The sequence below is a fragment of the Aliiroseovarius sp. B-4 genome (assembly GCF_056857795.1).
Map to the genome: position 1 here is coordinate 1 of NZ_JBSXNV010000031.1, position 223,339 is coordinate 223,339.

Annotated in this window: 219 protein-coding genes, 6 tRNA genes and 2 pseudogenes (1 of these 227 cut by a window edge); 114 read left to right on the top strand and 113 right to left on the bottom strand. The window is 59.1% G+C overall.

The features are described from left to right. Positions 1 to 154 precede the first annotated feature (154 nt). A complete protein-coding gene (locus AC13C8_RS04965; RefSeq protein ID WP_095587668.1) occupies positions 155 to 1,186 on the top strand; it encodes an IS110 family RNA-guided transposase in 1,032 nt (343 codons plus the stop codon). A gap of 708 nt (positions 1,187 to 1,894) precedes the next feature. Here AC13C8_RS04965 and ettA read toward each other — a convergent pair. Beyond that, complete coding sequence (ettA, locus tag AC13C8_RS04970) at positions 1,895 to 3,550, bottom strand: energy-dependent translational throttle protein EttA (protein WP_482846564.1); 1,656 nt, start codon at positions 3,548 to 3,550, stop codon at positions 1,895 to 1,897. Between the two features lie 75 nt (positions 3,551 to 3,625). On the opposite strand from ettA, the gene mgrA reads away from it, so the two are divergent. The 3 genes from mgrA to dacB all read left to right on the top strand — a co-directional run bounded on the left by mgrA (position 3,626) and on the right by dacB (position 6,879). Beyond that, positions 3,626 to 4,657 (top strand): L-glyceraldehyde 3-phosphate reductase, encoded by a 1,032-nt coding sequence (mgrA, locus tag AC13C8_RS04975; protein WP_482846565.1) that lies wholly within the window; start codon positions 3,626 to 3,628, stop codon positions 4,655 to 4,657. 39 nt (positions 4,658 to 4,696) lie between these two features. Beyond that, a complete protein-coding gene (locus AC13C8_RS04980) occupies positions 4,697 to 5,293 on the top strand; it encodes a nicotinate-nucleotide adenylyltransferase (protein WP_091430701.1) in 597 nt (198 codons plus the stop codon). Between the two features lie 95 nt (positions 5,294 to 5,388). Further along, complete coding sequence (gene dacB, locus AC13C8_RS04985; RefSeq protein WP_482846566.1) at positions 5,389 to 6,879, top strand: D-alanyl-D-alanine carboxypeptidase/D-alanyl-D-alanine endopeptidase; 1,491 nt, start codon at positions 5,389 to 5,391, stop codon at positions 6,877 to 6,879. A 44-nt stretch (positions 6,880 to 6,923) separates the two neighbouring features. Here the strand turns inward: dacB and AC13C8_RS04990 are convergent, their stop codons facing one another. Further along, complete coding sequence (locus AC13C8_RS04990) at positions 6,924 to 7,622, bottom strand: glutathione binding-like protein (RefSeq protein ID WP_482846567.1); 699 nt, start codon at positions 7,620 to 7,622, stop codon at positions 6,924 to 6,926. 81 nt (positions 7,623 to 7,703) lie between these two features. Continuing rightward, positions 7,704 to 8,126, bottom strand: a complete 423-nt coding sequence (locus tag AC13C8_RS04995) for a tellurite resistance TerB family protein (RefSeq protein ID WP_091432437.1) — start codon at positions 8,124 to 8,126, stop codon at positions 7,704 to 7,706. 121 nt (positions 8,127 to 8,247) lie between these two features. Between AC13C8_RS04995 and AC13C8_RS05000 the strand changes: the two genes are divergently transcribed. The 5 genes from AC13C8_RS05000 (at position 8,248) to AC13C8_RS05020 (ending at position 16,270) form a co-directional block, all read left to right on the top strand. Beyond that, positions 8,248 to 9,894, top strand: a complete 1,647-nt coding sequence (locus AC13C8_RS05000) for a lysine--tRNA ligase (RefSeq protein WP_482846568.1) — start codon at positions 8,248 to 8,250, stop codon at positions 9,892 to 9,894. A gap of 215 nt (positions 9,895 to 10,109) precedes the next feature. Further along, positions 10,110 to 12,401 carry a glycosyl hydrolase family 28-related protein gene (locus AC13C8_RS05005; RefSeq protein ID WP_482846569.1) on the top strand — a complete coding sequence of 764 codons (2,292 nt, stop codon included), beginning with the start codon at positions 10,110 to 10,112 and terminating at the stop codon, positions 12,399 to 12,401. 224 nt (positions 12,402 to 12,625) lie between these two features. Then, positions 12,626 to 13,528, top strand: a complete 903-nt coding sequence (gene ppk2, locus AC13C8_RS05010; RefSeq protein WP_245744723.1) for a polyphosphate kinase 2 — start codon at positions 12,626 to 12,628, stop codon at positions 13,526 to 13,528. Between the two features lie 148 nt (positions 13,529 to 13,676). Then, positions 13,677 to 14,825 carry a lytic murein transglycosylase gene (locus AC13C8_RS05015; RefSeq protein WP_091432434.1) on the top strand — a complete coding sequence of 383 codons (1,149 nt, stop codon included), beginning with the start codon at positions 13,677 to 13,679 and terminating at the stop codon, positions 14,823 to 14,825. Positions 14,826 to 14,926: 101 nt separating this feature from the next. Further along, on the top strand, positions 14,927 to 16,270 hold the full coding sequence (locus tag AC13C8_RS05020) for an MATE family efflux transporter (protein WP_482846570.1): 1,344 nt from the start codon (positions 14,927 to 14,929) through the stop codon (positions 16,268 to 16,270). Here the strand turns inward: AC13C8_RS05020 and AC13C8_RS05025 are convergent. The 3 genes from AC13C8_RS05025 to AC13C8_RS05035 are packed head-to-tail and all read right to left on the bottom strand — an operon-like array spanning position 16,267 to position 18,253. Further along, complete coding sequence (locus tag AC13C8_RS05025; RefSeq protein WP_091430687.1) at positions 16,267 to 16,668, bottom strand: hypothetical protein; 402 nt, start codon at positions 16,666 to 16,668, stop codon at positions 16,267 to 16,269. The genes AC13C8_RS05020 and AC13C8_RS05025 overlap by 4 nt on opposite strands. Beyond that, complete coding sequence (locus tag AC13C8_RS05030) at positions 16,668 to 17,051, bottom strand: bleomycin resistance protein (protein WP_091430685.1); 384 nt, start codon at positions 17,049 to 17,051, stop codon at positions 16,668 to 16,670. Before AC13C8_RS05030 ends, AC13C8_RS05025 begins: the two co-directional genes overlap by 1 nt. Further along, entirely contained in the window at positions 17,051 to 18,253 is a 1,203-nt protein-coding gene (locus AC13C8_RS05035; RefSeq protein WP_482846572.1) for a pyridoxal phosphate-dependent aminotransferase, read from the bottom strand. The genes AC13C8_RS05030 and AC13C8_RS05035 overlap by 1 nt, the downstream gene beginning before the upstream one ends. A 117-nt stretch (positions 18,254 to 18,370) precedes the next feature. Between AC13C8_RS05035 and AC13C8_RS05040 the strand changes: the two genes are divergently transcribed. From AC13C8_RS05040 to AC13C8_RS05050, 3 genes are all read left to right on the top strand, one after another. After that, positions 18,371 to 18,766: a helix-turn-helix domain-containing protein gene (locus AC13C8_RS05040; protein ID WP_177179384.1), complete on the top strand. Its 396-nt coding sequence runs from the start codon at positions 18,371 to 18,373 to the stop codon at positions 18,764 to 18,766. Next, complete coding sequence (locus AC13C8_RS05045; protein ID WP_091430680.1) at positions 18,763 to 19,071, top strand: succinate dehydrogenase assembly factor 2; 309 nt, start codon at positions 18,763 to 18,765, stop codon at positions 19,069 to 19,071. Before AC13C8_RS05040 ends, AC13C8_RS05045 begins: the two co-directional genes overlap by 4 nt. A 104-nt stretch (positions 19,072 to 19,175) precedes the next feature. Then, entirely contained in the window at positions 19,176 to 19,673 is a 498-nt protein-coding gene (locus AC13C8_RS05050) for a MarR family winged helix-turn-helix transcriptional regulator (protein WP_091430678.1), read from the top strand. Here the strand turns inward: AC13C8_RS05050 and AC13C8_RS05055 are convergent. Both AC13C8_RS05055 and AC13C8_RS05060 read right to left on the bottom strand, forming a co-directional pair. Then, entirely contained in the window at positions 19,612 to 20,430 is an 819-nt protein-coding gene (locus AC13C8_RS05055) for a DUF1194 domain-containing protein (protein WP_245744721.1), read from the bottom strand. The genes AC13C8_RS05050 and AC13C8_RS05055 overlap by 62 nt on opposite strands. Beyond that, the gene (locus AC13C8_RS05060; protein ID WP_482846573.1) at positions 20,397 to 20,825 is read right to left on the bottom strand and encodes a VOC family protein; all 429 of its coding nucleotides are present in this window, start codon (positions 20,823 to 20,825) and stop codon (positions 20,397 to 20,399) included. Before AC13C8_RS05060 ends, AC13C8_RS05055 begins: the two co-directional genes overlap by 34 nt. Before the next feature lie 153 nt (positions 20,826 to 20,978). On the opposite strand from AC13C8_RS05060, the gene thyX reads away from it, so the two are divergent. From thyX to AC13C8_RS05075, 3 genes are all read left to right on the top strand, one after another. Beyond that, complete coding sequence (gene thyX / locus AC13C8_RS05065; RefSeq protein WP_482846574.1) at positions 20,979 to 21,887, top strand: FAD-dependent thymidylate synthase; 909 nt, start codon at positions 20,979 to 20,981, stop codon at positions 21,885 to 21,887. A gap of 82 nt (positions 21,888 to 21,969) precedes the next feature. After that, entirely contained in the window at positions 21,970 to 22,611 is a 642-nt protein-coding gene (locus tag AC13C8_RS05070) for an MT-A70 family methyltransferase (RefSeq protein ID WP_482846575.1), read from the top strand. Positions 22,612 to 22,620: 9 nt separating this feature from the next. Continuing rightward, positions 22,621 to 23,340, top strand: coding sequence for a BglII/BstYI family type II restriction endonuclease (locus tag AC13C8_RS05075; RefSeq protein WP_482846576.1), 720 nt, complete (start codon positions 22,621 to 22,623; stop codon positions 23,338 to 23,340). A 73-nt stretch (positions 23,341 to 23,413) separates the two neighbouring features. Here AC13C8_RS05075 and AC13C8_RS05080 read toward each other — a convergent pair whose 3' ends face one another. Continuing rightward, the gene (locus AC13C8_RS05080; protein ID WP_091430669.1) at positions 23,414 to 23,632 is read right to left on the bottom strand and encodes a cold-shock protein; all 219 of its coding nucleotides are present in this window, start codon (positions 23,630 to 23,632) and stop codon (positions 23,414 to 23,416) included. 267 nt (positions 23,633 to 23,899) lie between these two features. Here AC13C8_RS05080 and AC13C8_RS05085 point away from each other — a divergent pair, with 267 nt between their 5' ends. After that, positions 23,900 to 24,235: an arsenate reductase family protein gene (locus AC13C8_RS05085; protein ID WP_482846577.1), complete on the top strand. Its 336-nt coding sequence runs from the start codon at positions 23,900 to 23,902 to the stop codon at positions 24,233 to 24,235. A gap of 34 nt (positions 24,236 to 24,269) precedes the next feature. Continuing rightward, positions 24,270 to 24,626, top strand: coding sequence for a hypothetical protein (locus AC13C8_RS05090; RefSeq protein ID WP_482846578.1), 357 nt, complete (start codon positions 24,270 to 24,272; stop codon positions 24,624 to 24,626). Between the two features lie 7 nt (positions 24,627 to 24,633). Here the strand turns inward: AC13C8_RS05090 and AC13C8_RS05095 are convergent, their stop codons facing one another. From AC13C8_RS05095 to thrS, 5 genes are all read right to left on the bottom strand, one after another. Then, positions 24,634 to 25,182: a DoxX family protein gene (locus tag AC13C8_RS05095; protein WP_482846579.1), complete on the bottom strand. Its 549-nt coding sequence runs from the start codon at positions 25,180 to 25,182 to the stop codon at positions 24,634 to 24,636. 20 nt (positions 25,183 to 25,202) lie between these two features. Further along, positions 25,203 to 25,991, bottom strand: a complete 789-nt coding sequence (locus AC13C8_RS05100) for an HvfC/BufC family peptide modification chaperone (RefSeq protein ID WP_482846580.1) — start codon at positions 25,989 to 25,991, stop codon at positions 25,203 to 25,205. Continuing rightward, positions 25,988 to 26,857 (bottom strand): MNIO family bufferin maturase, encoded by an 870-nt coding sequence (gene bufB / locus AC13C8_RS05105; RefSeq protein WP_482846582.1) that lies wholly within the window; start codon positions 26,855 to 26,857, stop codon positions 25,988 to 25,990. Before bufB ends, AC13C8_RS05100 begins: the two co-directional genes overlap by 4 nt. 114 nt (positions 26,858 to 26,971) lie before the next feature. Continuing rightward, on the bottom strand, positions 26,972 to 27,277 hold the full coding sequence (locus tag AC13C8_RS05110) for a BufA1 family periplasmic bufferin-type metallophore (RefSeq protein WP_091432427.1): 306 nt from the start codon (positions 27,275 to 27,277) through the stop codon (positions 26,972 to 26,974). A gap of 402 nt (positions 27,278 to 27,679) precedes the next feature. After that, on the bottom strand, positions 27,680 to 29,626 hold the full coding sequence (gene thrS / locus AC13C8_RS05115; RefSeq protein ID WP_482846583.1) for a threonine--tRNA ligase: 1,947 nt from the start codon (positions 29,624 to 29,626) through the stop codon (positions 27,680 to 27,682). A gap of 169 nt (positions 29,627 to 29,795) precedes the next feature. On the opposite strand from thrS, the gene AC13C8_RS05120 reads away from it, so the two are divergent. Beyond that, a complete protein-coding gene (locus AC13C8_RS05120; RefSeq protein WP_482846754.1) occupies positions 29,796 to 30,545 on the top strand; it encodes an alpha/beta fold hydrolase in 750 nt (249 codons plus the stop codon). A gap of 89 nt (positions 30,546 to 30,634) precedes the next feature. Next, the gene (locus AC13C8_RS05125) at positions 30,635 to 31,345 is read left to right on the top strand and encodes an alpha/beta fold hydrolase (RefSeq protein WP_482846584.1); all 711 of its coding nucleotides are present in this window, start codon (positions 30,635 to 30,637) and stop codon (positions 31,343 to 31,345) included. 70 nt (positions 31,346 to 31,415) lie between these two features. Here the strand turns inward: AC13C8_RS05125 and phaZ are convergent, their stop codons facing one another. Further along, a complete protein-coding gene (gene phaZ, locus AC13C8_RS05130; RefSeq protein ID WP_482846585.1) occupies positions 31,416 to 32,735 on the bottom strand; it encodes a polyhydroxyalkanoate depolymerase in 1,320 nt (439 codons plus the stop codon). Between the two features lie 104 nt (positions 32,736 to 32,839). On the opposite strand from phaZ, the gene AC13C8_RS05135 reads away from it, so the two are divergent. The 3 genes from AC13C8_RS05135 (at position 32,840) to phaR (ending at position 35,965) form a co-directional block, all read left to right on the top strand. After that, the gene (locus AC13C8_RS05135) at positions 32,840 to 34,633 is read left to right on the top strand and encodes a PHA/PHB synthase family protein (protein ID WP_482846586.1); all 1,794 of its coding nucleotides are present in this window, start codon (positions 32,840 to 32,842) and stop codon (positions 34,631 to 34,633) included. Positions 34,634 to 34,766: 133 nt separating this feature from the next. Further along, complete coding sequence (locus AC13C8_RS05140) at positions 34,767 to 35,210, top strand: Phasin (RefSeq protein ID WP_091430657.1); 444 nt, start codon at positions 34,767 to 34,769, stop codon at positions 35,208 to 35,210. Between the two features lie 185 nt (positions 35,211 to 35,395). Next, complete coding sequence (gene phaR / locus AC13C8_RS05145; protein ID WP_091432418.1) at positions 35,396 to 35,965, top strand: polyhydroxyalkanoate synthesis repressor PhaR; 570 nt, start codon at positions 35,396 to 35,398, stop codon at positions 35,963 to 35,965. Between the two features lie 84 nt (positions 35,966 to 36,049). Here the strand turns inward: phaR and lexA are convergent, their stop codons facing one another. From lexA to AC13C8_RS05175, 6 genes are all read right to left on the bottom strand, one after another. Continuing rightward, complete coding sequence (gene lexA / locus AC13C8_RS05150; protein WP_091430656.1) at positions 36,050 to 36,748, bottom strand: transcriptional repressor LexA; 699 nt, start codon at positions 36,746 to 36,748, stop codon at positions 36,050 to 36,052. Between the two features lie 157 nt (positions 36,749 to 36,905). Further along, entirely contained in the window at positions 36,906 to 38,078 is a 1,173-nt protein-coding gene (locus AC13C8_RS05155) for a molybdopterin molybdotransferase MoeA (protein WP_482846587.1), read from the bottom strand. Continuing rightward, a complete protein-coding gene (moaC, locus tag AC13C8_RS05160; RefSeq protein ID WP_091430652.1) occupies positions 38,078 to 38,575 on the bottom strand; it encodes a cyclic pyranopterin monophosphate synthase MoaC in 498 nt (165 codons plus the stop codon). Before moaC ends, AC13C8_RS05155 begins: the two co-directional genes overlap by 1 nt. Then, positions 38,572 to 39,372: an indole-3-glycerol phosphate synthase TrpC gene (gene trpC / locus AC13C8_RS05165; RefSeq protein WP_091430650.1), complete on the bottom strand. Its 801-nt coding sequence runs from the start codon at positions 39,370 to 39,372 to the stop codon at positions 38,572 to 38,574. Before trpC ends, moaC begins: the two co-directional genes overlap by 4 nt. A gap of 46 nt (positions 39,373 to 39,418) precedes the next feature. Next, positions 39,419 to 40,435 (bottom strand): anthranilate phosphoribosyltransferase, encoded by a 1,017-nt coding sequence (trpD, locus tag AC13C8_RS05170; protein WP_482846588.1) that lies wholly within the window; start codon positions 40,433 to 40,435, stop codon positions 39,419 to 39,421. Continuing rightward, positions 40,432 to 41,013, bottom strand: coding sequence for an anthranilate synthase component II (locus tag AC13C8_RS05175; RefSeq protein WP_482846589.1), 582 nt, complete (start codon positions 41,011 to 41,013; stop codon positions 40,432 to 40,434). Before AC13C8_RS05175 ends, trpD begins: the two co-directional genes overlap by 4 nt. Before the next feature lie 131 nt (positions 41,014 to 41,144). On the opposite strand from AC13C8_RS05175, the gene AC13C8_RS05180 reads away from it, so the two are divergent. Then, the gene (locus AC13C8_RS05180) at positions 41,145 to 42,470 is read left to right on the top strand and encodes a divergent polysaccharide deacetylase family protein (protein WP_482846590.1); all 1,326 of its coding nucleotides are present in this window, start codon (positions 41,145 to 41,147) and stop codon (positions 42,468 to 42,470) included. A gap of 5 nt (positions 42,471 to 42,475) precedes the next feature. Here the strand turns inward: AC13C8_RS05180 and AC13C8_RS05185 are convergent, their stop codons facing one another. Then, on the bottom strand, positions 42,476 to 42,901 hold the full coding sequence (locus AC13C8_RS05185) for a cupin domain-containing protein (RefSeq protein WP_482846591.1): 426 nt from the start codon (positions 42,899 to 42,901) through the stop codon (positions 42,476 to 42,478). Positions 42,902 to 43,046: 145 nt separating this feature from the next. Here AC13C8_RS05185 and AC13C8_RS05190 point away from each other — a divergent pair, with 145 nt between their 5' ends. After that, positions 43,047 to 43,379 carry a GYD domain-containing protein gene (locus tag AC13C8_RS05190; protein WP_177179327.1) on the top strand — a complete coding sequence of 111 codons (333 nt, stop codon included), beginning with the start codon at positions 43,047 to 43,049 and terminating at the stop codon, positions 43,377 to 43,379. A 73-nt stretch (positions 43,380 to 43,452) separates the two neighbouring features. Here the strand turns inward: AC13C8_RS05190 and eno are convergent, their stop codons facing one another. Together eno and AC13C8_RS05200 are read right to left on the bottom strand one after the other, a co-directional pair. Further along, a complete protein-coding gene (eno, locus tag AC13C8_RS05195; RefSeq protein WP_091430646.1) occupies positions 43,453 to 44,727 on the bottom strand; it encodes a phosphopyruvate hydratase in 1,275 nt (424 codons plus the stop codon). A gap of 72 nt (positions 44,728 to 44,799) precedes the next feature. Next, positions 44,800 to 45,690 carry a DMT family transporter gene (locus AC13C8_RS05200; RefSeq protein ID WP_482846592.1) on the bottom strand — a complete coding sequence of 297 codons (891 nt, stop codon included), beginning with the start codon at positions 45,688 to 45,690 and terminating at the stop codon, positions 44,800 to 44,802. Between the two features lie 351 nt (positions 45,691 to 46,041). Here AC13C8_RS05200 and AC13C8_RS05205 point away from each other — a divergent pair, with 351 nt between their 5' ends. Beyond that, on the top strand, positions 46,042 to 46,689 hold the full coding sequence (locus AC13C8_RS05205; RefSeq protein WP_482846593.1) for a TetR/AcrR family transcriptional regulator: 648 nt from the start codon (positions 46,042 to 46,044) through the stop codon (positions 46,687 to 46,689). A gap of 44 nt (positions 46,690 to 46,733) precedes the next feature. Here AC13C8_RS05205 and AC13C8_RS05210 read toward each other — a convergent pair whose 3' ends face one another. The 8 genes from AC13C8_RS05210 to AC13C8_RS05245 form a co-directional block, all read right to left on the bottom strand. Further along, entirely contained in the window at positions 46,734 to 47,990 is a 1,257-nt protein-coding gene (locus AC13C8_RS05210; protein WP_482846755.1) for a cation:proton antiporter, read from the bottom strand. A gap of 93 nt (positions 47,991 to 48,083) precedes the next feature. After that, positions 48,084 to 48,782: an endonuclease/exonuclease/phosphatase family protein gene (locus AC13C8_RS05215; protein ID WP_482846594.1), complete on the bottom strand. Its 699-nt coding sequence runs from the start codon at positions 48,780 to 48,782 to the stop codon at positions 48,084 to 48,086. Between the two features lie 49 nt (positions 48,783 to 48,831). After that, a complete protein-coding gene (locus tag AC13C8_RS05220; protein ID WP_482846596.1) occupies positions 48,832 to 50,241 on the bottom strand; it encodes a protein adenylyltransferase SelO in 1,410 nt (469 codons plus the stop codon). A 30-nt stretch (positions 50,242 to 50,271) separates the two neighbouring features. After that, positions 50,272 to 50,718, bottom strand: coding sequence for a GNAT family N-acetyltransferase (locus AC13C8_RS05225; protein WP_482846597.1), 447 nt, complete (start codon positions 50,716 to 50,718; stop codon positions 50,272 to 50,274). Continuing rightward, positions 50,715 to 51,653, bottom strand: a complete 939-nt coding sequence (locus AC13C8_RS05230) for a nucleoside hydrolase (protein ID WP_482846598.1) — start codon at positions 51,651 to 51,653, stop codon at positions 50,715 to 50,717. The genes AC13C8_RS05225 and AC13C8_RS05230 overlap by 4 nt, the downstream gene beginning before the upstream one ends. A 9-nt stretch (positions 51,654 to 51,662) precedes the next feature. After that, positions 51,663 to 52,442, bottom strand: coding sequence for an exodeoxyribonuclease III (gene xth, locus AC13C8_RS05235; protein WP_091430631.1), 780 nt, complete (start codon positions 52,440 to 52,442; stop codon positions 51,663 to 51,665). 64 nt (positions 52,443 to 52,506) lie between these two features. After that, positions 52,507 to 53,700 carry a BaiN/RdsA family NAD(P)/FAD-dependent oxidoreductase gene (locus AC13C8_RS05240; RefSeq protein WP_482846600.1) on the bottom strand — a complete coding sequence of 398 codons (1,194 nt, stop codon included), beginning with the start codon at positions 53,698 to 53,700 and terminating at the stop codon, positions 52,507 to 52,509. Positions 53,701 to 53,741: 41 nt separating this feature from the next. Further along, complete coding sequence (locus AC13C8_RS05245) at positions 53,742 to 54,065, bottom strand: HesB/IscA family protein (protein ID WP_091432406.1); 324 nt, start codon at positions 54,063 to 54,065, stop codon at positions 53,742 to 53,744. Positions 54,066 to 54,200: 135 nt separating this feature from the next. On the opposite strand from AC13C8_RS05245, the gene AC13C8_RS05250 reads away from it, so the two are divergent. From AC13C8_RS05250 to AC13C8_RS05280, 7 genes are all read left to right on the top strand, one after another. Then, a complete protein-coding gene (locus tag AC13C8_RS05250; RefSeq protein WP_091430627.1) occupies positions 54,201 to 55,343 on the top strand; it encodes a deoxyguanosinetriphosphate triphosphohydrolase in 1,143 nt (380 codons plus the stop codon). Between the two features lie 147 nt (positions 55,344 to 55,490). Further along, on the top strand, positions 55,491 to 57,212 hold the full coding sequence (argS, locus tag AC13C8_RS05255) for an arginine--tRNA ligase (RefSeq protein ID WP_091430625.1): 1,722 nt from the start codon (positions 55,491 to 55,493) through the stop codon (positions 57,210 to 57,212). 202 nt (positions 57,213 to 57,414) lie between these two features. After that, positions 57,415 to 58,527, top strand: coding sequence for an SPOR domain-containing protein (locus AC13C8_RS05260; RefSeq protein ID WP_482846601.1), 1,113 nt, complete (start codon positions 57,415 to 57,417; stop codon positions 58,525 to 58,527). A 1-nt stretch (position 58,528) separates the two neighbouring features. Beyond that, a complete protein-coding gene (locus AC13C8_RS05265) occupies positions 58,529 to 59,560 on the top strand; it encodes a glycoside hydrolase family 3 N-terminal domain-containing protein (protein WP_482846602.1) in 1,032 nt (343 codons plus the stop codon). Further along, positions 59,547 to 60,341: a segregation and condensation protein A gene (locus tag AC13C8_RS05270; RefSeq protein ID WP_091430621.1), complete on the top strand. Its 795-nt coding sequence runs from the start codon at positions 59,547 to 59,549 to the stop codon at positions 60,339 to 60,341. The genes AC13C8_RS05265 and AC13C8_RS05270 overlap by 14 nt, the downstream gene beginning before the upstream one ends. Continuing rightward, complete coding sequence (gene scpB / locus AC13C8_RS05275) at positions 60,331 to 61,017, top strand: SMC-Scp complex subunit ScpB (RefSeq protein ID WP_091430619.1); 687 nt, start codon at positions 60,331 to 60,333, stop codon at positions 61,015 to 61,017. The genes AC13C8_RS05270 and scpB overlap by 11 nt, the downstream gene beginning before the upstream one ends. Positions 61,018 to 61,101: 84 nt before the next feature. Further along, complete coding sequence (locus AC13C8_RS05280) at positions 61,102 to 61,323, top strand: hypothetical protein (protein WP_482846603.1); 222 nt, start codon at positions 61,102 to 61,104, stop codon at positions 61,321 to 61,323. Between the two features lie 114 nt (positions 61,324 to 61,437). Here AC13C8_RS05280 and AC13C8_RS05285 read toward each other — a convergent pair whose 3' ends face one another. After that, the gene (locus AC13C8_RS05285) at positions 61,438 to 62,880 is read right to left on the bottom strand and encodes an NCS1 family nucleobase:cation symporter-1 (protein ID WP_482846604.1); all 1,443 of its coding nucleotides are present in this window, start codon (positions 62,878 to 62,880) and stop codon (positions 61,438 to 61,440) included. Positions 62,881 to 63,047: 167 nt separating this feature from the next. Between AC13C8_RS05285 and AC13C8_RS05290 the strand changes: the two genes are divergently transcribed. Continuing rightward, a complete protein-coding gene (locus tag AC13C8_RS05290) occupies positions 63,048 to 63,704 on the top strand; it encodes a GntR family transcriptional regulator (protein WP_482846605.1) in 657 nt (218 codons plus the stop codon). Positions 63,705 to 63,768: 64 nt separating this feature from the next. Here the strand turns inward: AC13C8_RS05290 and AC13C8_RS05295 are convergent, their stop codons facing one another. The 7 genes from AC13C8_RS05295 to AC13C8_RS05325 all read right to left on the bottom strand — a co-directional run bounded on the left by AC13C8_RS05295 (position 63,769) and on the right by AC13C8_RS05325 (position 72,524). After that, a complete protein-coding gene (locus AC13C8_RS05295) occupies positions 63,769 to 64,965 on the bottom strand; it encodes a catalase family protein (RefSeq protein WP_482846606.1) in 1,197 nt (398 codons plus the stop codon). Next, the gene (locus AC13C8_RS05300) at positions 64,966 to 66,480 is read right to left on the bottom strand and encodes a Dyp-type peroxidase (protein ID WP_482846607.1); all 1,515 of its coding nucleotides are present in this window, start codon (positions 66,478 to 66,480) and stop codon (positions 64,966 to 64,968) included. Then, complete coding sequence (locus AC13C8_RS05305; protein WP_482846608.1) at positions 66,477 to 67,778, bottom strand: hypothetical protein; 1,302 nt, start codon at positions 67,776 to 67,778, stop codon at positions 66,477 to 66,479. The genes AC13C8_RS05300 and AC13C8_RS05305 overlap by 4 nt, the downstream gene beginning before the upstream one ends. 6 nt (positions 67,779 to 67,784) lie before the next feature. Further along, positions 67,785 to 68,228, bottom strand: coding sequence for a hypothetical protein (locus tag AC13C8_RS05310; RefSeq protein WP_091430605.1), 444 nt, complete (start codon positions 68,226 to 68,228; stop codon positions 67,785 to 67,787). Continuing rightward, entirely contained in the window at positions 68,218 to 70,101 is a 1,884-nt protein-coding gene (locus AC13C8_RS05315; protein ID WP_482846609.1) for a GMC family oxidoreductase, read from the bottom strand. The genes AC13C8_RS05310 and AC13C8_RS05315 overlap by 11 nt, the downstream gene beginning before the upstream one ends. 11 nt (positions 70,102 to 70,112) lie before the next feature. Continuing rightward, positions 70,113 to 71,399, bottom strand: a complete 1,287-nt coding sequence (locus AC13C8_RS05320; RefSeq protein WP_482846611.1) for a c-type cytochrome — start codon at positions 71,397 to 71,399, stop codon at positions 70,113 to 70,115. Between the two features lie 123 nt (positions 71,400 to 71,522). Beyond that, positions 71,523 to 72,524: a hypothetical protein gene (locus tag AC13C8_RS05325; RefSeq protein ID WP_482846612.1), complete on the bottom strand. Its 1,002-nt coding sequence runs from the start codon at positions 72,522 to 72,524 to the stop codon at positions 71,523 to 71,525. Positions 72,525 to 72,881: 357 nt separating this feature from the next. Between AC13C8_RS05325 and AC13C8_RS05330 the strand changes: the two genes are divergently transcribed. Continuing rightward, complete coding sequence (locus tag AC13C8_RS05330) at positions 72,882 to 74,834, top strand: peptidoglycan-binding domain-containing protein (RefSeq protein WP_482846613.1); 1,953 nt, start codon at positions 72,882 to 72,884, stop codon at positions 74,832 to 74,834. Continuing rightward, positions 74,831 to 75,403 carry a hypothetical protein gene (locus tag AC13C8_RS05335; RefSeq protein ID WP_482846614.1) on the top strand — a complete coding sequence of 191 codons (573 nt, stop codon included), beginning with the start codon at positions 74,831 to 74,833 and terminating at the stop codon, positions 75,401 to 75,403. Before AC13C8_RS05330 ends, AC13C8_RS05335 begins: the two co-directional genes overlap by 4 nt. Before the next feature lie 39 nt (positions 75,404 to 75,442). On the opposite strand, the gene AC13C8_RS05340 is transcribed toward AC13C8_RS05335, so the two are convergent. The 8 genes from AC13C8_RS05340 to AC13C8_RS05375 all read right to left on the bottom strand — a co-directional run bounded on the left by AC13C8_RS05340 (position 75,443) and on the right by AC13C8_RS05375 (position 81,356). Next, positions 75,443 to 76,519 (bottom strand): 2'-deoxycytidine 5'-triphosphate deaminase, encoded by a 1,077-nt coding sequence (locus AC13C8_RS05340; RefSeq protein WP_091432401.1) that lies wholly within the window; start codon positions 76,517 to 76,519, stop codon positions 75,443 to 75,445. A 73-nt stretch (positions 76,520 to 76,592) separates the two neighbouring features. Then, a tRNA-Pro gene (locus AC13C8_RS05345) sits at positions 76,593 to 76,669 on the bottom strand. Positions 76,670 to 76,772: 103 nt separating this feature from the next. After that, the gene (locus tag AC13C8_RS05350; RefSeq protein ID WP_482846615.1) at positions 76,773 to 77,723 is read right to left on the bottom strand and encodes a MerR family transcriptional regulator; all 951 of its coding nucleotides are present in this window, start codon (positions 77,721 to 77,723) and stop codon (positions 76,773 to 76,775) included. Positions 77,724 to 77,796: 73 nt separating this feature from the next. Continuing rightward, on the bottom strand, positions 77,797 to 78,099 hold the full coding sequence (gene ihfA / locus AC13C8_RS05355) for an integration host factor subunit alpha (protein WP_091432399.1): 303 nt from the start codon (positions 78,097 to 78,099) through the stop codon (positions 77,797 to 77,799). Positions 78,100 to 78,198: 99 nt separating this feature from the next. After that, on the bottom strand, positions 78,199 to 79,173 hold the full coding sequence (locus AC13C8_RS05360; RefSeq protein ID WP_482846616.1) for a beta-ketoacyl-ACP synthase III: 975 nt from the start codon (positions 79,171 to 79,173) through the stop codon (positions 78,199 to 78,201). Next, complete coding sequence (gene plsX / locus AC13C8_RS05365) at positions 79,170 to 80,258, bottom strand: phosphate acyltransferase PlsX (RefSeq protein ID WP_091430598.1); 1,089 nt, start codon at positions 80,256 to 80,258, stop codon at positions 79,170 to 79,172. The genes AC13C8_RS05360 and plsX overlap by 4 nt, the downstream gene beginning before the upstream one ends. 56 nt (positions 80,259 to 80,314) lie before the next feature. After that, on the bottom strand, positions 80,315 to 80,524 hold the full coding sequence (rpmF, locus tag AC13C8_RS05370; RefSeq protein WP_091432397.1) for a 50S ribosomal protein L32: 210 nt from the start codon (positions 80,522 to 80,524) through the stop codon (positions 80,315 to 80,317). A gap of 259 nt (positions 80,525 to 80,783) precedes the next feature. After that, positions 80,784 to 81,356 (bottom strand): YceD family protein, encoded by a 573-nt coding sequence (locus AC13C8_RS05375; protein ID WP_091432394.1) that lies wholly within the window; start codon positions 81,354 to 81,356, stop codon positions 80,784 to 80,786. Positions 81,357 to 81,504: 148 nt separating this feature from the next. Here AC13C8_RS05375 and AC13C8_RS05380 point away from each other — a divergent pair, with 148 nt between their 5' ends. The 3 genes from AC13C8_RS05380 (at position 81,505) to AC13C8_RS05390 (ending at position 84,741) form a co-directional block, all read left to right on the top strand. Continuing rightward, positions 81,505 to 81,978 carry an outer membrane protein assembly factor BamE gene (locus AC13C8_RS05380; RefSeq protein ID WP_091430597.1) on the top strand — a complete coding sequence of 158 codons (474 nt, stop codon included), beginning with the start codon at positions 81,505 to 81,507 and terminating at the stop codon, positions 81,976 to 81,978. Between the two features lie 158 nt (positions 81,979 to 82,136). After that, entirely contained in the window at positions 82,137 to 82,883 is a 747-nt protein-coding gene (locus AC13C8_RS05385) for a GNAT family N-acetyltransferase (protein ID WP_482846617.1), read from the top strand. 31 nt (positions 82,884 to 82,914) lie between these two features. Beyond that, positions 82,915 to 84,741 carry an ABC-F family ATP-binding cassette domain-containing protein gene (locus AC13C8_RS05390; RefSeq protein ID WP_482846618.1) on the top strand — a complete coding sequence of 609 codons (1,827 nt, stop codon included), beginning with the start codon at positions 82,915 to 82,917 and terminating at the stop codon, positions 84,739 to 84,741. A gap of 30 nt (positions 84,742 to 84,771) precedes the next feature. Here AC13C8_RS05390 and AC13C8_RS05395 read toward each other — a convergent pair whose 3' ends face one another. The 4 genes from AC13C8_RS05395 to tpiA all read right to left on the bottom strand — a co-directional run bounded on the left by AC13C8_RS05395 (position 84,772) and on the right by tpiA (position 89,536). Continuing rightward, a complete protein-coding gene (locus AC13C8_RS05395; RefSeq protein WP_482846619.1) occupies positions 84,772 to 86,310 on the bottom strand; it encodes a trimethylamine methyltransferase family protein in 1,539 nt (512 codons plus the stop codon). Between the two features lie 216 nt (positions 86,311 to 86,526). Further along, on the bottom strand, positions 86,527 to 87,168 hold the full coding sequence (gene trhA, locus AC13C8_RS05400) for a PAQR family membrane homeostasis protein TrhA (RefSeq protein WP_091430593.1): 642 nt from the start codon (positions 87,166 to 87,168) through the stop codon (positions 86,527 to 86,529). A gap of 144 nt (positions 87,169 to 87,312) precedes the next feature. After that, positions 87,313 to 88,710: a pyridoxal phosphate-dependent decarboxylase family protein gene (locus AC13C8_RS05405; RefSeq protein ID WP_482846620.1), complete on the bottom strand. Its 1,398-nt coding sequence runs from the start codon at positions 88,708 to 88,710 to the stop codon at positions 87,313 to 87,315. Between the two features lie 76 nt (positions 88,711 to 88,786). Then, positions 88,787 to 89,536: a triose-phosphate isomerase gene (gene tpiA, locus AC13C8_RS05410; protein WP_482846621.1), complete on the bottom strand. Its 750-nt coding sequence runs from the start codon at positions 89,534 to 89,536 to the stop codon at positions 88,787 to 88,789. Positions 89,537 to 89,667: 131 nt separating this feature from the next. Between tpiA and AC13C8_RS05415 the strand changes: the two genes are divergently transcribed. Beyond that, positions 89,668 to 90,585: an isopenicillin N synthase family dioxygenase gene (locus tag AC13C8_RS05415; RefSeq protein ID WP_091430591.1), complete on the top strand. Its 918-nt coding sequence runs from the start codon at positions 89,668 to 89,670 to the stop codon at positions 90,583 to 90,585. A gap of 27 nt (positions 90,586 to 90,612) precedes the next feature. On the opposite strand, the gene AC13C8_RS05420 is transcribed toward AC13C8_RS05415, so the two are convergent. From AC13C8_RS05420 to AC13C8_RS05430, 3 genes are all read right to left on the bottom strand, one after another. Beyond that, positions 90,613 to 90,924 carry a TfoX/Sxy family protein gene (locus AC13C8_RS05420; protein ID WP_091430590.1) on the bottom strand — a complete coding sequence of 104 codons (312 nt, stop codon included), beginning with the start codon at positions 90,922 to 90,924 and terminating at the stop codon, positions 90,613 to 90,615. Further along, positions 90,924 to 91,298 (bottom strand): HesB/IscA family protein, encoded by a 375-nt coding sequence (locus AC13C8_RS05425; RefSeq protein WP_091430589.1) that lies wholly within the window; start codon positions 91,296 to 91,298, stop codon positions 90,924 to 90,926. Before AC13C8_RS05425 ends, AC13C8_RS05420 begins: the two co-directional genes overlap by 1 nt. A 67-nt stretch (positions 91,299 to 91,365) precedes the next feature. Beyond that, entirely contained in the window at positions 91,366 to 91,725 is a 360-nt protein-coding gene (locus tag AC13C8_RS05430; RefSeq protein WP_091430588.1) for an SUF system Fe-S cluster assembly protein, read from the bottom strand. 341 nt (positions 91,726 to 92,066) lie between these two features. Between AC13C8_RS05430 and AC13C8_RS05435 the strand changes: the two genes are divergently transcribed. The 5 genes from AC13C8_RS05435 to AC13C8_RS05455 all read left to right on the top strand — a co-directional run bounded on the left by AC13C8_RS05435 (position 92,067) and on the right by AC13C8_RS05455 (position 96,728). Continuing rightward, on the top strand, positions 92,067 to 92,291 hold the full coding sequence (locus AC13C8_RS05435; protein ID WP_091430587.1) for a hypothetical protein: 225 nt from the start codon (positions 92,067 to 92,069) through the stop codon (positions 92,289 to 92,291). A gap of 77 nt (positions 92,292 to 92,368) precedes the next feature. Next, positions 92,369 to 93,511, top strand: coding sequence for a tRNA guanosine(34) transglycosylase Tgt (tgt, locus tag AC13C8_RS05440; protein ID WP_482846756.1), 1,143 nt, complete (start codon positions 92,369 to 92,371; stop codon positions 93,509 to 93,511). A gap of 190 nt (positions 93,512 to 93,701) precedes the next feature. Next, complete coding sequence (lon, locus tag AC13C8_RS05445) at positions 93,702 to 96,107, top strand: endopeptidase La (protein WP_091430585.1); 2,406 nt, start codon at positions 93,702 to 93,704, stop codon at positions 96,105 to 96,107. A gap of 125 nt (positions 96,108 to 96,232) precedes the next feature. Beyond that, on the top strand, positions 96,233 to 96,634 hold the full coding sequence (locus tag AC13C8_RS05450) for an HU family DNA-binding protein (protein WP_091430584.1): 402 nt from the start codon (positions 96,233 to 96,235) through the stop codon (positions 96,632 to 96,634). Positions 96,635 to 96,653: 19 nt separating this feature from the next. Continuing rightward, positions 96,654 to 96,728 (top strand) — tRNA-Val (locus AC13C8_RS05455). A gap of 59 nt (positions 96,729 to 96,787) precedes the next feature. On the opposite strand, the gene AC13C8_RS05460 is transcribed toward AC13C8_RS05455, so the two are convergent. Next, positions 96,788 to 97,789 carry a GlxA family transcriptional regulator gene (locus AC13C8_RS05460; RefSeq protein ID WP_091430583.1) on the bottom strand — a complete coding sequence of 334 codons (1,002 nt, stop codon included), beginning with the start codon at positions 97,787 to 97,789 and terminating at the stop codon, positions 96,788 to 96,790. A 176-nt stretch (positions 97,790 to 97,965) separates the two neighbouring features. Between AC13C8_RS05460 and AC13C8_RS05465 the strand changes: the two genes are divergently transcribed. From AC13C8_RS05465 to AC13C8_RS05485, 5 genes are all read left to right on the top strand, one after another. After that, positions 97,966 to 98,041: transfer RNA gene (locus tag AC13C8_RS05465), tRNA-Val, on the top strand. A gap of 71 nt (positions 98,042 to 98,112) precedes the next feature. Then, entirely contained in the window at positions 98,113 to 98,709 is a 597-nt protein-coding gene (locus AC13C8_RS05470; RefSeq protein ID WP_482846623.1) for a histidine phosphatase family protein, read from the top strand. 82 nt (positions 98,710 to 98,791) lie between these two features. Then, a tRNA-Asp gene (locus tag AC13C8_RS05475) sits at positions 98,792 to 98,868 on the top strand. 139 nt (positions 98,869 to 99,007) lie between these two features. Next, positions 99,008 to 99,084, top strand: a tRNA-Asp gene (locus AC13C8_RS05480). Positions 99,085 to 99,171: 87 nt separating this feature from the next. Further along, the gene (locus AC13C8_RS05485) at positions 99,172 to 99,405 is read left to right on the top strand and encodes an RND transporter (protein WP_482846625.1); all 234 of its coding nucleotides are present in this window, start codon (positions 99,172 to 99,174) and stop codon (positions 99,403 to 99,405) included. Between the two features lie 37 nt (positions 99,406 to 99,442). Here the strand turns inward: AC13C8_RS05485 and AC13C8_RS05490 are convergent, their stop codons facing one another. Further along, positions 99,443 to 100,819, bottom strand: coding sequence for a M20/M25/M40 family metallo-hydrolase (locus AC13C8_RS05490; RefSeq protein ID WP_482846626.1), 1,377 nt, complete (start codon positions 100,817 to 100,819; stop codon positions 99,443 to 99,445). A gap of 268 nt (positions 100,820 to 101,087) precedes the next feature. On the opposite strand from AC13C8_RS05490, the gene hemA reads away from it, so the two are divergent. The 4 genes and pseudogenes from hemA to ispG all read left to right on the top strand — a co-directional run bounded on the left by hemA (position 101,088) and on the right by ispG (position 104,962). Beyond that, complete coding sequence (gene hemA, locus AC13C8_RS05495) at positions 101,088 to 102,311, top strand: 5-aminolevulinate synthase (protein ID WP_091430579.1); 1,224 nt, start codon at positions 101,088 to 101,090, stop codon at positions 102,309 to 102,311. Between the two features lie 200 nt (positions 102,312 to 102,511). Then, positions 102,512 to 102,676, top strand: a pseudogene (locus AC13C8_RS05500) (helix-turn-helix domain-containing protein); the annotation flags it as partial. Then, positions 102,677 to 103,738, top strand: coding sequence for a DUF4115 domain-containing protein (locus AC13C8_RS05505; RefSeq protein WP_482846757.1), 1,062 nt, complete (start codon positions 102,677 to 102,679; stop codon positions 103,736 to 103,738). It abuts the pseudogene before it with no gap. A 99-nt stretch (positions 103,739 to 103,837) separates the two neighbouring features. After that, positions 103,838 to 104,962: a flavodoxin-dependent (E)-4-hydroxy-3-methylbut-2-enyl-diphosphate synthase gene (gene ispG, locus AC13C8_RS05510; protein WP_091432389.1), complete on the top strand. Its 1,125-nt coding sequence runs from the start codon at positions 103,838 to 103,840 to the stop codon at positions 104,960 to 104,962. A 245-nt stretch (positions 104,963 to 105,207) separates the two neighbouring features. On the opposite strand, the gene AC13C8_RS05515 is transcribed toward ispG, so the two are convergent. From AC13C8_RS05515 to ccmI, 4 genes are all read right to left on the bottom strand, one after another. Next, positions 105,208 to 105,585 (bottom strand): hypothetical protein, encoded by a 378-nt coding sequence (locus AC13C8_RS05515; protein WP_482846628.1) that lies wholly within the window; start codon positions 105,583 to 105,585, stop codon positions 105,208 to 105,210. Between the two features lie 68 nt (positions 105,586 to 105,653). Further along, positions 105,654 to 105,887, bottom strand: a complete 234-nt coding sequence (locus AC13C8_RS05520) for a DUF1289 domain-containing protein (protein ID WP_482846629.1) — start codon at positions 105,885 to 105,887, stop codon at positions 105,654 to 105,656. Beyond that, positions 105,887 to 106,306: a Holliday junction resolvase RuvX gene (gene ruvX / locus AC13C8_RS05525; protein ID WP_407639078.1), complete on the bottom strand. Its 420-nt coding sequence runs from the start codon at positions 106,304 to 106,306 to the stop codon at positions 105,887 to 105,889. The genes AC13C8_RS05520 and ruvX overlap by 1 nt, the downstream gene beginning before the upstream one ends. Positions 106,307 to 106,347: 41 nt before the next feature. After that, complete coding sequence (gene ccmI, locus AC13C8_RS05530) at positions 106,348 to 107,613, bottom strand: c-type cytochrome biogenesis protein CcmI (protein WP_482846630.1); 1,266 nt, start codon at positions 107,611 to 107,613, stop codon at positions 106,348 to 106,350. 215 nt (positions 107,614 to 107,828) lie between these two features. Here ccmI and AC13C8_RS05535 point away from each other — a divergent pair, with 215 nt between their 5' ends. From AC13C8_RS05535 to rarD, 8 genes are all read left to right on the top strand, one after another. After that, positions 107,829 to 109,076 (top strand): sarcosine oxidase subunit beta family protein, encoded by a 1,248-nt coding sequence (locus tag AC13C8_RS05535; protein ID WP_482846631.1) that lies wholly within the window; start codon positions 107,829 to 107,831, stop codon positions 109,074 to 109,076. Beyond that, on the top strand, positions 109,076 to 109,441 hold the full coding sequence (locus AC13C8_RS05540; RefSeq protein WP_482846633.1) for a hypothetical protein: 366 nt from the start codon (positions 109,076 to 109,078) through the stop codon (positions 109,439 to 109,441). Before AC13C8_RS05535 ends, AC13C8_RS05540 begins: the two co-directional genes overlap by 1 nt. Continuing rightward, positions 109,435 to 109,758: a sarcosine oxidase subunit delta gene (locus tag AC13C8_RS05545; protein ID WP_246936635.1), complete on the top strand. Its 324-nt coding sequence runs from the start codon at positions 109,435 to 109,437 to the stop codon at positions 109,756 to 109,758. The genes AC13C8_RS05540 and AC13C8_RS05545 overlap by 7 nt, the downstream gene beginning before the upstream one ends. Next, the gene (locus AC13C8_RS05550) at positions 109,755 to 112,772 is read left to right on the top strand and encodes a sarcosine oxidase subunit alpha family protein (protein WP_482846635.1); all 3,018 of its coding nucleotides are present in this window, start codon (positions 109,755 to 109,757) and stop codon (positions 112,770 to 112,772) included. The genes AC13C8_RS05545 and AC13C8_RS05550 overlap by 4 nt, the downstream gene beginning before the upstream one ends. Then, positions 112,765 to 113,322: a sarcosine oxidase subunit gamma gene (locus tag AC13C8_RS05555; protein ID WP_091430571.1), complete on the top strand. Its 558-nt coding sequence runs from the start codon at positions 112,765 to 112,767 to the stop codon at positions 113,320 to 113,322. Before AC13C8_RS05550 ends, AC13C8_RS05555 begins: the two co-directional genes overlap by 8 nt. A gap of 157 nt (positions 113,323 to 113,479) precedes the next feature. Continuing rightward, the gene (locus tag AC13C8_RS05560; RefSeq protein ID WP_482846637.1) at positions 113,480 to 113,899 is read left to right on the top strand and encodes a hypothetical protein; all 420 of its coding nucleotides are present in this window, start codon (positions 113,480 to 113,482) and stop codon (positions 113,897 to 113,899) included. 102 nt (positions 113,900 to 114,001) lie between these two features. Beyond that, a complete protein-coding gene (locus tag AC13C8_RS05565; protein WP_091430567.1) occupies positions 114,002 to 114,601 on the top strand; it encodes a superoxide dismutase in 600 nt (199 codons plus the stop codon). A 123-nt stretch (positions 114,602 to 114,724) separates the two neighbouring features. Beyond that, positions 114,725 to 115,639, top strand: a complete 915-nt coding sequence (gene rarD / locus AC13C8_RS05570; protein WP_482846639.1) for an EamA family transporter RarD — start codon at positions 114,725 to 114,727, stop codon at positions 115,637 to 115,639. Here the strand turns inward: rarD and AC13C8_RS05575 are convergent. Then, positions 115,603 to 116,160, bottom strand: coding sequence for an LOG family protein (locus AC13C8_RS05575; protein WP_091430562.1), 558 nt, complete (start codon positions 116,158 to 116,160; stop codon positions 115,603 to 115,605). The two genes, rarD and AC13C8_RS05575, sit on opposite strands and share 37 nt — an antisense overlap. A gap of 109 nt (positions 116,161 to 116,269) precedes the next feature. On the opposite strand from AC13C8_RS05575, the gene AC13C8_RS05580 reads away from it, so the two are divergent. Then, entirely contained in the window at positions 116,270 to 117,448 is a 1,179-nt protein-coding gene (locus AC13C8_RS05580) for a LysM peptidoglycan-binding domain-containing protein (protein WP_482846641.1), read from the top strand. Here AC13C8_RS05580 and AC13C8_RS05585 read toward each other — a convergent pair. Continuing rightward, entirely contained in the window at positions 117,418 to 117,762 is a 345-nt protein-coding gene (locus tag AC13C8_RS05585; protein ID WP_322787725.1) for an ArsR/SmtB family transcription factor, read from the bottom strand. The genes AC13C8_RS05580 and AC13C8_RS05585 overlap by 31 nt on opposite strands. 127 nt (positions 117,763 to 117,889) lie before the next feature. Here AC13C8_RS05585 and AC13C8_RS05590 point away from each other — a divergent pair, with 127 nt between their 5' ends. Then, positions 117,890 to 119,752, top strand: coding sequence for an ABCB family ABC transporter ATP-binding protein/permease (locus AC13C8_RS05590; RefSeq protein WP_482846643.1), 1,863 nt, complete (start codon positions 117,890 to 117,892; stop codon positions 119,750 to 119,752). A gap of 38 nt (positions 119,753 to 119,790) precedes the next feature. On the opposite strand, the gene AC13C8_RS05595 is transcribed toward AC13C8_RS05590, so the two are convergent. Both AC13C8_RS05595 and AC13C8_RS05600 read right to left on the bottom strand, forming a co-directional pair. After that, entirely contained in the window at positions 119,791 to 123,594 is a 3,804-nt protein-coding gene (locus AC13C8_RS05595) for an efflux RND transporter permease subunit (RefSeq protein ID WP_482846645.1), read from the bottom strand. After that, the gene (locus AC13C8_RS05600; protein ID WP_482846647.1) at positions 123,591 to 124,829 is read right to left on the bottom strand and encodes an efflux RND transporter periplasmic adaptor subunit; all 1,239 of its coding nucleotides are present in this window, start codon (positions 124,827 to 124,829) and stop codon (positions 123,591 to 123,593) included. Before AC13C8_RS05600 ends, AC13C8_RS05595 begins: the two co-directional genes overlap by 4 nt. 227 nt (positions 124,830 to 125,056) lie before the next feature. Between AC13C8_RS05600 and AC13C8_RS05605 the strand changes: the two genes are divergently transcribed. The 4 genes from AC13C8_RS05605 to AC13C8_RS05620 all read left to right on the top strand — a co-directional run bounded on the left by AC13C8_RS05605 (position 125,057) and on the right by AC13C8_RS05620 (position 130,729). Then, the gene (locus AC13C8_RS05605) at positions 125,057 to 125,692 is read left to right on the top strand and encodes a hypothetical protein (RefSeq protein WP_482846649.1); all 636 of its coding nucleotides are present in this window, start codon (positions 125,057 to 125,059) and stop codon (positions 125,690 to 125,692) included. Positions 125,693 to 125,789: 97 nt separating this feature from the next. Next, on the top strand, positions 125,790 to 127,103 hold the full coding sequence (locus AC13C8_RS05610) for a PQQ-like beta-propeller repeat protein (protein WP_482846651.1): 1,314 nt from the start codon (positions 125,790 to 125,792) through the stop codon (positions 127,101 to 127,103). A 47-nt stretch (positions 127,104 to 127,150) separates the two neighbouring features. Next, positions 127,151 to 128,608 (top strand): ribosome biogenesis GTPase Der, encoded by a 1,458-nt coding sequence (gene der / locus AC13C8_RS05615; protein WP_482846653.1) that lies wholly within the window; start codon positions 127,151 to 127,153, stop codon positions 128,606 to 128,608. Between the two features lie 162 nt (positions 128,609 to 128,770). Beyond that, positions 128,771 to 130,729 carry a bifunctional 2',3'-cyclic-nucleotide 2'-phosphodiesterase/3'-nucleotidase gene (locus AC13C8_RS05620; protein WP_482846655.1) on the top strand — a complete coding sequence of 653 codons (1,959 nt, stop codon included), beginning with the start codon at positions 128,771 to 128,773 and terminating at the stop codon, positions 130,727 to 130,729. A 59-nt stretch (positions 130,730 to 130,788) separates the two neighbouring features. Here the strand turns inward: AC13C8_RS05620 and AC13C8_RS05625 are convergent, their stop codons facing one another. From AC13C8_RS05625 to AC13C8_RS05650, 6 genes are all read right to left on the bottom strand, one after another. After that, positions 130,789 to 131,964, bottom strand: a complete 1,176-nt coding sequence (locus AC13C8_RS05625; RefSeq protein ID WP_245744716.1) for a LysM peptidoglycan-binding domain-containing protein — start codon at positions 131,962 to 131,964, stop codon at positions 130,789 to 130,791. Positions 131,965 to 132,086: 122 nt separating this feature from the next. Then, positions 132,087 to 132,740 (bottom strand): protein-L-isoaspartate(D-aspartate) O-methyltransferase, encoded by a 654-nt coding sequence (locus tag AC13C8_RS05630; protein WP_091430539.1) that lies wholly within the window; start codon positions 132,738 to 132,740, stop codon positions 132,087 to 132,089. Then, entirely contained in the window at positions 132,737 to 133,534 is a 798-nt protein-coding gene (gene surE, locus AC13C8_RS05635; protein ID WP_091430536.1) for a 5'/3'-nucleotidase SurE, read from the bottom strand. Before surE ends, AC13C8_RS05630 begins: the two co-directional genes overlap by 4 nt. A gap of 125 nt (positions 133,535 to 133,659) precedes the next feature. After that, entirely contained in the window at positions 133,660 to 134,313 is a 654-nt protein-coding gene (locus AC13C8_RS05640; RefSeq protein ID WP_091430534.1) for an SDR family NAD(P)-dependent oxidoreductase, read from the bottom strand. A 64-nt stretch (positions 134,314 to 134,377) separates the two neighbouring features. Then, a complete protein-coding gene (gene purF, locus AC13C8_RS05645) occupies positions 134,378 to 135,862 on the bottom strand; it encodes an amidophosphoribosyltransferase (RefSeq protein ID WP_091430532.1) in 1,485 nt (494 codons plus the stop codon). Between the two features lie 91 nt (positions 135,863 to 135,953). Continuing rightward, positions 135,954 to 136,148 (bottom strand): hypothetical protein, encoded by a 195-nt coding sequence (locus AC13C8_RS05650; RefSeq protein ID WP_091430530.1) that lies wholly within the window; start codon positions 136,146 to 136,148, stop codon positions 135,954 to 135,956. Between the two features lie 144 nt (positions 136,149 to 136,292). Here AC13C8_RS05650 and AC13C8_RS05655 point away from each other — a divergent pair, with 144 nt between their 5' ends. Both AC13C8_RS05655 and AC13C8_RS05660 read left to right on the top strand, forming a co-directional pair. Then, complete coding sequence (locus AC13C8_RS05655) at positions 136,293 to 136,730, top strand: winged helix-turn-helix domain-containing protein (protein WP_482846658.1); 438 nt, start codon at positions 136,293 to 136,295, stop codon at positions 136,728 to 136,730. 15 nt (positions 136,731 to 136,745) lie between these two features. Further along, positions 136,746 to 137,480 carry an alpha/beta fold hydrolase gene (locus AC13C8_RS05660; RefSeq protein ID WP_482846660.1) on the top strand — a complete coding sequence of 245 codons (735 nt, stop codon included), beginning with the start codon at positions 136,746 to 136,748 and terminating at the stop codon, positions 137,478 to 137,480. Between the two features lie 45 nt (positions 137,481 to 137,525). Here the strand turns inward: AC13C8_RS05660 and AC13C8_RS05665 are convergent, their stop codons facing one another. The 7 genes from AC13C8_RS05665 to AC13C8_RS05695 all read right to left on the bottom strand — a co-directional run bounded on the left by AC13C8_RS05665 (position 137,526) and on the right by AC13C8_RS05695 (position 143,963). Further along, positions 137,526 to 138,089: a CvpA family protein gene (locus AC13C8_RS05665; protein ID WP_091430527.1), complete on the bottom strand. Its 564-nt coding sequence runs from the start codon at positions 138,087 to 138,089 to the stop codon at positions 137,526 to 137,528. A gap of 51 nt (positions 138,090 to 138,140) precedes the next feature. After that, the gene (radA, locus tag AC13C8_RS05670) at positions 138,141 to 139,508 is read right to left on the bottom strand and encodes a DNA repair protein RadA (protein ID WP_091430526.1); all 1,368 of its coding nucleotides are present in this window, start codon (positions 139,506 to 139,508) and stop codon (positions 138,141 to 138,143) included. Positions 139,509 to 139,561: 53 nt separating this feature from the next. Beyond that, positions 139,562 to 139,999, bottom strand: a complete 438-nt coding sequence (locus AC13C8_RS05675; RefSeq protein WP_091430524.1) for a paraquat-inducible protein A — start codon at positions 139,997 to 139,999, stop codon at positions 139,562 to 139,564. A gap of 63 nt (positions 140,000 to 140,062) precedes the next feature. Then, complete coding sequence (locus AC13C8_RS05680) at positions 140,063 to 140,809, bottom strand: ABC transporter ATP-binding protein (RefSeq protein WP_091430522.1); 747 nt, start codon at positions 140,807 to 140,809, stop codon at positions 140,063 to 140,065. Further along, positions 140,806 to 141,591 carry an MlaE family ABC transporter permease gene (locus tag AC13C8_RS05685; protein ID WP_091430520.1) on the bottom strand — a complete coding sequence of 262 codons (786 nt, stop codon included), beginning with the start codon at positions 141,589 to 141,591 and terminating at the stop codon, positions 140,806 to 140,808. The genes AC13C8_RS05680 and AC13C8_RS05685 overlap by 4 nt, the downstream gene beginning before the upstream one ends. Continuing rightward, positions 141,588 to 142,637: an alanine racemase gene (gene alr, locus AC13C8_RS05690; protein ID WP_482846663.1), complete on the bottom strand. Its 1,050-nt coding sequence runs from the start codon at positions 142,635 to 142,637 to the stop codon at positions 141,588 to 141,590. The genes AC13C8_RS05685 and alr overlap by 4 nt, the downstream gene beginning before the upstream one ends. A 111-nt stretch (positions 142,638 to 142,748) precedes the next feature. Then, positions 142,749 to 143,963 carry a bifunctional alpha/beta hydrolase/OsmC family protein gene (locus tag AC13C8_RS05695; RefSeq protein ID WP_482846665.1) on the bottom strand — a complete coding sequence of 405 codons (1,215 nt, stop codon included), beginning with the start codon at positions 143,961 to 143,963 and terminating at the stop codon, positions 142,749 to 142,751. Between the two features lie 128 nt (positions 143,964 to 144,091). Here AC13C8_RS05695 and AC13C8_RS05700 point away from each other — a divergent pair, with 128 nt between their 5' ends. The 3 genes from AC13C8_RS05700 to AC13C8_RS05710 all read left to right on the top strand — a co-directional run bounded on the left by AC13C8_RS05700 (position 144,092) and on the right by AC13C8_RS05710 (position 146,334). Next, on the top strand, positions 144,092 to 145,000 hold the full coding sequence (locus AC13C8_RS05700) for an endonuclease/exonuclease/phosphatase family protein (protein WP_482846667.1): 909 nt from the start codon (positions 144,092 to 144,094) through the stop codon (positions 144,998 to 145,000). A gap of 65 nt (positions 145,001 to 145,065) precedes the next feature. Beyond that, positions 145,066 to 145,815: a heme-dependent oxidative N-demethylase family protein gene (locus AC13C8_RS05705; RefSeq protein WP_091430513.1), complete on the top strand. Its 750-nt coding sequence runs from the start codon at positions 145,066 to 145,068 to the stop codon at positions 145,813 to 145,815. Positions 145,816 to 146,085: 270 nt separating this feature from the next. Beyond that, positions 146,086 to 146,334 carry a hypothetical protein gene (locus tag AC13C8_RS05710; RefSeq protein ID WP_091430511.1) on the top strand — a complete coding sequence of 83 codons (249 nt, stop codon included), beginning with the start codon at positions 146,086 to 146,088 and terminating at the stop codon, positions 146,332 to 146,334. Positions 146,335 to 146,457: 123 nt separating this feature from the next. Here the strand turns inward: AC13C8_RS05710 and glnA are convergent, their stop codons facing one another. Both glnA and AC13C8_RS05720 read right to left on the bottom strand, forming a co-directional pair. After that, the gene (glnA, locus tag AC13C8_RS05715) at positions 146,458 to 147,864 is read right to left on the bottom strand and encodes a type I glutamate--ammonia ligase (RefSeq protein ID WP_091430510.1); all 1,407 of its coding nucleotides are present in this window, start codon (positions 147,862 to 147,864) and stop codon (positions 146,458 to 146,460) included. 39 nt (positions 147,865 to 147,903) lie between these two features. Next, positions 147,904 to 148,242 carry a P-II family nitrogen regulator gene (locus AC13C8_RS05720; protein ID WP_091432384.1) on the bottom strand — a complete coding sequence of 113 codons (339 nt, stop codon included), beginning with the start codon at positions 148,240 to 148,242 and terminating at the stop codon, positions 147,904 to 147,906. Positions 148,243 to 148,409: 167 nt separating this feature from the next. Between AC13C8_RS05720 and AC13C8_RS05725 the strand changes: the two genes are divergently transcribed. After that, positions 148,410 to 150,158 carry an NAD(P)H-hydrate dehydratase gene (locus AC13C8_RS05725; protein WP_482846670.1) on the top strand — a complete coding sequence of 583 codons (1,749 nt, stop codon included), beginning with the start codon at positions 148,410 to 148,412 and terminating at the stop codon, positions 150,156 to 150,158. Here AC13C8_RS05725 and AC13C8_RS05730 read toward each other — a convergent pair. After that, complete coding sequence (locus AC13C8_RS05730) at positions 150,139 to 150,666, bottom strand: Hint domain-containing protein (RefSeq protein WP_482846672.1); 528 nt, start codon at positions 150,664 to 150,666, stop codon at positions 150,139 to 150,141. The genes AC13C8_RS05725 and AC13C8_RS05730 overlap by 20 nt on opposite strands. A 268-nt stretch (positions 150,667 to 150,934) precedes the next feature. Here AC13C8_RS05730 and AC13C8_RS05735 point away from each other — a divergent pair. Both AC13C8_RS05735 and tig read left to right on the top strand, forming a co-directional pair. Then, positions 150,935 to 151,019, top strand: a tRNA-Leu gene (locus AC13C8_RS05735). A 22-nt stretch (positions 151,020 to 151,041) separates the two neighbouring features. After that, the gene (gene tig, locus AC13C8_RS05740; protein WP_482846758.1) at positions 151,042 to 152,373 is read left to right on the top strand and encodes a trigger factor; all 1,332 of its coding nucleotides are present in this window, start codon (positions 151,042 to 151,044) and stop codon (positions 152,371 to 152,373) included. A gap of 69 nt (positions 152,374 to 152,442) precedes the next feature. On the opposite strand, the gene AC13C8_RS05745 is transcribed toward tig, so the two are convergent. Further along, positions 152,443 to 152,943, bottom strand: coding sequence for a transglycosylase SLT domain-containing protein (locus tag AC13C8_RS05745; RefSeq protein WP_091430505.1), 501 nt, complete (start codon positions 152,941 to 152,943; stop codon positions 152,443 to 152,445). A 166-nt stretch (positions 152,944 to 153,109) separates the two neighbouring features. On the opposite strand from AC13C8_RS05745, the gene AC13C8_RS05750 reads away from it, so the two are divergent. Both AC13C8_RS05750 and AC13C8_RS05755 read left to right on the top strand, forming a co-directional pair. Then, positions 153,110 to 153,700 carry a DUF305 domain-containing protein gene (locus AC13C8_RS05750; protein ID WP_245744715.1) on the top strand — a complete coding sequence of 197 codons (591 nt, stop codon included), beginning with the start codon at positions 153,110 to 153,112 and terminating at the stop codon, positions 153,698 to 153,700. A gap of 26 nt (positions 153,701 to 153,726) precedes the next feature. Beyond that, a complete protein-coding gene (locus AC13C8_RS05755; protein ID WP_482846675.1) occupies positions 153,727 to 154,542 on the top strand; it encodes a MauE/DoxX family redox-associated membrane protein in 816 nt (271 codons plus the stop codon). A 93-nt stretch (positions 154,543 to 154,635) separates the two neighbouring features. Here AC13C8_RS05755 and rplI read toward each other — a convergent pair whose 3' ends face one another. From rplI to rpsF, 3 genes are read right to left on the bottom strand one after another with little or no spacing between them, the layout of a single operon-like run. Beyond that, a complete protein-coding gene (gene rplI / locus AC13C8_RS05760; protein WP_091430503.1) occupies positions 154,636 to 155,268 on the bottom strand; it encodes a 50S ribosomal protein L9 in 633 nt (210 codons plus the stop codon). Positions 155,269 to 155,280: 12 nt separating this feature from the next. After that, a complete protein-coding gene (gene rpsR, locus AC13C8_RS05765) occupies positions 155,281 to 155,508 on the bottom strand; it encodes a 30S ribosomal protein S18 (RefSeq protein ID WP_068246410.1) in 228 nt (75 codons plus the stop codon). 19 nt (positions 155,509 to 155,527) lie between these two features. Further along, positions 155,528 to 155,884, bottom strand: a complete 357-nt coding sequence (gene rpsF / locus AC13C8_RS05770; protein ID WP_091430502.1) for a 30S ribosomal protein S6 — start codon at positions 155,882 to 155,884, stop codon at positions 155,528 to 155,530. 452 nt (positions 155,885 to 156,336) lie between these two features. Here rpsF and AC13C8_RS05775 point away from each other — a divergent pair, with 452 nt between their 5' ends. From AC13C8_RS05775 to AC13C8_RS05890, 24 genes are all read left to right on the top strand, one after another. Beyond that, positions 156,337 to 156,864: a hypothetical protein gene (locus AC13C8_RS05775; RefSeq protein WP_482846678.1), complete on the top strand. Its 528-nt coding sequence runs from the start codon at positions 156,337 to 156,339 to the stop codon at positions 156,862 to 156,864. Between the two features lie 139 nt (positions 156,865 to 157,003). Continuing rightward, complete coding sequence (fabD, locus tag AC13C8_RS05780) at positions 157,004 to 157,945, top strand: ACP S-malonyltransferase (protein ID WP_091430499.1); 942 nt, start codon at positions 157,004 to 157,006, stop codon at positions 157,943 to 157,945. An 81-nt stretch (positions 157,946 to 158,026) separates the two neighbouring features. After that, complete coding sequence (fabG, locus tag AC13C8_RS05785) at positions 158,027 to 158,764, top strand: 3-oxoacyl-[acyl-carrier-protein] reductase (RefSeq protein WP_091430497.1); 738 nt, start codon at positions 158,027 to 158,029, stop codon at positions 158,762 to 158,764. 212 nt (positions 158,765 to 158,976) lie between these two features. Further along, the gene (locus AC13C8_RS05790) at positions 158,977 to 159,210 is read left to right on the top strand and encodes an acyl carrier protein (protein WP_091430496.1); all 234 of its coding nucleotides are present in this window, start codon (positions 158,977 to 158,979) and stop codon (positions 159,208 to 159,210) included. Positions 159,211 to 159,386: 176 nt separating this feature from the next. After that, positions 159,387 to 160,130 carry a 1-(5-phosphoribosyl)-5-[(5-phosphoribosylamino)methylideneamino]imidazole-4-carboxamide isomerase gene (locus AC13C8_RS05795; protein ID WP_091430494.1) on the top strand — a complete coding sequence of 248 codons (744 nt, stop codon included), beginning with the start codon at positions 159,387 to 159,389 and terminating at the stop codon, positions 160,128 to 160,130. A 194-nt stretch (positions 160,131 to 160,324) separates the two neighbouring features. Continuing rightward, complete coding sequence (fabF, locus tag AC13C8_RS05800; protein ID WP_482846681.1) at positions 160,325 to 161,587, top strand: beta-ketoacyl-ACP synthase II; 1,263 nt, start codon at positions 160,325 to 160,327, stop codon at positions 161,585 to 161,587. Next, complete coding sequence (mltG, locus tag AC13C8_RS05805) at positions 161,587 to 162,747, top strand: endolytic transglycosylase MltG (RefSeq protein ID WP_482846683.1); 1,161 nt, start codon at positions 161,587 to 161,589, stop codon at positions 162,745 to 162,747. The genes fabF and mltG overlap by 1 nt, the downstream gene beginning before the upstream one ends. Positions 162,748 to 162,929: 182 nt before the next feature. Then, complete coding sequence (locus AC13C8_RS05810; protein ID WP_143064325.1) at positions 162,930 to 163,280, top strand: permease; 351 nt, start codon at positions 162,930 to 162,932, stop codon at positions 163,278 to 163,280. Next, positions 163,207 to 164,556: a DNA-packaging protein gene (locus tag AC13C8_RS05815; RefSeq protein ID WP_482846685.1), complete on the top strand. Its 1,350-nt coding sequence runs from the start codon at positions 163,207 to 163,209 to the stop codon at positions 164,554 to 164,556. Before AC13C8_RS05810 ends, AC13C8_RS05815 begins: the two co-directional genes overlap by 74 nt. A gap of 198 nt (positions 164,557 to 164,754) precedes the next feature. Beyond that, positions 164,755 to 165,948: a phage portal protein gene (locus AC13C8_RS05820; protein WP_482846687.1), complete on the top strand. Its 1,194-nt coding sequence runs from the start codon at positions 164,755 to 164,757 to the stop codon at positions 165,946 to 165,948. A gap of 17 nt (positions 165,949 to 165,965) precedes the next feature. Beyond that, complete coding sequence (locus AC13C8_RS05825; RefSeq protein WP_091430487.1) at positions 165,966 to 166,538, top strand: HK97 family phage prohead protease; 573 nt, start codon at positions 165,966 to 165,968, stop codon at positions 166,536 to 166,538. Between the two features lie 34 nt (positions 166,539 to 166,572). Further along, positions 166,573 to 167,775, top strand: coding sequence for a phage major capsid protein (locus tag AC13C8_RS05830; protein WP_482846689.1), 1,203 nt, complete (start codon positions 166,573 to 166,575; stop codon positions 167,773 to 167,775). 169 nt (positions 167,776 to 167,944) lie between these two features. Beyond that, positions 167,945 to 168,556, top strand: coding sequence for a head-tail connector protein (locus AC13C8_RS05835; protein ID WP_091430483.1), 612 nt, complete (start codon positions 167,945 to 167,947; stop codon positions 168,554 to 168,556). After that, positions 168,553 to 168,891: a phage head closure protein gene (locus AC13C8_RS05840; RefSeq protein ID WP_482846690.1), complete on the top strand. Its 339-nt coding sequence runs from the start codon at positions 168,553 to 168,555 to the stop codon at positions 168,889 to 168,891. Before AC13C8_RS05835 ends, AC13C8_RS05840 begins: the two co-directional genes overlap by 4 nt. Continuing rightward, positions 168,888 to 169,298 carry a DUF3168 domain-containing protein gene (locus AC13C8_RS05845; protein WP_482846691.1) on the top strand — a complete coding sequence of 137 codons (411 nt, stop codon included), beginning with the start codon at positions 168,888 to 168,890 and terminating at the stop codon, positions 169,296 to 169,298. The genes AC13C8_RS05840 and AC13C8_RS05845 overlap by 4 nt, the downstream gene beginning before the upstream one ends. Before the next feature lie 22 nt (positions 169,299 to 169,320). Continuing rightward, positions 169,321 to 169,734, top strand: coding sequence for a phage major tail protein, TP901-1 family (locus tag AC13C8_RS05850; protein ID WP_091430477.1), 414 nt, complete (start codon positions 169,321 to 169,323; stop codon positions 169,732 to 169,734). 2 nt (positions 169,735 to 169,736) lie between these two features. After that, positions 169,737 to 170,069 carry a gene transfer agent family protein gene (locus tag AC13C8_RS05855; protein ID WP_482846692.1) on the top strand — a complete coding sequence of 111 codons (333 nt, stop codon included), beginning with the start codon at positions 169,737 to 169,739 and terminating at the stop codon, positions 170,067 to 170,069. Then, complete coding sequence (locus tag AC13C8_RS05860) at positions 170,066 to 170,284, top strand: rcc01693 family protein (RefSeq protein WP_281242450.1); 219 nt, start codon at positions 170,066 to 170,068, stop codon at positions 170,282 to 170,284. The genes AC13C8_RS05855 and AC13C8_RS05860 overlap by 4 nt, the downstream gene beginning before the upstream one ends. Continuing rightward, the gene (locus tag AC13C8_RS05865) at positions 170,284 to 170,937 is read left to right on the top strand and encodes a phage tail tape measure protein (protein ID WP_482846693.1); all 654 of its coding nucleotides are present in this window, start codon (positions 170,284 to 170,286) and stop codon (positions 170,935 to 170,937) included. Before AC13C8_RS05860 ends, AC13C8_RS05865 begins: the two co-directional genes overlap by 1 nt. 35 nt (positions 170,938 to 170,972) lie before the next feature. Beyond that, on the top strand, positions 170,973 to 171,605 hold the full coding sequence (locus AC13C8_RS05870; RefSeq protein ID WP_091430470.1) for a DUF2460 domain-containing protein: 633 nt from the start codon (positions 170,973 to 170,975) through the stop codon (positions 171,603 to 171,605). Further along, positions 171,605 to 172,567, top strand: coding sequence for a DUF2163 domain-containing protein (locus tag AC13C8_RS05875; protein WP_482846694.1), 963 nt, complete (start codon positions 171,605 to 171,607; stop codon positions 172,565 to 172,567). The genes AC13C8_RS05870 and AC13C8_RS05875 overlap by 1 nt, the downstream gene beginning before the upstream one ends. A 1-nt stretch (position 172,568) precedes the next feature. Further along, complete coding sequence (locus tag AC13C8_RS05880; protein ID WP_482846695.1) at positions 172,569 to 173,015, top strand: NlpC/P60 family protein; 447 nt, start codon at positions 172,569 to 172,571, stop codon at positions 173,013 to 173,015. Then, positions 173,015 to 176,938 (top strand): baseplate multidomain protein megatron, encoded by a 3,924-nt coding sequence (locus AC13C8_RS05885; protein WP_482846696.1) that lies wholly within the window; start codon positions 173,015 to 173,017, stop codon positions 176,936 to 176,938. The genes AC13C8_RS05880 and AC13C8_RS05885 overlap by 1 nt, the downstream gene beginning before the upstream one ends. A gap of 3 nt (positions 176,939 to 176,941) precedes the next feature. Then, the gene (locus AC13C8_RS05890) at positions 176,942 to 177,253 is read left to right on the top strand and encodes a DUF7742 family protein (protein WP_482846697.1); all 312 of its coding nucleotides are present in this window, start codon (positions 176,942 to 176,944) and stop codon (positions 177,251 to 177,253) included. On the opposite strand, the gene AC13C8_RS05895 is transcribed toward AC13C8_RS05890, so the two are convergent. After that, positions 177,234 to 177,572, bottom strand: coding sequence for a TraR/DksA family transcriptional regulator (locus tag AC13C8_RS05895; RefSeq protein ID WP_245744714.1), 339 nt, complete (start codon positions 177,570 to 177,572; stop codon positions 177,234 to 177,236). The two genes, AC13C8_RS05890 and AC13C8_RS05895, sit on opposite strands and share 20 nt — an antisense overlap. 85 nt (positions 177,573 to 177,657) lie before the next feature. Between AC13C8_RS05895 and cysE the strand changes: the two genes are divergently transcribed. Beyond that, positions 177,658 to 178,461: a serine O-acetyltransferase gene (gene cysE / locus AC13C8_RS05900; protein WP_091430457.1), complete on the top strand. Its 804-nt coding sequence runs from the start codon at positions 177,658 to 177,660 to the stop codon at positions 178,459 to 178,461. Between the two features lie 244 nt (positions 178,462 to 178,705). On the opposite strand, the gene AC13C8_RS05905 is transcribed toward cysE, so the two are convergent. The 10 genes and pseudogenes from AC13C8_RS05905 to AC13C8_RS05950 form a co-directional block, all read right to left on the bottom strand. After that, entirely contained in the window at positions 178,706 to 179,041 is a 336-nt protein-coding gene (locus AC13C8_RS05905; RefSeq protein ID WP_482846698.1) for a carboxymuconolactone decarboxylase family protein, read from the bottom strand. 101 nt (positions 179,042 to 179,142) lie between these two features. After that, positions 179,143 to 180,438, bottom strand: a complete 1,296-nt coding sequence (locus AC13C8_RS05910) for a pyruvate dehydrogenase complex dihydrolipoamide acetyltransferase (RefSeq protein WP_482846699.1) — start codon at positions 180,436 to 180,438, stop codon at positions 179,143 to 179,145. A gap of 12 nt (positions 180,439 to 180,450) precedes the next feature. Next, on the bottom strand, positions 180,451 to 181,827 hold the full coding sequence (locus tag AC13C8_RS05915; protein WP_482846700.1) for a pyruvate dehydrogenase complex E1 component subunit beta: 1,377 nt from the start codon (positions 181,825 to 181,827) through the stop codon (positions 180,451 to 180,453). A 22-nt stretch (positions 181,828 to 181,849) separates the two neighbouring features. Next, complete coding sequence (gene pdhA, locus AC13C8_RS05920) at positions 181,850 to 182,851, bottom strand: pyruvate dehydrogenase (acetyl-transferring) E1 component subunit alpha (RefSeq protein ID WP_091430450.1); 1,002 nt, start codon at positions 182,849 to 182,851, stop codon at positions 181,850 to 181,852. Positions 182,852 to 183,059: 208 nt separating this feature from the next. Further along, a complete protein-coding gene (locus tag AC13C8_RS05925; RefSeq protein ID WP_091430448.1) occupies positions 183,060 to 183,362 on the bottom strand; it encodes an FtsB family cell division protein in 303 nt (100 codons plus the stop codon). Between the two features lie 99 nt (positions 183,363 to 183,461). Beyond that, positions 183,462 to 183,734 (bottom strand): annotated as a pseudogene (locus AC13C8_RS05930) (Hint domain-containing protein); the annotation flags it as partial. Positions 183,735 to 183,970: 236 nt separating this feature from the next. Continuing rightward, on the bottom strand, positions 183,971 to 184,846 hold the full coding sequence (locus AC13C8_RS05935) for a fructose bisphosphate aldolase (RefSeq protein ID WP_482846701.1): 876 nt from the start codon (positions 184,844 to 184,846) through the stop codon (positions 183,971 to 183,973). A gap of 239 nt (positions 184,847 to 185,085) precedes the next feature. Next, positions 185,086 to 185,256 carry a hemin uptake protein HemP gene (gene hemP, locus AC13C8_RS05940; RefSeq protein ID WP_482846702.1) on the bottom strand — a complete coding sequence of 57 codons (171 nt, stop codon included), beginning with the start codon at positions 185,254 to 185,256 and terminating at the stop codon, positions 185,086 to 185,088. Beyond that, the gene (locus tag AC13C8_RS05945) at positions 185,253 to 185,378 is read right to left on the bottom strand and encodes a hypothetical protein (RefSeq protein WP_281242449.1); all 126 of its coding nucleotides are present in this window, start codon (positions 185,376 to 185,378) and stop codon (positions 185,253 to 185,255) included. The genes hemP and AC13C8_RS05945 overlap by 4 nt, the downstream gene beginning before the upstream one ends. Before the next feature lie 181 nt (positions 185,379 to 185,559). Beyond that, complete coding sequence (locus AC13C8_RS05950) at positions 185,560 to 186,750, bottom strand: phosphoglycerate kinase (protein WP_482846703.1); 1,191 nt, start codon at positions 186,748 to 186,750, stop codon at positions 185,560 to 185,562. Between the two features lie 161 nt (positions 186,751 to 186,911). Here AC13C8_RS05950 and AC13C8_RS05955 point away from each other — a divergent pair, with 161 nt between their 5' ends. From AC13C8_RS05955 to AC13C8_RS05965, 3 genes are all read left to right on the top strand, one after another. Beyond that, positions 186,912 to 187,412 (top strand): peptidylprolyl isomerase, encoded by a 501-nt coding sequence (locus AC13C8_RS05955; protein ID WP_091432366.1) that lies wholly within the window; start codon positions 186,912 to 186,914, stop codon positions 187,410 to 187,412. Further along, a complete protein-coding gene (locus AC13C8_RS05960; RefSeq protein ID WP_482846704.1) occupies positions 187,405 to 188,046 on the top strand; it encodes a peptidylprolyl isomerase in 642 nt (213 codons plus the stop codon). The genes AC13C8_RS05955 and AC13C8_RS05960 overlap by 8 nt, the downstream gene beginning before the upstream one ends. A gap of 99 nt (positions 188,047 to 188,145) precedes the next feature. Continuing rightward, entirely contained in the window at positions 188,146 to 189,120 is a 975-nt protein-coding gene (locus tag AC13C8_RS05965; protein ID WP_091430440.1) for a DUF3179 domain-containing protein, read from the top strand. A 79-nt stretch (positions 189,121 to 189,199) separates the two neighbouring features. Here AC13C8_RS05965 and trpE read toward each other — a convergent pair whose 3' ends face one another. From trpE to tyrS, 5 genes are all read right to left on the bottom strand, one after another. Beyond that, positions 189,200 to 190,711 carry an anthranilate synthase component I gene (trpE, locus tag AC13C8_RS05970; protein ID WP_482846705.1) on the bottom strand — a complete coding sequence of 504 codons (1,512 nt, stop codon included), beginning with the start codon at positions 190,709 to 190,711 and terminating at the stop codon, positions 189,200 to 189,202. Positions 190,712 to 190,742: 31 nt separating this feature from the next. Next, complete coding sequence (locus AC13C8_RS05975) at positions 190,743 to 192,584, bottom strand: SurA N-terminal domain-containing protein (RefSeq protein WP_482846706.1); 1,842 nt, start codon at positions 192,582 to 192,584, stop codon at positions 190,743 to 190,745. Positions 192,585 to 192,665: 81 nt separating this feature from the next. Further along, positions 192,666 to 193,847, bottom strand: a complete 1,182-nt coding sequence (locus AC13C8_RS05980; RefSeq protein ID WP_482846707.1) for an aminotransferase — start codon at positions 193,845 to 193,847, stop codon at positions 192,666 to 192,668. A 227-nt stretch (positions 193,848 to 194,074) separates the two neighbouring features. Beyond that, entirely contained in the window at positions 194,075 to 194,965 is an 891-nt protein-coding gene (locus tag AC13C8_RS05985) for a hypothetical protein (RefSeq protein WP_482846708.1), read from the bottom strand. 144 nt (positions 194,966 to 195,109) lie between these two features. Beyond that, positions 195,110 to 196,363: a tyrosine--tRNA ligase gene (gene tyrS / locus AC13C8_RS05990; RefSeq protein WP_482846709.1), complete on the bottom strand. Its 1,254-nt coding sequence runs from the start codon at positions 196,361 to 196,363 to the stop codon at positions 195,110 to 195,112. 129 nt (positions 196,364 to 196,492) lie between these two features. Between tyrS and AC13C8_RS05995 the strand changes: the two genes are divergently transcribed. Further along, positions 196,493 to 197,581, top strand: a complete 1,089-nt coding sequence (locus AC13C8_RS05995) for an anhydro-N-acetylmuramic acid kinase (RefSeq protein ID WP_482846759.1) — start codon at positions 196,493 to 196,495, stop codon at positions 197,579 to 197,581. A gap of 22 nt (positions 197,582 to 197,603) precedes the next feature. Here AC13C8_RS05995 and AC13C8_RS06000 read toward each other — a convergent pair whose 3' ends face one another. From AC13C8_RS06000 to AC13C8_RS06025, 6 genes are all read right to left on the bottom strand, one after another. Further along, positions 197,604 to 197,945, bottom strand: a complete 342-nt coding sequence (locus AC13C8_RS06000) for a DUF427 domain-containing protein (protein ID WP_091432357.1) — start codon at positions 197,943 to 197,945, stop codon at positions 197,604 to 197,606. A gap of 64 nt (positions 197,946 to 198,009) precedes the next feature. Beyond that, positions 198,010 to 199,809 (bottom strand): aminopeptidase P family protein, encoded by a 1,800-nt coding sequence (locus AC13C8_RS06005; RefSeq protein WP_482846710.1) that lies wholly within the window; start codon positions 199,807 to 199,809, stop codon positions 198,010 to 198,012. A 101-nt stretch (positions 199,810 to 199,910) separates the two neighbouring features. Continuing rightward, positions 199,911 to 201,785, bottom strand: coding sequence for a cobaltochelatase subunit CobT (gene cobT / locus AC13C8_RS06010; protein WP_091430429.1), 1,875 nt, complete (start codon positions 201,783 to 201,785; stop codon positions 199,911 to 199,913). Further along, positions 201,782 to 202,174, bottom strand: coding sequence for a thermonuclease family protein (locus AC13C8_RS06015; protein WP_482846711.1), 393 nt, complete (start codon positions 202,172 to 202,174; stop codon positions 201,782 to 201,784). Before AC13C8_RS06015 ends, cobT begins: the two co-directional genes overlap by 4 nt. A gap of 68 nt (positions 202,175 to 202,242) precedes the next feature. Next, positions 202,243 to 203,229, bottom strand: coding sequence for a cobaltochelatase subunit CobS (gene cobS, locus AC13C8_RS06020; protein WP_482846712.1), 987 nt, complete (start codon positions 203,227 to 203,229; stop codon positions 202,243 to 202,245). A gap of 240 nt (positions 203,230 to 203,469) precedes the next feature. After that, positions 203,470 to 204,096, bottom strand: coding sequence for a J domain-containing protein (locus AC13C8_RS06025; RefSeq protein ID WP_091430427.1), 627 nt, complete (start codon positions 204,094 to 204,096; stop codon positions 203,470 to 203,472). 74 nt (positions 204,097 to 204,170) lie between these two features. Here AC13C8_RS06025 and AC13C8_RS06030 point away from each other — a divergent pair, with 74 nt between their 5' ends. Beyond that, on the top strand, positions 204,171 to 204,428 hold the full coding sequence (locus AC13C8_RS06030; protein ID WP_482846713.1) for a BolA family protein: 258 nt from the start codon (positions 204,171 to 204,173) through the stop codon (positions 204,426 to 204,428). A 14-nt stretch (positions 204,429 to 204,442) separates the two neighbouring features. Here the strand turns inward: AC13C8_RS06030 and AC13C8_RS06035 are convergent, their stop codons facing one another. Beyond that, on the bottom strand, positions 204,443 to 204,856 hold the full coding sequence (locus tag AC13C8_RS06035) for a DUF4177 domain-containing protein (RefSeq protein WP_091430423.1): 414 nt from the start codon (positions 204,854 to 204,856) through the stop codon (positions 204,443 to 204,445). Between the two features lie 123 nt (positions 204,857 to 204,979). After that, on the bottom strand, positions 204,980 to 206,494 hold the full coding sequence (gene gatB, locus AC13C8_RS06040; protein ID WP_091430422.1) for an Asp-tRNA(Asn)/Glu-tRNA(Gln) amidotransferase subunit GatB: 1,515 nt from the start codon (positions 206,492 to 206,494) through the stop codon (positions 204,980 to 204,982). Between the two features lie 331 nt (positions 206,495 to 206,825). On the opposite strand from gatB, the gene AC13C8_RS06045 reads away from it, so the two are divergent. Further along, entirely contained in the window at positions 206,826 to 207,422 is a 597-nt protein-coding gene (locus AC13C8_RS06045) for a transglycosylase SLT domain-containing protein (protein WP_245744711.1), read from the top strand. A 71-nt stretch (positions 207,423 to 207,493) separates the two neighbouring features. Here the strand turns inward: AC13C8_RS06045 and pepN are convergent, their stop codons facing one another. Beyond that, entirely contained in the window at positions 207,494 to 210,046 is a 2,553-nt protein-coding gene (pepN, locus tag AC13C8_RS06050; RefSeq protein ID WP_482846714.1) for an aminopeptidase N, read from the bottom strand. Between the two features lie 189 nt (positions 210,047 to 210,235). Between pepN and AC13C8_RS06055 the strand changes: the two genes are divergently transcribed. The 3 genes from AC13C8_RS06055 (at position 210,236) to AC13C8_RS06065 (ending at position 213,673) form a co-directional block, all read left to right on the top strand. Beyond that, the gene (locus AC13C8_RS06055) at positions 210,236 to 212,359 is read left to right on the top strand and encodes a malate synthase G (protein ID WP_482846715.1); all 2,124 of its coding nucleotides are present in this window, start codon (positions 210,236 to 210,238) and stop codon (positions 212,357 to 212,359) included. Positions 212,360 to 212,383: 24 nt separating this feature from the next. Next, positions 212,384 to 212,812 (top strand): GlcG/HbpS family heme-binding protein, encoded by a 429-nt coding sequence (locus AC13C8_RS06060; RefSeq protein ID WP_091430418.1) that lies wholly within the window; start codon positions 212,384 to 212,386, stop codon positions 212,810 to 212,812. Positions 212,813 to 212,887: 75 nt separating this feature from the next. Beyond that, positions 212,888 to 213,673, top strand: coding sequence for a gamma-glutamyl-gamma-aminobutyrate hydrolase family protein (locus tag AC13C8_RS06065; protein WP_482846716.1), 786 nt, complete (start codon positions 212,888 to 212,890; stop codon positions 213,671 to 213,673). Positions 213,674 to 214,259: 586 nt separating this feature from the next. Here the strand turns inward: AC13C8_RS06065 and AC13C8_RS06070 are convergent. Both AC13C8_RS06070 and AC13C8_RS06075 read right to left on the bottom strand, forming a co-directional pair. Then, on the bottom strand, positions 214,260 to 216,515 hold the full coding sequence (locus AC13C8_RS06070) for a Hint domain-containing protein (RefSeq protein ID WP_482846717.1): 2,256 nt from the start codon (positions 216,513 to 216,515) through the stop codon (positions 214,260 to 214,262). Between the two features lie 321 nt (positions 216,516 to 216,836). After that, positions 216,837 to 217,991, bottom strand: coding sequence for a pyridoxal phosphate-dependent aminotransferase (locus tag AC13C8_RS06075; RefSeq protein WP_482846760.1), 1,155 nt, complete (start codon positions 217,989 to 217,991; stop codon positions 216,837 to 216,839). A 168-nt stretch (positions 217,992 to 218,159) separates the two neighbouring features. On the opposite strand from AC13C8_RS06075, the gene AC13C8_RS06080 reads away from it, so the two are divergent. Both AC13C8_RS06080 and AC13C8_RS06085 read left to right on the top strand, forming a co-directional pair. Next, positions 218,160 to 218,744, top strand: a complete 585-nt coding sequence (locus tag AC13C8_RS06080) for a DsbA family protein (RefSeq protein ID WP_482846718.1) — start codon at positions 218,160 to 218,162, stop codon at positions 218,742 to 218,744. 150 nt (positions 218,745 to 218,894) lie between these two features. Then, positions 218,895 to 220,274, top strand: coding sequence for an N-acetylmuramoyl-L-alanine amidase (locus tag AC13C8_RS06085; protein ID WP_482846719.1), 1,380 nt, complete (start codon positions 218,895 to 218,897; stop codon positions 220,272 to 220,274). A 63-nt stretch (positions 220,275 to 220,337) separates the two neighbouring features. Here the strand turns inward: AC13C8_RS06085 and AC13C8_RS06090 are convergent, their stop codons facing one another. Next, entirely contained in the window at positions 220,338 to 221,768 is a 1,431-nt protein-coding gene (locus tag AC13C8_RS06090; protein WP_482846720.1) for a Glu/Leu/Phe/Val family dehydrogenase, read from the bottom strand. Positions 221,769 to 222,095: 327 nt separating this feature from the next. On the opposite strand from AC13C8_RS06090, the gene AC13C8_RS06095 reads away from it, so the two are divergent. After that, positions 222,096 to 223,339, top strand: the 5' portion of a protein-coding gene (locus tag AC13C8_RS06095; RefSeq protein WP_482846721.1) for a pilus assembly protein. The gene runs 586 nt beyond the window's last position; the window shows 1,244 of its 1,830 coding nt (coding positions 1-1,244); its start codon is at positions 222,096 to 222,098; its stop codon lies beyond the right edge, outside the window.

The following is a 223,339-nucleotide window of genomic DNA, read 5'->3' on the forward strand; positions in this document are numbered from 1 at the left end:
AAAGATGCCGTAATGGGGCTGTCGGCGAATCGAGCACGTTTCGCTTGCTTGACAGCATGATGTGGAGTGCCGTTGCCCTTGATGCGCCTGCAGCGCGTCTACGAGGTCGTATATTTCCATGCGCCTCAATTCCTGAGAATAGAAGGGCAACGACATGAATGTATTTATCGGACTAGATGTATCTCTGACAAGCACGGCGATTTGTGTGCTGGGGCCGCAAGGGAAGGTTGTTGAGGAGTTGGAGGCCGCCAGCGAGCCTGAGGCGCTGGTGCGTGCGATGACGTCATTGCCGTACGCGGTCGATGCGATCGGTCTTGAAGCCGGACCACTGTCCCAATGGCTGAGTAAGGGCATCGAAGAGGCCGGACTTGACGTGGTCTTGATGGAAACGCGGTTGGTGAAAGCCGCTTTGAAAGCCATGCCGATCAAAACCGATCGGCGCGATGCTCAGGGCATTGCGCGCTTGCTTCAAATGGGATGGTACAGGCCCGTGCACCGCAAATCGGTGTCCTCCCAGGAAATCCGCGCGTTGCTGACAGCGCGCAAGTCAGTTCAGCAGGCCATCATCAACCTTGAGCTTTCCATGCGGGGTGTTTTGCGGAACTTCGGTCTGAAGCTGGGACACGTCACCCGGATCAGGTACGAGGCCCGGGTGAGGGAACTGGTTGAGCAGAATGAAATCCTGTCGGCGTCGACAGAGGCCCTTTTGCGCGCGCGTGCGCAGTTGCGCGCCGAGTTGGCTGAATTGGATGCGACAATCGCGGATCTGGCAAAACAAGACGACGTTTGCCGTCTGATGATGACGATGCCAGGCGTCGGTCGGATCGTCGCCCTGACGGTCAAATCCGCGATCGACGATCCGACCCGGTTCGCGCGATCGAAGGATGTTGGTCCGTGGGTGGGGCTGACGCCGAGACGTACGCAATCCGGAGAGATGGACATTGTCGGGCAAATTACTCGAGCCGGTGACCGGGCCCTTCGAACGGCCTTGTATCAAGCGGCGATGATCTTGATGCACCGTGGGTCACCAAACTGGCTCCAGGCCTGGGCGCTCAGAGTGGCCCATCGGCGTGGATCGAAACGGGCCTTGATTGCACTTGCGCGGCGTATTGGCGTTGTATTGCACCGCATGTGGCGAGACGGCACACCATTCCGCCATGTGCAGAGCTCCCCGGCAACGGTCTGAGTAAAATAATTCCAGAACTTGATCTGACGGAGGAACGCACTGCACCTGACGACAGGTACGACGAGGTCCCTTGCCGGGACGAGGTTCCTGGAGATGCCGAAAGCCCGCTAGTTATCGGCTAACGCTGAATACGCGTAAAAGATGGGCACCCAGGACCAGATTTGGACCAGGCATAGAGTGGCAGCCATGCGGCTGACTACGGACGGAAGAGCGAAGCCCGTGCAAGGGGTGTCCTTCAGTCCTGACGTGCGGGTGCAGTGAAAAAGAAAAAGAAAGCTTCTGAATCTGTGCCTTAAAACTCGGTGAAAGTTGAGATCTTCGCCGGGATTTTTGACTTGCCCGAAACCCTTGACAGAGGCCCGCCCCATTACGGAAGCTGGCTTTGGATTGAATTCCATCGTGAAGGTTCCAAGGCTGAAGGCGAGCAGTGTTCTTTACCTGTACTCGAACTCGATCTGGAAAATTAGCTGTAAGCGGGCCGATTTGAAGGTCCCATGGGAACCAACCATCTCCAACAATTGCGCACCTTTGTCCCAAAGCTTGTGCGACCATCGCTTCGCACCAGAATCCTCGAAAACTATTATCGAGGATTCTGTCCTTGAAAAGGTGATCGTTCAGACGGTTCTGAATTTGCTGAATTGATATGTTCATAAGCTGATACGCTGAGTGATTACACCATTAAAAAACGGCCCCGAAGGGGCCGCTCTTTCACCTCGTAAACTTCTTATGCTTCAAACGCTTGGGCTCCAGCGCGTCCGGTCCCAACCGCCGTTTCTTGTCCTCTTCGTAATCCTCGAAATTGCCTTCGAACCACTCCACATGCGCCTCGCCTTCGAAGGCCAGGATGTGGGTGCAGATACGGTCAAGGAAGAAGCGGTCGTGCGAGATGACGACGGCGCAGCCGGCGAAGTCGACCAGCGCGTCTTCCAGTGCGCGGAGGGTTTCGACGTCAAGGTCGTTGGTCGGTTCGTCGAGCAGCAGCACGTTGCCGCCCTCTTTCAACAGACGCGCCATGTGGACGCGGTTGCGTTCCCCGCCGGAGAGAAGCGACAGTTTCTTCTGCTGGTCGCCACCCTTGAAGTTGAAGGACGAGCAGTAAGCTCTTGAATTGACTTGCGCGTCACCCAGTTCGATCAGCTCGGCGCCGCCGGAAATGGCTTCCCACACGGTTTCATTCGGGATCAGGTCGTCGCGCGACTGGTCGACATAGGACAGCTTCACCGTATCGCCCAGTTCAATCGTGCCGTCGTCCGGTGTCTCTTGCCCGGTGATCATTTTGAACAGGGTCGATTTACCCGCGCCGTTGGGGCCGATCACGCCGACAATGCCGCCGGGGGGAATGCTGAAGGACAGGTTTTCGATCAACAGCTTGTCGCCCATGTGTTTTTTCAGGCCTTCGACCTCGATCACCTTTGACCCAAGGCGGGGGCCGTTGGGGATGACGATCTGGGCGCGGCCCACCTTGTCACGCTCGGACTGGCTGGCCATTTCGTTATAGGCGTTGATCCGGGCCTTGGATTTCGCCTGACGGGCCTTCGCACCCTGACGCATCCATTCCAACTCGCGTTCAAGCGTTTTCTGCTTGGATTTGTCTTCACGCGCTTCCTGCGCCAGCCGTTTGGCCTTCTGTTCAAGCCACGCCGAGTAGTTGCCTTCGTAAGGAATGCCTGACCCGCGGTCGAGTTCCAGAATCCAGCCGGTGATATCGTCAAGGAAATAGCGGTCGTGGGTGACGATCAGGATGGTGCCCTTGTAGTCAATGAGGTGCTGTTGCAGCCACGCGATGGTTTCGGCGTCCAGGTGGTTGGTCGGTTCGTCAAGCAGCAGCATGTCGGGGGCTTCAAGCAGCAGCTTGCACAACGCCACGCGGCGTTTTTCACCGCCTGACAGCTTGGTGACGTCTGCGTCATCGGGGGGGCAGCGCAGCGCCTCCATCGACACATCGATCTGTGCGTCCAGATCCCACAGGTTCTGGGCGTCGATCTCGTCTTGCAGCTTGGCCATTTCCTCGGCTGTTTCGTCCGAGTAGTTCATGGCGAGTTCGTTATAGCGTTCAAGGATCGCTTTCTTTTCGGCCACGCCCTGCATGACATTGCCGCGCACGTCCAGCGACGGGTCCAGTTCGGGTTCCTGTGGCAGATAACCGACTTTCGCGCCTTCGGCCGCCCACGCCTCGCCCTGAAAATCCTTGTCGATGCCCGCCATGATCCGCATCAGCGTCGATTTACCGGTGCCGTTCACGCCGACCACGCCGATTTTCACGCCGGGCAGGAAGCTCAGGCGGATGTTTTCAAAGCATTTCTTGCCACCCGGATAGGTCTTTGAAACCCCGTCCATGTGGTAAACATATTGATAAGCGGCCATGGGATGTGTCCTCGCGTTTGACTTCCGGTTGTCTTAGCCAGACAAAGGGGGCAGGGCAATCCCGAAGGAGCTATCATGACTTATCACCCGGCCGAAGATCGCTATGAAAAGATGGAATATCGGCGCTGTGGCCGGTCCGGTTTGAAGCTGCCCGCGATCAGTCTGGGGCTGTGGCACAATTTCGGGCATGACTTTCCACACGCGACCAAGCAGGCGATATGCCGGGCGGCGTTCGACAACGGGATCACGCATTTCGATTTGGCGAACAACTATGGCCCACCCTACGGCAGCGCGGAACAGGCGTTTGGTGAGATTTTGCGGACGGACTTTGCGGGCTTGCGTGACGAACTGATCATCAGTTCGAAGGCCGGATATGACATGTGGCCCGGGCCGTATGGTGAATGGGGCAGCCGGAAGTATCTTATTGCGTCATGTGATCAAAGCCTTAAGCGCATGGGTCTGGATTACGTCGACATCTTCTATAGTCATCGGTTCGATCCCGACACACCGCTGGAGGAAACCATGGGCGCGCTGGATCACATCGTGCGCTCGGGTCGTGCGCTTTACGCGGGTATTTCAAGTTACAACAGTCAGCGCACGCGCGAGGCTGTGGCGATCCTGAATGATCTGGGCACGCCGTGCCTGATCCACCAGCCCAGCTACAACATGCTGAACCGTTGGGTCGAACGGGACGGGTTGAAGGAGACATTGGCCGAGCTTGGCGTTGGGTCCATCGCATTCACTCCCTTGGCGCAGGGGTTGCTGACGGGCAAGTATCTGAAAGGGATACCGGCAGATAGCCGCGCCAGCCAAGGCAAGTCACTGGCACCCGAACTGGTGTCGGAAAATGTCGTCAACAGCCTACGCGCACTTGCCGATATTGCCGAACGCCGGGGTCAGACGCTGGCGCAGATGGCGCTGGCATGGGTGCTTCGCGATGGCGGGATCACCACCGCCCTGATCGGGGCGTCGCGGTCGGAACAGGTTTTGGACTGTGTCGGCGCGATTGGTCGTTTGGATTTTAGCCAAGCAGAGCTGGATGAGATCGATGCAAGTATCAGCGAAGAGACCGTAAACCTGTGGGCACGCTCCGCCGAGATCGACTGAGGGCGCATCGTTTTGGTTGCGACGAATACAGGCATTCTTATGCGTTACGATTTGCCATATGCGCGACCTGGTCAGGTCATCGGTCTGCTGGGCGGGTCTTTCGATCCGGCCCATCGTGGTCATGCCCATATCACGCGCGAGGCGTTGAAACGTTTTGGACTGGATCGGGTCTGGTGGCTGGTGACGCCTGGCAATCCGCTTAAGAAGAACGGGCCAGCACCCATCGCGTCGCGGTTGGAGCGCGCACGCCTCGTCATGCAGCATCCACGTGTCGAGGTAACAGATATCGAACGCCACACCCAAACGCGCTATACCGCTGAAACACTGCAAACGTTGCAACATATGTATCCGGGCGTTCGATTTGTCTGGCTGATGGGGGCAGACAATCTCGCGACCTTTCATCGGTGGGAGCGTTGGGAGTGGATCATGGCCAATGTACCCATCGGCGTGATCGCCCGGCCAGGCGACCGGGTGGCGGCACGAACATCGCCCGCGGCCAAACGGTTTGAGCACGCAAAAATACCAGGGCGATTGGCGCGGTGTCTGGCTTGGGCCGAGGCACCTGCATGGTCCCTGATCAACGTGCCGATGGTCGACATCTCATCATCGCAAATCCGTGCGCGTGGCGATTGGTGACGCGGCACGTTTCACGGTTGAGAGACTGTCGCCCCGAATCGGCGATCACGATAAATCGGGTTGCCCTGTGATCGCCCACGCGATTTAATTCGCCTATGGTCAAAGCAATTTCGAGGCGTGCATTATTGGGAGGGCTGGGCGCAAGTCTGGCCAGCCCTGTCTTTGCAAACGCCCCCGAACGTTCGATCCGGCCAGCCCCCAAGCTCCTCGATGTCTCAGAACGGCTGATCCCGTCGGCGGATGCGCTGATCGCCGATGCAAATCTTGGGGGCAAGATCGGCTTTGTGGTGGCTGAAGCCAAGACAGGCTTGATCCTTGAAGCGCACAGCCCGGTGTTGCCTTTGCCCCCTGCAAGTGTCGCGAAGGCAATCACCGCAGTTTACGGTATCTCGTCGCTGGGTCTTGAACACAGCTTTGAGACGCGGGTGATTGCCACCGGCCCGGTTGAGGCTGGAGTCGTGCAAGGTGATCTTGTCTTGGTTGGCGGCGGTGATCCGACGCTGGATACCAATGCGCTGGCGGCGTTGGTGAAGGCGCTGAAGCAGAAAAATGTCATGACGATCAAGGGTGATTTCATCGTTGATGGCCACGGACTACCCTATCAAAGGATGATTGATCCGGGGCAACCGGATCATCTGGGATACAACCCCGCCGTTTCGGGCTTGAACCTGAATTACAACCGTGTGCATTTCGAATGGAAACGCGCAGGTGAGGATTTCGATGTGTCCATGGAGGCGCGATCCGATCAGTTACGTCCGGCCGTGAAAATGGCGCAGATGCAGATCATTGACCGCAAAGTCCCGATCTACACCTATGAAGATGCCAAGGGCATCGACTATTGGACGGTGGCGCGCGGGGCGCTGGGGAAGGGTGGATCGCGGTGGCTCCCTGTGCGTCGCCCAGACATCTATACGGGCGAAGTTTTTCAGATTTTGGCCCGCGGCGAAGGCATCCGACTGCCAAGCCCGAAAGCGCGATCTGACAGGCTGGAGGGGACGATTCTGGCCTCGCATCGCTCGCGACCGCTCAGGGATGTGGCGCAGGGGATGTTGAAATACTCAACCAACCTGACCGCCGAGTTGATCGGGCTATCTGCCAGTGCGTCGCGCGGCAGCGTGCCGGGCAGTCTGATGGAATCAGGTGCGGCTATGGCCGATTGGATGAACACAGAGCTTGGGGCGAGGCGTGCATTCTTTCAAGACCATAGCGGGCTGAGCGATCAGTCGCGTGTGTCCGCAAATGATATGGTGAAAGCCCTGGCAAGCGCTGGACCGAATGGTTATCTGCGAGAGTTGATGAAGGATGTGACACCATTAGACGAGATGGGGCGCCCGATCAATGACGCAGCCTATTCCATTAAAGCGAAAACCGGCACGCTGAACTTTGTCAGCACGCTGGCGGGATACCTGACCGCCCCTGACGGAAGACCGCTGATCTTTGCGATCTTTACCGCGGATATGGAGCGGCGCGCGGCGATCCCCAGGGCAGAACGCGAACGACCCAAAGGGGCTAAAGGATGGAGCCGGCGATCGCGTGTCTTGCAGCATCAACTCTTGTCGCGCTGGGCATTGGAATATGGCACCTAAGGGGGCGGATCGCCCCCTTGACGATAACAGAGTTACGACAGATTCTAAGGACGTGGTGGGATATTGATGGCTGCTTGCGAGGCCGGGCGGTCAGCACAGTCCGTATGCCAGCGCAAAACATTCGCATAATGCTCAAGCCCCAAAGCGTCGGCGGCTTTGTAGCTGGTAAACAATGTGCGCACCCAAGGCCAGATTGCAATATCGGCAATCGAATAGTCGTCGCCTGCAACGACTGAGCGGCCTTCAAGACGATTGTCCAGAACGGATAACAGGCGTTTCGCTTCGGTTCTATATCGGTCCAGCGGGCGGGGGTCTTCGATCTCTTTGCCGCCATAGGCATAGAAAAAGCCAAACTGCCCAAGCATCGGCCCGAAACCGCCCATTTGCCACATCAGCCACTGAAGCACTTCTGCGCGCTTTGCCATGTCCGTTGGAAGAAGTTTTCCCGACTTTTCAGCCAGATAAATAAGGATTGCACCACTTTCCCACAACGGCAGGGGTTTGCCGTCCGGTCCGTTGGGGTCGATGATCGCCGGGATCTTGTTGTTGGGGTTCAACGACAGAAACTCTGGCGTAAACTGATCTTCGGTTTCAAACCTGACCAAATGCGCTTCATAGGGAAGTCCGGTTTCTTCCAGCATGGCTGAAGCCTTGATGCCATTCGGAGTTGTCTGCGAATAAAGTTGAATGACGCTGGAGTCCTTCGCAGGCCAGCGATTGGTGATGTCGAACTGGTCGAGCATTTCGATCCTTTCAGGACGGCGAGTTGGTTCAGAGCGAGAACGGGTGCGACTCGGACACGAGACACCGCTCAGATCGGCTGTTCAGAGTGTCATATGCCGTGCGCGGGCGCCACGTTCAATGGCCGCTGCGTGCAAACGCTCGATGTTCAGTTCGTAACGTATTTCTTCCAGTATGCGCAGTTCGGGACCCTGAAGTTCGCCGTCCGCCGCAGCCACGTCGCAGGCCAGCGCGTAGGCGGTTTCCCAAAGAGGTTCAGGCAGGTTTTCCCGAACAAGCCCGAACAGGGCGTCCAAACCATCTTCAACCCCGAACAGGTCAAACACTGTCTGCGATACGGTCTTGATGCGATCCGGATCGTATTTCGCAAACACCGGCAAATGGTTCACGATGCTTTCGATCGTGACCAACTCGGCTGACGTGATCTTTTCGTCCGACGCCGATACGGCGACCATTACAGCGATCAGGCTGTCTTCGGCGGTCATGGAATGGGGGGTCTGTTGCAATGGACATGCTCCTGTCTGTTGCGGTGCAGAATATTGACCCGGCGCGCCCATCGCAATAGGGAGAACACCTAGCGACAAAGCAGCGCAGACCGGATGTCCGCGCCACATAAGGAAAAAGCACATGTCCGAGATGCGAGACGCCGCGATGAGTTCGAAAGCCTGGCCCTTTGAAGAGGCGCGCCGGGTGCTCAAACGCTATCAGAAGGCGCCGCCCAAGAAGGGGTTTGTGCTGTTCGAAACGGGTTACGGGCCGTCCGGTCTGCCCCATATCGGCACCTTTGGCGAGGTCGCGCGAACCACCATGATCCAGCGAGCATTCGAGGTGATTTCCGACATCCCTACCAAGCTGATCTGCTTCTCTGACGATCTGGATGGGATGCGCAAAATTCCCGGCAATGTGCCCAATGCAGACGGGTTGCAGGCGCATCTGCAAAAACCGCTGACCTCAGTCCCCGATCCGTTTGGCGAGTATGAGAGCTTTGGCCATCACAACAACGCCATGCTGCGCCGGTTCCTTGACACCTTCGGCTTTGAGTACGAGTTCTATTCGGCCACGGATTTCTATGGCTCTGGCCAGTTTGACGAGGTGTTGAAGCGGGCGGTCGAGAAATACGACGAGATCATGGAGGTGATGCTGAAATCCCTGCGTGAAGAACGCCGTCAGACCTATTCCATTTTCCTGCCAATACACCCGGAAACGGGGCGGGTGCTGTATGTGCCGATGAAGGGGGTCAACGCGAGCGATCACACGATCACCTTCGATGACGAAGACGGGCGCGAATGGACGCTGCCGGTGACTGGCGGCAATGTGAAGTTGCAATGGAAACCTGATTTCGGCGCGCGTTGGGCCGCGCTGGAAGTTGATTTCGAGATGTATGGCAAGGATCACAGCACCAACACGCCGATCTATGACAAGATTTGCCGGATCCTTGGCTGGCCAGCGCCCGAGCATTTCACCTATGAGCTGTTTCTGGATGAGAGCGGTCAGAAGATTTCAAAGACAAGCGGCAATGGCGTGTCAATCGACGAATGGCTGACCTATGCCTCGACCGAGAGTCTTGCGTATTTCATGTATCTCAAGCCGAAAACGGCGAAGCGGATGCATTTTGACGTGATTCCCAAGGCAATGGATGAATATCACCAGCAACTGAACGCCTATCACCAGCAAGACCTGAAGGGGCAGTTGAACAACCCCGTTTGGCACATCCATGGCGGCGACGTGCCGCAATCCAACATGGTTGTTTCGTTCTCGATGCTGCTGAACCTCGCGTCGGTTGCATCGGCGGATGACAAGGATCAGTTGTGGGGCTTTATCAAGCGGTATGCGCCAGACGCGTCCGCGGAAACACATCCCGATCTGGACGCTGCCGCCGGTTACGCCGTGAAATACTTCCAGGATTTCGTGGCCCCGGCGCGGACTTTCCGCACGCCAACCGATCAGGAACGCGTCGCAATGGAGGAACTGGCCGCAGCTTTCCGCGATGGACAGACCGCGCTGGATGTGATTGCCCGCAAGAATGCCCAGATGGGCAATGACGATCCTGCGCCCGATGTTGACTTCACCTCGGAAGAGTTTCTGCAATCCATTGTCTTTGCTGTCGGCAAGCTGCACGGGTTCGAAAATCTGCGCGACTGGTTCAAGGCGCTGTACGAGGTGTTGCTGGGGGCAAGCCAAGGCCCTCGGTTTGGCAGTTTTGCAGCCCTTTACGGCGCGGAAGAAACTGCAACCTTGATTGATCAGGGGCTTGCGGGTGAGTTGATGAAGTAGGGTTTTTCAGATTCGAAACCTTCAAGCGGCGCGCCTAATCGGTGCGCCGTTTTGCGTTGCGCAACCAAAACAGCGCACGCTGCTGTTCTGTTTCGTTAACGGCTGGTTGATAGCTCTTTCGGCGTTTTCTGCCCTGTCGCGCCTGGCGCAATGGTGCATGCGATCATGACGCATGGCCGAAGGGGTTTGCATGTCTGGACCTGAAAGGGAAATCAATGAACAAGGCACTTACCGATGGGGTGGTTTTCATGCCCCCCGCATTCGAAGATGGATTGACGGTCTGGTCGAACGAGGACGGGACACCGGGTTCGCAGACCTATGCAGGCGCGGGCAATGCTGCCTTGGTTCCGGCGGATCAGGATTTCGATGGGTGTCTGGAGCTTCTGAAAAACGAGACCACGCAAAAGCTGCGCTATATGGGGCAGACACCCTATGAGCAAGGCTGCTATCTGCGGGTGTCTGCAAAGGTAAAGGCGATCTCTGGTCCGTTGCCGTCGATACGCGTGGCGGCATGGCCTGCGCAATCTGGTGGGTCATATGCCGTGGGCAATCTGGAAACCGGACCGGTGACAGCGTTGAGCACATATGGCGAAGTTGTCGAAGTGTCAGCCATCATCGGATCAGGCAGCCGCAACGGTGTCGATATCATTTGGGGGGGCGATGTGGCCTATGCCCATGTCGGGCTTGATCTGATCGGGTCAAACGGCGGCGTGGTGCGGATTGACGACCTGGTGGTCGAGGATGTGACCGGGGCCTATCTGCGCGACATGATGGATTGGGTTGACGTGCGCGATTTCGGTGCTGCGGGCGATGGTCTTACCGATGACAAACCCGCCTTTGAAGCTGCCGATGCGGCGGCCAACGGGCGCACGGTGTTGGTGCCGGACGGCAGTTTTCGCATCGGATCAAACCTGACGCTTCACGCCGACATCCGGTTTGAAGGCACGGTGACAATGGCCGATGATGTTTATCTGTCGCTGACCCGCAATTTCGATCTTCCCACCTATATTGACGCTTTCGGAGACGAGGAATTGGGGTTTCGCAAGGCCTTTCAGGCGCTGCTGCACTATGCGGACCATGAGATTCTGGACATGTGCGGTCGGCGCGTTGATGTGACCGCGCCGATTGACATGCAGGCGGCATATGAAGCAGGTGACACGTTCCTGATCCGGCGTGTGATCAAAAACGGCCAGTTCTATGTGATTGGTGGGTCAGCCTGGGACAGCGAAAGCACCAGTTCGGCGGCCAAATACAACCCCGCCAACCCCTACAAACTGACCAATGTCGCCAATATTGCGGCGGTTCAGGCGGGATCGGTCGTGACAGGTGCGGGCGTGGGGCGCGAGGTCTATGTCAAAGAGGTGAATATCGGTGCATCCGAAGTTGAGTTGAGCCAACCGCTTTGGGGACCGGCCGCCAACCAGACCTATACGTTCACCCGGCATAAATACGTGCTGGATTTCAGTGGATTTGCACAGGTGAACCGCATGAACCTGACCGAGGTTGAATTTCAGTGCAATTCCCACGCCTCGGCGGTGCTGCTGCCGCGGGACGGTGAAAACTTCGTCTTTCAGGATTGTTTCTTCATCAAGCCCAAGAATCGCGGCATCAGTTCGATCGGGCGTGGGTGTCAGGATTTGCACCTTGATCGGTGCCAGTTCGTGTCGTCCGAACAGAACGATCCCGCCACCACCCGCCAATCCGTCGCGTTCAACGTGAACGCCAATGATGCGAAGATTCGCGACAATCGGTTCCAGCGAATGGGCACCTCGATGGTGCTGCATGGATCGGGGCACATCATTCAGGGCAATCACCTGTTTCAGGGCGACGAGGTCACAGACGGCCCGCGCGTTGCAGGTATGGTGTTCACCTACGAGAACAACAAGACTGTTCTGAATGGTAATTATGTCGATAATTGCTTTGTCGAATGGAACAATGAACACGACGCTTTTCCCGACCACGGGTCTGAATACTCGTTCGGCGGAATGACGATCACTGGCAACATCTTTACCGCTAATGATGTCGCCTCGTGGTTCAAGTGGATCCTGATCAAACCCTTCGGCGACGGGCACTATGTCTCAGGCCTGCATGTGACCAACAATACATTCCGAACACTGTCCGGGGCGATTGATCGGGTTGAAGGTGTTTCGACCACCCATGCGGGTCTGGATTACTGGAGCATGAAGGACGTGACGTTCGAGAACAACGCCTTCACGGGTGTGACGCAAGCGACCGTGTCCCCTGTGACGTTGGAGTTTAACCAGAACACTGCCGCCGCGACCTGGACGATGGACGGGTCCGCCTATTTCCCGTTTGGGGGCAATGCACGCACGGTGCCCAGCGTTACGATTGAAGGGGATTTGCGCGATGTGTCGAACAATCAGGTTTGGGACAATCCGCATGTGCTGGTGAACCAGGGGGCGACTTTCAAGCAGGTGCAACTGAAATGGTCGCGCGCTGTGCGGGGCACGGCCCATGTGACCATGCGTGTCGATCGTCCGGTATAGGATAACGGACATTTAATCTGGAAAGGCTCGCGTCGTCGCGGGCCTTTCTCTATCAGAAACCGCGAATTCCGTTGATTCGGATCAAAGCGTTTGGCGCGGTGACGTGCTACCAATCTCCCGGACCCCGAAAAGGAGATTGGCGTATGACAGCAAGGCAAACCCCTGTATCGAAAACCCCCCCGAAGTCTACGAGCAGTAACGCTCAGCCGTCCGCAGGGACACCTGTGGAACCTGCGACAGAAGTGCGCAATGGCAAGAGCGGTTTTCCGACCGTAACCGAAGACAAGATCCGTCAGACGTTTGAGAACGGCAAGTATCCCTACAGGGTCAAACTGGGACGTCGGGAATACGAAGCGACCAAAGCGAAGATGCAGGCGGAGTTGCTGAAAGTGCAGCGTTGGGTCGGTGAGACCGGTCAGAAATTCGTGCTGCTGTTCGAAGGGCGTGACGCGGCGGGCAAAGGTGGAACGATCAAACGGTTCATGGAGCATTTGAACCCTCGCGAAGCGCGCGTGGTCGCGCTGAACAAGCCAACAGATAAAGAGCGCGGGGAATGGTTCTATCAGCGATATGTTTCGCACCTGCCAACCTCGGGCGAAATGGTGTTCTATGACCGCTCTTGGTATAATCGCGCCGGTGTGGAACGGGTCATGGGGTTTTGCAACGCCAACGAATACCTTGAATTCATGCGCCAGACGCCGGAATTTGAACGGATGCTGACACGGTCCGGCATCCAGCTTTACAAATATTGGTTCTCGGTCACGCAGCCAGAACAGAAACGCCGCTTTGACAGCCGCAAGGATGATCCCCTGAAGCGGTGGAAGCTCAGCCCGGTGGATGTGGCGTCCTTGTCGAAATGGGACGATTACACTGAAGCGAAAGAGGCGATGTTCTTCTATACCCACACAGCGGATGCGCCGTGGACGATCATCAAGTCAAACGACAAGAAACGTGCCCGGCTTGAATGTATGCGACACTTCCTGTCAACGCTGGATTATCCCGACAAGGATCACGAGTTGGTGGGCGAGCCCGACCCGTTGATCGTCGGTCACGCAAGCCAGGTGATTCACAAGGCGGATCATATTTTGGGGTCCAGCCTGCATCCGGATCAGCGGCGCAGCAGCTGAGCTGGACATCTGGACCGAACAGCCAAGGGGGCCGGATAGCGGCCCCCTTTTCGCGTCTTGCCGCCGTTCTTGCCGCATCACGAAAGCGGTGCTTGCCTTCGCTTGGCAGCCCTATAAGCTTGGTTCAAAACAAGAGCAGGACAGTCCAATGACCCATTCCCGACGCTTCTTCACTTTTGGCTTGGCGGGTCTTTACCTCGCCGGGTGTCAGTCTGGCGCAGCGACGCAGTCGACACAACGGCCTGCATCCGGGTCAGCTTTACGATCGACGCCAAACCCGGCGTTCGAAACGTGGGTTCAAGGGGCCAAGGCCCGCGCAATGGCCAACGGTATCGGTGGCGCCACGATCACCCGTGCCTTTCGCAATGTCGGCTATCTGCCCGGGGTGGTTGAGCGTGATCGGAACCAGACAGAGTTTGTCCGCTCGTTCGAAGACTATATGGCCATCGCGGCTTCCGATGACCGCATAGCCAAAGGGCGCGATATGCTTCGGCGTCACGCCGGATTACTGTCTCAGCTCGAAGCGAAATATGGCGTCGAGAAAGAGGTGATCGTGGCCGTCTGGGGGCTGGAAAGCCGTTATGGCGAACGGCGCGGAGACGTGCCGGTGATCTCGGCCCTGTCGACGCTCGCTTTTGACGGCAGACGCGGCAAGTTCTTCGAAGGGCAGTTGATGGCCGCCCTGAAAATTCTGGAACGTGGCGATGTAACACCCGAGCGCATGACCGGAAGCTGGGCGGGCGCAATGGGTCACACCCAGTTCATTCCCACGTCGTATCTGGCTTATGCCGTCGATTTTCGGGGCGATGGTCGCAGGGATATCTGGTCGGATGATCCGACGGATGCTCTGGCTTCAACCGCAGCCTATCTCAGTCGGTCTGGCTGGCGAACCGGTCAGCGGTGGGGGGACGAAATTACCGGGCGCGCACCGTCAGGACGCGGGAAGGTCGTGACCCCCGCCGGCGCGAATGGCCCGGTGTTCGAGGTCTACCAAAACTACACCGTGCTGGGTCGATACAACAACGCGCAGAAATATATCATCGGTGTGGGGCATTTGTCGGATCGGTTGGCGGGCGGCCCGGCTTTGCGCGGCACGTTCGGCCCGGATGAAAACGGCCTGACGCTGGATGATCGCAAGGCGCTGCAACGCGGCCTGACCCGCGCGGGGTTTGACGTGGGGGAAGCCGATGGCGTGATCGGCACCAAGACCGTGCAAGCGATCGAGGCGTTCCAGCGCGCGCGCGGGCTTCCCGTCACAGGCACACCTTCCCGGTCGCTTTTGATCTTGTTGACATAGTCTGATACCGGACGCACGCACGGGGTATTCGGTGTCTTGCCCCGCCACATTTTCCGGCATAGGTCTGGGTGATGTTGCAAACCCTCACCCTTTCACAGCACATGCGCGCCGTCCTTGTTCTGGGCCTTCCGCTTGTCGCGTCGCATCTTGCGCAGTTTGCTGTGCAGATCATCGACACGATCATGCTGGGTTGGTACGGGGTCGAAGAACTGGCCGCCGTCACGCTGGCAGGCACCTTCTTTTTCATGTTCTTGATCATGGGGTCGGGGCCGGCTTGGGCCCTGATGCCAATGGTTGCCGAGGCGTCCGAGGCCCGCGACGATGTGCGCGTGCGCAGGCTGACCCGGATGTCCATGTGGTTCTCGGTCGGGTTTGCGCTGCTGGTGTTGCCGCTGATGTGGATGTCTGCGCCTATTTTGCGCGCCATAGGCCAGGATCCTGATCTGAGCCTGATCGCGCAGAACTACCTGCGCATTGCCGGGGTGGGGCTGGTGCCCGCTTTGCTGGTGATGGCGCTGAAAAGCTATCTTGCGGCGCTCGAACACACCCGGATCGTGCTGTGGGCAACGGTGCTGGCCGCCGTGATGAACGGGGTTATCAACTATGCACTGATCTTCGGCAATTGGGGCGCACCAGAGCTTGGCGTGCGCGGGGCTGCCATTGCCTCGGTTGTTATCCAGATCGCATCGGGGCTGGTGCTGGTCGTCTATGCCGCGCGACTGAATGCGGATGCCAGTTTGTTCCGGCGGCTTTGGAAACCGGATTGGGAGGCATTGAGCCACCTTCTGAAACTTGGCATCCCGATTGGGCTGACAACGCTTGCCGAGGTTGGGATGTTCTCGGCCTCGACCGTCGTGGTCGGGTTGATCGGCACACTGGAACTGGCGGCCCACGGGATTGCACTGCAAATCACCGCGACGTTCTTCATGGTGCATCTTGGCCTGTCAAACACCGCGACGGTCCGAGCCGGGCGGGCGCTGGGCCGCAGGGATGAGCAGGGGCTGCGACGCGGGGCGCTGGCCGTGACTTTGGCATCGGTTGTGTTTGGCGGCCTGACCGTGATCCTGTTCTTTGGTGCGCCGGAGCCGATGATCAAGCTGTTCCTGAACCCGGCCGAGGTCCGCCGGGACGAGATTGTCGCCCTGGGAACGGTTCTTTTGATCGTGGCCGCCCTGTTCCAGTTCGCTGATGGGGCACAGGCCATCGCGATGGGGCTTTTGCGGGGTGTGCAGGACACGCGCGTGCCGATGATCATCGCCACGCTCAGCTATTGGGGTGTGGGGATGACCATGTCCTATGTGCTGGGGATCACGTTGGGCTTGGGCGCAGTGGGCGTCTGGGTCGGGCTGCTGCTGGGGCTTGTTTGCGCCGGAATTTTCATGTCTTGGCGGTTTTGGAAAAGCTCGTCCCGGATTGGCGGTGCGCTGTCGGGACGGGCCGCTTAGTCCTGTTTCAGGCGGTCCGCTTTCTTGCGCACCAGCACCGACCGCAAATCGTGCATCGCCAGCAAAAGCGCGTCTGTCACCTGTTCCAATGCCTCGGGAGTGGCTCGGGTCTGCGCCCAATGCGCCGTCAGGTTCAGGTGATCCACGCTGCGCAGAATGTCATCCAGTTCGCGTGCCTCAAGTGCGGCCCGCCGATCGGCCATCCATTCGGCAATCGCCGCATGATCCGCCTTGGTCAACTGATAGCCGCCTTGGGGTTTGACCTCGCCATTTTTGATGTTCACCGCGGCAATCTGGTCCAGCTCCAGCGGACGCTGCCGGTTTTCGGTGTTCACACGAAAGACGAACGCGCCATTCTCGCGCACTCGAAAGTAGTAGTCGGGCAGGGATATGCTCATCAGATGTCCTTGTCTTCGATCACGCGCCACAGGCTGCCATCGGGATCAACCAAATAGAACATTCGAGGCAATATGTCAGTGACGTCAGCAATGGCGGTCAGGCGCGGGATCGCGGCGGCATCGGTGGAAATATCCAGCTTGCTCCACTCATCATGCAGCGCGTCAACGTCCGGCAAACGCAGACAGGCCGAAAACCAGCTTGCCTTCGGATCAAGATCGGAATGTGGAAAGAACTCCACTTTCATTCCAGCTTTTTCAAGGATCATCCAGCCATCGCTGCGCCACACCAGACGAAACCCAAGACCTTCGTAAAAAGTCAGGGTGGCGTCAAAGCTCCGACTGGGCAGGTTGGCCGTGATCTGTCCTTGAAATGGGGCGTGCATCAGCGAAGTCTCTGACAAAACGCCTGAATGCGCGTGCAGGCTTCTTTCAGTGCGCCGTCCGACGTGGCATAGCTGACCCTGAAATTCGGGCTAAGACCGAAAGCCGCTCCAAATACGACAGCCACGCCGGTTTCTTCCAGCAACGCCTTGGCGAATACCTCGTCGTCGGTAATTTCGACTCCCGCAGGCGTGGTCTTGCCGATACAGCCTCTGATCGAGGGATAGACATAGAACGCCCCGTCCGGCACCGGGCATTCCAGCCCTTCGGCGGCGTTCAGCATGTCGACCACAAGATTGCGGCGACGCACGAAGGCTTTGTTGTTTTCGGCGATGAAGTCCTGTGGACCGTTCAACGCCTCGACCGCAGCCCATTGGCTGATCGAACAGGGGTTCGAGGTCGATTGCGACTGGATTTTCCGCATGGCCGAGATCAATTCAACCGGACCGCCCGCATAGCCGATCCGCCAGCCGGTCATCGCATAGGCCTTGGAAACGCCGTTGCAGGTCAGTGTGCGATCATAAAGGCGCGGCTCCACCTCGGCCGGGGTGCAGAATTCGAACCCGTCATAGGCAAGGTGTTCATACATATCGTCGGTCATCACCCAGACATGCGGATGGCGCATCAACACATCGGTCAGCGCCTTAAGCTGATTGCGCGTGTATCCGGCCCCGGTCGGGTTCGAGGGCGAGTTGAAAATCAGCCATTTCGTCTTGGGGGTGATCGCAGCGTCAAGCTGTTCGGCCGTCATGCGAAAACCGGTTTCAATCGGACATTCCACAATCACCGGCTCACCGCCCGCCAACAACACCATATCGGGATAGCTGACCCAATAGGGGGCGGGGATGACGACCTCCTCGCCGGGGTTCAGGGTCGCCATCAAGGCGTTGTACAATATCTGCTTGCCACCCGTCCCAACCGAGATCTGGTTCGGCGCGTAATCCAAACCGTTTTCGCGTTTGAACTTGTCGCATATCGCCTGCTTCAACTCGGGCATGCCGTCTGGCGCTGTGTATTTCGTCTTTCCCGCATCAATCGCCGCCTTGCCCGCCGTCTTGATGTTTTCCGGCGTGTCGAAATCCGGCTCGCCCGCGCCAAGCCCGATCACGTCGCGACCGGCGGCTTTTAACTCGGCGGCAAGTGTGGAAACCGCAATGGTCGGTGATGGTTTTACGCGATCAAGTGTCGCAGAAAGGAAAGACATGGTGTCCCCGATTTGTAAGTTGGTCCCAGTTCTTCTAGGGTCAGCCGCGAAACCAATCAAGCCAGAACCCGGTGCCCAGCGTGGTGCTTGAAATGTTAGGAAAAGCAAATGGACGACATAGCACAGGATGAAAATTGGTTCTCGGAAGAGGCCGCAACCTTTGGCGACCGACTGGCAGGCGCCCGCGAGGCGGTGGGCCTGTCACAAGATGATCTGGCCCGACGTATCGGCGTCAAGCTCAAGACCTTGCGCGGTTGGGAAGATGATCTGAACGAACCGCGTGCAAACAAACTACAGATGCTGTCGGGACTGCTGAATGTATCCTTGCGCTGGCTTTTAACCGGCGAGGGGGAAGGTGTGGCCGAACCCGTTGTAAGCCTGGACGACCTGCCCGAAGTGCGCGACCTGCTTCTTGAAATCCGAGACATCAAGTCACAGATGGCCCGGTCCGCCGATCAACTGGGGCGACTTGAAAAACGTATGCGCAAGCGGCTTGAAGGTGCTGCTGTATGACCGGCGTGCCCTTGGATCAGTTGAAGGAAACCCCCGGCGCGCGTCCGGGGGAAACGCGGGATGTGCGGGTCAAGCGGTTGGGGATGCGGTCGATGCGGCGCGGTATCAAAGAGATGGACATCATCCTGCACCGCTATGCCTCGGACAGGCTGACCCAGATGGATGATGGCGAACTGGATCTGTATGAGGCGTTGCTGGGTGAAAACGATCAGGATCTGTATCAGTGGGTGTCAGGGCAGCAAGAACCGCCTGAGCATCTGGCCGAGGTGATCCAGCATATCATCCACCATACTGCGGCGCGCTAATCCGTCCGGTTTGAAAATAATTTTCTGTAACTGCTGATCGCATTTAACTGAATGTTCGTTTTTCACGCCGAATAGTCACCTTGGTAACTAGGTCGGAGAGACGGATGAGCATGCACTCCCCCATTGGGCAGACAAGCAACCAGACATTTGTGTATCAGTATCTTGAAGCATTGGCGTTGGTCGAACGGCTGCACCGTTTGCTGCTGGACGTGATCAAGGATGAATTCGAACGGGTCGGTGTGTTGGAAGTGAACGCCGTTCAGGCCCTGTTGCTGTTCAACATCGGCGACAACGAGGTGACGGCGGGCGAATTGAAGACGCGTGGCTACTATCAGGGTTCGAATGTTTCCTACAACCTCAAGAAGCTCGTCGAAATGGGATATATGCACCATCAGCGGTGCGAGATTGACCGCCGCAGCGTCCGTGTGCGGCTGACGGAAAAAGGGCGCGGCATCCGCGATACGGTGGCCGGGTTGTTTGAACGTCATGCCGATGGGCTGCAATCGCGTGACGTGCTGTCATCCTCGGGGATCGAGGACATCAATATCGCGTTGAAGCGGGTGGAACGGTATTGGACGGATCAGATCCGATATATCTACTAGGCGGCTTGGTCTGACGGAGTTGTTGCAGGTCAGACACCACGACGCCCATAAGCTCTCGCAACAATTTGCGGGCCATGGCATCTTCGTAATCCCGGAAGTCAGCGGCCTGTTCGACGAACCGTCCGAAACCGTGGATGACCAGTTCTTTGTAATACGTCACAAGATCCGTGTCTGCATCGCCCGCGCCGATCACCAGCCCGTTGATGGTGATCCCATCGAAGCCCGAGAGATAGCGCACATCCTGCGGTCTTGGTCCGGTATTGGCCGGTCCATCACCGGAAATATCCAACGTCCTTGTCAGACAATCGCGCCCCGCCAGAAGACGCTGACCATAGATCATGGCAGCCCCGATCCCTGTGGACGGGTCCGCCTTGATGCGCGCGGTGCGGCGCAGACGATCCGCAACCGAGAAAACAACCGTCTGATCAGTGATCGCGACCCAATCCTGCAACAGACGCTGATGGGCCGGACCGCTCCACTCGTAAACGGCGATCTGGATCGGACGGTCCGGTTGGGACAACAGAGCGCGCTGCACATCTGGCTGTTCCAGAGCTGCGGCCAACCCGTCCAGTTGCAGACGGTATTCCCCCTCATCGACGGACCCGGACACGTCCAGCCCCAGCGCCAGTGCTTGACGACAGGGAGTATCGGACTGTGCCACCGCATCCCCGACCCAAAGCGCAGCCAGAAGAGCCAGAAGGTATCCAAACCGCCCCTTTTGCATCACCAGTGGCCAGTGTTTTCCATGCTGGCCCATGGCTCTTGCGGGGGCAGGGCGTCACCGGCCTGCAACAATTCGACCGAGATATTGTCGGGTGAGCGGATAAAGGCCATATGCCCGTCACGCGGCGGGCGGTTGATCGTCACGCCATTGTCCATAAGGTGCTGACACATCTTATAAATATCCTCGACCTCATAGGCCAGATGTCCGAAATGGCGGCTGTCGGAGGGCAACCCGTCATCGCCATCCCAGTTATATGTCAGCTCGACCGGGCATTCCGGCTGGCCGGGAGGTGCCATGAAGATCAGCGAAAACCGCCCTTGTTCCGAATCCATCTGGCGGGTTTTCTCAAGCCCCAGAAGCCCGTAAAACCGCATGCTGTCTTCAAGGTTCTTCACGCGCACCATCGTGTGCAGGTACCGAAGTTTCATCGCAAACTCTCCGTAGTCTGGTGGATCTGCGACCAGCCTATCAGGTCAAGCGGGCGATAAAAGCAGAAACGCAGTATCCACGCCATCTGGGTGTTTTGCCAGAGGCCCCAACTATATATAGTGGCCGGGCAACCATGAGACGAGAGATTCGACATGCCCCTGAACCCCGAGCAGATCAAAGAAATCGAAGAGCAACGCCTGACCTCGCAACCGACCTTGCGGGCGGTCAGCCCCGGCATGGAAAAGCACCTCTATACCGCACATGAAGTGCTGGACCACGGCTTTGTCCGCGTCATCGACTATATGGGCGACGACGCCGCGATTTGTCAGGCCGCGCGGGTCAGCTATGGCAAGGGCACCAAGAGCGTGCAGAACGACGAAGGATTGATCCGTTACCTGATGCGTCACTGGCATTCGACCCCGTTCGAGATGTGCGAGATCAAGCTGCACGTCAAGCTGCCCGTCTTCGTGGCCCGCCAGTGGATCCGCCACCGGACTGCAAATGTGAACGAATACTCGGCGCGCTATTCGATTCTGGACCGTGAATTCTATATCCCCGCGCCCGAACACGTCGCCGCGCAGTCGGTGGTGAACAATCAGGGCCGCGGCGCAGCGCTGGAAGGCGAGGAAGCCGCGCGCGTACTGGACATCCTGAAGGCCGACAGCAATCGCGCCTATGATCACTATGAACAGATGATCTCGGATGACGGTCAACAGGGACTGGCGCGGGAACTCGCGCGGATGAACCTGCCCGCCAACATCTATACCCAGTGGTATTGGAAGGTGGATTTGCACAACCTATTCCACTTCCTGCGCCTGCGCGCCGACCACCACGCCCAATACGAAATCCGCGTCTATGCCGATGCGATCTGCAACATCGTTGCCGACTGGGTCCCCGCCGCCTATGGCGCGTTCGAGGATTACCGACTGGGCGGCGCCAACCTGTCCGGCCGCGCCATGGACTGCGTGCGCCGCATGCTGAAAGGAGAAGAGGTCACGCAGGAGAACTCCGGCATGTCGAAGGGGGAATGGCGCGAGTTTGAGGCGGAGTTGCGGGGGTAGCAAGTTCACGAAGTGTTCGTTAAGCTCGTCTTAACCAGCATGATCACAAATATACATGAACGCTGGGATACAGGAGCAGTCGATGTTTGAGCAGTTGGATGGCAGGAAGTTCGGAACAATAATGGCGGATCCGCCTTGGCGATTTCAAAATAAAACCGGGAAAGTCGCGCCCGAGCACAAACGCCTGAATAGGTATCCAACCATGAGTCTGGACGATATCTGTGCAATGCCCGTCGAGGAATTGGCAGACGAGCCGTCTCATTTGTATCTCTGGGTGCCGAATGCGTTGCTTCCGGATGGTCTGAAAGTAATGGAAGCGTGGGGTTTTCAATACAAGTCGAACATTATCTGGGAAAAGATCAGAAAAGATGGCGGCCCTGACGGCCGTGGCGTGGGATTCTATTTTCGCAACGTGACAGAAATCCTATTGTTTGGAGTTCGCGGAAAAAATGCTCGAACACTCAAACCTGGGCGTTCTCAAGTAAACTATTTTGAGGCGCGTGAACCGGAAGGTGATATTCTAAAAACCCGGAAACGAGAGCATTCTCGGAAGCCAGACGAGCAGTATGAGATAATCGAGAGCTGCTCGTGGGGACCGTATCTCGAACTTTTTGCACGAGGTTTGAGGGACAACTGGACCGTTTGGGGCAATCAGGCGGACGAAGAGTATCGTCCAAGCTGGGACACTTATAAGTTCAATTCGGGTGTTACTGCCGCCGAGTAGGGCAATTAAATGAATGAGAATGAAGATGATATTTCATCTGGACGGTCTTCCGATCCAGAACACATTCTGACAGGCGTGTTCTCAGAGAGCATCCGAAAAAAGTTCGAGCTTTTCAGCTATCGAAATGCAGCATCGATCCTACAGCGGGGATATCCCGAGCAGTTTGGGCAGTTATGTGCTGCTTTGGAGAGCTTTGAAATCTCAAGGTCGCAAATACGGATACCTGGGGGCAGTAAAGGTCCAATAGCAAAATACGTTGATACGCTATTTGACGATCAGAACTGGAAAGAAACGAGAATTACTGCTGACCTAAATGTGAAGCTCAGACCGCCAAAGGGAAACAAGATTTTTCGTGAATACACGATGGAAGGTTTCTTGGATGGGCATCGGATTGATTTCCTGAATGGAAGGGTCGCCCTTGATCTGGAGTGGAACAGCAAAGATCAGACATACGACCGCGACCTGTATGCCTTTTCAGCTTTCTACGATGCGGGTGCAATTGATGTTGCCGTAATCATTACGCGCGGCTCTTCACTCGATAACAGCTTCTTCAAATCACTGGGTAAGGTTCTTAACAAAGACGGAACCGAAGGTGTAGGTGAAGTCTACAAAAAGTACGGCGCTTCAACCACTTGGATGGGCAAGCTCCTTTACAGGTTGGATGCGGGCAGAAATGGAGGTTGTCCGGTTCTGGCTATCGGAATAACACCAAACTGCGTATCAGATTGACTTACTCACCCCCAAACAAAAACCCCGCCGAGCATCCACTCCGCGGGGTCACAATTCCTAACCATCCAGCCGATCAGCTGACCAGTTCAAGGTCCACGGCAGAGGCGCGGCCATCGCGGCCCTCTTGCAGGTCATAGCGGACCTTTTGGTTGTCGGCGAGGCCCGTGAGGCCCGAGCGTTCGACCGCCGAGATGTGCACAAACACATCGTTGCCGCCCGCTTCGGGGGCGATAAAGCCATAGCCTTTGGTGGTGTTGAACCATTTTACGGTGCCGGTTTGTTTGTCGGCCATTTCCGTCTCTCCTTCGTGGTGGGCGGCCGCACTGTGCGGTGCCTTCTTCGTACAGTCAGGTATCGTCCGGCTGCATGAAACGAGACGGTAGATAGGTCTGCTTACGCCCTTTCAGATTGGACAAGAGCCAGAAAAAATCAAGGGTTTCGTTGGGCCGCGCAGCCGTCGGCATGGTTTTGCGATCTTCCGTTTCGTGTGGGATCGGGGCATAAACAGCGCGGGGCGGGGCAATGAACCGCCGTTATTTGATCGGGGGCAGATGAACCTATGCGCGTTTGGGGGCTGAAGAATTGTGACACGTGCCGCAAGGCGGTGAAGGCGCTTGAGGGCGCGGGGTATCCGCTCGATTATGTCGATGTGCGCGCCGATGGGGTGGATGCGGATGATCTGGCGCGGTTCCATACGGCGTTCGGGGATGCTTTGGTCAACAAACGCTCGACCACGTGGCGCGGATTGTCGGCCACGGAACGTGCGGGGGATCCCCTTGATTTACTTACACAACATCCGATTTTGATGAAACGTCCGGTGATCGAGGATGGTGATCGGTTGACGTTGGGTTGGGACGCAAAAACGCGCGACACATGGTTGGAGCGCGCCGCTTGAGCGCCTATCTGTTCGGAAAGTAGGAGGTATCTGCATGCGCAACGCTGCATTGGTTTTGGGGATCATCGCCGGGATCTGGGGCATGATCGTCGGGTTTTTCGGCTATGGCTATACCGAGGTGATCGCACGGATGGGTGAATTGCCCGATCTGGCCGAGCAGGTCGACCATCCGGGCCGTATTCGTGCGTTTGCCCTGATCGCGCCGGTTCTGGCGCTGGCCGGTGGGGCAATGGCGCGGTCTGTTGCGCAAGTGGGCGGCATTTTGTTGCTGTTGTCCGCAGCAGGCATGTATTTCGCCTTCGGCTATGGCGTGTTCACCATGTTCCCGATCGCTTTGGCCGGGTTGGGTGGATTGCTGGCGTTGTTTGCCGTGAAACCCGACCCGCACTGATCGGGCGTCAGCGGATCCTCAGAAGCCTGTCGATGGACAGCGGTCCCGCGCCTTTCAACACAAGTGTTACCAGCACGACCATCCAGAACAGTCGTTGATCCAGGATCACACTGTCGGGGATGCGGTCAAACCACGCGCCCAGCGTTTCGGGTTGGTCAATGCCGCCATGGCCATACAAGTCGGTCAGGCTTTGCACGATCACAAAGCCGATCATCCCCAGCGCGGCCAGACGCGTCAGCAACCCGATTGTGATCAAAAGCGGCAAAATGAACTCGGCCAATGTGCCGGCGACGACCACGGCCCAGTGAAACATGCCAAGCTGGCTGACATTATAAGATGCGGCCTCCATCGCTTTCGGGAAAATCTGCGCATAGGCCCCGAGGGAGGGCTGGATGATACCCAACACCCCGTCGCCGTGCTTGGTCAGCGCCGAGGCCCAGAAATATCCAAGCAAGGTTGCGGCGAAGGTGAACCGGGCGAGCGAGGGCAGGGTGGCCGGGGCCAGCCGCTCGGCCAGATTGACCAACGGGTTGTAAAGTGTTGCCAGGGCGCGCATGGCGGTATCCTTCCGAGTATCTAGTCTGGTTTGTCGATGCCGGTTATGGCTTGCGTTGCGATCAGGACAGCCACGGTGGCGGTCAGGTCGATATCAGGCGTGTCTGCGGTGGCCAGCCCAAGCGCCGTGCCAAAGCTTCGCCCTTTGATCAAGGACCGGACGAAGGGCGCCGCGCCGTTTGGCAGCACCTCGGCCACAGGGTCAAACCCCACTCGGCTGATCAGGATATTCTCTGCACCACCCGTTGGTTGTGGCCCATCTTTCATGTTGAAATCCCAAATTGCCTTCGCGGGCCACTTGGTCACGAGCACTTCGCAGGCAGGCGACATATGCAACCGCGACCGCATCAAGGCGGGCTGGTCCAATTTGGTCAGCGCCGTTGGGTCAATGGGTTGGGCGTCGGCGGCATGATAGGCGCGCCGCAGGGCCAGTTCCAGCCGAGCAACATCGGGCAGGTATTTCAGATGCAGCGTGCCCGGAAAGCTTTCCAGAAATCCGGGAAGGGCCGCGCCGTAATGCATCATCAAAGGCGAGGCTGGTGGGTGAATGCGCAGGTAAACTTTCGCCATTTCGCGGAAGAATTCATCGCCCACCAGCTTGGCCAGCACCGGAAATCCGGTCAGCATCGCCTCGGATAGGCTGTGCGCCACGTTGTTTCGATAGACCGAAAAACGTTTTAAGGCTTGGTGCCCGTCTGGGTTGGTCAGCCCGTCGGGCACCTTTTGTCGTGGATCAAGAAGCGCCTTGCAAAATGCCGCCTGGGTCACGGTCACATCGCCTGCGTGGGGAAGGGTCACACTGTCGCTCATGCCTGCACCCGTTCGGCCAGTGCGGGTTCCATATGGCGCGTGGCACGCGCGGCCTCGGCCTCTAACACCTCCCACTCCGGCACGTCGTTGTCCCATTCAACAAGGACGGGGTGCGCACCTGCATGTGCGATTACATGATCAAACAGGGTCCAGACCGGTTCGTCCACCGGCTTTCCATGACTGTCGATCAGAAGTTTGCGCCCCAATTCATCGGCATCTTCGTCATGGCCGGCCAGGTGGAACTCCTCGACCTGATCAAGCGGGAAGGCGTCGATATAGGCACGCGGGTTAAACTCAAGGTTGGTGGCAGAGACAAAGACATTGTTCACATCCAACAACAGCCCGCACCCGGTGCGCTGGGCAACTTCGCGCAGGAACTCCGGCTCTGACCACGTGCTTTCAGCGAAAGCCAGATAGGAGGACGGGTTTTCCAGAAGCATCTTGCGCCCAAGATGGTCCTGCACCTGGTTGATATGCGTCGCGATGCGGTTAAGCGTGGAAATTGTATAAGGTAGCGGCAACAGATCATTCAGGAACGCACCGTCGTGGGTGGACCAAGCCAGATGCTCGGAGAACATCGCGGGGTTCAGCCAGTCGATCAACGTCTTCAGGCGCGCCAGATGTTCCGGGTCCAAGCGGGTCTCTCCACCAATAGAAAGGCCCACCCCGTGCACCGAGATCGGAAAGCGTTCGGCAAGGTGGCGCAGTTGGGCCAAGGGGCGTCCGCCATCGCCCATGTAGTTTTCCGCGTGAATTTCCAGCCAACTGACCGTGCCAGGATCATCCATGAGGGCGGCGAAATGCTGTGATTTATAGCCGACTCCCGCCCCATTGGGCAGTGTGTTGTCATGGGCGATATCAAGCATGGAAAGCTCCATCGAATGTCGGCTCAAGAGGTTCGCTTGGAAAGGTATGCGCCCCTTGCAGGCGCGGTCGACGCTCTGGCCGGAGGGTCCGGCCAGAGTAAAGTGCAACCGGATTCAACTGGCAGGAAGGTTGGTTTCCAGAGGCTCCAGCGAGCCTTTCAGCATCATACCTCCGGCATCAGTGACTTCCATGGTTTCACACGAACCTTTCGGCACCAGTTTAAAGGAATTGCCTTGATAATCGACGGTCGAGGTGCCAGCGCAAGTGGTGCCGGGGCCAGCGGCACAATCGTTTTGACCGGCAAGGGCAACACCGTAGCATTTTTCTTGATCACCATCGGCGAATGCGGGGACTGCGGTTGCAGCAACCGCGGCAGAGACGGCGCCAAGAACGGCGATAGATTTCATGTTGTTGGACATCGAGTTTCCTTTCGGGTTTTTATTCACACCGCTCTGAGGCGGTGAGAGAAGGGTAGAGGGCAGGGTGCCGCACGCTCCACTCACGAAAGCGTAAATCACGGGTCCGTTAGCAGTAGTGAGGGCAGCCGATTGGGTTACAGATGCAGCAAATCAAGATACTCAGCCCCTCGAAGCCCTGTTTTTGAAGGGTTTCTTGGCTGCGGATTTCGCCGATACAGGAATTATCGTTCTTTTTTCGGTCAGGCTTCGTGCCGAAAATTACAATAGAAATGCCGTCGGTGTAGCTTTTGTTACAGGGTTGGCGGCCAAAAAGGCGTTCCGGTCACGGGCAATGTGAGAGTCTGTAACGCTTGACCAATGAAAACCCCCGCTCGTGGCGGGGGTGCTCAATATACTATCTGCTTAGGCCAGGTCGGGGGGCGTGGCTTCTTTCGCCAGCGTGGTTACAACCTCGTCCAGCGGCAGCACTTTGGAATGCTTGTCGCCCAGTCGGCGCATCGAAACCGTGCCGTCTTCGATTTCTTTCATGCCGCAAGCCAGGATGACCGGCACTTTGCCGACTGAATGCTCGCGGACCTTATAGTTGATCTTTTCGTTGCGAATGTCCGCCTCGGCACGGATTCCTTTGGCGTTCAGCGCATCAGCCACCTGCTGCACATAGTCATCCGCATCGGACACGATGGATGCCACCACGACCTGACGCGGGGCCAGCCAGAACGGCAGCTTTCCAGCCCAGTTCTCGATCAGGATACCGATGAATCGTTCGAATGACCCAAGGCAAGCCCGGTGCAACATATAGGGACGATGTTTCGCGCCATCTTCGCCGATATAGACGGCACCAAGGCGTTCGGGCAGGTTGGGATCGACCTGAAAGGTGCCGCATTGCCAGACCCGGCCAATGGCGTCGGTCAGTTTGAAATCCAGTTTGGGTCCGTAAAACGCCCCTTCGCCGGGGTCGAGCGTGTATTTATGCCCGGTTTTCTTGATCGCATTCTCCAACGCGGCTTCGACATGATCCCACGACTCCTCGCTTCCCACCCGCTTTTCGGGCCGAGTGGCGAACATGATCTCGAACTCCTCGAACCCCAGATCCTTATAGACAGAGGACAGGAAGTCGATGAATCGGGCGCATTCCTCTTCGATCTGCTCTTCGGTGCAGAAAATATGCGCGTCGTCCTGTGTGAAGCCGCGCACACGCATGATCCCGTGCAAGGCTCCGCTCGGTTCATAGCGATTGCAGGAACCGAATTCGGCCATGCGCAGCGGCAATTCCCGGTAGCTTTTCAAACCTTGATTATAGACCTGCACGTGGCATGGGCAATTCATCGGCTTAAGCGCGTTGATCGACTTTTCGCGTGCGTGCTCCTCGTCCACTTCGACGATGAACATATGCTCCTGATACTTGTCCCAATGGCCCGAGGCTTCCCAGAGCTTGCGATCCACCACTTGAGGCGTGTTGACCTCGACATAACCGCCTGTGCGCTGTTTGCGACGCATGTAGTTTTGCAACTCGGTATAGATGGTCCAGCCATTCGGGTGCCAGAAGATCTGCCCCGGGGCTTCTTCCTGCATGTGGAACAAGTTCATCTCGCGTCCCAACTTGCGGTGGTCGCGTTTGGCGGCTTCTTCCAACATGTGCAGGTGTTTTTTCAGCTGCTCTTTGTTTTGAAAACCCACGCCATAGATACGTTGCAGCATGGCGCGATCACTGTCGCCACGCCAATAGGCACCAGCCACGTTCATTAGCTTGAACGCGTCGGCGGGCAGTTGGCCTGTATGTTGCAGGTGTGGACCACGGCAAAGGTCCTGCCAATGTCCGTGCCAATACATGCGCAAGGGCTCATCGCCCGGAATGGCCTCGATCAGTTCGACCTTGTAAGATTCGTTGTTGGCCTCATAGAACTTGACCGCGCGGTCACGTTCCCAGATCTCGGTCGTCACCGGTTCACGCTTGTTGATGATTTCCTTCATCTTCGCTTCGATCGCACCCAGATCTTCGGGCGTGAATGGTTCTTCACGATCAAAGTCGTAATACCAGCCATTCTCGATCACCGGGCCGATGGTGACTTTCACGTCGGGCCAGATTTCCTGCACCGCGCGCGCCATGACGTGGGCAAAGTCGTGCCGGATCAGTTCCAGCGCCTGCGTTTCGTCCTTCATCGTGTGAATGGAGATTGCGGCATTTCCCTTGATCGGCCACTGCATGTCCCAATGGACACCGTCCACGGTGGCAGAAATGGCCTTTTTCGCCAGCGAATTCGAGATGCTCGCGGCGACCTCGGCAGGGGTGATACCCGCGTCATACTCGCGTGAATTGCCGTCAGGAAATGTAAGGGATATCTGGCTCATAGCCGTCTCCTCGTCGTTTTGGCGCCCACGGAACGCCCGGTTGCGGGTTATGTGTGGGCGACTTTTGAACCTTGTTTCTGCGACTGTCAACGGGGGGCGGGCAATGTTGGGGATTGCAGAGCATTTCGTGCCCGGTATGGTTTGCGCGCCACAACAGACAGGGAAGATCATGACCGACATCCAGTTTCTTGAGACCGCAAATGGTCGGCGCATCGCTTACGTGAAAACCGATGGGCAGGGGCCGACGATCCTGTTTCTGTCCGGCCTGAAGTCGGACATGGAAGGCACCAAGGCGGTTGCTCTGGAAGCTTGGGCTAAAGCCGAAGGGCGGGCATTCCTGCGGTTTGATTACTCGGGCCACGGGCAAAGCTCGGAGGAATTTACCGACGGTTGCATCGGAGACTGGCACGAGGACACGCTGGCTGTGGTGGACCAGTTGATTGACGGGCCTGTGCTGGCGGTTGGCAGCTCGATGGGCGGCTGGCAGTCGCTGCTTTTGGCGCGTGCGCGACCGGGCCGGTTGGTTGGCCTTGTCACCATCGCGGCGGCGCCTGATTTTACCGAAGATGGATATTGGACCGGGTTCAACGACGATCAGAAAGCAGAGCTGGAGCGCGAGGGGTTCCTGTCGATCCCGTCCGATTATGATGAAGATTATGTTATCACCAAGCGGCTGATCGAAGATGGTCGCGATCATTTGGTTTTGCGCAGCCCGCTGCCGCTTAATATGCCTGTGCGCTTTTTGCAAGGCACCGAAGATACGGCGGTGTCCACTGCGCAGGCGCTGAAGTTGCTGGAACACGTCGACGGCAACGACATCCGGTTGACGCTGGTCAAAGGGGCCGATCATCGGTTCTCGGACGATGAGTGTCTGCGCACCATACAGAAGATGGTCAAAGTTGTTCTGGCGCGGATCTGACCACAGTCGGACGGGCAATAGCGCTTGCACCGGTATCATGGGCGGGCCAAGGTCACAGCAGAGGCAAAACAGAAACAAGCGAGCAGAAGATGCAGGAACCTGTGGTTCTGATCCCCGGAATGATGTGTGACGCGCGGGTGTTTGGGCCGCAGATTGAGGATTTGTCGCGGGATCATATGGTTGTGGTTGCCCCTCCGGTCTGTGGGGACACGATCCGCGACATGGCCGCTCATATTCTTGAGCATTTGCCTTCGCGCTTTGCGCTGGCCGGGCTGAGCATGGGTGGCATCGTCGCGATGGAGATCGCCCGCCGCGCGCCGGATCGTGTTTCCCGTCTGGCGTTGATTTCCACCACGCCTTTGCCGGACACGCCCGCCCAGGCCGCATGGCGCGAGCCGCAGATCGTGCGCGCCAGTGCCGGGCGGTTGGAGGAGGCAATGACGGAAACCCTGTCCCCCAACCATCTTGCCCCCGGTCCCGGACGGGAGGCGGTGGTGGCACTGGTGCACGATATGGCGCATCGGCTGGGAGGCGAGATGTTCGTCCGCCAGTCACGCGCCCTTCAACGGCGCCCTGATGCGCAGCGCAGTTTGCAGCGGTTGAAGGTGCCGACTATGGTGATGTGCGGTGCGCATGATGGGCTGACCCCACCCAAACGGCACGAAAACATGGCGGCCCTTATTCCAGGGGCCGAACTTGTGATCTTGACCGCGGCCGGGCATTTGCCAACCGTCGAGGTGCCGCAACAGGTCAATATCGGAATGCGAGCCTGGCTGGATATGCCGCTTGAGCTGCGCTGATCAAGCTACGTCAGTAGATTAAAAAGGCGCAGCTGCAATGCGCGCCTTGATGTGTCGGAGGTCGCTGAACCTACTTGCCAGCGGCCTTCACGACGTTCAGCTTGGCGGGTTTTGCGGCAGCTTTCCTGGCGCGTTTCTTGGCAGCTTGTGCCGCGTGGCGTCCGTCGTTCTGGTCAATGAAGTCCAGAACCAGAGGGCGGATATTGTTCCGCCAGCTTTTGCCAGCAAAAATGCCGTAGTGGCCCGCTCCATCTTCGACATGGCTGGCCTTTTTGTCCGCGGACAAGCCGGTCAGCAGGTCCAGTGCAGCGATGCATTGACCGGGGGCGGTGATGTCGTCCTTGGTGCCTTCGACCGTCTTCACGGCAACGTCCGTGATCGCACCGATATTCACGGTATGACCGTTAACGACAAATGCGTTTTTGGCGATTTCGCTGTTTTTGAAAACACGTTCAACTGTGCTCAGGTAAAACTCGGCGGTCATGTCCATGACAGCAAGGTATTCGTCATAGAAACGGTTGTGTTTATCCCGTTCCGATGCTTCACCCTTGGCCACTCGCATGATCTGGTTTGAAAACGCTTTCGAATGCTTCTCTCCATTCATGGACATGAAGCCCGCCAATTGCAGCAGACCGGGATAGACCATCCGACCTGCCCCTTTGTATTTGAAGCCGACCCGCTGAATGGCGGTTTCTTCCAACTGCCCCATGGTCACGCGACGCCCGAAATCGGTCACATCCGTTGCCGCGGCGTCAGGATCAATCGGCCCGCCGATCAGGGTCAGGGTTTGCGGCTGCGCTTCGGGGTCCAGTTCGGCCAGATAGGCCGTGGCCGCCAGTGTCAGGGGGGCGGGTTGACAGACCGCGACGACATTGATGTCGGGGCCCAGATGGCGCATGAAATCCACCAGATACAGGGTGTAATCCTCAATGTCGAACTTCCCGGCACTGACGGGGATATCCCGCGCATTGTGCCAATCGGTGATGTAGATTTCGGCATCGGGAAGAAGACTGGCAACGGTCGAGCGCAGAAGGGTCGCATAGTGTCCGGACATTGGGGCCACCAGCAGAATGCGTCGTTTTTTCTCGGGGCGTCCTGTGACTTTGAACTGGATCAGGTCGCCAAACGGCCGTTCGACCCGCTTCTCGATCTGGACCACGTGGTCACGCCCATCTTCTCCGACGACGCTCAGGATGCCCCAGTCGGGTTTGGTGACCATGCGGTCAAAGCTGCGTTCTGTTACTTCGCCCCAAGCCGCCATGATCTGAAAGAAAGGGTTCGGAACCAAGGCTGTTGCGGGATACGAGCCCATGGCGGCGGCCGTTGCACCCAACCACTGATTCGTATTGCGGATCGTCTCCATCAGATCGTAAGTCGCCATGTACCGCATTTGATATTAGCCTTTGATTTTTACACTCTGCATTCGCATAGTTGGTTTCATATGCAGTTTTTACGATGCTGCACTTGCAGAAACCATAGGGGGGAAATTGTTTCATGACAACTGACCAAGTTAATAAAGGCCAGGAGCTGAGTGAACTGAACAACAACCTCGCCCGCATCGAGGAATTGTCAAAACGTCTGGCCAATATCATGGCACATCGAAAGCCTGTGCGCCCCAGCTTGCAGGCGCCGGGGCAGGAGTTCTATGTGAAGGCCGCCGGGACGATCTGGGCGGACATGATGGCAAACCCGTCCAAAATGTTCGAACATCAGGTGGCATATTGGGGCAAAACGCTGGAACATGCGATTGAAGCACAAGCGGCACTGGCGGCCGGCGACTTCAAGGCACCTGAGGATCCCGGCCCGAAGGACCGCCGATTTTCGAATCCTTTGTGGGATTCCCATCCTTATTACAACTATGTCAAACAACAGTATCTGATCAGTTCGCAGGCGATGGAAGACGCGCTGAAAGATGTGGAAGGGCTTGACCCGGAAGACACCAAGCGGATGGAGTTCTTCACCCATCAGATCATCGACATGATGAGTCCCACCAACTTTCTGGCAACCAACCCGGACGCGATGGAGCGAGCGGTGGAAACAAACGGGCAGTCGCTGGTGCAGGGGCTGGAAAACCTGGTCGCTGATCTTGAAGCAAATGACGGCGAACTTCTGGTCAAGCTGGTGGACGAAAGTGCGTTCGAGGTGGGCAAGAACATCGCGACAACGCCGGGGCAGGTTGTCTATCGCAACCGGATGATGGAGTTGATCCAATATGCCCCGACGACCGAGAAGGTGCACGCCACCCCGCTGATCATCTTTCCGCCCTGGATCAACAAGTTCTACATCATGGACCTGAAGGAACAGAACAGCCTGATCAAATGGATCGTCGATCAGGGTTACACGCTGTTTGTGGTCAGCTGGGTAAACCCGGACGCGTCCTATGCCGATGTGGGGCTGGGCGACTATATCGAAGATGGATATCTGGCTGCCATGCGCGAGGTGAAAGCGATCACAAACCAGAAGAAGGTCAATGTGGTCGGGTATTGCATCGCCGGAACAACACTGTCGCTAACCTTGTCCTTGATGAAGAAGCGTGGCGACAAATCCGTCAATTCCGCCACATTCTTCACCACCCTGACAGATTTCTCGGATCAGGGCGAAGTCGGCGTCTTTCTGGATGATGATTTCGTCACCGGTATCGAAGAAGAAGTCGCCGAGCGTGGCTATCTGGACAGCTTCTTCATGTCGCGGACGTTCTCGTATTTGCGGCCCAATGATCTGATCTATGGACCGGCGATCAACAGCTATATGCTGGGCAAGACGCCGCCCGCCTTCGATCTTCTGTTCTGGAATGGGGACAGCACGAACCTGCCTGCCAAGATGACCGTCGAGTATTTACGCGGTCTGTGTCAGGGCAACCGTTTTGCCAAAGGTGATTTCGAGCTGCTGGATGAGCATCTGTCGATTGCTGATGTCGACGTCCCGCTTTGCGCCATTGCTTGCGAGACAGATCACATCGCCGCATGGAAGTCATCTTATGACGGCATCCGGCAGATGGGATCGAAGGACAAGACCTTCATCGTATCGCAAAGCGGGCATATTGCCGGGATCGTGAACCCTCCTTCGAAAAAGAAGTATGGTCACTACACAAACGAAGATTGGCCCGCTGCATCGGATGACTGGATGGACGGGGCGACCTTCAACGATGGGTCCTGGTGGGGCCGATGGGATGCTTGGCTGTCCGAGCGGTCAGGCAAGCAGATCGAGGCGCGCGAGGTCGGTGATTCGTCGCACAAACCTCTTGCCCCGGCGCCCGGCACCTATGTTGTGGCAAAACCAAATACCTGATTTTCAACAACTTAAAATAGTCAAATGCTGCGGTGCAGAAAAAGCTTGATTTTCTGCACCGCAGCATACATATTCTCCTCATAGCAATTCAGGCACCGACCTCCTCCCGGCGCCAAACCACGGAGATATGACAATGACTAAGACACAAGACTTCACCAAGATGTTCCAGGACATGATGGGCAACTTCCCCGTTGACATGTCGGTCGCTCAAGACGCTTTCAAAAACCAAGCTGCTCTGGCTGAGAAAATGTCGAAAGTTGCTCTGCAAGCTGCAGACAAATCGGCTGAGATCTCGACCAAATGGACCAAGGAAACACTGGCCAAAATGGGCGACGTCACCACAGCTAAAGAAGAAGCTGCTGATTATGGCAAAGCCGTAACAGACTTCGCTTCGGCCCAAGCTGAGCTGGCTGCTGAAAACCTGGCTGCTTTCGCTGAAGTTGCCAAAAAAGTTCAAGCTGAAACAGTTGAACTGATGATGGCTGCTGGCAAAGAGCTGGGCGACGATGCTCAAGCTGCTGTCAAAAAAGCAACTGACGAAGTTCAGAAAGCCGCTAAAAAAGCGACTGCCAAGTAAGCGAATTTCGCCGGATACCAACCTCCCGATCCGGCCTATTCCAGAAGGGCGAGCCTTGTGCTCGCCCTTTTTCCATGTGCGCCAGGTTCCGACCCCTCACGTAATAGTTGGTCAAAAAGCTTGCCTTTGATGTGGGCTTTGGTAGGCTTTTGCAGTGCAGCAAAAAAATGCTGCGGGGAGATAATATGGCTCAGAAACAAGAACCGCTGCTGATCAAGCGCTACGCCAGTCGGCGCCTATATAACACCGAGACGTCTGATTACGTGACATTGGACGATATCGCCGGGTTTATTCGCGATGGACGGGAAGTGCAGATTATCGACTTGAAATCGGGTGATGATCTGACGCGCCAATATCTGCTTCAGATCGTTGCAGAACACGAAAGCCGGGGCGAAAGTGTCTTGCCGGTGGATGTGCTGACGGATCTTGTACGGTCCTATACCACGCAGGCACACAGCGTTGTGCCACAGTTTCTGGCCGCAAGTTTTGAAATGCTGCGCGATGGTCAGTCCAAGATGATGGAAAACTTCGGGGCGATGGGCAATCCTATGGCGCAGATGCCGGGGTTCGAGGCGATGCAAGCGCAGCAAGAAGCTTTCATGAAAGCGATGATGAGCGGATTTCCCGGCAGCACCGGGTCGTCAGACGACGATGACGATGCATCCGACAAAACGGAAAATGGATCCAGGGACGAACTGGACGCCATAAAGAAACAGCTGGCCGAATTGCAGAGAAAACTGTCGGGGCTTGGCTGACACAATACGCCAACCGAGTACAATGAAAGGGACGCGCAATGGCCGCGTCCCTTTTTCTGTTTCCAACGAGCTGTCCGATGCGGGTCAGTAGGTGCGGATCAAACCGACCAGCTTGCCCTGAACCTTGACCTGACCTTCTGGCAGCAGGCGTGTCTCATAGGCCGGGTTGGCCGCTTCCAAAGCGATCATGCCGTCGGTTTTGCGAAACCGCTTCAGCGTGGCTTCGTAGCCATCCACCTGCGCCACGACGATATCGCCGTTCTGCGCCTGACTGGTTTCGCGAATGACAACCACATCGCCATTGTTGATCCCGGCGTCGATCATTGAATCGCCCTTAACCTCAAGCGCATAGTGACGCCCGCCGGTGGCCAGCATGTTTTCGGGCACAGACACGTGCTGCGCGCCGTCGGTGATGGCTTCGATCGGTTCACCAGCCGCGATGCGACCCATCAGAGGCAAGTCGCTGACGCCTAATCCTTCAAGAGCGATGGCGCTTGGCGGGGTGCGTTCGGGGCGGTCGCCCTTGATCACGCGCGGTTCGAACCCAGCGCGTCCGGCATTCTCCAACGGCTCAGGCAGTTTCACGATTTCAATGGCGCGGGCGCGGTGGGCAAGGCGGCGGATAAAGCCGCGTTCTTCCAAAGCAGTGATCAGCCGGTGAATCCCGGATTTCGAGCGCAGGTCCAGCGCTTCCTTCATTTCGTCAAAAGACGGGGGCACACCGTCACGTTGGATCCGTTTGTGAATAAAATCCAAAAGTTCCAACTGTTTGCGTGTCAACATGCTCTCACACCTCCGTCTTTCTGCATTCCGATACCGCAGCCTAAGCGACGGGTTAGAAAGGGCCCTCGTTGCGGGGCGTTCAGTGAATGTTCTATCCCTGTTCCCTTTTTGTGTCAACAGCGCACGTCAGGCGGGAACGCAGGGTCAGCAGATCGTGTCAGATCGGGAGGTAGTCAAGCCTTTCGCCTGCTTCGCGCGCTGAATCGGACGCGGGGCGAATGGCCAGCGCATTGGCCTGAGACAATACGCTCAAGAGCGCGCTGTCCTGGCTGTCGAATATCGTTATCTCGTCACCATCAACCCGTGCCCGCATGTAGTGTTCGCGCGGGCCGTTCGCCTTGAGCGGGGCAGCCAATATCGCTGTTTTGCGCGGCGCTGCCGCTGTCCCCAACCCGAGCATCGCGCGCATGGCAGGCACCAGAAACACATGGCCGCAGACCATCGAGGACACCGGATTTCCGGGTAGGCCGATCATAACAGCATTTCCCATCCGCCCAGCCATCAAAGGCTTTCCGGGGCGCATCAGCACCTTATAGAAGCTCTGTTCCATCCCCAATTCGGCGGCCACGTCGCCGACCAGATCATGGTCGCCAACAGATGCGCCGCCTATGGTCACGATCAGATCGGCATCCGCGGCCAGATCAAACGCGGTGCGCAAGCTGTCGGCATTGTCTCGTGCAATCGGCAACATGCGGGCGTGGCCACCATTTGCCTCGATCAAGGCTTTCAGGCCAAAGGCATTTGACGCGATGATCTGATCCGGGCCGGGGGTTTCGCCCGGCATAACCAATTCGTCTCCGGTGGCCATAAGCGCGATGATGGGTTTGCGGGTGACGGTCAAGGTGGGCACGTTCATCGCCGCCGCCAGCGCGAGGTCGGCAGGTGACAGCATGCGGGGTGCCGGGATTGTGTCACCGGGTGCGAAATCGGCACCCGCCGGACGCACATGTGGGACTGTGTCCAATTTGCGCGCAAGCGTGATCAGATCGCCCTTACGCTCTACATCTTCCTGAATGATCACGCGATCCGCACCGTCAGGCATCGGCGCACCGGTGAAGATCCGCACACATTCGCCGGGGCCAACGTGGCCATGAAATCCATGCCCTGCCGCACTTTCGCCGATGACGCGAAACATTGCTTCGGGGTCGGCCTCCACCCCGTTCAGCGCATAACCGTCCATGGCCGAGGCCGCGAAGGGCGGTTGCAGGCGGGAGGCTGTGATGGGGGCGGCAAGGGTGCGGTTCGCCGCGTCGGCCAGTGGCACCTCTTCCGTGCCCAGAGGCCGCACCAGATCGAATATCGCGTCCAGCGCCTTAGCTACGGTGATCATCAGGTATCCCCGGATTCTCGTGCGTAGACCCCGGATTTTCCGCCTTCTTTACGCAGAAGGCGGATGCCGGTGATCTGCATGCCTTTTTCGGCGGCTTTGAGCATGTCATAAACGGTCAGACAGGCAACAGACACAGCGGTCAACGCTTCCATCTCGACCCCTGTTTGGCCGCCGGTCTTGACGGTCGCGGTGATGCGCACGCCGGGCAGGTCGGGCTGTGGGGCCAGCTCCAGCGCGACCTTGGTGATGGACAGGGGATGACACAAAGGGATCAGGTCCGAGGTGCGTTTTGCCCCCATGATCCCGGCCAGCCGCGCCACACCCAGAACGTCACCTTTTTTCGCCGAGCCGGAAGTGACAAGGGCCAATGTCTCGGGCGTCATCTTCACGAACCCCTCGGCCAGCGCGACGCGGTCTGTCACGGCCTTGTCGGACACGTCGACCATATGAGCCTGTCCATCTGCGTCGAAATGGGTGAGGGGGGATTTGTCGCTCATGCGGGCACCGGATTGGCAAGCAGGGCGCGGGTTGCGGCCTCGACGTGGTCCTGACGCATCAGGCTTTCGCCGATCAGGAACGACCGCGCGCCATATTCAGCCATATCGGCCAGATCTTGCGGAGTAGACAATCCGCTTTCGCACACAAGGTGACGATCAGCGGGCGCAAGTTTTGACAGGCGGCGGGTGGTGTCCAGTGTCGTCTCGAAAGTCTTCAGGTTGCGGTTGTTCACGCCCAGAAGCGGCGATTTCAACGCAAGGGCGCGCTCCAGTTCGGCCTCGTCATGCACCTCGATCAGCACATCCATGCCCCATGAAAAGGCTGCATCTTCAAGCTCTTGCGCTTGAGTGTCCTCTACCGAGGCCATGATGATGAGGATGCAGTCAGCCCCCAAGGCGCGGGCTTCAGCGACCTGATAGGCGTCATACATGAAGTCTTTGCGCAGGGCTGGAAGCAAGACCGCGTCGCGCGCAGCGACCAAATAGTCGTCCGCGCCCTGGAAGGACGGTGTGTCGGTCAGCACCGACAGGCAGGTCGCGCCGCCGGCCTCATAGGCTTTTGCAAGCGCCGATGGGTCGAAATCGGCGCGGATCAGACCTTTGGACGGGCTGGCCTTCTTGACCTCGGCGATCAGGCCATAGCCGGTTTCAGCGGCCTTCATCAGCGATCGCGCAAAGTCCCGCGTGGGGCTTGCCTCACGGGCGGCGGCCTCGACCGCGGACAGGGGGCGGGCCGCTTTGCATGCGGCCACATGGTCCAGCTTGTAGGCTTTGATCTTGTCTAAAACGGTGCTCATGGGCGTGGTTTATGCCTTCGTGTGTTAAGGGGCAAGGCGCGGTATGTCACGCGACCGAGGTCAGCTTTGCCAACGCTTCGATCTTGGCTTTCGCCGCTCCGCTGTCGATGCTTTCAGCCGCCAATCCAACGCCTTCTTTCAGATCGCTTGCCTTGTCGGCCACCACAAGTGCAGCAGCGGCGTTCAAAAGAACGGCATCGCGGAAGGCAGATGCCTCGCCTTCCAGCAGCGCGCGGAAGGCGACGGCATTCTCGGCAGGCTCGCCCCCGAGGATCGACGCAAGCCGGTGCACTGGAAGCCCCGCATCTTCGGGGTGAATTTCGCGGGAATGGATTTTACCATCCTCAAGCGCAGCAACTGATGTCACTCCGGTGATCGAGATCTCGTCCATCCCGTCCGCTCCATGCACCAGCCACGCTTTTTCCGACCCCAGCGATTGCAGGGTTTCCGCCATCGGAAAGATCAGGTCGGCAGCAAACGCCCCGGTCAACTGACGTTTGACACCTGCCGGGTTGGTCAGGGGGCCAAGGATATTGAAGATCGTCTTGCACCCCATTTCCTGACGCACGGGCATCACATGCTTCATCGCCGGGTGGTGCATCGGGGCCATCATGAAGCCGATGCCGACCTTGTTGATGGCGCGTTCTGCCACATCAGCGCCGACCATGACGTTCACGCCCATTTCGGTCAGCGCATCCGCCGCGCCTGATTTCGATGACAGGTTGCGGTTGCCGTGCTTGGCGACCGTCACACCCGCGCCCGCTACCACAAAGGCCGTCGCAGTCGAGATGTTCAGCGTGCCCATCCCGTCGCCACCCGTACCAACAATGTCCATCGCGCCTTCGGGAGCGTTGACCTTGGCGCATTTGGCGCGCATCACCGCCGCCGCCGCCGCGTATTCGGAAACACTTTCGCCACGCGCCCGCATCGCAGCCAGAAGCGCACCGATCTGGGCGGGGGTTGCGCGCCCTTCGAACAGTTCTTCAAAGGCAAGCTCGGCCTGAGCGCGGGACAGTGGCCCCTCGGTCGCGGCATAGATCAGCGGTTTCATTGCGTCGCTCATGCGGATACTTTCGTCTTGTTCAGGAAATTTTGAAGCATTGCGTGGCCATGCTCGGACCGGATGCTTTCCGGGTGGAACTGCACGCCTTCCACCTCAAGCTCTTTGTGGCGCAGACCCATGATCAATCCGTTGTCCAGCTCGGCGGTGATTTCCAGACAATCGGGCAGGCTGTCGCGATCTACGACCAGCGAATGATAGCGTGTGGCCAGAAGCGGCGAGGGCAGACCTTTGAACACGCCTTTACCCTGGTGCCTGATCTCTCCCATCTTGCCATGCACGATCTCGGGTGCGCGCACGACCTTGCCGCCAAACGCCTCGCCAATGGCTTGATGGCCAAGACAGACGCCAAACAGGGGAACTTTCGCGTCAGCCGCAGCGGCGGTCAAGGCCAGACAGATGCCCGCCTGCGCCGGATCACAGGGACCGGGGGACAAAACGATTCCATCCGCGCCCATGCCCATCGCCTCTTGCACATTCAGCGCGTCGTTGCGTTTGACCACAACATCTGCCCCCAACTCGCCGAAATAATGGACGAGATTGTAAGTAAAGCTGTCATAATTATCGATCAGCAGGATCATGGTGCGGCCTTTCGCCAAGAATGTCTCAGCAGGGGTTACGTCCTGCGATTGTCGGGCTATACATGATCCACGCAGGTGCCGACGGTCAAGAGCGGCACGTGCAAAGGATGAGGTTTCGGGGAGAGAAAGCCATGGCAAAGGGCTTCTTGTCAGGTGTTTTGGCCGGGACGGTCGTGTCGGGTCTTGGTCTTGTATCGCTGCAATTGGCACCGGTGCAACCGGGGCGGGTCGATCCGCCGGCGGTTGATCAGGACATAACGATCACCGAAGACGCAGTGCCGCCAACCGAAGACCCGCCGGTTGCCAATGATACACCGCCAGACGCGATCAGTGCACCGGATGCGCCGGCCGACATGGAAACGGCAGATGTGGCGCCAGATGCAGATGTTCCCGTGGCAGATGCGCCAGCCCCTCCGCCCGAACCTGCTGTGCCGGACAGTGATGCACCGGGTGAAACCGACGCGCCACCCGCGGCCCCGTCTGATGACGCGCCACAGCCAGCAGAGCAAGACGCCTCGGAACAGGACGCCTCGGAACAGGATACCGGTGAGGCGAATGAAGACACCGATACAGATCCCAACGCGGCCGGGGAATCGGCTGACCGCAACCTGCCGCAATCCATACCCGACCTTGCCAACACCCCGCAGATCAAAAGCGACCCCGTCGCCCCCATCGGTGATCTGGCAGATGGTGTGACGACCAACCGCTTGCCCACGATTGAGCAGTCAACAACGGACGGAGACGCCGAGGCGACAGGTGACGACCCGGTCCTGACGGACACGCCGCTGCGGGCCATCGAACAAAATGCCGCCGTCTTTGCCAATCCGGAAGGTCGTCCACTGATGTCCGTCGTGTTGGTGGATCAGGGCGCAGCGCGTCAATCGTTGGGAGATCTGAACAATTTGCCGTTCCCGGTCAGCTTCATCGTGGATGCCAGTGCCCCGGATGCAGCCCAGGCCATTTCCTTTTATCGAGATGTCGGAGCCGAGGTGTTGATTGTGCCCGCCTTGCCCGTGAATGCGACCCCGACAGATGCCGAAGTGATCTTTCAGGCTCAGGCACCGCTTCTGGACCTTGCTGTTGGAGTTTTCATGGCTGAAGACAGCGGGTTTCAAAGCAATAGCCAGCTTGCGGCGCAGATTTCCGAGATTTTGATTGCCAGCGGGCACGGGCTGGTGTCTGAACCGCAAGGCCTGAACACTGGCCACAAAACCGCGCTGAAAAACGGTGTTGCTGCGGGCGTCGTGTTCCGTGAACTGGATGGCGAAGGGCAGGATGGCAAGGTCATGCGCCGTTTTCTGGACAATGCCGCCTTCAAGGCCGGTCAGGAAGATGGTGTGATCATGCTGGGCCGCGCGCAGGCGGAGACCCTGCAAGCCCTGATCGAATGGAACCTTGGAAACCGGGCGAAAACAGTGGCAATGGCCCCGGTCTCGGCGCTTTTGCTGGGTGGCTAAGCCCATCAGGCGCGGAGGATGTCGAACCCTTCGGGCGTCAGCGTGAAACCGTCGAACTGAAACCTCGGTGACACGACACAACTGACCAACGAATAGGCACCGATGGATCGTGCGGCCTGCCAGTGGTGGTGTGGCACGATCATTTGCGGCGATTGACCCGCCGCAAGGACCGCGCCGAGCTCCTGATCCAACGCAGACCCTGCATCGGTCGCCGCCATTGACAGGATCAGCGGCGCCCCCGCGTGATACAGCCAGATCTCGGTCGCATCGACCCGGTGCCAATGGCTGCGCTCGCTGTCTTTCAACAGGAAACAGATGCAGGTGCCGGATGGGCGACCATCGCTGGCCACATCCACCCATGTCTGACGATAATGCCCGCCTTCGGGGTGCGGGGCGAGGTCGAGGTGGATGATGATTTGCTCGGGGGTCATGTCTTATCGTTTTCTGGTTGGGCACATTCTTTCGTGCCTGCGAAAAATGACACAAGCGTACATCCGTGATAGGGTTCGGTCACAATACTGCGCGATGGGGCAGGTGTCTGCGGCACGGAACCTTTCAACAAGAAAGGAAGATCAGATGTCGTTTTATATGTTCAAAGGTCAATACAGTACCGATTCCTTGCGGTCCCTCGTGGAAAAGCCGCAAGATCGCGAAGCTGCCGCAGGGAAGTTGATTGCGGCGTTGGGTGGTAAGTTGCATCACCTGTTTTTCTGCTTCGGAGAGGATGATGTCATGGCGCTAATCGAAGCGCCGAGCGATGAAGTAATGGCTGCGTGTGCCTTGGTGGTTGGCGCCTCCGGAACCATGGCGGGTGGATCAACAACCAAGCTCATGACCAGTAAAGAGGCCATGTCCGCAATGAAGCGGGCGCAGGAAGGCCAAAAGTCGTATCAGCCGGTGGCCAGTTAGGGCTCTTGATCGCCATGCAAAGAAAAAGGCCGGAGCATTGCACCGGCCTTTACCCTGATAATCGGCAAATCGCTTACTTCAAAATCGACCGCCCGGCATATTCCGCCGTCACCCCCAGCATTTCCTCGATCCGGATCAGTTGGTTGTATTTCGCGAGCCGGTCCGAGCGTGCGAGCGACCCGGTTTTGATCTGGCCGCAATTGGTGGCGACGGCAAGGTCGGCGATGGTCGCATCCTCAGTCTCGCCCGAGCGGTGCGACATGACGTTGGTCATTCGTGCGCGGTGGGCCATGTCGACGGCTTTCAGCGTCTCGGACAAGGTGCCGATCTGGTTGACCTTCACCAGCATCGAGTTGGCCGCGCCTTTCGCGATCCCCTCGGCCAGACGTTCGGGGTTGGTCACGAACAGGTCATCGCCCACAAGCTGGATCTTGTCGCCCAGCAGTTCGGTCAAGGCGACCCAGCCGTCCCAGTCGTCTTCCGACATGCCGTCTTCGATCGAGATGATCGGATAGTCGTCGCAGAGTGCTTTCAGATATTGGGCATTCTCCTCGCTGGTCAGCGATTTACCTTCGCCTGAAAGGACATATTTTCCGTCCTTGTAATACTCGGTCGCGGCGCAATCGAGCGCCAGATAGATGTCTTCGCCCGGTGTGTAGCCCGCTTTCTTGATCGAGCTCATGATGAAGTCGAGCGCGTCGCGGGTCGAGCCGATATTTGGGGCGAAGCCGCCCTCGTCGCCGATGCCGGTGGACAGGCCAGCGGCCGACAGCTCTTTTTTCAGGGTGTGGAACACTTCCGATCCCATCCGCACGGCTTCGCGAATGTTTTTCGCAGACACGGGCATGATCATGAATTCCTGAATGTCGATCGGGTTGTCGGCATGTTCACCGCCGTTGATGATGTTCATCATCGGCACCGGCAACACGCGCGCAGACGCCCCGCCGACATAACGGTAAAGGGGTAGGGCAGAGGCATCGGCGGCGGCTTTCGCCACGGCCAGCGAGACACCAAGAATGGCGTTGGCACCCAGACGGGCCTTGTTCGGCGTGCCATCCAGTTCGCACATGGCTGCGTCGATGGCTTCCTGTTCGGTGGCGTCAAAGCCGACCAGAGTATCGGCAATCTCGCCATTTACGGCCTCGACCGCTTCCAGAACGCCTTTGCCCATATAACGCGCCTTGTCGCCATCGCGCTTTTCAACGGCTTCATGCGCCCCGGTCGATGCCCCGGACGGCACGGCAGCGCGGCCCAGCGTGCCATCGTCCAGGATCACGTCTACCTCAACGGTCGGGTTGCCTCGGCTGTCCAGAATCTCGCGGGCAAAAATATCGACGATGATGGTCATGTTAGCGCTCCCAATAAGAAGAAAACTTCAGTTGAGGCTCTTTAGCGCGTCTTGCGTCATCCGACAACAGCCTTACGCGGGGTCAGTGATGTCTCCGTGCATTACACGCCGTTCGCGCAGGAAGGTATAGATGCCGGTGCCGATCACGACGCTTGCCCCAAGATAGGTCAAGCGGTCGGGATCTTCGCCGAACACGACGATCCCCAAAAAGATCGAGAAGATCAAACGACTGTATCTGAACGGCATGATGATCGACGTCTCGGCCACACGCAGGGCAATGACGATGGCATAATAACCAGACACGCCGAAAACTGTTGCCCCCAGCATCAGCAGCCAACCAGTCTGCTCAGGGACGACGAACGATCCACTGACCGGGATCAAAATGACACCCGCCGGAATGCAAGTTAGAAACGCATAGAATGCCACGCTGGTGGACGGGATCGTCGGGTCAAGCTGACGGGTCAGCAGATCGCGAAGGGCGATGCCAAACACGGCAGCAATCGGCAGCAGGGCGGCCATCTGGAAGCCGTCTGCGCCCGGACGAATAATCAGAAGAACACCAAGAAAACCGATGCCAATGGCGGTCCACCGACGCCAGCCGACCTGTTCACCCAGAAACAGCGCGGCACCTGCCGTCGTGGCCAGCGGCATCGCCTGAAACACCGCCAAAACCGTGGACAGGGGGACGAGCGACAGGGCGGTCACGAAAAACATTGCCGAAACGGCTTCGGACGCATTGCGCCACAGCATGGCCCTTGATTTCATGTCACGATGCACAAGCGGGGCAAGCGTGCCACGTTGGGCATAGGTGATAATGGCAAAGGCCACCGCGCCGCCAACCCCAAGAAGAAACAAGGTTTGCGAGGTAGGCATCCCCTGCGTCATCGACTTGATGAAGACATCTTCCAACGCGAACGCAGCCATGGCGAAGATGATCAAGAAAATTCCACGGATGTTTTGCATGGTAGCGACACTTCACAGGTTCAGGAAAGCAACCCGGCGACAAGACCCGGTTTTCGCAGGCAAGGCAAGTCGACATCAGTGATGAATATGATCACCTGACGCGATGGATCCCGGTCCGCACTTTCATACCGCACCCGCCCGTCGCCAAGTTCGTTTTGCCACGGGTTCCGTCGTTTTCATGCAGCTTCACCAAGCGATAAACAGTCACCCGCGAGAAGTGACTGGCCAATCTGACGCAGCGGCGAATACCGCCATCGCGCTACAGCCGCTCTTGCCAAGCAGGCAATGATCGTCCGATAGTCAGATCAACGCGCGGGCTTGACTTGCGACAGGCGGGAATGGCGGAGATCGTTGACGATACATTCAAGTAAAAGAGCCCGATCCGAGGATCAGAAGGTCAAGCGGCAGGCAGAGATTCTGGCCGCCGCGCGTGATCTGATCGAAGAATTGGGCTTTGACGGTGTGACCATGAACGCCCTGGCACGCCGTGCCAATCTCGCCAAGGGAACGCTGTATCTTTACGTCCGTTCCAAAGAAGAGCTGTTCTTGCTTTTGTTCGTCGAAGCGTTGGAGGATCTTGTCGGCCGCTTTGAAAACGAACACGAGCTAAGTGCACATCCGGCGGATTTGGCTGATTATCTGACCGATCTGTCGCAAAATACACCGCTGTTCCTGCCCCTGTTTGCGCGCTTGGTCGCGGTGATCGAGACGAACGTGGCGGATGAGCCGTTGTTTACCGCCAAACGAAGTATGCTGGCAAAATTTGAACGCTTCGCTGTTCACCTTGCCAAACTCATGCACCTGGATCCCGATCGGGCCGCGCTGGTTGCGCGCACCTTGATGAATGTTTTGCAAGGCGCCGCGCAATTTGATCTGACCGCGAATCGCGACCCCGAAGGCTTGCCGGATGACATGCGCGAAGCCTTCGCCATCAATGAATTCACCCGAAATTTCCGCCCGGCGGTTGAACTGATCCTTGGGGCAGTGGCCTCGGATTGAGCCGACCAGAGATGGGCTTGGACTGCCTGAGAAGGGCGTCGTCCCTACATCAACTCCGGTTCGCGCCCCAACCGCGACGCAAGCGGCGCGACCGTCAAGCCCTGCACGATGATCGAGAAAACGACGATGATATAGGTTGCGGTCAGGATCAGGGGTTTCCATTCGTTGTCGGGCAAGCTCAGCGCCAACGCAACCGAGATACCGCCTTTCAAGCCCCCCCAGGTCATGATCGGGACAACACCGCGCGAGAAACTGCGGAAAGGCCTGAGCAAGATGACTGGCACGGCCACAGCCGTCAGCCGAGCAATCAGGGCCAGAATGATCGACAGCACCCCGGCGGTGACGGCATCCATGGTAAAGGCAACGGCGAAGACTTCAAACCCGATCATAAGGAACAGAACCGCGTTCAGAATTTCGTCTATCAGCTTCCAGAACGCATCGACATAGCGCCGCGTTTCTTCGCTCATCCCATGTTTGGTGCCGACATCACCAATCAACAACCCGGCGCAGACGGCCATGATCGGGCCGGAGACATGCAGCGCGACGGCCAGCTCGTAGCCGCCAAATGCCAGCCCAAGCGTCAACAAAACCTCTAGTGAATAATCGTCGATGTGGCGCATGACGCGAAAGGTCAGCCAGCCCAGGACGACCCCCAGAAGGGCACCGCCGACAGCCTCTTGAAAAAACAGCTTAAGGGCAGCCTCGACGCTGGGGTCGGGGGCGTGTTCGCCTTGCCCGGACGTAAAGGCAAGCCCCACCAGCACCAAAAAAACGACGTAGCCAACCCCATCGTTGAAAAGGCTCTCCCCGGCGATCTTTGTTTCCAGTGATTTTTGCAGATTTGCTTCGCGCAAGACGCCCAGAACCGCGACGGGATCAGTGGGCGAGATCAACGCCCCAAAGACCAGCGCGATCAGCAGGGGCGCGCCAGTCAGCCAACTGAAACCGACACCTACAACAATCGTGGACAGGGCGACGCCCATGGTCGCCATTAGAAAAACGACCCCCCATTGCGCTCTCAAATCCTGAATTTTGACATGCAATGCGCCGGCGAAGAGCAACAGCCCCAACATGCCTTCCAGCAACGTGTCGGAAAAATCCAGATCGGCGACAGTGCTGCGGACCTGATCGGCGACACCCATCGCCGGGATCAGGAAATCCAGCCCCATCAGCGCAAGAGACGCCATCAGAGACACCAACAATATGCCGATCGGTGATGGCAGCTTCAGGAACAGATAGTTGATCGACCCGAAGGCTCCGGCCAAAACGATCAGAAGCGAGGTGATTTGCAGGATATTCATACGGGTGTCCCAGCGGTTTCCGGCTGTCATAGCATGCTGTTCGCCATTGACAAATGCCGAAGCCACCGGCGCTGAGGCGCGGTCCGGTTGACCTCAACCTTTCACGCGAACATGTGCCCAAACCGGTAAGTGATCCGACGCCACTTTGGCCAGCGGAGACTGGTCCACACCGGCGTCGCGCAGTTCGACGCCTTCACTGAGTGCCAGCCGATCCAGCGCCGCAACGGGCCGCGCGGCGTGAAAGGATCGACCGGGCGAGATCACATCGAACCGGTGTTCCAGCGGTTCAAATCCACGCTTCGGCGACCATTCGTTGAAATCTCCCATAATCACCGTGGGCAAGGGGGAATGCGCCAACTTCGTCGCCAATTGTCGCATTTGCTGATGACGATAGGGGCGCAGTAAGCCCAGATGGGTGCCGACAAGCTTTAACTGTCCTTCGATCTCGATCGAAACAGCGCCGCGCGGCTCTAGCCCCGGCAATTCAAGCTGTTCGGCGCTATGAAAGGTCAGCCCCTTGCGCACAAGGATCGCATTGCCATGGCTTCCCAGCGAAACACCTTTGTGATCAAACGGCACCGCGACGAAATCGGTTTCATCGAACAACAGGCGATGGGGCAGGGCGGTCGGGCGTGGACCAAGGCGCCGGTCTGCTTCCTGCAACACCACAACATCCGCGTCCAGATGATTGATCACATCCAGTATGCGGTGCGGGTCGCGCCGTCGGTCCAGCCCGATGGCCTTGCGCATGTTGTATGTGACCAGCTTCAGGTCCAGAGCATGGGGTTCCATGGCTTCAACCTATTAAAGTCGCGGCGGCAATTCCAGAAGCCACACCGTCTCAGGTGCCGCAAAACGTGCGCAAGACGCGCTCATCCGGCTTTGGTGGCGTGGCGAGGTCCAGATCATCTGATCGCGGATCGAAGGGTTGAGCCAACGCATCGACCAGCCGGTGGAACGGGGCATAATCCCCGTCGATCCCGGCCTGAATGGCCTCCTCCACGCGGTGATTGCGGGGGATCAGAACGGGATTGGCGGCGCGCATCGTCCTCTTGGGGTCGCCCGGCTCCCGCTCCAACCGGCCTGTCCAGTCCGGGGCCCAGCTGTCCCAGGCCCCGTTATCGGTGATGTGCTGGCTTGCATCGCCCTGGGTCAGGGCGGTGAACGTGGCGGTAAAATCGGCCTGCGAACTGGCCATCCGGGACAAAAGGCCCGTGATCAGCGCCTCATCCCCATCTTCCTCTGTCACCAGCCCGATCTTGGCGCGGAACAGCCGCATCCATTCGGGGCTGAAATATTCGGCAAAGCTTTCCAGAACCCGCGTTGCTTCCTCGGCCGCGTGATCCGGGTCGCCATCCATCAGCGGCAACAGCGAAGTTGCGAGCTGCGCAAGGTTCCAGACGGCCATATTGGCCTGCGACTGAAACGCATAGCGCCCTTGTTGATCGATGGATGAGAAGACCGTGTGCGGGTGATAGGCATCCATGAAGGCGCAGGGGCCATAGTCGATGGTTTCCCCGGACACGGCCATATTATCGGTGTTCATCACACCGTGGATGAAGCCCAAGCTCATCCAATTCGCGATCAGCCGCGCTTGTGCCGCCACGACTTCGGCAAAGAAAGACAAGGGTCCGTCTGCCTGAGGATAATGGCGTGCAATACAGTGATCCAGAAGCAGGCGCAGGGCAGGGCGATCCCCGCGCGCCGCGAAATACTGGAAGGTGCCGACGCGAATATGGCTGGCGGCCACGCGCATCAGGACTGCACCGGGATAGCGGCGTTCGCGTTGCACGCCCTCGCCGGTCAGGGCGGCTCCAAGGGCGCGGGTCGTGGGAACGCCAAGGGCGTGCATCGCTTCGGACACGATATATTCGCGCATCACCGGCCCGACCCAGGCCCGCCCGTCGCCATTGCGGCTGTAGGGGGTGACGCCGGAGCCTTTCAATTGGATGTCGCGGCGTCCAAAATCGCCCGTGACCTCACCCAGCAGGATCGCTCGCCCGTCGCCCAGACGCGGCACCCATCCGCCAAACTGGTGGCCCGCATAAACCTGCGCCAGCGGCTCGGACCCCGGCAGAAGCGTGTTGCCGGTCAGAACTTCGGCCGTCAGGGAGTCGGGGTCTATCCCAAGCTCCCGCGCAAGGGCATCATTGACCCGCAGCACCTGCGGATCGGCCACCGTCACGGGTGGCAATTTCGTATAAAACCTGTCGGGCAGGCGGGCATAGGAATTGTCAAAGATTTCGCGCATCGCCTGAACCTTAGCAGAGTTTTTGGGTCTCTACATCTCCCGCGTCATCAAGTGATAGCGATTGCGCGATTGAAACCCGATCCGTTCATACAGAAGGCGCGCACGGTCATTGTCGGCGTCGACTTCCAGATGCATGGCACCCACGCCCTGTTCGGCCAGGGCCCGCACAAGGGACGCCAGCGCTTCGCCGCCCATCCCGCGCCCACGCACCCGTTCGCGCACATAGATTTCATCCAGAAACGCATCCAGCCCGCCAAATTCAATCGACCAGCCAAAGCTGACGGCGATATAGCCGACGGGCGCCACGCGCGGGCCAATCATCCAGATCGCCCCATGGGGCGAGCCATCGAGCAGAGGTTGCAGAGCGCCGCGCCGTGTTTCGTCATCCTGCTCGATGCCGTTCTGGGCGTGAAACCCGGCGACAAGCGGCATCAACCGGTCAAGATCTTCCGGGGTGGCAAGGCGCAGGCTGCTCATAACCGGGCAATCCTTTCTGTCAGAAGGGTGAAGAACGCGTCGCTGTCCAGATCTCCGACGAACAGCGCGTTGGGCGCATGATCGGTGACGCCCCACCAATCGGCAACGGTCATGCCCATCGTCAGCTCCGACCGCGTTTCGATCTGCACGTTGACGTGGCGTCCGTGAAACAGGTCGGGCTGGATCAGATAGGCGATCACGGTCGGGTCGTGCAGCGGTGCGCCGTCTGATCCGTATTTTTCCTTGTCGAACCGTTCGAAGAAATCCGTCATCTCGGCCACCGCATGACCCACGTCGCCGGGCAGGGCGCGAAAGGCGTCGTTGCGCGCTCTCGTCACCAGCGCCTTGTGGGTGACATCCAAGGGCATCACGACCAGCGGAACGCCAGATCTGAACACAATATCAGCTGCTTGCGGGTCAACATAGATGTTGAACTCGGCCGCGGGGGTGACATTTCCAACCTCAAAATAGGCCCCGCCCATCAGAATGATCTCGTGCACGCGGTCAATGATATCGGGCGCACGTTCAAAGGCGGTGGCGATGTTGGTCAGCGGGCCGAGCGGGCACAGGGTCACGGTGCCCGCATCATGGGCGCGCAGGGTGTCTATGATGAAATCAACGGCGTGCTGGTCTTGCAACGGCATGGTCGGGTCCGGCAGAACCGGGCCGTTCAGCCCCGTCTTGCCATGCACATATTCCGCCGTGACCAGATCGCGCCGCAAGGGGCGGTCACAGCCCGCGAACACCTTGGTATCCGGCTTTCCCGCCAGTTCGCAGACGATCCGGGCATTCTTTGACGTCAGTGCCAAAGGCACGTTTCCGGCAACGGTTGTGATGCCCAGAACCTCGATCTTCTCGGGGCTGGCCAAGGCCAGCAGGATGGCCACGGCGTCGTCCTGTCCGGGGTCAGTGTCAATGATGATTTTTCGCGTCATATCAAACCCTTACGCCGCCAACTCAACCCAAATCGGGACATGATCAGACGGCTTTTCGCGCCCGCGCACATCCTTGTCGATCTGACAGTCGGTCAGAAGGTCAGCGCATTCCGGCGACAACAGGAAATGGTCAATCCGAATGCCGTCATTGCGCTGCCACGCGCCGCGTTGAAAGTCCCAGAAGGTGTAGTGCTCGGATGCCTGATTGCGGGCGCGAAACGCTTCGGTCAGACCAAGGTTCACGATCTTTCGCCATGCCTCGCGGCTTTCAGGACGGAACAGGGCGTCGTCGACCCAATCTTGCGGGCGGGCGGCATCTTCGGGTTGCGGGATGATGTTGTAGTCGCCCGCCATCAGGAACGGCATCTCATCTGCCAGCAATTCCTCGGCACGGGTGCGCAGCCGATCCATCCACGCAAGCTTATAGTCATATTTCGGCCCCGGCACCGGGTTGCCGTTCGGCAGGTAGAGCCCGCAGATCCGCACGGCGTGATCGCCAACCACGGTTGCCTCGATATAGCGGGCCTGTTCATCGTCGGCGTCACCGGGCAGGCCGTGGGTCACATCCTCAAGCGGCAGTTTGGACAAAAGCGCCACGCCGTTGAAGCTTTTCTGGCCATGGGTTTCGACGTTATATCCTTTGTCTTCAAAGGCTTCGCGCGGGAAGTTTTCGTCGATCGACTTGATTTCCTGCAAGATCGCCACATCAGGTTGCGCCTCGTCCAGCCAATCCATCAGCGCGGGCAGACGCGCCTTGATCCCGTTGATGTTGAAACTGGCGATTTTCATGCGGCCCCTCCTGTGTTTGGCGGTCAATGTGGGCGCAAACGGACGGGGGCGCAAGCGATGGGTTTCAGGCTTCGGCGATATGCTGCCCGGCGGCGTGTGCGCTGGACCACGCCCATTGAAAGTTGAACCCGCCAAGCCAGCCTGTCACATCCACGCATTCGCCGATGAAGTAGAGCCCGTGGACGGTTTTCGACATCATGGACCTGCTGTCGATCCCGCCGGTGTCGATCCCACCCAAGGTAACTTCGGCGGTGCGATAGCCCTCGGACCCGGACGGGGTCAGCGTCCAGTCAGACAGTTGATCGGTCAGCGCGCGCAATGCTGTGTCCGACTGGTCTGCCAGACGCGCGGTCAGGTCGAACCGGTCGGCCAAGTCCGCCGTCAGAAACTCCACCAGACGCGCAGGCAGATGACGCGCCAGTTCGGTCGAGATTTGCCGCCGCCCCTCGGCCTGACGTTGATTGCGGAGCGTGGTGAACAGGTCGCGCCCCCCGGCCACGTCAATATGGATTGGTTCACCCTCGCGCCAGAAGGATGAGATTTGCAGGATCGCAGGCCCGGACAGGCCGCGATGGGTGAACAGCATCGCTTCGTCAAAGCGCGCCCGGTCGGTCCAGACGCGGACCGGCAGGGACACGCCGGACAGGGAGGCAAAGCGGCCTTCGGGGAAGGTCAGGGGAACGAGTGCGGGGCGGGGTTCGATGACCTCGTGCCCAAACTGGCGGGCGATGTCATAGGCAAAACCTGTCGCACCCATCTTGGGGATCGACTTGCCACCGGTGGCAAGGACGAGGTTTATGCATGTCAGCGTGCCCACCGTGGTTTCAAGCGCGAATCCTGCATCCGTTCGGGCGACAATTTGAACGGTGGTCGACAGACGCAATTCGGCCCCGGCGTCGTGTAGATTTCGGACCAGCAGGTCAACGATTTGCGTGGACTTTCCGTCACAAAACAACTGCCCGAGCGTCTTTTCATGCCATGCAATGCTGGCGCGGTCGATCAACTCGATGAAATCCCAATGGGTGTATCGTGCGAGCGCGGATTTGTGGAAATGCGGGTTCTGGCCGGTGAAGTTCGCGGGTTCCGCGTGCATATTGGTGAAATTGCAGCGCCCACCGCCGGAGATACGGATTTTCTCGCCGGGTTTGGCGGCGTGGTCAATGACGAGCACGCGCTTGCCGCCTGCCGCCGCGAAGGGTGCGCAAAACAATCCCGCAGCGCCTGCGCCAATGATGATGGTGTCCCAGTCGGTATGCATGGGCTGCACCTAGCGGGTTGGATGGGGCAAGAAAAGAGGGACTACATCGAAAAGGATGTGCCGCACCCGCAGGAGGCCGAGGCGTTCGGGTTGTCCACGATGAACCGCGCGCCGATCAGCTCTTCGCTGAAATCAATGGTCGCATTGGTCAGGAAGGGCAGGGACACTTCGTCCACCACGACGCGTTCGCCCGCGCCTTCCAGCACCAGATCGCCCTCGGCCGGGTCATCCAGAGAAATGTCATACTGAAACCCCGAACACCCGCCACCTTCAACGGCCACGCGCAGCGCCTTGCCCTGAGCGCCCGCACCAATTTCGGACAGGCGCGCGAAGGCGCGGTCTGTGACGGTAGGGGGCAGGGTCAGGTCCATTGGAAATCCATTTCATGTTCACGCCAAAGGGAATATAGGGATGCCATGCGGGCGCGACAAGACGTCCGGACGGCGGAGACGGGACGGGACATCCCTGCGCGCCGACGTTGACAGGCGGAAGGGGGCCGTATGCTCGCCATTTATGCAACCCATCCCGGTGGCAGCCGGGGGCGGCTTTATGACGAAGGCGAAAGCGCCTTTCGCGAACCGTTTCAGCGCGATCGCGACCGGATCATCCACAGCTCGGCTTTTCGCAGACTGAAGCACAAGACTCAGGTGTTCGTGGAGCATGAGGGCGATTACTTCCGCACGCGGCTGACCCACTCGATCGAGGTGGCACAGGTGGCACGCACCATCGCGGGCGCGCTGGGGTTGAACAGTCACCTGACCGAAGCGGTGGCGCTGGCCCATGATCTGGGGCACACGCCGTTTGGTCACACGGGCGAGGATGCGCTGGACGCGATGATGAAGCCCTTTGGCGGCTTTGACCACAACGCGCAGGCGTTAAAGATCGTGACCTCGCTGGAACGCCACTATGCCGAATGGGACGGGTTGAACCTGACCTGGGAAACCCTTGAAGGAATTGCGAAACATAACGGACCTGTGACAGGAGAACTGCCACCTGCGCTGGCGGAGTATAACACCCGTCACGATCTGGAACTGCACACCCATGCGGGGGCCGAGGCACAAGCCGCCGCGCTGGCCGACGACATCGCCTATAACAACCATGACCTGCATGATGGGCTGCGCGCGGGTCTGTTCACCCTGGACGAGATCGCGGCTTTGCCAATCATCGGGCCGGCAATAGCCGAGGTCGACGCGCTTTATCCCGGTCTGGATGCAGGCCGCCGCCGACATGAGGCGTTGCGCCGGGTGTTCGGCGTGATGGTGGAAGATGTTTTGACCACCTCGCAGGCGGTGTTGGCCGAGGCCGCCCCGCAATCGGTCGAGGACATCCGCGCGCTGGATCACGCGGTGATCCGGTTCTCGCCCGCACTTTGGTCGGATCTGAAGGTGATCCGGGAATTCCTGTTCACCCGAATGTATCGTGCTCCGTCGGTTGTGACGATGCGCGCGCGTGTCACACGGGTCGTGGAAGACCTGTTTGCCCATTATCGCGCTGTTCCGTCCGACCTGCCTGGCGAATGGCGAGTCGAGATTGAGGCGGCCACCAGCGACCGCCGACTGGCGCGTTTGGTGGCAGATTATATCGCCGGAATGACGGACCGTTTTGCCTTGCAGGAACACAAGCGGTTTGGGTTGGATGATTAGGGGGCGCTGCCCCCTCGGGACCGTGTCCCTCACCCCCGGGATATTTTTAGCCAGAAGAAGCGGGCGTGTCTGTGTTCTGTTGCCTGCGTCGCTTGACCTTTGAGGCCGGGGTGCTAGGAGTGCGGCTGAGAGAAAGGGACCATAGACATGAACCTGTTTGCCGATATTCGCAGCCTTGTGATCGATGCGCTGAATGCGATGGTGGCCGAGGGCGCGCTGCCCGAACGTCTGAGCTTTGACAACGTGACGGTCGAGCCGCCGCGTGATGCGGCCCATGGCGATATGGCGACCAATGCGGCTATGGTCCTGGCAAAGCCAGCGGGGATGAAACCGCGCGATATTGCAGAGGCTTTGGCGGGCAAGCTGACCACTGATGACCGCATCGACGTGGCCGAAGTGGCGGGGCCGGGGTTTTTGAACCTGCGGCTGAATGCGGCGGTTTGGGCCGGTTTGGTCGAGGGTGTTCTGGGCAATGCGGGCTATGGTCGGTCGTCCATGGGGGCAGGCCAGAAGGTCAATGTGGAATATGTGTCGGCAAACCCGACAGGTCCTTTGCATGTGGGTCACACACGCGGTGCGGTCTTTGGCGACGCGTTGGCAAGTCTTCTGGAATATGCCGGTCATGACGTGACGCGGGAGTATTACATCAACGACGGCGGAGCACAGGTCGATGTGTTGGCGCGCTCGGTCTATCTGCGCTATCTGGAGGCCCACGGGCAGGAGGTGGCGTTCGCGGATGGCACTTATCCGGGTGACTATCTGGTGCCGGTAGGGCAGGCACTGAAAGATCAGGTTGGCGATGCGTTCGTCGGAAAGGGCGAGCAGTATTGGCTGGCCGAGATTCGCAAGTTTGCCACCGAGAAGATGCTGGACCTGATCCGCGAGGATCTGGCGATGCTGGGGGTGAAGATGGATGTCTTCTTCTCGGAAAAATCGCTGTATGGCACGGGCCGCATCGAAGAGGCCTTGGCGGCGTTGAAAGACAAGGGTCTGATCTATGAAGGCGTGCTGGAGCCGCCCAAGGGCAAAAAGCCCGAAGATTGGGAACCGCGCGAGCAGACCTTGTTCAAATCCACCGATCACGGTGACGATGTGGATCGTCCGGTGAAGAAATCGGATGGCAGCTGGACCTATTTTGCGCCTGACATCGCTTATCATTTCGACAAGATCGAACGCGGCTTTGACGCGCTGATCGACGTGTTTGGCGCGGATCATGGTGGCTATGTGAAGCGGATGAAGGCAGCCGTGTCGGCGTTGTCGGATGGACGTGTGCCGCTGGATGTGAAGCTGACCCAGCTTGTGAAACTGTACAAGAATGGCGCGCCGTTCAAAATGTCGAAACGGGCAGGCACTTTTGTCACCTTGCGCGATGTGGTCGAACAAGTCGGGTCGGACGTGACCCGGTTCGTCATGCTGACGCGCAAGAACGACGCGCCGTTGGATTTCGATTTCGACAAGGTGTTGGAGCAAAGCCGCGACAACCCCGTGTTCTATGTGCAATATGCCCACGCACGCGTGCGGTCGGTTCTGCGCAAGGCAGACGATCAGGGGATCGTCCTGACCGGCACGCCCAGGATCGAGGATGAGGCCGAGTTTGCCGTGGCCCGGAAGTTGGCCGAATGGCCGCGACTGATCGAGATTGCGGCGCGCACGCATGAGCCGCACCGGATTGCGTTCTATCTTTATGAACTGGCGTCGGATTTCCACGCCTTGTGGAACCGTGGCAATGACAAGCCCGAACTGCGCTTCCTCCAGGATGGTAATAACGCATCATCAGCGGCGAAAATCGCCCTGCCGCGTGCGGTAGCCGTTGTCATTTCGTCAGGCTTGGGTATTTTGGGTGTCACTCCTGCCGAGGAAATGCGCTGATCACAAGTGCTGCTTGGCGTGGAGAGAGGTTGACGCAGTAACCGGAACGGGACGCAGGAAGAGCCAAGAATGGCCGGCGCGTTCGCATCCGGAGTGAGGCAATATGGCAGAAGCGAATTGGGGTCCCGGGACCCGTCAGGCGACGTTTAACAATCAATATGATCAGGGCTATGCGTCCCCACATCGGGCAGAGCCGCCTTTGGTGGCGCCCACACATCAAGCCTTGCCGCAATATGTGCATCCGACGCATGGCGGGCCGCGATCACAGCATCTTCACCAAGGGTATCCCTCACACCCGCAGAACGTCAGCCAACATGGCCAGTATGGTGATTATGATGCCCCGATGGCAGACATGGCCGACGACGAAACACTGTCCGCCGCCGCACCTTCCGCGCCAGGTAGGTTCGGCACTGCATTCAACTATGCAGGCGCAGCCCTGTCGCTGGCCCTGATCGTGGGGCTGGGCGTTTGGGGATACAAGCTGGCGGTGCGGGATGTCACGGGCATCCCAGTGGTGCGCGCGCTGGAAGGGCCAATGCGCGTGCAGCCGGACAACCCCGGCGGCGAAGCTGCCGACCATCAGGGCTTTGCGGTGAATGACGTACAATCAGAGGGTCAGGCCGCCGCCCCCGCTGACCGGCTGGTATTGGCCCCCGCGCCTGAAGATCTGGCGGACGAGGATATGATGTCCGACGTTGCGACCCGCGCCGAGACGGCGCCAGGAACGGATTTGCCGCTGCATGAAGCCGCCGCAATCTTGCCGGACGCAGACCCTGCGCCGGTAGACCCCGTTGCAGCGGCACTTGCCATAGCCGAACGGATTGCCGCCGATGTCGAAACGCTGTCAGACGATGCGGCGGACGAAACGACGTTGGCGTCGCTTTCTGACACTGCCGAAGACCTGACCGAGGTCGTTGCTGTGAAGATCATCCCCGCCTCGGTTCCGGGTGTGAGCCAGTCGCCGCGCCCGTCAAATCGGCCGGCTGACCTGACAACGCGCGTCGCAGCCACTCCGGTTGCACCCGCGGTGGTCGCAACGGAAGTGGCTCCAGACCAGCTCGCGGCCGGCACACGATTGGTTCAGCTTGGCGCTTTCGACAGCGACCAGGTTGCACGCTCCGAATGGGACAGGCTGAGCTCTCGGTTTGAAGATTACTTCGCGGGCAAGTCGCGTGTCGTCCAAAAAGCCCAGTCTGGCGGAAAGACCTTCTATCGCCTGCGCGCTGTTGGGTTCGAGGATCTCGCCGATGCGCGCCGGTTCTGTTCGGTTCTGATGGCCTCGAAAGCCGCCTGTATCCCGGTTGTGAACCGCTGATATGCAAAGCCCGGGCGCGTATATCTTCGGATGTAATGGGCCGCGGCTTTCGCTATCCGAGCGTGATTTCTACGAGCGCGCCCAGCCTTGGGGCTTCATCCTGTTCGCCCGTAACATTGAAAGCCCTGATCAGATCCGCGCGCTGACTGCGGATCTTCGCGGCGCAGTCGGGCGCGATCTGCCTGTTTTCATAGATCAGGAAGGCGGGCGCGTGGCCCGGATGACCGGGCCTTACTGGCGCGAGTGGCTGCCCGCGCTTGATCAGGTGAAATTTAACAAGGGCAATGCGCTGCGCACGCTCTACATTCGCTATCGCTTGATCGCGGACGAGCTTCTTGCGGTTGGAATCGATGGCAACTGCGCCCCGGTGGCCGATATTGCAAACGCCGATACGCACCCGATCCTGCGCAATCGCTGTTATGGCGAAGATGTGGTGCGCGTCGCTGAACGCGCGGGCATGGTGGCACAGGCGCTTCTGGAAGGCGGCATCTTGCCCGTTGTCAAACACATCCCCGGTCAGGGGCGTGCCAATCTAGACAGTCACCAGGAACTGCCGCGCGTCAAGACCAAGGCCAAGGAATTGAGCCGCACCGACTTCATGGCGTTCGAGCCATTGGCGGGTCTGCCGATCGGTATGACGGCGCATGTGGTTTACGAAGATATCGACGCGGATAATCCCGCGACGCAAAGTCAGAAGGTCATCAGGCTGATCCGGGATCAGATCGGGTTTGAGGGGCTTCTGATGACGGACGATCTGTCGATGGAAGCGTTGTCCGGGCCGCTCTCGCTTCGGGCGCGCAGATCGCGTCAGGCCGGGTGCGACATGGTTCTGCACTGCAACGGTGTGTTGGAGCAGATGGAAGAGGTCGCTGAGGCCGTCGGGGAACTGACGGGGCAGGCATTGAACCGCGCCAATGCCGCGCTGGACTGGCGGCGCACCCCCGATCCTGTTGACATTTCCGCGCTTGACGCAGAGTTTCAGAGCCTGATGACAGGTCAGGGGTCTGAACGGGCTGCGGATGAGCGAGACTGAGGAATTTGAAAGCGACGCGATGTCGGTCTCGGCGCGGTTGGCGGCCGAGGCGCTGATCGTGGATGTCGAGGGGTTCGAGGGACCGCTTGACCTGCTATTGACCCTGAGCCGCACGCAGAAAGTCGATCTTCGCAAAATCTCGGTTCTGGAATTGGCCGAGCAATATTTGGGCTTTGTCGAGAAAGCACGTCATCTGCGCATTGAACTTGCGGCGGATTATCTGGTGATGGCCGCATGGTTGGCGTTTCTTAAATCCCGTTTGCTGTTACCGCCTGATCCGACTGAAGATGGCCCATCTGGCGAAGAACTGGCCGCCCACCTTGCCTTTCAGCTTGAGCGCTTGCAGGGAATGCGCGATGTGGCCGCCAAGCTGATGGCGCGCGACCAGTTGGGGCGTGATTTCTTTGCGCGGGGCATTCCCGAAGACGTTGCACGCGTGCGTCGTGTAACCTATACGGCGAACCTTCTGGACCTGATGCAGGGCTATGCCCGCATCCGCACCAAGGACGAATTTCGCCCCTTTGTCATGGACCGTGACGCGGTGATGACGATGGAGCAGGCGCTGGACCGCATGCGCGGCCTGATCGGTTTTGCAGGCGACTGGACCGATTTGACCTCGTACCTGCCTGAAGGTTGGGAAACCGATCCCGTCCGCCGCCGGTCGGCCACCGCTGCGAATTTCGCGGCTACACTGGAACTGGCCAAACGTGGTGCGGTTGAACTTCGACAAGGCGACGTGTTCGCCCCCATTCAAATCCGCAGGAAACCGAATGACGGCTGATGTAACGCCTAACGATGCCACGACCGAAGGCCGCTTGGATACGGCCAATGACAGTCTGTTCGAAGCCCCGCCGATGGGCGAACAGGAACGCATGGTTGAGGCCATTCTGTTCGCCTCGGCCGAGCCGGTCACGGTGAAAGAGCTTGAGGCGCGGATGCCGCACGGATCGGATGCGGCCGAGGCTTTGGTTTACCTTCGTAAGCGATACGAGGGGCGCGGCGTGTCCGTGGTCAAGGTGGGCGATGCCTGGGCAATCCGTACCGCGCCGGACCTTGGCTATCTGATGCAGAAGGAAACGGTCGAAACCCGCAAACTGTCGCGCGCCGCGATCGAAACGCTGGCGATCATCGCCTATCACCAGCCCGTCACCCGCGCCGAGATCGAGGAAATCCGGGGTGTATCCGTCAGCCGTGGCACCATCGACCAACTGATCGAGATGGAGTGGATCCGGTTCGGCCGCCGCAGGATGACTCCGGGTCGCCCGGTGACATTTGTTGTAACGTCCGGGTTCCTGGACCATTTCGGGCTGGAAAGCGCCCGCGATCTGCCGGGTCTGAAAGAACTGCGCTCGGCCGGGCTTTTGGAAAGCCGTCCGCCCCCCGGTGCGATGCCAGGCCCAGAAACCGAGGACGAAGACGAAAGCCCCGAAGGTCAGTCTGAACTGTTCGAAGATTGATGCAAACCCGCATCAGGTTTGCGGTTCGCCGTGAAATTGCCTGAGTTTGCGGTTAATATCCGCGCAATGGGCAGGAGAAGTGACATGAACGTCAATCAAATCATCAACATGATCGTCCGACAGGTGACACGCCGTTTGGTCAACAAGGGCGTCGATGTCGGGATCGACCTTGCATCCCGTCGGGGCAAGGCGCGTGACCAGATGACCGACGAAGAACGCGCCCGCGCGGACAGTCAGGCCGGTCAGGCCAAGGATATGGCAAAACGTGCCCGTCAATCTCGCAAGCTGACCCGTCGGCTGTTTTGATGTCTGACTGGGCGTGATGCCGGTCAGATCCTTTGTGTAGGTAGCGTGAGGTGCATCGGAAGGCACGAAAGGTTGGTGAGCCACAAGCCTCACCAACCTTCACATTTCCGACTGTCAGACCGTCACGTTATCCTTCGCCATTACGTTGTAGATGACGCCGCCCAGGATCGCGCCAACCACCCAGTTGAAGCCGGACAAGATCGCGAACCACGGCACCCAGACCGTCGCGACCGAGAAGATGGCTGCGATGCCGAACGCTTTGACTGCCGCACTGTTCCAGCCATTGTTGTAGTGATAGATGCCTTCGCCCATGTTATACAGGTCGTCTTCTCTCAGAACCTCTTTGCGGTGCAGATAGTAGTCGACGATCATGATCCCGAAGATCGGCGCAAGAACGGCTCCCAAAGTGTTGACGAAGCCGCTGATCCCGAACTGGCTGATGAAACTGTTCCAGAACCCGCCAATCACCAGGGCAAAGATCGATGTGATCAACCCGGCCTTGCGGAAGCTGATCTTCTCGGGTGACAGGTTGGCGATGCCGTTAACGGCGGGAATAAAGTTGGCCACAAGATTGATGCCAACGGTTGCCGCGAAGAATGTGATCGCGGCGATAACGCCCAAAAGCACGCTGTCTGTCCGTTCGACAATCTCGGTTGGATTGATGATTTCTTCACCGAAGACAACGGCGGCACCGCCTGTGGTCAACAATGCAAGCGCCGAGAACAGGATCATGTTGAACGGCAATCCCGCAAGGTTGCCCAGAACCATGGTCCGCTTGTCTTTGGCATAGCGCGAGAAATCGCTGAAGTTGATCATCACGGCGGCAAAATAGGCCACCATTGTTCCAACAATGGCAACGAACCCTTTAAGCTCGGTCCAGAACGTGCCTTCGGGGTTGGCAAAGATCGTCGCTGTTGCGGACAGAAGCTGACCGTCGGACCGTTGCCAAAGGACGATCACCAGACCGATCATCACGATGTAGACAAACGGGCCAGCGATATTCAGGAATGTTTCGACCCAGTTCATGCCACGCCAGAAGATCACAATGTGAAACGCCCAAACGATTATGAATGAAAACCAGTCAATGCCAGTCAGGCCAAGGATTTCCGCCCCTCCGCTTGCCCCGGTGATCGAGCGGATCAAAAGAGCCACGGCGGTCGAGGCGAAATAGACCTGAACCCCGTACCAGAACACCGCGACCGTTGCGCGGAGAATTGCTGGAAGTTTTGCGCCCTGTGTGCCCAGACTGGCGCGGGCAAGGACTGGATAGGGGATGCCGTATTTTTCACCGGCAGCGCCGGACAGATTGACCATCCACATGACAAACAGTCCGGCGGCGATCAGCGCCGCAAAGGCCGTCCAACCTCCTACACCGTATGAAATAAACAGCGACGCAACCAGCGAATATCCAAACAGCGATTGAACGTCATTGGCCCAAATGTTGAAAATGGCGAACCATCCCCAGGTTTTTTCGTCGGCACCGACCGGGTTAAGTGTGTTGCCCTCCGGATCCATCGTGCCGCCGTGGACGACGTGTGTTTCTTCGATAGAAGCCATGTTTTCCTCCCTGCGACCGCCCAGTGGGCGGCAGTTTGACGTTCTGCTGAACATCTTGAAAATTGAACTTGCAACTAACATTTTAGAAGATATTCTAGTTTGCAGCTATCAAGAAAATCACGTAGCACTTTGAGGTTTTAATTGAGAATGCAGAAAGCGGGGAAGCCGTGACCCAATCACGCGACGTTCAACTTCTGGCCGATAAGGCGCAGGAAGAATTGTGGTCCGCGTTGCGAACCGGCAAGCTGCGCGGTGGTCAGTTCATTTCCATCTCGCAACTGGTTGCCCTGCTGGACTTTCCGATTGCAGCGGTGCGTGAGGCCGTGAAGCAGGCCAGTTCGCAAGGTCTGGTCGCCACATTTCCAAAGCGCGGTGTGCAGGTGATGGAAGCCCTTCCCGACACCATTCGCGCGTGTCTCGATTTCCGTATGGTGCTGGACCAGGAGGGCGCACGGCGACGGATATCGCGCAACGCCTTGTCGGGTTTGGACGCCCTGCGCCAGCAACACGACGCGATGCGCAAGGCCGCACAGGCCGATGCAGGGCCGGAGCTTCCGCCAAAGGCCATCGCTGTCGATCTGTCACTGCATAATTATCTAGCCGGAGGGCTGGAAAACTCTCAACTGGTGGCCGCTTATGATGCCAACCGAATGCGCATCGCGATCATCCAGAATGTGCGCCCGTTTCTTCAGGATCGTATCGTTTCGGCGATGGACGAACATCTGGCAATCATAGATGCCATGCACAACAGAGATATCGAGCGCGCGTTGCAGGCTATTGACCATCACTGCGCACAAACGCTGCGTTGGTGGGGCGTTGCTTGAATGCAGTCGTGTGCCATCCGGTTGACTGTCTGGCTTCGCCGCTTTGACCGGCACCCATGGGCAGCTAAAACTGCTCATCTCCGGTCGGCTCGACATGGTCCGCCAGGTTCATGTGCTGCCGATACGCTGCCAGTTCCTGATACATCCGCCGCCGCGCGCGGCTCTGATTGCCTAACGGGCGGTGCGCGGGCAGGCAATGCCAGGGATTGATCCGCAGGTTGCGCGCAAAGGCCATCTGGGCGGGTGTGTCGAAATCCTGCATCGGGACATGAATGCGCGCGACAGGGATCCATGGCGACAGATCTTCGGGCCAGAGGACTGACGCATCCTCGATCGGCATCAGGTGCGGGTCAGTCTGAATCTGCACCACCATGTCGAACTCGACCGGCTTGTCACGCAGCGTCCGGGCCATGTTGTCGCGCAGGTAATTCGGCGGCACGCGGCCAAAAGGTACGCCGGGGATGTCCATCGGCACGTCCGTGCGCGGCACATAGGAATAGAGCATCGCCCGCCCTTCGCCCAACAGGTAGGGCACGCAACTGTAGTAACGCTGCCCCAGCGGGTTAAATTGCGTCTCGTTCCACAGCCCCTGCATCAGGAAATCCAGCAAATGGCTATCTTTCGGGTTGAGGAAATACCAAAGCGGCTCGTCAATGGTGCTCCAATATTGCAGCTTGGCATTTTCGCGGGCGTCGGGTGTGACAAAGGTGGGTGTCACGACGGCGGGCCAGTCCTGGGTGAACTTCTCTTCCTCCATCAGCTTCGGGCCGGGCACGTCCATCAACTTCACCGACATCGACCCGAAGCCCACATCGCGAATATCCTCGGGCACGTCGGGGCCGGGGCCGGCAAAGCGGATATAGGCCGGATAATCCCGTTGGGTCGCAAACACCCCGTGGCGCAGATGATCGGGCAGGTCGGGCAACACAGTAAGGGTCGCGCGCACCAGGCCGTGCGTCTTGGTGTTTCCGCCGCGCTCATAGGCGCCAGGTTGAAAATGCAGGTTCATCTGCTCGCGCATCTCATCAATGATGGTTTGAAGCGCCTCTTCTTCCCAATCAAAGATTTTTTCTTCCGCCAATGCCAACCCAAGATCCTCGCGCTTTTTGTTCTTCCTCCGCTGGATCCACTTTGCCAGCGGCGGGCGCAGCCAGGCGTTCAGGCGCTGACGAAAGAATGGCTCCAACCGCCGCTCGACATGCAGTCCGACCTGCGTTGCGCGATGGATCAGGCGGCGAATTGGGATCAGGATCCTGTGCATTCAGACCTCCTTACTGCCACGGCTGGCAATGAATTTCAGGGCGCGCAGGCCGGGCAGGAAGAAATAGCCGCCGCCTTTTACGGTCACAAACCGGGGCAGGTGGGGGTGCCGGTCCGGCACGCCATCTGCCTTCTGGATCGAGAACCCGTCACTTGGCACGCCACTGATCGGCGCGCGACTGCCAAGCAGCGGGTCAGCCTCGCCGGTCAACCCGTCGAACTTGGGCGATGCGATCCACGCGTTCTGAACGAATTCAAACTGCCGCACAATATCCGCACAAAGGCAGACGAACAAAAGGCCGCGATCGCTCATTGCGGCACCGTCTTTCAGCGCATCCTCCGGCGATATTCTGGAGCCATAGACCCGCCCCCGCCGCACCAGTCGGTGAAACCGGGTCGACGCGACCAGATCATGCCGCCCCGGCAGTTTGTCACGTCGTCGCCGGAACCCCAAAGTGCTAAGCAACCAAGCAAATCGTCCTTCGATGTGATGCGGATGATCCCCGGTGCGCGGATTTGCGCGTCGGATATGGGCGCCAAGCGGGCAGGACAGGCCGTCGACATCATCTTCATAGGTGAAATCGTTGCTGTGCGGTGATCCGGCGACATCGCGTGTGTTGTGCACAAGCGGGGTGCCATCCATCTGCCGCCCCACCATCTTGGCGGCAAGGGCGTTGCGGCGGTTTGGGTCGCCTTGCGTGGCGGTGTCCAGGTAGCGCCAGAACCCTGGCACATCCTGGTTCAACTGGCGAAACACAAGATAACTGCCGTTGCGCCCGAGATCACGCAGGCCGTCCGTGTCCGGCGCGTCGGCCAAAACCTCGCTGCCCGGAACAGATGGACTCAGCGACGGGGAAGCCGAGCGCGCGTTGTATTCGTTGCGATGCCCCAGCACGACTTCGCCTGGCGAGATCTGATTGCTGAACTCTTCCCGCCCGTGTTTCGAGGGTGGGTGTGCATTTTTCCAGTCGATCTTCGGCTGAGAGATGCCATCGCGAAATCCAAACGGCTCGGTCCCGTCATTCGGGCTGGTGGGGAAGCTGTGAACCCGTGCAAACGCGGTGTCGAAGGTGGCGTTTAGAACAGTGTCTTTCCATCCGCTCAGTCCGCCCTTGCGGGCATAGAGCATGATCAGCACATGCGTCGCCTGATCGTTCCAGCCCCATTTGTCCGGCGCGTTCGCCCCCGTGTCGCCCAAACGGCGGGACCTGCTGTCTTCACCAGCCATCCCCGACAGGTATGGATAAGCAAACCCGTCGGTGGCGTCGTCGGTCAGGCCGAGGGCGGTTAAACCAGTCGCGGTGAAGGCAACTTGCAGCGCGGTGTCAGGAGGGGCATCCAGCGTCTTTGCCGAAGTAACCGGTGCGTTCCGCAGCCAGGTCCCTGCTGTCGTGCGATCCTTCACGGTGCATAAAATGAACTCAGCCTCGATCAGGGCACCATGACCGAACCGGATCAGCCCTTGCATGTCGTCGAATTCCACGGCGTCGGTGGGTATGTCGGGCGCGTTGCTCATATCTTTGACACCCAGTTGCGCAGGGCCTTGGCGCCATTCGGGCGCTTTTCCAGCCCAAATCGGATTTCACTGTTGCGGGCCAGGTCCCGCGCGGTCAGGCCGGGATAGGCTTTGTACCAGACCTGCGTGGGCAGTTGGCGGTTGCGCAGGAAACGCTTGAATTTATCCTCTTGTTCGGCCCCGCCCTTGATCAGAAAACGCGTCGATGGATAGCCGACACCGTTTGAAAAAACGAGGTTCAGGCCCCAGGCGACCTTGTTCACGAAATCATCCATATAGCTTTCGACGGCGCCGTCATAATTGCTGCAAAACATGACCCGGCGCTTGTCATCGACAAAGACCCATCGCGCGAAGTGGATGGTCTGAACACGGGTCAGGTAGCCACGCCCATAGATATGCCGGGCCGAGTAGTTCAGCAGGTAAAGCGCGACAGTCGTGATCATGCGGCGCAACGGGCCGGGCTTCACATCGCCAAAGGCGGAAAACGGGTTGGTCACATCGTGATCCTCATAGCGGCTCAGTTCGGCCAAGCGTGCGTCGTCCGGGCGGGGCAAGATCTCGGGGTCAGAGCGTTCAAGGGTGCGCAGCCATACCAGAAAAAACGGCAAGGCCATCAGCAGAAGGGGCGAGATCACCAGCAGGATCACTGGCACGCTCAGCAGATCGACCCAACCGGTAACACGTTGGCGCAGACTCAGTCGCGCGGGTGGCGTCAGGTGAAGCGACCCGTTGGCCTGTTGCCGCCGGACATGTTCGACCAATTGCTTGTGAAGTCCGAATGGATCGGCTGTCCCTCGCTCTTCAACGATGGCGTCCAGCTTGGTTCGCAACGTCGTGGCAAGCGTCGCTTCTTCGTGCACCTGACGCACGGTTCGACCGCGTGTGTTTACGTAGTTGGCGGCCTCGTCGACATTGTGATCTTCCATCCAGCGCAACAGATCGGCGCCCTGACCGAACCCGTCGCAATGGCTGAAAATTTCGGACAGACCGTCGGCACAATGGGCGACCAGTTCCCTTAGAAACGCGTGCCGATCTCCGTCCACATCGCCAAGAAACGCAATCTGGAGGGGATAGGGTTGCGGGGGCTCGCCATAAGCCTCGATGTCGCGCCAGGTCTGAGCCTCGACCAGAAAAAACCGCGCGACGTGCAACTGGTCAAACCGGCCAAAGGGAAGCAGCCGGTTTTGGGGATCAGCGAAACCAGGCTTCACCGTCATCGTGTTGAGCAAGGCCACCAAATCTTCGGCCCGGCCTTCGGCGACCGGGGCAAGAATGAAGAATGTGTCTTGCGGTGTCATCAGGATCTAGCTTTCCGCGTTGAAATCAAGGGCGAAGTCAATCAGTCGCGTGTCGTCCCAATAGACCTTGCCCAGATACAAGCCCGGCTCGATCAGGCGGATCTCGTCGCGGATCCATTGCGCCACAATCGACGTGTCGGAATAATCCAGCACGATACATTCGTTGCCATCCAGCCAGCTTTTATCCTTGTAAACCTTGGCCAGAATGGCGTTCAGCCCGAAGGGCAGGATGCGGTTTTTCAGCACGCTTTTTTCGCTGTCGAAAACCTTCCCTTGCCAGGCAAAACCGTTGATGAACCGCGAGATCAGCGGCGTGAACCGTGTGCCCGGCGCGATGATCGCGGTGCCTTCGGCCTCGCCATCCGGGATGGGGCCGGCGGCAACGCTTGAGAACAGCTCGTCCAGTTCCTCTTGTTCCATGTCCATCAAACTCTCGATATCATGTGCCATATTGCACCTCCGCGTGCTGAGTGAGGGATTGCGTGTCGGAAAGCAGCATCTCGGCGGCTTTCTCGCCGATCATGTAAACGGCGGACGCGATGAAAAATCCGGGGATGTGCGGAAAGACGGACGCATCTGCGATCCGCAAGCCTTTGGTGCCGTGAACCCGCAAACGGCTGTCGAGGACCCCGCCTTTGTCCGCTGGCCCTATAGGGCAGGAACAGGACGCGTGATGACCCCAGCAATGGTCGCGCACGAATTGCGCAATCTCGGCGTCGGTCTGCACCTCCGGGCCGGGGATTTCCTCGGCTTTGATGCGCCCGGCTTCGTGCAGCGGCTGGCAGAGCTTACGCACAAATTTGACCCCTTCAACGACAGCCGACAGGTCTTCTTCGCCGCCTTCCGCGAAATAGTTGAAGTCGATCACCGGCCTGTCGCGCGGATCGGCCGAGGCCAACGTCACGCGACCCGCGCGGTTCTGCGTGTGCGCTTTCAACACCGCCCAGCTCAGATGGTTGCGGCTTTGCGCCAGATCGGCGGCATAGCCGGGGTAATAGCCGCTGAACCGTCCCAGAAGCGCCATGCAGAACAAGTCGGGCAGGGGCTGCGTCTCTGACGATTTGCGGATCACGGCAAGGGCTGCGCCATTGGTGGCATACAGACCGTCGCCGCGCGCCCGCCACTGCCGCCAAAGCCCGTCATCTTTTTCATATCTGCACTGGATCATGCTGTCCCAGCTGTCAAACGCCATCCGATTGACCACACAGACCTCGTATCGGTCCTGCAACGACCGCCCGACACCGGGCAGTGTGACCTTTGGCGTGATGCCATGCGGCGCCAATGTCTTCGGGTCGCCGATGCCAGACAACATCAAAAGCTGCGGCGTGTTGAAGGCCCCCCCTGCCAGAATGACCTCGCGTGCGGCCATGGCCTGTTTCGTTTCTCCCGGCGCGTTGCACGGGGCTGCATGTGCGCGGTAAAGCCGCGCACCTTTCAGGTATTCGACCCCGATGGCGCGGTTGTGATCGTCCAGCAAAACACGCGTCGCCAGCGCGTCGAGTTCGACCGTCAGCCGATCCGGGTGACGCTGTGCCACGTCCAGCACGCGTTCGCGCGCACCCACCCGCACGCCTTTGCGCGTGGTCAAGGGTGTATAGACCATGCCGACAGCGTCATCGTCGATCCGGTCGCGGTCATTGGGGTCGGCGGCGCTGTTGGCCAGCCAACGCAGCCTTTTCAGGAAATCCTGTGCCGAACCCCAGCTTTCGCGCAGCGAGTTACGCACCATATCCATGATATCGTCATCCCGCATCGCCGCACGCGGGATCGCTTTTTCGGTTGACAACCAGCCATCGAAACCGTGGCCGGTGCGGTCGATGCCGAACGTGTTCAACACGCGCTGCACCGGCCGGTGACGACAGTTTTCCAACCGCTGGAAGACCTTGCGCATGGCCGCGGGCGCCCAGCCGTCATCGCCGGTCAGATCCGCAATCCCCTGCCAGTCGGCATTGTGCGGATACATGAAAATCATCGCGTTGTGCGCTGTGCAGCCGCCCAAAGTGCCTGCGCGCGGATACAAAACGCCATCCGGCCCGGCCTTCGGGTCACGTGCCTGTGTATTCTTGTCGTGATAGTGGTTGACCATGAAATCCCACCGGATCGCCGCATTCTCGGTCGCGAAAGGGTGAAAGGCGGGCACATCGTAGTCTTCCGGCAACCGGTTCGCGGCCTCGTCCATTCCGCGCACGCCACCGGACAAGGTGCGGGGGTCGCCACCCGCCTCCAAAAGCAGCACACGCATCCCGTTCTCGGCCAACCGTGCGGCCACGGTCCCTCCGCCAGCCCCGGAGCCGACGACGATATAGTCATGTTCTGGCTCCAATTGTCCGCTCCTCAGAAGCGTTTGAGAAAGGCGATCAGTGCGTTCTTGTCGTCGTCTTCCAGCTTGGTCCCGAAATAATGCCCGCGATTGACCACGAAATCGGGGCATTTGCTCAGTTCCAAGAGTGGCTCGATCAGATCCGCAAAGATCGCGCGGGCCTGCTCGTCGCTCGCGTCGTCGGGCAGTTCCTTCAGGTTGCGCTTGATCTTGATGATCAGTTTGGCCAACTCGAAATCATGGCTCAACCGCTCCAGAAGATCGGCTTGATCCAGCCGGACATTCAGGTTCGCCAGCAGCCCGATGGGCGTGCCCGCCGGGATCGGGCCAAGTTCGATATTGCCATCCAAATCGAACAGCCACGGCAGATCGTCGCGCAAGGGCGTCAGCAGTTTCACCAGAAAATCGGGCTGAAAACCGCGTGGCACGATAAGATAGCTCTGCTCGGTCGTGCGGTCTATCAGGCCGGGGACCTTGTCGCCCAGCACCGTGTCGCGCAGGCGCTTTTCGGGCCAGAGCATTTTGGTGATCCCATCCTCGAACGCTGCCATCCGCCCGGCGACGGACGGGTCGTGATTGTAATAACCGACCGTGTTGTTCAGCAGATAAGGCGCCGAGGACCACAGGCTGATCAGCGACGGCACACGGGTATAGCCCCGTCCGCCAGCCGGCATCTCATAGTCATACTCCTCGCCGGTCTTCGGGTGATGCACCTTGATCGTGCCCACCGACGGCAGCGCCTTGTAGGTCGAGGACGAGAAGTTATCCCAGATGTTGCCCTCGATCGCGTTGGTCGCCAGCGGGCTGCACGCGTTGGTTTCCAGCAGAGTCACCGGAATGCGCAACTCACTGGACAGATAGTTGCCATCCAGAAAATCCTCGGCAAGCACGATCTCGCGCATCTGGGCCTTGAAATCCTCGGTTCGGGTCAACGCGCCATAGCGGTTGAAACACTCCAGATAACCGGCGCCGGAACAGCCGCCCGGCATTGCCTCATAGGCGCTTTCCGGCAGCTTGGAGGAATGGCACCCGGCGCAATTCTCGGCAAAAACTGTCTTGCCACGATCCACCTGTGCGGCATCCTCGGTCAGAAAATCGCCCCCGCCCGGCGCGTCCACCAGCCGATCTGGCCGCCCGGCTTTCAGGAAATAAAGCGCAGTCAGCGGGGTCTGATCTTCGGTCGCGCGCCAATAGGCCGAGTTTTTCTGCGCAGTCTCGATCTTGATCGGCGTTATGTCGCGCCCGCCCACGATGGGGTTGAAATGGCGCGTCCATTCTTCGCTGAACAGCCCGATATTCATGTAAACCCGGTTGAGCGCCCCCAGCGCCCCCACCGAATCCGCCCCGTCCTTCAGGACACGGGGGCTGAAGCTCAGGTCCGGGTCTTCGAAGTATTCGGTCAGGGGACCGTCGGGGACGTAGTCCTAAAACTGCTTGTTGTCCAACTCGCCGCCCTGAAGCCGTTCTTCGCCAAAACGACGGGCGACGGCCAGCCGTTCTTCCAGCAGATAGATCGCGTTCATCGTGCGCGGGTTGTTGATGTAGTCGGGCGACACAAGCGAGGTATCCAGCGTGCCGGGTCGCGCGGTGTGGATCAGCTGCACCATGTATTGCCGCTTGTCGGGCTTCCACGCAAAGATCCGGTCGAACCAGAAATACTGCGCGCCTACGGTGGCGTTCAGATTGCGCATCTCGGGGTTTTCCGGGTCGGCGGGCGGGTCAATCGGACTGGGTCCGACATGGCAGAACGCACAGGACATGCCGACGCGATAGGGCCGCACAAGATCATCGTCGTTATAGTAGTCGGGATCATTGTAAAAACGTTCGGCATCCCAAAGGTTTTCGGCACGTTCATCAAATTCCGGGTTTGGAAACAGGCGCAGGCCAAGCACGCCGGTCGGCTCTCCGTAGTAAGACCAGACGGGCATGTTGCGCCCGCGCGCGCCAATCTCGACGCCAGGATATTTCTCGGCGTTGGCGAAGGGGTCGGGGGCGCAATCGTCGCGCCGGATGTCCAGCCACAGCCCGTAACGATCTGCGACCGGACCGGTCGCCTCGTCAAAGCACGGCTCGTTGATCAAGCCCAGCTGCTCGAACCTGTTGCTGCGCTTGGCGGCAAGGCTGGGGTGCGAGGACAGAGTCTTCAGCAGATCGAACTGCCCGAACGTGTCCACCGTCAGCGTGTCCCACAACAGGTCATTGCCGCCGGTCCAGACCATCCACATGTTGCGCCCCTTGACCTCGTCAGCGGTTAGCGCAATGCCGTTGTCCATATCGGCAAAGTAGTTTTCGTCTGCCGGGGGGAAGGTGGTTTCGTCCCGCCCAACCAAAAGCGCTTCGTCCAGAGGGCCTGAGAAAAGCTGGGCCAGTGCTGAGTGTGGCATCAACAGACCGGCCAAAACACACGAAATAACACGGAGCATCATGGCTAAACTCCTCGGTAAGATATTCGAAATAGAATCAATTTTAGGTTTTAAATAATGCTCCTATTCTCGCCTCAGGTCGGTTTTTTTGCAACAGTGGGACAAATTTGGGGTAATTGATCATGTGGTTTGGACAATCTGCCTCATCTATTTTCGATGTTCCTGAAAGCAGATTTTCTGCGATCTAAACTCCTGCCCCATCCGAGATCACGTCATCCTGTGCCGAGCGTTCGCGCCCAAGGGAATGCATTCTGTGCGATGCGGGTCACGGGCTGCATTTTGGGTTCTCTGTAAAGTTGTGCTAGTATTATCGCTGTTTCTGGGCGCCTTCCGCCGATCATTGATTGAATGGATAACAAGATGCGCTGGATTCGCCGCGGTATTTCTGCCGCGTTTGTCTGCCTGGTATTTCTGGCCGATGCGTTTGCGCAAAACCTGCCGGACGGGCTGACGCTTGGTGATGACCGGATGCGATCTTTGTTCATCGACATGTTGGCAGGGCAGTCAAACCTCAGCCTTCAAAGTTTTTTGCAAAGGCAGCTTATCTGCACAGATGATCGGACTTTTGCGCGGTTCCTGAATGAACGTGGCATCAGAACCCTGTTGATCACCGCCCGGTCCGGCCCGTTGGCACTGCGCGCCGGTCGATGCGATCTTCTGATCGAAGGGGCGGCGGTCAGGTGGGTGAGGGCAGCTTTGGGTTCAGCGCGACCCGATCCCGCTCCGACACCCACAGACCGTGATGGCCCGACGATCCAGCCTGCTGACGACGAATTTACCGCGTCCTCCGGGTCGGTTGCCATCATCGCCGATATCAAAGACCCAAGCGGCGTGGCGAATGCCGTGGCAAATGGGGCAACATCGGTTCAGCGCAATGGGGACCGGTATGAGTTCAAGATCAGGTTGCCGAATGATTATGCGCCGATACCGGTGACAATTTCTGCTGAAGACCGAATAGGCAATGCCAGTGCGCGCCGCGTTGCCGTTCGCCGCATTCCGGCCTGCGGATCCCCCACCGGGCTGGACATCGCCACGGCGCGGGTGATCCAGTTTGACTTGAATGCTCTTGGTTTGAATGTCGGCAGTGTCGACGGACTTATCGGGGCCCGAAGCTGTGCGGCCATCCGGCGGTTCGATCAGACGCCATTTAACAATTGGCCAGCGTTGCTAACGGCTTTGGCGCGTGCGCGGATTGGAATCACCGCGCAGGTGCTCAGCGATCCGACACAGGCTGAACAGTTGGTTGCTGTCGCCATCAGCGATCCGCGCAATACCGGAGCGGTCGAGTGGATCCGCATGTCCGCAGATCGCCGCGACCCCGAGCCGGACCGCCGGGTTCAGCGCGGTGAAACAACTTATCGCGTTGTGCTCGCCCCCGGCGAGGTGCAGAGCGTTCGTATCGAGGCATTGGACGGTCGTGCGCGCAGCCTTGCCCAGACAGATCTGACCCTTAGGCGATTGCCCGATATGGCACTGATCCTCGCATCAGAGCAGTTGCGAGGCGGGCGCATTGAGGCAAGCACTGACGCTGTGCAGGTGGTCATGACATTACGCGATCCGTGGCCCGGTGCCAGCGTGGACTGGCAGATCAGCAACTCTGATGTGGGCGACCGGCAGCGCTATGCCGGTGCGCCGATCGCGATCGATCTGCCGATGCCCAGCCCCAATGAAAGCAGCGTCGCCATCTTTCTTGCGGTCGATAGGGAGGGCACGATCCGCGCACGCAAATCGCTGACGCTTTTCCGATTGCAGGAGATGCGATTGCAAATAAGGGCCGATGACCTTGAGGAGGATATGATCGAGGCGACAACCCCTGACACGACAGTTTTCGTCGATCTTGTGAATGCCTGGCCCGATGCTGAACTCAGCATCGAGATGGGCGATGGCATGACCGAAATCTGGACCTATGGCGGTGAACCTCGTGCCATATCGGTTGCGATGCCGCCGCCCGGACAGAGCCGCCCGATATTGATCCGCGCGCGTGATCGGTCCGGCGAAGAACACGACCTGCGCACCATTGCGCTGCGCCGTCTTGCTGCTGGCCCTCCCGCTTGGCTATTGCCCGGTGCGGTCGGTTTGTTGCTTCTGGGCAGCGTCATATGGCCCATCAAGGGCTTCAGATTTTTCAAGAAAATGCAGGAGCAAATACCATCTGCGCCAACGATCATTCCCCACGTGTATGCCGTGCCCGACACCACGCCCACGATGTCGGTCAAACCAGATCAGATGCCGCAGATCGTCCTGACAGTTGACAGGGGTGGGCCGACCGACATCACCATCATCCGTGAACAAGACGGGAGCGACGAGTCATGACCGAACGCACCGAAACGCTCGAATCTGCCATTCCGCCTGCCGATTTCAGCACAGTTGTCGAAGCCGTCAAATCCGCGTTGGACGAAGGCGATCCGGGGGTTCGCCTTGCCGGGATAGGGCTGGACGCCGGAACCCTGCACAAAACTGTGGCGGCTGCGGTCGAAGAGGCCCTGTCGATCTCGCTGATTGATACGCTTCTGAAGGCGTGGGAGGGCATGAAGTCGGTGCAAGCCCTGACGGGTGAAAAAGGTCCGATGGATGGCAGGACGCGGGTGGCGGCGTTGTTGAAGCACAAACTCAAAGCGACGCACACCCCAGAGGTTCGTCTGACCCTAGGTGAGTCAGTCGACGTGCGAAAAGTGCGCATCCCGATTGCCTTGACGGTCGAGGTCGCGGGTGTTTCCCTGACCATCAGGGATCGCCAGATCGTTGGAGCTGCGGCGGGGTATCTGCACCCGTCAGTCAAGATCAAGGTGGAAAAAGTGACGGTGGTCGAGACGAAACTGCGTCGGATCGACCTTTCGAACACCGTTGCGATCAATATTCCTCGACCTGAACAGCAGGGCTAAGCAAGCCTATCCGTCGCTATCGAGCGGGCCATGGGGCGATCATGATCGAAAATGCTTCGACAGTTTCAGCCCTTGTCCCTGATAGTTCGACTTGATGTCAGCGCCATATAGCACTTCGGGCACTTCGCTCATCCGTTCATAGACCAATCGACCCACGACCTGCCCGTGTTCCAACACGAAGGGCGCTTCGTGGCACCGCACCTCAAGCACCCCGCGTGATCCGGTGCCACCGGCTGCATCGAAGCCGAAGCCGGGGTCGAAGAAGCCTGCGTAATGCACGCGAAACTCGCCGACCATCGCCAGATAGGGGGCCATCTCGGCGGCGCAATCGGGTGGAATCGCGATCGCCTCACGGCTGACAAGGATATAGAAGGCACCGGGGTCCAGAATAATGCGTCCGTCGGTGGTATGCACCTCTTCCCAGTATTCCGCTGGATCGTAATGGGCGAGCCTTGACAGGTCGACAACGCCGGTGTGGCGTTTGGCGCGATATCCCACCAGATCGCCCTTGGCCGGTTTCAGGTCGACCGAAAATCCCAACCCGTCAGAGATCACAGGGTCGCCGGACACGATTGGGGTGCGGGCATGGACCGCGCGCAACTCGTCGTCGGTCAGGATCGTTTTGCCCTGCCGGAAGATAATCTGGTTCAACAACTGCCCGGGCTGAGCTACGACCGAGAAACTCTGCGGGCACAGTTCGGCATAGAGAGGGCCGTCATATCCTTCGGGCACGCGATCAAACTCGATCCCGTGATCGGTGATCACGCGGGTCATCAGATCGACACGACCGATTGACGATTTGGCACTGGCCGCCGCTGTCATGCCTTCGGGCAAGCGCAGGCGCTCCATCAAGGGCACGACATAAACGCAACCCTTTTCCAGCACTGCGCCGCCGGTCAGCGACACCTCGTGCATGGTCAACTCGTCCAGCCGTTCGGCCACGGTCGAGGTATTGCCGGGCAGAAACGAGGCGCGCACGCGATAGGCCGTATCCCCCAGCCGCAGGTCCAGTGATGCAGGTTGAATCTGTTCATTCAGGATCGGCGAGGACGCCGCGATCCCGCCATCGGTGATCATCTGCCGGATCTGCCGGTCTGCCAATACGCCGGTTTTCATCTGCATTCCCCTTTGGCTTCGCCTCGCGGATACAAAAACACCCGCCCGAAAAACGGGCGGGCGGTTTTGAAGTTGGTCGGGCTAGCAGGACTCGAACCTGCGACCTTCCGTCCCCCAGACGGACGCGCTACCAGGCTGCGCCATAGCCCGACTGGAGACCTTACATAGTGATTTTCGCAGGCAGGGCAAGCGGGAAACGGCAGGAATTTCATCAATCCGCGTTCGGGCAGAGTTCGATCAAACATCCGCCTGCTTACGGTGTTTGTCCGGGATCGCGACCCATCTGCGCTGCCAGCGATTCCAGCCGATCGGCAAGGGCCTGAAGGGCGGCAATACGTGCACCGGTCCCGGTCTGACGCGCGCGCCGCAGAGTGTTGGTCAGCGATGGTCTGGGTGTCGCGTCACCGTCGCCGGGATCGGCAGGAATATGGGAGATGTCGATCAGCGGGGCAGGAACAGACGCCACATGCGACGATTCGGACGCGCCGTGAAGCCCCGGAAGCTCTGGCGTGGCCGCGCTGGGTTCGTCAGCTGTGTCTTTTGCGTTGTCTGATGAAGCCTCCGCTGCCACGCGAGACGAGCCAAAGACCTGTTGCGGTGCCGGATCTTCCGTGGGGCCGTCAGCGGGCTGGGGGCGTTCGTTGGACGCGGGTGTTCCAGATGGCGTGTCGACATCGCTGCGGGTAAAATGCGGCTCCGCCGCGCTTTGCGTCGCTGAAGCCACGTCTTCAGTTTGCTCTGGCTGGGCGGAAGCGGCGTCTGGCTGGTCAAGCTCAGGCTGTGGTTTGGCGGCGGCGGCGTCCTCGGCAGCTGATGTATCAGCGATTTCATCTTGGTGGCGGCTGTCATCCGGTTGGTCTTCCGGGGCGGATTTGCCAGCCAGCGGGACAACATTGGACGGTGTAATATCGCGCATCTCGTCGCTGTCCAGCGGTGGCGACATCGCAGCCACGTGTTTCACACCTTCTTCGCGCAGCAGCTTTTGAACGCCGCGAATGGTCATTCCGTCTTGATGCAAGAGCTTTCGGATGCCGCCCAGAAGTTCCATGTCGTTGGGTCTGTAATAGCGTCGCCCACCGGCGCGCTTCACGGGTTTGACCTGACTGAACCGGCTTTCCCAGAACCGCAGCACATGGGTCGGCACACCAAGCCATTCTGCCACCTCGCTGATGGTGCGGAAGGCGTCGGGTGACTTCTTTTCCATGTCCAGACCTGTCTGTTCTGCTTCTTTTATTCATTAGGGCGCAAGCGCCCGTCCGTGGCGTGCCGCGAAAGGGTCAGCGCTTGTTCCCTTCGTCGACCCGGTCTTTCATAAGATGCGACGGGCGAAATGTCAGAACCCGACGCGGCGGGATCGGCGCTTCTTCGCCTGTTTTCGGGTTTCGGCCCACGCGGGCGGCTTTGTCGCGCACCGAAAACGTTCCGAAAGATGATATTTTCACGCTTTCACCGGCCACCAAGGCGTCGGAAACATGACCCAATACAGTCTCGACCAATTGCGCGCTTTCGTTGCGCGACAGGCCGACTTCGCGAAATACGGCCTCGCTCAGGTCCATGCGGGTCAAAGTCTTTTCACTCATGTCGTCCCCCTGATTATTTTCAGGAAGCATGGGTGGTTTGAATTTCCGAGTCAATATCAACGGCTTGGGAAAAGTCGTTCGCATAGGGGTTTAAGGGATTTACCAGCGGATGACGACCGCGCCCCAGGCCAATCCCCCGCCAATGGCTTCGGTCACGACCAGATCACCTTGTTTGATCTTGCCCTCGGTGCAACCCACCGACAGGGCCAAAGGAATCGATGCGGCCGAGGTGTTGCCGTGGTCCTGCACCGTCAGGATCACACGATCCATCGGCACGCCCATCTTTTTGGCGGTGCCCTGAATGATGCGGATATTGGCTTGGTGGGGAACGATCCAGTCAAGATCATCATCGGTCAGGCCAACCTTGCCAAGAGCGGTTTCCGCAGTCTCGGTCAGCTTGCCAACCGCTTGGCGGAACAGCGGGTTTCCCTGCATCCGCAAATGGCCAGATGTCTGTGTCGTTGACACCCCACCATCGACATAGAGCATGTCGCGCATACGACCGTCCGAGTTCAGATCGGCCGACAGGATGCCGCGATCGGTATTCTCGCCGCTGCCGTCCTGCGCTTCCAGAACCAGTGCCCCGGCACCATCGCCAAACAGGACGCAGGTCGCACGGTCTGTCATGTCCAGGATGCGCGAGAAGGTTTCCGAACCGATCACCAGCACCCGGTCGACCTGTCCTGACATGATCAAAGCGTTGGCATTTGTCAGCGCAAAGACGAACCCAGCACAGACGGCCTGCACGTCAAAGCCGAAGCCGCGCGTCATGCCCAGTTCGCTCTGAACCATGGTGGCAACGGACGGAAAGGTCAGGTCGGGTGTCGATGTGGCCACGATGATGGCGTCGATATAATCCACGTCCAGACTGGCGTTTTTCAGAGCTTCTCGGGCCGCATGAGCAGCCATCTGCGACGTGGTTTCCCCTTCGGCGGCAAAATGGCGTCGTTCAATGCCCGAGCGGGTGCGAATCCACTCGTCCGAGGTGTCCACAATGTCTTCGAAATAAGAGTTCGGGACAACGCGTTCGGGCAGATAGTGCCCGACGCCCTTGACCACGGCGCGTCTTGTCATTCTTGCTGCTCACCCTGCCGGCATTCGGTTGCGACATCTTGGCGCGATGCGTCGCCGGATGCAACCCGCGCTGCGAGCTTCTGATTGAAGCCACCCTTGGCCAGTTGAAACGCCAGCCGGACGGCGGCGGAGATTCCGGTGGCATCCGCCGATCCGTGGCTTTTGACAACGGTTCCGTTCAGGCCCAGGAACACGCCGCCATTATTGCGGCTGGGGTCGACGCGTTGGCCCATCCGTTTCAGCGGTCCCATCGCAAGAACAGCGGCAAGCTTGGACAGGAACGTGGCACCGAATGCCTCGCGCAGCAGGCCGGAAATCAACTTGGCGGTGCCTTCACCCGTTTTCAGCGCAACATTGCCCGTAAACCCGTCGGTGACAATCACGTCAACGCGGTCCGAGGGCAGGTCCACACCTTCGATGAAACCGACAAAGTCGATCTGTGCGCCGTCAGCGGCATTGGTGATCAGCTCATGTGCGGCCTTCAGTTCGCTGCGGCCTTTATGTTCTTCAGTCCCGACATTCAGAAGGCCAACACGGGGACGCGCGATGCCCAGCCCGTTGCGCGCATAGGAGGCACCCATCATCGCGTATTGCAGCAGATCGTCTTCGTCTGCGCGCACATCCGCGCCCACATCCAGCATCACGTTGAAGCCGGACGGATTGTGCGACGGCCACAGGCAGGCGATGGCGGGGCGGTTCACACCGGGCAGCTTGCGCAGCCGCACCATCGACAGAAGCATCAGCGCGCCGGTGTTGCCGCAACTGACCACCACCTCGGCGTCACCATCACGCACCGCGTCAATCGCTGACCACATCGAGGTTTTCTGACCGTTGCGCATCACCTGGCTGGGCTTGTCGTCCATCGTGACGACCTCGTCGGCATGACGAATCTCGCACACGTCGGACAATCCCTCGGTGCGGGCGACCAGTTGTTCAAGCTCGGATTTGTTGCCGTGCAGGATGAACCCGATTTCGGGGTTTTTGTCCGCAGACAGCGCAAGACCGGCAACCACGGCTGCCGGTCCGAGATCTCCGCCCATGGCGTCGACCGATACGATAGTGCGTTTGGGGGCGTCCATTGTCATTCTTCATCCCATGCTCGGGGATTTTCTGACACGCCCGCCCGCGTCGGGCAAGAGGCTTACGCCGCGTCTTCGTCGTCGAATTCGACTTCGTCAGCAATGGCGACCACTTCGCGATCGTCATAATGCCCGCACGAGGGACACACGTGGTGGGGGCGCTTCAGCTCGCCGCAATTCGAACATTCGTTCGGGTTCGCGGCAACCAGCGCGTCATGCGCACGGCGGTTGTTGCGGCGCGACTTCGATACTTTGTTCTGTTGGACAGCCATGGTCTCAACCTTCGGTTTCGGGGGCATTGTTGCCCGGTGTCATTCTGGGGCGCAATCGCCCGATGTTCTCAAGTCATTCCTGAGTCTCGGCGCCTCATACGCGGTTTGCGGTGCGCTGTCCAACCCATCTTTTGGAAGAAGGCGGGAAAATACTGTCTTTCTTGATTCTTGCAAGGATGAATTGCGCCGTGTGTGGACGAATATCGCATTTCAGATGAAAATTATCGGCTGAGGCAAGACCATTGCCCGACCCTCAAGCCTATTTGTCCTTCCCCGAAAGCCTGTCGCGCAGTTCAGAAAGCCCCGCAAAGGGCTTTGCATCATCATCCGTCATGGGCTTGGTGCCCGGTTCGGCAAAAACGCTTGCCTGAATCTCGGCACCTTCCACACGGGGGTAGAGCGGCAGGGCAAGGGCGAGTGCCTCGATCATCACCTGACCCAGATCGATCACGTCACGCAGCGCGTCGACACTGTCATCTTCCGGCATCTCGACCTCTTCACCACCGGCAGGCTCGTTAAAATGGCTAAGCCACCGGCGTTCGACCGTGTCATCAATTCTGGTCGTCACCGGGTTCAGTGTCACAACGCAGTCCTGAACCACGGTCGCACCAAGATCGGCTGCCATTTGCCAATCGTGCTTGCCCAGCGGTTTTAACTGGCCTGTAAATCGCAGCTTGCGCACGCCGGTGATCCCAAGATCGTCAGCGATCGCGTCACATGCGGCCTGATCTGGCACAAGTTCAAACTGGGTTGGGCGTCCGGTCGGAAGATCGGCCACGCGAATGGGATGGGTGAACGGCAGGGCATCGCCTGATGGGGTCGTGTCGGTCATATTGCGTCTCCGCTGATTGTTCGGTGTCGCGTTTGGTCGAGCATATACATATGCCAAGCGAAGAATGCCCGTGATCGTTTCTTGAACCACGCGCGATCCTACGCTAAGCCGATACCCAAGACAGAGTGGCGAACGCAAGGGGGGCGGTATGTCTTATCTGCGCCAAATGGGCAGGAATATGGGCAAGATGGTCGGGGCATTGTTGCTTCTGGCACTTGTTGCAGGCTGTTCGGCAACATACCGCAATCACGGATATTTGCCGCCGAAAGAAGACGTTGACCTGATCGAGGTCGGCAAAGACACGCGCGAAACCGTATCGGCGTCAATTGGCAAACCCGGCACGTCGGGCTTGTTGGCGGGCAGCGGATATTACTATGTTCGTTCGCGTTTCAAGTATTATCTTTACAACGCACCGCAAGAGATCGACCGCGAAGTGCTGGCCATCACATTCACCGAAAACGGTGTGGTCGAAAACATCGAACGCTTCGGGCTTGAGGATGGGCGTATCGTTGTGTTGGAACGCCGTGTGACAGACAGCAACATCAAAGGTGTGGGGTTCCTGCGTCAGTTGTTCGGATCAATCGGCCGGATCGACGTGGCCGAACAAATCCGCGGAAACTAGCCCGCGACGACATGAAATGAAGCAGCGCGGGGCCCAAAAGGTCGCCGCGCTTTTTTCGTTCTCTGATGCGGCCTCGTATTTCTGTCGCATCTTGCCCGTATCCCTTCCGGGGCGCATATATTGCAGCAGTTAGCCCGGCTTCAGGGCGGAGGTCCGATATGCCGATATTGACCACAGGTCGCTATGCCGCCCGGTTCGCAAGCACCGACGCTGACCTTCGCGCCGCGCAATCCCTGCGTTATCGTTGCTTTCGCGGTGGTGATGGTTTGGACGCAGATGCGTTTGATGCACGCTGTCGACACCTGCTGATCGAAGATCGCGTGACACGAACACTGCTCGGGTGCTGCCGCCTTATGCCGCTTGCCAATGGCGCGGGGATCGGGGGCAGCTATGCCGCCCAGTTCTACGAGCTATCTGCCCTGCAAGCCTATGACGCGCCGATGATCGAGATGGGGCGCTTTTGCATTGCGCCCGAGGCACCGGACAGGGCCGATATTCTGCGCATCGCGTGGGGCATGATGACGAGACATGTAGAAGCCGAAGGCATTGGGATGCTATTTGGCTGCGCATCATTTCAAGGCACCGACGCGGCCCGCTATCTTGATACGTTTGCCATGCTGCGTGATCGCCATCTTGCCCCGAACCGATGGCTGCCCCGGGTGAAGGCCCCCAAGGTCTTCCGCTTTACACAACGGCTGCGCCGAAAGCCAAATGCAAAACTGGCTTTGCGGTCGATGCCTCCGCTGCTGCGCAGTTATCTTGTGATGGGGGGATGGGTGTCAGATCATGCGGTGGTGGATCACGATCTGAACACGCTGCATGTGTTCATGGGGCTTGAGGTGTCTGCCGTGCCGCCCGCGCGTTTGCGTCTGTTGCGTGCGGTATCGGGTCAAGCCTTCGGTTGACGTTACAGGGCGGATTGCCTAACTCGGCGATATGGCTCGTATACCCCTTCTTCAGATGTCCGACATCTCGCTGACTTTTGGCGGCGATCCGGTGTTCGATGCGCTTGATCTGGTGATCCAACCGGGCGATCGCGTGGCGCTGGTGGGGCGCAACGGATCGGGCAAATCGACACTGATGAAGGTCATGGCGGGTCTGGTAGAACCTGATCATGGAACGCGCATTCTGTCGCCCGGAGTTTCGGTTGGATATATGGAGCAACACCCTGACTTGTCGCAGTTTGCCACGCTGGGCGATTTCGCGACCTCGGGGTTGGAGCCGGGGCAGGATTACTTGGTCGAACGGGTGGCCGAAGGTCTGAAAATGCGTCTGGATGCGCCGGTCGGCACCGCTTCGGGGGGCGAGAGGCGACGCGCGGCGCTGGCCAAGCTGCTGGCTGAAGCGCCAGACCTGATGCTGCTGGACGAACCCACCAACCATCTGGACATTCACGCGATTGAGTGGCTGGAGGCCGAGTTGTCACAAACCCGCGCCGGGTTTGTCCTGATCAGCCACGACCGGGCCTTTCTGCGGGCGTTGACCCGTGCCACGCTCTGGGTCGATCGCGGACAGGTGCGGCGGCAGGAAAAGGGGTTCGAGGGCTTCGAGGCGTGGCGCGACAGGGTTTGGGACGAAGAAGACCAAAGCCGCCACAAGCTGAACCGCAAGATCAAGGCCGAGGCGCGCTGGGCCGTCGAAGGTATTAGCGCGCGGCGCAAACGCAATCAGGGTCGACTGCGGGCGCTGGGCGAGTTGAAGGCTGAGCGCGCGGCTCAGATCAACCGGCAGGGGGCGGCCGAAATGGCGCTGGAGGCCGGGCCGAAGTCGGGTCGCAAGGTGATCGAGGCGCGTGGCATCTCGAAATCCTATGACGGTCGGGTGATCCTGAGCGATTTTGACCTGCGTGTGATGCGCGGTGAAACCATTGCCTTTGTCGGCCCGAACGGGGCCGGCAAAACCACGCTTCTGAAGATGCTGATCGGGCATGAAACGCCTGACACCGGCAGCGTGCAACATGGCACCGGGCTTGAGATTGCGGTGTTTGATCAAAACCGGACTGGACTGTTGGAAGATGACAGCCTGTGGGAAAACCTGACGGGCGACCCTGAAATGCGGGTGTCGGGCAAGGCCGATCAGGTGATGGTGCGCGGCAATCCGAAACACGTCGTCGGCTATCTGAAAGAATTCCTGTTCTCGGACGCGCAGGCGCGCGCGCCCGTGCGGTCTTTGTCGGGCGGTGAAAAGGCGCGGTTGATTCTGGCAAAGATCATGGCGCGACAATCAAACCTTTTGGTGATGGACGAACCCACCAACGATCTGGACGTGGAAACGCTGGACCTGCTGCAAGAGCTGATCACCGCCTATGACGGGACCGTTCTGGTGGTCAGCCACGATCGCGATTTCCTTGACCGTGTGGCCGAACGCACCATCGCGATGGAAGGTGACGGGCGCGCCACAATCTATCCCGGCGGCTGGTCTGACTATCAGGCGCAGCGTGGGGGTCATGGTGCGTTGCCAGAAAAAAAGAAAGATAAATCAAAACCTAAGGTGGATAACATAAAGCAGGACATGAAGTCTGAACCCGACGGGCTGTCCTTTACCGAACGTCACCGTCTTGACGGCCTTCCTGCCGAGATGGATCGCCTGTCGGCCGAGATTGCCAAGCTGGAAGAGTTCCTGATGGACCCGGACCTGTTCACCAAAGAACCGGTGAAGTTCAAGAAAGCATCTGAAGGTTTGGCCCAGCGGCAACATGCCTTGGCCGCCGCCGAAGAGGAATGGCTGGCGCTCGAAGAAAAGGCAGAGGCCGCGCGCGGGTGAGGCGGGGCCGCAGGCCCCGCATCTTATCTTTTACACGGGAAGGTGAATGTTGAACCGCGCCCGGATCGCCGCGTCAACTTGCGGGTCAAAGCGCGCACTGCCCCGCTGCGCCAGAATATCCTCTTTCCGCGCAGTGGCCGCGGCGATCAGATCGGGTTTGCCAACCTCGGCCCATTCTTTCGGGGACGTCCGATCACCAAGGGTCGGATAGACGAAATCGGTCTGCATCCGGCTGAGCGTCTGATCTTCCCCAAGGTAGTGACCCGGCCCCTCAAGACAGACTGACTTCATCATCTCGATGCTGACCGAATCCTCAGTGATCTCGATCCCGCGCACGCAGCGCAGGGCTTGCCCGATGATGTCGTCGCCCAAGATCAGGCTTTCATGGCAGAAGCCCAGAAGCGATGCGTGCATGCCTGCGGCCTCGTAGACCATGTTCAGACCCGACAGACCGGCCAGCACATTGGAACACATCTGTTCCCACCCCGCCTGCATATCCGGCAGTTTCGAATCCGAGAACCCGGCCGCCGCCCCACCGGGCAGGCCATAAAACTGGTGCATCTGGGCACAGCCCGCTGTCATCAACGCCTGTTCACCCGATCCGCCCGACATGGCACCTGACCGCAGATCAACAAGGAAGGGCCATGTGCCGAAGATCGCCGGGTGCCCCGGTGCGATTGCATTGACATAGACGACGCCTGCCAGACATTCCGCTACCGCCTGAACGATGGCACCTGCCAGCGTTGGGGGCGCTGTGGCTGTGGCCATGCCAGCCGACAGAAGCAATACGGGCATGCCTGCCGCGATCGCCTTCTCCATCACCTGACAGCTTTCTGTGGCGAATTTCATCGGCGGCACGACAAAACAGTTGGAGTTTGACACGAAGGGGCGCGCACGCCATGCGTCTTCGCCGCCCGCGATCAAGTGCAACAGCTCGATACCGTCTTCGACGAAGTCAGGCTCTGAAAACGAGACGCCGACATGCTTTTTTGTTCCTGATGTGCAGGCGTAGATCGAGTTCAGGTCCATCTCCCGGTTGTCGGGAATATCACGACAGACCATCGGGCGTTGAAGGAAATGGATGTTGTCCAGTTGATCGACGATGCGCGCGGCATCATGCAGGTCCTGAACCGTGCTTTCGCGGTATTCCCGCCCATGCGGGTCGACCATGTGCACCGCCGCGCCTGCGGTGCCGTAATGCACACGCTTGCCGCTGAGGGTCAGGTCATGCTTTGGGTCACGCCCGCACAGGGTGATGCCCTTGGCTGCCTTGTCCAGCATATCTTCGACCAATGCGCGCGGAAAACGCAGGCGCCGATCGTCGCCAAGGATCGCGCCCGCCCGTGTCATGATGTCGATACCGGATGGCGGCGCGTCTGCCAGACCGATCTGTTCCAAAGCGTCCAGCGCCGCAAGGTGAATGCGATTGATGCCGTCCGGGGTGAGGGGCTTGAAGGTGCCGCCCTCCATTCCCGGGCGGACGGGGCGAACATCTTGGGCAAGGGGGGCTGCACGCAGGGCTTGGCGGGCAGCGCGTCCACCGGAGCGGCGGGCAAAAGTCTTTGTCATTGCATAAACCTGAGTTGTTGTGGCGTTTGGGTGACGGTAAAGGGCCGTCAAGGCCGCCCGCGCGCCGCACGTCCGCGTTCGGCCCCAATGGTCCGCACAACAATTGAAATGAGCCAGTCCAGCCGATCCATTTCCGTCCTCCTTACCCCAAGCGTAGCGGGTCAGGAAACGACAGGTCTGTTCTGTTCGCGTCATGCCGGGCGGTTAAATTCAGCCTTATGTGCCCACAACCATCACAACGGCGGCATAGTGAGCCGCAGCGCCCAACAGCACATGGACATGCCAGATCGCGCGATTGAAGGGCAGGTGTTCACCCAGATGGAAGAAAATCCCCAACGTGAACAGCAATCCACCTCCGACCAGCAGCACCAGAACAACAGGGCTGAACGAGGCGATCAGCGGCCCGATCATCAATACCGCCATCCATCCCTGCATCAAGGTCAACATCAAGCCAAACCGTTCAAACCGACCAAAGAAAAACAGCTTTATGGCAATACCGACGATGGCCAATGTCCATGCTGCCGCAACCAGAGCATACCCATTGGTGCCACCAACTCCGATCAGCGCAATCGGTGTATAGGTGCCCGCAATCATCAGATAGATCGCGGCGTGATCGAACTTGCGCAATACTTGGCGTGCGGACCGGTGCAGCGTCATGTTATACGCCGCAGACAATGTGAAACTTGCGATCAATCCGGCCCCATAGACCAACATCGGCGGCAATCGGCCCAACGGTGCGTCACCCATTGCCCAGTAGATCAGGGCGACAGAACCGATAATAGCGGCGATCACCCCCAAACCGTGTACGACGCCATCGGCGACGTACTCGTGATATGTAAAGTCCTTCCCGAACTCCATTGGATTCCCCTTTCGCCTATCAAATAGATAAGAACCAAAGCGGGTGCCGGCATGCCGTTATGCGGTAAGTTTAATGTCCGCCGCATAGGGCACGACCCGCATCCAGTGTATACGTTGACACGGAAATGTAAAGATTTCTTGCTCTTACAGGTCTTGCGCCAGATCGCCCAGCACTTGGGGGATCATCATCACATCTTCGCGCGTGCACGCGAACTGCCCGACAGCCACACGGATCACGAATTGCCCCGCATGGTTGGTCTGGGTCAGATAGAGGCGCCCGTCGCGGTTTACCCGTTCCAGCAGCTCTGCGGTCTTCGCATCACCTTTGAAGCGGAATGAAAACAAAGACAGAATCGGGGGTGTGGTGATCTCAAAGCCGGGCAGGGCGGCGATCACCTCGGCGGCCTCTGCCGCCCAGGCGACATGATTGCGGATGCGCGCGCGCAATCCGGTCAGGCCTTCCGAGCGCAGCAGGAACCACAGCTTCAGCGCCCGAAAACGTCGGCCAAGGGGCAGGGTCCATTCGTTGTAATTGACGACCTCATCTGCGCCCTGGGTCTTGAGGTATTCGGGGCGCAAGCCCATCGCTCCGATCTGCGGGGCAGGGTCGCGCAGGAACTGGACGGCACAGTCGAACTGTGCACCCAGCCATTTGTGCGGGTTGAAGATAATGCTGTCGGCGGCCTCGATCCCGGCCCAAAGGGTGCGGAATTCTTCGCAAATCATGGCAGAACCTGCCCATGCGGCATCCACATGGACAGTCAAACCATGGGCGTGCGCAACTTCGATACAGGCTGCGATGTCGTCACAAGCCCCGATGGAGGTGCCCCCAACGCACAGCACGACGCCTGCCGGTTTCAACCCTGCCGCAATGTCGTCGCGGATCAACTGGTCCAGCGCTTCCGGATCCATCGACCACGTTGGATGGTTGGGGATGGTGCGCACTTTCACAAGGTTGTCCTGCCCGATGCCGGACAGGCGCACCGCCTTGTCCACGCTGGAATGAGTTTGGGCGCTGGCATAGATGCGCAGGGTGGGTGCGCCGGACAGCCCTCTGGTGATGCCTTCGTGTCCCAAGGCTAGCTCGCGCATCGTGGTCACGGCCGCGAAAGTTGCGGTGGTCGCGCTGTCATGGATCGTGCCGGTGAACGCAGTCGGCAGGCCCAACGCGTCGCGCAGCCAGCGGATCACCAGTTCTTCCATCTCGTTGGCGGCGGGGGCGGTCTGCCATAGCATGGCTTGTGCGGACATGGCGTTGGCCAATTGCTCGGCCAGCATCGAGGCCGGGGCGGCATTGGCCGGAAAATAGGCAAAGAAACGCGGGTGCTGCCAGTGTGTCATCGCGTCAGGCACGAGCCGAGTGAAATCGTCGAAAATCGTTTCAATCGGTTCTGGCGTTTCAGGGACAGGAGCTTCGATCTTGTCCAGAAACTCGCCAGGTGCGAGGTCGGGGCGCACCGGGCGGTCACGCAGTCCGGCATGATAACCGCTCGCCCAGTCCGCCGCACGTTTCTGCCAATCAGCGAGGTCTGAATAATCCATCATCTGCTCCGCAATATTTTGTTAACCTGTTAACGAACCGTGGAGCGGCGTCAAGTCATCGGTGGCCCAACGGGGATCAGGCGTTTTCCAGTGCCGCGATGATCGGCGAGAAATCGGCGACCGACAGGCTGGCCCCGCCCACCAAGGCTCCATCCACATTCGAGACGGCAAAGATGTCGGCGGCATTCGTGGGTTTGACCGAACCACCATAGAGAATGCGGGTCGAGCGTCCGACACCCGCCCCAAACCGGCGTTCCAGACGTGACCGGATGAAATCATGCACTTCACCGATTTGATCCAGCGTCGGCACTTTACCGGTGCCGATGGCCCAGATCGGTTCATAAGCGACGACAAGGCTGTCGCCTGTCACCACATCCGGGATCGACCCGGCCATCTGACCGCCGATAATGTCGAGCGTATTGTTGGCCTCGCGCTCGGACAGGCTTTCACCCACGCAGACAATGGTTTTCAATCCAGCTGACAGGGCGGCCATGACCTTGTTGCGGACATCTGTGTCACTTTCCTCGTAATCTTCGCGCCGTTCGGAATGGCCCAGAATGACATAGCTGGCCCCGGCATCGACCAGCATCTGTGCCGAGATGTCGCCGGTATGAGCACCGGTTTCGTTTTGATGGCAATCCTGACCGCCGATTGAGATTTGGGCGGGAGTTGCGGCAGAAGCTCGCGAAATCAATGTTGCAGGCGGGCAGATCAGGATGTCGCAACCCGGCGTCGGGTGCGCCTTGGCCAGCGCATCCAGCTCGGAAATATTCGCACCGGTTCCGTTCATCTTCCAATTGCCTGCTGCCAATCTGCGCCGGGTCATCGCTTATCTCCTCGTTGGTTGATGTGTTGTCCGACGCAAAACCCAAGGCGTCAAGCCCTGCCGGGGGCTTGCACCGAAAACATGGCTTGCTACAAATCCGTCAAAGCGGCTCTTGCAGAAGGACAGGCGCGATGATCCCAAGACTGGACGCCGCAAAGATTGCGGCCCGTGATCCCGAAACGATGGCTGCGCTGAAACTTGGTGTGGAGGACGTCGGCGTTCTGATCATTCACAATACACCGATTTCACGTCCCCAGATGAACGGCGTGCTGGAAAGTTACCGGGAATTTTTCCGGCTACCGGACGCTCGGAAACGGGTGGTTGATATGGCGCGGACCGGTTCGAATCGCGGATGGGGTGCGGCGGGGTCTGAACAGGTCGATCCGGCAGCCAATCCCGATTTCAAACAGGTCTTTGATTGCGGATTTGAACTCGACAAGGGCGATCCACTGCGGGCTCAGGGCCTGTTGGTCTATGGTGATAACCAATGGCCCGACCTGCCTGGATTTCGCGAAACCATCCAAAGCTATTATGCGCAGGCCTTGACCATTTCTCTGGACCTGTTGCGAGCGATTTCGGTGGCGATTGGTGAAGACGAGCACTTCTTTGACAATGCCTTTTCCCGCCCAATGGCGCTGTTGCGGGGCAATTACTATCCGCCGCGTCCGGATTGGGCAAGCGACAGGGATTTCGGCATTGCCCCGCACACCGATTACGGCTGCCTGACGCTTCTGGCATCCGATGGCGTGGCCGGGCTTGAAGTTCTGGGGGCGGACGGGCAGTGGCTGCCTGTCGATGCACCGGTCGGCGAGTTCGTGATCAATTTCGGCGAGATGCTGGAAATGTGGACCGGCGGTTGGGTCAAGGCGACGATGCATCGGGTGATCGGGTCAAAAGAAGAGCGGATCTCGGTCCCGATGTTTTTCAACCCCAACCATGACACGAATGTCGCGCCGGTGGGGGCGGACAAGCCGATCCTAGCCGGCGATCACCTTAAGAAACGGTTCGATGAAACCTATCTGCACCTGAAAGAAGCGCCGCCAGGTTGAAGCTCGTGCGACCGGCTTGAGGATAGATCAGGACAGGGCCGACAGCGCCCGCCGCGCCCAGTCGCAGGCACGATCGGGGTCGTCCAGCGCGGCGTCGGGCAGGGTCCAGTAGCCCATCGTTTTGCCGTCCATGCCAAAGATATGGCTGCCTTCTGCCTCCAATGCTTCGGCAAACGGGCCTTTGGCTTTCAGATAGACTTCGCCGCTGCTGGAGAGGATCGCGAAGACCTGCCCGTCGGAATAGAAAGTGGCCCCGCCCATCATCTTGCGATGGGTTACGGGGCCAAGCCCGTCGAACAGTTCTTTCACAAAGGCGATATCGGCGTCGGTGACGGCCATCAGCTTTGCGACGACCCCTCGGTCAGAGCCTCATCGAACTTGATCGATTCTCCGCAACCGCAGGCCTCGCTGACATTGGGATTGCGGAATTTGAAACCGGACTCCAGCAGCGAGATTTCATAGTCGATCTCGGTCCCGAACAGGAACATCTGCGCCATGGGGGCGATGATCACGCGGGCATCGCCCTGTTCGACCACTTCTTCATGGGGGTCAACTTCATCAACGTAATCCATGGTGTATTCCATGCCCGCACAGCCGCCTTTCTTGACCCCGATGCGCAAACCCTTATGCCCGCCAGACGCCATCAGCTTGGCGATCTGGGCTTCTGCGGCCTGTGTCATGGTGATCGGCGATTTGCCGGGAATACCAAACATCTGCTTCTCCTTCAGCCTTAAGCTAGGCGCTCACGTAGCGTCGCTCAAGAGCAGGGTGCCTCTGGGGTTACATGAAACCCAGTTCAAGACGCGCTTCATCCGACATCATCTCCATCCCCCAGGGCGGATCCCATGTCATGTCGACATTCACCTGTTTCACGCCCGCGACCGGCTCGATCGCTTCGACCAGCCAGCCGGGCATTTCGCCCGCCACCGGGCAACCCGGAGCCGTCAGGGTCATGATCAGATCAACCTCGTTCCGGTCGTTGATCTCGATTGTATACACCAGACCAAGGTCAAATATATTGACTGGAATTTCAGGGTCATAGACCGTACGGCAGGCTTCGACCACGCTGTCATACAGCGGATGATCGACCGTTGATGGCTTGATCAGCGGCTCGCCTTCTATCTTGTCGGTTGTGTTCATAGTAATTGCGCCATCATTCTAATCCTGACTGATCATATAAGGATTGATGCCGGCAAGGTCCAGAGCCAGGTCGGAACAAGACGGAGACTGTGGTATGGTGCAGGGATTGTGGGTTGGTGAACTGTCCATTGATGCTGGAGAGGGTGCATTTAGAGTGTTGAATATGTTGCATGTTTCGAGATTTGAGCCAAAACCCTGGAAATTCTCTGCATTGTGTCGAAAATCACAACCGCATGATGCGCAAACGCCTATAATTCGCCATAAAATGGACGTGTTCGACTTGAATCTATGACGGAAAGCGCTCTTTTGCGTAAACAGGTGCGACACGAGGAGCCTAGGCGGTGATTTCGACGAAAAACGGTGAGACGAAAACGGTGACATGTACCGAGCAGCTGGATCAGGCGGCACGGATGGTGCAGGACATTGCTTATGCGCTGGCAAACCGTGTGGATAACACGACGCTGACAGAGCTGATGCTGACCAGTCGCAAGCTGGAACGACTGTCTGAGCGGGTGAACGCCGCCAATCTTGGGGCCGTCAAGATCAGCCACGACGACGACAGCTGATCGGCAGGCGCGCCAAAACACGGTCTGGGTGACAGAAAACCCTTGGCATTGAGGACGTCTTGCGCCACATGAGCCGCATGCAAGATCAGAGCCAGAACCGCATCACGTTTTCCCTGAATGCCACGGACGGCAAGGCCCGCACGGGCGTGATTTCCAGCCCGCGTGGCGATATTCGCACCCCAGCCTTCATGCCCGTTGGCACCGCCGCCACCGTCAAGGCCATGATGCCCGAAAGCGTGGCGGCGACAGGCGCCGACATTCTGCTTGGCAACACCTATCACCTGATGCTGCGCCCGACCGCCGAAAGAATTGATCGGTTGGGCGGGCTGCACAAGTTCATGAACTGGGATAAGCCAATCCTGACCGACAGCGGTGGGTTTCAGGTGATGAGCCTTGCCGGATTGCGCAAGCTGACTGAAAAGGGCGTGACGTTCAAATCCCATATTGATGGCTCGAAACACGAGCTGACGCCAGAACGCTCGATGGACATCCAGCGGCTTCTGGGATCGGACATTGTCATGTGTTTCGATGAATGTCCCGCGCTTCCTGCTGACCGCGGCCGGATTGCCGAAAGCATGCGCCTGTCGATGCGCTGGGCGGCCCGGTCGAAAGAGGCGTTCGGCGATCGTCCCGGCCATGCCCTGTTCGGCATCATGCAGGGTGGGTTGGAGCGGGACTTCCGCGAAGAAAGCGCCGAGGCATTGAAGAAGATCGGCTTTGACGGTTATGCGGTCGGCGGTCTGGCCGTTGGTGAAGGGCAGGCGTCCATGTTCGATTGCCTCGACTTCGCGCCCGGTTTTCTGCCCGACGACAAGCCGCGCTATCTGATGGGTGTCGGCAAGCCCGATGACATCGTGGGCGCGGTCAAACGCGGTATCGACATGATGGACTGTGTTTTGCCGTCGCGATCGGGACGCACCGGGCAGGTGTTCACCCGTCACGGAGTTTTGAATATCAAGAACGCCCGTCATCAGGATGACCCGCGTCCCTTGGATGAAAGCTGTGGCTGTCCCGCTTGCCGCAATTATTCCCGCGCCTATCTGCACCATGTTTTCCGCGCGCAGGAGATGATTTCGGGGATGCTGTTGACATGGCACAATCTGCATTATTTTCAGGACATCATGCAGGGAATGCGCGATGCGATTGCCAAGCAGGCCTTTGCCGAATGGGAGACCGCGTTCCATGCAGGCCGCGCACAGGGCGATATCGACCCGCTTTAAGGGAACGGAAACCTGTTGATGCAAAATATGCCCTGGTTTGCCCTTGTTGTCGGCACGCGGCAGGGGCAGAGTGTAGGGGCAAAGCGGGTTGACGTTGGGCGGTGCGACCCCCATCTGAATATCCGAACAGGAGGCGCCCGAACTGCCGAAACACAGGGGTAGGGCGCTTTGCCAAAAACAAGGAAATATTATGAGTGAGCAACTGAGCCAATCCTTCCCGGTCCTGCCGCTGCGCGACATCGTGGTCTTCCCCCACATGATCGTGCCGCTGTTTGTCGGACGCGAAAAATCCGTCCGCGCTCTGGAAGAAGTGATGGCAGATGACAAACAAATCCTTCTGTCCAGTCAGATCGACCCCTCGATCGATGAGCCGGACGTGGAAGGCATCTATGACGTCGGTGTTCTGGCCAATGTGCTGCAACTCTTGAAGCTGCCCGACGGCACCGTGAAGGTGCTGGTCGAAGGACAGTCGCGTGTTCGGATCACCGACTATGTGGACAATGCCGAGTATTTCGAAGCCTTTGCCGAAGTGATCGAAGAACGCCCCGGCGACCCGAACGAGATTGAGGCGCTGTTGCGCTCAGTCGGTGAAGAGTTCGAACGCTACGCCAAGATCAAGAAAAACATTCCCGAGGAAGCCCTTGCCGCCGTGTCGGAAACCCGCGCGCCGGACAAGCTGGCCGACCTTGTGGCCGGTCATCTGGGTGTCGAGGTCGATCAGAAGCAAGAGCTTCTTGAAACCTTCACCGTCAGCGAACGGCTTGAGAAGGTCTATGGCCTGATGCAGGGCGAAATGTCCGTTCTGCGGGTCGAGAAGAAGATCAAGACCCGCGTCAAAAGCCAGATGGAGCGCACCCAGCGCGAGTATTACCTGAATGAGCAAATGAAGGCCATTCAGAAGGAACTTGGCGACGGCGAAGAAGGCCAGAACGAGCTGACCGAGCTGGAAGAGAAGATCGAAGCCACCAAGCTGTCGAAAGAGGCACGCGAAAAGGCGGATGCCGAGCTGAAAAAGCTCAAGAGCATGTCGCCCATGTCGGCGGAAGCCACTGTTGTGCGCAACTATCTGGATTGGATGCTGGGCCTGCCGTGGGGCACCAAGAGCCGCGTGAAAAAAGACCTGAACAACGCTCAGAAAGTGCTCGACGCCGATCACTATGGACTTGAGAAGGTCAAGGAACGCATCGTGGAATATCTGGCCGTTCAGCAACGCTCGAAAAAGCTGAAAGGCCCGATCATGTGCTTGGTTGGCCCCCCGGGTGTGGGTAAAACCTCGCTTGGGAAGTCGGTTGCCAAGGCCACGGGACGCGAGTTCATCCGCATCTCGCTGGGTGGCGTGCGTGACGAAAGCGAGATTCGCGGCCACCGCCGGACCTATATCGGCTCGATGCCCGGTAAGATCATTCAGGCGCTGAAAAAGGCGAAAACCACGAACCCGCTCATATTGCTCGATGAAATCGACAAAATGGGGCAGGATTTCCGTGGCGACCCTGCATCGGCGATGCTGGAAGTGCTTGACCCGGAGCAGAACTCGACCTTCGTGGATCACTATCTTGAGGTCGAATACGACCTGTCGAACGTGATGTTTCTGACCACCGCGAACTCCTACAACATGCCGGGTCCGCTTCTGGACCGGATGGAGATCATTCCGCTGGCCGGTTACACCGAAGACGAGAAGCGCGAGATTGCCACGCGTCACCTTCTGCCGGAAGTGATCAAGGATCACGGGTTGAAAAAGGGTGAATTCTTGGTGCCTGAGCAAACGCTGACCGACATTATTCGCTATTATACCCGCGAGGCCGGCGTGCGGAACCTGAAACGCGAACTGGCCAAGCTGGCGCGCAAGGCCGTGACCAAGCTGGTCAAGAAAGAGGTTGAAGCCATCGAGGTGACTCCCGACCTTCTGGACGAATATCTGGGGGTGCGGAAACATCGCTTTGGTCTGGCGGAGCAAGAAGATCAGATTGGTGTTGTCACCGGTCTGGCCTGGACAAGTGTCGGTGGCGATCTTCTGTCCATCGAAGCACTGCGCCTGCCGGGTAAGGGCCGGATGAAGACCACCGGGAAACTGGGCGATGTCATGAAGGAATCGATTGATGCGGCCAGCTCGTATGTCCGCTCGATTGCGCCCGAAATCGGTGTGAAGCCGCCCCAATTTGAAAAGTGGGACATTCACGTCCACGTGCCGGAAGGTGCGACACCGAAAGATGGACCTTCTGCTGGTCTGGCGATGGTCACGTCCATCGTGTCGGTGCTGACGGGTATTCCGGTGAAGAAAGACCTTGCCATGACCGGCGAGGTTACGCTGCGCGGCAACGCGCTGGCTATTGGCGGTTTGAAGGAAAAGCTGCTGGCGGCCTTGCGTGGTGGCATCAAAACCGTGCTGATCCCGCAGGAGAATGAAAAAGACCTGCGCGAAATACCGGACAACGTGAAGCAAGGGTTGGAAATCATCCCTGTGAGCCACGTGTCAGAGGTTTTGAAGCACGCCTTGGTGCGCAAGCCGGTCGCGGTCGAATGGGATGAAGCGGCAGAAGAGGCGGCAGCGGCCGCTCTGGCGAAGAACCCCGCAAGCGCACCCCCGGTCGCGCACTGATTGGCAGATAACAAAGAACGTGCGGGCCAAGTGTCCGCACGTTGCACATTGAAGGTGGCTTATGGTGCTGTATCTTCCTTGACGCGACGCAAGCTGGCACCACCACTCAACCCAAGGGGTATCCTATGGCCGTAAGCTCGAAATCAAAGTCCAAAGCCACACGCAGCCCGGCTGCGGCAAGTAAAGCGGCGGCGACAACGGCCGCACCAAAGGCGAAGGCCACCAAGCCGATTGAGGGCAGACCCACCACGCCGTCAGACCCGGTGGTGAAGACGAAAGACATGCTGGCGCGGGTGGCTGCCCGTACAGACCTTCGTCCCAATCAGGTCCGCGATGTATACGAGGCTGTTTTGGAAGAGCTGGGTACCGCCTTGATGCGCGGTGAAAAGTTGCGCCTTCCACCGCTTGGCATGATAAAAGTCAACCGGCAGAAAACCTTGCCCGATGCGGATGTCCTGATCTGCAAAATCCGTCGCAACAAGGCGTCGGACAAGGTCAAAGACCCTCTTGCGCCCACTGACGACTGACGCTAGAACCTGCCCCGTTGGGTGATTAGCTCAGTGGTAGAGCGCTTCGTTCACATCGAAGATGTCAGGAGTTCAAATCTCTTATCACCCACCAAGTTATCCCTTTGGCATGGACTGGGTGCAGCCTTTGTGCCGCCCGGCATCGCAGCGCCACTAGACGTGGCCGGTGGAAAACTTGTGCGGCGACATGCCGAACGCTTCGCGAAACCGTTTCGAGAAATAAGCCGCAGATTCAAATCCGCAAGCCACCGCCACATCGACCACCGCCAGATTGGTTTCCGCCAGCAGGATGCGGGCGCGTTGAAGGCGCAGGTTTTGCAGGTATTTCTTGGGGGTAATGTCCAAATAATGCCGAAAAAGCCTCTCCATCTGGCGGCGCGAGATGCCAAGCTCTTCGGTGACGATGTCCAGGTTGATATGATCATCCAGATGTTCTTCGAAATGGTTGATGATGCGCACCAATTTTTCGTTGCGCACACCGATTGACGCCGAGGTCGAGCTTTGCTGGCGATCCGTTTCGGACCGCTGGACGGTGTGCAGGCACATGTTCAGGACGGCCTGTGCCAGCACCGGTCCGTGGGTGTCATAGATCAGCTTGAAGAACAGGTCCGTGGCGGCCGATCCGCCGCCGCAGGTCAGAACGCGGTTGTCCATGGTATAGAGTTGCTCGACCGGGTCCAGATCCGGAAAATGTTCGCGAAACGGCGCGATGTTTTCCCAATGCAGGGTGAACTTGTGCCCGGCCAATATTCCCGCCTTGGCCAATGTATACGTACCTGTGCACAACGCCCCGACAGTGCGCCCCATGCGCCATTGCTTGCGGGTCCAATCCGCGACCTTGTTGCTTGTCGAAAGCTCAGGCTGCACACCGGAACAGATGAAGATCCGGCTGTCGCTGGGCGTGTCCCCCAACGCGCGGTCAATGCCGATTTCGATCCCGTTGGAACAGCGCACATTCGCGCCATCTTCGGACATGGTCGTCCAGGTGTAGAGGCTCTGCCCCGTCAGTTGGTTTGCTATGCGCAACGGTTCGATGGCAGAGGTGAAGGCCAGCATCGACAGGTTGGGCAGCAGAACAAAAACAATCGGCTCGGGGCTGTCTTGTGCGTCAATCGCGACATGGGCAACGCCTTTGGGAACGACAGGGGCCGACATGTTCTTGGTCCTCACTGGTGGAATGCAGGCACCATACGTCACGTAATGCAAAGTGCAACCATTTGAGGTGGCCGGGCCGGGTGAGGGTTGGACGGCGGAGTGTCGCAGATTTTTTCACCCCTTGGTGCAAACCACTCTTGCAATCCCCGGTTTGCCAAGGCTATTAGCTGCGCAACGGGTCGTTAGCTCAGTTGGTAGAGCGCTTCGTTTACACCGAAGATGTCGGGAGTTCGAGCCTCTCACGACCCACCACTCCCCTTCAGTGGTATTTCATGTTGGCTGCGGTAATATTGGTGCATGTTAAGCCATAGCCGTGGATCAGCATGACCAAGCTCTATCCCGAAATCTTCGTCATCCGTCACGGACAGACCGAATGGAACCTGGCGCGGCGCCAACAAGGGCGCCTGGATTCACCCCTGACCGAGTTGGGGTGTCAGCAAGCCCGTGACATCGGCGAGATGTTGCAACGCGTCGTCGGCGAACGCGAGGATATAAAAGCCTTCAGTTCACCGCAGGGGCGGGCGCTTCAGACCGCGGCCCTGTCGCTGGCACCGCTCGGCTGGCCCGTGACCGAAGATGCGCGACTTTGTGAGGTAGCGTTCGGTGCGTGGGAAGGGCTGACCCAAGCCCGGATCAAAGCCGGTTGGCCCGCGCTTGCCGCGATGTCTGAAGAGGATCCGATCAACTGGCATTTCAGGTCTCCGGGGGGCGAGCGCTACCGTGATCTCGAGCTGAGGGCGGATGCGTTTCTTGGGGATTTGGCAGGCCCGGCAGTCATCTTCACCCATGGCATCCTGTCAAGGGTGCTGCGCACACGCTGGATGGGGCTGACCGCGGATGACATGCTGGACCTTCCCGGCGGTCAGGGGATCATCTTTCACCTGTCGCCCCGGCATGGGCACCGGACCATCGAAAAATAATCCGGAAAATGGGAAATGGCCGCTTGACGCCCTTGGGCCTGCGGCCTAGAACGCCCGAACAAGCCGCAAGGCTTGGCAGTGAGCGGTTGTAGCTCAGTTGGTTAGAGTACCGGCCTGTCACGCCGGGGGTCGCGGGTTCGAGCCCCGTCAACCGCGCCACCACTGCCCGAAAGCGACCCCGCCATTGGCGGGGTTTCTTCGTTTTCGGGCCTCTTGTCTTACGCGCAAACCAGCCCGCCAAAGCGTGCCATTTCCCCATTGACGGCCCATCACCGCCGCTGTATTCACGCCGCCACGCGCGGTTGTAGCTCAGTTGGTTAGAGTACCGGCCTGTCACGCCGGGGGTCGCGGGTTCGAGCCCCGTCAACCGCGCCACTTCACCACATATTCAGCCAGAAGTTCAAACGGTAAACTGCCTGTGTCGAGCGCGCGGGAATAAGGCTTGCAAAGAAGGTACGCAAGATGTCGATCTTTGACGACATTCCGTTTTTCACCGTTGTGATTTTCTGCGCAACCATCGGCCTGGCCCCGTTTACGCCGCCGCATGTCTGGGAAAAGCTGGGGCTGTTGTTTTCAGGCAGCTTGGTGCGTCCGCTCGATATGCTGGATCTGGTGATGCATGGCGGGCCGTGGGCGATCTTGTTGATCAAGATCGTGCGTTATTATCGGTCGGGGCCGACATCTCGCGAAGGTTAAAGACTGGCCCGGCACACGGGGCACCGGACCAGATTGTTCAGGACAGTTCTGCCAGAATACGTGCCCAGCTGCGGATGCCTTTATGGAAGCTCTCCAGATCGTATTTCTCGTTCGGGCTGTGGATGTTGTCGTCATCCTTGCCAAATCCGATCAGCATCGCATCGACGCCCAGAATATCCTTGAAATAGCCCGCAATCGGAATCGAGCCGCCACAGCCAGCAAAAGCCGCCGGGATGCCCCACTCGTCGGTCAGCGCCTTTCGGGCTTGTTCAAACATCGGGTTATCTGTTGAGACCTGCGCGGCAGGCGCGCCTTTTTCGGTGCGGTATTCGATGGTGAACCCGTCGGGCAGACGGTCTTCCAAATAGGCGCGGAAGGTCTTGCGGATCGCGTCCGGGTCTTGCTTGCCCACCAGTCTGAAACTGACCTTGGCGGACGCCTTGCTGGGCAGCACGGTCTTGAACCCGTCGCCGGTATAGCCACCCCAGATGCCGTTCACATCACAGGTGGGCCGCGACCACAGCATTTCAATCGGCATGCGGTCCTGTTCGCCTGCCGGATGTTTCAATCCGACATCGGCAAGGAATTTTACATGATCAAAGCCCAGCCCCTGCCATTGGGCGCGCATCTCGTCTGACAACTCCTCGACCCCGTCATAAAAGCCGGGCAGGGTGATGCGCCCCGTGTCGTCATGCAGGTCTGCCAGCGCACGGGTCAGGATGCGGATCGGATTCATCGCCACACCACCATACATGCCCGAATGCAGATCGCGGTCGGGGCCGGTGATGGTGAAATCCTCGCAGGTCATACCGCGCAGTTGGGTGATGATCGCGGGGGACTTTGATTCGAACAAACCGGTGTCGCAGATCAGCGCAATGTCGGTGGTCAGCTCATCCTTGTTTTCTTCCATGAAGGGGATCAGCGACGGAGACCCCGATTCTTCTTCGCCTTCAAAAAACAGTGAAATGCGGGCCGGCAGGCTGCCGTGGACCGCAGTCCACGCCCGACAGGCCTCGACAAAAGTCATCAGCTGGCCCTTGTCATCTGACGACCCGCGACCCCGGATCACCTTGCCCGCTGGCGTGTCCTCAAGGGCGGGTTCAAAGGGCGGCGTGTCCCACAAATCCAAGGGGTCCACCGGCTGCACGTCATAATGGCCATAGAACATCAAATGCGGCTTATCCGCGGGTCCATCGGCGTGTGCGACGACCATGGGATGACCCGGCGTTTGTCTCTTATCGGCTTGAAAACCAACCGTTTTCAGATCATCCACCAGCCAATCTGCGGCCTTCTGACACTCCACCGCATAAGCCGGATCGGTCGAAATGGACGGGATCCGCAGCAGCGCAAGCAGGCGGTCGATTGCGTCGGGAAGGTCCGCATCAATGCGGTCCAGAACAGGGCCGAGCGTCATGGAAAGCTCCAGTTTCAAGTATGGTCGGCGCAGACCCTAACAGGCCGACCGGCACTGTCCACCCTGCGCAGAAAAGGGGGACGTAGTGTCGCGGAAAACCCAAAAAGGGTTCCGTTTGAGATGGATCAATGTAAAACCCGCCTGCAAACCGTTAACTCGGCAAGCAGCGACGTTCAGGGAAAAACATATCGAGTTTTCGAATATGTTTGTGAGGTGATACCCTGTATGTTGAACGAACGAACAGGATCAGACCGGCCAGGAGGGAACCTTGGATTATAATCACGAGCTTGATGTGGCGCTGCAGCGTCTGCATGACGAAGGCCGCTATCGCACGTTCATCGAAATCGAGCGTCATCAAGGCCAGTTCCCCCACGCCACGTGGAAAAAGCCCGATGGCTCCGAGATGCCGGTGACCGTCTGGTGCGGCAACGACTATCTGGGCATGGGGCAGCACCCCAAAGTGCGTGACGCCATGCACGAAGCGATCGAGGCGACCGGCGCAGGGTCGGGTGGAACCCGCAACATCTCGGGCACGACCATCTATCACAAACGGCTGGAAGCCGAGATTGCCGACCTTCACCGGAAGGAAGACGCGCTGATCTTCACCTCGGCCTACATCGCGAATGATGCGACCCTGTCTACTCTTCCGAAACTGTTCCCCGGCCTGATCATCTATTCCGATGCGTTGAACCATGCCTCGATGATCGAAGGCGTGCGCCGCAATGGCGGTGCGAAACGAATCTTCCGCCATAATGACGTTGCCCATCTGCGCGAGCTTCTGGAAGCCGACGACCCGGCCGCCCCGAAGCTGATCGCGTTTGAAAGCGTCTATTCGATGGATGGCGATTTCGGCCCGATCGAAGCCCTTTGTGATCTGGCGGACGAGTTCGGCGCCCTGACCTATATCGACGAAGTGCATGCGGTGGGCATGTATGGCCCGCGCGGGGCAGGGGTGTCAGAGCGTGACAACCTTGCGCACCGGATCGACATCATCAACGGCACCCTGGCAAAAGCCTATGGCGTGATGGGCGGCTATATCGCCGCATCCGCGAAAATGTGTGACGCCGTGCGCTCTTATGCACCGGGCTTTATCTTCACCACATCGCTCCCCCCGGCCGTGGCGGCAGGGGCAGCGGCGTCGGTCAGACACCTGAAAGAAGATCAGGCTTTGCGCGAGGCGCACCAGACCCAGGCCAAGATTCTAAAAACCCGCTTGAAAGCGCTTGGACTTCCAATCATCGACCATGATTCGCACATCGTTCCGCTGATTGTCGGCGACCCCGTCCATACCAAGCAACTGTCAGATATGTTATTGGAAAACTTCGGTATTTACGTGCAGCCGATCAATTTTCCTACGGTCCCACGCGGTACGGAACGGCTGCGGTTTACCCCGTCGCCGGTGCATGGACCCAAGGAAATGGATGCCCTGATCAACGCCCTTGATCAGCTCTGGTCGCATTGTGAGCTAAATCGCGCCGAGCTTTCTGCTTAACTCCAATCACGGACTGCACATTTTGTGAGAATGTGTTACCTTTCCGTTAGCGAAGGCAACGACCGCGAATCGTTGGCTTCATTTGGGACACATGAGGCACGAGGAGCAGCTGGATGATCGGGCGTTGGAACACGTCTCGGGTCGAGGAAGAAGAGAAGCCAACCGGCTTTGATTCTTTCGATCTGCGACTTGGCGATGTCATGCGTGGCGAACGTGCGACGCTTGGTAAATCGCTGTTGGATGTCCAGCGCGAACTCAAGATCAAAGCCACCTATATTGCCGCCATTGAAAACGCCGATGTGTCCGCATTTGAAACACAGGGCTTCATAGCAGGCTATGTCCGGTCCTATGCCCGGTATTTGGGGATGGACCCGGAATGGGCCTATAAGACCTTCTGCAAGGAAAGTGGGTTCACCACCGCGCATGGACTTTCCGCAAGTGCCTCCAGCCAGTCTGACAAGACCAAAAAAGTTACGAAACGGGCTGATCACAGTGGCGATCCGCTGGCCAATCCCAATGCCAACTGGGTGCCCCAGACCGAAAGCATTTTTGCAGGGATCGAGCCCGGCGCTGTCGGCTCGGTGGCCGTGCTTGCGGCGCTGATCGGGTTGCTTGGCTATGGCGGTTGGTCCGTGTTGCAGGAAATTCAACGTGTCGATTTCGCGCCGATTGAACAAACGCCCGGTGTGCTGGCCGAGTTGCCGGATGTTGGCGGTGGACCTGCCAGCTTTGCCGCGGATGACGACACTGAAATCATGGCCGAAGCCGGTGCGGGACTGTCCCAGCCCCCGTCGGCGGAAGCACTGGATCGGCTTTATCGTCCGCAGGCGCTGGAAGTGCCGGTTCTGACCCATCGGGATGCACCAATCTCGACTCTCGATCCTGCCAGCGTTGGTGTGCTGGCCGGTGTGACTGCGCCTGATCTGGGGGCCGCACCCGCGTTGTTTGGATCAAGCCCGAACAGCGATGCGATTGCTTCGCGTGACACGCAACGGATTGCAGCAAATGCAATTTCCCCGACCGCTGATGGAATTTCCCCGACCGCTGAAGGAAATGCCGAATCTGCCACCCGTGCAGTGCAAGTTCTGGGTGCTGAAGCAGCGGAAGTCGCCATATTTGCCGTACGCCCGTCTTGGGTTCGTATCCAATCTGCGGATGGAACCGTCATCTTCGAAAAGATACTGGATGCGGGCGAGCATTACGTGTTGCCCAAAACCGAACAGGCACCTGTGATGCGCACCGGCAATGCGGGATCGGTTTACTTCGCCGTGAACGGCACCGCCTATGGCCCATCGGGTGATGGTCCGTCTGTCGTGAAAAACGTGGCCTTGTCACAAGAGGCCTTGACCGAGGTCTTCGCCATCGCTGATCTGGCGAATGACGCCGATCTGGCGACCTATGTGGCTGAACTGAACCCGGCTCAGTAACATCATACATTGCAATCGCGCAGTGGCGGTGCGTGCTTGTCGCCGCGTCCCGCGCGCGCTATCCCTGGCCGCGAACATATCGGCGAAAGAGTGATCCCCATGTCTCACAATCCAATCCGTCCATGGCGTGACATCGAACGGCGTCAGTCGCGGCAGGTTATGGTCGGCAACGTACCGGTGGGCGGCGGGGCACCGATTGCCGTGCAAACGATGACGAACACCGACAGCTCTGATGTGAAGGCGACATTGGCACAGGTTATGGCGGCCGCAGAGGCCGGAGCCGATATCGTGCGCATCTCCTGCCCGGATGTTGCAGCGACAACCGCGCTGAAAGAGATCACCGCTGAAAGCCCGGTGCCGATTGTGGCGGATATCCATTTTCACTACAAACGCGCCATCGAAGCTGCCGAGGCAGGCGCGGCCTGCCTGCGCATCAACCCCGGCAATATCGGTGATGAAAGCCGAGTACGTGAAGTGATCAAGGCCGCAAAAGATCACGGCTGCTCGATCCGCATTGGAGTGAACGCTGGATCCCTTGAACGCCACCTGCTTGAAAAATATGGCGAACCTTGCCCCGAAGCGATGGTGGAAAGCGGTCTGGACCACATTCGGATCCTCGAAGACAACGATTTCCGGGACTACAAGATCAGCGTGAAAGCCTCCGATGTGTTCCTGTCCGCGGCTGCCTATCACGGCATCGCCGAGGCAACGGACGCGCCGATCCATCTTGGGATCACCGAGGCGGGCGGGTTTGTGTCCGGCACCATCAAGAGCGCCGTCGGACTGGGCAATCTGCTTTGGGCCGGGATCGGGGACACGATCCGTGTCAGCCTGTCTGCCGACCCGGTGGAAGAGGTCAAGGTGGGCTTTGAAATTCTGAAAAGCCTCGGGCTGCGGCACCGGGGGGTCAACATCATCTCCTGCCCTTCCTGTGCGCGGCAGGGGTTTGATGTGATCAAGACCGTCGCGACGTTGGAAGAACGCCTTGCGCATATTCATACCCCCATGAGCCTGTCGATCATCGGCTGCGTGGTAAACGGCCCGGGCGAGGCGCTGATGACCGATGTCGGCTTTACTGGCGGTGGTGCCGGGTCAGGCATGGTGTATGTGGCGGGCAAGCAGGATCACAAGCTCGACAACGAAAAAATGGTCGACCATATCGTAGAACTGGTCGAGAAGCGCGCCGCGGAACTCGAGAAGCAGTCCGAAGAGGCGGCGGAGTAATGTGGGGGCGTTGCCCCCTCGAGCCGACGGCTCTCACCCCCAGGATATTTTTGGCCAGAAGAAACGCAAATCCTCGCATTTCCATGGTCGTTGATAAGTCACGCGGTGCTTAATGCCGATCAGTGTGCGCTCGGGCTGCGAGGTAGGATCTGCTGTCCTTCCTCTGGCCCCAAACATCCTTGGATGAGCACCAAAGGCATGAGCGGCGAAGCCCCTTCGTTGACGGTTTGGGTTGGCCATTGGCGTCAATGTTCGGTGATTGACTGGATCGGAAATCTTAGATCGTTTTTCGTGATCAGAACCAGCCGGTCTTTGTTCATGACATAAAGGTCGCAGCGCGACACCCCCGTTACGAACACCACGCAGGCAGTGCTGTCAGTGCCGATCTTGTATTCGCCCAGCCATGTTCCGCCGCCGCCATAGGTATAGGAATATGTCCCGTCCCGATTGAAGACGGCGGTGGCGCCATCGTAGAATGTCAGCGTTTGGCCCGACACAGTGCTGCTCAGGTCGGCCTGCTCCATTCTGGTGTCACCGGGTCTGGTTTTCCAACCTTCCGCAAGCGAAGGTGACGCAACAAGCAGCGCAATTGCGCCAAAGACATAGCGGAGAAATGAGGTCATCGGGCGTCCTTTTGCCCTGATCTTATCCGCAATTTCCGCCGCGCCGGGTCACGTTGTGGAGAGCGGTTTCAGGTCTGGCTGAGCCGCGATTTGCGCCCGCCGCGTCGTTTTGACAATTGCGTTTTGCGGCCCGGCAATTCACTTAACACCGCGCGGCGTGCGTCGGGCGATAATCGGGACCAATGGGCGATCTCGTCAATCGAGCGGTAACATCCGGTGCAGATGCGCGCGGTCGGGAGGACCACACAGATGTTTATACAGGGGCTTTCGACCTCGTCCCGTTTCCAGATGTCGTCTGACATTACAGATGCCTCATTCGATCCAACACACCTTGCAGGATATAGCCTGCGGCGACATGGTCGATCACCTCGGCGCGACGCTTTCGGGAGGTATCCGCCTCTAGCAGGGCGCGTTCGGCGGCAACGGTGGACAGGCGTTCATCCCAAAAGGTGATGGGGATATCGGTCAGTTTCTCCAGATTGCGGGCGAAACCGCGGGTGGATTGAGCGCGTGGACCTTCGCTGCCGTCCATGTTGCGCGGCAGGCCAAGGATCAACCCGCCCAATTCACGATCCGTGATAATTGTCTGCAACCGGGCAGCGTCAGCAGTGAATTTGGTGCGTTTGATGGTTTCCAGCGGGGTCGAGACCTGTCGCATCCGGTCAGAGACCGCAACCCCGATGGTCTTGGTGCCAAGGTCCAGCCCGGCAAGCGCCGACATCGGGGGCAGCGCGGCGGCAAACTCCTGGACCGTTTCGAAGATCACGGGGCGACCCCGGCCTGTTCGGCGGCTATGCGAACGGTTGCCAACGCATCGGGATTGTTCTGAAACAGGGTTTGGGCCTCGTCCCAGATCGTGCTGGCGCGCCCGGTGTTGCCGACAACGCCCAACACGTTGATCAGGCGCGCCCATTCTTCGGGTGTGCCACCTTCGGTCGCCAGTCGTTCGGAAAGCTGGTCGATCATCCCCTGAATCATCGCGGCGCGATCTTCTCCGCTCATCTCTTGTGCAGCTTCGATGTCATCGGCACTGGGACCCGTCAGGTTGGGCATGGCCGGGCGTGTGGGCGCGTCAGGCGGTGTGTAGTCCACGCCCGCAAAGGTTGCGAGGCTGCCGATCTGCGAACGCACCGAGGACCACCAGATGGCCGTGTCCGGTCCTTCTTCCAACAAACCGCGCCACAAGTTGAAGCCCATGTCGGGGCGGCCGTTCTGGGCGAACATCAGCCCGGAATAATAGCGCGCCAATTGGTGATTGGGGTCACGCTCAAGCGCCTTTCCGAGCATGTCTTCCGCCTCGGGCGAGATGAATCCACCAGCCGCATTGACCAACAGGTCGGCCTGCCGGACAAAATCGTCTGCTGTTGCAGCGGCGCCTTTTACCTCAATCAGATGTCCCATCGCCTTGTGCGCCGCGACCATATTGCCGATGGCGGCTTCGTGCTGGACCAGCAGGTCCAACCCGTGCGGATCATCGGGGTTTTTGGTGACGGCGTCACGCAAGCCCTCAATCAGCTCAAGATAATCCGCGGGCGCTTCGGCGGGGGGGCCGGGCCACGGCGGCATGTCCGCTTCGACCTCGGCCTGGCTGGGGCGGCTCTCACGCATTTCCTGGCTCTTGGCGATGCGCTTTTCACGGCCCAAATCCTGAAAGCCCGGTGAACCGAGAAACCAGTAAAGACCGAATGCGCCGCCTGCCAGCAGGATTGCACACAGACCGAGCGCCAGTCGGCTGAGGGTTCGAGGCGCGTCGGTTGGTCGGGTTTTGGCTTGAGCTGCCTTGTCGGCCTCAAGCAAGCGACGCGAGATCTCGATGCGCGCGCGTTCTGCGTCCTGGGCTGTCACCGTGCCACGTGCAACATCGCGATCCAATTCGCTGAGCTGGTCGCGATAGACCTTCATGTCAGAACTCAGCTTCGATGTGTCGTCGTCATTCGAGGTTGCGGTATCGCGCAGGCGCAGCATTTGTCGCGCCAGAACCAGAATGGTGGCGAGGGTCAGTGCCCCGATGAGCAGCCAGAAAACCATGGTTCCTCCGCGTGTTTACGTTTCCCTTCATCTAATGTGCAAAGGGGACGGGCAAAACCCTTAATGATCAGGTGCGACAATCACGAAGCCGCGTAGAGCCGCAAATGACGGTTCATGTCGCCTTTTTCATTTCATATGACGCTGGATTGTCGTGAGAAAACGTCGCTAGAGTCTAGAACCGACATGAACCAGAGCGCCCAACCAAGGGGATTCGCATGCGACGCTATTCTGCATTTGCCATTGCGCGTGAGGCTGCGCGCTATCACCAGGGGTGGGAACGCGCCTGGGCTTCACCGAAGCCGAAGAAGAAATACGATGTGGTCATCGTGGGCGCGGGTGGGCACGGGTTGGCCACGGCCTTCTATCTGGGTAAAAACTTCGGGATCACCAATGTGGCGATCATCGAAAAGGGTTGGCTGGGCGGCGGTAACACCGGTCGTAACACCACGATCATCAGGTCGAACTATCTGCAAGACCCTTCTGCGGCGATCTATGAAAAGGCCCGCTCGCTTTACGAGACGATGAGCCAGGACCTGAACTACAACGTCATGTTCAGCCCGCGTGGCGTCATGATGCTGGCCCAGACCGAAAGCGAGGTGCGCGGATATGAGCGCACGGCGCATGCCAATGCGCTGCAAGGTGTGAAGACCGAGTTCATCTCGCCCCAGCGCGTCAAGGAACTGGTGCCGATCATGAACATCAACGGTCCGCGCTATCCCGTTCTGGGCGCGCTGTGGCAGGCCCGCGGCGGCACGGCGCGGCACGATGCGGTCGCGTGGGGCTATGCCCGTGCGTGTTCCGACATGGGCATGGACATCATCCAGAAATGCGAAGTGACCGGGGTGCGTCAGTCGGGCGGCAACGTCACCGGGGTTGATACCACCCACGGTCAGATTGATTGTGACAAGCTGGCGATGGTTGTCGCGGGCAATGCGGGGGCGCTGGCGGATATGGCGGGCTTCCGTCTGCCGATGGAAAGCGTCGCGCTGCAAGCACTGGTGTCCGAGCCGATCAAGCCCTGTATCGACGTGGTCGTGATGGCCAACACCGTGCACGGCTATATGTCTCAGTCTGACAAAGGCGAGCTTGTGATCGGTGGCGGCACGGACGGGTTCAACAACTACACCCAGCGCGGATCATTCCACCACGTGGAAGAAACCGTGCGCGCCTTGGTCGAGACCTTCCCCATCATCTCGCGCCTGAAAATGCTGCGCCAATGGGGCGGCATCGTGGACGTGACCGGCGACCGTTCCCCCATCATCGGCAAAACGCCCTTGGGCAACTGCTTCATCAACTGCGGCTGGGGCACAGGCGGCTTCAAATCGATCCCCGGATCGGGCTGGGCCATGGCCGAAACCGTGGCCAAGGGCGAACCCGGCGCGCTGGCTGGCGCGTTCGGCCTGAACCGCTTCACCGAGGGACGCTTCATTGATGAAAGCGTGGCTGCGGGGGTGGCGCACTGATGACGGACTATCCTAATAAGCAGGATCAATCGAAGCGGTTGCGCCCGTATGTCATAATGTTGTGGTTGGTTGCCCTCGCATTGTTTGCAAGTGGTCTACTGATGGAGCTTCGCTTGGGTGTCCCAAATGCTTTTTCGAAGCTCTCATCATTGGCGATATTGTGGTCGGTTGGCGTGTTCTTTTACTTGGAAAAGCGCGAATTTCTGACTGGTCATGGGGCGGAAATGTTTGATTCCGCCGGCCATGTGATTCCCAAAGGCATTGTCGGACCACATGTCACATGGGTAACGATCTTAGGCTCGATTGGTGGAATATTTGGCGATTGGATTGTCGCACTTTCTAACTGTGGAGGTCTAAAATGCTGATCCTTGAATGCCCATACTGCGGCGTGATGGCCGATGAAACGGACCTGCATGGCGGCGGCGAGGCGCATCTGAAGCGTTTCGGGCCCGGCTCGTCCGATGATGATTTCGAGACCTACCTGTTTCACCGCGCGAACCCCAAAGGCGTTCATTTTGAACGCTGGCGGCACGTGTCGGGTTGCGGCAAGTGGTTCCACGCGGCGCGCAACACCATGACGCTTGAGGTTTACGGCACCTATCCGGCCCAGACCTATGAGCCGCCGAAAGAACTGGTCGCCAAGATCAAGAAGAAACATCCTGAATGGGGGGGCTGGAAATGAGCACCCGTCTGGCACAAGGCGGTCGCCTGATCGACCGTTCGAAACCAAAGAACTTCACCTTCAACGGCAAACGTATGAAGGGGTATGAGGGCGACACGCTGGCCGCGGCCCTTCTGGGCGAAGACCAGATGCTGGTGGGTCGGTCGTTCAAATACCACCGCCCGCGTGGCATCGTCGCATCCGGCGCGGAAGAACCCAACGCGCTTGTAAACATGGGGCAGGGCGGGCGTTTTGAACCCAACCAACGCGTCACCACGACCGAGCTGTTTGACGGTCTGACCTGCACCTCGCAAAACCACTGGCCGAGCCTTGAGTTCGATGTGGGCGTGGTGAACAACTACGCCGCGCGCTTCCTGCCGGCGGGGTTCTATTACAAGACCTTTATGGCACCCGCGCCCGCTTGGAAGCATGTGTTCGAGCCGATCATCCGCAAATCCGCTGGTCTGGGCAAAGTCCCGACCGAGGCGGACGTGGATCGCTATGAGCATTTCTATCACCACACCGATGTCGTGGTGATCGGTGGCGGTGTTGCCGGTCTGGCGGCTGCTCTGGCCGCTGGTCGTTCGGGCGTGAAAACGCTGGTGATGGAGCAGACCCACCATTGGGGCGGACGTGCGCCGGTTGACGGGGGCGAGATCGACGGGCAGTCGCCCGATGACTGGATCGCCGCGACGCTGGCCGAGCTTGAAGGCATGGAAAACGTCACCCTGCGCACCCGCATGATGGGATCGGGCGTCTACGACCACGGCTATGCGCTGGGCTATGAACGTGTGGCCGATCATACGCCGGGCGATGACCGCCCGCGCCATCGCCTGTGGCGCATCCGTGCGCAGCAGATCGTCACCGCGACCGGTGCGATTGAACGTCCCTTGTCCTTTGCGGGCAATGATATCCCCGGCGTGATGCTGGCCTCGGCCGTGCGCGATTATGCGGTGAACTGGGGCGTGTCCGTGGGCGACCGCACCGTGGTTGTGACCAACAATGATGACGCTTACCGCACTGCACTTGTGATGAAAGAAGCCGGGCTTGACGTGCCGGTTATTCTGGACGCGCGAGATCATTCCAACGGCCCGTTGGCAGAAGCTGCTCGCGCCGCCGGCATCCGGGTCGAGGTTGGCAAGGCGATTGCCAAGGTGAACGGCGGCAAGCGCGTCACCGGAGTCTCGATCTGCGCCCAAGCGGGCGAGGGTGCCGCGGTCGAGGAAATTGCCTGCGACGCAGTCGCCATGTCGGGCGGTTGGTCGCCTGTCGTGCACCTGTGGTCGCATTGTGGAGGCAAGCTGATCTGGGACGAGGAGCAGGCGCATTTCCGCCCCGATCCTGACCGTGCACCCACCGGGCATGACGGTCAGCCCTTTGTTGTCACCGCAGGCTCAGCCTCGGGTCCGATGGGGTTGGCGGGGGTCTTGTCGAATGCCTATGAGGCAGGCAAGCGGGCCGCCAAGGCGGCAGGCGGCAAAGCCGTGCGCAAGGCGGGGCCAAAGGCGGAGGCCGAAAGCACGCAGCCCATGGCCCCCGTCTGGATCATGCCGCAGGGCGCTGGTCATCAGAAACGCATGAAAATGTGGCTGGATTATCAGAATGACGTGAAGGTGTCGGACGTGCAGTTGGCCGCGCGCGAGGGCTATGAAAGCGTTGAACACACCAAGCGCTATACCACGTTGGGTATGGCGACAGACCAAGGTAAATTGTCCAATATCAATGGATTGGCGGTACTTTCTGACGCATTGGGTCAACCGATCCCGGCGACCGGCACGACAACCTTCCGCCCACCCTATACCCCGATCAGCTTCGGGGCGATTGCTGGCGAAGCGCGCCACGAAATCTTCCAGCCGATCCGGCGCACGCCGATGCACCAGTGGCACGAAGACGCGGGTGCCTATATGGAACCCGTCGGCCATTGGCGTCGGCCCTATTGCTATGCCAAGCCGGGCGAGACCAACGAGCAAGCCGTGCATCGCGAGGTCCTGAATACCCGCGAAAAGCTGGGGCTGCTGGATGCCTCGACGCTGGGCAAGCTGATCGTCAAGGGGCCGGATGCGGGCAAGTTTCTGGACATGATGTATACCAACATGATGTCGAACCTGGCCGTCGGCAAATGCCGCTATGGTCTGATGTGCTCGGAAAACGGTTTCCTGTCCGATGACGGTGTTGTGGCCCGCATAGATGACGACACGTGGCTCTGCCACACCACCTCGGGCGGCGCCGACCGCATCCACGCGTGGATGGAGGAATGGCTGCAAACCGAATGGTGGGACTGGAAAGTTTATGTTGCCAACGTGACCGAGCAACTGGCGCAGGTCGCCGTGGTCGGCCCCAACGCGCGCAAGCTGCTTGAGAAACTGGGCGGGATGGATGTGTCCAAGGAAACTCTGCCCTTCATGCAGTGGAAAGACGGCAAGATCGGTGAGTTCGACGCGCGCGTCTATCGCATCTCGTTCTCGGGCGAGCTGTCATACGAGATCGCCGTGCCCGCCAGCCAGGGCCGCGCCTTCTGGGATACGCTGCTTGAGGCGGGGGAAGAGTTCGGCGTCATGCCGTATGGCACCGAATGTCTGCACATCATGCGGGCCGAAAAGGGGTTCATCATGATCGGGGACGAAACCGACGGCACCGTGATCCCGCAGGATCTGGGGCTGAACTGGGCGATTTCCAAGAAGAAAGAGGATTTTCTTGGCAAACGCGCCCAACAGCGCAGCCACATGACCGACCCCGATCGCTGGAAACTGGTCGGGCTTGAAACGCTGGACGGATCGGTTCTGCCGGACGGGGCCTATGCGGTGGCCGATGGCAATAACGAATATGGCCAGCGCAACATGATCGGGCGTGTGACCTCGACCTATTATTCGCCGACGCTCAAGAAAGGCATTGCGATGGGGCTTGTGAAGCATGGACCGGACCGGATGGGCGAAGTGGTGGACTTTCCGACGGTGGATGGGTCGAACACGGTGATCAAGGCGCGGATCTGCGATCCGGTCTTCTATGACAAGGACGGGGAGAAGCAAAATGTCTGATGCTGTGTCGGCACTTCAAGGCGCGTCCTTTGACGGCTACTGCAAGGTTGAAGAGGCCGGATTGGTCGGCATGATCACGCTGCGTGGCGACCTGTCATCGACAGGTGTTGCCAAGGCGGTGAAAGCCGCCACGGGCGCGGCCATTCCGGGGCAGGGCAAGATCACCGACGGCGTAAAGGGCCGTGTTGGCTGGATGTCTCCCGATGAGCTTTTGCTGATCACCGACCACATTGAGGCCCCGAAAGTGGTTGAGGCCGCGACCAGGGCGCTGGCAAAAGAGCATGCTCTGGTGGTCAATGTCTCAGACGCCCGCGCGGTGTTTCGCGTGAAGGGGACCGCTTGTCGCGAAGTGATCGCCAAACTGACCCCCGCCGATACCTCGCTCATGCAGCCCGGCATGCTGCGTCGCACCCGCATCGCCCAGATCCCCGCCGCGTTCTATCTGGAAGATGACGAGACTGCGGTTCTGGTCTGTTTCCGCTCGGTTGCGCAATACGCGTTCGATCTGCTGAAGGATGCGGCCAAGCCGGGGGGCGAGGTGTTCAGCTAGGCTGATCCGTCGGGGATACGTCATTTCGGATCGCGATCCGGGGTGACGTTATGATAAGTAGAGAAAACTCATCGCAGCCTCAACCAAAAAGGGTTGTGATACCTGACCTGCACCGATATTCCGCTGCGCGAAGAAGTAAGTGTAAGGGTATGAAAATATGACAAAGTATATGGCGATTGTTGCTTGCGTTGCAACAATAGGGGTCGCAGCGCCGGGATTTGCGAAAACCTATGATTGTAAGGTTGACGAAGCCGGGTCCGGCGACAACAAAGGCATTCCCCCGCACATCATTGTCACCGACGACAACGGCAAGATCAGTGTGATTGACGGGCTTATCCAAAACATGTTCGGCGAACCGATCGCTGCCAAGATTGACGTCGACAACGCCAAGCGGACGACATTCACTTGGACCGTCGAAAAAGTTGACGGGAAGGCTACGCAGCGAACCGGAAACCGTGTCGCCAAACTTGCCTTTCGTCTGACCTATCAGAAGGCAACAGGGACTGCCATCGCTTCGATGAAGCCGGTCGGCTATCGCAACACATTTCGCGCCAAAGGCAAATGCACGGTGAAATAACAGTCCGGGGGCTGGGTGGAATTCCGCCTTGCCCCTTGACCTTCCCCCGTCCGCTACCCCATCTAGGTTGTAACGGAAACACGCATGAACAGGGGGCTAGATATGGCTTTTGAACTTCCCGATCTTCCTTACGCACACGACGCGCTGGCCGATTTCGGTATGTCAGCGGAAACGCTGGAATATCACCACGACCTGCACCACAAGGCCTATGTGGACAATGGCAACAAGCTGATCGCCGGGACCGAGTGGGACGGCAAGTCGCTGGAAGATATCATCACCGGCACCTATGACAAATCGGCCGTCGCGCAAAACGGCATTTTCAACAACATCAGCCAGCTTTGGAACCACAACCAATTCTGGGAGATGATGGGGCCGGGCAAGACCGCGATGCCGGGCGAGCTTGAGAAGGCGATCAATGACAGTTTCGGCTCGGTTGACGAGTTCAAATCGCAATTTGCCGCCGCGGGTGCGGGCCAGTTCGGTTCGGGTTGGGCCTGGCTGGTGAAAGACACGGATGGCGCTCTGAAAGTCACCAAGACCGAAAACGGCGTGAACCCGCTGTGCTTCGGTCAGACCGCGCTGCTGGGTTGCGATGTGTGGGAGCATTCTTATTACATCGACTTCCGCAACAAGCGCCCCGCCTATCTGGACAACTTCCTGAACAACCTCGTGAACTGGGAAAACGTGGCGTCGCGCCTGTAATCCGGACCGGTCTGCGGCAACGTTTCTGTTGCCGGACGCATCACGAAACATCATGGCGGTCGCCCCTTGGGTGGCCGCTTTTTCTGTGCCAAGACTTATCGGTCAGCAGCCGGAGCACACGCGATGAGTGAGACCAGGAAAGGGATCGCGGCGATCATAGTCGCCTGCACCGTTTGGGGCTTGTCGCCGCTGTATTATAAGCTTCTGGAACACGTGCCACCATTGGAGGTGCTTAGCCACCGAACGCTTTGGTCATTGGCGATGTTCGGTCTGTTATTGGCTGTGCAAGGGCGCCTTGGGCATCTGCCTGCGTTGTTTCGCGGACAGTCGGCACTGCTGGTTGCCCTCGCAGCGCTTGTGATATCGGTCAATTGGGGCGGGTTCATCCTGTCGGTTCAAATCGGTATGGTGGTAGAGGCCAGTCTTGGCTATTTCATCTTTCCCCTCGCCATGGTGGTCCTTGGTCGTGTCTTGTTTGGTGAAGTGATAACCAGAGGCAAGGCCATAGCGTTGGCCTTGGCGACGACGGCGGTGTTGACGCTGACCCTGGGTCTTGGCGTCGCGCCTTGGCTCTCGTTGCTGCTGGGGGGCACCTTCGCGATCTATGGTGTGATCAAAAAGACCATGACATCTGGCCCCATTGTGTCTGTGACGGCCGAGGTGCTGATATTGGCCCCCGTTGCCATAATCTGGCTGCTGGGCACCCATTTTGCCGGTTGGCAGGGGATCGTTGGGCGCACGGGTGGCGTGTTCGGCACCGATTGGTGGGACAGTGTTCTGCTTGTGGTCTCGGGCCTGATCACGGCTGTACCGCTGGTGTTGTTCAGCTATGCCTCACGCCGTTTGGCGCTGTCCACGGTGGGGTTGGTGCAATATCTGAATCCGAGCCTTCAATTCACCTGTGCGGTCGTTGTGCTGGGCGAGACGGTCACGATCTGGCACATGATCGCCTTCCCGATGATCTGGTTGGCGCTTGCGATCTATTCAGCTGAGGCCTATCGTCATGACAGAGCGTCGCGCAGGGCTGTGATCGCCTGATCCACATCGGTAACGACGGTCACAAAGTCGCGCAGGGTGCCTTCGGCGAACCCCTGATTGATTACATGGTCCAACAGCGCGACCAACGGATCCCAGAAACCGTTGACGTTCAAAAGCAGGATGGGCTTGGCATGTAGGCCCAGTTGGCGCCATGTCAACACCTCGAAGAATTCGTCCAGTGACCCCGCACCACCCGGCAATACCACCACGGCATCGGAGTTCATGAACATGACCTTTTTTCGCTCGTGCATATTTTCGGTCACGATGAAGGTGGTCAGGTCGCGTTTGCCCACCTCCCATTTCATCAGATGCTGGGGGATGACGCCAAAGGTCTGCGCGCCTTCGGCCTGCGCAGCGATGGCCACTGTTCCCATCAACCCCACATCCCCAGCCCCATAGACCAGCCGCCATCCGTTGCCCGCCAATGCAGTGCCAAGCGCCGTTGCGGCTTCGCGAAAGGCCGGGTCCGTGCCAAACCGCGAGCCGCAGTAGACGCAAACCGATGCTGTGTGCTGTGTCATGGATGTCCCCAATTCGTTGCCGCCTGAATGATCTTTTGACCGGTGTTAGCGGGATTGCTACTGTTCAACAAGCAGGTGCGGCTTAAAGATCGGCCGACAGGGGACGCAAATGACAACAGAAACAGGCAACGCTGACAAGGCAACCGGGCTTAAGGTGGCGGCAGGAGCCGTTCTTGCGGTTGCGATTGGTGTGGCGTGGTATTTCTGGGCGCAGCAACCGTCACCTGTTTCACCTGATCCGGTTGCAGAAACTTCTGCACCGCCGACGGATACCCCGGCAGCGGACAACCCGAAGGCAGATGTTGCTTCGCCTGCGTCCGAGGATGTCGCAGACGGGGCGGCAGAGGTGCCGACCTCGCCCGGTTCAGCGCCCGGTTTCGACGTTGTCCGCGTGGACCCGGATGGCAGTGCCGTGGTCGCTGGCCATGCCGAACCCGGAAGCACCATTCAATTGACGCTGGATGGCGCACCGCTTGAGGATGTCGAAGTGGGCAGCGATGGAAACTTTGTGGCCCTGCTGGACATTCCCGTCGAAACCCCAGGTGCACTGGGCTTTTCCACACTGGATGAAAGCGGCAAGGTTGTTGAGAACAGCGAAAGCCCGCAGACCGTTCTGATCGCCCCAACCACGCCTGCCCCGACCCCCGAGCCGGTCGCTGAAACGCCAGACGGCGGCGATACGCCTGCCATGGCTGAAACAGATACCTCAAGCCCGGAAACGCCTGACGCCACGGTCGCCGCCCCGCAAGTTCTGCTGGCGGATGACGAGGGTATCGCAGTGTTGCAGGATGGCACGGGTCTTCCCGCAGTCGACAATATCGTCATTGACGCAATTACCTATGACGAAACCGGCGACGTTGCCTTGTCGGGTCGCGGGCAAAGTGGTGCCAACCTGCGTGTCTATCTGGACAACAAACCGATCGAGATCGGCGAGATAACGGAAAGCGGCCAATGGCGCGTGCCTTTGCCAGAAGTGGACAGCGGGGTCTATACTCTGCGTGTGGATGAACTGGCCGAGGACGGATCCGTCACATCGCGCACCGAGACACCGTTCAAACGCGAAGAACCCACCCAATTGGCTGCCGTGGCGAATGCGGACCCTGAAACCCCGAAAGCACGTGTCGAGGCGGTGACGGTGCAACCCGGGTCAACACTTTGGGCGATCGCGCGCGAACATCTTGGGGAAGGGCCGCTTTATGTGCGCGTCTTTGCCGCCAATCGCGAACAGATCCGCGACCCGGACCTGATCTATCCCGGTCAGGTTTTCGCGATCCCCGATCCGGAGTGATCTGTACCGCCTTTGGACAGCGTTGACACTCCTTCGGTGGTGTCAGTGCAGGCACAGATATCCGGATCGCGCGCGCAGCAATCGTTCAGCAAATAGGCGATGACACCGCCAAGGGCCTTGCAGTCCGCGGCATAGATGACATGGCGCGATGCTTTGCGTGATGTTACAAGTCCTGCGGCTTCCAATTGGGACAAGTGGAACGACAGGCCAGATGCTGATACACCAAGCGCTTCGGCAATGGCGCCCGCGGCCAACCCATCTTTGCCAAGGGGCACAAGCAGGCGCACGATTTCCAAACGTGTGTCATGTGCCATGGCTGACAGGGATCTGAGGACTCGACTCTGCTTCATATTTCAAATATCGGTGAAATATTGAAATGATACAAGCGCTGTCTGATCTCACCGCGCAGATAAGACATCGCCCGCCAAGATAAGGTATCGCATGGCCCCCTCCCGTATCACCTCGACCGAAGCGCCGAAGAATGGCTGGCGCACGATCAAACGTGTCGCCCCATATTTGTGGCCAGAGGACAAACCGTGGGTGAAACGGCGCGTGGTGATCGCGCTGGTGATGCTTCTGGCGTCCAAAGTGATCTCGGTCCTGACGCCCTTTCTGTACAAGGGCGCGGTTGATGTGCTGAGCGGCGAGGCGACCGGGGAAGCCTGGGCGCTGGCGATGGGCGCAATCGGTTTGACGCTGGCCTATGGCATGGCACGGATCATGACCAGCGGGTTTCAACAGTTGCGCGACGCGGTGTTCGCCCGCGTGGGACAGCGCGCCCTGCGTCAACTGGCGCTGGAGACGTTCACTCACATTCACCGTCTGTCGATGCGCTATCACATCACCCGCAAGACAGGTGGTCTGTCGCGGATCATCGAACGTGGCGTGAAGGGGGTCGAATTCCTTTTGCGCTTCATGCTGTTTTCGATGGGACCGTTGGTGCTGGAGCTTGCGCTGATCTCGGCCATCCTCTTTTTCGTGTTTGATGTCTGGTATCTGGCCGTCGTGGTTGGGACCATCGGTGCCTATGTCTGGTTCACTTTCAAAGTGACCGAATGGCGCGTGCGTATCCGCAAGGAAATGAACGATCAGGACACCGACGCCAACCAAAAGGCCATCGACAGCCTGCTGAATTTCGAGACGGTCAAATATTTCGGGGCCGAGAAGCGCGAAGCCGAACGGTATGACGTGGCCATGGCGGGATATGAAGTCGCCGCGCTCAAGACTTCGTATTCACTGGCCTTTCTGAATTTTGGACAGGTTCTTTTGATCACGCTGGGTCTGGTGGGCGTCATGGTGCTGGCCGCCATTGGTGTGCAGGCGGGCGACCTGACGGTCGGCGATTTCGTCATGGTCAACGCCTATATGATCCAGATCACCTTGCCTTTGAACTTCCTCGGCACGGTTTATCGTGAAATCCGCCAATCGCTTGTCGATATGGGCGAGATGTTTGACTTGCTTGAACAGCCCGCCGAAGTGACGGACAAACCCGGCGCCCCGGACATCAAGATCACTGGCGGTGCGTTGAAGTTTGATGATTTGCGCTTCGGCTACGATGCGAAGCGCCCGATCCTGAAGGGCGTGTCAATTGACGTTCCGGCAGGCAAGACGGTTGCGATTGTCGGCCCCTCCGGGTCTGGCAAGTCCACCATCGGGCGGTTGTTGTTCCGGTTTTATGACGTCAGTGGTGGCAGCCTGAAGATCGACGGGCAGGATGTGCGCGATGTGACGCAGGACAGCCTGCATGGTGTGATCGGCGTCGTGCCGCAGGACACGGTGCTGTTCAACGACAGTGTATACTACAACATCGCCTATGGTCGTCCCGAAGCCAGCCGGGAAGAGGTCGAAGGCGCCGCGAAGGCCGCAAGAATACATGATTTCATCATGAGCTTGCCTCACGGCTACAAGACACAGGTGGGCGAACGCGGGCTGAAACTGTCGGGCGGGGAAAAACAGCGGGTGGGCATCGCGCGCACGCTTTTGAAGAATCCGCCGATCCTGCTGTTGGACGAAGCGACCTCGGCGCTGGACACCCAGACCGAGCGCGACATTCAGGAAAGTCTGCGCGAGATGGGCGAAGGTCGCACCGTGATCACCATCGCACACCGCCTGTCCACGATTGTCGATGCGGATGAGATCATCGTGCTGGAAGCGGGCGAAGTGGTTGAGCGTGGCGGCCATGACGCCTTGCTGGAAAAAGACGGACGCTATTCCGCGATGTGGGCACGTCAAGCCAGCGAGGCCGCACAGGAAGATACCCCTGACCAGATGCCCGCTTCAGGCCATCTGAAACTGGCCGAGTGATAACGAGCCAGCGACGGCCTGACTGGATCATACCGCGATTATTCGGCGGCATCCTTTCCGCCTGACCGGTTTTCCTCCGCCGCGTCCGGGTCTGACAAAGGAGCGGGTTCGGGCGCAACAGCCGAGGACGTGGCTTGGAGGCCATGCATTCGGTTGATGTCCTCGACATTGGGCGACATGTCCCCGCTGTCTGGCAGATCGCCGTCCCGATCCGTCGGTTGATCCCAAATCAGATCGCGCAAGGTCGTCTTGCGCGCAGCCTTATCAAGTGCAACATCGCGGGCGGTTTGCCCCGAGCGGCGCGCCAGCGCGCGCAAGCCATTGGCAGACCGATAAGCACCTGCCGATATCCAGATCCGCAGCGCCAGCATGGAGGGCGTGAACACCAGCGTCAGCACCGTTGCAATGCCAAGCCCGAACACCACAGCCGTTGCCAACTGTTTCCACCAAAGTGCCGTGGGGGCATCCAAAGAATAGCCACCGTTGAAGAAATCCAGCGACAGGCCAAGCATCATTGGCGCCAGGCCGGCCATCGTGGTGATCGTGGTCAAGAGAACCGGGCGGATGCGCGCCTCGGCGGTGCGGGTGATCGCCTCGATCTTCGGCATATAGCGGGCGTAATCCTGATAGGTGTCGATCAGAACAATGTTATTGTTCACCACGATCCCCGCCAGTGCCACGATCCCGGTGCCGGTCATGATGATCGAGAAGGGTTGTTGCATGACCATCATCCCGATCAGCACGCCGGTGGTGGACAGAACCACCGCCAGCAGCACCAGTACCGCGTTGTAGAAGCTGTTGAACTGTGCCAGCAGAATGATGAACATCAGGCCAAGCGCGCCGATGAAAGCTTGTCCCAGGAAAGCCTGGCTTTCCGCCTGATCTTCCTGATCGCCGGTCCATTCGTAGCTGACACCTGCGGGCAGATCGGCCCCGTCAATCCATGTGGTCAGGGCGGCGATCCGGTCGCTGGGTGTAACCGGGGTGCGGGTCAGATCGGCCCCGTCTTCGGTCGCCATGATCCGGTCGGCTTCTGCCGAGGTCACGTATTCTTCGGCCCCATCGGGATCGGTCAGGCGGATCAACCCGTCCTGCACACCTGCCTTCACGTCGTAATATCGGCTTTGATCCACCCGGTCGATCTGGGCAAGGCTGGGCACGGGCTTGCGTGTCACGAAGTTTGACATCGGCACCAGGCCGGTCGCGGTGCGGATTTTCAACCCGTCCAGTGTGGACAGGACGCGATCTTTTTGCGGCAGGCGCACGCGGATCTCGATTTCCTCGTCCGAGCTGTCGACGCGCATCGTGTCCAGGAGGATACCGTTGGTCACAAGCTGAACCATGCCGCCCACGGTGGCCACATCCGTGCCATAGCGGCCTGCTTCTTCCACATCCACTTCGATCTGCCAGTCAATGCCGGGTAGGGGCAGAGTGTCTTCGATGGCAGTCAGGCCGGGGGTGGCAGCGAATTGATTGATGGCCATGGTGGCGGCCTGCTCCAGCGCGTCCCAATCATCGCCTTTCAAGCGCAGATGTACGGGTTTGGCCGAGGCCGGACCTCGGTTCAGGTTCAACACCTCGGTTCGAATACCGGGCAGGGTCGCCAGACGCTCCTCCAACCGGGCCATGACCGCATCGCCATCAAACTCAGGATCAATCTCGGTCGTGGTGAACGGGATCAACCCAAATAAAGGCGCGTCCTGTTCGATCGAGGGGCGATCCGCCCACGCCACCAGCTCGATCTGCAATTGGCCGATGCTGTCGCGCGGCCCCATCGCACCGCCGGTGTTCTGGTTCAACCCGCCCGAACCCGCAAATGCGAAGACGGTTTCGATGCCTTTGGTGGACAAGGCGATTTCCTCGGCCTGTTTGACCATCGCATCCTGTTCTTCAAGGCTCAGGTTGCCACGGGCGCGGACATAGACGATGGCCTGTTCCGGCTCGCTGTCGGCAAAGAACTCGACGCCAAGATTGTTGCGGCCATACATCATGAAGGTCGACACCACGAATCCGATGACCAGTGCGATGGACACCAGCGGCATGATGGGGTTGCCCGAGATGAAGTGGATCAGATGCCCAAACCACGTGCGGCGATAGCCACCCTGGATCCTTCGTGCCTCGCGATGCCAGCTGAGCGATCCCAGCGTGATCGACGTGGCAGTTGCCCCTAGCAGGAACATCACCGCGCCGGGCAGGACCGCCATTGCCCCCTTAAACGGGGGCACGCCACCAAACAGATAGCCGGGGTTCAAAAGCTGAAAGCCGGACAGGAGCAGCACATAGAGCGATGGCAGCACCAGCAATACACGCAACCACACGGGCAACCCGCGCAGCGCATCGGACAAGAAGCCTATCGTGCGGCTGATCCGGCCAGACACGCCGCCGACCACCGGCAGATAGATCAGAGCTACCAGCAGCGATGCCATAAGGACGAAGATCAGTGTCTTGGGAAGCCAGCCCATGAATTCGCCGGGGATGCCGGGCCAGAACAGCATGGGCAGAAAAGCGCAGAGCGTGGTCGCGGTTGAGCTGACGATGGGCCAGAACATTCGTTTCGCGGCGGCGGTATACGCCGCCATCGGTCCCACGCCTTCGGTGATTTTCTTATCGGCATATTCGACGACCACGATCGCGCCGTCCACAAGCATCCCCACCGCAAGGATCAGGCCGAACATCACGATGTTCGACACTGTCACCCCAAGCGCGCCAAACAGCGCGAAGGTCAGCAGGAACGAGGTTGGAATGGCAAAGCCCACCAGCAAAGCCGGCCTTGTGCCAAGCGCGCCCAACACCACGATCATGACCAGCGCAATGGCGGTGATGACCGAGCCTTCCAGCTGGCGCACCATACTGTCGACGACATAGCTTTGGTCGTTCGATGTGCCGATCTTGACGGCTTGTTGCAGTTCCGTGGGCCAGCTCTTGCGCGTCTCGTCCACAAGTCCGCGCACCTCGGCGGCTGTGTCGATCAGGTTGTATCCTTTTCTTTTGACAACTTGCAGCGCCACCGTGGTGTCGCCGTTGAACCGCGCCGTGCCCTCGCGGTCTTCAAAGGTCAGGCGGATCGTCGCCAGATCGCCCAGAGTGACCACGCTGTCATCATTGACCTTGACGGGAAGATCGTAAACGTCCTGCACCTCGTCAAAGGATGAGGGGATTTTGACGGCGGTGGACCCCGTGGGCGTCTTGATATCGCCCGCCGCGATCAACTGGTTGTTGTTCTGCACGACCTGGATCAATTCTCCCGCCGTGACGTTATAGGCTTCCAGCTTAAGCGGGTCGATCTCGACCTCAAGCATCTCGTCGCGATAGCCGGTGAGGGAGGCTTCCAGCACAGCATCGAGCCCTTCCAACTCGTCCTGCAATTCTCGCGCCAGTCGCACAAGCGTGCGCTCGGGCACTTTGCCGGTCAGGTTCACAATGATGATCGGAAACTCGGAGAAGTTGATTTCATTGACGGAATAGCTGTCAAACCCTTGCGGAAACTTTCCTTCGGCCGAGTTCATGGCATCGCGCACGTCCGCCATGACATTTGTCTTGTTCCACCCAAACTCAAACTCCAGCGCCACACCAGCATAGCCTTCTGCGGCCGTGCCGGACATGGTTTTCAACCCGTCGATATCCGCAAGCTCCGTCTCCATCGGGCGCAGAAGAAGCTGTTCGGCGTCGGCTGCGGAAATACCGGGGAAGGGGACCGAAACAAAAAGAGCCGGGATCTCGATATCCGGCTCTCCCTCTTTTGGCAGGCTGACATAGGCGATCGCGCCGGACAGAACCGACAGGATCACAAAGGCAATGACCATCCGGGCCCGATCAGCGGCCCAATCGATGATGCCGATCATATGCCCGGCTCCTGGTAAGTGACATCAAGGGCCACCCCGTCGGTGACATAGTGGTGTCCGACAACAATCACATCTGCGGTTTCAGGCAGCCCCGTGACCCACACACCTTCGACGCTGTCACGCACCATTGAGACAGCAGAGAACCCTGCTTCGCCATCAACGGTGACGATCCGAACGCCCAGTTGCCCGTCATCATCCAGCGTCAACGCGCTTTGTGGCACCAGATGAGCGAGCAAACCGTTCCCGGTGATCACCACCTCGGCGGTTTGGCCTGCGCGTATTACCGGCGCCCCGTCCGGGCGTTGGATTTCGACATCGACACGAAAGGTTCGGGTGACGGGGTCGGCTGTATCGGCCACAAACGTCACTTTGCCTGACAGTTCGGGGCCAGCGGCAAGTCGCACATCGGCGGGAAGTCCGATATTCAGCTTGTCGACCTGAAGCTCCGAAACATTGCCGACCACGCGCACCGGATCGTATTGCACAACCGTTGCGCAGGCCGCGCCGGGCTGCAACAGTGTCCCGATATCAGCGGTGTCTGTTTCCAGCGTCCCGGGAAAGGGCGCGCGAATGTCGAGCCGCTCGATCTCGCGTTCGGCGGCGGCCACGGCGGCTTCGGCAGACTGAATGGCGGCAGCGGAACTGGCGGCCCCGGATTGTGCCGCGATATATCCGGCGCGGGCGGTTTCAACAGATGCCTTGGTGTTGGCCACCCGTGTATCCGAGGCAAAACCGCCTTCCGACAGCTTGGTCGCCGCAGTCAGGTTGAATGTTGCCTCGTCCAGCCGCGCCTGAGCTTCGATCACGCGGGCATCGGCTTCAGGTGCACGGGCTTTGGCCTCGGCCAGACGGGCGGTTGCTTCAGCCAGACTGGCTTCGCGGGTGCCGGCGTCAAGCTGGCATAAGACATCGCCTTCGTCCACAAGGCTGCCTTTGGCAATCTTGGCGGACACGACCTGCCCTGTCGTTTCGGCACGCAGTTCGACCCGGCGGTTCGCTTCGGTCCGGCCACGCAACAGGATCGGCAATTCGATCTCGCGCGCGGTGCTGCGCAGGGCAACCACGGACACACCATTGCTGGGCGAAGCCTCGGCGTTTGACGCGGTGTCCGGGCCTTGTTCGCTGACAGTTTCGGCAGGCGTTCCCACCGCCGTTTCGACTGTATCACGTTGAAACACCAGCAGGTACAGACCTGCAACCACAAGGATCGCCGTGATAATTGGAAAAAGGCGCATAGGATTTCCTGCCGATGTAAAACAAACCGGCGAAAGACTATGCTTTGTTTCGAGTGGGAACAAGTGTGGCTTGCCTGACCCTTGCAACCAGAGGGCACGGCGACGCCCCGTGGAAAGCCAGCGGTCTGATACCCACCTGCGGAACCGACGGCTGTGCAATGCACCCCCTTGGCAACCGGACGTCATTCGGGCAAAAGGAGTTCAGATTTTGACCCGGAGGCCTGACCGTGAGCGAGACCGATACCTTCATCAACGAAGTCAGCGAAGAAGTGCGTCGCGACAAGCTGTATTCCCTGATGCGGAAATACGGCTGGATTGCTGTTTTGCTGGTCGTTTTGCTGGTGGGCGGAGCGGCCTATAATGAATGGCGAAAAGCCAATGATCGGGCTGCCGCGCAAGCCTTGGGCGACGCCATTCTGGCCGCTGAGGAACAGGCAGACCCGAACCAGCGCGCAACCGCTTTGGCGTCGTTGGACGTCAGCGGAGACGCGGCTGCCGTCGTCGCCATGTTGACAGCAGCCGAGGGCAAAGTTGGCGTGGACGCTCTGCGCGCTTTGGCCGATGATGCGAGCATCGACAGCCTGTATCGCGATCTGGCCCAGTTGAAACTGGTATCGAGGACCGCTTCGGGTCTGGACACCACCGAGCGACGCGCCCGGTTGGAACCTCTGGCGGTTCCGGGGGCACCGTATCGGGTGCTCGCCGAAGAACAGCTTGCATTGGTTGATGTTGACGAAGGTCAGACAGATGCTGCCATCGCCCGCCTGAAAGCGCTTTTGGTGGATGACGAAGCGTCTGGGGCCTTGCGTCGACGCGCGTCTCAGTTGATTGTGGCGCTGGGTGGGACATTGGAAACATCCTGATGACCCGTGCTGGGCAATAGCCCGGTTCGGCAAGATATATTGGTATCCTGGGGGGCATATTTTGAAGTTCACACACAGCGCCGCTTTTTTGGTTTCCATGAGCCTTCTGTCTGCCTGTTCCCAACAGGAGTATATCCTGCCGGGCGAACGGGAAGATCTGCGCAGCCTGAACCCGCAAACGATGGGCGCTGCCGAACTGTCAGAAGCGGCCGCCGCCGTCGAAGGGTCAGGGCGCGCTGATCGCGCACAGCCAATTTCGTTGCCTGCGGCCGTCAATTACGCCAACTGGACACATCTGGGCGGTAGCCTGACCCACCAGGTGCAGCACCCTGCATTGTCGCCTGCGCCGAAGCTGCTGTTCGCGGCCTCGATCGGGCAGGGCAATGATCGCAAACACCGGATCACCGCCGAACCCGTGGTTGCGAATGGGCGTGTCTTTACGCTGGATAGCCGTGCGCAGGTGGTGGCCACATCGACCGCTGGCGCTACGCTGTGGTCGCGCGATCTGACGCCGCCGTCGGATCGGTCGGACGATGCGTCTGGTGGTGGTCTGGCCTATGCCGATGGCACGGTCTATGTGACCTCGGGCTTCGGTCTGGTCAGTGCGCTTGACGCCGCTACCGGCAAGGTCAGGTGGCAGCAAAGGATGGACGCCTCCGGGTCTGGTGCACCTGCCGTATCGGGAGGTCTTGTCTATGTGGTCAGCCGCGACAATAGCGCCTGGGCGATTGAAACCGGCACGGGCCGCGTGAAATGGCGCCTGTCGGGCACCCCAAGTCAGGATGGCGTGGTGGGTGTTTCGTCGCCCGCGGTCACTGATCGCCTGGTGCTTCTGCCCTTCGCCTCGGGCGAAGTGGTGGCCGCCCTGAAAAAAGGTGGCGCACGCACCTGGTCCAGCCTGATTGCCGGTGAACGCGCCGGTCGTGGATATTCCATCGTCACCGACATCACCGGCGAACCGGTTGTGAAGGGCGGCGTGATCTATACCGGCAACCCGGTGGGGCGCACTGTTGCAATCGACTTGTCGGGCGAACGTCTTTGGACCGCCAAAGAAGGCGCGGTCAGTCCTGTTTGGGTCACAGGTGGTTCGGTCTTCCTTGTGTCCGACGAAGCGCAGCTTGTGCGTCTGGATGCCAAGACTGGCGAACGCATCTGGGGCGTACCGCTGCCATATTTCACCAAGGCCAAAACCCGCAAACGCAAGGCAATCTATGCCAATCTTGGCCCTGTTCTGGCAGGTGGCAAGCTGTGGGTCGCCTCGTCTGACGGTGTGATGCGCGGCTTTAACCCCGTGAACGGCGCCTTGGTCGGTCAAGCGGCCATTCCGGGCGGGGCGGCCACCCGCCCGGTGGTGGTGAATGGCACCGCCTATCTTGTGTCGCGCGACGGAAAACTTCTGGCTTTGCGCTGACCGGTAAACCGTGTATGCGGGGCGCTTGACGTGACCCGGAGACCGATATGAGTTTCACCCTTGCCATTGTGGGACGCCCGAATGTAGGCAAATCCACCCTGTTCAACCGACTGGTTGGCAAGCGCCTTGCGCTGGTCGATGACCAGCCCGGCGTCACCCGCGACCTGCGTGAAGGCGAAGCGCGGCTGGGCGATCTGCGTTTCATCGTGATCGACAGCGCAGGGCTGGAAGAAGCCACCGACGAAAGCCTTCAGGGCCGGATGCGCCGTCTGACCGAACGGGCAGTGGAAATGGCTGATGCCTGCCTGTTTCTGGTTGATGCCCGTGCCGGCATCCTGCCATCGGACGAGGTGTTCGCCGATATTCTGCGCCGCAAGAACGCGCATGTGATCCTTGCCGCCAATAAATCGGAAGGCAAGGCGGGTGAGTCCGGGTATCTGGAGGCCTTCTCGCTGGGCCTGGGCGAACCGATCCGTCTGTCAGGCGAGCATGGCGAAGGCATGGGCGAGCTGATGGATGTGCTGCGCCCGATTTCCGAGAAATTTGCGAAACGCGCTGCTGAAATGGCGCCGGAAACGGATGTTGATTTTGACGAGGACGCGGATGAAGGCCCGCGCATTCCGACCCGGGAAAAACCCCTGCAAGTCGCGGTGATCGGTCGCCCGAACGCGGGCAAGTCGACCTTGATCAACAAGTTGATTGGCGAAGAACGCTTGCTGACAGGGCCGGAAGCCGGGATCACACGTGACGCGATTTCGCTGCGCTTCGACTGGGGCGGCGTGCCGACGCGAATATTCGACACGGCCGGGATGCGAAAACGCGCCAAGGTGCAGGAAAAACTTGAGAAACTTTCAGTTTCTGACGGGCTGCGCGCGGTGAAGTTTGCCGAGGTGGTCGTGGTGCTTCTGGACGCGGCAATACCGTTCGAGCAGCAGGATTTGCGCATCGCAGACCTTGCCGAGCGAGAAGGCCGCGCGGTGGTGGTTGCCGTCAATAAATGGGACGCCGAGCCAGAAAAGCAGGCCAAGCTGAAAGAGTTGAAAGAGGCGTTCGACCGCCTGCTGCCGCAGTTGCGCGGCGCGCCCCTGATCACCATTTCCGCCAAGACGGGTAAGGGGTTGGAGCGTCTGCAAGCCGCCGTCATGCGCGCCCATGAGATATGGAACCGCCGGATCAAAACCGCCCAGTTGAACGGCTGGTTGGCCGAAATGATCTCGGCCCACCCGCCCCCTGCGCCGGGGGGGCGGCGGATCAAGCTGCGCTATATGACACAGGTGAAAACCCGCCCGCCGGGCTTTGTTGTCATGTGCTCGCTACCCGAGAAACTACCGGAAAGCTATAGCCGCTACCTGGTCAACGGGCTGCGTGAGGATTTTGACATGCCGGGCACGCCGATCCGGCTGACGATGCGCGGGCAGGGGGATCAGAACCCTTACAAGAACCGCAAGAAAGCCACGCCTTCGCGGTTGCGAAAGCATTTGGGCAAAGGTCGGGCGGACGAATAGAGTATACCAAGGCCTTGCAAAGACAGGATAAACGCGCCCCGCAGTGTCATATGACCGGCGGGGCGCTGCCGTTTGGGGTTGGTGAAATTTGCCAAACAGGTCAGTTCGCTGTCATGATGCCAACTTAGCCTGTTCCCAATCCTGTCAATAGCGGAGGTTCCCATGTCTCTTACCCTATCGCGTCGCGGCTTTCTGGCCGGCACCGCAGGGTTCATTGCCCTGCATCCTTATTCCGTTCAAGCATCGCAAAATCAGGCGCATTTGCGGATCATGGAAACAACGGACCTGCATGTTCACGTCTTCCCCTACGACTATTATTCGGATCGCGAGGTCGACACGGTCGGATTGGCCCGCACAGCATCCTTGATCGGCGATATCCGGGCCGAGGCGACGAATTCGCTCTTGTTGGATAATGGTGATTTTCTGCAAGGCAATCCGATGGGCGACTACATCGCTTATGAACGCGGCATGAAAGAGGGCGACACCCACCCGGTTATCAACGCGATGAATGCGTTGGGGTTTGATGCGTCAACTCTGGGCAATCACGAGTTCAATTACGGCCTTGATTTCCTGATGAAATCCGTGGCTGGCGCGGGCTTTCCCATCGTATGTGCCAACGTCGCCAAAAAGCTGGGCGCCACTCCGCGTGACGATCAAACGCTTCTGCCGCCCTACGTGATCGTGGACCGAGAGATCACCAATGGCGGCGGCACCGTGCAGCCCATTCGGATCGGATTCATTGGTTTTGTGCCGCCGCAGATCATGAACTGGGACCGTCGCCATCTGGAGGGCAATGTGATGGCTCGCGATATCATTGAAGCCGCGCGCGCCTACATCCCGCAGATGCGCGAAGAAGGCGCGGATCTTGTTATTGCCCTGTCCCATTCGGGGATTGGCGCAGCGGAGCACAGTGATGGGATGGAAAACGCCTCGGTCCCCTTGGCGGCGGTCGAAGGGATAGACGCCGTTCTGACCGGACATTCGCATCTTGTGTTCCCGTCATCGACCTATGCCGAGTTTGCCGGCGCGGATGTCGAAGCGGGCACGCTGATGGGCATTCCGGCAGTCATGGGAGGATTCTGGGGGTCGCATATGGGTCTGATCGACCTGATGCTGGAACATGATGGCGGTGCGTGGCGTGTGGTCTCGCACATCTCCGAGGCGCGACCGATCTACAAACGAAACGAAGACCGTTCGATCACCGCGCTGGTGGAAAGCGATGCCGCCGTGCTTGCATCGGTGCAGAAAGAACATGACGAGACGCTGGAATACGTGCGCCGTGCGGTGGGCAAGACCGATGCGCCGCTGCATTCCTATTTCGCGCTGGTCGCGGATGACCCATCAGTGCAGATCGTGTCGAACGCCCAGACCTGGTATATCGACCAGATGATGAAAGGGACCGAGAATGAGGGGCTGCCGATCCTGTCCGCCGCCGCCCCGTTCAAGGCCGGTGGGCGTGGTGGCCCGGATTACTATACGGATGTCGAAGTCGGCGACGTGGCGATCAAGAACGTGGCGGACCTGTATCTTTATCCGAACACGGTGCGGGCGGTGCGGATCAACGGGGCCACGGTGCGCGAATGGCTGGAACGCTCGGCGACGATCTTCAACCAGATCGAACCGGGTGCGCAGGACGCTGTGCTGCTGAACCCCGAGATGCCGTCCTACAATTTCGACGTGATCGACGGTGTGACCTATCAGATAGATCTGAGCCAACCGGCCCGCTACAACAAGGATGGCGAGGTGATCGCGCCCGACGCCCACCGGATCGTCAACTTGCAGTTCGACGGACAACCGATAGATGAGGAACAGGAATTCATCGTCGCGACGAACAACTACCGCGCGGGTGGTGGGGGAAGCTTCCCCGGCGCAGGGGGCGATACCACGATCTTTGAAGGACCGGATACCAACCGCGACGTGATCGTGCGCTATGTCGTCGAGAAAGGCACGATCAATCCAAAGGCAGACGGAAACTGGACCTTCGCCCCGATGGAGAACACTACGGTTCTGTTCGAAACCGGTCCTGCCGCGGCCAAGCACGTCGCGAATGTGCCCGGCGTCGCCATTGAAGAGGCAGGCATGTCTGACAACGGGTTCGCCCTGTTCCGCATAGCGTTGTGAGCCGAAATGAAACAGGGGCGACCGGTTGGCCGCCCCTGGTGTTGAACTCCTGATCAGCCTTAGTTCAGATACGGCATCGGATCGACAGGTTCTGTCCCTTTGAAGACAAGGAACTGTATTGCGTTGTATTGGTTCTTCGACGCCGATGCGATCTGCTGGCCGCGTTTCACCGATTGGCCCTTTTTCACCTTGATCCCTTCAATGAAACTATAGGCGCTTTGGGTGCCGTTGCCGTGGTCGATCACGACGATCTCTTCGCCCTCGACATCTTTTGACACCAGCCGCACCGTGCCGTTGGCCGCCGCTTTGACCGGATCGCCCTGTTTGGCAGAGACAAGAATGTAACCAGCCTTCTCGGCGTCAAACAGGCTGGTGACTTTGCCCGCAACCGGCAGCGACATCAGGGCGTTGCTGGCGGGGGTGCGGGTTTCTTCGAGCTTGGGCGAGGCAGGGGCGGACACCTTCTCGGGCACCGCTTCATCCTTGGGTAACGGTTTGGCGGACGACGGCGGTATGGGAGCCGCGGATCCTTGGCCCGGTTGGGCGACGCTGGCGGTCTGGACCGGCGTGTCCACTTTCACCGGGATCATCAAGAACTGACCTTCGCGCACGGTCAGGCTTGGACCAAGGCCGTTCCAATCGGCCAGCGCACGAACAGACACGCCATAACTGCGCGCGATGGAATAGGCGGTTTCGCCACGCGTCACGCGGTGCTGGGTGGGTTGTTCGCCGGACGTGGCCGTTGCAGCGGGTTTGGCATTTGTGCCATCCGCACGGTCAATGGCATCCCCGGCCAAAGTCGTGATGTCGATGTTGTCGTCGGGTTGAATAACCCCGGTTGGGGGTTCGGCCACGCGACGGGGCAGGGCCAGAACTTCGCCCTCGCGCAGACGGGCATCAACGGCAATGCCGTTGTAGCGGCCCAGCTCTGCTGGTGCCATGCCGATCCGGCTTGCGACCTGCGCGACGGTGTCGCCGCGCTTGGCCACCGCCACCTGATAACTGGGATACGAAATCACGCCACGCGCGTCCGCTTTGGGTCGCGCCGCTGTCGTGGCCCCCTGTGCGGCTTCGGTGGTCGACAGGCCGCCGGGCGCAAAGCGCCGCATGTCCATGTCAAAAGTGCTGTCGCAGGCGGTCAGCCCCACCAGAAGCCCGATCAGGGCGGCAGAGCGCATATGGCGCCCCCGCATTGTGCGGAGCGCACGCGTTTCGGTCGTGCATGAAAGTGGCATTGCTCGTTCCTCAATCCATTGGCCTGTTGTCAGGCTCTGGTTGCGACCCCGTTGTCGGGCCTTTTCACTGCTGTGCGGGGCTTGGCCCCATGTCTCCGGCGTCCCGGCAAATCTTGCTCGCGTCAATCCTGCCCCAACCCTTCCAAAAGGGGCACGAAACGCACCGGCAGAAGCTCATCATAGTCGAACCCATCTTCGCTGCGCGTCACCTTGATCAGGCTTTGGACAGCATCGGACTGGCCCACCGGTACAATCATGATACCGCCTATAGCAAGCTGCGCCAAGAGGGGTCCGGGCGGATCCTCGGCTGCGGCGGTCACGATTATGCGGTCAAACGGTGCCTGATCGGGTAAACCACGCGATCCGTCACCCGTGATGGTGGTGATATTATGCAGATCCATCGCTTCGAACAGCTCGCGGGCCTCGCGCACGAGCTTTTGGTGCCGGTCGACCGTATAGACCCGGCGCGCGAGCCGCGACAGGATCGCCGCCTGATAACCCGACCCGGTGCCGACTTCGAGCACCTTGTCGCGCGGGCTGATTTGAGCGGCCTGCGTCATCAGACCCACGACCGAGGGTTGCGAGATCGTCTGCCCGCAGGAAATCGGCAGCGGCATATCCTCGTATGCGCGTTCAGAGAACAAGCCGCGCACGAAGGGGCCGCGATCAATTTCTTCCATGGCGGACAAGACGCGCGGGTTTGTTACGCCCTTCGACCGCAGAGCGAACAGGAATTGCATCTTGCGTTCCGCGTCTGTTGCGCCCGCGTTACTCATTCAAACAGTGCCCCCAAGCTGTCCAGATGGTCATAGGCGGTCAGATCCGCGCGCATCGGGGTCACCGAGATATAGCCGTCCAGATTGCGGGTCACATCCATGCCGGGTGCGGAACGGTTCGCTTGCGGGCCGCCCTTGATCCATAGAAACTTCCGACCCGAGGGGCTGTTCTGGGCTTCGATCTTGAAGAACGCATCGTTGCGCCATCCTTGCGGCGCGGCTTTGATGCCCTTGACCTGATCTGATCCTACAGGCGGGAAGTTCACATTGTAGAACAGACGGTAATCCGCCCCGTGATCCCAGGGCGCATCAGACAACAGCCGACGCACGACATCGCCGCCGAAACTTGCCGCCGCATCGAATATATTGACGAGCCCCTTGGTGCCGCGACCCATATATTGCGACAAGGCGATGGCGGGCAGGCCTTGCAGTGCGGCCTCCATCGCAGCGCCCAGAGTGCCGGAATAGAGCGCATTTTCAGCCGAGTTGTTGCCCCGGTTCACGCCCGAGATCACCAGATCGGGACGTTCGGGCATCACGTCATAGAGGGCCGCGATGACGCAATCGGCGGGGCTGCCTTCGGCGGCAAACCGGCGCGGACCGTGTTCGGCAATCATGAAGGGGTGCGTGTACGAAATGCAATGCCCGACGCCCGATTGTTCGAAGGCCGGGGCGACGGTCCAGATTTCGGCCCGTTCACCTGCAAGCTCTTGCGCGACCTCTTGCGCGATGGCTTCGGCGATTTTCAGACCCGGCGCGTTGATCCCGTCGTCATTGGTGATGAGAATGCGCATAGTCTGGCCCTTTTGCCCGTCAGTCCGGCCTTGGATCGGCGCGGTATTGCCTTCTCAATAAGGCAGCTTGGCGCGCGCGGCAAGCGCAGCGCATCCTTTGGGCCGTGCATATTCGGGAAGGTGGCTTAAGCCAGCCCGGCTTCGGACAAAATGCGCTTGGCTTCGTCTTCGACCGGGGCAAGTTTGCTGCGATCTTCGCCCGGAAAGAACCGCGCGCGCATCGAGGTGGCCAACGGCTTGGGCTCTGCGATCACGATCCGTGGACCCAGCTTGGCGTTTTCGGCGGCCCAACTGCGCACCAAAGCCATTTGGGCGGCCTTGGTCGCACCGTAGCCCGCAAAGAACTTCTGCCCGGCATGATCATCGGCGAAGAACAAGGCCGTGCTGTCATCGGTCATCAAGGCGTTCACCATGAAGACCAGGTTGCGGGTGGCTTCCACATTGGTGTTCAGCGCCTGTGTCCAGCCCTTGTCGTCCAGATCGGGCGTGGGCATCAGAGCGGGACCATAGATCGCCGTATGCGCCCAGACATCAATCGGACCCCACCGGTCATGGATTGATCGGCACAGATGCGCCATCGCGTCGCGGTTGGTGATGTCCATGGGGGCCAGCGTGGCGGATCCACCTTGAGCCTTGATCCGGTCGTCCAGTTCCTCAAGCGCACCTGTGGTGCGGCCCACGGCGACGACGTGGTGCGTTCTGGACAGTTCAAGTGCAAGGGCAGCCCCAAGACCGCGCGATGCTCCGGTGACAAGGGCGATTTTCTGTGTGTCAGTCATGGCCGCGTCTTCGCATTCGTTTGTGGCTGAGGCAAGCTGAAAGCTGGTGCACGCGGGTGCCGCGTCACTCTGCCGCCTTCAATTCAAACCCTTTTTCAACCTGGTCGGACGGTGTCACAGGGTATTCCCCCGAGAAGCAGGCGTCGCAATATTGCGGGCAGTCTTTTTTGCGGCCCGTCGCCTCGCCAACGGCGCGGTATAGCCCATCAAGCGAGATGAATTTCAGGCTGTCGACCTTCAGGTGCTCGCACATCTCGTCTTCGCTCATCGTGGCGGCCAGCAGCTTTTCGCGTTCGGGCGTATCGACACCATAGAAACAGGGCCATGCTGTGGGCGGCGAGGCGATGCGGAAATGCACTTCGGCTGCGCCCGCATCCAGAAACATGTCCTTGATCTTGCGCGTTGTTGTGCCGCGCACCACGCTGTCATCGACCAGAATGACCCGCTTGCCTTTGATCAGCGCGCGATTGACGTTCAACTTCAGCCGCACGCCCATATCGCGGATCTGCTCGGTCGGCTCAATAAAGGTCCGGCCCATATATTGATTGCGGATGATCCCCATCGCATAGGGAATTCCGCTTTCCTGGCTATAACCGATGGCCGCAGGCGTGCCGCTGTCAGGCACCGGGCAGACCATATCTGCATCCACGGGGTTTTCGCGGGCCAGTTCCACACCGATCTGGCGGCGGGTCTCATAGACCGATTTGCCGCCGATGATACTGTCGGGGCGCGAGAAATAGACATGTTCGAAGATGCAGAATTTGGACGGGCGCGGGCGGAAGGGGAAACTGCTTTCTACCTTGCCATCCGAGATGACGACCATCTCGCCCGGTTCGATTTCGCGCACCAGTTCTGCACCGATGATATCCAGTGCGCAGCTTTCCGAGCTAAGCACCCAGCCGTCACCTAGACGGCCCAGCACCAGCGGGCGCACCCCATGCGGGTCGCGCACGCCCATCAGCTTGGTGCGGGTCATGGCGACGACGGAAAACGCGCCTTCGACACGCCGCAACGCGTCTTCCATCCGTTCGGGGATGTTGCGTTGCAGGGACCGCGCCATCAGGTGGATGATACATTCGCTGTCCGACGAACTTTGAAAGATCGACCCACGCTCGATCAATTCCTTGCGAAGCGCATCTGCGTTGGTGATGTTGCCATTATGGGCAATCGCCGCGCCGCCCATCGAAAATTCGCCAAAGAACGGCTGCACGTCGCGGATCACGGCGCCTTTCGATCCGGCGGTGGAATAACGCACATGCCCGATGGCCAGTGGGCCGGGCAGCGTCTCCATTACACTGGTCTTGGTGAAGTTATCGCGGACATAGCCAAAACGGCGCGCCGAGTTGAACCCGTGTTCCGGATCGTGGCAGACAATCCCGCCCGCCTCCTGACCTCGGTGTTGCAGCGCGTGCAGGCCCAACGCCACGAAATTCGCCGCTTCGGCAAGTCCAATGACCCCAAAGACACCACATTCTTCCTTGAGCTTGTCATCATCGAAAGGATGTGCCGGAGGCAGGGATTTGGCAGCGGCAGACGAGGTGTCGGACATGGGCAGCGGCTCCGATTCCGTGGCGTTGGCCCCCTCTTAATCTAAGCGTGCCGATCTGTCATTAAACTATCACAGAACAAGGTGGGATTTCTCAGCCAAAGCGCCACTTGGGGCGATACGACCGATGAAATCGGTCCGAGCGTCGATGTATGGAAGATGTCGCCCAGCGACGTATCGCGGCAAGCTTCGAAATGGTTTCGGTTGCCCGAATTTCGTGCGCTTTGCGGATGTAGTGATCTGTGTCGATTGCGCCGTTTGCAATGCGTTTGACGGGTTCGTCCATCATAGCGTCCTCTTCGTGTGTGCCTTTCACCGATCTTGCCGCGCAAGACGATGGTATGCTTGAAGGGCGGCTTGTGATTGTCTTGAGTCTTCTAAAGACCGGCAGAAATTTCTTGAGATTGGCGCTGTGCTGACGTCTGCTATACGCATGCACCTTGCCTTTTCGGACTGCGACCTGGATGTTGAACGGCGAATTCTGCGCCGGGCAGGTCGTATTGTGCATGTCGAGCCACAAGTGTTTAGTCTTCTTGTGGCATTGGCAGCTGCCAAGGGCAGGGTGCTTGATCGCGACGCCATCATCGACGCCGTGTGGAACGGGCGGATTGTATCGGATTCCGCAATCAGTGCCCGTGTTCATGCCGCGCGGCAGGCTGTTGGCGATGATGGTCGCGCACAGAGCGTCATTCGAACGGTGACGGGTGTCGGATTTCAATTGGCGCAGACGGTGCGCAGCGGCAGACCGGATACGGTTGAGCTTGATGTCCCTGCGATCGAGCAGGACGTTCACATGACCAAAAGCCTTGATGGAACGGGTCTGGCGTGGGCATCGTCGGGGGTTTCCCATGATGGGCAACCCGCTTTGTAACGTGGGGGTCATTGGTTGACCCATCTGGAACTTGACCTGAAGAACCATGTTTGGGCACCGCTGTTGGCCCACTTAAATCAGGGGCGGCGATTGCTGCGATATGATGTGCGTGGCACGGGGCTTTCGACCCGCAGTGTAAGTGACCTGAGCCTTGACCGCTTTGTCGAAGACATGCTTGCGGTTCTTCACGCCAGCGGCGAGCAACAGGTCGACATTGTTGCCGCGTCGCAAAATGTGCCGGTCTCGATCGCTTTTGCTGTCCGCTATCCAGAACGGGTGCGGCGAATGGTGCTTTTGTCGGGTTTCTTGCGAGGTGCTGATCGGCGCAGAGACAGCGCACCATCCATGACAGATGCCTTTCTTGCGCTGCTTCACAATGGCTGGGGAGATCCAGGCAGTCCATTCATGCAATCATTCTATGCGTTCTATATGCCTGAATCGACACGCGTGGAACGCGAGAGCTTGGCGGAGATCCAGTTTGCGTCGGCCAGTGCCGAAATGGCGGTTGCTTATCGACGTGCAATCGCTTCGTTCGATGTCACAAAACTGGCGAGCCTTGTCGATGCGCCCGTCTTGATTGTCCATGCACAAAAGGATGCCGTGAATCCATTATCCGAAGCTCAGGACATCGCGGCGCACATTCCCGTCAGCCAGATGATGATACTGGACAGTGCAAATCATATTCCGCTGCCACGTGACCCTGAATGGGCGCGCGCGTTAGAGCATATCATGAGGTTCTTGTCAGATTAGCAGCAAAGGTGCTGGCCGCTTTTGCGACCATCTACATCTATCCGCTCAAAGCGACGTTGACGAACACGCGCCCACAAGTTCTTCGTATTTGCCGACGATCCAACCGGGCGCGTCCTCGGGGATCTGTTCGTTGATCTTGTCCTGCGTGCGGGCAAAGATTTTCGCTGTGCGGCTGTCATCGACCATGGCAATCGTGTCCGTGGTCACGATGCGGTCATAGACAACCAGCGCAATGGCAACCAGAAGCAAGCCGCGCGCCACGCCGAAAATGAAGCCAAGTGCCTGATCCAAGCCGCCAAGTGCGGAACGTTGCACGGCAGAGGAGAAGAGCGGCGTGAAGATCGACACGATCACCAGCGCCAGTGCAAAGACCCCTGCAAACGCCGCGATCATCGACAGTTCGCAACTGTCAGCGATGAAGTCTTTCAGAACCGGGATTTCCTTGACCAGCGGCAAGGCGCGCGGCGCAAATATATAGGCCAGAATGGCGGCCGCGATCCACCCGAGGATGGACATGCCTTCGCGCACAAACCCGCGCGAATAGGCCAGAATGGCCGAAATCAGGATGACCGCCGCAACGATCCCGTCAATCAAGGTAAAGCCTTCCATGTCGTCTCACTTCGGCTCAAGCACTGCTTGCGACCGTCCCTGTCTGTGGGGCTAACCGGCCCCGAAAATCTCACCAACGAACCCGGTCAGGTCCGCCATTTTCTGAATCTTCAGCCCGGACCCCGAGCCTGTCTTGCTGCGTGTGGGCGCAATTGCGGCTGTAAAACCAAGTTTTTGCGCTTCTTTCAACCGGTTTTCGGTCTGTCCCACGGGGCGCAACGCCCCTGATAAACTGATTTCCCCGAAAACCACAGTCTCTTTCGGGATTGCGGCGTCCTCGCGCGCGGAAAGTAGCGCCGCCGCCACAGCAAGGTCGGCAGCCGGTTCGGAAATCTTCATGCCGCCTGCGACGTTAAGATAGACGTCCAGCCCTGCGAACGGGATGCCGCAACGGGCTTCCAGAACCGCCAGGATCATCGCCAGACGCCCGCTGTCCCAACCCAAAACCGACCGGCGCGGTTGGCTAAGGGAGGAGGGTGCGACAAGCGCCTGAAATTCGACCAGTACGGGCCGCGTGCCTTCGATGCCTGCGAAAACCACCGAGCCGGGGGCAGGGTCTTCGCGGTCGGACAGGAACAGAGCCGACGGGTTGAGCACTTCGGCCAGGCCTTTGCCGGTCATCTCGAACACGCCGATCTCATCTGCCGGGCCGAAGCGATTCTTGACGGCGCGCAGGATGCGGAACTGGTGGCCGCGTTCGCCTTCGAAATACAGCACCGTGTCAACCATGTGTTCGACCACGCGAGGGCCTGCGATCTGGCCGTCCTTTGTGACATGGCCAACCAGAACGACCGAAATGCCGCGTTTCTTGGCGAATGTGGTCAGCTCATGCGCGGCGGTGCGCACTTGACTGACCGATCCCGGCGCGCTGTCCACATGATCGGCCCACATGGTCTGGATGGAATCGATGATCGCGAGCGCCGGGCGTTCGGTGTCCAGCGTCGTCATGATGTCGCGCAGATTGGTTTCGGCGGCCAGCCTTACCGGGGCATCGGTCAGCCCCAGACGTTGCGCACGCATTCGCACCTGGGCCGAGGCTTCTTCGCCCGAGACATAGATCGTCGGCAGGCCAGCACGTGCAAATTTCGCAGCGGCTTGCAGAAGCAAGGTCGATTTGCCGATGCCGGGGTCGCCGCCGACCAGAATGGCCGATCCGGGCACCAGGCCGCCGCCCAGCACGCGGTCAAGCTCGGCCATGCCGCATTCGGTGCGGGGCGGCGGGGCTTCTTCGGTGGACAGGTCTGTCAGTTTGATCGCCGAGCCACGCTTGCCGCCCAAGGATTTTGAAGCAGGACCGGCACTTAGCGGCACCTCTTCAACGATCGAATTCCACTCCCCACAGGCTTCGCACCGTCCCGACCATTTGGAAGAGGACGCGCCGCAGGCGTTGCAAGTGAAGGTTTTCTGAGCTTTTGCCATGGGGCTTTTTGCCTGACGCTGCTGGGGGGTGCAAGAGGCGACGAGGAGGTGTTTCAGGCCCTCTGGCGTTTGCCCGTTGCGAAGCTGATCGCGATGGAGGTCAGGATGCAGGCGGTGAACAGATAAAGGCCCCATCCGGTCTCGATCTTCGCCATGCCGACGCCCTTCACGATCACGATGTAAAGTGCAATCAGGAAGATGTCTGCCATCGCCAGTTTGCCGAGGATGTTGAAGATGGGCAGCATCTTGCGGCGCATCATGCCGAACTGGATCAGCGCCAAGCCCAACACCTTCATGATCGGCGCAAAGACCGCGAAGAAGGTGACGAGCAGGGCAAGGATCACGTCCGTGTCCCACAGCGCTTGCAGGCCCGAGATCACGCTGACTTCCCTGAGACCAAAGAGCGGCAGGTTGATGCCGGCGCGCATAAGGGGAGCGAACCACGCGATGGGGAAGACGATCAGCAGGGCGAGGTTCAGGTATTTGAGCATGGCGATTCGGCGTCCGGTTTGGCGAGCTTTAAGGAATGACAGAGGGGAGTCGGGCGTTCTTCCTTAACGCACCGCCTCGATCGGCCCCTCGGCACTGCCCGAAATGAACTGCGTCAGGTAAGGGTCGCCCGAGGCATCCATATCCGAAACCGGCCCGGTCCACTGCACCTTTCCCCCGTGCAGCATCGCCACTTTGTCGGCGATCACGCGGACCGAGGACATATCGTGGGTGATGGTCATGGCGGTGGCGCCCATTTCGACGACGATTTCGCGGATCAGGTCGTTGATGACGCCGGACATGATGGGGTCAAGGCCGGTGGTGGGTTCGTCAAAGAAGATGATTTCAGGCTCGGCGGCGATGGCGCGGGCAAGGCCTACGCGTTTTTGCATGCCGCCGGACAGCTCGGCGGGGAACAGGTCGGCCACATCCGGGGTCAGGCCGACGCGGCGCAATTTCTCGACCGCAATCTCGCGTGCTTCGTCCCACGGGCGGGCCAGTGAGCCGCGCAGCAGGCGGAAGGCGACGTTTTGCCAGACCGGCAGGCTGTCAAACAGCGCGCCACCTTGAAACAGCATCCCGAAGCGGGCCAGGAACGCGTCGCGTTCGGCTTTCAATGTGTCTTCGCCGTCCAGCGTGATCGTGCCGCTGTCCTGCGTCATCAGGCCCAGAACACATTTCAAAAGCACCGATTTGCCGGTGCCAGAGCCACCGATCACCACCATGCTTTCGCCACGTGGGATGGTCAGGTTTACACCTGCCAGCACCTGTTTGGGGCCGAAGCTCTTATGGACGTCTGTCAGTTCAATCATGAGGTAAAGAAGAAGCTGGTGAGAAGGAAGTTGGCGGCAAGGATCAGGATCGCGGCCGCCTCGACCGAGGTTTTGGTGGCCCGGCCCACACCCTGTGCACCGCGTCCGGAATTCATTCCGTGATAACAGCCCATCACAGCGGCAATGAACCCGAAAACCGCGCCTTTCACAAGGGACGACACGATGTCAGCGGTTTCAAGGAAGTTCCACGTGTTGTTGATATAGGCGCCCGGCGCGAACCCAAGCTGCTTGGTGCCGACGATATAGCCGCCCATGATGCCGATAATATCGCCGATCCCCACAAGCATAGGCACAACAAGGATCGCGGCCAGCACGCGCGGTGCGGTCAGGTATTTCATCGGATGTGTGGACAGGGTGACAAGCGCGTCAATCTGCTCGGTCACTTTCATCGTCGCGATCTCGGCGGCGATGGATGAGGTAACACGGGCGGCAATCATCAGGCCGACCAACACCGGCCCAAGTTCGCGCACCATGCCAATGGCGACGATCTGCGGCACCACGGCCTCGGCGGAAAACCGTTGCCCGCCGGAATAGATTTGCAGGGCGAGCGCCGCGCCGGTGAAGATCGCGGTCAGGCCCACCACCGGCAGGCTGAAATAGCCTATGTTCAAAAGCGCGTTCAGAAATTCGCGCGGATAGAAAGGTGGGCGCACGATATGGCTGAGTGACTGACCAGCGAAGATCGCCACACGACCCACCATAGCCAGAAAACCCAGCGTGGCACGGCCAAGAGCCGCCAGAGGGTATGTGATCGGCTTCATCCGCGACCTCGTGCATAGTATCGCGCATAGCGCGCGCCAAGCTGTGTCAGCACTTCATAGCCGATCGTTCCGCCCACGTCAGCCAAATCGTCCGGGGTCTGGTGTGCGCCCAAAAGGGTTAGTGCTTTGGGCTCTTCCTTCAAGTGGCTGACATCCACGGTGATCAGGTCCATCGACACGCGGCCCAGGATCGGGCAGGGCGTGTCCTGATGAAACAACACCGCCTTGTTCGAGATGTGGCGTGTGATCCCATCCGCATAACCGCCGCTTACGGTCGCAACGCGTGTTGCTTGTTCAGCGACCCAGGTATTTGAATAGCCGACGCTTTCGCCGGCTCCCAGATCGCGGATCTGCACGACCGGAAGATCAAGCGTCACAACGGGTTCGGCGTTGTCGAAGGGCAGGCCGCCATAAAGGCCGATGCCGGGCCGTGTCAGGTCGAAATGATAATCCGACCCCATCAGGATGCCACCCGTCGCGGACAGGCTGCGCGGCACGTCCACGCCCTCGGTCATTTCATGGAATGTGTCAAGCTGTTGGCGGTTCATAAGGTGGGTGGGTTCGTCGGCGCAGGCCAGATGGCTCATGATCAGGCGCGGGCTCTGCGCCACAATCAGATCGCGCAGGGCAGCCCATTCGGGCGGTTCCATCCCCAAACGGTTCATACCGGTGTCAAGCTGGATGCCGAACGGGTGGCCGGGCAGGGCTTCGAAATGACGTGTCAGTTGGTCGACTGAATTGAGCATGGGAACAAGACCCAGATCATGAATCATGTCGGTGTCGCCAGCCATGTGCCCGGCGAAGATGCTGATCTCGGGTCCAGGGCCAAGCGCTTCGCGCAAGGCTGCGCCTTCTTCAGCCACGGCGACAAAAAAGCGTCGCGCCCCAGCGGCAGCCAAGGCCCGCGCCACCTTTCCCACACCCAGCCCATAGGCGTCAGCCTTGACCACCGCGGCAGTTTGAACCTCGGGGTCGGATTTTGCGTCCAGCGCCCGCCAGTTGGCGGTCACGGCGTCCAGATCAATGGTAAGTCTGCCTGTGCTCATGTGGGGGTTTTTGACCTGTGGGTGGCGCAGGTCAAGGCCAAAAGCCGATCCGGTCTGACCCTGCGCATATTTCCCCGCCGAGTGTTGTCAAGAACCGCGCGAAAACCGGGATCAGTCGATCAATTTGGTCACAACCTTGCTGGACCCTTCCAGCGTGCGGTGCACCGGGCAGCGGTCGGCAATCTCCAGCAGGCGGGCCTTTTGATCGGCATCCAGATCGCCCTCAAGGCAAATTTCGCGTTGGAACTTATCGACCCGGTCGCGGGTGCCGGTCTCGGCATCCTGCGCGTGCACCTTGTCATGGCTGACATCCACGTACACATGATCCAATGGCCAGCCCTTGCGTCGGGCATACATGCGGATGGTCATCGCGGTGCAGGCCGCCAAGCCCGCCGACAGAAACCCATAGGGCGACATGCCCTTGTTGGTGCCACCATAAGCCAGTGGTTCATCCGCGAATGTGTGGTGGGACGGCCCGGACTGGATGTCTTGCAAAAACCCTCGTGGGTCTGCTTCGCTGGCGCGCACAATGCCCTCAGGGGCACCGGGCGGTGGCGCGGGCGGGGTCAGTTCGACATATCTTGCCGCCCATGCCGCGATGACTTCGGCCACGTATTCGGCGTCGTCCGGGCGTGAGATCAGGTGATCGGCGTCGTCCAGTGTCACGAAGCTTTTCGGATGTTTTGCAGCCATGAAGATGCGGGCGGCGTTGTCAATCGAAACCACCTCGTCCCGCGGGGCGTGCAGCACCAAAAGGGCGGGTTTCAGCTTGTTCAGGATCGTTTCCAAGTTGCTGGCGTTCACATCTTCGATAAAATCCTCGCTGACCCGGAAGGACCGACCGCCCAGCGACACCTCGGCGCTGCCTTCGGCGCGAATGCGGGGCAGATCTTCGCGGAAGCTCTCGATCACATGGGCAGGATCGGCCGGGGCACCGATGGTCACGACCGCTTTGGTGTCAGGCAACAGGCTGGCGGCTTTGATGATGGCTGCTCCGCCCAGCGAGTGTCCGATCAGCAGGCTGGGTGACATGCCGCGCTTGTTCAGGGCCTTCGCGGCCTGCACGATATCTTCGACATTGGACGAGAAATGGGTGTTCTCGAACTCGCCTTCCGAATGACCCAACCCAGTGAAATCGAACCGCAGCACGGCGATCCCAAGCCCTGCCAACCGGGCCGCGATGCGACGAGCGGCAATAATATCTTTGCTGCATGTGAAGCAATGGGCAAACAAGGCCGTTGCCAAATGTGGCCCGTCGGGCATATCAAGCCGCGCGGCCAGTGCGTGCCCGCCGTGGCCGGTGAACGTGAATTTCTCGGTGGTCATTGGCAACTCCCCTTGATGCGTGCTTGCAGATTGGTCATCCAACGCTTAGCTCACAAGATCAGCGGAGCATTGCTCACGCAGTGGTGATTGAATGTTCCTTTCGAAGTTGATCTGGGAAACAGGGGCGCATGATTAAACGCGGTTTGAGAAACCTGCTATTGCTGGGACTTATTGCGCTGGGCGCTGGCTATTTGGGCCAATATCATCCGGCGGGTGATAGTCTTGCGGTTTTCCGCCCTCAGATCGCGCTGGTGATTTTGCTGCTGGCGATCCTTTTGTGGATCGCGAGGGCGCGGAAATGGGCGGCGCTGGGCATCGCGGCGGCAGGCGTCGCATTCGGCCCGATCTTCTGGATGAGCGGTGCGCTAAGTGCGTCAGGTGGCACCGGGTTTAGCCTTTATCAAAAGAACATGCGGTTTCGGGTGGAGGATCCAGGGCTTTTGTCGGCGGATATATTGGCGCGTCGCCCCGATTTCGTGACGCTGCAAGAGGTAAGCGGCGCCAATATGGCGGTGTTTGACCCGCTGGACGCCACGTATCAGGCGCGTCAGTTTTGTCCATTTGCAACCGTTGGCGGGGTCGCCGTGGCATCGCGTTGGCCCATGGTGCCGGGGTCAGGGTTTTGTGCCGAAGCGGACGGGTTGGCGGCGATGAAAGTGACGACCCCAAAAGGCCCTGTCTGGGTTGTGTCGATACATCTGCATTGGCCATGGCCGAAAAGCCAACCAGCCCATATTGCGCGGCTGTCCCCGATTCTGGAAAGGCTTGGAAGTGACGAGACGGGAGCGCCGCTGGTGATCGGTGGCGACTTCAATATGGTTCCTTGGAGTTTTGCCATGAGCCGTCTGACCAAGATCAGCAATACAGAACGGATCGGGCCGCCGCATGTGACCCTGACAAAGATGAAAGGCTGGATGCGTGTGCCGATTGATCACGTGCTGATCAGTGGTGGGGATGGCAGCGTGCAACGTATTGACCGGTTGGGATCCGATCATTTTGGCCTGTTTGCGCGCTTCGCATTGCCATTTGGAACATAGCCAGGTCGTCTCTTGCCATTCGCGCTGGGTCGGCGGAGTGCACCAGTATCGTTCGGAGTTTCTTAATGGTTGAAATCTGCCAAGCCGACCTGCCGATACGCCCCTGGGAAGACGATCGCCTGAAGCGACTTCCGGGCTTGCAGCCGATTACGCCGGGCGAATGGTTGGTGCAGGACGATGCTTACACTGCGCAAATGGCCCACCGGGTCGCCCTGATCAAAAACAGGCCTGACATCGTCCACAAGCTGAGCGAAGCCGCACGACCAGCGGCGGGCGAACTGCTCGATCTGGTCCTGCGCGAACTTGTCGCCTCTACCGGCTTTGTGGTCGGTGATCGCACCGTGACCTGCCCCGATGGGCGCGTCGTTCAGATCGACCATACCGCCCCGTTGCTAACCTGCGGACAATTGGTTCAGGAAGACCTTGTCGTGATGCAGAAGCAGGGTGACGAGCATGTGTTGACCGCCGCCATTCTTTGTTTCCCCGCCAGTTGGTCACTGGACGAGAAATACATGAAACCGTTGGTCCGCATTCACAAGCCGGTCGCGGATTACACACCTGACATCGCAAAGCGTGTGCAGCGGTTGTTTGATGGCATACAGGTCGAGCGCCCGATGTGGCGCGCAAATTGCCTGACCTATGATGATCCCGAACTGCATCAGCCCCGACGCGAGGATGACCGGCGCCAAACATCGCAGAACGGCCCGAAATGGATCAGGGTCGAACGCCAGGGGATGCGACGCCTTCCAATGACCGACGCGGTGATATTTTCGATCCATACCTATGTGGTTCGACGACCGGAAGGTGATTCTTGAGCAGGAACTTATTAAGACATTCGACGATAAGCTGACAAAGATCTGGCGAGACAATGGCGCTTGATCTCTGATCGGTTGAGTGAGCGTGACGGATGCCATCATTCGGTGCGAAAATCTGCCTTTTAGACCGTGATTCCGCAATTTGGCTTGAAAAACAGCAGCTTTTGGCTATCGCTTGGGTGGACTTTAATCGTTGATCAATATGAATAGCGGAGGCTGCAACATGTGGCGGCTTCTTTGGTCGGTAACTTGGTTTGAAAGGTTGAGGAAATGATCCGGACTGGTCTGGTGGTTTTAGGTGCGGCAGTCGTGTTGTCAGGCTGCGTGCGCGCCAGCTATGAAAGCACACCTGTTGAGGTGAACACGCCGAAGGGGAAAGTGACGTGCCAATTATACACCCCCGATCGCGTGCAGTGGGATGAGGCGATTGCCAAGCCTGAAAGCATGAGCCAGCGGGAAGCTGATCGCATTTGTATCGGTAAAGGTGCTGAACAGCTGAAAGCATATCGCGCCGGTTAACGACGAAAGCGGGATGTCGAGCGGGACAGGTCGCTGCCTCGGCCAGCGCTTTTGATAACCACCGTCAGGTAACGGAAAAGGGCGCCGATCTCGGCGCCCTTTCCTTTTTGTTCTGCATCTGTATCAGCAGCTGTAATACAGCTGATACTCGATCGGGTGCGGTGTGTGTTCGTAGGCGTACACCTCTTCCCATTTCAGGTCCAGGTAGCCTTCAATCTGGTCCTTGGTAAATACGTCACCAGCCAGCAGGAAGTCGTGGTCGGCTTTCAGACTGTCCAGTGCTTCACGCAAGGATGCGCAAACCGTGTCAATGCCTTCCAGTTCTTCCGCAGGCAGATCATACAGGTTCTTGTCCTGCGCGGGACCCGGGTCGATCTTGTTCTTGATGCCGTCAAGACCGGCCATAAGAAGGGCAGCAAATGCCAGATAGGGGTTCGCGGCAGGATCGGGGAAACGGGCTTCGACGCGCTTGGCCTTCGGGCTTTCGGTCCACGGAATACGGACACAACCCGACCGGTTGCGAGCCGAATAGGCGCGCAGAACAGGTGCTTCAAAGCCGGGGATCAGGCGCTTGTAGCTGTTGGTGGACGGGTTGGTAAAGGCGTTCAGGGTCTTGGCGTGCTTCAGGATGCCGCCGATGAACCAGATCGCTTCCTGGCTAAGATCGGCATATTTGTCGCCGGCAAACAGAGGCTTGCCGTCTTTCCAGATCGACATGTTGACGTGCATCCCGGTGCCGTTATCACCTGCGATGGGCTTCGGCATGAAGGTCGCCGTCTTGCCATAAGCGTGCGCCACGTTGTGGATCACATATTTGTACTTCTGAAGCTCATCGGCCTGTTTGGTCAGGCTGTCGAAGATCAAACCAAGCTCGTGTTGGCACGACGCCACCTCGTGGTGATGCTTGTCGGTCTTCATGCCGATTTGCTTCATCGTGGTCAGCATTTCGGACCGCAGGTCCTGTGCGTCATCAATCGGGTTCACGGGGAAATAACCGCCCTTGACGCCCGGACGGTGGCCGGTGTTGCCCATTTCGTATTCGGTGTCCGAGTTCCAGGCCGCGTCAACCGCGTCCACTTCAAACGACACTTTGTTCATGGTGTTCGAGAAACGCACATCGTCAAACAGAAAGAACTCAGCTTCGGGACCCATATAGGCCACGTCACCGATGCCGGAGGCTTTCAGGTAGGCTTCGGCTTTCTCGGCCGTTCCGCGTGGGTCACGACCATAGGCCTCGCCTGTGTCCGGTTCAACGATCGAGCAGTGCAGGCACAGGGTTTTTTCGGCATAGAACGGATCGACATAAGCGCTGTTCACGTCCGGCATCAGTTTCATGTCCGAATTTTCAATCGACTTCCAGCCCGCGATGGACGAGCCGTCGAACATGAAGCCTTCTTCCAGGAAGTCTTCGTTAACAAGGTCGCAGTCCACGGTGACGTGCTGCAACTTGCCGCGCACGTCGGTGAAGCGGATGTCGACATAGGCAATGTCGTCGTCCTTGATCATTGAGAGTACGTCTTTAACGCTCATTTCACTTATCCTCTGGTTCGAATCTTATGTGGTGTTAGGTCAGATCGCGTCGTGGCCGGATTCACCGGTTCGGATGCGGATCGCTTGTTCGACGGGGGTGACGAAAATCTTGCCGTCACCGATTTTGTCTGTCTTGGCTGCTTCAACGATGGCCTCGATGGCCTCGTCCACCTGATCCGCGGGCAGCACGACTTCGATTTTCACTTTAGGCAGGAAGTCCACGACATATTCTGCCCCGCGATAAAGCTCGGTATGGCCTTTCTGACGGCCAAACCCCTTTACCTCGATGACCGACAGGCCCTGCACCCCGATGTCCTGAAGCGCTTCTTTGACTTCATCCAGCTTGAACGGCTTGATGATGGCTTCGATCTTTTTCATCTGCATCCCTCATGTGGTTGCTCGCGTTGCGACCCAAAGACCACTTTCGCATGGGCGCGACAATTGGCTAGGCTGATGCCAAGGGGGGCGTGGTGGCCAAATACCGGGCAGATGCACAAAATTTAGGCAGATGGTATAGGATTTAGGCAAGTGATGAAGGGCGATCCATGACTGAATTGCTGACAGCGGCCCAGATGAGGGCCATCGAGCAAGCCGCAATCGACTCAGGCGACGTGACCGGGCTTGAACTGATGGAGCGCGCGGGCAGGGGTGTGGTCGAGGCGATTTTTGAGGAATGGCCGGAGCTGGCAAAGCCGAACCGAGGGGCCAGCCCCTCGGGCTCCCCGGGATATTTGGGGCCACGAGAAACACGGGCGGCGAGACGGCGGGCCGTTGTGTTGTGCGGGCCGGGGAACAATGGCGGTGACGGGTTTGTTGTGGCGCGTCGGCTTTTGGACAAAGGTTGGGACGTCGAAGTGTTTCTGTTTGGCGACCCGGATAAATTGCCGCCTGATGCACGGACAAATTACGACGTTTGGTGCTCGATGGGGGCAGTGAAGAAATTAGAAGTCGATGCGGTTACTTCCGGGCCGCGGCCAACGTTGCTGATTGATGCAATGTTCGGGACGGGCCTTACACGTGCGATTCCTCTTGATTGCGCGCTTGCATTTCACGCGATTGAAAAAAGAGATGTTGGCGATAGGCATCCCTGGCTGGTGCCTTACCATCGGGTTGCGATAGACACCCCTTCTGGGCTGGATACCGATAGCGGTAAGTTCCTTTTACCCGAGTTCAGCGGGGACGCAGACGATGAAGAGGATTGGGAGAGCCACTGGGAGTGGTGGCAGAATGACGCGTCAATGCGGCTTCTTCTACCTGATCTGACAATTTCGTTTCATCGTCGCAGGCTGGGGCATGTTCTGTCGGATGTCAGTCGAAAAGTGGTGGTATGTGACATCGGATTGGGCAAAGAGGATCGCCATCCGGCGCACTTGCTCTGGCCGCATTCGAATGACGTGGTACGCTTGCTGGATTTCGACGTTCCAAAGGGTCGATCCAAACGTGCATGGCCCGGAAACGATCTTGATAAGAGGAGGGGAGCGCAAAGCCACAAATACACCCACGGCCATGCTCTCATCCTCTCAGGACAATCGGGCAAAGGCGGCGCGGCACGTCTTGCGGCGCGCGGCGCTTTGCGCATTGGGGCAGGGCTTGTCACTGTCGCCCCCACGCCCGGCGCGCTTCAGGAAAACGCGGCGCGGTTGGATGCGATTATGTTGTCTCCGGTCGGTGATGCTCCGACACTTGAAACCGTTTTGGCGGACGAACGGTTCAACGCATTGTGCCTTGGTCCCGGATTGGGGCAGGAACGGGCGCGGGAGTTGGTGCCGGTGGCGCTGGCGGCCGAGCGGGCGACGGTGCTGGATGCAGATGCGTTGACGGCTTTTGCGGACAATCCCGCCGGACTGTTCGACATGCTGCACGAAAACTGTGTGCTGACGCCCCATGCGGGCGAGTTCGCGCGGCTTTTCCCAGACATTGCCGAAAAGCTGAACGCCCCAGCCACCCAAGGTCCGGCATATTCCAAAGTGGACGCGACGCGAGAGGCCGCCGCGCGGGCAGGGTGCGTGGTGCTGTTCAAAGGGCCGGATACAGTGATTGCAGCGCCGGATGGGCGGTGTTCGATCAACTCGGCCGCGTATGAGCGGTCAGCGCCCTGGCTCGCTACTGCTGGGACTGGCGACGTGCTGGCGGGCTTTGTCACGGGGCTGCTTGCGCGCGGTTTTAAGCCGATACAAGCCGCCGAAACCGCCGCTTGGATGCATGTCGAATGCGCGCTGGAATTTGGTCCGGGTCTGATCGCCGAAGACTTGTCCGAAATGTTGCCGAACGTATTCAGAAAGCTGGGCGTTTAGCCGGTTCAAGGGCTGGCTGCCTGATGGGTGTGGCAAAGAGGTCCAATCCCCCGACACGCAGCAGCTTCGGCTCGTCGAAATGCAACTGGAACAGCGGCAGTTCGGTGTTGATGTTAATGCGCCGCACCAATTCTTGGTCGATGATCGCGGAAACCGGAACGAGCGCCCGGTCGCGTCCGAACATTGCCTGTGCCAACCAACCCTTCACAACGATATGCTGCTGATCCGACACCACGATGGGCGCGGCGCATTTCCCCGTGCGCCCCTCTGCCAATGCTTTCGGAGAGATGCGGCACAGGCCATGGGCAGGCACGACGTGACAACTGACTGACCCAAGGCGTGCGCGGGTGCCATCAGCGGTCAGGATGCGATCCCCGGGGGCGAGGGTTTCGATCACACGTTCGCCATGGAATGTGCGCACCAATGCGCCGGGGCCAATACCAGCGGGTAAGGGCGTGCTGCGCACATCCCCTGCCACCACGCCGCCCGAAAAGGGGTTGGGTGTCATGTTCGTCCTGCCTTCGTCTGTGGCCCGGTATCCGGGCTCTGCTTATTCTTCGCACGCTAGCAATGTCGTTGATAAAAGCATCCGTTTTCTGATCTCTGGCGGCGGGGTCGGGACAATCATGGCACGCCTGTGACCAATACAGCGCGTTTTGCCGCTGATCCGGGGTGATCAGGCGCGTTTTTCCTCTCGCATCCCGACTATACTGGTGTTAGAAGGGCGCGAATTTGGGCGGCCCCTGCGAAACCAGTGCGGGCTGCCCACGGTTTTTGCGGGTGTGGCGAAATTGGTAGACGCACCAGATTTAGGTTCTGGCGCCGCGAGGCGTGGGGGTTCAAGTCCCTCCACCCGCACCAAAAGACGGAAAAGGACGAAATGATGCAGGTCACCGAGACCCTGAACGAAGGTCTGAAACGCGGCTATAAGATTGTGGTTCCGGCCGCTGATCTGGACGCTAAAGTCAACGAAAAGCTGGTTGAAGCGCAGCCCGAAGTCGAAATGAAAGGCTTCCGTAAGGGTAAAGTGCCGATGGCGCTGCTGAAAAAGCAGTTCGGTCAACGACTGATGGGTGAAGCCATGCAGGAAGCTGTCGATGGTGCGATGAGCAAGCATTTCGAAGACAGCGGCGACCGTCCGGCCATGCAGCCTGACGTAAAGATGACCAATGAAGATTGGAAAGAAGGCGACGACGTCGAGATCGAGATGAGCTATGAAGCTCTGCCTGAGATCCCCGAAGTTGACCTGAAAAAGATCAAACTTGAGAAGCTGGTGGTAAAGGCCGGGGATGCCGATATCGAAGAGGCGCTGGGCAGCCTTGCCGAGACCGCTCAGGATTTCAAAGACCGCAAGAAAGGGTCAAAAGCCAAGGATGGCGATCAGGTTGTGATTGACTTCCTGGGCAAAGTTGACGGCGAAGCCTTTGACGGTGGTGCGGCGGAAGATTACCCGCTGGTGCTGGGATCAGGGTCGTTCATTCCGGGCTTTGAAGAGCAACTGGTCGGCGTGAAAGCGGGCGATGACGTTGAAGTCAAAGTCTCGTTCCCTGCTGAATATGGTGCCGAGAACCTTGCGGGCAAAGACGCCGTTTTTGAATGCAAGGTGAAAGAGGTCAAGGAACCTGTTGCAGCGGAGCTTGACGACGAGTTGGCCAAGAAATTCGGAGCCGAGGATCTGGCAGCACTGAAGGGTCAGATCAGCGAACGTCTCGAGGCCGAGTTCTCGGGTGCCGCGCGCGCCGTGATGAAGCGTGGCCTGCTGGATGCGTTGGACAAATTGGTTGATTTCGACTTGCCGCCGTCGCTGTTGGATGCGGAAGCCAAGCAGATTGCACATCAGTTGTGGCACGAAGAGAACCCGGATGTGGAAGGCCACGACCACCCCGAGGTCGAGCCGACGGATGAGCATGTCAAACTGGCTGGACGCCGTGTGCGTCTGGGTCTGCTGCTGGCCGAATTGGGTCAGAAGGCCGAGATCGAAGTCAGTGATGCCGAGATGACGCAGGCAGTCATGAACCAGGCACGCCAATATCCGGGTCAGGAACGCCAGTTCTTTGAGTTTGTTCAGCAAAACCCGCAAATGCGCCAGCAAATCCAGGCGCCTTTGTTTGAAGACAAAGTCATCGACTATGTCTTTGAATTGGCTGAAGTGGAAGAAAGAGAAGTGTCAAAAGACGACCTGCAAAAGGCCGTTGAGGCGCTGGAAGACGAATAAGGCTGGAATTGCCGCTGTACCAGAAAGGCCGCTCTGATTGGGGCGGCCTTTCTTTGTTTGGCTGCGTGTTCAACCCGGTCGCAGACCGGTTTCGACCAGAACGCCTTGCCGTTTGGCCTCGTAATAATATCCCTTGGCATACCACTTCATGGCGCCTTCGATGCTGCCGCCGGACACAATATAGGCGCCGCGCAAGTATTTGCCTGCGTATTTCAGGTTCACATCCGGGTTCAGAAGTTCCTTGGCAGGGCCGCGATGCCCCATCGTGCGGGCGGTTTGTGGCAAGATCTGCAACAGCCCCCAATAGGGGCCGTTGCGGGCCCATGGACGGTGCGTGCTTTCCCGCACCGCCTGACGGTGCACCAGCTCGCGCGGGATCTGATAATGGTCGGCCCATTTGTTGATCAGGGCGCGCAGTTCAGGTGTTTCGTTGGGATAGAGCGGTGGGCTAAAACCACGATTCCCACGACGCGCCACCTTTTCGGTTTCGGACGCGCCGCGACCAGAACAAGCGGTTAGGGCAAAACTGGGCAGCAGCGCGAGGAGGGCGCGACGGGAATACTTTTTCATGACGAAATCTATATGCGGCTTGGCAAAAGCAGCAAAGAGCAAACACCCGGGCTCGGCGACTCGCCGCTGATCCAGAATAGTCCGGTCTGTGTGATCTTTCTTCTTAGTTTCGGAACTTATGACCTGCGCCTGCGTTGGTCATTCAAGACCATAAAGGAGGAAACCGATGAAAGATCATCAGAAACCATCAATCAAGGCGACACTGGGCGACCCCTCAAGCGGCTCGGCTCAGGCGAGTCGATCGCACGACAACAACAGCGAAATGCAAGGTGGATACGGGCGGTTTCTGGCGATGATTGCCACATCGACCGTTGTGATGTTCGGTCTAATGTATCTGAACACTTATGCCATGGATCACGTTTTTTTCTCGCAAACGCGGATGTGGATGGCCCTTTACATGGGCGGTGTGATGGCGGCCGTGATGCTGGCATTCATGGTAGGTATGTACACTAACAGGGCCGCCAATATCGCTATTTTTATCGGCGCGGCAATCGCGTTCCTGCTGGGCGTGGGCCTCGTCCGGTCGCAGGCGACGATCGGGGATGTGGCATGGATGAAGGCCATGATCCCGCACCACTCGATTGCGGTTCTGACCAGCGAACGGGCGAACATTTCTGACCCCCGTGTGCGCGCCCTTGCCGACGCGATTATCGAGGCGCAACGCGCCGAGATTGAAGAGATGAAGCGCTATATCGAAGATATCGAGGCAAACGGTGATGCCCCTGCGGGAACACCGCGCGCGACACAAACTGACTGATCCACACGCGGAGAGGAGAGGCCGGTATGACCCTTACAGCCGAAACAAATAACCCTGAAACAGCGCAGGCCGAAAGCCAGAGTTCAGGTTTGCGCGCGACCCTGTACCGGATGGCAATGCCTGGACATCTGTGCCCCTTCGGGTTGAAAGCGAAGTCCTTGCTGGAGCGAAAGGGATATGTCGTTGACGACAACCTGTTGACCACACGCAAGGAGGTGGACGCCTTCCAAGAGAAAAACAAGGTCGATGAGACGCCGCAAGCCTTCATCAATGGCGAGCGGATAGGGGGCTATTCCGACTTGAAGCGACTTTTCGGCTATCGCGTCTTGGAGGAGGGGGATGTTACATATCAGCCGGTCATTGCCATCTTTGCCGCAACGGTTCTGATGGCACTGGCGATTGTCGTGAATCTTTATGAAGGCTTTTCCGTCCTGACATGGGTCAAGTGGTTCTTTGCAATGTCGATCGTGGTGCTGGCCATTCAGAAGTTGCGCGACGTTGAGGGGTTCGTGAACGGATTTCTGGGCTATGATCTGTTGGCGCGCCGCTATGTGCCATACGGCTATGTATATCCCTTTGCCGAGCTTTACACAGGCATTGGCATGATGGCATTGATCGGAACCGGCAACGCGCTGATCTGGCTGGTGGCGCCGGTTGGGATGGTCATCGGCGTGATTGGCGCGATCAGCGTTATCAAAGCCGTGTATGTCGATCAGCGCGAATTGACTTGTGCCTGTGTGGGCGGAGGATCGAACGTGCCGCTGGGGGCGATTTCTCTTACCGAGAACCTGGTGATGGTGGGCATGGGGGTCTGGATGCTGGGGATCTGGATGGCCGGTTGATCCTAATCGTGCGGACGACCTACTGGTGATCGTCAATAAAAAAGGCCACCCCCGACCGAGGGTGGCCTTTCATGTATGCGACTGTAAAAGAGATCAGTCCTCTTTCTCGGCCTCTTCAGCGTCAACCGCTTCTTCTTCGACGGCTTCTGCCAGATCTTCGTCTTCCGACGCAGCTGCGCCAATGTCGTCGAACAGTTCGGCGATCTCGAAATCGGCTTCAGCTTCCGCTTCGGCGGCCAGTTCCTGGATCGACTTGCCCGACGCTTGCAGCTCGGCTTCTTCTTGCGAGCGGGCGACGTTCAGTTCGATCTCGACCTCGACTTCGGGGTGCAGGATCACGTGAACGGTGTGCAGGCCCAGATATTTGATCGGAGCTTTCAGCGCGACCTGTTTCTTGTCAACGGTGAAGCCGGCTTCGGTGGCGACATCTGCGGCGTCGCGCGGGGTGACGGATCCGTAAAGGGCACCAGCGTCCGATGCAGACCGAATCACGATGAACTGTTGTCCACCGAGCTTCTCGCCCAGAGTTTCGGCTTCTTTCTTGGTCTCCAGATTGTGCGCTTCCAGTTGCGCTTTCTGGGCTTCGAAATTGTCGATGTTGGCTTGCGACGCGCTGAGCGCCTTGCCTTGAGGCAGAAGGAAGTTGCGGGCAAAGCCCGGCTTGACGTCGACGACGTCGCCCATCTGACCCAGCTTGGCCACACGTTCCAGAAGGATAACTTGCATGTTCAGATCTCCTTACTTCACGGCGTAGGGAAGCAGGGCGAGGAAGCGTGCGCGTTTGATGGCGCGCGACAGTTCGCGTTGCTTCTTGGCCGACACAGCGGTGATCCGCGAGGGGACAATCTTGCCACGCTCCGAGATGTAACGCTGCAGAAGGCGTGTGTCTTTATAGTCGATCTTCGGCGCATTGTCGCCCGAGAAGGGGCATACTTTGCGACGGCGGAAAAATGGTTTGGCTGCCATGGTTTAGATCCTTTCGAACTTAGCGGTCACGGGGGCGGCGGTCGCCACGCTCGTCACGCTTTTGCATTTGGATCGACGGACCTTCGGCGTGATCGTCAACCTTGATGGTCAGAATGCGCATAACGTCGTCATGCAGGCGCATCAGGCGCTCCATCTCCTGAACGGCCGGTGCAGGTGCATCGGTGCGCAGGAAGGCATAGTGACCCTTGCGGTTCTTGTTGATCTTGTAGGCCATCGTTTTGACGCCCCAGTACTCGCTGTCAACGACTTTACCGCCGTTGTCACCCAGCACGGTGCCAAAATGTTCAATGAGGTTTTCAGCTTGCGTATTGGACAAGTCCTGACGCGAGATGAAGACATGCTCGTAGAGAGGCATGTGAGCTCCAGTTCTTTTTCAAGCGCGCTTCAAAGGATGGGGCATTTACCTTCCCGCCCCCATCCACGAGAGGCCACGCGGTTCATAAACACACGGAAAGGACGGTGCCTTATACAGGTTTGGGCCAACGGTGCAAGGCCGTTTCCCCGTGGTCTGCTTGATATGCGATGCGGTGCGCAGACCGAAGGTCTTGATATTGCGATTGCCCGCGAAAGACCAGAGATGCGCCCTAATCCCGTCACAGTTGCATGAGAGCCAGATAGGCAAGGGAAAAGTAGCGATTTCGCTGTCGGTCCCGGTGGTATTGAACTGAAAAGGGCGGCACAATGATGCAGGGCAATATTCAAAACACCCAACATTCTGAAGCGATCCCTCAGGATCGTGGGGGGCCGGCAATTGTTCAGACCCCTTGGGGGTATAGGCTAAGCGCCGTCGGTGCAGAGGCGGGTTTGTTGCGGATCACGCATGCGGTGGGCCGGTTTGTCGGTCTGGTCCTGCTTCTGATTATTGCGGGCGTTTGGTCGTTCTCGGCCAACGCTTTTGCCGACCCATTGATCATGGCGATGAAGCTGGGTCTGACCGGCCTGTTGTTCGTGGTGGGATGGATGCTGTTCTGGTATGGCCGCGATGCGCGACAGGTTGAAGCGCAGGTCGACCTTGATGGTTGTGAATTGCGGATCGGGCACCGGGACGGCTTGAACCGGTTTCGGCAGGAAACGCGTATTCCCTTCAGTGATATCGGGTCGTTTCTAATCCTTCGCACCAATGATGACCCTTGCAATGCGGCACTTTATGCACGGATCGGCAGCGGCATGGACGCTTACGAGGTGATCGAGGGAACCGAGGCGGCGCTGGAACCGATACAAGCGCGGCTGGTGACAGATCTGACCGGCGAACGTCGCAGACGCGACCCAAAGAACCGCCGGATTTCGCGGGTTACGGGTAACGCGATATCGCTGGCGCGGGTATCTGCCCCCTGAACCAGCCCAGTTTCAACATTGAATTGATCGGTGCTCGTCTTGATTGGCGCGCGCCGATTTTCATTTCTGGCAAAGCGGATTGCGCCAAACGCCCCTGCGCGCTATGCCCATTGGTAAAGGTATAGCAACAGGAGTGCCCATGAGCCGTGCATTTGTATTTCCCGGGCAGGGGGCCCAGAGCGTCGGGATGGGCAAAGCCCTTGCTGATGCATACCCATCAGCAAAAGCCGTGTTTGACGAGGTTGACGAGGCACTTGGTGAGAAGCTCTCAACGCTGATATGGGAGGGCGAACAAGACGCTTTGACGTTGACGCAGAACGCCCAACCCGCGTTGATGGCAACGTCCCTGGCGGCGATGCGGGCGCTCGAGGCCGAAGGTGTGACGGTCGAAGCAGCATCCTATGTGGCAGGCCATTCGCTGGGCGAATACTCGGCCCTGGCTGCGGCTGGAACTTTTTCGATTGCAGATGCGGCCCGCTTGCTGCGCGCGCGCGGCAAAGCGATGCAGGAGGCTGTTCCCGTAGGGGTCGGGGCTATGGCGGCGCTGTTGGGGCTGGATTTCGAGACGGCGGAGGCGGTGGCGCTGGAAGCTGCCCATGATCAGGTCTGTCAGGCGGCAAACGACAATGATCCGACACAGGTGGTTGTGTCCGGCCACAAGGAAGCCGTCGAGCGGGCCGTCGAAATTGCGAAAGCAAAGGGCGCGCGCCGCGCGGTTCTGTTGCCTGTCAGCGCTCCTTTTCATTGTGCCTTGATGCAACCAGCCGCCGAAGCGATGGCCGAGGCATTGTCACATGTCGAGATGAAATCGCCTGTGGTACCTCTGGTGTCCAACGTGCGAGCACGAGCCATATCCGATTCAACCACAATCAGGTCGCTGCTGGTCGAACAGGTCACGGGCGCGGTCCGCTGGCGCGAAAGCGTGGCGTGGATGGCAGAACAGGGCGTGACCGAGATCTGGGAAATCGGTGCCGGGAAGGCGTTGTCAGGCATGATCCGGCGCATCGCGAAAGACATTGAGACGCGCGCTGTTGGCACACCCGACGATGTGACCGCGGCAGCTGAGGCGTTGAAGGTTTGAGCGGGGCCAAGGCTTGTCAAAATTCCTGCCAGTCCATTCGAACGGAATGGGATCGGACGAGTTGTGAAGAAGGGATGATAAATGTTTGATCTGACTGAAAAGAATGCGTTGGTGACGGGAGCGTCTGGCGGTATTGGAGGTGCTATTGCGAAGGCGCTTCACGCAGCGGGTGCGACGGTGGCGTTGTCCGGTACGCGGGTTGAGCCGCTTGAGGCGCTGGCCGCTGAATTGGGTGAGCGTGCGCATGTGTTGCCGTGCAACCTGTCGGACGGGGACGCCGTGGATGCCCTGCCCAAACAGGCCGTCAAAGCGATGGGGTCGGTCGATATTCTGGTGAACAATGCGGGGATCACCCGCGATCAGATTTTCATGCGTATGTCGGATGAGGAATGGGATAGCGTCATCAACGTCAATCTGACCTCGACCATGCGTCTGTGTCGCGGTGTCATGCGACCGATGATGAAGGCGCGTTGGGGTCGGATCATCAACATCAGCTCGATCGTCGGTGCCACCGGCAATCCGGGGCAGGTGAACTATGCCGCGTCAAAGGCGGGTATGGTTGGTCTGACCAAGTCGATAGCCTACGAAGTGGCAAGCCGCGGGATTACCGCGAATTGCGTGGCACCCGGTTTTATCGCAACGGCGATGACAGACAAGCTGACGGATGATCAGAAAGACAAGATCAATGCGCAAATTCCCGCAGCCCGGATGGGCACACCCGAGGAGATTGCAGCGGCGGTGCTATACCTTGCGTCGTCTGAGGCTGGATATACCACGGGGGCCACAATCCATGTAAATGGCGGGATGGCAATGTTGTAACGGAATTGGCCGGGCTGGACGCGCTTGTCCACCTGACCTATAGAAGGTCTAAAGCGTTTGCCTATCTAATGCGATGTGCTATAGGCGGCGCATGTTTTTCTCCAACATACCTTTCGGGGTGGGGGATATTAGCGGAACACGCTGAAAACTAAGTGGCCCATCCCGGGTCTATCGAAAAAGGCCATGTGCCTGAAAAAACGTGAGGATTTATCATGAGCGACGTCGCAGATCGCGTGAAAAAAATCGTTGTTGAGCACCTGGGTGTGGAAGAGGACAAGGTCACGGAATCGGCCTCGTTCATCGACGACCTTGGCGCTGACAGCCTGGACACCGTTGAACTGGTCATGGCTTTTGAAGAAGAGTTCGGTATCGAGATCCCGGATGACGCTGCCGAGACCATTCAGACCTTCGGCGACGCCGTGAAATTCATCTCGGAAGCTGTGTAAGTTTTCAGGATTATCCAATTCTCGAAACGGCCTGCCAATCGGCGGGCCGTTTCTTTTTTGTTTCGAATTCGTAAACCACGCCGCTTTCTGATTGCATTAAGCCGAATTTGATCACGCTTCTTACGGTGTGATACTGTTTGACTGAACCACCGTTGGTTTAGCGAAGGAAGCGATCCATGATCATCTATCCGACACTTGAATTGCAGAACGGGCGTTGCGTAACGCTGCGCCGGGGGCGTCTTGAAGAACCCTCGATCTGGCATGTGGACCCGTTGGAGACCGCACAAAGCTTCGCTGAGGCCGGAGCAGAATGGATACATGTCACCGATTTCGATGCAGTTGATGGCACAGGTGAAAATACCGCACTGATTGAAGATATTATCAAGCACACTGGTTGCTCGGTTCAGGTCGCGGGCGGTATCCGCACCCGCGACCGGGTTGAAGACTGGATCGAGAAAGGGGTCGGACGTGTCGTGCTGGGAACCATTGCCGCGCGCGACCCTGACATGGTGAAAGAACTTGCCAACCGTTATCCTGATCAGGTCGTTCTGGCTGCGGATATCTGGCAGGGCCAGTTGATGACCGATGGGTGGCGCAATCCGGTGGCCATCACGCCCGAGGATTTCCTGGCATCCTATGCGGATGTGCCCCTGGCCAGCGTGTTGATCACCGATATTGACAGTGACATTGACCAGCCGGACGCGCAGCTGGGGCTTATGAGCAAACTGGCCGGACAAACCCGCCATCAGGTCATTGCCGCCGGGACGGTGCATGAGCTGGACGACGTCGCGCGATTGAAATACATCCCTAATATCGCGGGCACGCTGATAGGGCGTGCGCTTTTCTCGAAAGATGTGGATTTGGCCGAGGCGCTTGCAGTCGCACGACCCGAACCCGAGGCCAAGGCAGAGTTCATCTGACGTGCTCGAAAACAAGAAGTCGGTCGGTGACGCGCGGATGTGTTCCTCGTGCCTCCGACCAATCTTCAACATCGCATTGCTGAAAGCCAAGGCATCGGTGGGCTTTTACCGATCAGATGTAATTCGTCTTGCCCCGACATGCCCAGCCGCGCTATCACCCTGTGATATTTGAAAACCTGGAAAGGGGCAGCAAAATGCGTCGAGTGGTTGTTACAGGTCTGGGTATGGTTTCGCCTCTTGCGTGTGGGGTCGAGGAAACCTGGGCCCGTATTTTGGACGGGCAATCGGGTGCAGGTCCAATCACCAAGTTCGATGCGTCGCGTGTCGCAACCAAATATGCCTGTGAAGTGCCGCTGGGCGATGGTTCGGACGGCACGTTTAATCCTGATGACTGGATGGAGCCGAAAGAGCGTCGCAAGGTTGACGACTTCATCCTGTACGGGCTGGCAGCATCTGAGATGGCTGTCAAAGACGCAGGCTGGATGCCCGACGACGAGGAAAGTCTGCTGCGCACGGGCGTGATGATCGGGTCGGGGATTGGTGGTCTGGCCACGATTGCCGAAACCTCAATCACGTTGCATGAGCGCGGACCGCGCCGGGTCTCGCCCTTCTTCATTCCCGGGTCTCTGATCAACCTGATCTCTGGTCAGGTGTCGATCAAGTTCGGCTTCAAGGGTCCGAACCATTCTGTGGTCACGGCCTGTTCAACCGGTGCGCACGCGATTGGCGATGCGTCGCGACTGATCCAGATCGGGGATGCCGATGTGATGATCGCCGGCGGGGCTGAGGCCGCGATTTGCGAGCTGGGTATCGCCGGGTTCAATGCTTGCAAAGCGCTTTCCACCAAGGCCGAAGACAACCCGCAGACAGCAAGCCGCCCGTATGATGTAGATCGCGATGGTTTCGTGATGGGCGAAGGCGCCGGGATTGTCGTTCTGGAAGAATATGAACATGCCAAGGCACGCGGAGCGAAAATCTATGCCGAGGTGCTGGGCTATGGTCTGTCGGGAGACGCGTATCACATCACCGCCCCGTCTGAGGATGGTGATGGCGGATTCCGCGCCATGCAGGCCGCCCTTTCGAGAGCCGGGCTGGAACCGTCGACGATTGATTACATCAATGCCCATGGGACATCGACCATGGCCGATACGATCGAACTGGGCGCGGTTGAGCGCCTGTTGGGTGATGCGGCTGAGAAAGCCACGATGAGTTCGACCAAAAGCTCTATCGGCCACCTGCTGGGTGCCGCTGGAGCGGTGGAGGCGATCTTCTGTATCCTTGCCCTGCGTGACCAAATCGCGCCGCCGACCATCAACCTGGACAATCCAGCGGTCGAGCCGCGCCTGAGCCTTGCGGCAAACAAGGCCGAACCACGCGAAATCAACACGGTTCTGTCCAACAGTTTTGGTTTCGGCGGCACCAATGCCAGCCTGATCATGGGCAAGGTCTCTGACTGATGTGGCGCAACATCGCCTCGAATGCGCTGAGCCTGTTCGTCGTCATCATGGTCGTCGCGATTGGGATGATAGCCTGGGGAAAGAGCCAATACACCAGCCCCGGCCCGTTGGCCGAAGCGATCTGTTTGCGGGTTGAAAAAGGGTCGAATTTTTCTCGGGTGGCCAATAAGCTGACCGAGCAGGGTGCCATTTCGAACGCGACGATTTTTCGGTTGGGGGTCGAGTATTCCGACAAGAAGTCCGCGCTGAAAGCAGGGTCGTTTTTGGTGAACGAAGGGGCCTCGATGGAAGAGATCGTCGATGTGGTCACACGCGGCGGCGCGTCCACCTGTGGCACCGAAGTTGTCTATCGGATTGGTGTTTTGGCGGCCGAGGTGCAGGTGCGGGAGTTGGACCCCGCCACACAGGAATATGAAATCACGGCCGAATTCAAACCTGCTGAGTTGGAAGGCGCTGCGCCTGAAACCTACACCAAAGTGCGCAATGAGAGCGACACACGCTATCGCATTGCCTTGGCCGAGGGCGTTACAAGTTGGCAGATCGTTGACAGCCTGAACCGCGCGGACTTCCTTGCTGGTGAGGTTGGGGACGTGCCGGCTGAAGGCACTCTGGCTCCGGACAGCTATGAGGTGAAGGTAGGCGCGGACCGCGCCACATTGCTGGCAGACATGCAGGCCGCGCAGTCTGCCATTCTGACCGAAGCGTGGGATACGCGCGCCCCCGATCTGCCCTATGACAGCCCGGAAGAAGCGCTGATCATGGCTTCGATTGTGGAAAAGGAAACCGGCGTGGCCGAGGAGCGGCGTCGGGTGGCCAGCGTGTTCGTCAACCGTCTGAACCAGGGGATGCGCCTGCAAACGGACCCGACAGTGATCTATGGCGTCACTAAGGGGCAGGGCGCCTTGGGTCGTGGATTGCGGCAAAGTGAGCTGCGGTCTGAAACACCTTACAACACCTATATCATCGACGGATTGCCGCCCACGCCCATTGCCAATCCCGGCAAAGCCGCGATTGAGGCGGCATTGAACCCCGACAGCACGGATTTCATCTTCTTCGTCGCTGATGGCACCGGCGGACATGCCTTTGCAGAGACGTTGGACGAGCACAATCGCAATGTCGCCAAATGGCGAGAGATTGAGGCAGAACGCGCAAATCAGTGATTTCGTAAACAAATCATTACTTTGCCGCACGCTGTTGCGGCGGGGTGGTTTGACAGAACGCACGGTCGCCCGTAGGTTCTGACATACGCTAGAAGACGTGACTGTAACGGCCTTGGGTTTCCACCCTGGGCCGTTTTTTCATGTCGCTCGTGCGGAGATGAGCATGAGAGGCAGACACAATAATGACAATGATCACGCCCTTGGGGAAGGACGCGGCTTCGGAAGATTATCTGAAGATCGCGGACGCGTTTTTTCTGCGCGTTTTGAAAGAGCTGGACCGCCAGTTGAGCGCGGCGGAACTGGCCGATTGCGAGACCACACCGGGATTGGCGAAAGCCGTGACCGAGGTGCGCCGTGCCATGCAAACAGTATTTGAGGAAAGGAAACGTCTTGAACAAAACGGTAGTTACGCCTTTGGCGGGGCCGGAGCGGTCGCACTCGACCTTGCTCAGGCCCGAGATGAAATCGGGCGCAGACTGGCTTGCCTGCGCGACGCAAGAGGAGCGGGCGGCGTTTCTGAACAGCCTGAGTGATGGTGCATTGTTCGCCCTTCCGTATCTTTTTGCGTTCTGGGCCCTGGATCACCAACTGCCGCCAGACGGTGATTGGCGCACATGGGTGATCATGGGCGGGCGCGGCGCGGGGAAGACCCGCGCCGGGTCCGAATGGGTGCGCGCCGAGGTAGAGGGGGCTGGCCCCCTTGATCCCGGTCGTTCACACAGGGTGGCGCTGGTTGGTGAAACCATAGACCAAGTGCGGGAGGTGATGATCTTCGGCGAAAGCGGCATTCTGGCTTGTTCACCACCGGATCGTCGCCCGGACTGGCAGGCCGGCCGGCGGCGTCTTGTTTGGCCCAACGGGGCAGTGGCGCAGGTGTTTTCTGCGCATGAGCCGGAGAGCCTGCGCGGTCCACAGTTTGATGCCGCATGGGTGGATGAGTTGGCAAAGTGGAAAAAGGCCGAGGAAACGTGGGACATGCTTCAGTTCGGGCTGCGGTTGGGCGGCCATCCAAGGCAATGCGTGACCACCACGCCACGCAATGTCGGGGTGTTGAAGGCAATTCTGAGGAACCCTTCGACCGCGACAACGCAGGCACCCACGGAAGCCAACCGGGCTTATCTGGCGAAAAGTTTCCTTGAAGAGGTGCGCAGCCGCTATGCGGATACCCGGCTTGGGCGGCAGGAATTGGATGGTGTCTTGCTGGAGGATACCGAAGGCGCCTTGTGGACCATGGCGGCGCTGGACAATGCGCGCGTCACGGGCGACCTGCCAGACTTTGATCGTATTGTCGTTGCTGTTGATCCTCCGGTCACTGGTCACAAAGGGTCGGATGATTGCGGGATCGTCGTGGCAGGGGTCGTGGCGCAAGGGGCACCGGGCGACTGGCGTGCTGTGGTGTTGGAAGACGCCAGCGTGTCTGCCGCCAGACCATCCCAATGGGCGGAAGCGGCGATTGCCGCGATGCAGCGCCATGGCGCGGATCGTTTGGTGGCCGAGGTCAACCAAGGTGGCGATCTGGTGGAGTCTGTCATTCGACAGATTGACCCCACAGTGCCGTTTCGCGCCGTGCGCGCCACGCGGGGCAAAAGCGCGCGGGCCGAGCCTGTTGCAGCTTTGTATGAGCAGGGCCGGGTGTCCCATGTAGGCGGAATGCCCATCCTGGAAGATCAGATGTGCCGTATGACGGTGCAGGGATACGACGGCAAAGGCAGTCCCGACCGCGTTGATGCGCTGGTCTGGGCGTTGCACGAATTGATCATCGAACCCGTCGCCAAATGGCGCAGACCGCAGGTGCGTACGCTTGGTTAAAGAGTTTTTTAACCTCGGATGGCAGAGTGCAAAACATCGAAAGGCGGGGTCCTGAGCCTTCTTCGTTCACGGACCCTGACCTGACAATCACCGAGACGAAAGTTTCAACGACCGGCGCTGCGATACACAGTTTGCCGGGCGGGAAAGATTTGCCGGGGGTCACACCCCAAAAAGACAGAACGCGAGGAGCACCAGCCCATGGTATTTGACTTTCTCAAGCGGGGCGACGCAACGCAAATGGCGGCCCAGCCGACCGAGACAAAAGCGTCTGCGACCGGGCCGGTTATCGCCTATTGCGGTGCCGGTCGCGTGGCCTGGAGCCCGCGCGATGTGGTCAGCCTGACCAAGACGGGTTTTGCCGCCAACCCGGTTGGATTTCGGTCCGTGAAGCTGATCGCCGAGGCTGCCGCCGCGCTGCCCCTGGTGTTGCAGGATGATGCACAACGGTTCGAGGTGCATCCGCTTATCGATCTGTTGGCGCGTCCCAATGCGGCGCAAGGACGAGCCGAGCTTTTTGAAGCCTTTTTCGGGCAGCTTTTGCTGACCGGAAACGGATATTTCGAAGCGGTGCAAGACGAAAATGGGTCTGTATCAGAGCTGCATGTGCTGCGCTCGGATCGGATGAACTTGGTGCCGGGGGCAGACGGCTGGCCGGTGGCGTATGATTATACCGTCGGCGCGCGCAAACACCGGTTTCATGTGGGCGACGGCGCATCTCCGATCTGTCACGTCAAAGCATTTCACCCACAGGATGACCATTATGGCTTGTCCCCTTTGCAGGCGGCAGCCACGGCAATTGATGTGCACAACGCGGCGAGCCGCTGGTCGAAAGCCCTGCTGGACAACGCCGCGCGACCCTCGGGCGCGATTGTTTACAACGGGGCCGATGGGCAAGCGCAGCTGAGCGCCGATCAGTATGACCGCCTGCTGTCCGAGATGGAAAGCCACCATGTGGGCGCGCGTAATGCTGGACGGCCCATGTTGTTGGAAGGGGGGCTGGATTGGAAGCCGATGGGGTTCAGCCCCTCGGACATGGAATTTCAGAAAACCAAGGAAGCCGCCGCGCGCGAGATTGCTCAGGCCTTCGGGGTGCCGCCGATGCTGATCGGTATTCCGGGCGATGCGACCTATGCGAATTACCAAGAGGCCAGCCGCGCGTTCTATCGTCTGACTGTGGTGCCTTTGGTGTCGCGTGTGACGGCGAGTGTTGGCCATTGGCTGGCAGGGTTCACTGGCGAAAGCGTGGCCCTGAAGCCCGACCTGGATCAAGTGCCGGCACTCTCTGCCGAGCGTGACCAGCAATGGCGCCGCGTGGCTGAGGCCAGCTTTCTAACAGATGCCGAAAAACGCAGCCTGCTGGGTTTGCCGCCTCTGGCATCAGACGATGTTTAATCAACGAGGAAAAGCACATGAGTGATTTTCAGCCCGATCTGGGGCTTGAGCATAAATTCGTCAAGCTGGGCGACACGTCTGAAGTGGATGAAGGCATTCTGATTGAGGGCTACGCCAGCTTTTTTGATCAGTGCGACACGGGTGGCGATATTGTTGCCCCCGGCGCCTATGGCAAATCCCTGCGCGCACTGAAAAAAGCAGATCGCGGCGTGAAGATGCTGTGGCAGCACGACCCGGCCCAGCCCATCGGCGTCTGGGACGAGGTGCGCGAGGACGCCCGTGGGCTTTACGTCAAGGGGCGCATTCTGACCGACGTCGCCAAGGGGCGCGAAGCCGCGGCGCTGATCGAAGCAGGCGCGATTGACGGGTTGTCGATCGGCTATCGCACCAAGCGGGCAACAAAGAACGACAAGGGCCAACGGCTTTTGACCGAGTTGGAGCTGTGGGAGGTGTCGCTTGTCACGTTCCCGATGCTTCCGACGGCGCGGGTGGGGGCAAAGGGCGACACACCTGATGCTGACGATACCACTTTGCGTGAACTGGCAGCTTCGATCATCGAGGCCCGCCACATGCTGGCCCGACACCGCTGAGCCAGCGATCTGAACCCCTGAAAAGGACCCATAGATGAGCAAGAATGAGACGAAAGCTCAGGGCCAGTCGGCCGCGACTGGCGTGACACCGGCTGCCGAGGTGAAGACCGCACTGGCTGGCTTCATGAGTGATATCAATGCCTTTCACGATGACATTACGACCAAACTTCAACAACAGGAAGAGCGACTGACCATGCTGGATCGCAAATCAAACATCACCGCGGCGCGACCGCATCTTGCCGCCGCTGCCGATCTGGAAGCACCGCATCAGAAAGCGTTCGAAGCGTATCTGCGTTCTGGTGACGACGACGGGCTGCGCGGGCTGGACCTGGAAGGCAAGGCCATGTCGACCGCGGTCGCTGGGGACGGCGGTTATTTGGTGGACCCACAAACGGCTGCAACCATCCAAAGCGTGCTGAAATCGACCGCATCCTTGCGTGCCGTTGCGAATGTGGTGAATGTCGAGGCGACGTCCTATGACGTTCTGATCGACCATTCCGATGTTGGCTCGGGCTGGGCCACTGAAGCGGACGCCTCGGTGGAAACTGGCACGCCGTCGATTGAGCGTATCACCATCCCGCTGCACGAGTTGTCGGCGCTGCCCAAGGCATCGCAACGTCTGCTGGATGACAGTGCGTTCGAGATCGAAACCTGGTTGGCAGGCCGGATTGCAGACAAGTTTGCGCGCGCTGAAGCTGGGGCGTTTATCTCGGGTGATGGCATCGACAAGCCCAAGGGCATCCTTGCCCACCCGTCGGTGGACAACGACATCTGGAGCTGGGGCAACCTGGGCTATGTCGTGACAGGCACATCAGGCGATTTCGACGCTTCGAACCCGGCGGATGCGATCATTGATCTGGTCTATGCGCTGGATGCTGAATACCGCGCAGGTGCGAAGTTCGTCATGAACTCGAAAACCGCCGGTGCGGTGCGCAAGATGAAGGATATGGACGGCCGTTTCTTGTGGTCGGATGGGCTTGCTGCTGGTGAACCGGCGCGTTTGCTGGGCTATCCGGTCCTGATTGCCGAAGATATGCCGGACATCGGCACCGATGCGACACCGATTGCGTTTGGCGACTTCGGATCGGGTTATACGATCGCCGAACGTCCTGACACTCGCATCCTGCGTGATCCGTTCTCGGCCAAGCCGCATGTGCTGTTCTATGCGACCAAGCGAGTCGGCGGCGATGTCAGTGACTTTGCAGCGATCAAGCTGTTGAAGTTCTCGGTCTCGTAAGAGCCTGAACCCGAGACCCGCACAACGCCTTTCGGGCGGGTGCGGGACCGGGCGCGCGCCGGCCTCACCCCGTGTTGTCTAGCTGCTCCCCCTCCGTCCGAGCAACGCGGACGGTGCGCGCCCACCCTATTTCAAGTGACGTGAGGGGCCCGAATTTCGGAGATGATCCATGATGTTAGTCGAGCAGACCACTGTGCCGGGCGCGGTCCTTCCGGTCGCCCAATTCAAGGACCACTTGCGGCTGGGCACCGGGTTTGCCGATGACGGGGTGCAGGATGCCGTGCTGGAAAGCTACCTGAGGGCGGCTGTCGCCGCCATTGAGGCGCGCACCGGAAAGATCCTTTTGTCCCGCAGCTTTACCTGGACGTTGAGCGCCTGGCGCGATCTGGCCACACAGGCGCTGCCGGTGGCCCCAGTCAGCCAAATCACCAGTCTGAAGATTATTGACCGCCTTGCTGGCGAAGAGGTGATCAACACCACCCGCTATGTGTTGGAACCCGATATGCACCGGCCCCGGCTAGTGTCGACCGGGCTGTGCTTGCCGGCCATCCCCGTCGGAGGGCAGGTGGTGATCGGGTTCGAGGCCGGGTTCGGCGCGGATTGGGCGGATATGCCCGGCGATTTGGCACAGGCCGTGATGCTTCTGGCTGCGACCTATTATGAGAATCGCACGGATACCGGCGGCGCTGGGCTGGGGCAAAGCCAATGGCCGTCCGCCGTTGCCGCGTTGATCCAACGCTATCGCACAGTGCGCTTGTTTGGCGGCGGAGGTGCCCGATGAAGCGGCCGGTTCTGAACCGCAAGCTGACCCTTGAGGCACCGGTGCGCACACCGGATGGTGCGGGTGGCTTCACCCAAAGCTGGCAGGCTGTAGGGGAGCTTTGGGCGGAGATCAAGCCGCGCACCGGTCGTGAACGTGCGGCAGGTCTTGCCACGGTATCAACCATCGCGTTTCGCATCACTGTGCGGGCCGCACCGGATGGCGCCCCGTCACGTCCCGAGCCGGATCAACGGTTCCGAGTTGGATCGCGCCTGTTTCGCATCCTGGCTGTGACCGAGGCCGACGTGGGCGCACATTACCTGACCTGTTTCGCACAAGAGGAGGTGTCGGCATGAGTTATGGAGTCTCAACGGCCTTGCAAGAGGCCGTGTACCAGCAGCTGACTGCGGATGCGATCCTGTCGACGCTTGTGACCGGTGCGATCTATGATGCGGTGCCGGCAGGGATCATCACCGGAACCTATGTCAGCCTTGGCCCTGAAGACGTGCGTGAACGGTCGGACATGACCGGATACGGTGCCCTGCACGAGATCACGGTCAGTGTGGTCACGGATGAAGCAGGCTTTCAAACCGCCAAAGAGGTGGCCGCCGCCGTCAACGATGCTTTGGTGGATGCGACGCTGACACTGGCACGGGGCCAGCTTGTTTACCTGAATTTCCATCGCGCGCGGGCGCGGCGGGTCGAAGACGCCGATATCCGTCGGATCGATCTGTTTTTCCGCGCGCGCGTTCAAGACGACTAACCCTTAACTACGGAGTGATCCCATGGCTGCGCAAAACGGCAAGGACCTTTTGATCAAGCTCGACATGACCGGCAGCGGTGTGTTCGAGACTATTGCAGGCCTTCGGGCCACACGCCTGAGCTTCAACGCGGAAAGTGTTGATGTGACCAGTCTGGAAAGCACCGGCGGTTGGCGTGAACTACTGGGCGGGGCCGGTGTGAAATCCGCCTCGATCTCGGGCTCGGGCGTGTTCAAGGATGCCACCACAGACGAACGGGCGCGTCAGATCTTCTTTGACAACGAGGTGCCGGATTTCCAGGTGATTGTGCCCGATTTCGGCGTCGTCGAAGGCCCGTTCATGATCACCTCGGTCGAATATGCCGGGTCGCACAACGGCGAGGCGACATATGAACTGTCAATGGCTTCGGCTGGTGAACTCAGCTTTACGGCGCTGTGATCATGGCGAACCCATGGACAGGCGAGGTCACGCTGGAAATAGACGGCACGCCGCATGTGATGAAGCTGACGCTTGGGGCGCTGGCTGAATTGGAAACGCAACTGGGCGAAGACACGATCATCGGGTTGGTGGAACGGTTTGAGCGCGGTGCATTTTCAAGCCGGGATGTGCTGTCCCTGATCGTCGCCGGTCTTCGGGGCGGGGGCTGGCAGGGGCGGGCGCAGGATCTTCTAGCCGCTGAAATTGCGGGTGGTCCGGTTCGTGCCGCGCAGGCCGCAGGACAGCTTCTTAGCCGCGCCTTCGCCACCCCCACCGCTGGCGAGACGCATTCGTGACCTCTGGTTTCGCCTTCGACTGGTGCGGCCTGATGCGGCTGGGGTTGGGGCGGCTGGGGTTGCGCCCGGATCAGTTCTGGGCGCTGACACCGATCGAACTGATCGTGATGGCTGGGCTTGATGGTCAACCCGCGCCATGCCTGCGCGCGCGGCTGGAAGAATTGGCAAAAGCGTTTCCGGATGTGCGGAAAAGCCCAATGGAAGGAGTTGATTGATGACGGGACTGGACAGCTTTGATGAACAGTTGGATGCGCTGGAAACAGCGCTGGGTGGGGCACAGGCGATGACCGCCGGGTTCGTCTTCGAACTGAAGGGCATGCACTCGACTGTTTCGGATCTGAGCGCGGATGTGAACACTTTGTCGTCTGGTATTTCCTCGGGCCTTCGAAAGGCATTTGATGGGTTGGTGTTTGACGGCATGAAGCTGTCGGACGCGCTGAAGGATGTGGCGCAATCGATGTCGCAGGCCGCCTATAATGCCGCGATCAAACCCGTGGCCGGACATTTCGGCGACATTTTGGGGCAGGCAGTGGGGGCTGTTACCAACGCTTTCTTGCCCTTTGAGAAGGGCGGGGCGTTTGCGCAGGGACGTGTTGTGCCCTTCGCAAAGGGTGGCGTTGTTTCAAGCGCGACGACATTTCCCATGCGCGGAGCAACAGGATTGATGGGCGAAGCGGGGCCAGAGGCGATCATGCCACTGGCACGCGGTGCTGACGGTCGCTTGGGCGTGCAAACCGGCGGCGGTGGTCGCCCGGTCAACATCACGATGAACATCTCAACCCCAGACGTTGAGGGGTTCCGGCGATCGCAAAGCCAGATCGCCGCGCAGATGTCACGCGCACTGTCGCGTGGCCAGCGCCACCGCTAATTCGCAGTCATTTCCAACCGAGGAGGGTTTCGCCCATGTCTTTTCACGAGGTCCGGTTTCCGGCAAATCTGAGCTTTGGGTCCGTTGGCGGCCCGGAACGGCGCACCGAGGTAGTGACCCTGGCGAACGGGTTCGAAGAACGCAACACACCGTGGGAACATTCGCGTCGCCGCTATGACGCGGGCATTGGAATGCGCTCTCTTGATGATGTGGAAACGCTGATCTCGTTCTTCGAGGCACGGCGCGGTCAGCTGACCGGATTTCGCTGGAAAGACTGGTCGGACTATAAGAGCGGCCTGCCGTCAAAACCCCCGGAATATACCGATCAGATCATCGCTTGGGGGGATGGTGAAACGGTGGAATTCCCGTTGCTCAAGACCTATCGGTCGGGCGAGGAAACTTACGCGCGCCCCATTCAGAAACCGGTTGAAGGCACGGTCAAGCTGGGGCTGAAAGGGGATCCCCTGAGCGAAGGCACGCATTTCACCGTTGATTACACTACGGGACGCGTCACCTTCATGACCGCCCCCGAAACCGGGGCCGAAGTCACGGCGGGCTATGAATTTGACGTGCCGGTTCGCTTCGACACGGACCGCATCCATACGTCGGTTGCGTCGTTCCAGGCGGGCGATGCTCCCAATGTGCCGGTGGTGGAGGTGCGGGTCTGATGGCGTTGTCTCCTGAGCTTGAGGCCCATCTGGGTCAAGGGGTTACCACAATTGCGCGGTGTTGGAAAGTCACGCGGCGCGACGGGGTGGTTCACGGGTTTACCGATCATGATCTTGATCTGGTGATCGACAATGTAAGCTACCGCGCCGATACTGGCATGACCGCCCAAGCACTGAGCCAGACGACCGGTCTGTCCGTTGACAATACGGAGGCGTTGGGCGTGCTGAATGACGCGTCAATCACCGAAAAAGACATTCGCGCTGGGCGGTATGACGGGGCCGAGGTGGAAGCATGGCTGGTCAATTGGAGCGATACAAGCCAGCGGTTTTTGCGGTTTCGCGGCACCGTAGGTGAACTGGCCCGCGAGGCAGGTGGGTTTCGTGCCGAGTTGAACGGGTTGTCCGAAAAGCTGAACCAGCCGCAAGGTCGCGTCTATCAGATGCCTTGTTCCGCGGTGCTTGGCGACGGCGCGTGCCGGTTCAATCTGAGCCAATCAGGATACCAGTTGGAATTGCCGGTGGTTGATAACACGAGCGAAACCACTTTTCAGTTTGCCGACATGTCCCTTTACCCAAATCGCTGGTTCGAACGAGGCAGGTTCACCGTGCTGACCGGTGCTGCCAAGGATCTGACCGGTCTTATCAAGAATGATCGCACAGGCGCGAATGGCGCGCGGACAATCGAACTGTGGGAGTCCATTCGCGAGCGTATGGTGTCGGGTGACATGGTCCGTCTGGAAGCGGGGTGTGACAAGCTGCCGACGACTTGCCGGGTCAAGTTCAACAACTTCCGCAACTTTCGCGGCTTTCCCGACATTCCCGGTGAGGATTGGTTGATGTCCTATCCCGTTGGGCATGGAAAGAATGATGGCGGAGACGCGCGCGAAACGAATGAACTGCCCGATTGGTCGGTTCTGGGCGGGGACGAGACCAACCCATTCGTCCCCAACTCGGGTGATTGATATGTCCCGATTGCAGCAACAGGTCGTGTCAGAGGCACGGCGCTGGATCGGCACGCCTTATGTGCATCAGGCGTCGTGCCGGGGTGGCGGGTGTGACTGTCTTGGGTTGATCCGCGGTATCTGGCGTGCCGTGCTGGGCGGAGAGCCTGCCTTGGTGCCTGCTTATACCGCTGACTGGTCCGAAGCCGCCCGGGCGGAGGTTCTGCGGGATGCTGCCCGCCAGCATTTGGTCGAATGCCCGATCCGGGCAGCCCGACCCGGAGACGTGCTGCTGTTTCGAATGCAAGGCGGCGCCGTCGCAAAGCATTTGGGCATTCTGACCGGCACTGATGCCTCACCGACATTTATCCACGCCTACGCGGGCCACGGCGTGGTCGAGAACTCACTTTCTGCCCCATGGGCCCGCCGCGTCGTGGCGAGTTTTGCATTTCCTGAAAGGACCAACTGATGGCAACGATCTTATTATCCGCAGTCGGTGCAGCCGCCGGGGCCTCGATCGGTGGTGGTGTTCTTGGTCTGTCATCGGTGGTGATTGGAAAGGCCATTGGGGCCACCGTCGGTCAGGTGATCGACAATCGAATTTTGGGCGAAGGATCCGAACCGGTCGAAACCGGCAAAGTGGACCGGATGCGTTTGACTGGTGCCTCTGAAGGGGCGGCGATCCCCATGGTCTTTGGTCGCGCCCGTTTGGGTGGTCAAGTGATCTGGGCAACACGCTTCAGGGAATCGGTCACGACGACAGGTGGTGGGGGTGGCAAGGGGATGCCATCCCCGCCTGAACCCGAGGTGACGACCTACAGCTATTCGATCAGCCTTGCAATTGCTCTGTGCGAGGGCGAAATCACCCGTGTTGGCAGGATTTGGGCCGACGGGAACGAGGTGTCGCGCACCGATCTGAACATGCGAGTCTATCCTGGCACAGAAACACAACTGCCGGACCCGAAAATCGAGGCTGTGAAGGGCGCGGGAAAGGCGCCCGCCTATCGCGGTATCGCCTATGTGGTGATCGAGGACTTGCCCCTGGGACAGTTTGGCAACCGTGTGCCACAGTTCAGCTTCGAGGTTTTCCGCCCCGAACAGCGCAACCAACCCAAGGAAGTGGCGCGCGGCACCCGTGCGGTGGCGTTGATTCCCGGCACGGGCGAATACTCTTTGGCCACAACGCCTGTGTTTTACAAAAGCGCGCCAGGAGCGGTTGACGGATCCAACATGAACACGCCGTCAGGATGGACCGATTTCAAGACGTCCTATCGTATGATGCAGCAGGAAATGCCCAACTGTCTCAACACGGCCTTGGTAGTGTCGTGGTTTGGTGACGATCTGCGATGCGGAAATTGCGGGATACGACCACGCGTTGAGCAGAATGCTGTAGATGGCGACAGCATGGCGTGGAGCGTCTCGGGTGTGAGCCGCGGGCAAGCCGGACTGGTGCCGAAGGATGACGAAGGTCGCCCCGTTTACGGCGGCACCCCGTCTGATCGCGCTGTGATGGAAGCGATTGCGCTGGCGTCGTCCAACGGGCGCAAAGCGACCTTCTATCCGTTTATCCTGATGGAGCAGATGAAGGGAAACGCGCTGCCCGACCCCTGGACCGGCAATCTGGGGCAACCGGTGCTGCCGTGGCGCGGGCGGATCACGACATCCTATGCGCCGGGCCATGTGGCCTCGCCTGACGGCACTGCCGGGGCGGTGGCGCAGGTGGCCGCGTTCTTTGGCAACGCCCAGCCAGGTGATTTCTCGGTGACGGGCAACGGGGTCAGCTATTCAGGCCCGGCTGGCTTTTCCTATCGCCGCTTTATCCTGCATTACGCCCATTTATGTGCGGCTGCGGGCGGCGTAGATGCCTTCCTGATCGGATCGGAGCTGCGCGCGCTGACCCAAATTCGCGGCCCAGGCAACAGCTTTCCGGTGGTCGAACAGTTGATTGCGCTGGCGCAGGATGTGCGGGCGATCCTGGGGGCCGAGACCAAGATTTCCTATGCTGCCGACTGGTCAGAGTATTTCGGCTATCACCCTCAAGATGGGTCTGGCGACGTGTTTTACCACCTCGACCCGCTTTGGAGTCACCCGCAGATCGACTTCATCGGCATCGACAACTATATGCCGCTGTCTGATTGGCGCGATGGGTTTGACCATGCTGATGCACATCACGGATCAATATATGATCTCGACTATCTTCAATCCAACATCGAGGGTGGCGAGGGGTATGATTGGTATTACAAGACACCCGATGCCCGGACGCTCCAGATCCGCACCCCGATCACCGATGGCGCACATGGAGAGCCGTGGGTTTATCGCTACAAGGACCTGCGCAATTGGTGGGAGCGGTCGCATCACAACCGTGTCGCCGGCGTGCGCGACAGTGATCCGACCGGTTGGTTGCCGGGATCGAAGCCCTTCTGGTTCACCGAGCTTGGCTGTGCGGCCATCGACAAAGGCACCAACCAGCCCAACAAGTTCCTGGACCCCAAAAGCTCGGAAAGCTCCAGGCCGCGCTATTCGAACGGGCGGCGGGACGATCTGATCCAGGCGCAATACCTGCGGGCGATCTACGACTATTGGGGGCGAGTTGACAACAACCCGACCCACAGCGCGACCGGCGTGCAAATGCTGGACATGTCCCGCGCGCATGTCTGGGCGTGGGATGCACGACCCTTTCCGCAGTTTCCCAACCGCAAGGGGTTGTGGAGCGACGGGGCGAATTATGATCGCGGCCATTGGCTGAACGGGCGGGTGTCGGCGCGTTCGCTGGCATCTGTCGTGGCTGAGATCTGCGAGCGGTCGGGTGTCGCGCGATACGATGTCTCGAAGCTCTATGGTCTCGTGCGCGGCTATATCGTCGATCAGATCGGTGGCGCGCGCGCTGCATTGCAGCCCCTGATGCTCGCCTATGGGTTCGAGGTGACGGAACGCGAAGGCGTGCTTATCTTCAAGACACGTACCGGGCGGTCAGATCACAGGCTTGATCCTGACAAGATGGCGCTGTCGCCTGATCGCGATACCACGCTGGAACGCGTGCGTGACCCGGAAGCCGAGATTGCGGGGCGCGTCAGGTTGACCTATGTCGAGGGGGCAGGGGATTATGACGTACGGTCGGTCGAAGCGACTTTCCCGGATGAAAGCAGCCGCACGGTTGCCGCATCCGAAATCCCCCTGATCCTGACCCGTGTGGAGGCGCGTGCAATCGTCGAACGTTGGCTATCCGAGGCCCGCGTGGCACGTGACAAGGCGACATTTGCGCTGCCGCCGTCGGAGCTGTCGAAAGGGGCGGGCGATGTCATTGAACTGACGACGGATGCGGGCACCGAACAATACCGGATTGACTACGTGGATCACACAGAGGTTCAGACGTTGCGTGCCGTACGCGTTGAGCCAGGATTGTTTCAACCCTCGGACAGTGTCGAACCCGCCCCTGCGGTGAAGCCCTACATCCCACCCGCACCTGTGTTTCCGCTGTTCATGGATTTGCCGTTCCTGACCGGGGACGAGGTGCCGCACCAACCGCGTATTGCTGTTGCGGCCAAACCTTGGCCGGGGCGCGTGGCGCTCTACAGCTCGGTCACGGATAACGGCTATGCTGTCAATCGCATGATCACCGACCCATCGATCGTCGGAGTGACACGGACGGATCTGGAACGCGCGCCGTCAGGTGTGATTGACCGGGGTCCGGCCTTGCGGATTACGCTGACTGACGGCACTTTGGCTTCCTGCTCTGTTGATGACATGCTGAACGGTGCCAACGTTGCGGTCATTGGCGACGGCAGCCCGGACAATTGGGAGGTGTTTCAGTTTGCCGGTGCCGCGTTGGTGGATGAACGCACTTATGATCTGACCATGCGGTTGCGGGGACAGGCGGGCACCGATGCGACTGCACCGCAGACATGGCCGGTGGGCAGCTATTTCGTGCTGTTGGGCGGCCATCAGTCGCAGGTTCGACTGGCGTCCTCGGCGCGTGGGTTGAACCGGCATTACCGGATTGGCCCGGCGCGCAAGCCGCTGTCTGACCCGTCATTCCTGCATCAGATCCATGCCTTCAAGGGGATAGGTCTGCGCCCATATGCCCCGGTGCATCTGTCTGCCGACCTGTCGTCAGGCGACCACGTGATCCGCTGGATCAGACGCAGCCGGATTGACGGTGACACTTGGGGCGAGGGTGACGTGCCGTTGGGCGAGGCGGTCGAGCGCTATCGCCTGCGTGTGATCGACGGCGGGTCAGTCAAACGCGAAGTGGAACTGGCAATGCCGGAATGGAGCTACGACGCCATGATGCGAAGTGCTGACTTGGTCGGCGGTGCCTATATGGTCGAGGTGGCGCAAATCTCGGATCGGTTTGGCCCCGGACCCTATGCCCGGCTGGATGTGGCGCTGTAACCCATGCGTCCCGTTCTGCCCGGAGATATCGCAGCGGCCGGATGCGCGCTTCTTGTGCTTCCGGCCCGCAAGCGCCCCGGTGCCATGCTGGAAATGCTGCATCGCGCCGAGGCGGCTGACAGATACCGGCGGGCATTGGGCCACGCGCACCCCTCATGGGGCAATGGCAGCCTTGGATCGGTCGCGATGTGCTTGCCGCGCGCGGCTGAGCCGTTCCTTAACGACCCCGACTATGTCGACTGCATGTTGACTGTGTTTGCCGCGCTGAAAGCCCGAAATGACCGACGTTCCAGGCCTACCCGCTCGCGCAATTGATGCATTTCGTCACGCAAGGGTCCAGATCAAGCCGACCAATTGGAATATCCTCCCCGCAATCTTCGCAATATCCGAACTCGCTCGCGTCCAGACGGGCAAGCGCGGCGTGAATGCGTGTGCGCTGGGCGGCACGGCGCGCACCCGTCGCCCTGGCCATGGCTTGATTTTGCAAAGCATCCATTCGGCTGAGCCGTCCCACCGCTTGTTGATCCAACTCGACCGTCTTTTGTCCCGACGCCCCACGTGCATCGCTGCGATCGAGCGCGCGCAGCGCCTCGGTCAACTGTGCGCGATAGGCAGTGATCTGGTTTTCATTCATGTCAGATATCTGTGATATCATGGGTTTGCATTTTGAACTCTGACTCTATCTGGTGTAGGGAATGGCTTCAACACGAGGAAAGACCATGGCAGAGAAGCGCGCAATCGTCACCGAAATCGAACCTGTCTGGGACCGGATTACCAGCGAAGCCCGTCAGGCGGTCGCGGACGAGCCGCTGATGGGCGGGCTGATCCATGCCTGTGTGCTGCATCACCGCACGCTGGAGAAGGCGTTGTCCTATCGGTTTGCCGCCAAACTCAACTCGAATGAGATGAGCATGGTGCTTTTGCGCGAGATCGCAGACGAAGCCTATGCCGATTGCCCGGATCTGGCTGAAGCCGCGCGCGCTGACATCACCGCCGTGCTTGATCGTGACCCGGCCTGCCATCGCATGTTGCAGCCGGTGCTTTATTTCAAGGGCTTCCAAGCGATGCAGGCCTATCGTGTCGGCCACTACCTGTGGAAACAGGGGCGTAAGGATCTGGCGTATTTTATCCAGATGCGCTGCTCCGAAGTGTATGGCATCGACATCCATCCCGGCGCGCGGATCGGACGCGGGATCATGATTGATCACGCCCATTCCATCGTGATCGGTGAAACCGCCGTCGTGGGGGACAACGTGTCGATGCTGCATTCCGTGACGCTGGGCGGCACTGGCAAGGAAGACGAAGATCGTCACCCCAAGATCGCGGATGGTGTGCTGATCGGCGCGGGCGCGAAGGTGCTCGGCAATATCAAAGTCGGCACCTGCTCGCGCATCGCCGCTGGATCGGTCGTGTTGGAAGACGTGCCAAGCCACAAGACCGTTGCAGGCGTTCCGGCCCGGATCGTGGGCGAGGCTGGCTGTGATTGCCCGTCGATCAACATGGATCAGCGACTGATTCAGTGACAATCGGCGGAAATCCGCAAGTTTGCGATAAATCAATGTTTTGATCTGCCGACTTCATCTATACGGAGCCGTGGACAATGATCGGAGATCCGAGATGAAACAGATTTGGTTTGCGGCAGTGGTAGGGTTTTCGACCCTTTTTCTGGTCGCCGTTGCCGGTTAACCGACCCGCAAAAGCTGGGTAGTATACCCCGATATGACAAGGGCGACGCGATTGCGCCGCCCTTTTGCTTTGCAGTTCGTCTTATTGTGACAACTGATCATATGCCTGCAATGCGCGCGCACCATACATGTAGCCCGGACCACCCCCCATCATGATGGCAACCGATACGGTTTCCGCGATCTCATCGCGGGTGGCACCTGCCTTGATGGCCGCGCGGACGTGAAAGCCGATGCAGTCATTACACTGCTTGGCAATGCCGATGGCGATGCATTGCAACTCCTTATCTTTTGTTGATAGCGCGCCGTTTCCCATCGCAGCGCGATGCATCCCGACGAACCCCTTGGCCGCATCCGGCTGACTGGCGCGGAAGTTGTCCGTATTGGCCGATGTGTCGTCGAGCAAAGTTCTGAAATCCAATTGCGTCTCCCAATTTTTCCAAAGCGCTGGAAAAGCAAATGGCCCAAGGCGGTGGGGTTCGCCTTGAGCCATGTCAATAGATGCCTTTTTCCGAATACTTGTCAGGCCAACATTGATATCGGATTTTCAAGGTTATCCTTGATGGCGTTCAGAAGCTCTGCCCCAAGCGCCCCGTCAATGACCCGGTGGTCAACGCTCAACGTGACCGACATCACGGTCGCCACATCAAGCGCTCCTTCAGAATTCACGACAGGCTTTTTGACACCGGCTCCTACCGCAAGGATCGCGCCATGCGGGGGGTTGATCACGGCGTCGAAATTGTCGGTGCCAAACATCCCAAGGTTCGAGATGGCGAAGCTGCCGCCTTGATACTCATGCGGCGCAAGTTTACGGTCGCGCGCACGGGCAGCCAGGTCTTTCATCTGGCTCGACAGGCTTGACAGGGATCGCTGTTCCGCATCTTGCAGCACAGGCGTGAACAGGCCGCCTTCGATCGCGACGGCAACCGCCACGTCCGAAGCTTTCATCTTCAGAACCCGATCACCGGCCCAAACTGCGTTCGCGTCTGGGACCTGTTGCAGCGCTATCGCGCAGGCCTTGATGATGAAATCATTGACAGACAGCTTCACGCCACGCGCTTCCAACTGCTTGTTCAACTGACTGCGGAAAGCCAGCAGCGCATCCAACTGGATATCGCGCCGCAGATAGAAGTGCGGGATGGTCTGTTTGGCTTCCGTCAGGCGGGTGGCGATGATTTTGCGCATCCCGTCCAGCTTGACCTCTTCAAATTCGCGGCCTTCATACATTGCGACCACAGTATCCGACGACACGGACGGGGCGGGAGCTGCCGCGGCGGGTGCACTTGCAGGAGCAGTGGCGACTTTCGGCGCGGCGGTCGCGACCTCAACATCAGCCTTGATGATCCGTCCCTTGGGACCGGAGCCTTTGATCTGCGTCAGGTCCAACCCCTTGTCCGCCGCGATCCGTCGTGCCAAAGGTGAGGCAAAGATGCGTGTTCCATCAGCGGCTTGCGGGGCAGGGACGGCGGGAGTCGCAGCGGCAGGTGCCGATGCTTCCTCCTTCACCGGGGTGGCTTCAGCCTCGGTCGCCTTCGATGCCGCAGGTGTGCTTTCGGCGACATCGCCGACCTCTTCACCGTCTTCAACAAGGATCGCGATGGCAGTGTTCACCTTCACGCCTTCGGTCCCTTCTGCCACAAGGATCTTGCCGATGATGCCTTCATCAACGGCTTCGAACTCCATCGTCGCCTTGTCGGTTTCAATCTCGGCCAGAAGATCGCCCGACGCGACCTCGTCGCCCTCCTTGACCAGCCATTTGGCCAGGGTGCCTTCCTCCATCGTGGGGGACAGGGCGGGCATCAGAATTTCGGTTGCCATGACAGTGTCTCCTTAACGATAGGTTACGGCTTTGGCGGCATCAATGACCTCTTTCGTGGTCACAAGCGCGAGCTTTTCAAGGTTGGCGGCATAGGGCATGGGCACGTCCTTGCCGGTCAGGTTGATCACGGGCGCATCCAGATAATCGAACGCGCGTTCCATGATGGTTGCCGACAGGTGGTTGCCGATCGAGCAGACCGGCCAGCCTTCTTCCACCGTGATGCAACGGTTGGTTTTCATGACCGAGGTAAGCACCGTGTCATAGTCCAGCGGACGCAGCGTGCGCAGGTCGATCACCTCGGCAGAGATGCCGTCTTCGGCCAGCGCGTCTGCGGCTTCGAGTGCGTATTTCATGCCGATGCCGAAGCTGACAATGGTCACGTCATCGCCCTCGCGCCAGATCCGTGCCTTGCCGAAGGGCACGGTGTAGTCATCCATCATCGGCACGTCAAAGCTCTGCCCATAGAGCAGTTCGTTCTCCAGGAAGACCACCGGGTTTTCATCACGGATCGCGGATTTCAGAAGCCCCTTGGCGTCCGCTGCCGAATAGGGCATCGCCACATGCAGGCCGGGAATCTGTGCATACCATGCGGCGTAATCCTGGCTGTGCTGGGCGGCCACACGGGCGGCGGCCCCGTTGGCGCCACGGAACACGATCGGGCAAGACATCTGTCCACCCGACATATAACGCGTTTTCGCGGCTGTATTGATGATGTGGTCGATGGCCTGCATGGCGAAGTTGAAAGTCATGAATTCGACAATCGGTTTCAACCCACCCATCGCAGCGCCAGTCGCAAGCCCGGTAAAGCCATGCTCGGTGATCGGGGTGTCAATCACGCGCTTGGCACCGAACTCGTCCAACAGGCCCTGGCTGATCTTGTAAGCCCCCTGATACTCGGCCACTTCTTCGCCCATCAGGAACACGGTGTCGTCCGCGCGCATTTCCTCGGCCATCGCGTCACGCAACGCTTCGCGCACGGTGGTCGCGCGCATTTCCGTGCCTTCGGGAATGTCCGTTTCGGGTGGCGCACTTCGCTTGATCGGCTGCGCGGCAGCCTTGTCATGGTCAGAAGCGCTCGTCTCTTTCGGAGCGCCGTCCGTCGCGTCATCATCCGCAGCAGGGGCGGCAATGTCATCCGCGCTTTCACCCTCTTCGATCAGGACGGCGATCGGGGTGTTCACTTTCACGCCCTCGGTGCCTTCTTCGACAAGGATCTTGCCGATGATGCCTTCGTCCACGGCTTCGAATTCCATCGTGGCCTTGTCGGTTTCAATCTCGGCGATGATGTCACCCGATGCGACCTCATCCCCCTCTTTTACGAGCCATTTTGCCAATGTTCCCTCTTCCATCGTGGGGGACAGGGCGGGCATCAATACTTCAGTGGCCATTCTTTTCTCTCCTCTGTCCGGGTCAGGCGTAAATGTCGGTCCACAGCTCTTCCAGAGCGGGTTCCGGGCTGTTCTTGGCGAACTCGGCGGATTCGTTGACGATGTTCTTGATCTCCTTGTCGATCGCCTTCAACTCGTCCTCGGATGCGTGTTTGCCCTGCAAAAGCAATTCGCGAACATGTTCGATCGCATCGCGTTCTTCTCGGATTTTCTGCACTTCTTCGCGGGTGCGATACTTGGCCGGGTCAGACATCGAGTGGCCGCGATAGCGGTAGGTCTTCATCTCAAGGATATAGGGACCATTGCCAGAGCGGCAGTGTTCGGTGGCGCGCAGTCCGGCCTCTTTCACCGCCAGCACGTCCATCCCATCGACCGCTTCACCAGGGATGCCGAACGCTTCACCGCGTTTATAGATGTCAGGGGTCGAACTGGACCGCTGCATCGACGTGCCCATGGCATATTGGTTGTTTTCAACAACATAGACCACAGGCAACTGCCACAGCGACGCCATGTTGAAGCTTTCGTAAACCTGCCCCTGGTTGGCTGCCCCATCGCCGAAATAGGTGAAGGTCACACCGCCGTTTTCCATGTATTTGTCAGCAAAGGCCAGGCCTGTGCCAATCGGCACTTGCGCCCCCACAATGCCGTGGCCGCCATAGAAGTGCTTTTCGGTCGAAAACATGTGCATCGACCCGCCCTTGCCCTTGGAATAGCCACCTTCGCGGCCTGTCAGCTCGGCCATCACGCCCTTGGGGTCCATCCCGCAGGCCAGCATGTGGCCGTGGTCGCGATAGGAGGTCAGACGCTTGTCGCCTTCCTTCGCGGCCGCTTCCAAACCGACGACAACGGCTTCCTGACCAATATACAAGTGACAGAACCCGCCAATCAGACCCATGCCGTATAACTGGCCGGCTTTTTCCTCGAATCGACGGATCAGCAGCATCTCGCGATAGTGATTCAGAAGATCTTCTTTAGATGTATTTGATTTTGCAGGTTTTTTCTGGGCGCTTTTGCGGGCTGCCATTTGGCGTCCTCCTCTTGGCGTCAACTGGTGCATGGGCGGTAGTTTAGTATTAAACTATCTTATACAGAAACTGCGCTTTCCGGTCGACAAAAACTTGACGTTGCGACAGGATGGCAGCCTTGCACCACGCGCATGGCCGCAAACCCGTTCAGCTTTCCAATAGTGGAGTTGAAAGATCGACAGTGATTGCCATTCCGGTTAACGACGTTCAGCGCAGAACAACCTCGTCCCCGCGCACCATACCCAGCACCGACCGGGCCTGCTCGTCCAGCAAATCCAGATCCAGATAGTCGTCGGACAAACGATGTGTCTTGTTGGACAGGGCAGCAATCTCGGCCGAGAGCACATCACGCTCTTTGACAAGCGCTTGCGTCTCAGCCTCGATTTGCACGCGACGGAACAGTCCAAAGTCGCCCTGCACACTGGCAAAGGTGAAGTAAAGGCCAAGACCCACGATCACTATGAAGTAGATCGCCCCACCAAAACCAGCTTGTGCACGAGGTGCGCCCATAGGCTTCCTGTCTGTATGTACTGCCTCTTGCCCGTCTCTTTTCGGACGGTGCAAAGGCACTATGACACAGGTGATTCGTGTTGTGAATCCCAAATCGAATCACCGTGCGGTTTTTTTGGGCAAGGGCAGGGTCGTCATGGCGTCCGATCCCAGATACAGGCTTTCGGCTGCGATACGGTTTGCGTTCAGGATTTGGTGATCATCCAACAGAACGTGGAGATAGCAAAAGCCGGTGTCCGGGCGAAGCACCCTGATGCCCTCGCATCCCGCAAGGTCTTTTGCGGCGGCCAGTATCTGACTTGTGCCGAACATGCGTTGGGCGATCTTTCCCTCAAACAGAATGCGATGCTGACGCGAGATCAAAAGCGGCTTTGAAGGCCGGCTCTCCCGCGATCAATTTGAACCTCGTTGATCGAGACACCGCCAAGAAGGGTGCTGGCCATGGAACGCGCCTTTTCACCGGTTCACTTACTCTTACACTTCCCAAACGCGTATGCAGGGTTTTACGGAAAAAGCAGAACGCGGTCGGGCGGCACCTGGTCTGGTGGATTTCAAACGCAAACGCCCGCAGCGTGAGCCACGGGCGCAATGCAAGACTTGTCGCTGGATCAGCCCGCGATCGAGGCCTGATAGATGCTGTCGATCGTGTCCGCGATGGTCGCGTTGAACTCTGCGTCTGATTGTTGGACCGACAGTCCTTCGGTCAGGGCGCGTGAGAAACTGGCGATCATACCGGTGTTCTGGCTCAGCCGCGCATTGGCTTCGGCCCGGCTGTAACCGCCCGACAGGGCCACGACGGCAGCAATGCGCGGGTGATCCACAAGTGATCTGTATTGGTTCGGCGTCTCGGGCAGGGTCAGCTTCAGCATCACAGTTTGATCATCTGAAAGCGCATCGAGTTGCGATTTCAACTCGGTCAGCAACAGATCCTCCGCTGCCGCCTTGTCCGAGATCGAGATGTTGATCTCGGGCTCGATGATCGGCACCAGACCGTGGGTCATGATTTGTTTTGCGACGTCGAATTGCTGCGCGACATTGGCCCTGATGCCATCGGCGTTGGCCGCATTGATGACCGAGCGCATCTTGGTGCCGAACACGCCCGCCTTCACGGCGCGCGCGCAAAGCGCATCCAGATCGGGCATCGGTTTCATCAGTTGCACGCCGTTTTCTTCGTCAGCCAGCCCCTTGTCGACCTTCAGGAAGGGCACCACGCCGCGCTCTTCCCACATATAGGTTGCGGTGGGTTTCCCTGCGATCTCGCGGTCCATTGTCATTTCAAACAGGATCGCGCCAATCACCTTGTCACCGGAGAAAGCCGGAGCCTGCGCGATACGTGTGCGCATGGCGTGGATCAGGTCAAACATCTCGGCCTCGCTGGAGTAGGCATCTTCCTCGATGCCATAAAGGCGCAAAGCCTTCGGCGTCGAGCCGCCCGACTGGTCAAGTGCTGCAATAAAGCCCTGTCTGGCTTTGATCTTATTCATTTGTGCTTGGTTTGGCATGTCGGTCCTGTCTCAATCCGGTGAGTATCCCCTGTTCTAGGGGACTGGCCCGGACCATGCAATTGTGCTGGCGCTAACGAAGACAAGAAGAATTCACATTGCGGCGGTCAGATCAGGTTGGGGGCAAGGCGGAATGAGACGGTCGTGGGCCTTGCCCCCAGCTTTGGCGCGCAGGGAATGAGGCGCGCGGGATCGCAGCCAGGCACGCGCCATTGCACAGGTTATTTCGTCAAAATCAACTTGCCCGCACGCGTGATCGTCAGGGTATAGACCATGTTGTTCAGCACGATTTGAGCCTTCTTGCCATATCCGGTCAGGTCCAATGCGTCGTGCGTGGGCGGCGTGGTCTGGCTTGCCGTGTCAAAAGCCGAGGCGGGCAGGGGGGCGGTCATCTGTGGTCTCCTTCAAGGCAGGCTTCGATCCAAGTGGCCAGCGATCGCAGGCCTGGCAGGATGGGCAGCGGGGTTGGAATGTCGGTTCGAGCCAGTTGCGGGCCTTCGAAAGGGGTGGTCATTGTTGCGCTCCTGTCGGATGAGCATTTGTCGCTCGCAGTTCTCCGGCTGGTCGCGCTGGCAACTGGCTGATATCCATAACCTACTAAAACACTCAGGATATAGTCAAGCCAAGAAATCAGGCAAAAGAAAACCCCGCCGCCAGTGGTGGCGCGGGGTTCAAAACTAAGTTAATTCAGCGGTTTATTCGGAAAGAGCCGCCACGCCAGGAAGCTCTTTGCCTTCCATCCACTCCAGAAATGCACCGCCTGCGGTCGAGATATAGGTGAAATCCTTGGCGGCATCGGCTTTGTTCAGCGCGGCGACCGTGTCGCCGCCTCCTGCGACTGATACAAGATGCCCCGCAGCCGATAGTTCGGCGGCTTTCTTGGCGGCCGCATTGGTGGCGGCATCAAACGGTTCGATCTCGAACGCGCCAAGCGGGCCGTTCCAGATCAGCGTTTTTGCGGCGTCAAACACTTCGGCGATGCGGGCCACTGTGTCCGGCCCCGCGTCAAGAATCATCGCATCCTGCGGGCAGGCATCCGCGGCAACCGTTTCATTTGCCGCACCCGCCGCAAATTCACGGGCCACGACAACATCCGAAGGCAGGATGATTTCGCAGCCTTCATCCTCGGCTTTTGCAAGAATGTCGCGTGCGGTATCGGCCATGTCATGTTCTGCCAACGATTTGCCCACATCAATCCCTTGCGCGGCAAGGAACGTGTTGGCCATGCCCCCCCCGATGATCAATTGGTTCACCTTGCCCACCAGATTGCCCAACAGGTCGAGTTTCGTGGAAACTTTGGCCCCACCAACAACTGCGACCAGTGGGCGTTCGGGATCGCCCAAAGCGGATTCAAGCGCCGACAATTCGGCCTGCATCAGCCGGCCTGCACAAGACGGTAGCAAATGGGCCAATGCCTCGGTCGAGGCGTGCGCCCGGTGCGCTGCCGAGAACGCGTCGTTGCAATAGACATTCCCAAGTGCAGCCAGTGATGCCGCGAAAAGACCGTCATTCTTGGTTTCGCCCTCATGGAATCGCGTATTCTCAAGCAACAGAACCTCGCCGCTCTGCAACGCCGCGACGGCCTTTTTGGCCGGGCCACCGATGCAGTCCTCGGCGAATTTGACCGGGCTGCCCAAAGCAGCCTCCAGCGCCGGTTGCACCACGGACAAAGACATTTCCGGCACGCGTTGACCTTTGGGACGTCCGAAATGCGCCAGCAGGACCGGTTTGCCGCCAGCGTCCAGAATATCGCGTATCGTCGGCAGGATACGTTGGATGCGGGTGTCATCCGTGACCTTCCCATCCTCGACCGGCACGTTGATATCCACGCGCGTCAGCACAACCTTGCCGTCCAGATCCATATCGTCGAGTGTTTTCCAGGCCATTGGTCCCTCCATCAGCTACGGGGCAGTTGCACATCAAAAGCCGGTCGGGGTCAACGGGTATGGTGATGAAAATGCGCCTGTCGCCTCTTTCATCTTGCCCCGTGGGGGCATAGGTTGGCCCGCGAATGCAGACCCAACAGACGAACCGGAAGGAGGCCCAGATGGCCGATTACAAAGACCCCGAAAACACCATCGTGATGGAGCTGAAAGGCGGCACAGTGGTGATCGAACTTCTGCCCGATGTGGCCCCAAAACACAGCGAGCGGATGAAGGAACTGGCCCGTGCCGGCGAATATGACGGCGTTGTCTTTCACCGCGTGATCGAAGGCTTCATGGCCCAAACCGGTGACGTGGCCAATGGCAAAGACCCCATGACCCTGCGCCGTGCGGGCACTGGCGGCTCGTCGCTTCCCGACCTGCCTGCCGAGTTTTCGAAACTGCCCCATGATCGTGGGACATTGGGTGCCGCCAGATCGCAAAACCCCAATTCGGCCAACAGCCAGTTTTTCATCAACTTCAAGGACAACCATTTCCTGAACGGACAATACACTGTCTATGGCCGCGTTACATCGGGCATGGAACATGTGGACGCCATCACCCGTGGAGAGCCACCAGCAGAGCCTGATGTTATGATCTCGGTCAAGGTGGCGGCAGATGTCTGAAGACTACGGCAAACGTGACAGGACGATCTTCTGGATCGCATTCCTCGCCGGCGTTACGATGGTCGTGGGCTACGCGATCTATACCCTCTGGCCACGTGAACCGGCCGAAGTTGATTTGTCGGCGTTGAGTGATGCCCCCAAACTGGAGCTGTCCATCGCAGGGCAGGCACAGGGCACAGTGGTGATCACGCTGCGTCCCGACCTGGCCCCGAAACATGTTGAACGGATCGCCCAACTGGCCCGTGAAGGCGCTTACGACGATGTGGTGTTTCACCGGGTGATCGACGGTTTCATGGCTCAGACCGGCGACGTGGAATTTGGCCGTGTCGATACCAATGATGCCAGCCGTGCCGGGATGGGGGGATCGCGCTATCCCGATCTGCCGGCCGAGTTCTCGGAGGTTCCTTTCGTGGAAGGCACCGTCGGCATGGCCCGGTCGCAAAATCCGAACTCTGCCAACAGTCAGTTCTTCATCATGTTCGCCCCTGGCCCCTTTCTCGACGGAAAGTATACGGTCGTGGGCCAAGTGACCGAAGGCATGGATGTGGTCCATGCCATCAAACGTGGCGAGGGGCAGAATGGCGCTGTCACCAGCCAGCCCGATGTGATCACCGAAGCGCGCGTGGTCGACTGACCGCAGCGCACGATCGCTCAAACCCCTGTGAAGGGGGCTATGGGGCCTCATCTTTCTCTGTCAGGATAGCTTCGGACAGTCCCATGAAAGAGAGGCCCCATGCGTATCATCCTGACGGTGCTCACCATCAGTCTTGGTCTTTGGGCGCATGAATTGCGCGCCGAACCGAAAAACTGGGTCTCCGAGTTTCCAAAAACCGATTTCACCCGAACAAATGTCGACGATTGGTCCGAGATTCTGTCCGGCGGGCCCGGTCGCGACGGCATCCCGGCGTTGACTGACCCGAAATTCGTGAATGTCGGGGACGAAACGCGCCTGGGTGCGCGCGAACCAGTGCTGACGCTTGAATTGAAGGGTGCCGCGCCCCGCGCCTATCCACTGCGATACCTGACCTGGCACGAGATCGTGAATGACCGCGTCGGCGGGGTTCCGGTGGCCGTGACCTTTTGCCCCTTGTGCAACTCGGGCTTGGTGTTCGATCGCCGCGTGGCGGGCCAGACCCTGACTTTCGGCGTGACGGGCAAGCTCAGAAACTCGGACATGGTGATGTATGACCACCAGACCGAAAGCTGGTGGCAACAAGCCATTGGGGAAGGAATCGTAGGACTACACACCGGATCGCAGTTGGAACAGCTTCCGGCCTGGATGGAAAGCTGGGCCGAATTCGCCAAGCGCAACCCCGATGGATTGGTCATGGATCAGCCCGCGGCAAGCCGTCCATATGGCCAGAACCCATATGCAGGCTATGACAGCCGAAGCCGCCCATACCCATTCTTTTCAGGCGAAAACCCCCCTCACGGTGTGCCTGCACTGGCTCGCGTCGTTCGTGTTGGTGAACGCGCGTGGCCAGTGGCGCGCCTGTCCAAGGCAGGCCGGATCGACGAGGCCGGGCTGACGATCAGCTGGACCTCTGGTCAAGCGTCGGCTTTGGACACGGCGCGCATTGCCAAAGGCCGCGATGTCGGCACCATTCGCGTGCGGGACTCACAGGGTCGCGATGTACCCCATGACGTGCTGTTCGCCTTTGCCTTTCACGCCTTCTGGCCCGATGGCACATGGATGCTGGGCAACTGAGCTGTTGTTTCTTCTGGCAACAAATATCCTGGGGTGAATGCGCATCGCGCAGAGGGGCAACGCCCCTTTCCCTCAGCCCTTACCCGTTTCCCCCACCCGTGAACATCGCGGCATCTTCCGCCGCCCGCCGGATGGCTTTTGATTTGTTCACCGTCTCTACATACTCCGCCATCGGGTCGCTGTCATAGACGACGCCCCCCCCGGCCTGAATATAGAGCTTCTCATCCTTCACTACGGCGGTGCGCAAGGCGATACACATATCCATGTCACCACCCGCGCTGAAATACCCCACGCCGCCGCCATAGACGCCGCGCTTTTCCGGCTCCAATTCGTCGATGATCTCCATCGCGCGCACCTTTGGCGCTCCGGAAACCGTCCCGGCGGGCATTCCGGCGAAAAACGCCGACAATGCGTCCTGATCCTCGTGCAATTCGCCCACCACGTTGGACACGATATGCATCACGTGGCTGTAGCGTTCGATGATGAACTCTTCGGTCGGGCGCACCGTGCCGATCTTGGCCACACGCCCCACATCATTGCGCCCCAGATCCAAGAGCATCAGATGCTCGGCCAGCTCTTTCTGATCGGCCATCAGATCGGCCTCATAGGCCTTGTCTTCCTCGGGTGTGGTGCCGCGCGGGCGGGTGCCGGCGATCGGGCGGATTGTCACTTCGCGGTCAAAGACGCGCACCAGAATTTCCGGCGACGCACCCACCACCTGAAAGCCGCCAAAGTTGAAATAGAACATGAAAGGCGACGGGTTCGTGCGGCGCAGGCTGCGATAGAGCGCAAACGGGGGCAAGGGAAAATTCTGTGTCCAGCGCTGGCTGGGCACAACCTGAAAAATATCACCGGCGCGGATATAATCCTTGGCTGTTTCCACCGCTGCCAGATAATCGGCCTTAGAGAAATTTGACACCAAGGGCCCAAGTTCGCGCGCCTCGCCCAGATTGCGTGTTTCGGCGGGGGCGGCCCGGTCCAGATCGCGCAACGCGTCCATCACCCGTTCGGCGGCCTGAGCATAGGCCGCCTTGGCCGACAGGCCGCTGTCCACAAAGGCAGGCGACACAAGCGTGACGTCGCCTTTGACCCCATCCAGCACGGCCACCACCGACGGACGCATCATCATCGCATCGGGCAGGCCAAGCGGGTCGGGGTTCACGTCTGGCAGATGCTCGACAAGTCGGATCATGTCATAGCCCAGATAGCCAAACAGGCCGGCGGATGCGGCGGGCAGGTCGGCGGGCAGGTCAACCCGGCTTTCCGCCAACACCGCGCGCAACGCGTCCAGCGGGTCGCCAGCCATATCCTCAAACGCCTCGGCGTCAAACCGCGCCTGCCGGTTGATCCGCGCGCGATCGCCCCGGCACTCCCAGATCAGATCCGGCTTCATCCCGACGATGGAATACCGCCCCCGGACTTCACCTCCGGTCACGCTTTCCAACATGAAACTGTCCCGCCGCGCCTCGGTCAGTTTCAACATCAGGCTGACCGGCGTGTCCAGATCGGCCGCCAGACGGGTGTAGAGCACTTGGTTCCGTCCGGCGTTCCAACCGGCTTCGAAATCCTCAAACGAGGGTGTCAGAGCCATCAGGTTTCCTTTCCGGTCGCTTGTTTGCGGGTCACTGGAACTGTGCGTTTACAGCGTTGATGACGGCGCGATTCAACTCGATCCCGGCGCGGGCCTGAACGGCGCGGGCAAAGGCGTTTTCCACATCCAAGGCGATTTCCTGCGCTGTGCTGGCGGCGAAACTCGCTTTCAGTGCCTTTGCATCTTCGCTATCCTGATCAGCGGCTTGCACCGCGTCCAATCGGACCAAAACCACGCTGTCATCCGATTCCAGCACGCGCCAGTCGCCCTGTTCCATCTCGAACACGACAGCCATGAAATCCGCAGGTGTGCCTTCGACAAAGGCGTCGCGCGTCTGCCCTTCTTCAATCACTTCGGTCAGGCCGAGCGAGGACAGAGTTTCCCCTCCCTCAAGCTGTGGGATAAGCCCACGTGCCTGTTCTGCCAAAAGTGTCAGCTTCTTTTCAGCTTCCCACCCCGCCCGAACAGCCTCGGCCACTTCCGACTGCTCTTGCAAGCGAGGGGCCTGAAGCGCGTCCAGTCGCAGCGCAAAGACGCCGCCATCCTCCAAAAGCGTGATCGCGGGAAAATCTTCCGTCGTGACCGCCTCAGCAGCCTCGCGGAAGGCGTCATAGGCGGCAATGCCTTCGCTGTCCCCGGCGGTCCAATTCAACGTGCCCACACGCATATTGTTGCTTTTCGCAATCTCCTCAATCGTTGCGCCACCGGCGATCTGGTCGTCAAGCTCAGTCACCATGTTGCTGATCAGACGACGCGCCGCATCTGCGGCCAATTCGCCATGCAGGTCTTCGCGCACCTCCTCATAGCTCGTCTCGCGCGCTTCAAGAATTGCGTTCATGCGAAACAGGGCAGGGCCAAAGTCGCTGTCATGCGGCCCCGTTACGCCTGGCTCGGTCAGCGCAAACACCGCGTCGCCAGCCGCGTCGAGTTCGTCTTTCGGCAGGTCGCCAAGATCAATATCGGACAGTTGCAGATTGCGTTCGGCCACAAGGTCTTCGAATGTTTTTTCACCCGCTGCGATCGCATCAGCGGCAGCCTGAGCGTCCTCGGTGGTGCCGAACACCAACCGCTCGACCATCCTGCGTTCCGGCACCAGATATTCAGAAGCACGCTCGTCATACAGCGCGCGAATTTGCGCTTCGTCCACCGTGATTGTCGGGATGACATCTTCCGGGTTCATCCATGCATAGGTGATAACCTTGGTTTCCGGCAGCGTGAAATCCTGTGGGCGTGCGTCGTAATAGGCGGTCAACTCGTCCTCGGTCGGGATCGGCACCGGGGTGGTCAGCTGATCCATCGGAAGCGTCGCCCAAGTAAAATCACGTGTCTCGCGTGCATATCCATAAAGCATATCCACATAGACAGGCTGGGTCGCCACACCATTGACCACTGCGGCTTGTAAAATCTGGCGACTGACCTCGTCGCGCAGACTTTTTTCGAACTCGGACGCGGTCAGCCCCGATTGCTCCAACGCGAATGTATAGCCCTCGCGGTCAAACTTTCCATCGACGCCTTTGAAGGCCGGAATATCGACGATCCGGTCGCGCAACTGCGCATCGCCGACCGAAATACCCAACCGTGCAGTTTCATTCTCCAGCGCGGCTGTGGCGATGACACGCGCCAACACTTGCTGATCCAGCCCAAAACCGCGCGCCATTTCCATGGTCAGACGCTGTCCGGTTTCAGCCTGAAAGGCATTCATTTCCGATTGCAACTCGCGCAGATACCGGTTGGCATCCACTTCGGTGTCGCCCACGGTAGCAACCGTGCGGACCGAGCCGCCGAAATTGGTCGAGCCAAACCCCACGAGCCCCACCATCACCAGACCCATCAGGATCCAGCCGAAAGTGCGGGATGTCTTGCCGGTTGCCATGCGCGTGTTCCTTTTACCACCTGTTTGCAAGGGTTTTAGGTGAGCCAGCCGGGAATGCCAATATCTGTTGATGCGACTCGGTCAAGGACGGAAAGCGGCCAGCCGCTTTTGCACCTCTGCGATGCCGGCCTCGTCGATATTTGCAAAGGCCACGCGCATCTGCTTTGCCCCGTCGGCGTCCCCCACAGGTGTGAACATGGTGCCGGGCAGGGCAAGGATGGCGCACTGGTCCACCAACGCCCGCGCCAGTTTGTCCGACGGCAGGTCAAACGGGTGGTGCAGATAGGCAAAATAAGCACCGCAGCCCATCAGGCGCCAGCCTTGCTCGGTCAGGGGCACAAAACCCGCGCGCATCGCGGCGGCCCGTGCGAGTATCTTTTCACGCTCCGCCCCAAGCCAATCGTCCAGATTGCGCAATCCCCACAGGGCGGCATGTTGGCCAAGCTGCGCAGGGCAGATGGTGACGGTGTCCAGAAATTTCTCGACCTCCGCCAACCGCTTGGGCGCGGTCACAATCGCCCCGACGCGATGCCCCGTCAGCCGATAGGATTTCGAGAAGCTGTAAAGGTGGATCACCGTATCGTCCCAGTCGGGATCGACAAACAGATCATGCGGCGCGCCGGGTTGAGAATGAAAATCGCGATAGGTTTCGTCGATGATCAGGGCGATCCCGCGGCGACGGGACAGATCGCGAAACGCTGAAATCACCGATGGCGGATATTCAACCCCGGTCGGATTGTTGGGCGTGACCAGAACGATGGCGCGGGTGCGCGCGGTGATCCGAGTCTCGGCGGCTTCTGCATCGGGCACCAGATCGCCCCCCGTCGCCAGCGGAACCGCGTTGATTCCCGCCATATCAAGCCACATTTTATGGTTGAAATACCATGGCGTCGGCACGATGATCTCATCCCCCGGTGCCGCCAACGTGGAAATCGCCGCGCAGAACGCCTGATTGCAACCCGAGGTGATGGCGATATTATCGCCCTCTACACGACCGCCGTAATGGCGCGTGATGTTAAAGGCCAGTTCCGACCGAAGCGCCGGCAATCCCAACACCGGGCCGTATAGGTGCACATCGGTCTGTCGCAAGACGGCGTCGGCCATGGCCTGCCGCATCGCGTCTGGCGGAGGGTCGACGGGCGCGGCCTGACTGACATTGATCAGCGGCTTGTCCGCGCTGAACACCTTGCCCGCGACCCAACGCCGTGCGTCCATGACAGGGGGGGGAACGGTGGCGGCAAGATGGGGATTGAACGGCGTCATGGCACATCGGTCCTGTGTTTTGCCACAACCTAGCCGCCACCTGGGCAAACGACAATTCACCTTGACCACCCCCCCGGCTTTTTAAGTGCTTCTTCTGGCGCGAAATATCCCGGGGTAGGGCCAAATCCACGATTTGGACCGAAGGGGCAGCGCCCCTCAGGCTCACATCGTGAGCCACCGAACGCCACCGAAAGCCGACCCAACCCGCCGGCAAACTGCCCCTGCGCTCAGTTCAGGCTGAAATACTCGTTGGCCACGCGCGCAAACCGCGCGATATCCAGCAACACGCCTTTGATCACGCCCTCCATGCCCGCGACGGCCAGCTTTCGCCCCTTGCCGTTCTCCGACGCATATTCGAAAATGCTGTCACAGGTCTTGTCCAAAAAAATCACGTCATTGGTCGGATCTTCGTAATCAACGGTGCAGGACCGCAGCGACCGTCCCGATGTCTTTTCCGCGAAGAAACTCAGCGTCGCTCCACCTTCCTTGCCCCCGCTATTGACGAAGATCTTGAACAGCCGGTCGTTCGGTTTCAGGGTCTTGGAGTGTTCCGGGTTGCCCATCAGGGAACTGCTTGTGGCGGCATCCGCGATTTCCTGCAACAACCCCCGGTTCTCCTGCATGATCTTCGGGTCCGGAACCAGCGCCAGTTTCGGTTGCGGGTTGTAGGACTTGATCAGGCTTGCCGCCTCGAAGCTCGCGGCGGCACGGGGCAGGAAATAGGCATAGACGCGGGTTTCGAAATCGGTCAGGGGACGGCTCTGAAACTCTTTGTCCGCGAAGGTCTTGATCCTGTCTGCCGTTCCATCGCAATCGAAATCAATGATCTTGTTGGGAAAATCGTCCTCGGCATCGGATAGCCAGATCAGGAACTGGCAGACTTCCTTTTCGACATTAAAGGTGAAGGAAAAGATTGCCTTGCTCCAGTATTCCACCCGGATCGTGCGCCAGCCGCCCTCCTCGGCGATGGTGGGCGCTGATCGGGCCGCGGCATAGGTGCGCAGGAACGGCTCGGCGATGCGGTCTTGGGCAGTGACGACCCCGGCGAAGGCACTCCCCGCCAGACCAAGTGCCGCTGCCCATGCCCAACGGGCCATTACCCTTTTGAACGTCGACATCCCGTCCCTCCCCCGGAACTGAACGGAGGAAGAATAGCATATTCGCGTCAGATCAGGAAATCGTTTGGCGCACGGACGCAGGTCGTCGAAAGGCGCGCGCGCATCCCGTCAGACCGTACGTACAAGGCAAAGGTCGTCGCAGGGTCAGCCCTCAAGCACCACAAGCGCGTGGCGTTTCTTGCCCGCCGACAGTTTCATTGGTTGGCCCAGATCACCGGCAACAACCATCCGCCCGGGATCTGTCAGCGCTTCGTCGTTCACTCTGGCCCCGTTCTCGGAAATCAGGCGCTTCGCGTCCTTGCCGGATTTCGCCAGCCCGGATTTGACGAACAACTGGACAATCGACATCCCGTCGCCCAAATCGATCGGGCTCAGCGTCAGGGTCGGCAGATCATCACCTGCGCCCCCTTTCTCGAACACTTCGTGCGCCGTAGCCTCGGCGGCCTTGGCAGCATCCGCGCCGTGCAGCAAGGTCGTGACCTCATTGGCCAGGATGATCTTTGCCTCGTTGATCTCGGCCCCTTCCAGCGCGCCCAGGCGGTCGCATTCATCGACCGGCAATTCGGTGAAGATTTTCAGGAACTTGCCGGTGTCCGCATCGGTCGTGTTGCGCCAGAATTGCCAGAATTCGTAAGAGCTGAGCATGTCACCATTCAGCCAGATCGCACCGCCCTGGCTTTTGCCCATCTTCCGCCCGTCCGAGGTGGTCAAAAGCGGCGTCGTCATACCGTAAATCTCTTGGTCCAGCACCCGGCGGGTCAGGTCGATCCCGTTCACGATATTGCCCCACTGGTCCGATCCGCCCATCTGCAACAGACAGCCATAGCGGCGGTTCAGCTCAAGGAAATCATAGGCTTGCAGGATCATGTAGTTGAACTCGAGGAAAGACAGGCTCTGCTCGCGGTCCAGACGCGACTTCACGCTTTCAAACGACAACATCCGGTTGACCGAGAAATGACGCCCGATATCGCGCAGGAAATCGAGGTAATTCAGCCCGTCCAGCCATTCGGCATTGTCCAGCATGATCGCGTCGGTTTCTCCGTCGCCATAGGTCAGATACTTCACAAATACCTGCTTCATGCCCGCGATATTGGACGCGATTTGGTCAGGACCGAGCAGGGGGCGTTCGTCCGACCGAAACGATGGGTCGCCCACCTTGGTCGTACCGCCACCCATCAGGGTGATCGGCTTGTGGCCGCATTTTTGCAACCAGCGCAGCACCATGATGTTCATCAAATGACCCACATGCAACGACTGCGCTGTCGCGTCATAGCCGATATAGGCCGGAACAACCCCCGCAATCAGCGCATCATCCAGCGCCTGATAATCGGTGCAGTCGGCCAGAAAGCCGCGCTCGATCATCACACGCATGAAGTCGGATTTTGGGTGGTAGGTCATGTTCTTTTGGTCCATCCTGATCGTTGAACCCCCCATATAGACGGGGGGCGGGAAAAGGAAAAGAGCGTGTTGAAAACCATCGACAAGGGCGCGTTGCGCGCATGTTTGGGGCATGGACCGGCCTGGGCGATGGGCTGCATGTCCGGCACGTCTTTGGATGGGGTCGATGCTGCACTGGTCGAGACCGATGGCGATGTGATTACAAGGTTTGGTCCAACCACGTTTCATCCCTATTCCGATGCTGAACGCAATATCTTGCGACGCGCTTTGGGCAAATGGCAGGACGCGCCCGAGGTGCCCGCCGCAGCTGATATCGTTGAAACCGTTCACAGGGCTGCTATCACCGAACTGATGCAGAACGACCCGGCCCCCGTGCTTCTGGGCTTTCACGGCCAAACCTTCGCCCATGACCCGCAAGGCCAGGGCACCCATCAGGCGGGCGACGGACAGGCACTGGCGCAGTCCGTCGGGCTGCCGGTGGTGTGGGATTTCCGCAGTGCCGACGTGAAGCTGGGCGGCGAAGGCGCGCCGCTTGCGCCGTTTTTTCACCACGCCTGCGCGCGGTTCATCAAGGCGGACGCGCCTTTGGTTTTTCTGAATTTGGGTGGCGTTGGCAATGTGACATGGGTCGATCCGTCGCGTCGCGCACCCGATGCCGCAGGTGCCTGTCTTGCCTTTGACACGGGCCCCGCCAATGCGCCAATGGATGATCTGATGCAGAAAAGGCGTGGCAAATCACATGACGAGGGCGGGCGACTGGCACTGTCGGGTGCGACAAAAACTCAGGTTGTCGATCTGTTTCTCGGCCACCGCTATTTCCACCGTATGCCCCCCAAGTCACTGGACAGAAATGACTTTCCGGATCTTTCCGCGATGGTCGAAGATTTGTCGGACGCCGACGCCCTGCGCACGCTGACTGCCTGCGCCGCAGCCGCTGTCGCGCGCGGGATGGAGCATTGTCCGACCCCGCCTGCGCGTGTGTTGGTGACAGGTGGTGGGCGTCGCAATGCGGCGTTGATGGCTGAACTTCGCGCTCGATTGCCCATGCCGGTCGAAGATATCGACACCACCGGGTTGGATGGTGACATGCTGGAAGCGCAAGCCTTTGCCTATCTTGCTGTGCGGGTGGCACGGGGGCTGACCACGTCAGCGCCGACCACAACAGGAGTCGCTGCCGCCGTGGGTGGGGGCATTGTCTCGATCCCGACGGCGGACTAAGCAGGCCGCTGCGATCTGACAGTCAGGTGCGGGCAATGGTTGCTTTGTCGGCGTAAAAGGCAAGATGGTCTTTCAACTCGGACAACCCCTCTACCGGGGCATCATACATATAGCCTGCATCCTCGATCACCGTCGATTTCGTCTGGATCGAGTAATGCCGCGCTTCGCCGCGATAGGGGCAGGTGGTGATCGTGTCGCTTTTGTCCAGAAACGCCATCGCCACGTCACTCTTTGGGAAGTAGATCACCGGGGCACGATTGCCCTCGATCACTTCAAGCGCGGATTGGCTTTCGCCCAGCACCGCCCCACCTGCACGAACGGTCCATTTCCCCTCGGCGGGGCGGATCTTGATTTGGTCAGCCATGGTCATCCTCGATTTGCAGGTTCCTCGCGCGGAACAATATCAGAAATTATCTAAAGGTCGCGTGTCAAATCGGCGCACAGGTCGATTTCAGCCACCGCAACGTAGCGTCATCAAGCCACGGCGTCAGCTTTTCGACGCAAGTCGCGTGGTAGTCGTTGAGCCAGGCACGTTCTTCGCCCGACAACATCTCGGGGATCACAAGGTGACGGTCGACAGGGACGAAGGTCAATGTCTCGAACGACAGCATGTCACGCTCGGCGTCACCACCCGTGGGGCAGGTTGCCTTTTCCACGACGATCAGGTTTTCCAGCCGAATACCAAACGCCCCTTCGCGGTAATACCCCGGTTCATTCGACAAGATCATCCCAGGCAACAGCTCGACATCCGAGATCGCGTTGAACCGTTGCGGTCCTTCATGCACAGACAGATAGGCACCTACGCCGTGCCCGGTGCCATGGTTGAAATCCTGATGCGCTGCAAACAGCGGATAGCGTGCGATCGGGTCCAGATCGCGCCCGGTCCGCCCCTTGGGGAAATAGACGCGTGACAAGGCAATCATGCCCTGCAAGACACGGGTATAACAGCGCTTTTCCTCTTCTCCTACATCACCGACACGCAAGGTTCGGGTGATGTCAGTGGTCCCGTCCCGATACTGCGCGCCGCTGTCCAGCACCACCAGATCGCCGGGGGCAAGGGGGCGGTTGGTCTCGTCGGTCACACGGTAGTGCATGATGGCCCCGTTCGGACCGGCCCCGGCTATCGTCTCGAACGAAATATCCAGCAGCGCGTTTGACGCGCGGCGTTTTTCCTCCAGTGTCTTGACCAGATCAATCTCGGTCAACGAGGTTTTGTCCTCGGTGTCATACCAGGCAAGGAATTCAACGACGGCTGCGGCATCGCGCAAATGCGCCTCGCGCGCGCCTTTCAACTCTGTCGGGTTCTTCTGCGCCTTGGGCAAGATCGCCGGATCGCCACCCCAATCGACAGCGATGCCTGCCTTGTCAAGAATTTGCGAGACAGCCAGCGGGGCGGTCGCCTTGTCAACGCGAACGGGGCCATCGAGGGTTTTCAGGTGGCTCGCGAAATCTTTGACCGGGTGCAGCGAAACATCCTTGTCCAATTGCGCCTCGACCGCGCGCCCCTCGGTGGTGAAAAACGCGACCGAGCCGTCGTCACCCAAGATCGCGAACCCCTGCACCACGGGAATGCAGGGCAGGTCATCGCCGCGAATATTCAACATCCATGCGATGCTGTCTGACAGGGTCATCACGCAGGATTTCTGCCCCGCCGACAACAGCCCATCGGCCAGTTCCGAGCGCTTGTCGGCACTGGTCATCCCTGCAAATTCAATAGGTTGATCGATGATCTTGCCATTGGGCGCAGGGGGGCGATCATCCCATATCCGATCAACCAGATTATCGGTCGGGACAAGCGCGACCCGCGTGCCGTCCAACGCTTTCTCGATTGTCTCTATCTCAGATTTGGTGTGTAACCACGGGTCAAATCCGACCTTAGCGGCCTTGCCCGCCAGCGTGTCCTTCAGCCACGGTCCGGGCAGAGTTTCAGGCCAGTGAACCGGGGTAAACGCCTCCATATCGGCCTGCGCGCGCACCTGAGTGCGATAGCGTCCATCCACGAAAATTGCTGCGTGATCTTTCAACGCAATACAGAACCCGGCCGATCCGGTGAAGCCCGTCAACCAGCGCAAACGTGCATCGCAGGCGGCGACATATTCGCCTTGATGGGCGTCGGCACGCGGAATGATGAAACCGTCCAGCCCCTTCATGGCCATCGCACGGCGCAAACGCTCCAACCGAACTGGCCCATGCGATGGATCAGCGGTGGTGTCAAACGATTGAAACATGAACATTCTCCGATTTCCGGGGTGATCAGGAAAGGGCGCGCGCGACCTGATGGCCGACAATGCGCGCAACATGCCGTGAAATGCAGCCAGTGGAAAGGGGGTCAGCTGACCTTCTTTATGCCCAGCAGACGTGCCCGCGCGCGCGGATCGGAATCAAACAGCGACGCAAGCTGTTCGGTCATTGCGCCGGCCAGTTGTTCGACATCGGTGATGGTGACAGCGCGGTCATAATACCGCGTTACGTCATGGCCGATCCCGATTGCCAACAGTTCGACCTGTTTGCGTTTCTCGACCATGGCGATCACGTCGCGCAGGTGTTTTTCCAGATAATTCGCGGGGTTGACCGACAAGGTTGAATCGTCGACCGGCGCCCCGTCGGAAATCACCATCAGGATCTTTCGTTGTTCGGGCCGGGCGGTAATCCGACGATGCGCCCATTCCAGCGCCTCACCGTCGATATTTTCCTTGAGCAGACCTTCCTTCATCATCAGGCCCAGATTGTCACGCGTCCGCCGCATCGGCGCGTCGGCCTTCTTGTAGATGATGTGGCGAAGATCGTTCAGACGACCGGGTTGTTGCGGACGACCATCGGCCAACCATTTCTCACGCGCCAGCCCGCCCTTCCAGGCACGTGTTGTGAAGCCCAGCACCTCGACCTTCACCTGGCAGCGTTCCAGCGTGCGCGCCAAGACGTCGGCACAGATCGCCGCAATGGAAATCGGACGCCCCCGCATCGAGCCGGAGTTGTCCAGCAGCAATGTGACCACGGTATCGCGGAACTCGGTGTCCTTTTCCTGCTTGAACGACAGGGGAGTTGTGGGGTTGGCGACGACGCGCGCCAAGCGCCCTGCGTCAAGAATGCCCTCTTCCAGATCAAACAACCACGACCGGTTTTGCTGCGCTTGCAGACGCCGCTGCAACTTGTTGGCCAACCGGCTGACCGCGCCCTTGAGTGGTTCCAACTGCTGATCCAGATAGGCACGCAGCCGTTCCAACTCGGCCGGTTCGGCCAGATCCTCGGCCATGATCTCTTCATCATGTTCGTTGTTGTAGACAAGGTAGTTCGGGTCCGCATCGGATGCAGGCGGCGGCGAGGGTGGTTCCAGCGGGGCATCCGCTTCGGGCATCTCCGCCTCGTCGCTTAACTCGTCCTCGGCCATGTCATCCAAAGACACCTGCGCCTCGGACTGATCCATCTGATCGTCTTGCGAGCGTTCGGGGTCGGCCTCGGCCTCTTCATCCTCTTGGGATTGCTCGTTCTGTTCGTCGTCCTCGGCCTGATCCTCGTCCGGCTCGGCGTCATCCTCGGACTGGTCGTCTTCGTTGTCCGGGTCGTCGCCCAACTGATCGCCATAGCCCAGATCTTCGATGATCTGACGAGCGAAGCGGGCAAAAGCCGTCTGATCGTTCAGTTTTTCACCCAGATCGTCCAGATGATCGCCTGCCTGACCTTCGATGAAGTCGCGCCACAGGTTCATCACATTGGACGCAGCAGGGGGCATATCGCGCCCCGTCGCCAAGTGCCGCATGAGGTATCCCGCTGCCGTCGCCAGCGGAGCATCAGCAGTGGCAGTGATCTGGTCAAAGCCCGCGCGCATCGCGTCGGTTTCGATCTTGGCGTCGATATTGCCCGCCGTGCCCGGCATATCGCGCGCGCCCATCGCCTCGCAACGGGCGGTTTCCATCGCCTCATAGATTTCACGAGCCATACCGCTGGCGGGCGCGTATTTCGCATGGGTCGCCTCGTTGTGATAGCGCAGCTTCATCGCATATGCATCCGCCGTGCCGCGTGCCAACAACACCTCGTCCCGCGTCATCCGCCGCGTGACCTGTGGCAGCCGCATCGCGTCTTTCGTCACCCCCGACGGGTCCACCGTGAAGCTGACCGACAGTTCCGGCTCATCTGCAAGCGTCTTCGTCGCCTCGGCCAGCGCTTTCTTGAACGGATCAGCAGGGTTGTCGGTGGGTTTTTTCATGATACGTGTCCTAAACGGGAACACCAATTGATGCGTTTGCCACCAGTGTAGTATACAGCAAACCCTGCTTCGACCATGATGCGATCAAGCGGCTTGCCGTCCAATGACAATGCAACAAGGGTCCGGTCGTACTTATCTTGTCCTTTAACGCGGGGCTGAACTTCATTGGCGTCTCGCAGTCTCCGTCTGAGATAGTTCGCCGCCCTGGTTCCAAGGGCTCTTTCAGCAAAACAACCGGGCTGGAACGTTTCCGGTGTATCAAATCCCATAAGACGTACAGATCTTTCGCCCGCGCCACAGGTCATTTTGACGGTGTCGCCGTCAACAACACGAGTAATGAAGCATCGTGGGTTTTGGTCAGATGGGATGGCGGCAATCGCACTTGGCATTGACGTAGATTGCGGAGTCCCAATTGTTTGGCACCCCGACAGGCAGAACGCTATGAGTAACAGGCGCCTCACCCCAAGCTCATGCTCACGGCGCTCTCCGGCAGTTCCTCGTCAAAACAACGCTGATAGAACTCGGCCACGATCTGGCGTTCAAGCTCGTCACATTTGTTCAGGAAGGACAGGCGGAACGCATAGCCGACCGAACGGAAAATATGCGCGTTTTGCGCCCAGTTGATCACGGTGCGGGGGCTCATCACTGTCGACAGATCGCCGTTCATGAAGGCCGTGCGGGTCAGGTCAGCGACCGTCACCATCTGGCTGACGGTCTTGCGGCCCTTCTCGGTGTTCAAAAGCGGGTTCTTCGCAAGCACGATGTTGGTTTCCGCGTCATGGCTCAGATAGTTCAACGTGGCCACCAGTGACCAACGGTCCATCTGCGCCTGGTTGATCTGTTGCACGCCGTGATACAGACCGGTCGTGTCGCCCAGACCCACGGTGTTCGCGGTCGCAAACAGCCGGAAGGACGGGTGCGGGGTGATCACCTCGTTCTGGTCCAGCAGCGTCAGCTTACCGTCATGCTCCAACACTCGCTGAATGACGAACATCACGTCCGCACGGCCGGCATCATATTCGTCGAACACAATCGCGGTCGGGTTGCGCAGCGCCCAGGGCAGGATGCCTTCCTGAAACTCGGTGACTTGCATCCCGTCTCTCAGTTTGATCGCATCCTTGCCGATCAGGTCGATCCGGCTGATGTGACTGTCAAGGTTCACGCGCACGGCGGGCCAGTTCAGACGGGCGGCAACCTGTTCGATATGGGTCGATTTCCCGGTGCCGTGATAGCCTTGGATCATCACGCGACGATTGTGTGAAAACCCTGCAAGAATTGCCAACGTCGTGTCGGGATCAAACTTGTAGGTCGAGTCAATTTCAGGCACGCGGCTGTTGCGATCCGCGAACGCTTTGACATGCATGTCGCTGTCGATCCCGAAGACCTCGCGGACCGAGATTTCTTCGGTGGGTTTTGCGTTCATATCCTGTGTGCCGTCAGCCATCTGCGTAGTTCCTTCTGCCTCGCGCGTCGCAACCCGACTTTGATGCCCGATGTATGAAAGGGGTGCAAGGGGAAGTGGCCGAGATTCGCGGCGTCAGAACACGCTGGCCATAGAAACATCCCGGAACTGGTTCGACCACCTCCCGTTGTTTCTTCTGGCCCAAAATATCCTGGGGTGAATGCGCAACGCGCAGAGGGGCAACGCCCCTTTACCCCTCGTGCAACCTAGTTCGGCGGTGCCCTACTTGAAGCTGCGGCTTTCCTTGATCTGATCCCACGCCCAGACGACCTGCTGCAACTGCTCTTCCTGCGACCGGTCGCCGCCGTTCATGTCAGGGTGCAGCACCTTGATCAGCTTCTTATAGGCTTTGCGAATCTCGGCCTTGGTCCAGTGATCCTTGGCCTCCAGAATGTCGACCGCACGACGTTCGGTCGGGGGCAGTTTTCGGGTGCCTGTGATCGACTTGCCGGGGTTGCGCGTGGCGTTCTCGCCCAGCACCTGATGCGGGTCATCGACGCCCAGGCGCGCCCAGGCCCGTTGTTCATCCTTCGAGCCGAACGGCTTGGTTTCGCGCTCCCACACCCGATCCTTCTCGAACTGTTCATGGACTTCATTTTCGGGGGCACCCTCGAAGAAGTTCCACTTCAGATTATATTCCCGCACGTGGTCTTTGCAGAACCACTTGAATTCGTCCAGATGATCGGGCGAGCGCGGCGCGCGGTATTGGCCCTGTTCCTGACACCCGTCGTGTTCACACACCCGTTTCGAGGTTTCGAACGCGCCAGACATCCCACGCTTGCCGCGCGGGTTCTTTTTCTTGGCGGCCGAAACCGACATATCAAAACCAAAAGGATCGTTGTTGGGCATGGGAATACTCTTTCCGACTCGGACCCGAGAGTTTACTGCATTTTCAAGACGATTGAAGAGGAAAAGGGCAGGAAATGAACAGGGCAGAGCAGATTTCCGAGGCGTTGGACGCGGCGTTTTCACCACAACATCTTGAAGTCATTGATGAAAGCGAAAGTCACAGGGGGCACGCAGGCTATCAGGATGGTGGGCAAAGCCATTTCCGTGTCGTGATCCGCGCGCCGATTTTCAGCGAGATGTCGCGCCTGGCCCGTCACCGGGCGATTCACGCCGCGCTGGGGCCCGAGTTGGTGGGGCAGATACACGCTCTGGCGCTGGACGTGGCGGGCTGAGCCGCCGCGCCCGATCAGGTTTCCTGACGCGAAATTGCCGGCGCGCGTTCGCTGACTGTGTTTGCTTCTTCCGCCGATGGCAGGGACGGCGCCTTGTGACTGTCCGCAGCATCGATGGGGGCGGCGATGGACGGCGCGCGGCGAACCGGTGTGCCCTGCGCTTCCGCAATCTCGGCCTCTACGGTTTCGTCCAGCACCAGCGCGCGACGAAACACCAGGATGTTCTGGTACACCGTCGTGCGCCCGGTGAAGCCGGACCGCTCTTCGCTGGGCAGGGTGTCGGCGCGCAGATACTCCCAGCCGTCGGCGGCCATGTCGTTCAGCAGTTCGGTCACTGCATTGGCAAACCGGTCTTCGCTGGTTTTGATCCCGCGGGCCTTCTTGCCCTTGCGCGGGGCGGGGATGGCTTCGTATTCGAACTGGGTCATGGCGTGTTTCCCTTAAAACTGGCTGGCGCACCCTAGACGATCGGCGCCCGGGCTACCAAAGAGGATTGAACGGCTTGCGGAAATCCGCCTGAGGGCAGGCTGGCTGCCCTTGGCGGGGCTGATCTATAGCCCCAATTTCGCGGTCACGATCTCGTTCACCGCTTTCGGGTTGGCCTTGCCGCCAGTGGCTTTCATCACCTGCCCGACGAAGAACCCGACCAGTTTCGGATTCTGTTTGGCCTTTTCGACCTGTGCGGGGTTGGCCGCGATCACCTCGTCCACGGCGGCTTCGATGGCGCCGGTGTCGGTGACTTGTTTCATGCCGCGCGCCTCGACGATTTCCGCCGGGTCGCCGCCTTCGGTATAGACGATCTCAAACAGGTCCTTCGCGATCTTGCCGGAAATCTCGCCCTTGGTGATCAGCTCGATGATCGCGCCCAGTTGCGCCGGGCCGACCGGGCTGTCGGTGATCGCGTGATCCTCTTTCTTCAAACGGCCGAACAATTCGTTGATGACCCAATTGGCGGCCAGCTTGCCGTCGCGCCCTTCGGCGACGGCTTCAAAGAACGTCGCGCTTTCCGCGTCAGCGGTCAGAACGCTGGCGTCATATTCGGACAGGCCGAAGCTGGTGACGAAGCGCGCCTTCTTCTCGTCCGGTAGCTCAGGCAGAGTTTTGGCGATGTCATCGACCCAGCCCTGTTCGATCTCCAGCGGCAGCAGGTCGGGGCAGGGGAAGTAGCGATAGTCATGTGCTTCTTCCTTGGACCGCATCGACCGTGTCTCGTTCTTGTCGGCGTCATACAGGCGGGTTTCCTGCGTGATCTCGCCTCCATCTTCCAGAATGGCGATCTGGCGGCGGGCTTCAAAGTCGATGGCGGCCTGAATGAAGCGCATGGAGTTCATGTTCTTGATCTCGCAGCGCGTGCCCAGATGTCCGAAATCCTGCGTTTCCATGTATTTCTCGTATTGTCCCGGACGACAGACCGACACGTTCACATCGGCGCGCATGCTTCCGCTTTGCATGTTGCCATCACAGGTGCCCAGATAACGCAGGATCTGGCGCAGCTTGGTAACATAGGCGGCGGCTTCTTCCGGGCCACGAATGTCGGGGCGGCTGACGATCTCCATCAGGGCGACGCCAGTGCGGTTCAGGTCCACGAAGGACATGTTTGGATCCATGTCGTGCACGGATTTGCCGGCGTCCTGTTCAAGGTGAATGCGTTCGATCCGCACGCGGCGCGCAACGCCGGGTGCCATGTCGACGATCACTTCGCCTTCACCCACGATCGGGTGATAAAGCTGGCTGATCTGATAGCCTTGCGGCAGATCGGGATAGAAATAGTTTTTGCGGTCAAATGCGGAAAACAGGTTGATTTCCGCCTTAAGGCCCAGCCCGGTGCGCACCGCTTGTTCCACGCAATATTCATTGATCACGGGCAACATGCCGGGCATGGCGGCATCCACGAAGGCGACATTCGAGTTTGGTTCGGCGCCGAATGTGGTCGATGCACCGGAAAACAGTTTGGAATTCGAGCTGACCTGCGCGTGGATTTCCATCCCGATAACCAGTTCCCAATCGTCTTTGGCCCCGGCGATGACTTTTGGTGCAGGGGGTTCATAGGCGAGATGATCCAGCATGTGCTCATTTCCCGTGTTTCGTGATCTTCTGGCCTTCTAGGGCAGGTGCAGGCGCGGGGCAAGAGGCTGCGGGCGGGTCGAAGGCGCGTGGGGCCGTTCTGTCCACGGCACCCCAGCTTCACCCCCAGATTGTGCCGCATCGCAGCATAGCGGTGATTTTCTGGCGATGGTAGAAATTGATGCGCGCATACCAGCCTTGTAAACAACACATATCAGCGAGACTTTGCCAATTGCTGCGATGCCGCATCTGCAAAGTTGCTTAATGCAATCACCCCCCTTAGGACGCCGGGATGAATTAAGTGAGACAGCAACCGGACCTGAGCGAGGGACGATGAAACGACTGATTTTGGGCCTAGCGGCGGCGATGATGATTGCCCCAACTGCACAGGCCAACGAAATTCTTGGTTCGCGCGGGACGCGCGCGTCGGAATTGACAATGAAATGGGATGACAAGCCGCAAGCGCCGGCCTGGACGGATGCCACGATGAAGGCGCTGGAATCTCACGGGGCAATCCTGTCAGAAACCGTGCCTGAGGACATCAAAGCCTGGTGTCCGGCGTATGAGACGCAGGATAAGGTCGGTCGCAACGCCTTCTGGACGGGCCTTCTGTCCACCTTGTCGTTTTATGAAAGCACATGGCGTCAGACCGCCGTGGGCGGTGGCGGCAAATGGTATGGACTTGTGCAGATCCTTCCGGCCACGGCGCGCGGTTATGGCTGCGAGGCACGGTCAGGATCGGATCTGAAAAAAGGCGAGCTGAACCTGAGCTGCGCGGTCCGTATCATGTCTGTGACCGTGCCGCGCGACAATGTGGTTTCCCAAGGCATGCGCGGCGTTGCGGCGGATTGGGGTCCGTTCCATTCCAAGCCCAAACGCGAAGCCATGCGTGCATGGATCAAGGACCAGAACTACTGCGCGGTCAGTTGATCTGCGGCATCAGACTGATTGGAAACAGATTGGCAAGGGCGGGCCGTTCGGCCCCCCCTGTTATTCGTGTGTCAGTCGCCCAACATACGCCTGACCATTTCCTGACTGTCGCGGCTCAGCCCGTCGGTTGCCAGAATGCGCCTTAGGGCGGATGTGATCATGTCCTGCCGGTCCGCATCGTAACGCCGCCATGTCTCGAACGCGGTTGTCATTCGCGCCGCGATCTGATGATTCACCGGGTCCAACTTGATCAGCCAATCCGCCGTCAGCGCATAAGCTTTGCCGGACACGTGGTGGAACCCCGCCTGGTTCATCGCAAGCGCCCCAAAGACCGCCCGGAAGCGGTTGGGGTTCTTCCAGTTGAACGCGGGGTCTTGGGTAAGGTTTGCGGTTACGTCGGCGGCTTTCTCGGGGGCAGCATGAGCCACCTGCATCGCGAACCACTTGTCCATGACCAACGCGTCCCCGTCGAACCGGCTGCGGAAATCGGCCAGGGCGTCTGCGCCCTTTTCGACATCCAGCAAGCACCCCAGCGCCCCGAGGCGATGGGTCATATTGTCCGCTTTGTCATACAGCGCCTGCGCGGCCGCGCCGCCATCCATGCGGTTGGTCAGCTTCAAAAGCTCCAGCCCCAGAGCCCGTTTGCCCGCCTGTTCTGCGTTGGGTTTGAAGGGTGCATTCACCTCCATCTCGGCTGACAGGCGCGGCAACAGGTCGTGCAGATGTTCTGCCGTCGCCTGTTTCAGTGTTTCGCCGGCGCGATGGATCTTCTGCGGATCCGGGGTGACGCCGGCGTCAAACAGGGTTTGGGCCAGATCATCCTGCCCCGGCAACCCCATCGCCAACGCGCGGAAGGCGGGGTCGAGGCTGTCATCGCGGAGCATCACCGCCAGCGCCTCAAGATAGTTGGACAGCGGTGCATCTTCGCCCGTCACCATCGCGATCAAGACGTCCTTGGCCAAGGTGCGTCCAGCTTCCCATTTGTTGAACGGATCGGTGTCATGGGCCAACAGGAACGCGCGCTCGGCAGGTGAACTGTCACGTTGCACGATCACCGGGGCCGAGAAATGGCGCAGGATGGACGGCGTGGGCTTGGCCCCCAGCCCGTCGAAGGTGAAGCTCTGCTTGGTCTCGGTCATTTCAAGCACCCGCGTCGGCACCACCTCGTCCCCGTTCGGACCGATCAGTCCGACGGCGATGGGAATGTGCTGCGGCTGTTTTTTATCCTGCCCGGGTGTAGGTGGTGTTTCCTGTTCAAAATGAAGCGTATAGGTGCCATCCTTGAAGTCCTCCATCACCTTCAGGCGCGGCGTGCCGGCCTGTTTATACCAACGGCGAAATTGGGTCAGATCGCGGCCTGTGCTGTCCTCAAAAACGCGCACCCAGTCTTCGATCGTGGCGGCCTCACCATCATGGCGGGTAAAATAGAGGTCCAGCGCCTTGTAGTATTCTTCCTCCCCGACCAGCGTTTTCATCATGCCGATCAGCTCTGCGCCCTTTTCATAGATGGTCGCGGTATAGAAATTGTTGATCTCGACAAAGCTGTCAGGCTGCACCTGGTGGGCCAGCGGGCCGTTGTCTTCGCGGAACTGCCGCCCGCGCAGGGCGATCACGTCGTTGATCCGGCACACGGCCTTTGATCGCATGTCGCCCGAGAATTGCTGGTCGCGGAACACGGTCAGCCCCTCTTTCAGCGACAGTTGGAACCAGTCGCGGCAGGTGATCCGGTTGCCGGTCCAATTGTGGAAATACTCATGCGCGATGATCGCTTCGATCCGCTCGAAATTCGCGTCCGTGGAGGTCTCGGAACTGGCCAGCACGGCCGAGGTGTTGAAAATGTTCAACCCTTTGTTTTCCATCGCGCCCATGTTGAAATCGGACACCGCAACAATCTGGAAAATGTCCAGATCATATTCACGGCCATACACCTGTTCGTCCCATTTCATGGACGCCTTCAGCGCCTCCATCCCAAAGGCCGTTTTGCCCTCGTCACCGGGACGCACCCACAGCTTCAGATCCACCTCTTTGCCCGACATGGTGGTGAAACTGTCTTCGCGCGCGATCAACTCGCCCGCAACCAAAGCGAACAGATACGCGGGTTTGGGCCACGGGTCGTGCCATTCGGCCCAGCCGTCGCCGGATCCGGTTGGATTGCCGTTGGACAAAAGCACCGGCAGGTCGCCTTCGATCCGCACCTTGAATGGTGCCATCACGTCGGGGCGGTCGGGATAGAAGGTGATGCGGCGAAAACCCTCGGCCTCGCATTGGGTGCAATACATGCCGTTCGACATGTAAAGCCCTTCCAGCGCGGTGTTGGTTTCCGGGCTTATTTCAACCTCGGACTCCCATGTGAAAGCGGTGCCGGGCACCTCTGCTTTCAGCCCGCCATCGACCAACTCTGGCGTGATCCCGGCCCCGTCAATGGCCGCGCGGATCAGCTTAAGCTGCTCACCATGCAGGAAGAAATCACGTGATGTCGTTGCCGGATTTGGCGTAAACCGAATCGTTGATCGCACGCGCGTCGCCCGTGGGTCCAGCACAAAGGTCAGCGACACCTCTTCGACCAACCAATTGGGCGGCGTGTAGTCGGCAAGGTAAATGGGCTGGGGGGCGGTGTCGGTCATCAGAAGTCCTTTCGGCTCGCGTGCAAGTCGGCAGGTTAGACGTGCCAAACGGGGGCCGCAAGGCAAGAGCGATGCTCGGTTGACGATTAAGTTTTACTTATCTGTTCGGGCAAGAAATCCCGCTTGCGATTTCGGGCTGTATGCGAGAGTCTACCGTAAATTCGACACTGCCGGGCAAAGGGACAGGGGATGAGCGACTATATCGACCGCAAAGGATTATCAGTGCATCGCGAGCTGGGGCGTTTTCTTGAAACGCGAGCGCTTGCCAAGACTGGCCTGAACTATGACGACTTCTGGCGCGGGTTTGCCGATATCATTCACGAGCTTGGCCCAAAGAACCGCGCCCTTCTGGAAAAGCGCGAAACGATCCAGCAGCAGGTGGACGACTGGCACAAAGCCCGTGCTGGCAAGCCGCATGACGCCGAGGCCTATCGCACGTTTCTGAGCGAAATCGGATATCTTGTCCCCGAAGGCCCCGATTTTCAGATTGAAACTGCCAATGTGGACCCCGAAATTGCCGAGATACCCGGCCCGCAGCTGGTGGTGCCGATCATGAATGCCCGCTTTGCCCTGAACGCGGCGAATGCGCGGTGGGGTAGCCTGTATGACGCGCTTTATGGCACCGATGCGCTTGGCACGACCCCCAAACCGGGCGGCTATGACCCCGAACATGGCGCGCGCGCGATCGCGTGGGGGCGCGCATTCCTGGATCAGGCGGTGCAACTGGCGGCTGGAAGCTGGGCGGATGTCGATGCCGTATCGGTCAAGGAAGGCGCTCTGACCCCCGCGCTGGCCGATCCGGCGCAATTCGCGGGTCATGCCGAGGATCGAATTTATCTTAAAAACAATGGCTTGATGATCGAGCTTCGACTGGATGCCGAGACACCCGTTGGTCAGCAGGACCGCGCGGGCATCTCGGACATCCGTCTGGAAAGCGCCATGTCGGCAATCATGGATTGCGAAGACAGCGTGGCCGCCGTGGATGCCGAAGACAAGGTGCTGGCCTATTCCAACTGGCTGGGTCTGATGGACCGCACGCTGACCGAAGAGGTCACGAAGGGCGACAAGACCATCACCCGCAAGCTGTCGGGTGACATTCACTACACCGCGCCTGATGGCACGCAAGCAACCCATAAAGGGCGTGTCTTGATGCTGGTGCGCAACGTCGGCCACCTGATGACCAATCCCGCCATTCTGGACAAAGACGGACAGGAAGTGCCCGAAGGCATCATGGATGCCGTCGTCACCACGCTTTGTGCGATGCATGACCTGATGCGTGATAATGGCAATTCGGTCAAAGGCTCGATCTATGTGGTGAAGCCCAAGATGCACGGGCCAGAAGAGGTCGCTTTTGCGGATGAGATTTTCACCCGTGTCGAGGCCTTGCTGGGCCTGCCGCAATACACCGTCAAGCTGGGGATCATGGACGAGGAACGGCGCACCAGCGCGAACCTCAAGGAGTGTATCCGCGCCGCCAAGCACCGCGTGGCCTTCATCAATACAGGTTTCCTTGATCGCACGGGCGACGAGATTCACACCTCGATGGAAGCAGGGCCGATGGTGCGCAAAGGCGATATGAAAGACGCCGCCTGGATCAGCGCCTATGAAGATCGCAACGTCGATGTCGGTCTGGCCTGCGGGCTGCGCGGGCGCGCCCAGATCGGCAAGGGCATGTGGGCGATGCCGGACCGGATGGCGGATATGCTGGAGCAGAAGATCGCACACCCCGAAGCGGGCGCCAACTGCGCCTGGGTGCCAAGCCCCACGGCGGCCACGCTGCACGCAACCCATTACCACCGTGTCGATGTGCTGGCCCGCCAGGACGAGATCGCCGCCCAAGGTGCGCGCAGCACTCTGGGCGAACTTTTGACCATTCCTGTCGCGCAAGGCGTGAACTGGTCCGACGCCGAAATTCGCGACGAGGTCGAGAACAACGCCCAAGGCATTCTGGGCTATGTGGTTCGGTGGGTGGACGCCGGTATCGGCTGCTCGAAAGTGCCGGACATTCATGATGTGGGGTTGATGGAAGACCGCGCGACCTGCCGGATTTCCAGTCAGGCTCTGGCCAACTGGCTGCATCACGGGGTCGTCTCCGAAGCCGAGGTGATGGACGCGATGCGCGCCATGGCCTCGAAGGTGGACGCACAGAACGCGGATGATCCGTCCTATGACCCGATGGCACCGGGGTACGATGGCGAAGCCTTCAAAGCGGCGTGCGATCTTGTTTTCAAGGGACGCGCGCAACCTTCAGGCTATACTGAACCCATGCTTCACGCGCATCGACTGGCCAAGAAGGCGCAGATGGCGGGGTAAGCCACCCTCGGAAGGAGGATTGAGATGAACAAGATCACACTGGACGCCGCGCGCATCATTGTCCGCGAAGCTCTGGACCATGGCGTCAAGGCCAGGATGAAACCCCTGTCGGTCGCGGTGGTGGACGCGGGCGGGCATCTGATCGCCTTTGAACGCTCCGACGGCGCGCCGGTGGGCCGGTTCGAACTGGCGTTTGGCAAGGCCCATGGCTCGGTCATGCTGGGCATTGGCGGAACCGCGCAGCGCGACCGTGCCGAGGCGCAAGCCTATTTCATCGCAGCGGCCAATGCTGCCTATAGTGGTAAACTGGTGCCAGTTCCGGGCGGCTTTGTGGTCCGGAACGCTGCGGGCGATGTCGTTGGCGGTGTTGGCGTCACGGGGGATACGTCGGAAAACGATATGGCCGCGGGCGAAGCCGGGATTGTCGCGGCCGGGCTTGTGGCCGAGGGGTAAATGGTAGCGCCGCCCGTTGTATCGCTGCTATGGTTCCAGTATCCTCTGCAACCGAACTGAGTTCCCGGAGCAGGTATGACACGGCCCATCATCGGTATCATTGGCAACACCTATCTGATCAATGACCAGTATCCGTCCCATGCGGGCGGAACGATGAATTCCGAAGCCATTTCGCTGGTTTCGGGCTGTCTGCCGCTGATCGTGCCTTCCGATCCGCGCTTTGTGACGGTGGATGAGCTGCTGGACACCTGCGATGGCTTCCTGTTCACCGGGGGGCGACCCAATGTCCACCCCGCCGAATATGGCGAGGATGAAACCGAGGCGCATGGCGAATTTGATCGCTGTCGCGACGCCATCACCCTGCCACTGATCCGGGCCTGTGTTGATCGTGGTCAGCCGTTCTTTGGCATCTGTCGTGGGTTTCAGGAAGTCAACGTTGCCATGGGCGGCACGCTCTATCCCGAAATTCGCGATCTGCCGGGGCGTATGAACCACCGAATGCCGCCTGATGGCACGCTGGAGGAAAAGTTCGCCATCAGACACGATGTTCATTTGCAGGAGGGCGGTGTGTTTCACCAGTTGCTGGGGGCCACCTGCGTGCGCACCAACACATTGCACGGGCAAGGGATCAAGACCGCCGGGTCGCGCATCGTGATAGAGGGTCACGCCGATGATGGCACACCGGAAGCCATCATGATCAAGGATGCCCCTGGCTTCACCCTTTCGGTGCAGTGGCATCCGGAATACAACGCCACCCAGGATCCCGTGTCACAAATCCTGTTCCGCGCCTTTGGTGACGCGGCGCGCGATTGGGCCGCTCGGTTGGGCGCACGCCGTCCCGTGCGGCCATCCGTGGCCTGATCCGCGCGGTTCGGTGTTGACCTTCTTGTTGCTGTAACGCCGGTGGTGGCGGTCTGGAAAGCAGGTCTCATGATGCGATCAAACCCGAAGTTGATCTTAGTGGTCTTGTGCTGTTGGCGTTCTGACTGGCGAACCGAAATCAGGTGGGCGACCCGCCCTGCAATGCGATGTAAGTGTTGCACAAGCGGAACCGATGTTCTGCCAAGGGGGCAAAAGGGTCTGCATGTTTCGATTGGGATGCGCGAACAAACCCATGGACAACAGAACAGCCACAAGGTGTTGGCGGCGACTTGTGCTGCGAACCACGGCGACACCTCTGGTGTTCGTAACCGGGCAGGACCACCCCTGATCCAGAAGATTCAAGAGCCTCGTATCACGCCGGCATCGCCCCTGTTGGGGCAAACGAGGTGGACCCTTGGGTGTATCACTGAAAGATTGGCGATATGGCACCTGTCGATGAGAGCGGCCATGCCGAGTTTGCAAATGGCATTGTCTTCAATCGCGCGCTACCGCCGGAAAACGGTATCAGCCGCGTCGACGAATAAAGCAAGGTGCCGAAATCTTTTGCCGTGAGGGACAATCCGTCCTAGGCGACGCGGGGCAACGCGCGAGCCTCGAACGCGCGCAGAACGATCCGGGCAGTATTACCATAGTGGCGCGGGTCCGCGCGCAGATCGGGGAACAGGGTGAACAGTTCTTCCCGGGCGGCGGCGTCGACGGCACCCAGTCCTTCATGGCCCGGGTGAAAACTTTCAGTGGCGGCTTTGTTGGCAAAAACAACCTCGTGCCGGTCAAACATCATGTGGAAATAGGTCACTTGATCCGTTGGCTTGACCACCACGCTTTTGCCGTTCAGCAGGTGTTTGGCGGGCACCAGCACTTCGCGTTCTGCAAATAACAGGGTCGCTTCGTGTCCGGCATACACCATACGGTGCTGTGGCGAGACCAGCAAAGGCTTATCGTTCCCAAACCGGCCCTGTGCAATCTGGATCGGGGCCAGTTTACCTTTACCCGACACGGTTTTCTGACCCATCCAGCGAATGGGTTGCAGGCCGTTATCTCGCGTCACAACCAAGTCACCGGGCCGCAGATCCTGAATGGGGCGTTCACCGCGGTCGGTCTGGATCAGGGTATCCGTGGTAAAGCAGATAATGACGCTTTCGATATTTGAGAAGGTCAGCGTAGTGCCGTCGGACAGCGTCGCGGTCCCGTTTTCCGAGTTGCCCGGATCAAAAACCACGTCGTCCCAATCGTCGACAAGGTGGTTCAGATAGAGCGTATCCGTGTCGCTATCATCATCGTCTTCGCCGCCGTCGATGGTGATGGTCGGACCTGAACCGTCCAGTGCCGTCGCGGCATCCAGATTGAACGTGTCCGAGCCGGTGCCACCCGATGCTGTATCGCCTGCCGCAACGTTCAGCGTGTCACTGCCTGCGCCGCCGTCCAGCGTGTCGGCACCCAGCCCACCGGTCAGCGAGTCATTGCCACCTTGGCCATAAATAACATCGTCGCCGCCGCCGCCGTCGATGGTGTCGTCACCGTCTTGGGATGGATCGGGGATTGTGTCAAAATGGACATCCGAGACCCAGATCGCTTGCGTGCCGGATTGAGCGTTGCCATAGATGATCTCGATCTCGCTGACCGGACCCGCGATCTCGACCAGAACCGAGCCACCCAGATCGGATTGGCTTTCGCCCACATTATTTGCCGTGACAGTGTTGCCGGATACAGTGTCTCCACCTCCCGGTGTCAGCGTGACTGTGACCGGATCGCCGTTTGCGTCAATCGCGTTTACTGTCACCACATCGGTGTGGTTGCCTGACCCCCAATCCACATCATTGATGCGGAAAGATACGTTTTCGACGTCATCCAAAGAAGCGGCGCCTGTGGCGGCTGCGAAGTCAATCGTCGTCGTCGACGTCGTGCCATCGCCGTTACCATAAAGGTAAAGGCTTGAGTTGCTGTCAAAATCCTCACCCGAGGCAACATAGGTCGTGTCGCTTGTCTCGACGCGGTAGACAGGGCTGTTGGTTCCGTCGCTCGAAAAGCTGACCGTTACATCCATCTCGCCGGTGTTCTGGGTGAAACCCGCACTCAGATTCGTGCCATCACCGCCTTGCGCACTCCAATCCAGCACCTCCGATGGCGCTTCGGCAGGATCATCATCACCATAGATAGTGTCGCTGCCCGCACCGCCATCAATCGTATCATTGCCCGCGCCACCATAAACGGTGTCATTTGCGGCACCTGACGAAATGGTATCATTGCCAGCGTAGCCATAGATGATGTCGTCATTGCCGCCGGTGCTGACACTGTCGTTCCCATCGACGACTTCACCGTCTTCGTCGACGAAGGTGCCGTCAATCACGTCGTCACCACCGGTTCCGGTCAGAATACCATCGACCTGCTCTGAATAAGTGAAGGCAGGATCGCCTGCCGTTACATTGGGGTTGCTGTCATAATCGACGATTTCATAGCTGCGCCCGGCAATAAAGGGCATCTCGGACATAGTGTAATAGCCACTGGCATCACCCCCTTCGACCTGAAGCTGGACGACTTCGAATTCCTGCCCTGTCACCGTGTCGCGCACGGTCCAGGCCAGTTCGGCGTCCATGTTGACGCCGGACGATGTATTGCCGTCAATCGTGGCATTGCCGAACGCGCTTTCGCCGCCGCTGCTGTCATCATCCAGTGTCTGGCCCTGAATGCCGCTTTCGTTGTCGGTGATCGTCGCCGTGCCTGCCGCCGCTGTCGGACCTGACCACGTAAAGGTCGAACCAGTTCCGGTCGGGATAACGCCAGAAGGATTGAGGTCATAAAACTTGAGTGTAAATGTTGGCATCGAAAACGACTTTCAGTTACTCGCAAAACGTCCAGACATCTGGACGGTATTAGATTTCGTGGCACAGACGCTCAAAATAGAACGCTTTGTTGAACAACGGCTTAATCGCATAAAACAATGACCGAATGAAGACAAAACGGGCCAGAATCGGTCAATATTCAACAGTTTGTCAGTTGTGACCTCACTATTTGTGGGGAGCTTGCGCGTCAAACGTTTCGAAACCGCAGCATTGTCAACCAATCGAAGAAAGTCGGATTCTCGGTGAGAATTGCGATGTGCGTCTACCGCGCGTTATCAACGCGTTGATTCGGTCTATGTTGGTCAGCAGGTCGTGGCCGGGAAGCCCTGCATAAACGTAGCCAGCCGTGTCAGCCCCTCCCGGATCTCATCCGTCGACCGGGCATAAGAAAACCGCAGGGTCTGATGACCACGCACAGGATCGAAATCCATGCCGGGGGTCACGGCGACCCCGGCCTTGTCCAGAATTTCAGCAGCAAGGGCCCGGCTGTCGTCGGTCAGACCGCTGACATCGGCATAGATATAGAACGCGCCATCGGGTGGGGCGAAATTGCCAAAGCCGATCTTGGGCAGTTCCTCGATCATCATCTGACGATTGGCGGCGTATGTGGCAAGGTTCGCGTCCAACTCGTCCCGCGCATCCAGCGCACCAAGGGCTGCAATCTGGCTGGCGTGCGACGGACAGATGAACATGTTCTGGGCCAGCCGCTCGATCAGCCGCACATGATCCTTGGGCACGATCATCCAGCCAACGCGCCAACCGGTCATCGAGAAATATTTCGAGAAACTGTTGATCACATAGATGTCGTCCGACACTTCCAGTGCCGATATGGCACGGCCTGCGTATTGCAGACCGTGATAGATTTCATCAGCAATGAAGCTGGTGCCTTGCGCGTGGCAGGTGCTGATCAACCCTTCCAGCGCCGCGTGATCCAGCATCGTGCCTGACGGGTTGGCGGGCGAGGCGGTGATCAACCCGGCCAGATCGCCGGGGATTTCAGAGGGGACAGGTTGCAGGCGGTTATCCGCGCGGGTCGGAATGCCCACCGGTGTCAGGTTCAGAGCTTTCAGAATTTGCCGATAGGACGGGTAGCCCGGTTCGCCCAACCCCACCTTTTCGCCCGCGTCAAACAGTGCGGTGAAGGCCAGAATGAACGCGCCCGAACTGCCGGGTGTGACCACCACGCGCGCTGGCTCGATCTCAAGATTATACCAATCTTTATATAGGCTTGCGATGCCTTCCCGAAGTGCCGGAAGGCCAAGGGAAACGGTGTACCCCAGCGCGTCACCACCCATGGCATCCACCAGTGCTGCGCGGGCCTTGTCCGGCGCCGGGGTCGAGGGCTGGCCCACCTCCATGTGAATGATGTCACGCCCGGATGCCTCGGCGGCGCGGGCGGCTTCCATCACATCCATGACAATAAACGGATCGACAATGCCGCGGGTGGAGTTTTTCATGGCGTCCTCATCATGCTGCGCGCCCGTGTGGGTGCCCTTGGCGCGTAACAAAGTCAATGCTGCGCTGTCGCGGATATTGTCGCAGGCCAGTGCTGTTACATGGCGCGCCCGATTGCCAGAGTATTTGTGCGCCCAGGTGGTGCGACCCAACAAGAACGGACAAACGACATGACATTCACACGGACCCTGGCCATGACCACCGCGCTGACATTGGCCACGGCCCTGCCGGGCACCGCGCTTGATCTGACCAGCATGACGGATGATGAACGCAACGGCTTTCGTGACGAGGTCCGCGCCTGTCTTCTGGATAACCCCGAACTGCTGATGGAGGCCATCGGCGAGTTGGAGAAACGTCAAGCCGACGACCAATGTGGATACTGCCGTAAATCCTATGACGTTCTGCAAGAGCTTCTGGAAAAGGACAAGGGCGTGCGCCTGATCCTGAGGGAATTCCCGATTCTCAGCGAAGCCAGCATGCTTTCGGCGCGTTTTGCGATCTCGGCCAAGAGCCAGTTTGGGGAAGCGGCTTACGCCGCGCTGCATGAGGCACTGATCACGGTGCGGGGCAATGTAACGACCGAACGCCTGATCAGGCTGGGCGACGATCTGGGGCTGGACGGGCAGGCGATTGCAGATGGGATGAACACCCCCAATCTTGACACCGTTCTGGCCGAGAACCGGGCGTTGGGGCAACGGTTGCAGATCACCGGAATCCCTGCTTTCGTGATGCAGGACTGCATGGCGCGTGGCTAAATGCCGCTGGAGCAGATTGAACAGATCATCGCCACTATACGCGAAGAAAGCTGAAACCACATCCATTAGCGGCTGACCTTCCGGGCGGGGCTTGATAAGCTCCGGTCAGAACACAGCTCGGGCAAGGTCAAACCACAAGGTCAAACCACGATGACAAGACGGACGAAACGCGGGGCGGGGACGATCCTGCGGGCGGCGTGTTTCTCTGCCCTGATGGCAGGGGCAGGCTACGGGCAGGAGACGGCGGCGCCGATCACATCCGTGCCGCCGGAACCCCGGCCAGCGCAGTATGCCAGCGGCTTGCCCGATGTTTCTGCCGCAGTGACTATCGCCCCCCCTTCACGCGCGCCGGACACCGCTGCTCAAACGCTGACCGGGCTGGCGCGGCTGAAGGGCGCAGGGGTCACGATCACCGATCGATGGCGCGGCGCTGCGCTTGAGATCGAGATGTCCCGCGCGGTGCCGTGGCGGGTCTTTACACTCGATGATCCGCAGCGTGTCGTGGTGGACTTCTCGGAGCTGGACTGGGCAGGGCTTGATCCGCAAGCTGTGCTCGCGGCTTCGGACCGTATCGTCGAGATGCGGGCAGGGCTGTTTCGTCCCGGCTGGACCCGGCTTGTCCTGACGCTTGCCGCCCCGATGGTGGTGGAAAACGCATGGATGACCAGCGCAGACACCGCAGACAGCACAGCACTGATGCGGCTGGACCTTGCGCAATCGACGCCGCAGGCGTTCGCCGCAACCACCGGCGCGCCGGACAGCGCCGTATTCACCCCCGTCACGCCGCGCCCCATGCCGTCACCCAAAACCCGCCAGACCGGGTTTGGCGATCTGGTGGTGGTGCTTGATCCTGGCCATGGTGGCATTGATCCCGGTGCGGAACGCGAAGATGTGGTTGAAGCCGACCTGATGCTGACCTTCGCGCGCCAACTGAAAGAAACCCTGCTGCGGACGGGGGGCTTCAAGGTCGTGATGACCCGTGACCGCGATATGTTCGTCCCGTTGGAAGAACGCGTGACCATCGCCCGCCGGGCCGGTGCCGATGTATTCCTGTCACTGCATGCAGATGCCTTGGCTCAGGGTCGCGCGACCGGGGCCACGGTCTATACCCTGTCCGAAGACGCAACCGATGCGGCCTCGCAATCGCTCGCCGAGCGGCACGACCGGGGCGACATTCTGGCGGGCGTCGATCTGACCCGTCAGTCGGACGAGGTGGCGTTGGTCCTGATGGATTTGGCGCGCACCGAAACCACCCCGAGGGCCGAGGCACTGGCCGATGCTCTGGTCGAAGGGATCTATTCCGCCACTGGCTCCAGTTACAAATCCCCGCGCATGAAGGCAGGATTTTCGGTGCTGAAAGCGCCGGACATTCCATCGGCCCTGATCGAACTGGGGTTTCTGTCCTCGCCTCGCGATCGCAAGCTGTTGCAGGACGAAAACTGGCGCAGACAGGCGGCTGAGGGCATTCGCGATGCCCTGCAATACTGGTCGTTGCAAGACGCGTCGAAGGCTCAGCGGCTGCGGCAGTAAAACATTATATATCAGGTGGATACGCCGCCTTCTTTACAGTTTTGCAAAGAGGGCGACGTATGATTACAGACCCTTCGCGCGATAGCTTGCCGCCACACGCTTGATCGCCACGATATAGGCCGCCATGCGCAGATCATCAACATCATCGCGGGCATGCCAGACCTCGCGCATGTCCTGATAGGCGGTGCGCATCGTGTCATCCAGACCCGAGCGGACCAGCTCCAGTTCATCCGCGCCGCGCAGGTATTTTTCCTTGAATTGCGGTGTCATCGACCACGCATCGCCAAGGTAACGGTCCAGCCGTTCCAACTCGTCCACCACCAGTTGGTGACGGGCTTCTTCCTGACGCCGCTGCATCCGGCCAAACCGGATATGGCTCAGGTTCTTGACCCATTCGAAGTAACTGACGGTCACACCGCCTGCGTTGGCATACAGGTCAGGAATGATTACCGTGCCTTTTTTGCGCAGAACCTCATCCGCACCCGAGGTCAGCGGGCCGTTGGCTGCTTCGATGATCAAAGGTGCTTGAATGCGGTCCGCATTGGACAGGTTGATCACGCCCTCAAGCGCCGCAGGGATCAGGATGTCGCAATCGGTTTCAAGAACTTTTGCACCGTCCTCAAGGTATTTGGCGTCACCAAACCCTTTCACGCAGCCGTGCTGCACGATCCACTGGTGAACGGCTTCGACATCCAGACCCTCGTCATTGACCAGGGCACCGTCGCGTTCAATGATCCCGACGATTTTCGCTCCGTCCTCTTCTGACAGAAACTTGGCGGCGTGATAGCCCACATTCCCCAACCCTTGCACAACGATGCGTTTGCCTTCCAGCTTGCCGGACAGGTTTGCGATCGCGACATCCTCGGGATGGCGGAAAAACTCGCGCAGGGCGTATTGCACGCCGCGCCCGGTGGCCTCGACCCGGCCCGCAATCCCGCCGGCATGGGTGGGTTTGCCGGTGACGCAGGCGCGTGCGTTGATGTCGGTTGTGTTCATGCGCGCGTATTGGTCGGCGATCCACGCCATTTCGCGCTCGCCCGTGCCCATATCGGGGGCAGGGACGTTCTGCGACGGGTTGATCAGGTCGCGCTTGGCCAGCTCATAGGCGAAGCGACGCGTGATCAACTCCAACTCGTGCTCTTCATAATCGCGCGGCTCGATGCATAACCCACCTTTCGATCCGCCAAAGGGTGTTTCCACAAGCGCACATTTGAACGTCATCAGGGCGGCCAGCGCCTCGACCTCGTCCTGGTTCACGGCCGAGGCATAGCGAATGCCGCCCTTGACCGGTTCCATATGTTCGGAATGGACGGATCTGTATCCGGTGAAGGTGCGAATTTCCCCCCTTAGCCGCACGCCAAACCGAACCGTATAGGTCGAATTGCACACGCGGATTTTCTCTTTCAACCCTGTGGGAATATCCATCAATGCGACCGCGCGGTCGAACATCAGGTTTACGGAATCGCGGAAACTCGGCTCTTTGATATTAGCCATATCAGCCATCTTTTTGCACCTCTGCGGTCTTTTCTGCACTGCCGCAGAATCAACCTTCTGCGACGCTTCTTGGAACAGGTTAGGCTTAATTGCCACCAAAGCCACCCCCGCAATCGCCCGGCAATTGGTGCGAAAGTCGGGTCAGAAGTCGCCGCTTGCCGCTTCTGTCGCGTCAATGCGAACAATATTGTGTCTTTCCACTGACAAAATCACATTTGCTATAAAAATGCCTTAGTTTCGCCACAGCCATTGATAATCTACCAAAAGGTTAAACCGTGTTCTGGTTTACGAGTTTTACCGTGCGGGGGCATGGGAAGGGAGTTCGAAATGGCGCGACATAGTGACCGCTTGGGGATTATGAAATCTAGGCTGGCCAGGCAAGCTCGCTTGGGACGGATCGGCAAGTTTGCGGATGACGAGGATGGCGCGATGTTCATCCTTGCTATGTTTCTGTTCATCACGCTGCTGATCGTGTCCGGCCTGTCCGTCGATCTGATGCGATACGAGCTTCAGCGCACCCGCCTTCAGGCAACGATGGATCGCGCGCTTCTGGCCGCCGCCCATCCCGATCAGGAAAACGACCGAAAAGATGTCGTGATGGATTACTTCGCCCGGTCCGGGCTGGGGAACTATATCAAGAAAGAAGATGTGAAGGTCACAGTCGCGTCTGACGGCACGATGGTGACGGCCACCGCCAATATGAATGTCGGCATGCCGTTTCTGGGTGCTGTCGGTGTCGATTACATGAACGCACCTGCCAGCGGTGGGGCCGCCAAGATCAACCAGCTGACCGAGATTTCGCTGGTCGTGGATGTCTCTGGTTCGATGAAAGACAATGCGACAACAGGGAATTCGAAGATCTATGAGTTGCGCAAGGCCGCGACAGAGTTTTCGAACCTGCTGCTGTGTAACCCCAATGACGGCAGCACGTCGACAGATTGCACGATTGACAACTTCAAGACGTCAATCTCTCTGGTGCCATATTCGACGCAGGTGAATGTGGGGCAGACCTTGCTGACCAAATTCAACCGTCTGGATGCACAGACCGATGCCTATTGTGCAACATTTCTGGATGATCAATTCAACCAAGCGGGCATAAAGTCGGATGCCGATCCAATTCTGGATCCGGATCGGATTATTCGCCAGGCGGCGAAATTCTATCGGTATGGCGGAAGCTACAAGAACACCAACTCTGATGCTTATCTGTCCTGCCATACGGATTCCTGGCGCGAAGTCGTACCGTTTGAGGTTTCGCCAACGGTAATGAAAACCAAGATCCAGGCGTTGCAAGCGGAGGGCGACACCGCGATTGACATCGGTGTGAAATGGGGCGCGGCCCTTCTGCATCAAGAGGCACAACCGGCGATCACCAGCCTGATCGGTGACGGCGTGGTGAACAGCAATTTCGCCGGACGCCCCTATAATCCGGCCACGACGTCTTCGTCAAAGTTTCTGGTGTTGATGACAGATGGTCAGAACACCAACCACCACTATGTTTATGACGGGTATCGCACCGGGCCTTCGCCCTTCTGGCTGACCATGGCACCTTACAAGGACAGCAAGGGCCGGGA

Excerpts from the sequence above, each read along its gene's own strand:
- AC13C8_RS06085 (WP_482846719.1), top strand. The coding sequence starts at position 218,895 with ATGACAAGACGGACGAAACGCGGGGCGGGGACGATCCTGCGGGCGGCG.
- xth (WP_091430631.1), bottom strand. The coding sequence starts at position 52,442 with ATGAAAATCGCCAGTTTCAACATCAACGGGATCAAGGCGCGTCTGCCC.
- AC13C8_RS05890 (WP_482846697.1), top strand. The coding sequence starts at position 176,942 with ATGCGTCCCGTTCTGCCCGGAGATATCGCAGCGGCCGGATGCGCGCTT.
- radA (WP_091430526.1), bottom strand. The coding sequence starts at position 139,508 with ATGGCAAAAGCTCAGAAAACCTTCACTTGCAACGCCTGCGGCGCGTCC.
- AC13C8_RS05885 (WP_482846696.1), top strand. The coding sequence starts at position 173,015 with ATGGCAACGATCTTATTATCCGCAGTCGGTGCAGCCGCCGGGGCCTCG.
- bufB (WP_482846582.1), bottom strand. The coding sequence starts at position 26,857 with ATGCTTGATATCGCCCATGACAACACACTGCCCAATGGGGCGGGAGTC.
- AC13C8_RS05925 (WP_091430448.1), bottom strand. The coding sequence starts at position 183,362 with ATGGGCGCACCTCGTGCACAAGCTGGTTTTGGTGGGGCGATCTACTTC.
- AC13C8_RS06035 (WP_091430423.1), bottom strand. The coding sequence starts at position 204,856 with ATGACCCAGTTCGAATACGAAGCCATCCCCGCCCCGCGCAAGGGCAAG.
- AC13C8_RS05640 (WP_091430534.1), bottom strand. The coding sequence starts at position 134,313 with ATGACTGACACACAGAAAATCGCCCTTGTCACCGGAGCATCGCGCGGT.
- AC13C8_RS06045 (WP_245744711.1), top strand. The coding sequence starts at position 206,826 with ATGAAACGACTGATTTTGGGCCTAGCGGCGGCGATGATGATTGCCCCA.
- lexA (WP_091430656.1), bottom strand. The coding sequence starts at position 36,748 with ATGTTGACACGCAAACAGTTGGAACTTTTGGATTTTATTCACAAACGG.
- AC13C8_RS05135 (WP_482846586.1), top strand. The coding sequence starts at position 32,840 with ATGACAACTGACCAAGTTAATAAAGGCCAGGAGCTGAGTGAACTGAAC.
- AC13C8_RS05360 (WP_482846616.1), bottom strand. The coding sequence starts at position 79,173 with ATGACAAGACGCGCCGTGGTCAAGGGCGTCGGGCACTATCTGCCCGAA.
- trpC (WP_091430650.1), bottom strand. The coding sequence starts at position 39,372 with ATGAGCACCGTTTTAGACAAGATCAAAGCCTACAAGCTGGACCATGTG.
- AC13C8_RS05070 (WP_482846575.1), top strand. The coding sequence starts at position 21,970 with ATGTTTGAGCAGTTGGATGGCAGGAAGTTCGGAACAATAATGGCGGAT.
- fabF (WP_482846681.1), top strand. The coding sequence starts at position 160,325 with ATGCGTCGAGTGGTTGTTACAGGTCTGGGTATGGTTTCGCCTCTTGCG.
- AC13C8_RS04980 (WP_091430701.1), top strand. The coding sequence starts at position 4,697 with ATGCGTTACGATTTGCCATATGCGCGACCTGGTCAGGTCATCGGTCTG.
- AC13C8_RS05665 (WP_091430527.1), bottom strand. The coding sequence starts at position 138,089 with ATGGAAGGCTTTACCTTGATTGACGGGATCGTTGCGGCGGTCATCCTG.
- AC13C8_RS05695 (WP_482846665.1), bottom strand. The coding sequence starts at position 143,963 with ATGACCACCGAGAAATTCACGTTCACCGGCCACGGCGGGCACGCACTG.
- AC13C8_RS05485 (WP_482846625.1), top strand. The coding sequence starts at position 99,172 with ATGTCGATCTTTGACGACATTCCGTTTTTCACCGTTGTGATTTTCTGC.
- AC13C8_RS05825 (WP_091430487.1), top strand. The coding sequence starts at position 165,966 with ATGAGTGATTTTCAGCCCGATCTGGGGCTTGAGCATAAATTCGTCAAG.
- dacB (WP_482846566.1), top strand. The coding sequence starts at position 5,389 with ATGGTCAAAGCAATTTCGAGGCGTGCATTATTGGGAGGGCTGGGCGCA.
- cysE (WP_091430457.1), top strand. The coding sequence starts at position 177,658 with ATGGCAGAGAAGCGCGCAATCGTCACCGAAATCGAACCTGTCTGGGAC.
- glnA (WP_091430510.1), bottom strand. The coding sequence starts at position 147,864 with ATGAGCGTTAAAGACGTACTCTCAATGATCAAGGACGACGACATTGCC.
- AC13C8_RS05380 (WP_091430597.1), top strand. The coding sequence starts at position 81,505 with ATGTCTTATCTGCGCCAAATGGGCAGGAATATGGGCAAGATGGTCGGG.
- AC13C8_RS05975 (WP_482846706.1), bottom strand. The coding sequence starts at position 192,584 with ATGGCAACCGGCAAGACATCCCGCACTTTCGGCTGGATCCTGATGGGT.
- phaZ (WP_482846585.1), bottom strand. The coding sequence starts at position 32,735 with ATGCGGTACATGGCGACTTACGATCTGATGGAGACGATCCGCAATACG.
- AC13C8_RS05490 (WP_482846626.1), bottom strand. The coding sequence starts at position 100,819 with ATGACGCTCGGCCCTGTTCTGGACCGCATTGATGCGGACCTTCCCGAC.
- AC13C8_RS05050 (WP_091430678.1), top strand. The coding sequence starts at position 19,176 with ATGAGCATGCACTCCCCCATTGGGCAGACAAGCAACCAGACATTTGTG.
- AC13C8_RS05675 (WP_091430524.1), bottom strand. The coding sequence starts at position 139,999 with ATGCTCAAATACCTGAACCTCGCCCTGCTGATCGTCTTCCCCATCGCG.
- AC13C8_RS05325 (WP_482846612.1), bottom strand. The coding sequence starts at position 72,524 with ATGATGCTCCGTGTTATTTCGTGTGTTTTGGCCGGTCTGTTGATGCCA.
- tig (WP_482846758.1), top strand. The coding sequence starts at position 151,042 with ATGCAGGTCACCGAGACCCTGAACGAAGGTCTGAAACGCGGCTATAAG.
- alr (WP_482846663.1), bottom strand. The coding sequence starts at position 142,637 with ATGAGCACAGGCAGACTTACCATTGATCTGGACGCCGTGACCGCCAAC.
- AC13C8_RS05725 (WP_482846670.1), top strand. The coding sequence starts at position 148,410 with ATGACTGAATTGCTGACAGCGGCCCAGATGAGGGCCATCGAGCAAGCC.
- AC13C8_RS05415 (WP_091430591.1), top strand. The coding sequence starts at position 89,668 with ATGATCCCAAGACTGGACGCCGCAAAGATTGCGGCCCGTGATCCCGAA.
- AC13C8_RS05230 (WP_482846598.1), bottom strand. The coding sequence starts at position 51,653 with ATGACGCGAAAAATCATCATTGACACTGACCCCGGACAGGACGACGCC.
- rpsR (WP_068246410.1), bottom strand. The coding sequence starts at position 155,508 with ATGGCAGCCAAACCATTTTTCCGCCGTCGCAAAGTATGCCCCTTCTCG.
- AC13C8_RS05705 (WP_091430513.1), top strand. The coding sequence starts at position 145,066 with ATGGTTGAAATCTGCCAAGCCGACCTGCCGATACGCCCCTGGGAAGAC.
- AC13C8_RS05280 (WP_482846603.1), top strand. The coding sequence starts at position 61,102 with ATGAACGTCAATCAAATCATCAACATGATCGTCCGACAGGTGACACGC.
- AC13C8_RS05215 (WP_482846594.1), bottom strand. The coding sequence starts at position 48,782 with ATGGAACCCCATGCTCTGGACCTGAAGCTGGTCACATACAACATGCGC.
- AC13C8_RS05110 (WP_091432427.1), bottom strand. The coding sequence starts at position 27,277 with ATGTCCAACAACATGAAATCTATCGCCGTTCTTGGCGCCGTCTCTGCC.
- AC13C8_RS05600 (WP_482846647.1), bottom strand. The coding sequence starts at position 124,829 with ATGCGCCTTTTTCCAATTATCACGGCGATCCTTGTGGTTGCAGGTCTG.
- pdhA (WP_091430450.1), bottom strand. The coding sequence starts at position 182,851 with ATGGCAGCCCGCAAAAGCGCCCAGAAAAAACCTGCAAAATCAAATACA.
- AC13C8_RS05005 (WP_482846569.1), top strand. The coding sequence starts at position 10,110 with ATGAACAAGGCACTTACCGATGGGGTGGTTTTCATGCCCCCCGCATTC.
- AC13C8_RS05305 (WP_482846608.1), bottom strand. The coding sequence starts at position 67,778 with ATGACACCGCAAGACACATTCTTCATTCTTGCCCCGGTCGCCGAAGGC.
- AC13C8_RS05060 (WP_482846573.1), bottom strand. The coding sequence starts at position 20,825 with ATGAAACTTCGGTACCTGCACACGATGGTGCGCGTGAAGAACCTTGAA.
- AC13C8_RS05865 (WP_482846693.1), top strand. The coding sequence starts at position 170,284 with ATGACGGGACTGGACAGCTTTGATGAACAGTTGGATGCGCTGGAAACA.
- AC13C8_RS05125 (WP_482846584.1), top strand. The coding sequence starts at position 30,635 with ATGCAGGAACCTGTGGTTCTGATCCCCGGAATGATGTGTGACGCGCGG.
- AC13C8_RS06075 (WP_482846760.1), bottom strand. The coding sequence starts at position 217,991 with ATGAAAAACTCCACCCGCGGCATTGTCGATCCGTTTATTGTCATGGAT.
- ettA (WP_482846564.1), bottom strand. The coding sequence starts at position 3,550 with ATGGCCGCTTATCAATATGTTTACCACATGGACGGGGTTTCAAAGACC.
- AC13C8_RS05175 (WP_482846589.1), bottom strand. The coding sequence starts at position 41,013 with ATGATCCTGCTGATCGATAATTATGACAGCTTTACTTACAATCTCGTC.
- AC13C8_RS05680 (WP_091430522.1), bottom strand. The coding sequence starts at position 140,809 with ATGATTGAACTGACAGACGTCCATAAGAGCTTCGGCCCCAAACAGGTG.
- AC13C8_RS05540 (WP_482846633.1), top strand. The coding sequence starts at position 109,076 with ATGACGGACTATCCTAATAAGCAGGATCAATCGAAGCGGTTGCGCCCG.
- tpiA (WP_482846621.1), bottom strand. The coding sequence starts at position 89,536 with ATGACCCGGCGCAGATTGGCAGCAGGCAATTGGAAGATGAACGGAACC.
- mltG (WP_482846683.1), top strand. The coding sequence starts at position 161,587 with ATGTGGCGCAACATCGCCTCGAATGCGCTGAGCCTGTTCGTCGTCATC.
- AC13C8_RS05855 (WP_482846692.1), top strand. The coding sequence starts at position 169,737 with ATGGCGAACCCATGGACAGGCGAGGTCACGCTGGAAATAGACGGCACG.
- AC13C8_RS05420 (WP_091430590.1), bottom strand. The coding sequence starts at position 90,924 with ATGGCCGTCACCGACGCCGATATCGCCTTTGTGAAAGAACTGTTCGAC.
- AC13C8_RS05575 (WP_091430562.1), bottom strand. The coding sequence starts at position 116,160 with ATGACACAGCACACAGCATCGGTTTGCGTCTACTGCGGCTCGCGGTTT.
- AC13C8_RS06055 (WP_482846715.1), top strand. The coding sequence starts at position 210,236 with ATGAGCGACTATATCGACCGCAAAGGATTATCAGTGCATCGCGAGCTG.
- AC13C8_RS05210 (WP_482846755.1), bottom strand. The coding sequence starts at position 47,990 with ATGAATATCCTGCAAATCACCTCGCTTCTGATCGTTTTGGCCGGAGCC.
- AC13C8_RS05450 (WP_091430584.1), top strand. The coding sequence starts at position 96,233 with ATGGCCGTAAGCTCGAAATCAAAGTCCAAAGCCACACGCAGCCCGGCT.
- AC13C8_RS05955 (WP_091432366.1), top strand. The coding sequence starts at position 186,912 with ATGGCCGATTACAAAGACCCCGAAAACACCATCGTGATGGAGCTGAAA.
- tgt (WP_482846756.1), top strand. The coding sequence starts at position 92,369 with ATGCAAGATCAGAGCCAGAACCGCATCACGTTTTCCCTGAATGCCACG.
- rarD (WP_482846639.1), top strand. The coding sequence starts at position 114,725 with ATGAGTGAGACCAGGAAAGGGATCGCGGCGATCATAGTCGCCTGCACC.
- surE (WP_091430536.1), bottom strand. The coding sequence starts at position 133,534 with ATGCGCATTCTCATCACCAATGACGACGGGATCAACGCGCCGGGTCTG.
- AC13C8_RS05960 (WP_482846704.1), top strand. The coding sequence starts at position 187,405 with ATGTCTGAAGACTACGGCAAACGTGACAGGACGATCTTCTGGATCGCA.
- AC13C8_RS05915 (WP_482846700.1), bottom strand. The coding sequence starts at position 181,827 with ATGGCCACTGAAGTATTGATGCCCGCCCTGTCCCCCACGATGGAAGAG.
- AC13C8_RS05225 (WP_482846597.1), bottom strand. The coding sequence starts at position 50,718 with ATGAGCAGCCTGCGCCTTGCCACCCCGGAAGATCTTGACCGGTTGATG.
- AC13C8_RS05980 (WP_482846707.1), bottom strand. The coding sequence starts at position 193,847 with ATGACGCCGTTCAATCCCCATCTTGCCGCCACCGTTCCCCCCCCTGTC.
- AC13C8_RS05845 (WP_482846691.1), top strand. The coding sequence starts at position 168,888 with ATGAGTTATGGAGTCTCAACGGCCTTGCAAGAGGCCGTGTACCAGCAG.
- purF (WP_091430532.1), bottom strand. The coding sequence starts at position 135,862 with ATGTCCGACACCTCGTCTGCCGCTGCCAAATCCCTGCCTCCGGCACAT.
- AC13C8_RS05200 (WP_482846592.1), bottom strand. The coding sequence starts at position 45,690 with ATGCAAAACATCCGTGGAATTTTCTTGATCATCTTCGCCATGGCTGCG.
- AC13C8_RS05265 (WP_482846602.1), top strand. The coding sequence starts at position 58,529 with ATGCAAAGCCCGGGCGCGTATATCTTCGGATGTAATGGGCCGCGGCTT.
- AC13C8_RS05430 (WP_091430588.1), bottom strand. The coding sequence starts at position 91,725 with ATGAACACAACCGACAAGATAGAAGGCGAGCCGCTGATCAAGCCATCA.
- ispG (WP_091432389.1), top strand. The coding sequence starts at position 103,838 with ATGTCTCACAATCCAATCCGTCCATGGCGTGACATCGAACGGCGTCAG.
- AC13C8_RS05185 (WP_482846591.1), bottom strand. The coding sequence starts at position 42,901 with ATGACCCCCGAGCAAATCATCATCCACCTCGACCTCGCCCCGCACCCC.
- AC13C8_RS06080 (WP_482846718.1), top strand. The coding sequence starts at position 218,160 with ATGACATTCACACGGACCCTGGCCATGACCACCGCGCTGACATTGGCC.
- AC13C8_RS04965 (WP_095587668.1), top strand. The coding sequence starts at position 155 with ATGAATGTATTTATCGGACTAGATGTATCTCTGACAAGCACGGCGATT.
- AC13C8_RS05080 (WP_091430669.1), bottom strand. The coding sequence starts at position 23,632 with ATGGCCGACAAACAAACCGGCACCGTAAAATGGTTCAACACCACCAAA.
- AC13C8_RS05075 (WP_482846576.1), top strand. The coding sequence starts at position 22,621 with ATGAATGAGAATGAAGATGATATTTCATCTGGACGGTCTTCCGATCCA.
- AC13C8_RS05285 (WP_482846604.1), bottom strand. The coding sequence starts at position 62,880 with ATGGCTTCTATCGAAGAAACACACGTCGTCCACGGCGGCACGATGGAT.
- AC13C8_RS05590 (WP_482846643.1), top strand. The coding sequence starts at position 117,890 with ATGGCCCCCTCCCGTATCACCTCGACCGAAGCGCCGAAGAATGGCTGG.
- AC13C8_RS05585 (WP_322787725.1), bottom strand. The coding sequence starts at position 117,762 with ATGGCACATGACACACGTTTGGAAATCGTGCGCCTGCTTGTGCCCCTT.
- AC13C8_RS05720 (WP_091432384.1), bottom strand. The coding sequence starts at position 148,242 with ATGAAAAAGATCGAAGCCATCATCAAGCCGTTCAAGCTGGATGAAGTC.
- AC13C8_RS05140 (WP_091430657.1), top strand. The coding sequence starts at position 34,767 with ATGACTAAGACACAAGACTTCACCAAGATGTTCCAGGACATGATGGGC.
- AC13C8_RS05610 (WP_482846651.1), top strand. The coding sequence starts at position 125,790 with ATGAGCCTTCTGTCTGCCTGTTCCCAACAGGAGTATATCCTGCCGGGC.
- AC13C8_RS05895 (WP_245744714.1), bottom strand. The coding sequence starts at position 177,572 with ATGAATGAAAACCAGATCACTGCCTATCGCGCACAGTTGACCGAGGCG.
- AC13C8_RS05505 (WP_482846757.1), top strand. The coding sequence starts at position 102,677 with ATGGACCCGGAATGGGCCTATAAGACCTTCTGCAAGGAAAGTGGGTTC.
- AC13C8_RS05240 (WP_482846600.1), bottom strand. The coding sequence starts at position 53,700 with ATGCATACCGACTGGGACACCATCATCATTGGCGCAGGCGCTGCGGGA.
- AC13C8_RS05520 (WP_482846629.1), bottom strand. The coding sequence starts at position 105,887 with ATGTCAGACGACATCTGGAAACGGGACGAGGTCGAAAGCCCCTGTATA.
- AC13C8_RS05190 (WP_177179327.1), top strand. The coding sequence starts at position 43,047 with ATGTCGTTTTATATGTTCAAAGGTCAATACAGTACCGATTCCTTGCGG.
- AC13C8_RS05950 (WP_482846703.1), bottom strand. The coding sequence starts at position 186,750 with ATGGCCTGGAAAACACTCGACGATATGGATCTGGACGGCAAGGTTGTG.
- AC13C8_RS05830 (WP_482846689.1), top strand. The coding sequence starts at position 166,573 with ATGAGCAAGAATGAGACGAAAGCTCAGGGCCAGTCGGCCGCGACTGGC.
- AC13C8_RS05095 (WP_482846579.1), bottom strand. The coding sequence starts at position 25,182 with ATGCGCGCCCTGGCAACACTTTACAACCCGTTGGTCAATCTGGCCGAG.
- AC13C8_RS05545 (WP_246936635.1), top strand. The coding sequence starts at position 109,435 with ATGCTGATCCTTGAATGCCCATACTGCGGCGTGATGGCCGATGAAACG.
- AC13C8_RS05935 (WP_482846701.1), bottom strand. The coding sequence starts at position 184,846 with ATGAATAAGATCAAAGCCAGACAGGGCTTTATTGCAGCACTTGACCAG.
- AC13C8_RS05270 (WP_091430621.1), top strand. The coding sequence starts at position 59,547 with ATGAGCGAGACTGAGGAATTTGAAAGCGACGCGATGTCGGTCTCGGCG.
- AC13C8_RS05015 (WP_091432434.1), top strand. The coding sequence starts at position 13,677 with ATGACCCATTCCCGACGCTTCTTCACTTTTGGCTTGGCGGGTCTTTAC.
- AC13C8_RS05655 (WP_482846658.1), top strand. The coding sequence starts at position 136,293 with ATGCACCTTGCCTTTTCGGACTGCGACCTGGATGTTGAACGGCGAATT.
- AC13C8_RS05155 (WP_482846587.1), bottom strand. The coding sequence starts at position 38,078 with ATGATCACCGTAGCTAAGGCGCTGGACGCGATATTCGATCTGGTGCGG.
- tyrS (WP_482846709.1), bottom strand. The coding sequence starts at position 196,363 with ATGACCTACCACCCAAAATCCGACTTCATGCGTGTGATGATCGAGCGC.
- AC13C8_RS05870 (WP_091430470.1), top strand. The coding sequence starts at position 170,973 with ATGTCTTTTCACGAGGTCCGGTTTCCGGCAAATCTGAGCTTTGGGTCC.
- rplI (WP_091430503.1), bottom strand. The coding sequence starts at position 155,268 with ATGCAAGTTATCCTTCTGGAACGTGTGGCCAAGCTGGGTCAGATGGGC.
- fabG (WP_091430497.1), top strand. The coding sequence starts at position 158,027 with ATGTTTGATCTGACTGAAAAGAATGCGTTGGTGACGGGAGCGTCTGGC.
- scpB (WP_091430619.1), top strand. The coding sequence starts at position 60,331 with ATGACGGCTGATGTAACGCCTAACGATGCCACGACCGAAGGCCGCTTG.
- plsX (WP_091430598.1), bottom strand. The coding sequence starts at position 80,258 with ATGACAATGGACGCCCCCAAACGCACTATCGTATCGGTCGACGCCATG.
- AC13C8_RS06005 (WP_482846710.1), bottom strand. The coding sequence starts at position 199,809 with ATGTTTCAATCGTTTGACACCACCGCTGATCCATCGCATGGGCCAGTT.
- ihfA (WP_091432399.1), bottom strand. The coding sequence starts at position 78,099 with ATGAGTGAAAAGACTTTGACCCGCATGGACCTGAGCGAGGCCGTATTT.
- AC13C8_RS06090 (WP_482846720.1), bottom strand. The coding sequence starts at position 221,768 with ATGGCTAATATCAAAGAGCCGAGTTTCCGCGATTCCGTAAACCTGATG.
- cobS (WP_482846712.1), bottom strand. The coding sequence starts at position 203,229 with ATGGCTGACGGCACACAGGATATGAACGCAAAACCCACCGAAGAAATC.
- AC13C8_RS05750 (WP_245744715.1), top strand. The coding sequence starts at position 153,110 with ATGAAAGATCATCAGAAACCATCAATCAAGGCGACACTGGGCGACCCC.
- AC13C8_RS05815 (WP_482846685.1), top strand. The coding sequence starts at position 163,207 with ATGAAATCGGGCGCAGACTGGCTTGCCTGCGCGACGCAAGAGGAGCGG.
- AC13C8_RS05650 (WP_091430530.1), bottom strand. The coding sequence starts at position 136,148 with ATGATGGACGAACCCGTCAAACGCATTGCAAACGGCGCAATCGACACA.
- fabD (WP_091430499.1), top strand. The coding sequence starts at position 157,004 with ATGAGCCGTGCATTTGTATTTCCCGGGCAGGGGGCCCAGAGCGTCGGG.
- AC13C8_RS05405 (WP_482846620.1), bottom strand. The coding sequence starts at position 88,710 with ATGGATTATTCAGACCTCGCTGATTGGCAGAAACGTGCGGCGGACTGG.
- ccmI (WP_482846630.1), bottom strand. The coding sequence starts at position 107,613 with ATGGTTTTCTGGCTGCTCATCGGGGCACTGACCCTCGCCACCATTCTG.
- AC13C8_RS05625 (WP_245744716.1), bottom strand. The coding sequence starts at position 131,964 with ATGCCACTTTCATGCACGACCGAAACGCGTGCGCTCCGCACAATGCGG.
- AC13C8_RS05810 (WP_143064325.1), top strand. The coding sequence starts at position 162,930 with ATGACAATGATCACGCCCTTGGGGAAGGACGCGGCTTCGGAAGATTAT.
- AC13C8_RS05755 (WP_482846675.1), top strand. The coding sequence starts at position 153,727 with ATGACCCTTACAGCCGAAACAAATAACCCTGAAACAGCGCAGGCCGAA.
- AC13C8_RS05535 (WP_482846631.1), top strand. The coding sequence starts at position 107,829 with ATGCGACGCTATTCTGCATTTGCCATTGCGCGTGAGGCTGCGCGCTAT.
- AC13C8_RS04990 (WP_482846567.1), bottom strand. The coding sequence starts at position 7,622 with ATGCTCGACCAGTTCGACATCACCAATCGCTGGCCTGCGAAGGACTCC.
- AC13C8_RS05390 (WP_482846618.1), top strand. The coding sequence starts at position 82,915 with ATGGCTCGTATACCCCTTCTTCAGATGTCCGACATCTCGCTGACTTTT.
- thyX (WP_482846574.1), top strand. The coding sequence starts at position 20,979 with ATGCCCCTGAACCCCGAGCAGATCAAAGAAATCGAAGAGCAACGCCTG.
- AC13C8_RS05565 (WP_091430567.1), top strand. The coding sequence starts at position 114,002 with ATGGCTTTTGAACTTCCCGATCTTCCTTACGCACACGACGCGCTGGCC.
- AC13C8_RS05630 (WP_091430539.1), bottom strand. The coding sequence starts at position 132,740 with ATGAGTAACGCGGGCGCAACAGACGCGGAACGCAAGATGCAATTCCTG.
- AC13C8_RS05620 (WP_482846655.1), top strand. The coding sequence starts at position 128,771 with ATGTCTCTTACCCTATCGCGTCGCGGCTTTCTGGCCGGCACCGCAGGG.
- eno (WP_091430646.1), bottom strand. The coding sequence starts at position 44,727 with ATGACCATCATCGTCGATATTTTTGCCCGCGAGATTCTGGACAGCCGA.
- AC13C8_RS05965 (WP_091430440.1), top strand. The coding sequence starts at position 188,146 with ATGCGTATCATCCTGACGGTGCTCACCATCAGTCTTGGTCTTTGGGCG.
- cobT (WP_091430429.1), bottom strand. The coding sequence starts at position 201,785 with ATGAAAAAACCCACCGACAACCCTGCTGATCCGTTCAAGAAAGCGCTG.
- AC13C8_RS05220 (WP_482846596.1), bottom strand. The coding sequence starts at position 50,241 with ATGCGCGAAATCTTTGACAATTCCTATGCCCGCCTGCCCGACAGGTTT.
- AC13C8_RS05000 (WP_482846568.1), top strand. The coding sequence starts at position 8,248 with ATGTCCGAGATGCGAGACGCCGCGATGAGTTCGAAAGCCTGGCCCTTT.
- AC13C8_RS05030 (WP_091430685.1), bottom strand. The coding sequence starts at position 17,051 with ATGCACGCCCCATTTCAAGGACAGATCACGGCCAACCTGCCCAGTCGG.
- AC13C8_RS06065 (WP_482846716.1), top strand. The coding sequence starts at position 212,888 with ATGACACGGCCCATCATCGGTATCATTGGCAACACCTATCTGATCAAT.
- AC13C8_RS05340 (WP_091432401.1), bottom strand. The coding sequence starts at position 76,519 with ATGAAAACCGGCGTATTGGCAGACCGGCAGATCCGGCAGATGATCACC.
- thrS (WP_482846583.1), bottom strand. The coding sequence starts at position 29,626 with ATGAGCCAGATATCCCTTACATTTCCTGACGGCAATTCACGCGAGTAT.
- argS (WP_091430625.1), top strand. The coding sequence starts at position 55,491 with ATGAACCTGTTTGCCGATATTCGCAGCCTTGTGATCGATGCGCTGAAT.
- AC13C8_RS05460 (WP_091430583.1), bottom strand. The coding sequence starts at position 97,789 with ATGTCGGCCCCTGTCGTTCCCAAAGGCGTTGCCCATGTCGCGATTGAC.
- AC13C8_RS05035 (WP_482846572.1), bottom strand. The coding sequence starts at position 18,253 with ATGTCTTTCCTTTCTGCGACACTTGATCGCGTAAAACCATCACCGACC.
- AC13C8_RS05730 (WP_482846672.1), bottom strand. The coding sequence starts at position 150,666 with ATGACACCCAACCCCTTTTCGGGCGGCGTGGTGGCAGGGGATGTGCGC.
- AC13C8_RS05330 (WP_482846613.1), top strand. The coding sequence starts at position 72,882 with ATGCGCTGGATTCGCCGCGGTATTTCTGCCGCGTTTGTCTGCCTGGTA.
- AC13C8_RS05375 (WP_091432394.1), bottom strand. The coding sequence starts at position 81,356 with ATGACCGACACGACCCCATCAGGCGATGCCCTGCCGTTCACCCATCCC.
- AC13C8_RS05875 (WP_482846694.1), top strand. The coding sequence starts at position 171,605 with ATGGCGTTGTCTCCTGAGCTTGAGGCCCATCTGGGTCAAGGGGTTACC.
- AC13C8_RS06000 (WP_091432357.1), bottom strand. The coding sequence starts at position 197,945 with ATGGCTGACCAAATCAAGATCCGCCCCGCCGAGGGGAAATGGACCGTT.
- AC13C8_RS05515 (WP_482846628.1), bottom strand. The coding sequence starts at position 105,585 with ATGACCTCATTTCTCCGCTATGTCTTTGGCGCAATTGCGCTGCTTGTT.
- AC13C8_RS05880 (WP_482846695.1), top strand. The coding sequence starts at position 172,569 with ATGTCCCGATTGCAGCAACAGGTCGTGTCAGAGGCACGGCGCTGGATC.
- lon (WP_091430585.1), top strand. The coding sequence starts at position 93,702 with ATGAGTGAGCAACTGAGCCAATCCTTCCCGGTCCTGCCGCTGCGCGAC.
- AC13C8_RS06070 (WP_482846717.1), bottom strand. The coding sequence starts at position 216,515 with ATGCCAACATTTACACTCAAGTTTTATGACCTCAATCCTTCTGGCGTT.
- AC13C8_RS05470 (WP_482846623.1), top strand. The coding sequence starts at position 98,113 with ATGACCAAGCTCTATCCCGAAATCTTCGTCATCCGTCACGGACAGACC.
- AC13C8_RS05100 (WP_482846580.1), bottom strand. The coding sequence starts at position 25,991 with ATGAGCGACAGTGTGACCCTTCCCCACGCAGGCGATGTGACCGTGACC.
- AC13C8_RS05025 (WP_091430687.1), bottom strand. The coding sequence starts at position 16,668 with ATGAGCATATCCCTGCCCGACTACTACTTTCGAGTGCGCGAGAATGGC.
- AC13C8_RS05550 (WP_482846635.1), top strand. The coding sequence starts at position 109,755 with ATGAGCACCCGTCTGGCACAAGGCGGTCGCCTGATCGACCGTTCGAAA.
- AC13C8_RS05180 (WP_482846590.1), top strand. The coding sequence starts at position 41,145 with ATGGCAAAGGGCTTCTTGTCAGGTGTTTTGGCCGGGACGGTCGTGTCG.
- AC13C8_RS05120 (WP_482846754.1), top strand. The coding sequence starts at position 29,796 with ATGACCGACATCCAGTTTCTTGAGACCGCAAATGGTCGGCGCATCGCT.
- AC13C8_RS05910 (WP_482846699.1), bottom strand. The coding sequence starts at position 180,438 with ATGGCAACCGAAATTCTGATGCCCGCCCTGTCCCCCACGATGGAGGAA.
- AC13C8_RS05090 (WP_482846578.1), top strand. The coding sequence starts at position 24,270 with ATGCGCAACGCTGCATTGGTTTTGGGGATCATCGCCGGGATCTGGGGC.
- AC13C8_RS06060 (WP_091430418.1), top strand. The coding sequence starts at position 212,384 with ATGAACAAGATCACACTGGACGCCGCGCGCATCATTGTCCGCGAAGCT.
- AC13C8_RS05350 (WP_482846615.1), bottom strand. The coding sequence starts at position 77,723 with ATGGAAAAGAAGTCACCCGACGCCTTCCGCACCATCAGCGAGGTGGCA.
- hemP (WP_482846702.1), bottom strand. The coding sequence starts at position 185,256 with ATGACCGCCCCCCTGCCCGCCTCGGCTTTTGACACGGCAAGCCAGACC.
- AC13C8_RS05580 (WP_482846641.1), top strand. The coding sequence starts at position 116,270 with ATGACAACAGAAACAGGCAACGCTGACAAGGCAACCGGGCTTAAGGTG.
- trhA (WP_091430593.1), bottom strand. The coding sequence starts at position 87,168 with ATGGAGTTCGGGAAGGACTTTACATATCACGAGTACGTCGCCGATGGC.
- AC13C8_RS05250 (WP_091430627.1), top strand. The coding sequence starts at position 54,201 with ATGCTCGCCATTTATGCAACCCATCCCGGTGGCAGCCGGGGGCGGCTT.
- AC13C8_RS06015 (WP_482846711.1), bottom strand. The coding sequence starts at position 202,174 with ATGCCAAGTGCGATTGCCGCCATCCCATCTGACCAAAACCCACGATGC.
- AC13C8_RS05560 (WP_482846637.1), top strand. The coding sequence starts at position 113,480 with ATGACAAAGTATATGGCGATTGTTGCTTGCGTTGCAACAATAGGGGTC.
- AC13C8_RS05790 (WP_091430496.1), top strand. The coding sequence starts at position 158,977 with ATGAGCGACGTCGCAGATCGCGTGAAAAAAATCGTTGTTGAGCACCTG.
- ruvX (WP_407639078.1), bottom strand. The coding sequence starts at position 106,306 with ATGTCGGCGCTTGCCGGGCTGGACCTTGGCACCAAGACCATCGGGGTT.
- AC13C8_RS05835 (WP_091430483.1), top strand. The coding sequence starts at position 167,945 with ATGATGTTAGTCGAGCAGACCACTGTGCCGGGCGCGGTCCTTCCGGTC.
- AC13C8_RS05685 (WP_091430520.1), bottom strand. The coding sequence starts at position 141,591 with ATGAAGCCGATCACATACCCTCTGGCGGCTCTTGGCCGTGCCACGCTG.
- AC13C8_RS05085 (WP_482846577.1), top strand. The coding sequence starts at position 23,900 with ATGCGCGTTTGGGGGCTGAAGAATTGTGACACGTGCCGCAAGGCGGTG.
- AC13C8_RS05045 (WP_091430680.1), top strand. The coding sequence starts at position 18,763 with ATGACCGGCGTGCCCTTGGATCAGTTGAAGGAAACCCCCGGCGCGCGT.
- rpsF (WP_091430502.1), bottom strand. The coding sequence starts at position 155,884 with ATGCCTCTCTACGAGCATGTCTTCATCTCGCGTCAGGACTTGTCCAAT.
- AC13C8_RS05310 (WP_091430605.1), bottom strand. The coding sequence starts at position 68,228 with ATGGCACATGATATCGAGAGTTTGATGGACATGGAACAAGAGGAACTG.
- AC13C8_RS05995 (WP_482846759.1), top strand. The coding sequence starts at position 196,493 with ATGGGCTGCATGTCCGGCACGTCTTTGGATGGGGTCGATGCTGCACTG.
- pepN (WP_482846714.1), bottom strand. The coding sequence starts at position 210,046 with ATGACCGACACCGCCCCCCAGCCCATTTACCTTGCCGACTACACGCCG.
- AC13C8_RS06025 (WP_091430427.1), bottom strand. The coding sequence starts at position 204,096 with ATGCCCAACAACGATCCTTTTGGTTTTGATATGTCGGTTTCGGCCGCC.
- AC13C8_RS05555 (WP_091430571.1), top strand. The coding sequence starts at position 112,765 with ATGTCTGATGCTGTGTCGGCACTTCAAGGCGCGTCCTTTGACGGCTAC.
- AC13C8_RS05055 (WP_245744721.1), bottom strand. The coding sequence starts at position 20,430 with ATGGGCCAGCATGGAAAACACTGGCCACTGGTGATGCAAAAGGGGCGG.
- der (WP_482846653.1), top strand. The coding sequence starts at position 127,151 with ATGAGTTTCACCCTTGCCATTGTGGGACGCCCGAATGTAGGCAAATCC.
- AC13C8_RS05850 (WP_091430477.1), top strand. The coding sequence starts at position 169,321 with ATGGCTGCGCAAAACGGCAAGGACCTTTTGATCAAGCTCGACATGACC.
- rpmF (WP_091432397.1), bottom strand. The coding sequence starts at position 80,524 with ATGGCTGTCCAACAGAACAAAGTATCGAAGTCGCGCCGCAACAACCGC.
- AC13C8_RS05595 (WP_482846645.1), bottom strand. The coding sequence starts at position 123,594 with ATGATCGGCATCATCGATTGGGCCGCTGATCGGGCCCGGATGGTCATT.
- moaC (WP_091430652.1), bottom strand. The coding sequence starts at position 38,575 with ATGAGCGACAAATCCCCCCTCACCCATTTCGACGCAGATGGACAGGCT.
- AC13C8_RS05020 (WP_482846570.1), top strand. The coding sequence starts at position 14,927 with ATGCGCGCCGTCCTTGTTCTGGGCCTTCCGCTTGTCGCGTCGCATCTT.
- trpD (WP_482846588.1), bottom strand. The coding sequence starts at position 40,435 with ATGAGCGACGCAATGAAACCGCTGATCTATGCCGCGACCGAGGGGCCA.
- AC13C8_RS05395 (WP_482846619.1), bottom strand. The coding sequence starts at position 86,310 with ATGACAAAGACTTTTGCCCGCCGCTCCGGTGGACGCGCTGCCCGCCAA.
- AC13C8_RS05745 (WP_091430505.1), bottom strand. The coding sequence starts at position 152,943 with ATGAAAAAGTATTCCCGTCGCGCCCTCCTCGCGCTGCTGCCCAGTTTT.
- AC13C8_RS05335 (WP_482846614.1), top strand. The coding sequence starts at position 74,831 with ATGACCGAACGCACCGAAACGCTCGAATCTGCCATTCCGCCTGCCGAT.
- AC13C8_RS05320 (WP_482846611.1), bottom strand. The coding sequence starts at position 71,399 with ATGAATATCGGGCTGTTCAGCGAAGAATGGACGCGCCATTTCAACCCC.
- trpE (WP_482846705.1), bottom strand. The coding sequence starts at position 190,711 with ATGGCTCTGACACCCTCGTTTGAGGATTTCGAAGCCGGTTGGAACGCC.
- AC13C8_RS05300 (WP_482846607.1), bottom strand. The coding sequence starts at position 66,480 with ATGAGCAACGCGCCCGACATACCCACCGACGCCGTGGAATTCGACGAC.
- phaR (WP_091432418.1), top strand. The coding sequence starts at position 35,396 with ATGGCTCAGAAACAAGAACCGCTGCTGATCAAGCGCTACGCCAGTCGG.
- AC13C8_RS05840 (WP_482846690.1), top strand. The coding sequence starts at position 168,553 with ATGAAGCGGCCGGTTCTGAACCGCAAGCTGACCCTTGAGGCACCGGTG.
- AC13C8_RS05795 (WP_091430494.1), top strand. The coding sequence starts at position 159,387 with ATGATCATCTATCCGACACTTGAATTGCAGAACGGGCGTTGCGTAACG.
- AC13C8_RS05710 (WP_091430511.1), top strand. The coding sequence starts at position 146,086 with ATGATCCGGACTGGTCTGGTGGTTTTAGGTGCGGCAGTCGTGTTGTCA.
- AC13C8_RS05295 (WP_482846606.1), bottom strand. The coding sequence starts at position 64,965 with ATGCACAGGATCCTGATCCCAATTCGCCGCCTGATCCATCGCGCAACG.
- gatB (WP_091430422.1), bottom strand. The coding sequence starts at position 206,494 with ATGCTGGATCATCTCGCCTATGAACCCCCTGCACCAAAAGTCATCGCC.
- mgrA (WP_482846565.1), top strand. The coding sequence starts at position 3,626 with ATGACTTATCACCCGGCCGAAGATCGCTATGAAAAGATGGAATATCGG.
- AC13C8_RS05985 (WP_482846708.1), bottom strand. The coding sequence starts at position 194,965 with ATGTCGACGTTCAAAAGGGTAATGGCCCGTTGGGCATGGGCAGCGGCA.
- AC13C8_RS05945 (WP_281242449.1), bottom strand. The coding sequence starts at position 185,378 with ATGACCACCCCTTTCGAAGGCCCGCAACTGGCTCGAACCGACATTCCA.
- AC13C8_RS05425 (WP_091430589.1), bottom strand. The coding sequence starts at position 91,298 with ATGTTTGGTATTCCCGGCAAATCGCCGATCACCATGACACAGGCCGCA.
- AC13C8_RS05700 (WP_482846667.1), top strand. The coding sequence starts at position 144,092 with ATGATTAAACGCGGTTTGAGAAACCTGCTATTGCTGGGACTTATTGCG.
- AC13C8_RS05385 (WP_482846617.1), top strand. The coding sequence starts at position 82,137 with ATGCCGATATTGACCACAGGTCGCTATGCCGCCCGGTTCGCAAGCACC.
- AC13C8_RS06030 (WP_482846713.1), top strand. The coding sequence starts at position 204,171 with ATGAACAGGGCAGAGCAGATTTCCGAGGCGTTGGACGCGGCGTTTTCA.
- AC13C8_RS05820 (WP_482846687.1), top strand. The coding sequence starts at position 164,755 with ATGGTATTTGACTTTCTCAAGCGGGGCGACGCAACGCAAATGGCGGCC.